Annotated in this window: 181 protein-coding genes, 2 tRNA genes and 3 pseudogenes (1 of these 186 cut by a window edge); 91 read left to right on the top strand and 95 right to left on the bottom strand. The window is 59.1% G+C overall.

Features of this window, described 5'->3' with window-relative positions:
- The first annotated feature begins 245 nt into the window (after window positions 1-245).
- The 4 genes from ODQ19_RS15200 (at window position 246) to ODQ19_RS15180 (ending at window position 9,020) form a co-directional block, all read left to right on the top strand.
- Window positions 246-1,304, top strand: a complete 1,059-nt coding sequence (locus ODQ19_RS15200) for a tetratricopeptide repeat protein (RefSeq protein ID WP_116667527.1) — start codon at window positions 246-248, stop codon at window positions 1,302-1,304.
- Between the two features lie 206 nt (window positions 1,305-1,510).
- Complete coding sequence (locus ODQ19_RS15190; protein ID WP_330210515.1) at window positions 1,511-3,010, top strand: ATPase domain-containing protein; 1,500 nt, start codon at window positions 1,511-1,513, stop codon at window positions 3,008-3,010.
- Window positions 3,010-4,680 (top strand): ATP-binding protein, encoded by a 1,671-nt coding sequence (locus tag ODQ19_RS15185; RefSeq protein ID WP_330210514.1) that lies wholly within the window; start codon window positions 3,010-3,012, stop codon window positions 4,678-4,680. The genes ODQ19_RS15190 and ODQ19_RS15185 overlap by 1 nt, the downstream gene beginning before the upstream one ends.
- 161 nt (window positions 4,681-4,841) lie before the next feature.
- Window positions 4,842-9,020, top strand: coding sequence for a hypothetical protein (locus ODQ19_RS15180; RefSeq protein ID WP_330210513.1), 4,179 nt, complete (start codon window positions 4,842-4,844; stop codon window positions 9,018-9,020).
- 41 nt (window positions 9,021-9,061) lie between these two features.
- On the opposite strand, the gene ODQ19_RS15175 is transcribed toward ODQ19_RS15180, so the two are convergent.
- The 5 genes from ODQ19_RS15175 to ODQ19_RS15155 form a co-directional block, all read right to left on the bottom strand.
- Entirely contained in the window at window positions 9,062-9,439 is a 378-nt protein-coding gene (locus tag ODQ19_RS15175; protein ID WP_034135014.1) for a response regulator, read from the bottom strand.
- Between the two features lie 78 nt (window positions 9,440-9,517).
- Window positions 9,518-10,711: a hybrid sensor histidine kinase/response regulator gene (locus ODQ19_RS15170; protein WP_330210512.1), complete on the bottom strand. Its 1,194-nt coding sequence runs from the start codon at window positions 10,709-10,711 to the stop codon at window positions 9,518-9,520.
- Window positions 10,705-11,304 carry a chemotaxis protein CheB gene (locus ODQ19_RS15165; RefSeq protein ID WP_116668406.1) on the bottom strand — a complete coding sequence of 200 codons (600 nt, stop codon included), beginning with the start codon at window positions 11,302-11,304 and terminating at the stop codon, window positions 10,705-10,707. Before ODQ19_RS15165 ends, ODQ19_RS15170 begins: the two co-directional genes overlap by 7 nt.
- Entirely contained in the window at window positions 11,301-12,131 is an 831-nt protein-coding gene (locus ODQ19_RS15160; RefSeq protein ID WP_178088130.1) for a CheR family methyltransferase, read from the bottom strand. The genes ODQ19_RS15165 and ODQ19_RS15160 overlap by 4 nt, the downstream gene beginning before the upstream one ends.
- Complete coding sequence (locus ODQ19_RS15155) at window positions 12,132-15,629, bottom strand: response regulator (RefSeq protein WP_330210511.1); 3,498 nt, start codon at window positions 15,627-15,629, stop codon at window positions 12,132-12,134.
- A 262-nt stretch (window positions 15,630-15,891) separates the two neighbouring features.
- Between ODQ19_RS15155 and ODQ19_RS15150 the strand changes: the two genes are divergently transcribed.
- Window positions 15,892-16,245: a response regulator gene (locus tag ODQ19_RS15150; protein ID WP_330210510.1), complete on the top strand. Its 354-nt coding sequence runs from the start codon at window positions 15,892-15,894 to the stop codon at window positions 16,243-16,245.
- Window positions 16,246-16,359: 114 nt separating this feature from the next.
- Entirely contained in the window at window positions 16,360-17,760 is a 1,401-nt protein-coding gene (locus ODQ19_RS15145; protein ID WP_116668402.1) for a DUF1254 domain-containing protein, read from the top strand.
- A 54-nt stretch (window positions 17,761-17,814) separates the two neighbouring features.
- Here ODQ19_RS15145 and ODQ19_RS15140 read toward each other — a convergent pair whose 3' ends face one another.
- The 4 genes from ODQ19_RS15140 to ODQ19_RS15125 form a co-directional block, all read right to left on the bottom strand.
- Window positions 17,815-18,486 (bottom strand): DUF3313 domain-containing protein, encoded by a 672-nt coding sequence (locus ODQ19_RS15140; protein ID WP_330210509.1) that lies wholly within the window; start codon window positions 18,484-18,486, stop codon window positions 17,815-17,817.
- A 74-nt stretch (window positions 18,487-18,560) separates the two neighbouring features.
- Window positions 18,561-19,124 (bottom strand): isopentenyl-diphosphate Delta-isomerase, encoded by a 564-nt coding sequence (idi, locus tag ODQ19_RS15135; RefSeq protein WP_330210508.1) that lies wholly within the window; start codon window positions 19,122-19,124, stop codon window positions 18,561-18,563.
- A 47-nt stretch (window positions 19,125-19,171) separates the two neighbouring features.
- Window positions 19,172-19,969 carry a class I SAM-dependent methyltransferase gene (locus ODQ19_RS15130; RefSeq protein WP_330210507.1) on the bottom strand — a complete coding sequence of 266 codons (798 nt, stop codon included), beginning with the start codon at window positions 19,967-19,969 and terminating at the stop codon, window positions 19,172-19,174.
- Entirely contained in the window at window positions 19,966-22,191 is a 2,226-nt protein-coding gene (locus ODQ19_RS15125; protein WP_330210506.1) for a cytochrome P450, read from the bottom strand. Before ODQ19_RS15125 ends, ODQ19_RS15130 begins: the two co-directional genes overlap by 4 nt.
- A 257-nt stretch (window positions 22,192-22,448) precedes the next feature.
- Between ODQ19_RS15125 and ODQ19_RS15120 the strand changes: the two genes are divergently transcribed.
- Entirely contained in the window at window positions 22,449-23,156 is a 708-nt protein-coding gene (locus tag ODQ19_RS15120; RefSeq protein WP_330210505.1) for an aspartate/glutamate racemase family protein, read from the top strand.
- Between the two features lie 123 nt (window positions 23,157-23,279).
- On the opposite strand, the gene ODQ19_RS15115 is transcribed toward ODQ19_RS15120, so the two are convergent.
- Window positions 23,280-23,792: a GNAT family N-acetyltransferase gene (locus tag ODQ19_RS15115; protein WP_116668396.1), complete on the bottom strand. Its 513-nt coding sequence runs from the start codon at window positions 23,790-23,792 to the stop codon at window positions 23,280-23,282.
- 228 nt (window positions 23,793-24,020) lie between these two features.
- Between ODQ19_RS15115 and ODQ19_RS15110 the strand changes: the two genes are divergently transcribed.
- The 4 genes from ODQ19_RS15110 (at window position 24,021) to ODQ19_RS15095 (ending at window position 28,250) form a co-directional block, all read left to right on the top strand.
- Window positions 24,021-24,992, top strand: coding sequence for a helix-turn-helix transcriptional regulator (locus ODQ19_RS15110; protein ID WP_330210504.1), 972 nt, complete (start codon window positions 24,021-24,023; stop codon window positions 24,990-24,992).
- Between the two features lie 99 nt (window positions 24,993-25,091).
- Window positions 25,092-25,964 (top strand): transporter, encoded by an 873-nt coding sequence (locus ODQ19_RS15105; RefSeq protein WP_330210503.1) that lies wholly within the window; start codon window positions 25,092-25,094, stop codon window positions 25,962-25,964.
- Window positions 25,965-25,986: 22 nt separating this feature from the next.
- Window positions 25,987-27,141 (top strand): MFS transporter, encoded by a 1,155-nt coding sequence (locus ODQ19_RS15100; protein WP_330210502.1) that lies wholly within the window; start codon window positions 25,987-25,989, stop codon window positions 27,139-27,141.
- Entirely contained in the window at window positions 27,138-28,250 is a 1,113-nt protein-coding gene (locus ODQ19_RS15095) for a class II histone deacetylase (protein WP_330210501.1), read from the top strand. The genes ODQ19_RS15100 and ODQ19_RS15095 overlap by 4 nt, the downstream gene beginning before the upstream one ends.
- On the opposite strand, the gene ODQ19_RS15090 is transcribed toward ODQ19_RS15095, so the two are convergent.
- Both ODQ19_RS15090 and ODQ19_RS15085 read right to left on the bottom strand, forming a co-directional pair.
- Window positions 28,240-29,379, bottom strand: a complete 1,140-nt coding sequence (locus ODQ19_RS15090; RefSeq protein WP_330210500.1) for a glycerate kinase — start codon at window positions 29,377-29,379, stop codon at window positions 28,240-28,242. The two genes, ODQ19_RS15095 and ODQ19_RS15090, sit on opposite strands and share 11 nt — an antisense overlap.
- A gap of 205 nt (window positions 29,380-29,584) precedes the next feature.
- Complete coding sequence (locus tag ODQ19_RS15085; protein ID WP_330210499.1) at window positions 29,585-30,685, bottom strand: sugar diacid recognition domain-containing protein; 1,101 nt, start codon at window positions 30,683-30,685, stop codon at window positions 29,585-29,587.
- 157 nt (window positions 30,686-30,842) lie between these two features.
- On the opposite strand from ODQ19_RS15085, the gene ODQ19_RS15080 reads away from it, so the two are divergent.
- On the top strand, window positions 30,843-32,153 hold the full coding sequence (locus ODQ19_RS15080; protein WP_330210498.1) for an MFS transporter: 1,311 nt from the start codon (window positions 30,843-30,845) through the stop codon (window positions 32,151-32,153).
- A 49-nt stretch (window positions 32,154-32,202) separates the two neighbouring features.
- Here ODQ19_RS15080 and ODQ19_RS15075 read toward each other — a convergent pair whose 3' ends face one another.
- Complete coding sequence (locus tag ODQ19_RS15075) at window positions 32,203-32,907, bottom strand: SDR family oxidoreductase (protein ID WP_330210497.1); 705 nt, start codon at window positions 32,905-32,907, stop codon at window positions 32,203-32,205.
- Window positions 32,908-33,008: 101 nt separating this feature from the next.
- Between ODQ19_RS15075 and ODQ19_RS15070 the strand changes: the two genes are divergently transcribed.
- The 3 genes from ODQ19_RS15070 (at window position 33,009) to rarD (ending at window position 35,920) form a co-directional block, all read left to right on the top strand.
- Window positions 33,009-33,911: a LysR family transcriptional regulator gene (locus ODQ19_RS15070; RefSeq protein ID WP_330210496.1), complete on the top strand. Its 903-nt coding sequence runs from the start codon at window positions 33,009-33,011 to the stop codon at window positions 33,909-33,911.
- 80 nt (window positions 33,912-33,991) lie between these two features.
- Window positions 33,992-35,002 (top strand): aldo/keto reductase, encoded by a 1,011-nt coding sequence (locus ODQ19_RS15065; protein WP_116666074.1) that lies wholly within the window; start codon window positions 33,992-33,994, stop codon window positions 35,000-35,002.
- Between the two features lie 36 nt (window positions 35,003-35,038).
- Window positions 35,039-35,920: an EamA family transporter RarD gene (gene rarD / locus ODQ19_RS15060; protein ID WP_330210495.1), complete on the top strand. Its 882-nt coding sequence runs from the start codon at window positions 35,039-35,041 to the stop codon at window positions 35,918-35,920.
- Window positions 35,921-35,978: 58 nt separating this feature from the next.
- Here the strand turns inward: rarD and ODQ19_RS15055 are convergent, their stop codons facing one another.
- The 3 genes from ODQ19_RS15055 to ODQ19_RS15045 all read right to left on the bottom strand — a co-directional run bounded on the left by ODQ19_RS15055 (window position 35,979) and on the right by ODQ19_RS15045 (window position 39,621).
- Window positions 35,979-37,139 (bottom strand): dermonecrotic toxin domain-containing protein, encoded by a 1,161-nt coding sequence (locus tag ODQ19_RS15055; protein WP_330210520.1) that lies wholly within the window; start codon window positions 37,137-37,139, stop codon window positions 35,979-35,981.
- Window positions 37,140-37,374: 235 nt separating this feature from the next.
- Entirely contained in the window at window positions 37,375-38,451 is a 1,077-nt protein-coding gene (gene hppD, locus ODQ19_RS15050; protein WP_014718504.1) for a 4-hydroxyphenylpyruvate dioxygenase, read from the bottom strand.
- A 246-nt stretch (window positions 38,452-38,697) separates the two neighbouring features.
- Entirely contained in the window at window positions 38,698-39,621 is a 924-nt protein-coding gene (locus ODQ19_RS15045) for a DMT family transporter (RefSeq protein WP_330210494.1), read from the bottom strand.
- Between the two features lie 77 nt (window positions 39,622-39,698).
- On the opposite strand from ODQ19_RS15045, the gene ODQ19_RS15040 reads away from it, so the two are divergent.
- The 3 genes from ODQ19_RS15040 to ODQ19_RS15030 all read left to right on the top strand — a co-directional run bounded on the left by ODQ19_RS15040 (window position 39,699) and on the right by ODQ19_RS15030 (window position 42,886).
- The gene (locus tag ODQ19_RS15040; RefSeq protein WP_330210493.1) at window positions 39,699-40,577 is read left to right on the top strand and encodes a LysR family transcriptional regulator; all 879 of its coding nucleotides are present in this window, start codon (window positions 39,699-39,701) and stop codon (window positions 40,575-40,577) included.
- A gap of 204 nt (window positions 40,578-40,781) precedes the next feature.
- The gene (locus ODQ19_RS15035; RefSeq protein WP_330210492.1) at window positions 40,782-42,326 is read left to right on the top strand and encodes an EAL domain-containing protein; all 1,545 of its coding nucleotides are present in this window, start codon (window positions 40,782-40,784) and stop codon (window positions 42,324-42,326) included.
- Window positions 42,327-42,520: 194 nt separating this feature from the next.
- A complete protein-coding gene (locus ODQ19_RS15030) occupies window positions 42,521-42,886 on the top strand; it encodes a histone-like nucleoid-structuring protein, MvaT/MvaU family (protein WP_330210491.1) in 366 nt (121 codons plus the stop codon).
- 111 nt (window positions 42,887-42,997) lie between these two features.
- On the opposite strand, the gene ODQ19_RS15025 is transcribed toward ODQ19_RS15030, so the two are convergent.
- Complete coding sequence (locus tag ODQ19_RS15025; protein WP_330210490.1) at window positions 42,998-43,534, bottom strand: DUF4946 domain-containing protein; 537 nt, start codon at window positions 43,532-43,534, stop codon at window positions 42,998-43,000.
- Between the two features lie 179 nt (window positions 43,535-43,713).
- Between ODQ19_RS15025 and gloA the strand changes: the two genes are divergently transcribed.
- Window positions 43,714-44,235 (top strand): lactoylglutathione lyase, encoded by a 522-nt coding sequence (gloA, locus tag ODQ19_RS15020; protein WP_003191301.1) that lies wholly within the window; start codon window positions 43,714-43,716, stop codon window positions 44,233-44,235.
- A 107-nt stretch (window positions 44,236-44,342) separates the two neighbouring features.
- Here gloA and ahpF read toward each other — a convergent pair whose 3' ends face one another.
- From ahpF to ODQ19_RS15005, 3 genes are all read right to left on the bottom strand, one after another.
- Window positions 44,343-45,908 carry an alkyl hydroperoxide reductase subunit F gene (gene ahpF, locus ODQ19_RS15015; RefSeq protein ID WP_330210489.1) on the bottom strand — a complete coding sequence of 522 codons (1,566 nt, stop codon included), beginning with the start codon at window positions 45,906-45,908 and terminating at the stop codon, window positions 44,343-44,345.
- A gap of 130 nt (window positions 45,909-46,038) precedes the next feature.
- Window positions 46,039-46,602, bottom strand: coding sequence for an alkyl hydroperoxide reductase subunit C (ahpC, locus tag ODQ19_RS15010; protein ID WP_003191303.1), 564 nt, complete (start codon window positions 46,600-46,602; stop codon window positions 46,039-46,041).
- A 133-nt stretch (window positions 46,603-46,735) separates the two neighbouring features.
- Window positions 46,736-47,668, bottom strand: coding sequence for a site-specific integrase (locus tag ODQ19_RS15005; RefSeq protein WP_330210488.1), 933 nt, complete (start codon window positions 47,666-47,668; stop codon window positions 46,736-46,738).
- Window positions 47,669-47,837: 169 nt separating this feature from the next.
- Here ODQ19_RS15005 and ODQ19_RS15000 point away from each other — a divergent pair, with 169 nt between their 5' ends.
- Entirely contained in the window at window positions 47,838-48,845 is a 1,008-nt protein-coding gene (locus tag ODQ19_RS15000) for a DNA-binding protein (RefSeq protein ID WP_330210487.1), read from the top strand.
- Here the strand turns inward: ODQ19_RS15000 and gorA are convergent, their stop codons facing one another.
- Window positions 48,846-50,204 (bottom strand): glutathione-disulfide reductase, encoded by a 1,359-nt coding sequence (gene gorA / locus ODQ19_RS14995; RefSeq protein WP_116666082.1) that lies wholly within the window; start codon window positions 50,202-50,204, stop codon window positions 48,846-48,848.
- Between the two features lie 105 nt (window positions 50,205-50,309).
- Entirely contained in the window at window positions 50,310-51,149 is an 840-nt protein-coding gene (galU, locus tag ODQ19_RS14990; protein WP_003173830.1) for a UTP--glucose-1-phosphate uridylyltransferase GalU, read from the bottom strand.
- Window positions 51,150-51,459: 310 nt separating this feature from the next.
- On the opposite strand from galU, the gene ODQ19_RS14985 reads away from it, so the two are divergent.
- The 11 genes from ODQ19_RS14985 (at window position 51,460) to ODQ19_RS14935 (ending at window position 60,288) form a co-directional block, all read left to right on the top strand.
- Window positions 51,460-51,645, top strand: a complete 186-nt coding sequence (locus ODQ19_RS14985; protein WP_003191311.1) for a hypothetical protein — start codon at window positions 51,460-51,462, stop codon at window positions 51,643-51,645.
- Window positions 51,646-52,148: 503 nt separating this feature from the next.
- Window positions 52,149-52,670, top strand: a complete 522-nt coding sequence (locus tag ODQ19_RS14980; RefSeq protein WP_330210486.1) for a fimbrial protein — start codon at window positions 52,149-52,151, stop codon at window positions 52,668-52,670.
- Window positions 52,671-52,721: 51 nt separating this feature from the next.
- Window positions 52,722-53,282 carry a fimbrial protein gene (locus ODQ19_RS14975; RefSeq protein ID WP_330210485.1) on the top strand — a complete coding sequence of 187 codons (561 nt, stop codon included), beginning with the start codon at window positions 52,722-52,724 and terminating at the stop codon, window positions 53,280-53,282.
- 19 nt (window positions 53,283-53,301) lie between these two features.
- Window positions 53,302-55,914: an outer membrane usher protein gene (locus ODQ19_RS14970; protein WP_330210484.1), complete on the top strand. Its 2,613-nt coding sequence runs from the start codon at window positions 53,302-53,304 to the stop codon at window positions 55,912-55,914.
- Entirely contained in the window at window positions 55,911-56,672 is a 762-nt protein-coding gene (locus ODQ19_RS14965) for a fimbria/pilus periplasmic chaperone (RefSeq protein ID WP_330210483.1), read from the top strand. Before ODQ19_RS14970 ends, ODQ19_RS14965 begins: the two co-directional genes overlap by 4 nt.
- 20 nt (window positions 56,673-56,692) lie before the next feature.
- Complete coding sequence (locus tag ODQ19_RS14960; RefSeq protein ID WP_330210482.1) at window positions 56,693-57,265, top strand: fimbrial protein; 573 nt, start codon at window positions 56,693-56,695, stop codon at window positions 57,263-57,265.
- 10 nt (window positions 57,266-57,275) lie between these two features.
- The gene (locus tag ODQ19_RS14955) at window positions 57,276-57,770 is read left to right on the top strand and encodes a fimbrial protein (protein ID WP_330210481.1); all 495 of its coding nucleotides are present in this window, start codon (window positions 57,276-57,278) and stop codon (window positions 57,768-57,770) included.
- Between the two features lie 13 nt (window positions 57,771-57,783).
- Complete coding sequence (locus ODQ19_RS14950) at window positions 57,784-58,263, top strand: fimbrial protein (RefSeq protein WP_330210480.1); 480 nt, start codon at window positions 57,784-57,786, stop codon at window positions 58,261-58,263.
- A gap of 11 nt (window positions 58,264-58,274) precedes the next feature.
- Window positions 58,275-58,814, top strand: coding sequence for a fimbrial protein (locus ODQ19_RS14945; protein ID WP_330210479.1), 540 nt, complete (start codon window positions 58,275-58,277; stop codon window positions 58,812-58,814).
- A gap of 83 nt (window positions 58,815-58,897) precedes the next feature.
- Window positions 58,898-59,854, top strand: a complete 957-nt coding sequence (locus ODQ19_RS14940) for a fimbrial protein (RefSeq protein WP_330210478.1) — start codon at window positions 58,898-58,900, stop codon at window positions 59,852-59,854.
- 152 nt (window positions 59,855-60,006) lie between these two features.
- Window positions 60,007-60,288: a hypothetical protein gene (locus ODQ19_RS14935; RefSeq protein WP_005788201.1), complete on the top strand. Its 282-nt coding sequence runs from the start codon at window positions 60,007-60,009 to the stop codon at window positions 60,286-60,288.
- 5 nt (window positions 60,289-60,293) lie between these two features.
- Here ODQ19_RS14935 and ODQ19_RS14930 read toward each other — a convergent pair whose 3' ends face one another.
- Together ODQ19_RS14930 and ODQ19_RS14925 are read right to left on the bottom strand one after the other, a co-directional pair.
- Window positions 60,294-60,524: a hypothetical protein gene (locus tag ODQ19_RS14930; protein ID WP_116666090.1), complete on the bottom strand. Its 231-nt coding sequence runs from the start codon at window positions 60,522-60,524 to the stop codon at window positions 60,294-60,296.
- A gap of 145 nt (window positions 60,525-60,669) precedes the next feature.
- Window positions 60,670-61,020: a hypothetical protein gene (locus ODQ19_RS14925; protein WP_003191317.1), complete on the bottom strand. Its 351-nt coding sequence runs from the start codon at window positions 61,018-61,020 to the stop codon at window positions 60,670-60,672.
- 213 nt (window positions 61,021-61,233) lie between these two features.
- On the opposite strand from ODQ19_RS14925, the gene ODQ19_RS14920 reads away from it, so the two are divergent.
- The 11 genes from ODQ19_RS14920 to ODQ19_RS14870 all read left to right on the top strand — a co-directional run bounded on the left by ODQ19_RS14920 (window position 61,234) and on the right by ODQ19_RS14870 (window position 70,972).
- Window positions 61,234-61,536 carry a DUF1883 domain-containing protein gene (locus tag ODQ19_RS14920; RefSeq protein ID WP_003191319.1) on the top strand — a complete coding sequence of 101 codons (303 nt, stop codon included), beginning with the start codon at window positions 61,234-61,236 and terminating at the stop codon, window positions 61,534-61,536.
- A gap of 26 nt (window positions 61,537-61,562) precedes the next feature.
- Entirely contained in the window at window positions 61,563-61,730 is a 168-nt protein-coding gene (locus ODQ19_RS14915; protein WP_165861616.1) for a hypothetical protein, read from the top strand.
- A 3-nt stretch (window positions 61,731-61,733) separates the two neighbouring features.
- A complete protein-coding gene (gene alkB / locus ODQ19_RS14910) occupies window positions 61,734-62,399 on the top strand; it encodes a DNA oxidative demethylase AlkB (RefSeq protein ID WP_330210477.1) in 666 nt (221 codons plus the stop codon).
- A 75-nt stretch (window positions 62,400-62,474) separates the two neighbouring features.
- The gene (ada, locus tag ODQ19_RS14905) at window positions 62,475-63,548 is read left to right on the top strand and encodes a bifunctional DNA-binding transcriptional regulator/O6-methylguanine-DNA methyltransferase Ada (protein WP_330210476.1); all 1,074 of its coding nucleotides are present in this window, start codon (window positions 62,475-62,477) and stop codon (window positions 63,546-63,548) included.
- 71 nt (window positions 63,549-63,619) lie between these two features.
- Window positions 63,620-64,684: an NAD(P)H-dependent flavin oxidoreductase gene (locus ODQ19_RS14900; protein WP_330210475.1), complete on the top strand. Its 1,065-nt coding sequence runs from the start codon at window positions 63,620-63,622 to the stop codon at window positions 64,682-64,684.
- A 112-nt stretch (window positions 64,685-64,796) separates the two neighbouring features.
- Window positions 64,797-65,549 (top strand): molybdate ABC transporter substrate-binding protein, encoded by a 753-nt coding sequence (gene modA, locus ODQ19_RS14895; RefSeq protein WP_116666094.1) that lies wholly within the window; start codon window positions 64,797-64,799, stop codon window positions 65,547-65,549.
- Window positions 65,550-66,230: a molybdate ABC transporter permease subunit gene (gene modB, locus ODQ19_RS14890; protein WP_003191329.1), complete on the top strand. Its 681-nt coding sequence runs from the start codon at window positions 65,550-65,552 to the stop codon at window positions 66,228-66,230.
- Between the two features lie 5 nt (window positions 66,231-66,235).
- Window positions 66,236-67,315 (top strand): molybdenum ABC transporter ATP-binding protein, encoded by a 1,080-nt coding sequence (gene modC, locus ODQ19_RS14885; RefSeq protein WP_330210474.1) that lies wholly within the window; start codon window positions 66,236-66,238, stop codon window positions 67,313-67,315.
- Between the two features lie 74 nt (window positions 67,316-67,389).
- Complete coding sequence (locus ODQ19_RS14880; RefSeq protein WP_330210473.1) at window positions 67,390-68,439, top strand: DNA topoisomerase IB; 1,050 nt, start codon at window positions 67,390-67,392, stop codon at window positions 68,437-68,439.
- Window positions 68,440-68,563: 124 nt separating this feature from the next.
- Entirely contained in the window at window positions 68,564-70,198 is a 1,635-nt protein-coding gene (locus ODQ19_RS14875; RefSeq protein WP_330210472.1) for an ABC-F family ATP-binding cassette domain-containing protein, read from the top strand.
- 69 nt (window positions 70,199-70,267) lie between these two features.
- A complete protein-coding gene (locus tag ODQ19_RS14870; protein WP_330210471.1) occupies window positions 70,268-70,972 on the top strand; it encodes a YoaK family protein in 705 nt (234 codons plus the stop codon).
- Between the two features lie 148 nt (window positions 70,973-71,120).
- Here ODQ19_RS14870 and ODQ19_RS14865 read toward each other — a convergent pair whose 3' ends face one another.
- The 4 genes from ODQ19_RS14865 to ODQ19_RS14850 form a co-directional block, all read right to left on the bottom strand.
- Entirely contained in the window at window positions 71,121-71,474 is a 354-nt protein-coding gene (locus ODQ19_RS14865) for a hypothetical protein (RefSeq protein ID WP_003191336.1), read from the bottom strand.
- Window positions 71,475-71,645: 171 nt separating this feature from the next.
- On the bottom strand, window positions 71,646-71,957 hold the full coding sequence (locus ODQ19_RS14860) for an AzlD domain-containing protein (RefSeq protein WP_116666099.1): 312 nt from the start codon (window positions 71,955-71,957) through the stop codon (window positions 71,646-71,648).
- Window positions 71,954-72,649 carry an AzlC family ABC transporter permease gene (locus tag ODQ19_RS14855; protein WP_032897176.1) on the bottom strand — a complete coding sequence of 232 codons (696 nt, stop codon included), beginning with the start codon at window positions 72,647-72,649 and terminating at the stop codon, window positions 71,954-71,956. The genes ODQ19_RS14860 and ODQ19_RS14855 overlap by 4 nt, the downstream gene beginning before the upstream one ends.
- A 71-nt stretch (window positions 72,650-72,720) precedes the next feature.
- A complete protein-coding gene (locus ODQ19_RS14850; protein WP_003191339.1) occupies window positions 72,721-72,936 on the bottom strand; it encodes a hypothetical protein in 216 nt (71 codons plus the stop codon).
- 175 nt (window positions 72,937-73,111) lie between these two features.
- Between ODQ19_RS14850 and ODQ19_RS14845 the strand changes: the two genes are divergently transcribed.
- The 8 genes and pseudogenes from ODQ19_RS14845 (at window position 73,112) to ODQ19_RS14810 (ending at window position 80,851) form a co-directional block, all read left to right on the top strand.
- Complete coding sequence (locus ODQ19_RS14845; RefSeq protein WP_014718529.1) at window positions 73,112-73,468, top strand: metalloregulator ArsR/SmtB family transcription factor; 357 nt, start codon at window positions 73,112-73,114, stop codon at window positions 73,466-73,468.
- Between the two features lie 19 nt (window positions 73,469-73,487).
- A complete protein-coding gene (locus ODQ19_RS14840; RefSeq protein WP_116666101.1) occupies window positions 73,488-74,771 on the top strand; it encodes an arsenic transporter in 1,284 nt (427 codons plus the stop codon).
- An 11-nt stretch (window positions 74,772-74,782) separates the two neighbouring features.
- Entirely contained in the window at window positions 74,783-75,265 is a 483-nt protein-coding gene (locus tag ODQ19_RS14835) for an arsenate reductase ArsC (RefSeq protein ID WP_116666102.1), read from the top strand.
- A 159-nt stretch (window positions 75,266-75,424) separates the two neighbouring features.
- On the top strand, window positions 75,425-76,036 hold the full coding sequence (locus ODQ19_RS14830; protein WP_330210470.1) for a LysE family transporter: 612 nt from the start codon (window positions 75,425-75,427) through the stop codon (window positions 76,034-76,036).
- Window positions 76,037-76,354: 318 nt separating this feature from the next.
- Window positions 76,355-76,648 carry a hypothetical protein gene (locus tag ODQ19_RS14825; RefSeq protein ID WP_330210469.1) on the top strand — a complete coding sequence of 98 codons (294 nt, stop codon included), beginning with the start codon at window positions 76,355-76,357 and terminating at the stop codon, window positions 76,646-76,648.
- A gap of 236 nt (window positions 76,649-76,884) precedes the next feature.
- Window positions 76,885-79,599: pseudogene (mgtA, locus tag ODQ19_RS14820) on the top strand (magnesium-translocating P-type ATPase).
- Window positions 79,600-79,663: 64 nt separating this feature from the next.
- The gene (locus tag ODQ19_RS14815; RefSeq protein WP_003191350.1) at window positions 79,664-80,011 is read left to right on the top strand and encodes a DUF2493 domain-containing protein; all 348 of its coding nucleotides are present in this window, start codon (window positions 79,664-79,666) and stop codon (window positions 80,009-80,011) included.
- Between the two features lie 18 nt (window positions 80,012-80,029).
- The gene (locus ODQ19_RS14810) at window positions 80,030-80,851 is read left to right on the top strand and encodes a hypothetical protein (RefSeq protein ID WP_330210468.1); all 822 of its coding nucleotides are present in this window, start codon (window positions 80,030-80,032) and stop codon (window positions 80,849-80,851) included.
- Here the strand turns inward: ODQ19_RS14810 and ODQ19_RS14805 are convergent.
- Complete coding sequence (locus tag ODQ19_RS14805; RefSeq protein ID WP_330210467.1) at window positions 80,848-81,555, bottom strand: tellurite resistance TerB family protein; 708 nt, start codon at window positions 81,553-81,555, stop codon at window positions 80,848-80,850. The two genes, ODQ19_RS14810 and ODQ19_RS14805, sit on opposite strands and share 4 nt — an antisense overlap.
- 124 nt (window positions 81,556-81,679) lie before the next feature.
- Between ODQ19_RS14805 and ODQ19_RS14800 the strand changes: the two genes are divergently transcribed.
- Window positions 81,680-82,207: a DinB family protein gene (locus tag ODQ19_RS14800; RefSeq protein WP_330210466.1), complete on the top strand. Its 528-nt coding sequence runs from the start codon at window positions 81,680-81,682 to the stop codon at window positions 82,205-82,207.
- 136 nt (window positions 82,208-82,343) lie between these two features.
- Here the strand turns inward: ODQ19_RS14800 and ODQ19_RS14795 are convergent, their stop codons facing one another.
- Complete coding sequence (locus tag ODQ19_RS14795) at window positions 82,344-82,820, bottom strand: hypothetical protein (protein WP_330210465.1); 477 nt, start codon at window positions 82,818-82,820, stop codon at window positions 82,344-82,346.
- Between the two features lie 223 nt (window positions 82,821-83,043).
- On the opposite strand from ODQ19_RS14795, the gene ODQ19_RS14790 reads away from it, so the two are divergent.
- Window positions 83,044-83,130: transfer RNA gene (locus tag ODQ19_RS14790), tRNA-Leu, on the top strand.
- 360 nt (window positions 83,131-83,490) lie between these two features.
- Here the strand turns inward: ODQ19_RS14790 and gpJ are convergent.
- The 6 genes and pseudogenes from gpJ to ODQ19_RS14760 all read right to left on the bottom strand — a co-directional run.
- Window positions 83,491-84,051, bottom strand: a pseudogene (gene gpJ / locus ODQ19_RS14785) (TipJ family phage tail tip protein); the annotation flags it as partial.
- 59 nt (window positions 84,052-84,110) lie between these two features.
- On the bottom strand, window positions 84,111-84,698 hold the full coding sequence (locus ODQ19_RS14780) for a tail assembly protein (RefSeq protein ID WP_330210464.1): 588 nt from the start codon (window positions 84,696-84,698) through the stop codon (window positions 84,111-84,113).
- Between the two features lie 425 nt (window positions 84,699-85,123).
- A complete protein-coding gene (locus tag ODQ19_RS14775; protein WP_330210463.1) occupies window positions 85,124-85,456 on the bottom strand; it encodes a hypothetical protein in 333 nt (110 codons plus the stop codon).
- A 56-nt stretch (window positions 85,457-85,512) separates the two neighbouring features.
- Window positions 85,513-85,890, bottom strand: coding sequence for a hypothetical protein (locus tag ODQ19_RS14770; RefSeq protein ID WP_330210462.1), 378 nt, complete (start codon window positions 85,888-85,890; stop codon window positions 85,513-85,515).
- A gap of 94 nt (window positions 85,891-85,984) precedes the next feature.
- Complete coding sequence (locus tag ODQ19_RS14765; RefSeq protein ID WP_330210461.1) at window positions 85,985-86,347, bottom strand: hypothetical protein; 363 nt, start codon at window positions 86,345-86,347, stop codon at window positions 85,985-85,987.
- A 371-nt stretch (window positions 86,348-86,718) separates the two neighbouring features.
- Window positions 86,719-87,321, bottom strand: a complete 603-nt coding sequence (locus tag ODQ19_RS14760) for a DUF6338 family protein (RefSeq protein WP_330210460.1) — start codon at window positions 87,319-87,321, stop codon at window positions 86,719-86,721.
- Between the two features lie 160 nt (window positions 87,322-87,481).
- Here ODQ19_RS14760 and ODQ19_RS14755 point away from each other — a divergent pair, with 160 nt between their 5' ends.
- Together ODQ19_RS14755 and ODQ19_RS14750 are read left to right on the top strand one after the other, a co-directional pair.
- The gene (locus tag ODQ19_RS14755) at window positions 87,482-87,754 is read left to right on the top strand and encodes a hypothetical protein (protein WP_330210459.1); all 273 of its coding nucleotides are present in this window, start codon (window positions 87,482-87,484) and stop codon (window positions 87,752-87,754) included.
- 89 nt (window positions 87,755-87,843) lie between these two features.
- A complete protein-coding gene (locus ODQ19_RS14750; protein WP_330210458.1) occupies window positions 87,844-88,098 on the top strand; it encodes a hypothetical protein in 255 nt (84 codons plus the stop codon).
- Window positions 88,099-88,400: 302 nt separating this feature from the next.
- On the opposite strand, the gene ODQ19_RS14745 is transcribed toward ODQ19_RS14750, so the two are convergent.
- On the bottom strand, window positions 88,401-89,072 hold the full coding sequence (locus tag ODQ19_RS14745; RefSeq protein WP_330210521.1) for a hypothetical protein: 672 nt from the start codon (window positions 89,070-89,072) through the stop codon (window positions 88,401-88,403).
- A 216-nt stretch (window positions 89,073-89,288) separates the two neighbouring features.
- Here ODQ19_RS14745 and ODQ19_RS14740 point away from each other — a divergent pair, with 216 nt between their 5' ends.
- A complete protein-coding gene (locus ODQ19_RS14740) occupies window positions 89,289-89,498 on the top strand; it encodes a hypothetical protein (protein ID WP_330210457.1) in 210 nt (69 codons plus the stop codon).
- 610 nt (window positions 89,499-90,108) lie between these two features.
- On the opposite strand, the gene ODQ19_RS14735 is transcribed toward ODQ19_RS14740, so the two are convergent.
- The 8 genes from ODQ19_RS14735 to ODQ19_RS14700 form a co-directional block, all read right to left on the bottom strand.
- Window positions 90,109-92,355, bottom strand: a complete 2,247-nt coding sequence (locus tag ODQ19_RS14735) for a TonB-dependent receptor (RefSeq protein WP_330210456.1) — start codon at window positions 92,353-92,355, stop codon at window positions 90,109-90,111.
- A 157-nt stretch (window positions 92,356-92,512) separates the two neighbouring features.
- On the bottom strand, window positions 92,513-93,496 hold the full coding sequence (locus ODQ19_RS14730; protein WP_330210455.1) for a siderophore ABC transporter substrate-binding protein: 984 nt from the start codon (window positions 93,494-93,496) through the stop codon (window positions 92,513-92,515).
- Window positions 93,493-94,275: an iron ABC transporter ATP-binding protein gene (locus tag ODQ19_RS14725; protein WP_330210454.1), complete on the bottom strand. Its 783-nt coding sequence runs from the start codon at window positions 94,273-94,275 to the stop codon at window positions 93,493-93,495. Before ODQ19_RS14725 ends, ODQ19_RS14730 begins: the two co-directional genes overlap by 4 nt.
- The gene (locus tag ODQ19_RS14720) at window positions 94,272-95,222 is read right to left on the bottom strand and encodes an iron chelate uptake ABC transporter family permease subunit (protein ID WP_330210453.1); all 951 of its coding nucleotides are present in this window, start codon (window positions 95,220-95,222) and stop codon (window positions 94,272-94,274) included. The genes ODQ19_RS14725 and ODQ19_RS14720 overlap by 4 nt, the downstream gene beginning before the upstream one ends.
- Complete coding sequence (locus tag ODQ19_RS14715; protein ID WP_330210452.1) at window positions 95,219-96,163, bottom strand: ABC transporter permease; 945 nt, start codon at window positions 96,161-96,163, stop codon at window positions 95,219-95,221. Before ODQ19_RS14715 ends, ODQ19_RS14720 begins: the two co-directional genes overlap by 4 nt.
- Window positions 96,160-97,929: an ABC transporter ATP-binding protein gene (locus tag ODQ19_RS14710; protein ID WP_330210451.1), complete on the bottom strand. Its 1,770-nt coding sequence runs from the start codon at window positions 97,927-97,929 to the stop codon at window positions 96,160-96,162. Before ODQ19_RS14710 ends, ODQ19_RS14715 begins: the two co-directional genes overlap by 4 nt.
- Entirely contained in the window at window positions 97,923-99,716 is a 1,794-nt protein-coding gene (locus ODQ19_RS14705) for an ABC transporter ATP-binding protein (protein ID WP_330210450.1), read from the bottom strand. The genes ODQ19_RS14710 and ODQ19_RS14705 overlap by 7 nt, the downstream gene beginning before the upstream one ends.
- A 108-nt stretch (window positions 99,717-99,824) precedes the next feature.
- Window positions 99,825-100,376, bottom strand: a complete 552-nt coding sequence (locus tag ODQ19_RS14700; protein ID WP_116666118.1) for a sigma-70 family RNA polymerase sigma factor — start codon at window positions 100,374-100,376, stop codon at window positions 99,825-99,827.
- 230 nt (window positions 100,377-100,606) lie between these two features.
- Here ODQ19_RS14700 and ODQ19_RS14695 point away from each other — a divergent pair, with 230 nt between their 5' ends.
- A complete protein-coding gene (locus ODQ19_RS14695) occupies window positions 100,607-102,772 on the top strand; it encodes a condensation domain-containing protein (RefSeq protein WP_330210449.1) in 2,166 nt (721 codons plus the stop codon).
- Window positions 102,773-102,821: 49 nt separating this feature from the next.
- On the opposite strand, the gene basC is transcribed toward ODQ19_RS14695, so the two are convergent.
- Both basC and ODQ19_RS14685 read right to left on the bottom strand, forming a co-directional pair.
- On the bottom strand, window positions 102,822-104,141 hold the full coding sequence (basC, locus tag ODQ19_RS14690) for a putative histamine N-monooxygenase (protein WP_330210448.1): 1,320 nt from the start codon (window positions 104,139-104,141) through the stop codon (window positions 102,822-102,824).
- A 92-nt stretch (window positions 104,142-104,233) separates the two neighbouring features.
- Window positions 104,234-108,595 (bottom strand): amino acid adenylation domain-containing protein, encoded by a 4,362-nt coding sequence (locus ODQ19_RS14685; RefSeq protein WP_330210447.1) that lies wholly within the window; start codon window positions 108,593-108,595, stop codon window positions 104,234-104,236.
- Between the two features lie 141 nt (window positions 108,596-108,736).
- On the opposite strand from ODQ19_RS14685, the gene ODQ19_RS14680 reads away from it, so the two are divergent.
- From ODQ19_RS14680 to ODQ19_RS14665, 4 genes are read left to right on the top strand one after another with little or no spacing between them, the layout of a single operon-like run.
- On the top strand, window positions 108,737-109,882 hold the full coding sequence (locus ODQ19_RS14680; RefSeq protein WP_330210446.1) for an isochorismate synthase: 1,146 nt from the start codon (window positions 108,737-108,739) through the stop codon (window positions 109,880-109,882).
- 26 nt (window positions 109,883-109,908) lie between these two features.
- Window positions 109,909-111,744, top strand: coding sequence for a (2,3-dihydroxybenzoyl)adenylate synthase (locus ODQ19_RS14675; protein WP_330210519.1), 1,836 nt, complete (start codon window positions 109,909-109,911; stop codon window positions 111,742-111,744).
- 39 nt (window positions 111,745-111,783) lie between these two features.
- Window positions 111,784-112,998, top strand: a complete 1,215-nt coding sequence (locus ODQ19_RS14670) for a histidine decarboxylase (protein ID WP_330210445.1) — start codon at window positions 111,784-111,786, stop codon at window positions 112,996-112,998.
- 14 nt (window positions 112,999-113,012) lie between these two features.
- Complete coding sequence (locus tag ODQ19_RS14665; RefSeq protein ID WP_116666125.1) at window positions 113,013-113,318, top strand: isochorismate lyase; 306 nt, start codon at window positions 113,013-113,015, stop codon at window positions 113,316-113,318.
- Window positions 113,319-113,562: 244 nt separating this feature from the next.
- Here ODQ19_RS14665 and ODQ19_RS14660 read toward each other — a convergent pair whose 3' ends face one another.
- The 21 genes from ODQ19_RS14660 to ODQ19_RS14560 form a co-directional block, all read right to left on the bottom strand.
- Window positions 113,563-114,000, bottom strand: coding sequence for a WapI family immunity protein (locus tag ODQ19_RS14660; protein WP_330210444.1), 438 nt, complete (start codon window positions 113,998-114,000; stop codon window positions 113,563-113,565).
- A gap of 3 nt (window positions 114,001-114,003) precedes the next feature.
- Window positions 114,004-114,204 carry a hypothetical protein gene (locus tag ODQ19_RS14655; protein ID WP_330210443.1) on the bottom strand — a complete coding sequence of 67 codons (201 nt, stop codon included), beginning with the start codon at window positions 114,202-114,204 and terminating at the stop codon, window positions 114,004-114,006.
- Window positions 114,205-114,305: 101 nt separating this feature from the next.
- Entirely contained in the window at window positions 114,306-114,827 is a 522-nt protein-coding gene (locus ODQ19_RS14650; protein WP_330210442.1) for a DUF2247 family protein, read from the bottom strand.
- A gap of 467 nt (window positions 114,828-115,294) precedes the next feature.
- Window positions 115,295-115,678 carry a hypothetical protein gene (locus ODQ19_RS14645; protein ID WP_330210441.1) on the bottom strand — a complete coding sequence of 128 codons (384 nt, stop codon included), beginning with the start codon at window positions 115,676-115,678 and terminating at the stop codon, window positions 115,295-115,297.
- 301 nt (window positions 115,679-115,979) lie between these two features.
- A complete protein-coding gene (locus ODQ19_RS14640) occupies window positions 115,980-116,360 on the bottom strand; it encodes a hypothetical protein (protein ID WP_330210440.1) in 381 nt (126 codons plus the stop codon).
- Window positions 116,361-116,560: 200 nt separating this feature from the next.
- A complete protein-coding gene (locus tag ODQ19_RS14635) occupies window positions 116,561-116,950 on the bottom strand; it encodes a contact-dependent growth inhibition system immunity protein (RefSeq protein WP_288856176.1) in 390 nt (129 codons plus the stop codon).
- Window positions 116,947-133,965, bottom strand: a complete 17,019-nt coding sequence (locus ODQ19_RS14630; protein WP_330210439.1) for a hemagglutinin repeat-containing protein — start codon at window positions 133,963-133,965, stop codon at window positions 116,947-116,949. The genes ODQ19_RS14635 and ODQ19_RS14630 overlap by 4 nt, the downstream gene beginning before the upstream one ends.
- A 33-nt stretch (window positions 133,966-133,998) precedes the next feature.
- A complete protein-coding gene (locus ODQ19_RS14625) occupies window positions 133,999-135,720 on the bottom strand; it encodes a ShlB/FhaC/HecB family hemolysin secretion/activation protein (protein ID WP_442962749.1) in 1,722 nt (573 codons plus the stop codon).
- A gap of 270 nt (window positions 135,721-135,990) precedes the next feature.
- A complete protein-coding gene (locus tag ODQ19_RS14620; RefSeq protein ID WP_330210438.1) occupies window positions 135,991-137,850 on the bottom strand; it encodes a calcium-binding protein in 1,860 nt (619 codons plus the stop codon).
- Between the two features lie 369 nt (window positions 137,851-138,219).
- Complete coding sequence (locus tag ODQ19_RS14615) at window positions 138,220-138,837, bottom strand: hypothetical protein (RefSeq protein ID WP_330210437.1); 618 nt, start codon at window positions 138,835-138,837, stop codon at window positions 138,220-138,222.
- A complete protein-coding gene (locus ODQ19_RS14610) occupies window positions 138,837-139,535 on the bottom strand; it encodes a hypothetical protein (protein WP_073521544.1) in 699 nt (232 codons plus the stop codon). Before ODQ19_RS14610 ends, ODQ19_RS14615 begins: the two co-directional genes overlap by 1 nt.
- Before the next feature lie 56 nt (window positions 139,536-139,591).
- Window positions 139,592-140,353: a phosphate ABC transporter ATP-binding protein PstB gene (gene pstB, locus ODQ19_RS14605; protein WP_019817112.1), complete on the bottom strand. Its 762-nt coding sequence runs from the start codon at window positions 140,351-140,353 to the stop codon at window positions 139,592-139,594.
- Between the two features lie 76 nt (window positions 140,354-140,429).
- Complete coding sequence (gene pstA / locus ODQ19_RS14600; RefSeq protein ID WP_003191515.1) at window positions 140,430-141,323, bottom strand: phosphate ABC transporter permease PstA; 894 nt, start codon at window positions 141,321-141,323, stop codon at window positions 140,430-140,432.
- Entirely contained in the window at window positions 141,323-142,288 is a 966-nt protein-coding gene (pstC, locus tag ODQ19_RS14595) for a phosphate ABC transporter permease subunit PstC (protein ID WP_116667460.1), read from the bottom strand. Before pstC ends, pstA begins: the two co-directional genes overlap by 1 nt.
- A 74-nt stretch (window positions 142,289-142,362) precedes the next feature.
- The gene (pstS, locus tag ODQ19_RS14590; RefSeq protein WP_116667459.1) at window positions 142,363-143,394 is read right to left on the bottom strand and encodes a phosphate ABC transporter substrate-binding protein PstS; all 1,032 of its coding nucleotides are present in this window, start codon (window positions 143,392-143,394) and stop codon (window positions 142,363-142,365) included.
- Window positions 143,395-143,646: 252 nt separating this feature from the next.
- On the bottom strand, window positions 143,647-144,447 hold the full coding sequence (locus ODQ19_RS14585) for a hypothetical protein (protein WP_330210436.1): 801 nt from the start codon (window positions 144,445-144,447) through the stop codon (window positions 143,647-143,649).
- Window positions 144,448-144,627: 180 nt separating this feature from the next.
- A complete protein-coding gene (locus ODQ19_RS14580) occupies window positions 144,628-145,011 on the bottom strand; it encodes a nuclear transport factor 2 family protein (protein ID WP_330210435.1) in 384 nt (127 codons plus the stop codon).
- Between the two features lie 30 nt (window positions 145,012-145,041).
- Entirely contained in the window at window positions 145,042-146,274 is a 1,233-nt protein-coding gene (locus ODQ19_RS14575) for an MFS transporter (RefSeq protein ID WP_330210434.1), read from the bottom strand.
- A gap of 104 nt (window positions 146,275-146,378) precedes the next feature.
- Window positions 146,379-147,002, bottom strand: coding sequence for a malonic semialdehyde reductase (locus tag ODQ19_RS14570; protein ID WP_330210433.1), 624 nt, complete (start codon window positions 147,000-147,002; stop codon window positions 146,379-146,381).
- Between the two features lie 11 nt (window positions 147,003-147,013).
- Window positions 147,014-148,009, bottom strand: a complete 996-nt coding sequence (locus ODQ19_RS14565) for a VOC family protein (protein ID WP_330210432.1) — start codon at window positions 148,007-148,009, stop codon at window positions 147,014-147,016.
- Window positions 148,010-148,137: 128 nt separating this feature from the next.
- Window positions 148,138-149,004, bottom strand: coding sequence for a fumarylacetoacetate hydrolase family protein (locus tag ODQ19_RS14560; RefSeq protein ID WP_330210431.1), 867 nt, complete (start codon window positions 149,002-149,004; stop codon window positions 148,138-148,140).
- A 226-nt stretch (window positions 149,005-149,230) separates the two neighbouring features.
- On the opposite strand from ODQ19_RS14560, the gene ODQ19_RS14555 reads away from it, so the two are divergent.
- The gene (locus tag ODQ19_RS14555; protein ID WP_330210430.1) at window positions 149,231-149,845 is read left to right on the top strand and encodes a TetR/AcrR family transcriptional regulator; all 615 of its coding nucleotides are present in this window, start codon (window positions 149,231-149,233) and stop codon (window positions 149,843-149,845) included.
- Between the two features lie 21 nt (window positions 149,846-149,866).
- Here ODQ19_RS14555 and ODQ19_RS14550 read toward each other — a convergent pair whose 3' ends face one another.
- The 8 genes from ODQ19_RS14550 to ODQ19_RS14515 all read right to left on the bottom strand — a co-directional run bounded on the left by ODQ19_RS14550 (window position 149,867) and on the right by ODQ19_RS14515 (window position 157,421).
- Window positions 149,867-150,160, bottom strand: a complete 294-nt coding sequence (locus tag ODQ19_RS14550) for a hypothetical protein (RefSeq protein WP_330210429.1) — start codon at window positions 150,158-150,160, stop codon at window positions 149,867-149,869.
- Window positions 150,161-150,200: 40 nt separating this feature from the next.
- Window positions 150,201-151,124, bottom strand: a complete 924-nt coding sequence (locus ODQ19_RS14545; protein ID WP_330210428.1) for a SphA family protein — start codon at window positions 151,122-151,124, stop codon at window positions 150,201-150,203.
- Between the two features lie 23 nt (window positions 151,125-151,147).
- Window positions 151,148-152,569 (bottom strand): OprD family outer membrane porin, encoded by a 1,422-nt coding sequence (locus tag ODQ19_RS14540; protein ID WP_330210427.1) that lies wholly within the window; start codon window positions 152,567-152,569, stop codon window positions 151,148-151,150.
- Window positions 152,569-153,525 (bottom strand): HlyD family efflux transporter periplasmic adaptor subunit, encoded by a 957-nt coding sequence (locus ODQ19_RS14535; RefSeq protein WP_003191534.1) that lies wholly within the window; start codon window positions 153,523-153,525, stop codon window positions 152,569-152,571. The genes ODQ19_RS14540 and ODQ19_RS14535 overlap by 1 nt, the downstream gene beginning before the upstream one ends.
- On the bottom strand, window positions 153,522-153,731 hold the full coding sequence (locus ODQ19_RS14530; protein ID WP_116667450.1) for a DUF1656 domain-containing protein: 210 nt from the start codon (window positions 153,729-153,731) through the stop codon (window positions 153,522-153,524). The genes ODQ19_RS14535 and ODQ19_RS14530 overlap by 4 nt, the downstream gene beginning before the upstream one ends.
- A complete protein-coding gene (locus ODQ19_RS14525; protein WP_330210426.1) occupies window positions 153,721-155,868 on the bottom strand; it encodes an FUSC family protein in 2,148 nt (715 codons plus the stop codon). Before ODQ19_RS14525 ends, ODQ19_RS14530 begins: the two co-directional genes overlap by 11 nt.
- A gap of 173 nt (window positions 155,869-156,041) precedes the next feature.
- Window positions 156,042-156,668, bottom strand: a complete 627-nt coding sequence (gene ycaC, locus ODQ19_RS14520) for an isochorismate family cysteine hydrolase YcaC (RefSeq protein WP_003191542.1) — start codon at window positions 156,666-156,668, stop codon at window positions 156,042-156,044.
- A 63-nt stretch (window positions 156,669-156,731) separates the two neighbouring features.
- Window positions 156,732-157,421, bottom strand: coding sequence for an isochorismatase family protein (locus ODQ19_RS14515; RefSeq protein ID WP_116667448.1), 690 nt, complete (start codon window positions 157,419-157,421; stop codon window positions 156,732-156,734).
- A 222-nt stretch (window positions 157,422-157,643) separates the two neighbouring features.
- Between ODQ19_RS14515 and ODQ19_RS14510 the strand changes: the two are divergent.
- Window positions 157,644-157,745 (top strand): annotated as a pseudogene (locus ODQ19_RS14510) (LysR family transcriptional regulator); the annotation flags it as partial.
- Between the two features lie 66 nt (window positions 157,746-157,811).
- On the opposite strand, the gene ODQ19_RS14505 reads toward ODQ19_RS14510, so the two are convergent.
- Window positions 157,812-158,270: an Hsp20 family protein gene (locus tag ODQ19_RS14505; protein ID WP_003191546.1), complete on the bottom strand. Its 459-nt coding sequence runs from the start codon at window positions 158,268-158,270 to the stop codon at window positions 157,812-157,814.
- A gap of 227 nt (window positions 158,271-158,497) precedes the next feature.
- On the opposite strand from ODQ19_RS14505, the gene ODQ19_RS14500 reads away from it, so the two are divergent.
- Window positions 158,498-158,926, top strand: a complete 429-nt coding sequence (locus ODQ19_RS14500) for a glycine zipper domain-containing protein (protein ID WP_330210425.1) — start codon at window positions 158,498-158,500, stop codon at window positions 158,924-158,926.
- A 163-nt stretch (window positions 158,927-159,089) separates the two neighbouring features.
- Here ODQ19_RS14500 and treS read toward each other — a convergent pair whose 3' ends face one another.
- Window positions 159,090-161,153 carry a maltose alpha-D-glucosyltransferase gene (treS, locus tag ODQ19_RS14495; RefSeq protein ID WP_330210424.1) on the bottom strand — a complete coding sequence of 688 codons (2,064 nt, stop codon included), beginning with the start codon at window positions 161,151-161,153 and terminating at the stop codon, window positions 159,090-159,092.
- A gap of 185 nt (window positions 161,154-161,338) precedes the next feature.
- Complete coding sequence (locus ODQ19_RS14490; protein ID WP_330210423.1) at window positions 161,339-162,127, bottom strand: AraC family transcriptional regulator; 789 nt, start codon at window positions 162,125-162,127, stop codon at window positions 161,339-161,341.
- Between the two features lie 187 nt (window positions 162,128-162,314).
- Between ODQ19_RS14490 and ODQ19_RS14485 the strand changes: the two genes are divergently transcribed.
- The 5 genes from ODQ19_RS14485 (at window position 162,315) to ODQ19_RS14465 (ending at window position 168,845) form a co-directional block, all read left to right on the top strand.
- On the top strand, window positions 162,315-163,940 hold the full coding sequence (locus ODQ19_RS14485) for an APC family permease (protein ID WP_330210422.1): 1,626 nt from the start codon (window positions 162,315-162,317) through the stop codon (window positions 163,938-163,940).
- Window positions 163,941-163,951: 11 nt separating this feature from the next.
- Window positions 163,952-164,878 carry a 4-hydroxyproline epimerase gene (locus tag ODQ19_RS14480; RefSeq protein ID WP_330210421.1) on the top strand — a complete coding sequence of 309 codons (927 nt, stop codon included), beginning with the start codon at window positions 163,952-163,954 and terminating at the stop codon, window positions 164,876-164,878.
- Between the two features lie 33 nt (window positions 164,879-164,911).
- Window positions 164,912-165,859 (top strand): dihydrodipicolinate synthase family protein, encoded by a 948-nt coding sequence (locus ODQ19_RS14475; RefSeq protein ID WP_032897145.1) that lies wholly within the window; start codon window positions 164,912-164,914, stop codon window positions 165,857-165,859.
- Window positions 165,860-166,023: 164 nt separating this feature from the next.
- The gene (locus ODQ19_RS14470; RefSeq protein ID WP_330210420.1) at window positions 166,024-167,595 is read left to right on the top strand and encodes an aldehyde dehydrogenase (NADP(+)); all 1,572 of its coding nucleotides are present in this window, start codon (window positions 166,024-166,026) and stop codon (window positions 167,593-167,595) included.
- 2 nt (window positions 167,596-167,597) lie between these two features.
- Window positions 167,598-168,845 carry an NAD(P)/FAD-dependent oxidoreductase gene (locus ODQ19_RS14465; RefSeq protein ID WP_330210419.1) on the top strand — a complete coding sequence of 416 codons (1,248 nt, stop codon included), beginning with the start codon at window positions 167,598-167,600 and terminating at the stop codon, window positions 168,843-168,845.
- 3 nt (window positions 168,846-168,848) lie between these two features.
- On the opposite strand, the gene ODQ19_RS14460 is transcribed toward ODQ19_RS14465, so the two are convergent.
- The 7 genes from ODQ19_RS14460 to pvdQ form a co-directional block, all read right to left on the bottom strand.
- Window positions 168,849-169,763, bottom strand: coding sequence for an ADP-ribosylglycohydrolase family protein (locus tag ODQ19_RS14460; RefSeq protein ID WP_116667439.1), 915 nt, complete (start codon window positions 169,761-169,763; stop codon window positions 168,849-168,851).
- A 36-nt stretch (window positions 169,764-169,799) separates the two neighbouring features.
- Entirely contained in the window at window positions 169,800-170,783 is a 984-nt protein-coding gene (locus tag ODQ19_RS14455) for a GlxA family transcriptional regulator (protein ID WP_330210517.1), read from the bottom strand.
- A gap of 839 nt (window positions 170,784-171,622) precedes the next feature.
- Window positions 171,623-172,231, bottom strand: a complete 609-nt coding sequence (locus ODQ19_RS14450) for a LysE family translocator (protein ID WP_330210418.1) — start codon at window positions 172,229-172,231, stop codon at window positions 171,623-171,625.
- 522 nt (window positions 172,232-172,753) lie between these two features.
- Window positions 172,754-173,473: an META and DUF4377 domain-containing protein gene (locus ODQ19_RS14445; protein WP_330210417.1), complete on the bottom strand. Its 720-nt coding sequence runs from the start codon at window positions 173,471-173,473 to the stop codon at window positions 172,754-172,756.
- Between the two features lie 598 nt (window positions 173,474-174,071).
- Window positions 174,072-175,268: an SEC-C metal-binding domain-containing protein gene (locus ODQ19_RS14440; RefSeq protein WP_330210416.1), complete on the bottom strand. Its 1,197-nt coding sequence runs from the start codon at window positions 175,266-175,268 to the stop codon at window positions 174,072-174,074.
- Between the two features lie 226 nt (window positions 175,269-175,494).
- A tRNA-Cys gene (locus tag ODQ19_RS14435) sits at window positions 175,495-175,568 on the bottom strand.
- Window positions 175,569-175,783: 215 nt separating this feature from the next.
- Window positions 175,784-178,063, bottom strand: coding sequence for a bifunctional acylase PvdQ (pvdQ, locus tag ODQ19_RS14430; protein ID WP_330210415.1), 2,280 nt, complete (start codon window positions 178,061-178,063; stop codon window positions 175,784-175,786).
- Window positions 178,064-178,305: 242 nt separating this feature from the next.
- On the opposite strand from pvdQ, the gene ODQ19_RS14425 reads away from it, so the two are divergent.
- Window positions 178,306-178,686 carry a fe2+ zn2+ uptake regulation protein gene (locus tag ODQ19_RS14425; protein ID WP_330210414.1) on the top strand — a complete coding sequence of 127 codons (381 nt, stop codon included), beginning with the start codon at window positions 178,306-178,308 and terminating at the stop codon, window positions 178,684-178,686.
- A gap of 10 nt (window positions 178,687-178,696) precedes the next feature.
- On the opposite strand, the gene ODQ19_RS14420 is transcribed toward ODQ19_RS14425, so the two are convergent.
- The gene (locus ODQ19_RS14420) at window positions 178,697-178,891 is read right to left on the bottom strand and encodes a hypothetical protein (protein ID WP_014718591.1); all 195 of its coding nucleotides are present in this window, start codon (window positions 178,889-178,891) and stop codon (window positions 178,697-178,699) included.
- A gap of 172 nt (window positions 178,892-179,063) precedes the next feature.
- On the opposite strand from ODQ19_RS14420, the gene ODQ19_RS14415 reads away from it, so the two are divergent.
- Together ODQ19_RS14415 and ODQ19_RS14410 are read left to right on the top strand one after the other, a co-directional pair.
- Window positions 179,064-179,195, top strand: a complete 132-nt coding sequence (locus tag ODQ19_RS14415) for a hypothetical protein (protein WP_256660483.1) — start codon at window positions 179,064-179,066, stop codon at window positions 179,193-179,195.
- Window positions 179,196-179,428: 233 nt separating this feature from the next.
- Window positions 179,429-184,318 (top strand): hypothetical protein, encoded by a 4,890-nt coding sequence (locus ODQ19_RS14410; protein WP_330210413.1) that lies wholly within the window; start codon window positions 179,429-179,431, stop codon window positions 184,316-184,318.
- 74 nt (window positions 184,319-184,392) lie between these two features.
- On the opposite strand, the gene ODQ19_RS14405 is transcribed toward ODQ19_RS14410, so the two are convergent.
- From ODQ19_RS14405 to ODQ19_RS14385, 5 genes are read right to left on the bottom strand one after another with little or no spacing between them, the layout of a single operon-like run.
- The gene (locus ODQ19_RS14405) at window positions 184,393-185,154 is read right to left on the bottom strand and encodes an ABC transporter permease (RefSeq protein WP_330210412.1); all 762 of its coding nucleotides are present in this window, start codon (window positions 185,152-185,154) and stop codon (window positions 184,393-184,395) included.
- On the bottom strand, window positions 185,151-186,350 hold the full coding sequence (locus ODQ19_RS14400; RefSeq protein ID WP_330210411.1) for an ABC transporter substrate-binding protein: 1,200 nt from the start codon (window positions 186,348-186,350) through the stop codon (window positions 185,151-185,153). The genes ODQ19_RS14405 and ODQ19_RS14400 overlap by 4 nt, the downstream gene beginning before the upstream one ends.
- Complete coding sequence (locus tag ODQ19_RS14395; RefSeq protein ID WP_330210410.1) at window positions 186,337-187,140, bottom strand: ABC transporter ATP-binding protein; 804 nt, start codon at window positions 187,138-187,140, stop codon at window positions 186,337-186,339. Before ODQ19_RS14395 ends, ODQ19_RS14400 begins: the two co-directional genes overlap by 14 nt.
- A complete protein-coding gene (locus ODQ19_RS14390; protein ID WP_330210409.1) occupies window positions 187,137-188,198 on the bottom strand; it encodes an acyl-CoA dehydrogenase family protein in 1,062 nt (353 codons plus the stop codon). The genes ODQ19_RS14395 and ODQ19_RS14390 overlap by 4 nt, the downstream gene beginning before the upstream one ends.
- 39 nt (window positions 188,199-188,237) lie before the next feature.
- Window positions 188,238-188,798, bottom strand: a complete 561-nt coding sequence (locus ODQ19_RS14385) for a carboxymuconolactone decarboxylase family protein (protein ID WP_116667423.1) — start codon at window positions 188,796-188,798, stop codon at window positions 188,238-188,240.
- 103 nt (window positions 188,799-188,901) lie between these two features.
- Here ODQ19_RS14385 and ODQ19_RS14380 point away from each other — a divergent pair, with 103 nt between their 5' ends.
- The gene (locus ODQ19_RS14380; protein ID WP_330210408.1) at window positions 188,902-189,807 is read left to right on the top strand and encodes an AraC family transcriptional regulator; all 906 of its coding nucleotides are present in this window, start codon (window positions 188,902-188,904) and stop codon (window positions 189,805-189,807) included.
- On the opposite strand, the gene ODQ19_RS14375 is transcribed toward ODQ19_RS14380, so the two are convergent.
- A complete protein-coding gene (locus ODQ19_RS14375) occupies window positions 189,804-190,715 on the bottom strand; it encodes a LysR family transcriptional regulator (protein ID WP_330210407.1) in 912 nt (303 codons plus the stop codon). The genes ODQ19_RS14380 and ODQ19_RS14375 overlap by 4 nt on opposite strands.
- Before the next feature lie 114 nt (window positions 190,716-190,829).
- Between ODQ19_RS14375 and ODQ19_RS14370 the strand changes: the two genes are divergently transcribed.
- The 19 genes from ODQ19_RS14370 (at window position 190,830) to ODQ19_RS14280 (ending at window position 214,876) form a co-directional block, all read left to right on the top strand.
- The gene (locus tag ODQ19_RS14370; RefSeq protein ID WP_330210406.1) at window positions 190,830-191,825 is read left to right on the top strand and encodes an aldo/keto reductase; all 996 of its coding nucleotides are present in this window, start codon (window positions 190,830-190,832) and stop codon (window positions 191,823-191,825) included.
- Between the two features lie 133 nt (window positions 191,826-191,958).
- The gene (locus ODQ19_RS14365) at window positions 191,959-192,417 is read left to right on the top strand and encodes an SRPBCC family protein (RefSeq protein WP_330210405.1); all 459 of its coding nucleotides are present in this window, start codon (window positions 191,959-191,961) and stop codon (window positions 192,415-192,417) included.
- A gap of 94 nt (window positions 192,418-192,511) precedes the next feature.
- A complete protein-coding gene (locus tag ODQ19_RS14360) occupies window positions 192,512-192,958 on the top strand; it encodes a DUF411 domain-containing protein (RefSeq protein WP_116667418.1) in 447 nt (148 codons plus the stop codon).
- A gap of 3 nt (window positions 192,959-192,961) precedes the next feature.
- The gene (locus ODQ19_RS14355; RefSeq protein ID WP_330210404.1) at window positions 192,962-193,405 is read left to right on the top strand and encodes a YqaA family protein; all 444 of its coding nucleotides are present in this window, start codon (window positions 192,962-192,964) and stop codon (window positions 193,403-193,405) included.
- Window positions 193,406-193,450: 45 nt separating this feature from the next.
- Window positions 193,451-194,452 (top strand): alpha/beta fold hydrolase, encoded by a 1,002-nt coding sequence (locus ODQ19_RS14350; protein WP_330210403.1) that lies wholly within the window; start codon window positions 193,451-193,453, stop codon window positions 194,450-194,452.
- Window positions 194,453-194,477: 25 nt separating this feature from the next.
- Complete coding sequence (locus tag ODQ19_RS14345) at window positions 194,478-195,431, top strand: D-2-hydroxyacid dehydrogenase family protein (protein ID WP_330210402.1); 954 nt, start codon at window positions 194,478-194,480, stop codon at window positions 195,429-195,431.
- Window positions 195,432-195,911: 480 nt separating this feature from the next.
- Window positions 195,912-197,468, top strand: coding sequence for a glycogen synthase GlgA (glgA, locus tag ODQ19_RS14340; RefSeq protein ID WP_330210401.1), 1,557 nt, complete (start codon window positions 195,912-195,914; stop codon window positions 197,466-197,468).
- Window positions 197,469-197,499: 31 nt separating this feature from the next.
- A complete protein-coding gene (gene treZ / locus ODQ19_RS14335; RefSeq protein ID WP_330210400.1) occupies window positions 197,500-199,245 on the top strand; it encodes a malto-oligosyltrehalose trehalohydrolase in 1,746 nt (581 codons plus the stop codon).
- The gene (malQ, locus tag ODQ19_RS14330) at window positions 199,242-201,326 is read left to right on the top strand and encodes a 4-alpha-glucanotransferase (protein WP_330210399.1); all 2,085 of its coding nucleotides are present in this window, start codon (window positions 199,242-199,244) and stop codon (window positions 201,324-201,326) included. Before treZ ends, malQ begins: the two co-directional genes overlap by 4 nt.
- Window positions 201,323-204,073, top strand: a complete 2,751-nt coding sequence (locus ODQ19_RS14325; protein ID WP_330210398.1) for a malto-oligosyltrehalose synthase — start codon at window positions 201,323-201,325, stop codon at window positions 204,071-204,073. Before malQ ends, ODQ19_RS14325 begins: the two co-directional genes overlap by 4 nt.
- 23 nt (window positions 204,074-204,096) lie before the next feature.
- On the top strand, window positions 204,097-204,366 hold the full coding sequence (locus ODQ19_RS14320; protein WP_116667410.1) for a DUF2934 domain-containing protein: 270 nt from the start codon (window positions 204,097-204,099) through the stop codon (window positions 204,364-204,366).
- Window positions 204,367-204,487: 121 nt separating this feature from the next.
- Window positions 204,488-206,647, top strand: a complete 2,160-nt coding sequence (gene glgX, locus ODQ19_RS14315; RefSeq protein WP_330210397.1) for a glycogen debranching protein GlgX — start codon at window positions 204,488-204,490, stop codon at window positions 206,645-206,647.
- Window position 206,648: 1 nt separating this feature from the next.
- The gene (locus ODQ19_RS14310; RefSeq protein ID WP_116667408.1) at window positions 206,649-207,647 is read left to right on the top strand and encodes an acyl-CoA dehydrogenase family protein; all 999 of its coding nucleotides are present in this window, start codon (window positions 206,649-206,651) and stop codon (window positions 207,645-207,647) included.
- A complete protein-coding gene (locus tag ODQ19_RS14305; protein WP_330210396.1) occupies window positions 207,644-208,402 on the top strand; it encodes a PIG-L deacetylase family protein in 759 nt (252 codons plus the stop codon). Before ODQ19_RS14310 ends, ODQ19_RS14305 begins: the two co-directional genes overlap by 4 nt.
- Window positions 208,399-208,998 carry an SAM-dependent methyltransferase gene (locus tag ODQ19_RS14300; RefSeq protein ID WP_330210395.1) on the top strand — a complete coding sequence of 200 codons (600 nt, stop codon included), beginning with the start codon at window positions 208,399-208,401 and terminating at the stop codon, window positions 208,996-208,998. Before ODQ19_RS14305 ends, ODQ19_RS14300 begins: the two co-directional genes overlap by 4 nt.
- Window positions 208,995-209,654 (top strand): glycosyltransferase, encoded by a 660-nt coding sequence (locus ODQ19_RS14295; RefSeq protein WP_116667405.1) that lies wholly within the window; start codon window positions 208,995-208,997, stop codon window positions 209,652-209,654. The genes ODQ19_RS14300 and ODQ19_RS14295 overlap by 4 nt, the downstream gene beginning before the upstream one ends.
- Before the next feature lie 412 nt (window positions 209,655-210,066).
- Entirely contained in the window at window positions 210,067-210,828 is a 762-nt protein-coding gene (locus ODQ19_RS14290) for a PIG-L deacetylase family protein (protein WP_330210394.1), read from the top strand.
- Window positions 210,829-211,049: 221 nt separating this feature from the next.
- On the top strand, window positions 211,050-213,203 hold the full coding sequence (locus tag ODQ19_RS14285; RefSeq protein ID WP_330210393.1) for a TonB-dependent siderophore receptor: 2,154 nt from the start codon (window positions 211,050-211,052) through the stop codon (window positions 213,201-213,203).
- A gap of 185 nt (window positions 213,204-213,388) precedes the next feature.
- Window positions 213,389-214,876 carry a methyl-accepting chemotaxis protein gene (locus ODQ19_RS14280; RefSeq protein WP_330210392.1) on the top strand — a complete coding sequence of 496 codons (1,488 nt, stop codon included), beginning with the start codon at window positions 213,389-213,391 and terminating at the stop codon, window positions 214,874-214,876.
- A 57-nt stretch (window positions 214,877-214,933) separates the two neighbouring features.
- On the opposite strand, the gene ODQ19_RS14275 is transcribed toward ODQ19_RS14280, so the two are convergent.
- Together ODQ19_RS14275 and ODQ19_RS14270 are read right to left on the bottom strand one after the other, a co-directional pair.
- Entirely contained in the window at window positions 214,934-215,839 is a 906-nt protein-coding gene (locus ODQ19_RS14275; RefSeq protein ID WP_116667400.1) for a LysR family transcriptional regulator, read from the bottom strand.
- Between the two features lie 67 nt (window positions 215,840-215,906).
- Window positions 215,907-216,484 carry the 3' portion of an SDR family oxidoreductase gene (locus ODQ19_RS14270; RefSeq protein ID WP_032902433.1) on the bottom strand. 196 nt of this gene lie beyond the right edge of the window, so 578 of the gene's 774 nt are visible here — the last part of the coding sequence; its start codon lies beyond the right edge, outside the window; its stop codon occupies window positions 215,907-215,909.

The following is a 216,484-nucleotide window of genomic DNA, read 5'->3' as shown; positions in this document are numbered from 1 at the left end:
CGCGAAGGCGGCGTGTCAGTCACCACAGCTGTCACTGCACCACCGCTTTCGCAGGCAAGCCAGCTCCCACAGGGGTTATGTATCACCCAAAGAATCAGCGCCAGGCGCAACTCCCTGTGGGAGCGGGCTTGCTCGCGAAGGCGGCGTGTCAGTCAACACAGCTGTCACTGAACCACCGGTTTGACACTCGCCGTGCGCTGACCGAAGCTGTCCACTTTTAGCTGCCCAAGCTTTCGGACGCCTGCATGTCAAAGTCACGCCGTTACTCCATCATCGGCCTGTGCGCCCTGTTGCTGATCGTACTGATCACCTGGTTTTTCTCCCGCACCCCGGCAGTGGCCGTACCTCCAGCCATCGCCCATGGCTATTCCAAGGCCTTGAAGCAGGCGCATAACGGCGAGCCCGGCGCCGCACGTGTGTTGTACCAACAGTTGGGCCGGCCGGACCTGTCGCCCGAGCGCCGCGCCGCCTTGCATGCTGAGCTGCCCAATTACCCCAGCCCCCAGGCGCTGAAGCTAGCCGATAAAGACCTGGCCAATGAATCGGCGCTGGTGCGCGAGGCCGCGATTCACAGCATCGTTGGGCTGGTGCCCACTGGCCAACGTACCTTGCTGCTCGGCCCGGTGCTGGACGATCCCGAACAGCCGGTGCGCTTTGCCGCCGCCAACGCCTTGCTGGGCCTGTCCCCCGACACCCTGGGCCTGTACTTTGGCCCGCTGCAGCAGGTGCTCGACGAATTCGTTAAAACCCTGAAGGCTCAACCCGAAACCGCCGAAGGCTGGATTCAATTGGCGCGCCTGTACATCCACAGTGCCCTGCTGCCAGAGGCGCAAAACGCCCTGGAGCAGGCAATGCGCTTGCAGCCGGAGAACCTGCAAGCGGTGGTATCGCAAATCGAACTGCTGGACAAGCAAGGCAAGACCGACGAGTCGCGCCAACTGCTGGCCCGGCAACTGGCGGCGCATCCGGAGTCGGCCTACCTGCAACATGCCTTGGGCATGTGGCTGCTGCATCATGGCGAGCGCCCCTACGCCCTGCTCGGCCTGTCCAAGGCGGTGGAGCTTGCGCCGGACAACCCGGATTATCGCTACGACCTGGCCACGACCCTGCACGCCCAGGACGAAGTAGAGGCGGCCCAGCGCCAGTTGGAAGAAATCGTCCAGCGGCATCCCGCCAACCGCAAAGCCCGGGTGTTGCTGGTCAATTACTGGAAAGAGACCGGGCAGTTGCAGAATGTCCAGGTGCTGCTCGCCCAACTGGAGCAACAGAACCCGGATGATCCGGCGTTACAGCAGGGCCTGTAGGAGCGAGCTTGCTCGCGAAGATCGTTAACGATAACGCGAGCTGCCTGGCTCACAGCGGCGCCCTCCGGATCTTCGCGAGCAAGCTCGCTCCTACACGGCTGTAATTCTTACAAAACGTTGAACCGCTACGTGTCACTACGGTCAAGTGAATATGGCGCGTCCCAGTCGGCGCGCCCCTCTACTTGTACGTGACCTGAGGGCACTTCTTGAGTACATCCAAACAGCTGTTGAGTGAAAAGGCGGCCACCGGCATCGAAGGTCTTGATGACATTCTTGCCGGCGGGCTATCGCGTAGCCACGTGTTTTTGCTTGAGGGCGAACCCGGCACCGGTAAAACCACCGTGGCCCTGCACTTCCTGCAGGCCGGCGCGCAAAACGGCGAACGTTGCTTATATATCACCCTGTCCGAAACCGAGCGCGAATTGCGCCAGGGCGCCACATCCCATGGTTGGGATCTGGATGACCATATTCATATCTTTGAACTGACCCCACCGGAAAGCCTGCTCAACGCCGAACACCAGCAAAGCCTGCTGTACTCCTCCGACCTCGAGCTGGGCGAAGCCACCCGCCAGATCTTTGAAGTGGTGGAACGGGTCAAGCCAACCCGTGTGGTGGTCGACAGCCTGTCGGAGATCCGCCTGTTGGCGCAAAGCTCCTTGCGCTATCGCCGGCAGATCCTGGCGATCAAGCATTACTTCGTGCGCTATGACGCCACTGTATTACTGCTGGACGACCTCACCACCGAGTCCCTGGATAAGACCGTTCACAGCGTAGCCCACGGCGTGATTCGCCTGGAGGAACTGACCCCCGACTATGGCGCCGAGCGTCGTCGCATTCGGGTGGTGAAGTACCGTGGCCAGAAATACCGTGGCGGCTTCCACGACTTCACCATCATGGGCGACGGCATTCACGTATTCCCGCGCCTGGTGGCGGCCGAGCATCGCGGCGGTTACAACCGTCAAACCATGAGCAGCGGTATCGAGGAGTTGGATTCTCTGCTCGGCGGGGGGATCGAGACCGGCTCCAGCAGCCTGATTCTTGGCCCGGCCGGTACCGGCAAGTCTTTGATCTCGATGATCTTCGCTGCCGCCGCCGTGGCCCGAGGCGAAAAGGCTGCGCTGTTCATCTTCGATGAAGAACTGGGCCTGCTGTTCGAGCGCATGAAGAACATGGGCATCGACCTTGCCGCCTTACGGGACACCGGCAACCTGCTGATCGAACAGGTCGACGCCGCCGAACTCTCCCCCGGCGAATTTTCCCACCGGGTTCGCCGCTGCGTGGATGAGCGCGGTATCAAGACCGTGGTCATCGACAGTATCAACGGCTACCAGGCGGCCATGCCCGAAGAAAACGCGCTGATCCTGCATATGCATGAACTGCTGCTTTACCTCAACCGCCGTGGTGCGGCCACCTTCATGACGGTGGCCCAGCACGGCCTGGTCGGCGACATGCAGACGCCGGTCGACATCACCTACCTGGCCGACACCGTGATCCTGCTGCGTTATTTCGAGGCCCTGGGTAAAGTTCGCCGGGCGATTTCGATCATCAAGAAAAGAACCGGCTCCCATGAGTCGACCATTCGCGAATATCGCATCGGCAGCCACGGCATGACGGTGGGTGTTCCCCTGGATAACTTCCAGGGTGTGCTGCGCGGCATTCCGACCTATATGGGCGCCGGCTCCCCCCTGCTCAAGGATGAGGGCTAGTGCCGGCCCTTTCTCCCATCTCCGAGCGCGCCATCGTGCTGGCGCCCATGGGCCGCGATGGCTCATTGGCGCTGTTGATGCTTAACGAAGCCGGCTACAGCGGGATTGTCGCCAACAGTCTCGCCGCCCTGTGCGAAGAGCTGACGCAAGGCGCCGGCCTGCTCATCATTGCGGCTGAGGCATTGCGTGGCGTAGACCTGGAGCCGTTACTTGAGCTGTTGCATCAGCAGCCCGCCTGGTCCGACCTGCCGATCGTGCTGATGACTCAACATGGCGGCAAAGAGCAGAACGGCTCGACCCGGCTGAGCGGCTTGCTGGGCAACGTCACGTTTCTGGAGCGGCCATTCCACCCCATCACCCTGATCAGCCTGGTCAGCGCCGCATTGCGCGGTCGGCGGCGCCAGTATGAAGCGCGGGACCGCTTGATTGACTTGAGCGAGAGTGAGCTGCGGCTGCATCGCACTCTGGAAACCCTTGAGCAGCAAGTGGAAGAACGTACCGCCCAACTGCGTCACAACGAAGAGGCCTTGCGCCAGTCGCAGAAAATGGAAGCCGTCGGTCAGTTGACCGGCGGTATCGCCCATGATTTCAACAATATGCTCACCGGGATTATTGGCAGCCTGGAATTGCTGCGCCGGCGTGTGTCCCGGGGCAAACTGGATGACCTGGACAGCCTGATCGACCTGGGCGTGACCTCGGCCAACCGCGCGGCCAGCCTCACCCACCGCCTGTTGGCGTTTTCCCGCCGGCAGTCGCTTGATTCCAAGCCCGTGCAGATCAACCAGTTGGTCACGGCCATGGGGGAATTGTTGCAACGCAGCATCAACGAAAGCATCAGCCTGGACATGCGCCTGAGCGCCGCCTTGTGGACGGCCGAAGCCGACCCGAACCAGCTCGAAAGCGCCCTGCTCAACCTGGTGATCAACGCGCGCGACGCCATGCCTACAGGCGGCACACTGACCGTGGAGACCACTAATCGTCACCTCGACAGTGTCTTTACCGCCGCCTACGGCACCCTGACACCGGGCGACTACGTAGAGCTGAGTGTCAGCGACAACGGTTGCGGTATTGCGCAACACTTGATTGGCCGGGTGTTCGATCCGTTTTTCACCACCAAACCCATCGGCCAGGGTACGGGGCTGGGGCTGTCGATGATCTACGGCTTCGCTCGTCAGTCCCGTGGGCATGTGACCATCCACAGCGAAGTCAACAAAGGCACCACGGTCAGCTTGTTCCTCCCGCGTTTTATCGGTGAGCCCGAAGCCCAGGAGCCGCTCAACCCGACATTGCTGCCGTTTGCCAATGCAGGGGAAACGGTGTTGATCGTCGAAGATGACCCTGCGGTACGGGTGTTGGTCAGCGCCGTGCTCAAAGAGCTGGGTTATGGGTTCGTCGAAGCCGCAGACGCGAACACGGCGGTGCCGATCATTGAGTCCGAACAGCGTATTGATCTGATGATCAGCGATGTCGGGTTACCCGGTATGAATGGCCGGCAGTTGGCGGAAATCGGCAGACAAATTCGCCCTGAACTCAAGGTGTTATTCATTACAGGGTATGCCGAGCACGCGGCGGTGCGCGGTGGTTTTCTGGACCCGGGGATGCAGTTGATCACCAAGCCTTTCACCTTTGACTTACTCACAGCGAAGGTTCGGGAAATGATTCGGGCATAAATACGGCCTGTCTGTACAGTTGCGACGCTGTCCATGGCGTAACAAATTGTCGTTTATTTATAAGTAAGTGATGGAATCGACGCCGGTTTTTTTCCAACGAAAGGTTAACGCGCTTCGTACGAAAAAACATTTCAATCGGCATTGACCAGGAAATTCCATCAATGATGACAACCGCTTTCACTGCTCCTCAATCCCCTCCTGTAGGACTCCCCCCCTCGGAGGACATAGCCGTTGCGCCGCCAGCCCCAATAGCTCTCCCCCCCGCCCTTATAACAAGTACAGCGCCGCTGACAGAAGACACTCCAGCGGCCAACGCGGACAGCGAGTTGGCCGCGCTGTTTGCGCAAACGGTGAAAAAGCACATATCCAGCAATCAAGACCCACGCAAGGCAATCGTTGAAAATATCCCTGCGACGTCAACCTACGGAAAATGGCGAACTCATCTTCACGACATTCTCCAAAGCCCCGAGATGAAGCGTTGGGCAGCCGAGAAAAATATTGTGCTGTCAAAGCGAACCATGATCGATGTAAGTAACGGCACCCTCATCGTCCCGGGAGCGTTCGGCTTTGGAACCGTCGATTTAAGCGACTTTGCTGGCCGCGAGGTGCTCATGAACGCCGCTAAAACGCTAGCCCCCTATGGCGGCTTTATTTCGGTCGCTACAGAGAGCACGGCGAGCGTGTCAGAAGTCGCCAGGTTTCACGGTAAACCTATACCTATCAATGATTCCCTACCCCTGGCTGAGCAAACAGCGAGCATCACGGCGTACGCCGCAGGATTATTGCAGACATCCTTCACGTACGCAGAGGCGCTTAGTCCCTTCAAAGAGGACTTGAACCTTCAAAAATCGCAACTGGGTGAACTGGGCTCGCCTACATCGCTGCAAGAGTGGATGCTTGCGGCGCTTTCGCTCTCACTGGAACACGACCTGCACAGGTTTTCGCCCACCTCGGCGAGAACCACAGCCGCTGGATTCAACTTCGCCGATGCAGAGCTATCGGGCAAGAGCGCGTCCTTTATAAGAAACGCGATGGCTGACCACTTGATCAAGATGAAAAAAGCCACGCCTCGGACCGCGGCACTCGCCGTGGCTGTGCTGTTATCTCGAAAGGCGCCACATCTATTGGTCAAAGATATACCTGAGCAAGTGACGTTCGGCTCCCACACATGGGTGCGTTTCACTACGGCAGTGGCGCGACTTGAAGCCCAGGCGCCCGGTTCAACCAGCAAGATGACGTTTGCTCAGGTCATGAGCCAGGCTGACGAGATACCGCTCACTCAAGAAGAACGGCTCGTTGAGTACCGCGCCCAGAACGAGGCGCTGAAAGACTGGGGCGTCGCTCAGGGCATCATCGGCGCGAAGCACGACGATGCCTATACAGATGCGCAGATGGAGGAAGTACGCAACGCCTATAAAGAGCAAGTGACTGAGTTGAGCGCAGCCTCCACAGCCTTTGCAACCGAGATGCCAGAATTTCACAAGAAAGTCCTGGAAAAGCTGCAGTCGCTTTTGCCGCACTTATCCCTGGCAGATCTTCAAGAAAAATGCATAACACGCGACAGTGCCGGGTATGACTTTCCTGGGCCTTACTCGATATTGGATTTATTCCTTACTAACCGGCTCGGGCCTAGGGATTCACAATGGCGGTCAAGCAATAGCAACATAAGCCTGCCTGCTATTCGTGCCGGATTGAGCACGGAACGCTCGTTATTAGCAGATCTAAAGGCTGAATTTGAACGCGAATTTTCCGCTTACGTTGATAGCTATGAGGCGGCCATCACTGCGCAAACCAAGCACTTGATCGCCTCGTTGCCCATCGCTGACCGCAAGATGATTGAGTACGGGCAACTTACCGTTGCTCAACAATTTACCGTTCATCTCCCCCATACGACAGGGGTATTAACAAGCGTACCCAGGAATGAGTCGAAGATTTTTTTACGCAGCACCCTCGACGGAATAACACAGACTTATGAAATAGACTGGCAAAAAAATACCATCCTAAAACGGGATGATATGAACGATTTTAAAATCGGTCCTGTGCCCAGCAAGAGGGCCCCTATACCCAAAGGAATGAAACCTGGAGATTCCTTTGAACTCCTGGCGCCAGTGAGCCCTCCTGATGGGCATACAGAAAAATTACTCGACCAGACAAACGCCGCGCACCCTCCAAAAAGTTACTTTAGCGAGAGGACACGGTACATCGCGGGTGCCAAGTTGAAACTTGTCGACGCTCAGTCATATAAAAAGATGGCTCAAGGCATGACAACGTTCGAGACCGAAGAGTCTATCAACAAGAAAGTAGGCGAATTCTTCCTTAATCTTGTTCCACTTTACTCTGCCATCAATAATTTTTCGAAAGGTAATATCGGCGCCGGCATCGCTGACCTGGCGCTTGATGCCCTGGGTTTTTTTGTCGCCCTCGGCGCTGCCGCAAAAGGCGCCAAAGCACTGAAGATAGGAGCTTCCGCGTTTCGGCACGTCACGCGTGGGGCAAAAATCCTGTCGAGTGCCGTCGTCAGCTCGCTCAACCCACTGGACGGTGCAGGCGCGTTGCTGAAGACCCTGGGAACGGGCGGAAAACAACTTGCATCACTCGGCGCCAGAAAATTCGTCGAATGGGCCATGTCCGGGGCTGACAAATACGATGTGATAAAAAAGATCTTCAGCAACTTCGACGCCGGCGCGATAGGCACCGCCAAGATTAATGGAGAAATTGCAGAAGTCGCAGCGGTAACATGGAACGGCCGTTGGTATGCCTTGGACCCTGTCACCCTTAAACCTCATGGCCTGCCGCTAAAGGACTTCCTGCCCTCTCCCCGAATAGAAGTGGATGATTTCAAAAAATGGGCGACCGCCACTTCGGCTCCCGATGTGCGCACCATTAGCGATGATATCGTCAATACATGGCGTAAAACTGTTAATGATCACCGTGGAAAGGTGGATTTTGACAATGGTTATCGTATTGGAGACGCGAGCAGTGTTCCGGGCTTGTCCAAAGTTAATAAGCCGGCGGACCTCATGGCCCTCGTCAGTAACGGTAACCTCACTGCTGAGCAAGTGGGTATCATTGTCAGAAAGTACGATGACTATGCCTACGAGTTTGGTCGACGCGGCGCTGCGCGGTTCACGGACAATATAGAGCCGCGCTTCGGCACGGTGTTTCCTATTCCGCAAGCGTCTTATATTGGAATGACATCCCAACTGTCTGAAGGGCAATGCGCTGCCATCTCGCGCATCATGGCGACCGCAATGGAGCAAGGGAAGGACCTCACATTCATTAAAAATCTGTATACCGCTGCGGCGTTCCCCTCGGACCCCGCGTGCAGACGCTTCATCGAAAAGTTGAATAAGCTTCAGCAAGGAACTCAAACCAAAACCGCCTTCTATGCCGGAAAAACCTCGGAGCTACTGTCCGTAAAGGACATGGTAAAAAAGCTGGACGGTCTTACGCCCCCCAAATCCATCATGATTGACGCGCCGGGGCATGCAATGGCCGCCGGTGTTAAAATCGAAGATGGCAAAAAAGTCTTTTGGTTTAACGACCCTAATTATGGTCTGGCAAAATTCGAGAGCTCAGACTTGATGCACGCGGGCCTGGACAAACACTTTCGCGACAAAAAACTTGACGTATCCTATAAAACTCACGGTACTGATCGAAACACCTTAGAGTTCAATGTGTTTGAACACGACGACGAGTGGCGAAAAAAAAATAGCATATTCGATTCCGAGTTCGTCGAGCTGTATGACACCCCCTTGATCCCCTCCGGCCAGCCACGTGCCCTTTCCAGCCGAGAGCTGCAATTGAATTGGGAGAAACTGCACGCAAACCCAGACAATCAAGGGCTGATCTGTTACGAGGCATCCATGCGCGTGGGGGAAGCTGAAAAAAACCTTTCGCCTGAAGTATACGATGCCGTCAAAGCTGCCACAGGCCGCGGCGGTGGCACCAACTACACGGCCCGTTATCTCGAACTCATGGGCATCAAGCCCGACGGCATAAAAAAAACCTTCAACCCCGCCGAGATTACCGAGTCCGGCTTTCTCAATTTCAAGTATGCCAATGAAGGGGGGGACTTTGCCCACACTGTCTATATACAAAAAACCAACAACAATGAGTTGATCCTTTTCAATACCAATAGCCCGGACCTGGACTTGGCAATGCTCAAAAGTGGCCATCCTCTTAAGCAAAGCGGCGGAATGACGGTCTACACAATCAGCGGTGGCGACCACAAAGGTCTTCAAGATTTTATCGATGGACTTGGCGGAAAAGTCGGTTGGGAGTATGCGTACACGCCAGCCAGCCAGCTAAACGCAAATGTTCAGAAGGCAAAACGCTAAGTCTCTGAAGTACGCGGCGCCCTGATTGGGCGCCGCACTCCTCATGCGAGCAGACGCTGGATATGCTCTTGCAGCGTATCCAGATCAAACGGCTTGGCCAAAATCGGCGCATTGCGCGTGATCGGGCTGTGGCAGTCCAGAATCTCCTGCGGGTAACCGCTGATAAAGATCACTTTCAGCTCCGGACGCAATTTGATTGCAGGCTCGGCAATCTGCACGCCGGAGATCCCACCCGGCAGGCGGTAATCGGTGACCATCAGGTCCAGGTGCGGTTTGGTCGCAAGGATTTCGAAGGCCTGCTCCCCGTCGACCGCCTTCAAAACCCGGTAACCCAAGCCTGCCAGGTACTCACCCAGCACAAACATAATGGATTCGTCATCCTCGACGATCAGTACGACATCTTGTGCATCTTCACTCATGGGAAGCCTTTGTCCGGTCAATTGCTGCAGTTACGACCATGGGGTCACGCAGAGGTTGCGTTGAAGTGACGATTGATTTCACTCGGCCGCCTCTAGGGGCAGGCACACGCGAAACAGGGCGCCCTCGCCTATTTGGCTCTCGACCTCAATGGTGCCGCCATGGGCTGCCACGATCTGCTCGGAAATAAACAAGCCCAGGCCCAGGCCGGCTGCGGAATGGTTGGCAGATACCCGCTCGAACTGCTGGAAAATACGCTTCTGGTTCTCCTCGCTGATACCAATGCCGTGGTCGCGCACTTCTACCCGCGCTTCGCCATGCTCGGTATACACCCGCACCTGCACCGGACTCTTGGCCCCGTAGCGCAGTGCGTTGGTCAGCAGGTTGGTGATCACCTGTTCAATACGGAATTCATCCCAACAGCCTTCCACCGGGCTTTCGGCCTGCAACTGCATGGACGACTCGGCGGCTGCCACTTGCGGCGCGAAGTTATCGACCAGGTTGCGTACCAGTTGTGCCAGGTCGATGCGCGCCGGGCGAATCGACAGCTTGCCCGTGCGGATACGCGACACGTCGAGCATGTCTTCGATCAAACGAATCAGGCTCTGGATCTGCCGCTCATCGCGGTCAACCATGGCGTGCATCTTGTCCAGAGTAAACGCCGCGGCGTTGTCCCGGGCCAGGTGCATCTTACGCAGTTGGGTCTCCAGGATCAGCCCGTTGAGGGGCGTACGCACTTCGTGGGCGACAATCGACATGAAGTCGTCACGCATGCGCACCGCCTGTTCCAGCTCGGCCTGGGTGGCCTGCAGGCGCGTGAGCAACAGTTCCTGCTCGCGGCGGCTGCGCTCCAGTTCCTCGACTTGCAGCTTCATCGCCTTGCTTTGGCGATACAGGTCGACGAACACGTTGACCTTGCTCTTGACCGCATGGATATCCAGCGGCTTGTGCAGGAAGTCCACCGCGCCGCTTTCATAGCCCTTGAAGGCGTAGTTGAGTTCGCGGCCAGCGGCGCTGACAAACACGATGGGGATGTTCTTGGTCTTTTCGGTGCCGCGCATCAGTTCGGCCAGTTCGAAACCGTTCATGCCAGGCATCTGCACGTCGAGGATCGCCATGGCGAATTCATGTTCCAGCAACAGGGACAACGCCTCGTCGGCACTCAGTGCCTTGAAGACCTGGCGATCCTCACGCTTGATCAGCGCCTCGAGGGCCAGCAGGTTTTCCGGCAGATCGTCGACGATCAGCAGTTTGGCCTGGACAGTACTTAACATGGGAAAGGTTCCAGGGAAGCCAGCAATGAGCCGATTCGGCTCAAGGAAAGAATATGGTCAGGTGTGTGCAAGGCCAGGGCCGCCAGGGGCATGACGGCAATGCGTGCCTCTTGTGGGTCCTGCACGATGGTAGTGCCACCCGATTGCTTGACGTGGGCCAGCCCGCTTGCGCCGTCCTGGTTGGCGCCGGTCAACAAAATGGCGAGCAGGCGGCGCCCATACACATCGGCCGCCGAGGAAAACAGGTAGTCGATGGCCGGCCGGGAATGGTGCACTCGGTCTTCCTGGCTCAGGGACAGGCTGCGGTCCTGCTCTACCGACAGATGATAACCGGGCCCGGCAAAATACAAGGTGCCCGCCTCCAGCGCTTCTTTGTCCCGAGCTTCCTTGACCGGGATGTTCAGGCGCCGCGCAAAGACATCCGCCAGTTGGCTGCGGCGCTCATCTGGCAGGTGCAGCACGGCAATGATCGGCAGGCCGAAGCTGCTCGGCAGTTGGCCAAAAATACTCAGCAACGCCTCGACGCCGCCGGCGGAAGCGCCGACGACGATGGCTTCGATCCCACGAATCGGGGTGTCTGGCACGTCGGTCATGATTTTCGGTAGATCCGTTCCTGCTTGACCAAGGGCTCGAATTGCTTGCTATAGGCGGAAAAATCCAGGGTTTCTTTGCTGCCCAGCACCAAAAAGCCGCGATGACACAGCGACTCATGAAACAAGCCAAACGCTCGATCTTGCAACTTCTTATTGAAATAAATCAATACGTTACGGCATGAAATTAATTGAGTTTCTGAGAACACGCTATCGGTCGCCAGGCTGTGATCGGCAAAGGTCACGTTCTCGCGCAATGTCTTGTCGAAGATCGCGTAATCGTAAGCCGCTGTGTAGTAGTCGGCAAATGAACGTTGCCCGCCGGCCTGCTGATAATTGGCGGTGTAGGCGCGCACGTTCTCCAGCGAGAAGATGCCTTGCTTGGCTTTTTCCAGCGACGCCGGGTTGATGTCTGTGGCGTAGATGATGGTGCGTTCCAGCAGGCCCTCTTCACGTAACAAGATGGCCATCGAATACACCTCCTCCCCTGTGCTGCAACCGGCGATCCAGATCTTGATCGACGGGTAGGTCTTGAGCAACGGCACGACTTCCTGGCGAATCGCCAGGAAGTGCGACGGGTCGCGAAACATCTCGCTCACCGGGATGGTCAAGAATTGCAGCAACTGCATAAAGGCCGACGGGTCGTGCAATACGCGCTCTTGCAGTGCAGAAATGGTCGCGCAGTCGAACTGACGCAAGGCATGGGCCACACGGCGTTTGACCGACGCACCCGAATAGTCGCGAAAGTCATAGCTGTACTTGAGGTAAATCGCCTCGATCAACAGGCGCAGCTCAATATCGCTGCTCTTATCCAAGAAACACTGCTCCACTTAAATGCGTTCCATCTTCGGTAGCCATACGCGAATCAGTGAGAACAGGCGGTCCAGGTCAATCGGCTTGGCCAGGTAATCGTTTGAGCCTGCTGCCAGGCAACGTTCCTGATCGTCCTTCATGGCCTTGGCCGTCACGGCAATGATTGGCAGTTTTTTCCAGCGTGGGTCCTGGCGGATCAAGGCGGTGGCCTCGTAACCGTCCATCTCCGGCATCATCACGTCCATCAGCACCAAGTCGATATCTTCGACTTCATTGAGTTTATCGATGGCCTCCTGGCCGTTACGCCCGATCACCACCACAGCACCTTTGTGCTCCAGGGCGCTGGTCAGGGCGAAGATATTGCGCACGTCGTCGTCCACCAGCAGGATTTTGCGCCCCTCGAACACCTTGTCGCGGCTGCGGGCGGTCTTGAGCATCTTCTGGCGGTCATGGGACAACTGCGATTCGACTTTGTGCAGAAACAACGTGACTTCGTCCAACAAGCGCTCCGGGGAGCGCGCGCCCTTGATGATGATCGAACGCGAATACTTGCGCAGCTCCGCTTCTTCATCACGGGTCAGGTTGCGTCCGGTGTAGACGATCACCGGTGGGAACGAACAGATATCCTCGGTGGCCATGCGTTTGAGCAGCTCGTTGCCGAGCATATCCGGCAGCTTGAGGTCGATGATCATGCAGTCGTAGATGGTGGTGCGCAACAGGTCGAGGGCCTCCTGGGCGAAGCCTACGGCAGTGATCTCGATGTCATCGTCGCCGATCAGGCGGGCAATGCTGTCGCGCTGCAGGTCATCGTCTTCCACCAGCAGGATGCGTTTGACCTTCTGGGTCAACTTGGCCTCCAGGCGCGCGAACACGTCCTTGAGTTCTTCGCGGGTGGTGGGCTTGACCGCATATCCGATGGCACCCATGTGCATGGCGGCTTCGACGCGGTCTTCCACAGAAATCACGTGCACCGGGATGTGGCGCGTGTTGGCGTGTTCCTTGAGGCGCTGCAGCACAGTCAGCCCGGAATGGTCTGGCAGGCGCATGTCCAGCAGGATCGCGTCCGGAATGTATTGCTCGGCGAGGCTGTAGCCCTCGTCGGCACCGTGGGCGACCAGGCAGTGGTAACCCAGCTCGTGGGCGAGGTCGAACAGGATTCGCGCAAAATTCGGCTCGTCTTCCACTACCAGGATGCAACGGGTGCTGAACGGCGCTTTTTCGCGGTCATCGGCAAAGCGTGGGATCAGCTTGGCGTCGGCTATCGGCAGCGGCGAAACCTTGACCGGCGCAGGCGTTGGTGCGACCACCACTTGACGCGGTGGCTCGATCGTCGCCGCGTCCTCGTCGCGCTCGACATACTGTTCAGGCAATACGAGCGTGAAAATGCTGCCCTTGCCCGGTTCGCTGGTCACACTGATATAGCCACCCAGCAAGGTGGCCAGGTCACGGGAAATCGACAAGCCCAAACCAGTACCGCCATAACGACGATTGGTGGTGCCGTCGGCCTGACGGAAGGCTTCGAAGATGCTTTCCTGTTGATCCGGGGCGATACCAATGCCGGAGTCGCGCACAGTAAAGGCAATGCCCTCCCCCGGCGCACGGGACACCGACAGGCTGACCTCACCCTGCTCGGTGAACTTGATGGCGTTGGACAACAGGTTCTTGAGGATCTGCTCCAGGCGCTGGCGATCCGTAAACAGCAGGGTTGGCGAGCCTTGCTGCACGTCCACGTGGAAGCCCAGCTTGCGGTCCATTGCCAGCGGCTCGAACATGCCGCGCAGGCCGTCCACCAGGCGCTCGACGCTGGCATTTTCCGGGCGCACTTCCAGCTTGCCGGCCTCGACCTTGGAAATATCCAGGATGTCGTTGATCAGGTTGAGCAAGTCGTTGCCGGCCGAATAGATCGACTCGGCAAACTTGACCTGTTCGGCACTGAGGTTTTCCTGAGGGTTATCAGCCAGCAGCTTGGCCAGGATCAGCGAACTGTTGAGCGGCGTGCGCAGCTCATGGGACATGTTGGCAAGGAATTCGGATTTGTACTTGCTGGAGCGCTGCAACTCATCGGCGCGGTCTTCCAGCTCAAGCTGGGCCTGGTTCAGCTCGATGTTCTTGCGGTCCATGGCGTCGCGCTGTTCGGCCAGGGTCTGGGTCTGTTCGGCCAGTTGCTCGTTGGTCTGCTCCAGCTCAGCCTGTTGGGTTTCCAGGTGGGCCTGGGACTCCTTGAGGATGCGCGACTGTTCTTCCAGCTCTTCGTTGGCGGTCTTGAGTTCTTCCTGCTGCACTTGCAGCTCTTCGTTGAGCTGCTGGGTTTCGGCCAGCACTTCCTGCAAGCGCTGGCGATAGCGGGCTGCTTCTATGGAGGTGCCGATATTGCCGGCAATCAGCTCCAGCAATTCGATATCGCGCTCATCCAGTGGGCGCAGGAAACCCAGCTCAACTACGCCGTTGACGCGGTCATCATCGCTGGTCGGCATCACCAGGATGCTGCGAGTGGCCCCTTCGCCAAGACCGGAACTGACCTTGAAGTAGTCCACCGGCACATCATCCAGGCGAATCAGGCGATCAAGCTGAGCGGCCTGCCCGACGATGCCTTCGTCGCTGTAGATCGACTGTTCCTGCTGTTCCTGCTCGCGAGAGAAACCATACGTGGCCACGCGCTTGAGGCCGCCGTGCTCTTCGCGCACATACAGTGCAGCGACGGCCGAGCCCATGTACTGGGCGAAGAACTGCAGGATATTGCGCCCCAGCATGTTCAGGGTCAGTTGGCCGAGCACTTGCTCGGCCAGCTCGGTCTGGCCATTGCGCAGCCAGGCGGTTTGCTCCAGGCGCCGCGCAATCTTCTGTTGCGACGCGAGGTTTGCACTGTAACTCTTTGAAAGTGAAATTAAATTCTTCCTGCCAATGTAGGCCAGAAAACCACTCAACCCCAGTACAAACACCAGGTACAGCGTGACACTGATCACCGTCGTGCGGGTGACCTCTGCGTTACGGGTGATACGGAACTGCTGTTCCATCGCCACCGCGTCTTCGTATTCCTTGCGAATCTCATCGGTGAGCCGCTTGCCCCGGCCCGCCTTGACCGCACCACGGTAATCACCGCTGTTGCGCTGCAGCTCAATCATCGACTGCGCGTAGTTGTTCCATTCGGTCTGCAAGGTTTCCAAGCGCTTGAGCCGGTCAACCTGCTGCGGATTGTCGGCTACCAGGTCCTGCAGATTGCGCAGGTCGGCAATGATCCGCGGCTTGGCCACTTCATAAGGGTCAAGGAAATGCTCGTCGCCGGTGATCAGGAAGCCGCGCATACCTGTTTCCAGGTCAACCGTCAGTTTGGACGTCTCATTGAGGTTGTTAATGACGCGGTCGGTGTGCTCCACCCACTGGATCACCGAGAGCAAATAGGTAATCAGGCAGACGAAAAACACCGCGCTGAGCACGCCCACGCCCAAGGGCAGGGCCACGTTTCGGCTCAGCAGGGTACGAAAGCTTTTTTCATCGACGGACGACGCGGGTGTCATGGGCATTGCCTTGGCCAAATGCGGGAAAACCGCAAGTTTGCCCGAATAACATGGCTCAACGCTATGTTTGTGCGTTGATTGGCAGCGATGCGCTCAAGCGAATGGCGACGGTACCTTTGTAAGTCAACACGCAAGCTGACGGGACTTTTTGCGTCGCTAAGGTCACAATGCCAGCCATTGCTTTGGAACTTGCTGGCATTGTTATCACTCACAATCTAGTTGCCTTTAAGCCCAGCGCTCTCACTGTTCAGGAAAGTTCACTATGTCCCACGCCTCCACCATCCTTGTAGTCGAAGACGACGCCATTGTGCGCATGCTGATCGTCGATGTCCTCGAAGAGTTGGAGTTCACGGTGCTCGAAGCCGCGGATGCTGGGGAAGCACTGGCGAAGGTGCAAGATACCAACCAGGTCATCGACCTGATGATGACCGACGTTGGCCTGCCCGATATGGACGGCAAACAACTGGCAATCAAAGCCCGCGAACTGCGCGCCACCCTGCCGATTCTGTTTGCCAGCGGCTATGCCGAAAATATCGATGTGCCCGCCGGCATGCAGGTGATTGGCAAGCCGTTCTCGATCGATCAATTGCGTGACAAAGTCAAATCCATGCTCTAACGCCCCTTCCCTACCGTCCTTTGCAGAGATTAACGTGACGTCCGGCCAATAAAACAGGAAACTCAGCGCCTTCACGCCACGCTCTCAGATAGCACTCAGGAAGGACGCAACAACATGATTGGAAAACCGACGCGCCTGCTGTTGGCGAGCCTCTCGATACTCATGAGCTCCGGCGCCTGGGCTGACTTCACCGCAAGCCCCAGCGAAGCCCGGGCCATCGCCAAGGAAGCCTACCTGTACGGCTTCCCGGTGGTGCAGATGTACAAGACGCTCTACACCCAGGCCGTTGACAAAGGCGGCGCCCACTTCAAGGCGCCGTTCAATCGTATCGACAACAGCGCCCAGGTGCTGACCCCCAAGGACAACGCAGTTACCACCCCGAACGTCGACACGCCTTACTCATTCGTGTGGATGGACCTGCGCAAAGAACCTCTGGTGTTGACCCTGCCCAAGATTGAAGACAACCGCTATTACTCGGTGCAGTTGATCGACCTCTATACGCAGAATTTCGCCTACCTGGGCACCCGCAGCACCGGCAATAACGGTGGCCACTACATGATCGCCGGGCCTGACTGGAAAGGTCAGCAGCCGGTGGACATCGACCGTGTGGTCTACAGCGAAAGCAACATCGCCTACGCGCTTTATCGCACGCAGCTGTTTGATGACAAGGACCTGGGCAAGGTCAAGCAGATCCAGAGCGGCTACAAAGTGCAGCCGCTGAGCAGCTATGTGAAGCAACCTGCCCCGACCAAGGTACCGAAGGTCCAGTGGCCCAAGCCGATGGCAACCATGACCGAAGGCCCGCAACTGTTTCGTTACCTGAATTTCATGCTGGCCTTCGCCGCGCCCCAGGACAGCGAAAAAGACCTGCTGGCGCGCTTTGCCAGAATCGGTATTGCCCCAGGCGCACCGTTCAAGGTCAACCAGTTGACCGCCGAGCAGCGCAAGGCCCTGGAAGACGGCATCGCCGATGGTCGTGCTGAATTCGCGGCGTTCAAGAAGGCCAAGGTGGATACCCACCAAGTAACCGGCGCAGACCTGTACGGCAGCCGCGACCACCTGCAAAACAACTACCTGTACCGCTACGCCGGTGCCGAGTTGGGGATGTTCGGCAACTCCAGTGATGAAGCCGTGCACTTGAGCTACGTCATCGACAGCGAGGGCAAGCCGGCCAATGGAGCGCGCCACAGCTACACCGTGCATTTTGCCAAGGACCAACTGCCGCCGGCCGATGGGTTCTGGTCGCTGACAATGTACGACGCCAAGACCAAATTACTGGTGCCCAACCACAAGAAGCGCTACCTGATCAACTCGCAGATGTTGCCCAGCCTCAAGCTCGACGCGGAGGGTGGCTTGACCCTGGCATTGCAACACCACGAGCCGCCCAAGGCTGAGCAGAGCAACTGGTTGCCTGCCCCGCCCGGCCCGTTCTACGCGGTCTTGCGCATTTACCTGCCCAAGCCTGAAGTCGCTAGCGGCCAGTGGAAGCTACCCGCGTTGACGCCGCTTAAATAATCTTTGCGAATAAAAAAGCGCGGCGGGTGATGACCCGCCGCGCTTTTTTTTGACTCAGTGTTTTTTCAGTTTCACGTAGGACTGGTGCAGGTCCGACGCCCAACCGTCTATGACGTTTTTCACATCGTCGGCTTTCATTACTTGGGAGTCATTAGCCAGCGGCTTGCCGGTGCCTTTTCGCACCACTTGGGCCAGCACTTTATGAGTGGCGCCGTCGAGAAACTGCGCCTCCGTACCCAGGGTGGTTTCCTGGTCGCGAATGCCGGTGCCCGTACTCACTGCCGCGGCCACCAGGGCGACGGGAATAAACTCATAAGGCTTGAGGCTCTCGGTCTTGCTGCTCACGGCGGTAATCGCCGCCCTTACCACGATCACCCCTGGGCCTGGGGCGTGGGCCACGGGCAGCGACTGAGCCAGCTCGCGCTTGAGCGCCTGGTTGTAATAGTCATTGATGCCCCGCAACGTGCTCTCGGGAATCCGGGAAGTGGCCTGGGGCTTGGGGTAAAACTGGGTGGGCTCGATGTACACCGCCGTGTAACGGCTCAGGTCCAGCTGTGGATCAACCCAGCGCATCACCTCGGCCCCCGAGGGTGACTTGGCCTCCTTGAGCTGGCTGTAGTTGGAAAGAAACCCTGAATACTCATTCGGTTGCACCACCTTGCTCGCGCAACCGGCCAAACCGAACGAGGCAACGCACAGTGTGCCGATCATTAGCCTTAGCTTCATTAGTGAACTCCTTGGCGACCATCATCGTAAGAACGAGTGGTAGGTATAGCCAATATCGGGGCATTGCACCTCATTTAACGATTCAACGGTGGGAGCGTCACCTCGGTCCTGGGCGTGTCGAACGAAGGATGCTCTGATAGAAGGCGCTGCCACTGCATTCGAAACCAGGGCGTGAATGGCGCTTGGGGCTCTGCAAGCTGGGCCGTTATTTCGGCGCGGGTCTGCCACTTGATGTCGCTGACCTCCTCTGGGACGGGCAAGACCTCAGCATCAGATTGAGCAACCAGCACATGACAGAGCTCATGCTCGGCACCGATCGAGCCAAACAAAGCATGGTACTCAAAGTGATAGAGCACACGGCACGAAGCCCAAATGCCTAGCTCTTCGCGCAGACGACGAGAGGCGGCATCCAGAATAGTCTCGCCAGGTGCAGGATGACTGCAGCAAGCATTCGACCAGAAACCTGGCCAAAGCATTTTATCCGCTGCCCGACGCTGAAGCAGATGACGCCCGCGGCTGTCAATCAAGTGCACTGAGAAAGCGCGATGAAGCTGCCCGGCTCCCAGGTGAGCATCGCGTTTATCACACACGCCAATCTGTACATCCTGTGCGTCGACTAACACTACCTCGTGGATCATGCTGGATCTCCTTCTGTGCAATGAGGCGCGCGCCACACAGTATCAAGCTAAAGAATTTGTCCCCAGGCGCTGACGAAGGTCAACGCGGCGTCGGTGAATGCTGGATCGGCACGCAGCATGGCCATGGCATCCAGATCGGCCTGAGTGAGTAACCCAAGTTCCAGCAATGCAGGCCCTGCCTGAGCGGTGGTTGCTGCCCAGAAGGCATCCGCCGGGCTGTTGTCGCCGATTCGGCCTTCGAGGGTGCGATGTCCCACGTTGGCAAGCCCCCGGTCACGTAGCCGATCAGGCAGCCCATCGGCCCAGAACATGTCAGACCCGATGGACTGCTCCAACAGTGTGATTCCGGCCTGGGCGACTTTGCGCAACAACGGGTTCGTCGTTCTGAGGCTCGGTTGCAGGCTCACATCTTCGATCACCAACCAGCCACCGGGTCGTAACCAAGTGGCGGCTCGCGTCACTATCTCCTCGCGGTCAGTGAGGTGACACAGCAGCGCCCGGGCGTGCACCACGTCGAACGATGCGGCAGGAAAATCATCGGTCGTGACATTGTGGGTCATGACCTTGATGCCGGGGATATCGACTAGGAAGCGGGTATCGATATCCGTGGCGGTAACCGTTGCGTCGGGATATCGCTGGCTCAACCAGCCGGCGAGCGATCCGGCACCGGCGCCCAGATCAAGAATGGCGGGGGCGTCCGGCAGATCCAATCGGTCAAAAACCCTATGGCTTAACGGGTCAAAGGCGCGCTCCAAGGTTTGCAATCTCGCCAATTGGCCCGCGTGTTGGTCGGCGAGATAGCTACGGGTGTAGCCGGGTTGCTCGGTGGAAACAGGTGTGGTCAAAGCACGACCTCCAATTGATCAGGGCAGCGATTGAGAAACCCGCGCTCTTGGGGTTTGAACCCCGGAGCCCAGCGTAGGTTGGGAAAGGTCTGCAGCAGCATGCGCGCGCCGATCGTGATCTCCATGCGGGCGAGCATGGAGCCCAGGCAGAAGTGGCGCCCCGCTCCGAAGGCGAAATGGCTGGTCGCCTGTTCGGTGCGCAACATATTGAAGGTGTCCGGGTCGGTGAATTGGGCCGGATCGCGGTTGGCCGAACCGATCAAGCAGGCCAGGGTTGCGCCACAAGGAATCGTTCCCGACGGCAGTTGCAGCGGTTCAGTCGCCTCCCGCAGCACGAGTTGCAAAGGCGGGTTGCGTCGCAGGGTTTCGGTGAGGGCATTGTCCATCAGTGCTGGATCAGCGATCACCGCCTCTTTCACGCCGGGTTCGCTCAACAGGTTGACAATCAGATTCGCCAGCGCGCCATGGCTGGTCTCGCTGCCCGCCGTCATCAGAATCGCGCAATAGGACCGCACAAAGGACTCGGACAACGGCTGGCCGTCAATGCGTGCCGCCAGGAGCTGTGAAATCAAGTCGTCTTTGGGCTCTACACGCCGAGCGTCGATATAGGGCTGGATAAAGTCGTAAAAACTGTCTCGGTTGGATAACCCACCGGTCAACAGCGCTGGGTCCTGACGATAGTTGCCCATGTACGCGAAGCCGATGGCGCACCAACGCTTGAGCTGCTCCACCTGCTCTCGGGTGTGTGCCGGGAGGCCCAACGCGTGCGCCATCACTCGTACCGGCAACGCGGCGGTGAAATCGGCAATCAGGTCCACCTGAGAACGGCCCTGCATACGCGCCAGCAAGTCTGTGGTGACTGCGGTGATAGACGCTTCAAGTGCTACCAGCGCCTTGCTGCGGAACGAAGGGGTGAGCAATGCACGGTGCTGGGCGTGTTCGCAGCCGTCCATGGTCACAATGGTGTGCCCCAGCAGCGGCCCAATCTGCCAGGTATAGTTACGATTGCTTGCCCCCGGGTGGGTCAATGCGGCTTTGACATCCACATGCCGACTGACCAGCCATACATCGGTGGGCTCGTCGTACGCGATCGGCAGTGTGGTGCGTAAACGCTCATACAAGGGGTACGGGTCGATTTCGAACTGGCGGGACTTGAGCGTCGGCGCAGTCATCGCCAGATCCACTTGCCGGCTGTGCTGTAACGTGGAGCCAGCGGCCTGTAGGTGATAGCGCGAAACGCTGCGATGCCAGTCCCCCGCCGCCCGGACAACCTGACGCAACCGGTCCGGATCGGTCGCAGCGCACGGCGGGTAATGGGCATGCTCGGCAGCGGCTGCCGTGAATTGCGCAACTGCCGTGTTGACCATCTGATGGGCTGCTTCTATCGCGCCAGGCCAGTCCAGGCCAGCGGTGTGCGCGAGTATCGACACCAGACTGAAGCGCTCGCCACACACCACATCTTTGGCAACCGAATGGATATCGTTCGTCCACGCAATGATATCGGCAGCGTGCGTACGCAACCTGTTCCACGTTTCCACCTGCGCAGGATGCTCGTACGGGTCCAGGGCTTCGGCACCATCGATAAGATCAAAAAAGAACAGGGCGCCGAAGGAATCCCGGCGCAACGGCAAATACTCAGCCAGGGCGAGTGCCGTCTCGGTTTCTCGCATGCGTACCTGCGTCGCCTGCGCGCGCAGATGCTGGAGCAAGTGCCCCACCAGCCTCTGCCGCCAAGGCCCGCTGCCCCAACGCTGAATCTCGGGCCACAAGTCATCGACCAGAACAGCCAGCATCGGGTCCTCGAACCCGCTGCGTTCACCTGACGAGGCAGCAACGCCGCTGTCGGTCAACGCCTGCACGGCGGCGATGAAGTGCTCCAACGCGCCGTTTTCCGCCCAGGGTCCGTCATCAATACGGTCATCCAGCGTAAGCGCCCAGAGGTACCAGCACACCAGGGTCTGCGCTCGGTGCGTGGGCGCCCGCGCGCACAATGCCATTCCCAGGTCGAGCAGTGTCGTGGTGGTCAACCGATGCGCGCCACGCCTGCCGATCAAACCATATCGCTGCGCCCAAGCAAGCGCATGCGCACGCAGCCGTTCAGTGTCGGCACGCGGCGGTGCAACGGCGAAAGGTAGCTGGATATCGGGAATAGTGAGCGGCTCCGGCGAAGAATGACTGTTGTGGCGGGTGCCGGTATCGCCTTCACAGTGTTGCGGTGCCATGAGAAGCTCCTCTGGAATCAAACTTTCAGTGGGGCTGACCTTATTTGAAATCAAAAACTCAGGATGTGAGGGGTATCCGAAGGTCACCCGGCAATGGCGGTCTTTCGACGTAGGAGAAAACGGAGCGTGCTGAGCACCGAACAATGATCGATCACCCACGTTGCTTAAACTGCTCCGGTGAATGGGGCGGCAACTGCGTATGACTCATCCGCCTGGAGTGGGTAAGGTGAAGGCACATCCCTTTTCAGGAGCACCCTATGCGCACCATCGGCCTTATCGGCGGCATGAGCTGGGAGTCCAGCGCCGAGTATTACCGCCTTATCAACCAGTCTGTGCGCGACCAGCTCGGCCCGCTGCGGTCGGCGCAAGTGTTGATGTACAGCGTGGATTTCGGCCCGGTGGAACAGGCTCAGCATGCTGGGCGTTGGGACGATGCCGCGCTGATCCTGGAAGATGCCGCACGGCGCTTGCAGGCCGGGGGCGCTGATTGTGTGGTGCTGTGTACCAACACCATGCACTTAGTGGCGCCGCGCATTGAGGCGGCGGTGTCGATCCCCTTCCTGCATATTGCCGACGCCACGGCGGCTGCGGCCCTGGCGGCCGGGACCTTGACGGTGGGCTTGCTGGGTACAGCGTTCACCATGGAGCAGGATTTCCTCAAATCGCGCCTCGCCGCCCAGGGGCTCACCGTGCTGGTGCCAGACGCGGATGAACGCAAGGCGGTGCACCGAATCATCTATGAGGAGTTGTGCATAGGCGTCATCAGTGATGCCTCGCGCCAGGTATACCAGCGGGCGATCCAGGCACTCGCTGCACAAGGCGCCGAGGCAATCATCCTCGGCTGCACGGAAATCTGCCTGCTGATCCAGCCCGAACACAGCGCCCTGCCGCTGCTGGACACCACCGCGCTGCATGCGCAGGCCGCAGTGGGGTTTGCCTTACAAGGCATCTGTACCGGGCGCTGATTCTGTGAGCAATGCATGACCCGTGTGGGAGCTGGCTTGCCTGCGAAAGCGGTGGTTCAGTCAAAGACTCAGTAACTGACACACCGCCTTCATCGACGTTATGTAGTCCCTATACTTACAGGATCAAGCCGAGGTGCGCAGGCGCGCCATGCTCAGGGTGTCGACAAACACACCATCACGCAGGGCGTAATCGCGCAACCGCCCTTCCACTTCGAAGCCGAACTTGCGGTACAGGTTGTGCGCAGGCTCGTTGTCCGCGTAAACCGTCAGCTCCACACGGTGCAGGTTCATCCAGTTGTCAGCCACCTCCAGCGCAGCCGCCAACAGCCGCGAACCTACCCCTTTGCCCTGCGAGGCGGGCGCCACGCCCATACCCAACGAGCCAACGTGGCTTTGGCGTACGCGCAGGTATTGCTCAAGCCCCAGTTGGCCAATCACCTCACCGCCCTGCAACGCCACCAGTTGCAGGCGCCGCTCGTTATCCATCACCAGGCGCTTGCGCCACATCTCAACCGACTGAAAAGGCATTTGTAGCACCTGACGGCAAACAGCCGGTTCGTTGTAGAGCGCGGCGACGCCCTCCAGGTGGGCCTCGGTAAAACGCTGGATCACGATAGCCGGTTCAGGTGGGTGCATTGCATTTCATCCTATGAAAGACACGGGGTCGGCCAGTGTAGAGGCTAAGTCGCCCGCCTGACGAGCCCGGAGTTTTCCCACCGGCCAACCAGCACCATCCTGCATCTGAACGATGGCGATCACTGCGCGCAGCACCGATACTCAGCCCAGGCCCTGCCCCGTCGCCCCGACGTTTTGGCCTTCACCCTGTGACGAGAACAACAAAAAAAGTCCCACAGAGGAACCCCCATGAACCGCCTTGATCCCGTGAGCCTGCTACAGGCCTTCAGCACATTGACCCTGGACCTGCAACGCCTGGCCCAACACCAGGATATCGAACACTTTCAGCACCATGCCCTGGCGCGCCTCAGCCAATTGCTGGCCTTCGACAGCGCCTGGTGGGGGCGCTCGGCGGTCATCAACGGTTTGCCGCAAGAGCACAACAGCTACCTCTACCAGTTGCCCCCCGACTACCTGGCGGACTGGCAGTCAATCCGCCATCTGGACGTGACCGTTGCGCGGGTGCATGCCTCGCCCGGCGAAGCGGTGATCATCGATATGCGCGACCTCGCCAGCGGCAGCGCCTTGAACTGGTTAGCGCAACGCCACGGCCTGGGTGAATTGCTGTGTGTAATCCATATCGACCCGCAAACCCACCTCAGCCACCACCTGACGCTCTACCGCCAGCCCACTGCGCCCAAGTTCAACGCGCAGGAGCGCCAGTTGCTCAATAACCTGATGCTGCACCTGGTGGCGGCGGTCTCGGCAAACCAGATACGCACCTTGGTAGCCATGCGCGAAACCCTGACCAGCCCGCGCAATCTGGCCCTGGCGGTGTGCGACCCACGGGGGGTGTTGCAATGCGCCGAGCGCGGTTTTGTCGACTTGCTGCTCAGCGAATGGCCGCAATGGTGCGGCCCCACCCTGCCGGTGCCCCTGGATGAGCGCGGGCATGACGGCAAGCACGTCCATATCCAGGCGTCCCCAGTGGGTGACCAATTACTGCTGGCCGCGCGCCTCAACCGCGCCCTGCCCCAGCTCAGCCCGCGGGAAAACGACGTGGCCCAAGGCTTTGGCGAGGGCAAGACCTACAAGGAAGTGGCCCGCGACCTTGGCCTCTCGCCCAATACCGTACGTCATCATATTCGCGCCATTTACACCAAGCTCGGCGTCAAGGACAAGGCGCGCATAGCGCACCTGGTGCACGCCCCGCCCGACTGACCCTGCCCGCTTTTCCCACGGTTTTGCCACGGTCGTTTTTTTCGGTCACGGGCTGCTGTTGCCCATTTTCCGGCCTCCTCTGACACGAGACGCTTCGTCATGACTTCAACATGCCTACGTAACCTGACAGCGCTGTGCGCCACCCTGCTCAGCCTCGACAGCCAGGCTGCCGACCTCAACGCCCGCGACTTTTTCGCCGCTCCACCAGGCACCCGCCTGGGTGTGCTGTACCTGCCCGCCACCCGTGCCGGCGATTTCCATGGCCCCGCCGACAGCACCGGCAAGGCCGACCTCAGGGTCAACGCCGTGGCCTACCGCCAGGTGTATTTCACCGACGCCTGCGGCACCCTGTGCACGCCACAATTCATCCTGCCCTTTGCCGACATCAGCGCACGCCTGCCCGGCGCCAACCAGCGCAGCCGTGAGCGCGGTCTGGGCGACCCACAGGTGGGCGGCACGCTGTTTTTCGTCAACGACCCAGTCTCGCGCACCTACAGCGGCCTGTTGAGCCTGATCACTGTGCCGGTGGGTGAGTACCACAGCCAAAACCCGGACGTCTCCCCCGGTGCCAATCGCTGGGGCGCCACCTTTGTCTACAACTACACCCATGGCATCGGCGAAAACTGGGTACTGGAAGCCAATCTGGAAGCCCAGCTCTATGGCCGCAATGACGATTACTTTGGCAGCGAACTCAAGCAAGCCCCGCTGTATCGCCTGCAGGCTTTTGCCTCGTATGACTTCAGCGCCGCCACTTACGGCGCGCTGCGCCTGATCCAGGCAGACGGTGGCGCCCTGCGCCTCAACAACCGTCGCCTCGACGATACCCACAAGCGCTACACCCAAGTCGGCTTCGAACTCGGGCACTGGCTCGACCGGCAGAACCAACTGATGGTCAGCCTTTCGCAACACGTTGCGGCTTCCAATGGTTATGCCGGCACCGAAGCGCTGTTGCGCCTCGTGCATGTGTTCTGACCCCTTTCCCTGGAGCTTGAAAATGCCCATTTCCAACCCTGCGATAACGGCACGGCTGGCGGCGATCGTGCTGTTTGCAGCCATCACTCCGACCCTCCTGATGACCGCTCCCGCCGTGGCCGCGCAGTTGGCCAGCCAGTGGCAACTGAGCCCGGCGCGAATTGGCGACTTGTTTTCCGTGGAACTGGGCGCCATGAGCCTGGCGACCCTGCCCGCCTGGTGGTGGCTCAAGCGGGTTGACTGGCGCACCGCCGCCCGGGTCGCCGCGCTGTTGTTCATTGCGGCCAACCTGCTGTCGATGCTCGCCGACACCTACGCCGTGCTGCTGGTGTTGCGCGGTGCCAGCGCCCTGGCCGGCGGCTCGTTGATGATCCTTTGCCTGGCCAGTGCCGCCACCACCGCCAATCCCAGCCGAGTCTATGGTTTGTGGGTGATGGGGCAGTTGATCGTCGGTGCCGTCGGCCTGGTGGTGCTGCCTGGTTTGTTCGAGCGGTTTGGCTTGAATGCCTGCTACCTGATCCTGGCAGGGTTGATGGCTCTGCTGCTGCCATTGGCGCGGGCTTTTCCCGCCGGTAGCGCTGCCTTGCCCGCCAGCCGCGTCCCGCTCTTGCCCGGTTCACGCTGGAAAGCCGCCCTGGGGGTTGGCGCGGTCCTGGCCTTTTATATCAGCTTGGGAGGCGTCTGGACCTTTATCGGGGCCTTGGGCGCCAGTGCCGGGATTTCGGCGCAGCACAGCGGCGAAATCCTCGCCATCGCCACCGTGATGGGCATTGCCGGGGCCGCGAGCGCTTCACTGATCGGGACCCGCTTGCCGCGTGGAGTGCTGTTGTTGCTGGGCTACCTGTTGATGGCGGCAGCGGTGCTCCTGTTGTTCGGCCAGCCCGCATTGCTGCGATTTGCCTTGGCGGCGCTGCTGTTCAAATTCACCTGGACCTTCATTCTGCCGCTGATCCTGGCCTGCCTGGCCGACCTTGATCACAGCGGCAAGCTGATGAACGCCTCCAACCTGGTCATCGGCGGCGGCCTGGCCATCGGCCCAGCGCTCGCCGGCCGCCTGATCGAAGCCAGCGGCGGGTTCAGCCTGTTGCTGCTTGGTGCAGCCGCTATGACCTTGCTGTCCCTGGTGATGATCGTCGCCAGCCGTCCCCATTCCCCCACTGAACTGGAACCGGTATGAACCCAACCACCGCATTTTTTTTCGACGAAATGAGCCTGTGGCACAGCGCTGGCGCCCATGCGCTGACCCTGCCCGTGGGCGGCTGGGTGCAGCCGCCGGCCGGCAGCGGGCATGCCGAGTCACCCGAGACCAAGCGCCGCCTGAAAAGCCTGTTGGATGTCTCCGGACTGAGCCGCCAACTACAACTGCGTAGCGCGCCGCCAGCCAGTGAAGAGGATCTGCTGCGGGTCCACAGCCGTGCTTACCTGCAGCGTTTCAAGGCCTTGAGCGATGCGGGTGGCGGTGAGCTTGGCCCCCAGGCACCCATTGGGCCGGGCAGCTTCGAAATTGCGCAACTGTCCGCCGGACTGACCCTGGCCGCCGTGGACATGGTGCTCAACGGCCAGGCGCACAACGCCTATTCGCTGTCGCGGCCACCGGGTCATCACTGCCTGGCAGACAGCGCCATGGGCTTTTGTTTTCTCGCCAACATTGCCATTGCCATCGAGGCCGCCAAGGCCCGCAACGGGCTGGGCAAAGTCGCGGTGATCGACTGGGATGTGCACCACGGCAACGGCACGCAGTCGATCTTCGAAGAAAGGGCCGATGTGTTGACCATTTCCCTGCACCAGGACGGCTGCTACCCACCCGGTTACAGCGGTGAGCAGGATCGAGGCCGAGGGGCCGGCATGGGAGCCAACATCAATATCCCGTTGCCACCGGGCAGTGGTCACGCCACCTATCTACACGCCATGGAACGCATCGTGGTGCCCGCGCTGGAGCGATTCGAGCCGGAGTTGATCATCGTTGCTTGCGGTTATGACGCCAACGCCGTCGACCCGTTGGCGCGCATGCTGTTGCACAGTGAATCGTTCCGACTGCTGACCCGCGCCCTGCGCCTGGCCGCCGAACGCCTATGCCAAGGCCGCCTGGTGCTGGTGCACGAAGGCGGCTACAGCGAAGCCTATGTGCCGTTCTGCGGCTTGGCGACCCTGGAGGAATTGAGCGGCGTGCGCACAGCGGTGCAAGACCCGATGCTTGAGTTTGTGCAGTTGCAGCAACCGGGTGCTGCGCTACAGGGGTTTCAAGATCAGTGGGTGGAGCGGCTGGCGCGCGGGGTCAGCGAGTAGCTGCCAGGCGCCATACCCGCGCAATGTCCGAGGCCCGCTCACGCAACAGGCGCGGCGCCTCGTGACAGGCCTGTTCCAGTGACATGGGCCCCGACGGCAATGCAAATGCGGCATCTACACCCTGGGCGTACATCTGCTCATAGCCGTCGCCCAAGGTGCCCGCGATCACGACCACCGGCACGCCCTGTTGCTGGGCAATGCGCGCCACGCCAAACGGGGTTTTGCCACGCAGGGTCTGGGCGTCGAAGCGGCCTTCGCCGGTGATAACCAGATCGGCGCCACGCACCGCTTCATCGAGGCCAACCAGTTCAGCGACTACCTCAACCCCTGGACGAAACTGGGCCGCGAGGAACGCCTTGGCAGCAAACCCCAAGCCACCGGCGGCGCCGCTGCCGGGTTCGTCACGCACATCCTTGGGCAGCACCTGAGCACAATGATCGGCGAAGTGGCCAAGGGCAGCGTCCAGTTGTGCCACTTGCTCGGGGCTCGCGCCTTTTTGCGGGCCAAAAATCGACGACGCTCCATGAGGGCCGCACAGGGGATTGTTGACGTCGGCGGCGATTTCAAAACGCACCTGTGCCAGGCGCGGATCAAGTTGTTCGAGACTGATATGCGCCAGGCGTGCCAACGCCAACCCACCTGCCGGCAGTGGCTGACGTTCGCTATCCAATAGCTGTACGCCAAGGGCCTGCATCGCCCCCGCCCCGCCATCGTTGGTGGCACTGCCGCCAATCGCCAGGATGATGCGCTGCGCCCCGGCATCCAGCGCGGCGCGGATCAGCTCGCCGGTGCCAAAGGTGGTACTGGAACAGGCGTCGCGCTGCCCCGGCGCGACGAGTTGCAAACCACTGGCCTCGGCCATCTCGATCATCGCTGTATGACTGTCGGCCAGCCAGCCCCAGCGCGCCTCGACGCTGTCACCCAGCGGGCCTCGGACTGTTTGCCTGCGCAATTGCCCCTTACACGCGGCGAGCACCGCATCCACCGTGCCTTCACCGCCATCGGCCATCGGGCATTGAAGCATGTGCGCATCCGGCCAGACCTGGGCCCACCCATCGGCAATCGCTTGGGCGACGCCTGCGGCACTCAGGCTGTCTTTGAACGAGTCGGGGGCGATCACGATTTTCATGGGCTTTCTCCGGTTTTTATAACGCCCATGCTGCCAGTTGGCCGGGGCAATGACGCGGGGCCGATGCACAAGTGGGGGGCGGGTTTGTTGTTCATTCTTACAATGCACGTTGTAGGAGCGAGCTTGTTCGCGAAAAACCGCAGCGCGCCGCGGTGAATCAGGTACCCCGCGTTATCGTTAACGACCTTCGCGAGCAAGCTCGCTCCTACAGGGGGTGGGGCAACAGTTGGACGCCCAGGTACAAGGCAAGCATCCCATCGAGCGTCAGCGGGTCCACGCCGCTGAGTTCGGCTATGCGCTCCATGCGGTAGCGCAGGCTGTTGCGGTGAATGCCCAAGGCGTCGGCACACGCCTGGCTTTGCCCATCGTGTTCACACCAACTGCGCAACGTGGCGAGCAGTTGCCCGTTGCTGTCCTTGGCCAACACTTTGCGCAACGGGTTGAGCAGTTCGTCCAGGGCGTCGTCGTTGCGATGACGCCACAGCATCACCGGCAGGCGATAACGGTTGAGGGTCAACAGCCGTGATTGCGGCAGGATATCGCGGCCATAAGCAAGCAGATCCCCTACCCGGCGGTAACAGCGGCGCAGCCCCGCCAAGCCCTCCGCTTGCCCGCCGATGGCAACGCGCAGGATGTTCCAACCCAGGCCGTCGAGCTTTTCCAGCAAGCGGGGGTTATCGACCTGCACCGCAGCAGGTCGGCACCACAGCAAGGAAAACTGCGCGGAGCTGACGCACCAACTGTCCGGGTAGCGGCTGGCAAGCCAGGCGCTCAGGGCCTCCGCCGTTTGGCCCGGGCCCAGTTCAAACAGGTACGGCGTGCGCGCCAGCTGTGGCTTGAGCCCCAGTTGCTGGGCTTCGTCCACCAGGCGCGGGGCGTCGCCGCTGTCGGCCAACAGCAGGGCTAGCAGATCATCGCAACGCTGGCGCCGCCATTGTTGCTCGGCTTGCTGGTGGCGTTGGCTGACCAGCATTTCAGCGGTCATGCGCACCAGTTCGGCATAGGTGCGTAACCCATCGGGTTCTCCGGTGATACCCAGCACGCCAATCAGGCGCTGATCATGCAGCAGCGGCAGGTTGATGCCTGGTAGCACACCCTTGAGATGCTTGGCGGTCTGCCCGTCGATTTCCACCACACGCCCATTGGCCAACACCAATTGCGCGCCTTCATGGCGTGTGTTGATACGCTCCGGCTCGCCGCTGCCCAGAATCAAGCCCTGGCTGTCCATGACATTGACGTTATGGGGCAGGATTGCCATGGTGCGATCGACAATCTCCTGCGCCAGGGCATGATCCAGCTCGAACATGGGGCTAATTTCCTAAAAAAGGTTGTTCACCGGCACAGCGCAAAGGCGGCTCGACTGTGCGCCAGCACAAAGACAGTTGCCCATCACGTCACCGAGACTGTCAGGGCGGTCAACGTTACCCTCGCACCGCGAAAAATCATAATAAAGAGAGAATCCCATGTCACAGAGCGCCACTGCCGCACTGGCCAGCGATGACGATAAGAACGCCATCTACAAGCGCATCACCCTGCGCCTGATCCCCTTCATCTTTATCTGCTATCTATTCAATTACCTCGATCGGGTAAACGTTGGCTTTGCCAAGTTACAGATGCTCGATGCGTTGAAATTCAGTGAAACCGTGTACGGCCTGGGGGCCGGGATTTTCTTTATCGGCTACGTGCTGTGCGGCGTGCCGAGCAACCTGGCGTTGACCAAATTCGGCCCTCGGCGCTGGATTGCGTTGATGATGATCGTATGGGGCACGCTTTCAACGTGCTTGTTGTTTGTGACCACACCGACGCACTTTTACACCTTGCGCCTGTTTACCGGTGCCGCTGAGGCGGGCTTCTTTCCCGGTGTAGTGCTGTACCTCTCGCAGTGGTTTCCGACCTTTCGCCGGGGCCGTATCATGGCGCTGTTCATGTCGGCCATCCCGGTGTCCGGTTTGCTCGGCAGCCCGTTTTCCGGCTGGATTCTCAATCACTTCGCCGCCGGCCAAGGTGGCCTGGCAGGCTGGCAGTGGATGTTCCTGCTGCAAGGTATCCCCACCATAATCCTCGGCGCCCTCGCCTATTTCCTGCTCAGTGACAGCTTCGCCAACGCCAAGTGGCTCAAGCCCCATGAGCGTGCGGTGCTGGAAGCCGACCAGGCCACGGATCTGGCGAACAAGCCGAAAACCACCAGTGACTCCCTGGCCGAGGTGTTCAAGAACCCGGCGATCTGGGCGTTCGGCCTGATCTACTTCTGCATCCAGAGTGGCGTGTATGCGATCAACTTCTGGCTGCCGTCGATCATCAAGAATCTGGGCTTCAGCGATAACCTGGTGATTGGCTGGCTCAGCGCGATTCCGTATCTGTTGGCAGCGGTGTTCATGCTGCTGGTGGGCCGCTCCGCCGACTTGCGCAAGGAGCGCCGCTGGCATTTGGTGGTGCCAATGTTGATGGGCGCCATCGGCCTGGTGATCGCGGTGAACTTCGCCAACTCACCCGCCATTGCCATCCTGGGCCTGACCATCGCCACCATGGGCGCCCTCACCGGCCTGCCGATGTTCTGGCCGGTGCCCACCGCCATGCTCAGCGCCGGTGCCGCAGCGGGTGGCCTGGCGTTGATCAACTCCATGGGCCAGATGGCGGGCTTTCTCAGCCCGTATATCGTGGGTTTTGTGAAGGATGCCACCGGGTCCACGGATGTGGCGTTGTACCTGCTGGCGGCGGTGATTGTAGGCGGTAGTGTCCTGGCCCTGCGGATGACGCGCACGCTCAAGGCCTAACGTTTTCAAAGTGGGAGGGGGCCTGTTCCCTCTCACTTTGGCCAGGTATTTACAACAGGCCGCCACCGTCAATATCAACCACTGCCCCGGTCATAAAACCGTTTTCGATGGCCAGTAAATAACCTGCCGCCACCTCTTGCGCTTGCCCCACCCGCCCAACCGGCAAGCCCCCTCCCGCCTTGGCAAGCATCGCCAAGCGTTGCTCTTCTCCAAGCCCTGCATAAGCCGGTGTATCAATTACCCCTGGGCTGATCACATTGACCCGACGAGGCGCCAGTTCCTTGGCCAATTGTTTGCCCAATGCCTCGGTCGCAGCGTTAATGCCGGTCTTGATGAACTGCCCAGCCGCCAGTTTACGCCCCAGTTGGCCGGAGGTCAGACTGATGCTGCCCTGTTCATGCAGAAAGGGCAGCGCGTGTTGAATGGCGCGTAGCGCGCCCCAGAGCTTCACATCGAAGTTGTCCTGGGCTTCATCCAGATCTGTTTCACTCAACGGCTTGGCCCGCACCGAAGGCCCCGAGGTGTAGACCAGATGGTCAAAGCGCCCTACGGTTTCGAACAACCGCTGCAACGAGGCGCTGTCGGTGACGTCCACCGGTTCGCTGCGCAGCCCATTGTCGAAACTTGAGGCCAAGCGACGCCCGGCCACGATCACGTGCGCGCCTCGCGCCAAGGCTGCCTGGGCCACTGCCGCACCGATACCGCTGCTGCCGCCAATAACGATGACGGTTTTACCGGTCAGAGAAGAGGTCATGAGATAGCTACCTGAGTAAGAAAGTGAGCGTTCATCTTCCCAGTTTGGTAATCGATGAAAAATCCGGGTAAAACGACAAGATCTTTAAAGGATTTTTATCAATGAGTTCAATTCTCGACCTTGAAGTCTTTGTACGTAGCGCCGACACCGGTAGCCTGACGGCCGCCGCCCGTGGCCTGGGCATTACCCCAGCAGCGGCCAGTATTGCCCTCAAGCGCCTTGAAACCCGGCTCGGCATCCGCCTGCTTGCCCGCTCCACCCGCAGTATGCGCCTGACCGAAGAAGGCCGGCGTTATCTGGACAGCGTGCGGGTAGCGCTGGAAGCCCTGTCCGAAGGCGAACACGCCATCAAGCAACAAGGCCAAAGCCTCAGTGGTTTGTTGCAATTGTCCGCGCCCTCGGACTTTGGCCGCAATGTGCTGCTGGGCTGGTTGGATGAGTTCAAGCTGGAACACCCCACTATCCGCCTGCAACTGTTGCTCAACGACAGCAATGCCGATTTGTTTCGCGACACCGTCGACATCGCCTTGCGCTTTGGCGTGCCCAGGGATTCAAGCCTGGTGGCCCTGCCGGTGGTGCCAGGCCACCAACGCATTGCCTGCGCCAGCCCCGATTACCTGGCGCGTCATGGCACCCCGCGTATGCCCCAAGACTTGGCGCACCACAGTACGCTGCGGTATATGCGCCGGGGCCAGGCCAATAGCACCTGGTATTTCCGCCAGGCGGCCTTGCTCCAGGAGGTTGAAGTGCGCGGTGACTATCTCAGCGACGATGGCGAGATTGTCCGCCGCTGGGCGTTGGCGGGGCATGGCATTGCCTATAAAGCTAACCTGGACGTGGCCCGCGATATCCAGGCCGGGCGGCTGGTGCCCCTGCTGCCCGACTGGCAAGGCGAACCCACGCCGTTCAACCTGATGTGCCCCCACCGCCTGCAAGTGTCAGAACGCGTGAAAGTGCTGCATCGTTTTTTACAGGCCCGCTGCGAGACTTTGCTACGCGCATGAAGAAATGCGCTCAGGGCTTGTTCCAGAGCGCTCGGGTCTGGTATTGCATGACTCACGTTTACCTGCCATGGGAGCTTTGCATGATTTATCGCACATTGGGCCAGTCCGGGTTAAAGGTCAGCGCTCTGACCCTCGGCACCATGATGTTTGGCGAACAGACCAGCACCGAAGATTCGCTGCGAATCATCGACAAGGCCTGGGACCAGGGCGTCAACTTCATCGATACAGCTGACGTGTATACCGGCGGGCGCTCCGAGGAGATCGTCGGCGAGGCGATTGCACGCAACCGCCAGGATTGGGTGGTGGCCTCCAAGGTCGGCTTCGGTCCTGCCGATGGCGTGCCCAACCGCAGCGGTTTGAGCCGCAAGCGTATGTTCAACGCGCTGGACGCCAGCCTGGCACGCCTGGACACGGACTACCTGGACATCTACTACCTGCACCGCGAAGACCACGACACGCCGTTGGAGGTGACCGTTTCCGCCATCGGTGACCTGATCCGCCAGGGCAAGATCCGCTATTGGGGCCTGTCCAATTACCGGGGGTGGCGTATCGCTGAAGTGATCCGCTTGGCTGAGCGCCTGGGCGTGGATAAACCCATCATCAGCCAGCCGCTGTACAACATCGTCAACCGTCAGGCCGAGGTCGAGCAGATCACCGCTGCAGCGGCCTACGGCCTGGGTGTGGTGCCTTACAGTCCGCTGGCCCGAGGGGTCCTCAGCGGCAAGTACGCACCGGACGTCACGCCCGAGCCCGGCAGCCGTGCCGCGCGCCAGGACAAGCGCATCCTGGAAACCGAGTGGCGGGTTGAATCACTGCGCATTGCCCAGCAGATCCAGCAATACACTCAAGGGCGTGGCGTGGGGATCGTCGAGTTCGCAATCGCCTGGGTGCTGAACAATGCGGCGGTGAGCTCGGCGATTGTCGGCCCGCGAACCGAGGCGCAGTGGGACGCCTACACCGGAGCGCTGGCGGTGAAAATCAGCGCTGAGGACGAGGCGTTCATTGATTCGTTGGTTACGCCAGGGCATTCGTCCTCGCCGGGGTTCAACGATGTCGGGCATTTTGTATCCGGTCGATTGGCACGCCTGTAGACTACCCGCGCAATAATTGGCTTTCGCGAGGACAGCGTGTCTAAAGGTGTTGTGTTATCGGTCTTGGCCTCGGTGCTGTTTGCCGTGATGTATTACTTCACATCACTGCTTACGCCCCTGAGTGGCCTGGAGATTTTCGGCTGGCGCATGTTGCTCACCGTGCCCTGCATGACGCTGTTCATGCTCGTCAGCGGCGAGTGGCGCAGGGTCTGGGAGCTGCTGCGCATGCTGGCGGCCAAGCCACGGCTGATCGGCGGCGTGCTGGTGTCGTCGGCCTTGCTCGGCGTGCAGCTGTGGTTGTTCATGTGGGCGCCGCTCAATGGGCGCAGCCTGGACGTGTCCGTGGGGTATTTCCTGCTGCCGTTGACCATGGTACTCACCGGGCGCCTGGTCTACGGCGAGCGCCTGTCACGGCTGCAACAGATTGCCGTGGTGTTCGCCGCGCTGGGCGTGTTGAACGAGCTGTATCAGGCCGGTGGTTTTTCCTGGGCAACACTGGTGGTGATCATCGGCTACCCGGTGTACTTCGTGGTGCGTAAATACCTGACCACTGATCATCTGGGAGGGCTGTGGCTGGATATGGCGTTGATGCTGCCGGTGGCTTGGTGGTTTGTACAAAGCGGCGAACAAGGCTTTGCCGTACTGGATGGGCAACCAAAGCTCTATGCATTGATTCCTATGCTGGGCCTTATCAGTGCCTCGGCGCTGGTGAGTTACATCATTGCCAGTCGCTTGTTGGCGTTCAGCCTGTTCGGGCTGCTGAGCTATGTGGAGCCGGTATTGCTGCTGGGAGTGGCGCTGCTGTTGGGCGAAGGGATCGAGGGCGGACAGTGGCTGACCTATATTCCGATCTGGCTGGCGGTGATGGTGCTGGTGTATGAGGGGTTCAAGCATTTGGTGCGTCAGCGCCGGGCTTGATGGGAGGCTGAGCGTGGATGTCGGTAGTGGGGGCGTCCGTACCCCTCTGTCGATTGAATCAGGTCCTGACTTCGGTTGTCGGCACTTCAGGTGTGCCGGCAACTTGTTCAATGACGTTGGCGGTCTTTTCCAACCTCTCTCGCCACTTACCGTAATAGGGAATGTTGTTTTGAGCTTGGTTGCCTGCGCTTTCCAGCTTGGCATCCATCTCTTGCTGATCGACACCAAACAGCTTGCCGATACGATTGTCGCGGTTCAATTCAAGCAACGTTCCTTTGACGGGGTCTTTCACGATGGTTTCGATGGAGTGGGCTATGTCTTCAGGAACGCCCAGCGCTTTCAACGCGGTAGCGAGGCCATGCCCAGGACTTCTGAGTTGCTTCAGGAATTCGTCGTAAAGACCGTTTAGATTATTGGCCCCCACATTGTCCAAGGAAACACTGGCTATTTTTTTGCGGAACTCATTGAACGTCATGGGTTCAAGCGGTTTGTTTTCATTCAACCCATTTTGAACGAAATAAAATCTGCGCTCCTTGGCGTCCTTTTTTTGGCCGCCGCCGTGCAAGTTTCCATAAGCGTCGTAGCTATAGACGATGGCTTCTCCATCTGGCCGATATCCGACATAAAACGCCTTGCCATCGGGTTCCTGTTTATAAAGCTGCGTTCGCACCAGCCCGTCGACCGGAGCGGGTGGGGTCGAAGCGTCCTTGTTTAAACGCTCGAAGATATCCCCCTTCTCATAACCAAAACTTCCCACCACTGCATTGATATCGCCATCAGCGAACCTGCCAAATTTCTGGTTGACCCGCTCCTCCTGCTTGGGCGCTTGATCATTGGCAAAATGCTTCGTAAATCGCTTGCGCTCAGTCGGGTCATTGGCCACTTCTTTGAGCCAGGCCGTCATCTGCTCTGCATTCTGGAACTCATGAAACGAGGTCACGTCGTCTTCCGGCATATACAGGACTAAGTTGGGCCCATTCTCTGTAGGCGGCACCCGCTTGATCACCATCATGTCGTTGGACTGAACGCCATCAACGGCAAATGTCGAGACCTGCACCCCGGGCGCTCCCGGTTTATTGGGTGACACCACTGCTTTCGTCAGCTGATATCCCTCGGCGCTGAGTGTGTTGCCCAAATACTCGGTTTCACCGTCATCGAGAAACTTTTTACGCGCCTGATCGACTGGGTCTGCATTAGCGGCTGAACGAACATTGCGCACAGGCCCTGCCTGCTCCGTTGATGTAGCCGGGCTGATCGGGCGTTGAAGGGTAGGAGAATTCACATTCATAAAAGGGCCTCTTGATAGTGGACACGCAGGAATTGTCTGCGCCCTACCCTCTGAGTGATATCTCAAGAAACATCTGTTCCCAATAAACCGCAGGTCATTTGCAATACGATGCATCAGGCACAAAAAAGCCCGGTAAAAACCGGGCTTTTTTGCTTTAGCCTGTCGATCAATCTGCGGTCAGTACACCACGACGCACCTGGTCGCGCTCGATCGACTCGAACAGCGCCTTGAAGTTGCCCTCGCCAAACCCATCGTCGCCTTTACGCTGGATGAATTCGAAGAACACCGGGCCCATCAGGGTTTCCGAGAAGATCTGCAGCAGCAGGCGCTTGTCACCGGCAACCGACGAGCCGTCCAACAGGATGCCGCGCGATTGCAACTGGTCCACTGGCTCGCCGTGGTTCGGCAGGCGGCCTTCGAGCATTTCGTAGTAAGTGTCTGGCGGCGCGGTCATGAAGCGCATGCCGATCTTCTTCAGCGCGTCCCAGGTCTTGATCAGGTCGTCGGTGAGGAACGCTACGTGCTGGATCCCCTCGCCATTGAACTGCATCAGGAACTCTTCGATCTGCCCGGCGCCCTTGGACGACTCTTCGTTCAACGGGATCCGGATCTGGCCGTCCGGCGCGCTCATGGCCTTGGAGGTCAGGCCGGTGTACTCGCCCTTGATATCGAAGTAACGCGCTTCACGGAAGTTGAACAGCTTCTCGTAGAAGTTGGCCCAATAGATCATGCGCCCGCGATAGACGTTGTGGGTCAGGTGGTCGATGACCTTCAGGCCAGCGCCTACCGGATGGCGGTCAACGCCTTCAAGGTAGACGAAGTCGATGTCGTAGATCGAGTTGCCTTCGCCGAAACGGTCGATCAGGTACAACGGCGAACCGCCAATGCCTTTGATCGCCGGCAGGTTCAATTCCATCGGGCCGGTGTCGATGTGGATCGGCTGGGCGCCCAGTTCCAGGGCGCGTTTGTAAGCCTGCTGCGAGTCCTTGACGCGAAACGCCATGCCGCACACCGATGGGCCGTGCTCGGCCGCGAAATACGAGGCCAGGCTATCGGGTTCGTTGTTGAGGATCAGGTTGATCTCGCCCTGGCGATACAGGTGCACGTTCTTGGAACGGTGGGTGGCCACTTTGGTGAAGCCCATGATCTCGAAGATCGGCTCCAGGGTGCCCGGGGTCGGCGAGGCGAATTCGATGAATTCAAAGCCCATCAGGCCCATTGGGTTTGCATGTTGGTCGGTCATGTTCGGTGCCTCATCATTCTTGTAGGTAGCAATGGTTTAGTTGCGAGCAAGGATGAGGCTGGAGGGTGGCGCACAAGAAAGGCCTCGCACGCTGCGGGCGAGGAAGTCACCAAAGATGAGGGGGGAGCCAAGTAGCTTCATGGTGTCATCAGTCTCTGACGGCCGAGGCTTGCGTGAGCGCAAGTCCATATTCTTGTATGCGTAAACTGATTCTACACAGCGTAACCGGGTTTGTCCGTAGTCTTATCAAATCCCCATTACCCTGCCCTGCGCAAGGGGTTTGTTACACAGGTAGATGCCCAGCAGGATGACCGCGCCCCCCACCCACATCGCCATCGTCAGCGGTTCGTCCAGCAGCACCGCGCCGCAAATGACCGCCGTCAATGGGTTGAGCGCGATGAATACCCCGGAGCGTGTGGCGCCTATGCGACGAATGCCATCGTAATAGCCGATATACGCCAGCGCCGAACCCATCACGCCCAGGTACATCAGGCTGAGCAGTTGCGGCAGATCAATAGCGTGCAGCCCTGTCATGGTGACGCTGGGTGAAACCAGCGCCGTAACGCTTAGCATCAGCGTGCCCAGCAGCACCGACCAGGTCACGGTCTGCAACGGACCCAGGCTCTGATTGAGCCCACGGGAGAACAGCGTGTATACGCCCCACCCGGCTACGCAGCCGAGGATCAGCAGGTCACCGGCCCAGGCCATGGTCGCGCCCTGCAATGCCTGGGGGTTGCGGCTGATGATGACGGTCGCCGCGCCTGCCAGGCACAACACGATACCGATACATTTGATGCGGCCCAGGCGCTCCTTGAACAACCACCAGGACGCCAGGCCGATCACCGCCGGGTTCAACGCGACAATCAACGAGGCGCGTGACGCATTGGTGTACTGCAGCCCATAAAAGAAGCACAGGTTGTAAAAGAAAATCCCGAAGAACCCCAACACCGCCAATTGGCCCCATTGGCGCGTGCTGGGGCGTACCAGGGCCGTGCGCGAAACGGCCATGAACAGCAGCAATGCAGCGCTGGCCAACATGAAACGCAGAGTGGCGGCCAGCAGCGGGTGGACCTGATCGGCCAGGTAGCGCCCTGCGACAAAGGTGCCGCCCCAGATCATGGTGACAGCGGCAAGCTTCAGATAAGTGCGGCCATCGGCGAATTGACGCATAAGGCGGTGCTCAGGTGGGGAAGGAATGGGCGTATTCTTTGGCTAATCATTCCTCATCGTAAAATGAGCCTTTACTCATGACCCTGACCCAGCTGGAAATCTTTTCTCTGGTGGCCGAACTGCAAGGTTTTACCAGTGCGGCGCATCGCCTGGGTATCAGCCAGTCGGCGGTGTCCCACGCGATCAAGGCCTTGGAGCAGGAACTGGGGGTGGAGTTGTTTCGGCGCCATCAGACGGCGGTGGAACTGAGCGAGATCGGCGCACAATTGCTGGGGCGCGCCCGGGCCATGCTGGGGCTGGCCAACACCTTGCAGCAGGAAGCGGCGGATGCACGCGGCATGAAGCGAGGCACGCTGCGTATCGGCTCGTTCGGGCCGACGGCGTCGGTTCGGTTGTTACCGCCTATCCTCAGCCGCTTTCGCCAGGTTTATCCGGGTATTGAAGTGCATGTGGATGAAGGGCCTGATCGCCAGGTCATTCAGTGGCTGGATGAACGCCGGGTGGATATCGGTTTTGTGGTGCTGGAGCAGGAACGCTTCGATACGGTCGCGTTGCTGGAAGATCAACTGGTGGCGCTGCTACCGGCCGGGCACCGGTCGGCCGCCAGTGAGGCCGTGCCCCTGCAAGCCCTCTGCGATGAACCCTTTATCCTGACTGAAGCCGGCTCGTCGGAGCTGGTGATGCGCTTGTTCAGTCAAGCCCGATTGCAGCCCAAAGTACGGTACCGCTGTGCGCAGTTGCTCAGTACGTTGGAGGCGGTCAGTCGGGGCGATGGCTTGAGTGTGGTTGCGCAGGCTTCCTTGCCGGAACATAGCGACTGGCGTTATGTGGCGTTGCCATTGGCGCCGCGGGTCCCGCGCCGGATCGGACTGGCGGTGCTGGATCGACGACAGTCTTCCCCGGCTACCCTGGCATTCATCGAGCTGGCGCAGGGGCTGTACCCCTCGCCCACTTAGTTACCTGCCTATGCGCAGCGTCGGCGACACCCTCCACAATCTGTACTTCAACGAACTTTGCGGGTTCGGGCGGGGGGCGGTGCCGGATCCCCGTCAAAACTGACCGAACGGCTAGGTCAACCCGCTTGAAACAAGTGAGCAGGCCTGCGTAATGCCATCTATCATCGGCTTATCTCACTCTTTTTCTCGCGACTGACTGCCCCTATGCCCCTGACTGTCAAAGGCCCACGAAGCCGAGCCGCACGCTATTTCATCAGTGCAACCAGCGGCGTGTTGCCCATCTTGCTGGGGGTTGTGATTCTGTACTGGCAAGCCGAGCGCACCCTTGAGCAAAGCACGGCGCAAACCGCTCAAGAAGCGGTCCGCCAGTTCGACCTGATGCTCGACAATACCGCCATCGCTGCCCAGGCTTTGCTGCCGCTGGCCGGTAAACCTTGTGACAGCAGCGCCAAGTTGGCGCTACGTGAACAAGTCACGCGCCGGCCGTTTGTGCGGGCCACGACGCTGTCCTGGCAGAAAAACATCTATTGCAGCTCGTTGTTTGGCGGTCGCTACCAATCGCCCGTCAACCCGGACGACTATGTGGATGGGCGCCTGTGGTTGATGAAAGGCAACCCCGTTACACCCGATACCGCCCTGCTGGTGTACCGCCTGGTGGAAGGCGATCAAGGCGCGTTTGCTTCGGTTGACGGTTACCACCTCACCAACGCCCTGCGCTTGATCAGCCGTTACGCGTACTTGGTATTGCAAGTCGGCCCGAACTGGCTGGGTGCCGACGGCAAGGTGCATCAAGGCGCGTTGCCGGTATTTGCCGTGGCACCACAACGCCTGGCTTCCGAGCGCTATCGGTACAGTGTCGAGGCCGGGATGCCTGAGGGTGAAGTCTGGCGCTACATGCAGGCGCGGTATCCGGCGCTGTTCAGCCTGGTGGTGTTTTTTGGGATATTGGCGGGGCTGCTCGCTCACTGGCTGCAAAAACGCTCGTCCGCGCCGACCCACGAGTTACAACGCGCCTTGGGAGCCAACGAGTTCATCCCGTATTTCCAACCGGTGGTACGGGGTGACACACGCCAATGGGCCGGCTGTGAGGTCCTGATGCGCTGGAGGCATCCCAAAGAAGGCCTGGTGCGACCGGACCTGTTTATTCCCCTGGCCGAAGACTCTGGCCTGATCGTGCCGATGACCCGCGCCCTGCTGCGCCAGACCGCCGCGCAACTGGCGCCCCATGCGGCACGCTTCAACCCCGGCTTTCATATCGGCGTGAACATCACCGCGCGCCATTGCCAGGACATGGCACTGGTGCAGGACTGCCAGGAATTCCTGGCCGCCTTTCCACCCGGCCAGGTCACCCTGGTGCTGGAGCTGACCGAGCGGGAGTTGATCGAACCTACCGAGACCACTCGCTGCCTGTTCGAGGCCCTGCATCAACTGGGCGTTATGATCGCCATCGATGACTTCGGCACCGGCCACTCCAGCTTGGGCTATTTGCGCAATTTCAATGTCGACTACTTGAAGATCGATCAAAGCTTTGTCGCCATGATCGGTGCGGATGCGCTGTCGCGGCATATTCTCGACAGCATCATAGAGTTGTCGGTCAAGCTGGATCTAGGCATTGTTGCCGAAGGCGTAGAAACAGCCCAACAGTGTGAATACCTCGTTGCCCAAGGCGTGGAGTTCCTACAGGGTTACCTGTTTGGCCGACCATTGCCCTGCGATGAATTCATTAAATCGTTGGGGATCGTTGAATAGCCTTGCGCGACCTACGATGAAAGATTGGTCTTTCTTTAGAAGACATGATTTACTCGGGATGAATTAACTACTACAATTTTTTCTGCCTGTGCAGAACTCGCAGAAGGGTCTTTTTCGTTGACGTGGTTTAACGTTCTTGGCTTATAGCTTTGTCTGCAGTTGATATCAGCAACTACATTATTGGAGTACAGATTTTGTCCAGACTCGCCGAATTTCGCGCAGCAGAAAAAGCCCTTCAAGAGCAGCTTGCACAGCTGGAATCCTTGAAGAATGACGCTGGCTTGAAGAAAGAAATCGAATTCGAAGAAAAGCTCAAGACGCTGATGGGCAAATACGACAAAAGCCTGCGCGACGTGATCGCTATCCTCGATCCAGCGCCACGCAAAGGCGGCGCACCGACCGCCGCCGCCCCAAAACAGCGCCGCGCACGGGTGGTCAAGGTTTACCACAACCCGCACACCGGCGAACTGATCGAGACCAAAGGTGGCAACCACCGCGGCCTCAAAGCCTGGAAAGAAGAGTACGGCGCTGCCACTGTAGACTCCTGGCTTCGCGGCTGAAACATGTACTAAAAAATAGCCCCGCATACGTGGGGCTTTTTTTGCTCTAGCGGTTCGGAATCGAATTTAACTTAGCGTTCATATTGTTCACTTTCGCTCAGCTTGAGCGGGTCAAAGTTTCAGACTGTTACGCACCGAACTGATTTCCTCCTTGCTCGCCTCGTACGCTTGCGCCTGGCCCGCGTATGAAAATACATAGGCCTTATCGACATCCAGCGCACCGACTAATGTTTGCGACAATACGTGTCGACCGTTCTCGGTAATCACACAAGTAGTTTCCAGCGCGTCAAGCCGACTCAATGTCGTGGGGTGCATTTTGCTGCACACGCTTTGATAACCGCCACGGGCAAAGTCTTTCTGGATCGACTTGCGCATCTCCAGCAACACGCCGGGAAGATTAACTTTATGGCCGGTTTCAATCGGCGTCCCGGTCAACTCCATCACCATCAACGTGGCGCCATTTTCATCATTCTTGATCGCTCGCTGCCGGGACACTGCTTGGGGTTTGGCAGGGCGTTCGCCGTCAGGCACGACTTCTTCGACCTGCCAACCGCTGGGCCAATGGACCTGCGGGTCAGCTGCCAGCACAAACGGGCTGCCCAACAACACGCACACAGCACTCAACAGCGGCCTACGAAACTCGATCATTGCAAAAAACACCCAAGGTTCCAGCCGCAAAGTGTGCGGCCCTGCACGCGCTGACCGCAAGGGTTGGGCGCGCTTTTTCATTTGGCGCAGCCGGTGCGCCTTGCGTATCATGGCCCGCCTGCATGGAGGCAGGCCGCAAGCCAATGGACCGCTCATCTCACATTTTTTCTGGAGGGCCCATGAGCCTGCACGAATTGAACACCTTCCCGGGCGTCACTGCCCAACCCGACAATGCTACGGCGAACTTCGTGTTCAACCACACCATGTTGCGGGTCAAGGACATCACCAAGTCGCTGGACTTCTATACGCGCATCCTGGGTTTTTCCCTGGTCGAGAAACGTGACTTCCCGGAAGCCGAATTCAGCCTGTACTTTCTGGCCCTGGTGGACAAGGCCCAGATCCCGGCCGACGCCGCCGAGCGTACCCAATGGATGAAATCAATTCCTGGCATCCTCGAACTGACCCACAACCACGGCACCGAAAACGATGCCGACTTTGCCTACCACAACGGTAACACCGACCCGCGCGGCTTTGGCCATATCTGCATCTCGGTGCCGGACATTGTGGCGGCGTGCGAACGTTTCGAAGCCCTGGGTTGCGACTTCCAAAAGCGCCTGACGGATGGCCGCATGAAGAGCCTCGCGTTCATCAAGGACCCGGATGCTTATTGGGTTGAGATCATCCAGCCGGCGCCGATGTAATAAGCACTGCGTGACGCGCAGCGTCACCGGATGCATTCCCACGCGGAGCGTGGGAACGAGAAAAACCCCATGATCGCTCATGGGGTTTTTCATTTGCAGCCCAGGATTTACGCCGGAGCGGAGGTGCGGATCAGGTGATCGAACGCGCTCAACGAAGCCTTGGCGCCCTCGCCTACTGCAATCACGATCTGCTTGTACGGCACGGTGGTTACGTCACCGGCGGCGAACACGCCAGGCAGTGAAGTCTCGCCACGGGCATCGACAATGATCTCGCCGCGCGGCGACAGCTCTACGGTGCCTTTGAGCCAGTCGGTGTTGGGCAGCAAGCCAATCTGCACAAAGATGCCTTCCAGGTCGATGGTCTTGAACTCACCGCTGTCGCGGTCCTTGTAGGCAAGGCCGGTGACTTTCTGTCCATCGCCTTTGACCTCACTGGTCAATGCACTGGTAATCACATCCACGTTCGGCAGGCTGTAGAGCTTGCGTTGCAACACGGCGTCGGCTCGCAGCTTGCTGTCGAACTCAAGCAAGGTGACATGGCTGACGATGCCGGCCAGGTCAATGGCCGCTTCCACGCCGGAGTTGCCGCCGCCGATCACCGCCACACGCTTGCCCTTGAACAACGGGCCATCGCAATGCGGGCAGAAGCATACGCCGCGGGCTTTGTATTCCTGCTCACCAGGCACACCCATCTCTCTCCAGCGGGCGCCTGTGGCCAGGATCACCGTCTTGGACTTGAGGGTCGCACCGCTTTCGAAGCGAATTTCGTGCAGCTCACCGGCATTTTTCGCCGGTACCAGACGGCTGGCGCGTTGCAGGTTCATGATGTCCACATCGTACTGACGCACATGGGCTTCCAGTGCGCTGGCCAGTTTCGGTCCTTCGGTTTCTTGTACCGAGATAAAATTCTCGATGGACATGGTGTCCAGCACCTGGCCACCAAAGCGTTCAGCCGCCACACCAGTACGAATACCTTTACGTGCCGCGTAGATGGCGGCCGAGGACCCGGCCGGGCCACCGCCAACCACCAGGACGTCGAAGGCCTCTTTGGCGCTGATTTTCTCCGCGGCTTTCTCGATACCGCTGGTGTCGAGCTTGGCGAGGATCTCTTCGAGGCCCATGCGGCCCTGGCCAAAGTTGACCCCGTTCAAGTACACGCTCGGGACCGCCATGATCTGGCGCTCATCGACTTCGGCCTGGAACAGCGCGCCATCAATCGCAACGTGGCGAATGTTGGGGTTCAGTACAGCCATCAGGTTCAGCGCCTGGACCACATCCGGGCAGTTCTGGCACGACAGCGAGAAGTAAGTCTCGAAGCTGAACTCGCCTTTGAGGGCCCGGATTTGTTCAATTACCTCGACACTGGCTTTCGACGGGTGGCCACCAACTTGCAGCAGGGCCAGCACCAGCGAAGTGAATTCATGGCCCATAGGGATGCCGGCGAAACGCAGGTTGATCTCGGCACCCGGGCGGTTGATGGAGAACGATGGCTTGCGCGCATCATTGCCATCGGTGTTCAGGGTAATCAGCGTTGAGAGGCTGGTTACGTCCTGCAAGAGAGCGAGCATTTCCTGGGATTTCGCACCGTCGTCGAGGGAAGCGACGATCTCGATCGGCTGGGTGACCCGTTCCAGGTATGACTTCAACTGAGCTTTAAGATTGGCATCCAACATACGGGCGATTTCCTGTTCATTCGGTTTATTGCAGACAAAAAAACGCCCGAGCGAATCTCGCCCGGGCGTTTTGAGGGCGGATGCAGCTTACTTAAGTGCGGATACCCGCCCTTGATACGCGTTCACAGACTTAGATCTTGCCGACCAGGTCCAGAGACGGCGCCAGAGTGGCCTCGCCTTCTTTCCACTTGGCTGGGCAGACTTCACCTGGGTGGGCAGCGACATACTGTGCGGCCTTGATCTTGCGCAGCAGCTCCGAAGCGTCACGGCCTACACCACCGTCGTTCAGTTCAACGATCTTGATCTGACCTTCTGGGTTGATCACGAAGGTGCCGCGGTCTGCCAAGCCAGCTTCTTCGATCAGTACGTCGAAGTTGCGGGAGATGGTCAGGGTTGGGTCGCCGATCATGGTGTATTGGATTTTGCCGATGGCTGGCGAAGTGTTGTGCCAGGCAGCGTGGGCAAAGTGGGTGTCGGTGGAAACACTGTAGATTTCAACGCCCAGTTTCTGGAATTCGGCGTAGTTGTCAGCCAGGTCTTCCAGTTCGGTTGGGCAAACGAAGGTGAAGTCGGCTGGGTAGAAGAATACAACCGACCACTTGCCTTTCAGGTCAGCGTCAGTCACATCGACGAAGCTGCCGTTTTTGAAAGCGGTGGCTTTAAACGGTTTTACTTGGCTGTTGATGATAGGCATCGTTGACTCTCCGTCAGGGGTTAAGAAGTTGATGAGATGAATCCTACCGGCTCTTTCGGTCGATGGCTCATTGGCAAACCTGATGCTGACGATTGGCTTTCTCTATCAGGTGACGCTATTAATAGAAGAAATCTCAAATCAGCGGTTGGGTCGCCAGGGTCATGCCCAGAAACGGCGTCGCTTCAACATAGCGCATTGCAGATTTCATGTCGTTCCAACCGACGTAACTCATTAGCGACTTCAAATCCCAACCACTGCGATGCGCCCAAGTGGCGAAGCCCCGACGCAGGGAGTGGCTGGTGTATTGATCGGCGGGGATGCCTGCGCGCTCAAGGGCCTGGCGCAGTAGCGGGATCACACTGTTGGGGTGCAAGCCCTCCTCGCCCAGGTTGCCCCAGCGGTCAATGCTACGAAACACCGGGCCGCGAACCAAAGCCGAGGCGCTGATCCACTCGCTATAAGCCTGCACCGGGCACAGCCGCAGCAGCGCCGGGGTCTGGTAGGTCTTGCCGAGGTTGTCTCGATCACTTTTGCTGCGCGGCAAGTACAGGCTGATGCCTGCGCCGGGCACGGCTTGCACATGCTCGATGCTTAATCGGCACAGCTCATCACTGCGAAAACCCCGCCAGAAGCCCAACAGAATCAACGCAGCGTCGCGCTTGGCCCGCAGCAAGCGCGGCTGGTCGTAATGCTCGCTGGCCTGTTTGGCTTCAATGTCCAAGGCTGCGATCACCTGTTCCAACTGCGTGAGCTGCAAAGGCTCGGCCTGGCGTTCCCGCACCGGGTGCACCGCGCGGATGCCCTTGAGCACCTTGCGTACCACCGGCGCTTTCGTCGGGTCGGCAAACCCTTGGCTGGTATGCCATTGCGCCAAGGCCGAGAGCCGCAGTTTTAAGGTGTTGACTGCCAACACCCCGGCATGCGCCACCAGGTAGCGCGCCACGCTGTCACTGGTGGCCGGCAGGAACCCTCCCCAACTGACTTCGAAATGCTCGATGGCCGCGCGGTAGCTGCGGCGCGTGTTGTCGCGGGTGGCGGCGTTGAGATATCGGTCCAGGTCGCTCATAGGCGTCTTTTCGTACTGCTAGCAAGTTGATGACTGATGAAAATGCTTATGACACGGGATAATACGCCAATATCCCATCTGTTAAATCATGAATTTCAACGAGTTTTTAATCATGTTATAGTATGTATATACATACCATGTACCACAGTACTAAATCGACGGAGACCCCATGGCTCGCGGCGGCATAAACAAAGCAGTAGTGCAAACGGCACGCCTGGCGATCCTCGCCCGTGGCGAAAACCCCAGCATCGATGCGGTGCGTATCGAAATGGGTAATACCGGCTCGAAAACCACCATTCATCGCTATTTGAAAGAACTGGACGAAAGCGAGACGCGCCAGACCATCACCCAAGCGCCGATTGACGATGAGCTTGGTGAGCTGGTCGCACGCCTGTCCCAACGCCTGAAAGAGAAGGCCCAAGAGCCGATCGACTTGGCCCTGGCGCAATTCGAGCAACACAAAGCCGCCCTGCTCGCCCAGGTAGAAACCCTGGAAGAGGCGCACACCCAGCTCAAACAGCAATTTGATATCCAGGCCGCGGCCCTGGCCGAAGAAAGTGCGGCACTGCAAACCGCCAGCACCAGCCTGCAGACCGAGCAAACCCGTAACGCCGGGCTGAGCCAGGCGTGCAGCGACTACGAGCTGAGGCTCAACGACAAGGACGAGCAGATTCGCTCACTGGAAGAAAAACACCTGCACGCCCGCGATGCGCTTGAGCATTACCGCACTGCCATCAAGGAGCAGCGTGAGCAGGAACAGCGTCGCCATGAGGGCCAGTTGCAACAGGTACAGGCTGAATTGCGTCAGGCACAGCAAAGCGCACTGGTGCGCCAGGACGAAATCACCCAACTTCATCGCGATAACGAGCGCCTGCTGAGTGAGCAGCGAGTGACCGCCAAGGAATTGAATGCGCTGCAGGAGCAAGCACGCCAGGACCAGGCGCTACAGCTGAAACTTACGGAGCAGCTCAGCCAGATCGACAGCGAACGCACCCTGCTCCAGGAACGCCTACGTGTTGCCGTGCTGGACAGCCAATCACGCCAAGCGGCCCTGCTTGAACACCAGCAGCACAACAAGGCGCTTGAGCTGGACCTGATCAAGGCCCAGGCAAGCATCGAAGCCCTGCGCCTGGCGACCGTCGTTGCAACGGCGCCAGAGGCAGCAGAGCCAACCTGATCAGTCCGCCACAGGTGTGCGCATGGTGACGAATTCTTCCGCCGCCGTAGGATGCACGCCGATGGTTTCGTCGAAATGCTGTTTGGTCGCGCCCGCCTTGAGCGCGATCGCCAGCCCTTGCACGATTTCACCCGCATCCGGGCCGACCATGTGGCAACCCAGCACTTTGTCGGTGTCGGCGTCGACCACCAGCTTCATCAAGGTCTTTTCCTGGCACTCGGTCAGCGTCAGCTTCATCGGCCGGAACCGGCTTTCAAAGATCTGCACGTTGTGGCCTTTTTTGCGTGCATCCTCTTCTGTCAGGCCGACTGTGCCGATATTCGGCAGGCTGAACACGGCCGTCGCGATGTTGGCGTAATCCACCGCGCGGTACTGCTCGGGCTTGAACAACCGCCGCGCCACGGCCATGCCTTCAGCCAGGGCCACCGGCGTCAGCTGCACACGACCAATCACATCGCCAATCGCCAGGATCGACGGCTCGGCGGTCTGATAGAGATCATCCACCGCGACGAAACCGCGCTCGTCCAGTTTGACCCCAGTATTTTCCAGGCCCAGGTTATCCAGCATTGGACGGCGGCCAGTGGCGTAGAACACGCAATCGGCTTCCAGCACGCGGCCATCCTTCAAAGTCGCCTTGAGGCTGCCGTCGGCCTGCTTGTCGATGCGCTCGATGTCGGCATTGAACTGCAAGTCCAGGCCGCGCTTGGTCAGCTCTTCTTGCAGGTGTTTGCGCACCGAACCGTCAAAGCCGCGCAAGAACAGGTCGCCGCGATACAGCAATGAAGTGTGTGCGCCCAAGCCGTGGAAAATGCCGGCAAACTCAACGGCGATATAACCACCACCCACCACCAGTACGCGCTTGGGCAGCTCTTTAAGGAAGAACGCCTCATTGGAGCCAATGGCGTGCTCGCGCCCTGGAATCTCAGGGATCTGCGGCCAGCCGCCGGTGGCGATCAGGATGTGCTTGGCCGTGAAGCGCTCACCGTTGATCTCCACCTGATGGGCATCGACCAGGCGTGCATGCCCTTCATGCAGGGTCACGCCGCTGTTGACCAACAGGTTGCGATAGATACCGTTGAGGCGGTTGATCTCGCGGTCCTTGTTGGCGATCAGGGTCGCCCAATCAAAGTTCGCCTCGCCCAGCGACCAGCCAAAGCCGCTGGCCTGCTCAAAATCTTCGGCAAAATGCGCGCCGTACACCAATAGCTTCTTTGGCACGCAGCCGACGTTCACACAGGTGCCACCCAGGTAGCGGCTCTCGGCCACCGCCACCTTGGCGCCAAAGCCCGCGGCAAAGCGCGCCGCGCGAACACCGCCGGAACCGGCGCCAATTACATACAGGTCAAAATCGTAGGCCATTTCACTCTCCTCGGCAGGACACCAGCATACCGACTTACATGGGGCCGAAAAACGAAAAAGCCACCCGAAGGTGGCTTTCGCTTAAAACATACCGGCAAGCGTGAATCAGTAAGCCTTGCCCGTCTTGTAGAAATGCTCGTAGCAGAAGTTGGTCGCTTCGATGTAGCCCTCAGCGCCGCCGCAGTCGAAACGCTGGCCCTTGAACTTGTAGGCAATCACGCAACCGTCTTTAGCTTGCTTGAGCAGAGCGTCGGTGATCTGGATCTCGCCGCCCTTGCCTGGCTCGGTTTCTTCGATCAGCTTGAAGATGTCCGGCGTGAGGATGTAACGACCGATGATCGCCAGGTTCGATGGCGCGTCTTCCGGTGCTGGTTTCTCGACCATGTCGCGTACGCGGATCAGGCCATCGCCAATATCGTCGCCGGCGATAACACCGTACTTATTGGTTTCGGTTGGGTTGACTTCCATCACCGCAACGATGGTGCAACGGTATTTCTGGTAGAGCTTGACCATCTGGGTCAGCACACCGTCGCCTTCCAGGTTGACGCACAAGTCATCCGCCAGGACCACGGCGAACGGTTCGTCACCGATCAGCGGGCGGCCGGTAAGGATGGCGTGGCCGAGGCCTTTCATCTGAGTCTGACGGGTATAGGAGAACGAGCACTCGTCGAGCAACTTACGGATACCGACCAGGTATTTTTCCTTGTCGGTGCCCTTGATTTGGTTTTCCAGCTCATAGCTGATGTCGAAGTGGTCTTCCAGCGCGCGCTTACCACGACCCGTGACGATGGAGATCTCGTTCAAACCGGCATCCAGTGCCTCTTCCACACCGTACTGAATCAGTGGCTTGTTCACCACTGGCAGCATTTCTTTGGGCATGGCTTTGGTCGCTGGCAAGAAGCGAGTGCCGTAACCGGCTGCTGGGAACAAGCATTTCTTGATCATATGAGTCCTTACAAAGGGCTGTACGTACGGAATTCGGCGCAGTCTAATCAGGCCGCAGTCACCTTACAATGGGTCCTGCTGGCGTTGCGATGTCATCATAGAGAAAAAATGTCGGCGTAAGTTCCGCTGATCCTGCAAAGGGTGTCACCAACGGTCAGTCAGAACCCGCGTCGACCCCTTGATTGAAAGGGCTGCATTGGTTTTAGCACGCTTTTGCGCCCCTGGCACTGACCCGCAACAACTTGCGCCCTGCCCCGGCATTTGGCGCTATCATGGGCGCCTTGAACCAAGACCACGAGATTGCCAACAGATGTCAGAACCAAAAGGTGTAAACGGCTACCTGATCACGAAGCGAGCAGACGGCTGGCACTTGATCAATTTTCACGGTGACAGCGTTGCCGGCGTATTCGAGACCGAAAGCATGGCGATCGCCGTAGCCGAAGTGTTTGTGGATGAGGCAGGCCATGCATCGAGCAAGCGGCCGAAAACCAAGTAAGCCTCGTTGCATTGCTTTGAAAGCCCCGTTAAGCGGGGCTTTTTTGTGGCTGCTGCCCAGGCATCTTCACCGCCACTGCCCCCGAAGCCCGGTTAGTTGTTTCGCGCTATTAACGTCTATTGATTTTCACTGTATGTCATCCCATTCTTACAGCCATCACCCTAACTGAATTATTCGCGTTTAGCCGCATGTAGTTCAATTCTTACAGCCTAAACCAAAGTTTTGGCAAAATGCCATATTCTTCCTATTAGTCGCGATACTGCCTGCCCACATTAATAAGCGAATGTGACGACTTACTTTTTCAAGCCGCCATCACACAATCGTTTCCGCTTCAAACGTGCGCCCAAATGGCAATACAACTAGTTGGAAAGTTAAATCTTCTGATTGGTATTCGGCTGACGATCAGCCGGGTTTGCTGCAGGCCACGTTTGAGGTGAAAAGTCAGTCCCACGCCAACGGGTGGCGGGGGCTCTTCCATGACATTTTTATGTGGGCATCTGCAAATGAAAACTAAGTTCAAAGCTGCACTGTTAACCATCGGGCTGTTCGCGGGCTCCATGTCCGGGGCTCACGCGGCAGATGGAACAGTTACTTTTCTGGGATCGGTGCACTCGGGTGCCTGCTCTATCAAGCCTGAATCCGTGGATCAGACCATTCACCTGGGCGCCATCGCCAAGCATCAATTGCAAACCGGCGGCAAGTCTGAGGCTCGCCGTGTGCTGATTGAGCTGGAAGGTTGCGACCTGACGGACCTGACCGATAACACCGTGACCACGACCTTCACCGCAGCCCCGTCGACCGATGTGCCTGGCGCGATCGGCACCGTCGGCACCGCAGGCCGCGTCGGCATCATGATGACCCATGGCGGCAGCCCTATCCAACTGGGTGTGGCAACCACTCCCCAGGCCATTTCCACCGGTGACAACACGCTGGAATTCGGCGCCTTTGTCCAAGGCGCGGCGACCGGCGACATCGTGCCGGGTGACTTCAGTGCAGTCACCAATTTCACCTTGGCTTATCAGTAAGTAGCCCCCCCGCCACTACAAGGTGGCGGGGGGAACGGGTGGGAGATAAAGGTGAAAAAACTCATAAGTCTGGCCATGAGCTCGTCATTGGCGGTGGTCATCAGCCCTTGGGTGTTCGGGCAGGAGCCTGCGCAAGGTGAAGGGGTCATCACGCTTGGTGGCAGGGTCGTCGACTCCGCGTGCGGGTTGGAATTGACCAGTGCCGATCAAACCATCGAGATGCCCGCCGAGCCCATTGGCCGGCTGTTGCGAAATGCGCTGGGCGAACCACACCCCTTCGATTTGCGCCTGGTCAACTGCTCATTGACGCGCCCGGACCCTTCACGCCCGGGTGCAACGCTACCCGACTGGGAGCATTTGCGGGTGACGTTCGACGGCCCGCGCGACCGGGACGGTCGCTCCTTTGCTGCCTTCGGCGATTCACAGGGTGTTGCCTTTCACATCTGGGATTCGGCCGGCCAGGAGAGCGTGCCGGGCGAGCCGATGGCGCCGCATCCCTTGGCGGAAGGCGACATGACACTTCACTACACGCTGCGGCTGGTGGGTAACGGGCTGCCTTTGGCGCCGGGCGCTCACCGTGTCGCCGTGCGGTTCAAGTTGGAATACTTTTGAACATTGATGGGTTGCTTTCATGCTGAATGCGTCGAAGATCAAACATACGCTGCGCCCCACGCTGTTTGGCGGGCTGATGTCACTGGCAGGCACAGCCTTGAGTGCCGGGGATATCGAATTCAATACCGACGTTCTTGACCTGAATGATCGCACCAATATTGATTTGTCGCGGTTTTCGCGTAGCGGTTTCATTCTGCCCGGCACCTACACAATGCTTGTGCAGATCAACGGCCAGGCGCTTTCCGAGCAGTCGGTGGCGTTTTATCCTCCCGATGATGACCCGAAGGATAGCCAGGCATGCTTGTCCGCGGAGCTTGTGGCACAACTGGGCCTGAAGGCGTCCGAAGCAGCCAAGCTCACGGGGTGGAAAGGCGACGAGTGCCTGGATATCCAAGGCTTGCCAGGTGCCGAGGTGAGTGCAGATCTGGCCACCTCCACATTGAGCATCAACCTGCCCCACGCCTACCTTGAGTACAGCGCTCTTAATTGGGATCCGCCTGCACGCTGGGATGAAGGCGTGCCAGGGCTGCTGATTGACTACAACCTGACGGCGCAGTCCAACGCCCAAAAAAACGAGCGGACCCGCAACCACCTCAGTGGTAACGGCACCCTGGGGGCCAATGCCGGAGCCTGGCGCCTGCGGGCCGACTGGCAGGGGCGGGTCGACAGCGCAAGAGACCGTTCTGCCGGGGAACAGAAGCTGGAGTGGAGCCGCTATTACGCTTACCGCGCCATCCCTTCATTGAAAGCGCGCCTGGTGGTTGGGGAAAACTACCTGTATTCGGACCTGTTCGACAGCTTCCGCTTTACCGGCGCCGCGCTGAACTCGGACGAAAGCCAGCTGCCACCCAACCTGCGCGGTTATGCGCCTGAGGTGGTTGGGTTGGCCAAGACCAACGCCAGGGTGGTCGTCAGCCAACAAGGGCGTGTGTTGTATGAAACCCTGGTGGCGGCCGGCCCCTTTCGCATCCAGGACCTCAACGATGCGGTCACCGGTACGCTGGATGTGCGGGTGGAAGAGCAGGACGGTTCAGTGCAGACCTTCAAGCTCAACACCGCTGGCGTGCCTTACCTGACGCGCCCTGGGCAAGTTCGATACAAGCTGGCGACCGGGCGGCCATCGGACCTTCAATATGGCGCTGACGGCAACTTTTTCGGCACCGGCGAATTCTCCTGGGGCGTGAGCAACGGCTGGTCGTTGTTTGGCGGCGCCATAACCGATAACAACTACCGGGCGGCCACTGTTGGTGCAGGCCGCGACCTGTTGGTGTTGGGCGCTTTATCGCTGGATGTCACCCAATCTCACGCTAACCTGTGGAATCAAACGCTCTCAGGCAAATCCTACCGCCTGCAATATTCGAAGAACTTTGAACAGTACGACAGCCAAGTCACCTTCGCCGGTTATCGGTTCTCCGATAAGAACTTCCTGAGCATGAGTGAATACCTCGATGCTCGTCATTACGGCATGAACGGCGAACTTGCCGGGCGCGGACAACATGACGAATTCGGCCAATATGCCGCCGAGTTCAAACCCATCGGCGGTAGCAAGGCGCTTTATACGGCGACCGTTAACAAGCAGTTCCGTGACTTGGGTGCCACGGTGTACGCCAGTTATAACAAACAGACTTACTGGTCGCGCCCAGCCAGCCAGCGCTGGAACTTGTCGGTGTCTCGCTACTTCAATGTTGGCACCGTCAAAAACATGAGTTTATCACTCAACGTCTATCGCACCCTGGATTACAACTATAAGGATAACGGCATGGCGCTGACGGTCAGCCTGCCGTTAGGACGCAGCGGCACGCTGTCGCTGGACGCCAGCCGGGCGGCAGGCAAGAACGGCTTTTCAACCCGCTACAGCGATCGCCTCGATGAGCGCAACAGTTACCAACTGACGGCAAGCGATAATTCAGCCAGTGGTTATCTCAGCCACATGGGTGATCAAGCGGACCTGACACTGGCCGCCAGCCGGCAACAAGGCAGTCGCACCAGCCTCAGCCTGTCGGCCCGCGGCGGCGGCACGCTTACGCCACACGGCGCGGCGCTGCATCGTACCAACAGCATGGGCGGCACCCGTTTGATGGTGGATACCGGCGGCGTGCCTGACGTGCCGGTGCGCGGTTACGGCTCGCCGACCCGCAGCAACGCCTTCGGTAAAGCGGTGATCGCCGACCTGAGCAGCTACCAGCGTACGGCGGCCAGCGTCGATCTGGAGAGTTTGCCCAGCAATGTCGAAGCCACGCAATCCGTCGCCCAACTGACCCTCACCGAAGGCGCCATTGGTTATCGCGCCTTGGACGTGATTGCCGGTGAGAAGGCCATGGCAGTGCTACGCCTGCCCGATGGCAGCTCGCCGCCCTTTGGGGCGACGGTCCAGAACGCCAAGCAGCAGGACACCGGCATCGTGAATGACGGCGGCAATGTCTACCTCAGCGGCATTCAAGCCGGTGAACAGATGGTCGTCAGCTGGGGCGGTAACGAGCGCTGCACCCTCACCCTCCCCGACGTCTTGCCCGCTGACGGCTTGAGTAACGCCCTGCAACTGGACTGCCGAATCGCAGCCACCGATCAACCCTTGTCTGCGCCGGCAGAGCTGACCGGCAAGCCCCCCGCTATGGAGACCACATCCTCATGACCCTGTACAAACGCGTCACCCTCTCGACCCTCGCCCTGCTGACGCTCGCCTTGAGCCACAGTGCCAACGCCGCGATCGGCCTGGACCGTACCCGCGTGATTTTCGACGGCGGCAAGGACGCCACCAGCGTGAACATCACCAATAACAACACCCAATTGCCTTACCTGGCCCAGGGCTGGATCGAGAATGAAGAGGGCCAGAAACTCACCACGCCCTTGATCGTGCTGCCCCCGGTGCAGCGCCTGGAACCGGGCAAACAGAGCCAGGTAAAAGTCCAGGCGCTGCCAGCGGCCAAGTCATTGCCCCAGGATCGAGAGACGGTCTACTACTTCAACCTGCGGGAAATTCCGCCGCGCACCGATAAGGCCAACACCCTGCAAATCGCGCTGCAAACCCGGATCAAATTGTTCTACCGACCTCAAGCCATTACGCCCAGCCAGCAGGACCTGTCCAACCCCTGGCAGGAAAAACTGACCCTGACCCGGCAAGGCGAGCATTACCGGGTGAATAACCCGACGCCCTACTACGTGACCCTGGTGGATGCGCGCAGTACCAAGGAGGGCAAGACCGTGGCCGGTTTCGAGCCAGTGATGGTACCGCCCAAAGGCACGCTGATCCTGGGCCCGACTGCCAAAGCCCTGGGCCCTACCCCGCACTTGGCCTACGTCAATGATTACGGCGGTCGTCCGCTGCTGGCCTTCATCTGCAGCGGCGAGACTTGCAAGGTCAACCTGCAAGCAGCACCGCCCAAACAGTAAGTCTGTCGCTGGAGTCAGCCATGAAGTCTCATTACATAAAGGCATTGGGCGGCCTGCTCCTGGTTTTGGGGGGGAGCGCGAAGGCCGAGGATATCGAGGGCATGAATGGCGTGCTGAATATTTCCGGGTCCATGCACGAAACCCCGTGCAGCCTGGAAATGACCTCGCTGCATCAGACCATTGAACTGGGCGACGTCTCCACCAGCCAATTACGCCGCCCCGGCGACCAGGCCAACCAAGTGGCGTTCCAGTTGCGCTTTACCGAGTGCAACCGCACCGCCGGCAGTATCCGCAGTGAACGCACCGGCAACCTGACCTGGAGCGCCTTTCAACCGGTGCTGTCGGTGGCCTTCCTCGCGCCTGCCGATGACGACGATTCGCGCCTGGTCAAAGTACAAGGCATCACCGGCCTGGGGCTGCAGCTGACCGACGCCTTGGGCCGGGACGTACAACTGGGCCAACGCGGCGAACCGCTGTTCTTGCCCCTGGGCGGTAACACCAAGACCTGGAACGTGCGGCCCACGCGCACCGCTGCGCCATTGACCAGCGGGGCGTTCCGGGCCGTGGTGGATTTCAGGCTCAATTATGAGTAAGGGCAAAACCATGGCTAAGTCATACGGCCCCTGGGCCGTGTTTATGGGCAGCGGCCTGCTCTGGGCACTTAGCCTGGGTGCGCAGGCCGAGACCAACCTGACCATCCGCGCGGTGATCGTTGCGCCGCCGCCGTGTGTCATCAACAGCGGAAGTACGCTCGACGTGCCTTTTGGCAATGACCTGCTGACCTCGCGAGTCGACGGGGTCAACTACCGTCGTGGCGTGCCGTACACCGTCACCTGCAACGCCCCTTTCAGCAACGCGCTGACCCTGGAACTCAGGGGCACGGGCGCCGCATTCGACAGCCGCGTGCTGGTCACCCGCAAGCCGGACCTTGGGGTGAAGCTGTTCGTCAATGGCGCCGATTGGCCATTGAACACGGCAGTGAATTTCACCTACCCCAACGTACCGGTGGTGCAGGCGGTACCGGTCAAACGCCCGGGCAGCACGCTGACCGGAGGCGCATTCGATGCCGCCGCCACCCTCGTGGTCGATTATCAATGAAGAGGAATGACCAATGATCTGTTGGCCGCAGCGAGCGTTGCTCGCCTTGTGCTCCCTGGGCCTGTGCAGTGCTGCATCGGCCAATCTGACGTTCAGCGGCACACTCAACGAACCTCCCCCATGCACGATCGATGCGGGCAACACCATCGAGGTAGATTTTGGCGATGTCGGGATCAAGCGCGTCGACGGTGTGCAATACCGCAAAGGCGTGGGCTACACCATCAACTGCGGCATCGACACGCTGCCATGGGCGCTGAAGTTGAGTGTCAATGGCACGGCAACCACGTTTGACGGTGCTGCAGTACAGACGAGTGTACCGGCGCTGGGTATCCGGGTTTTCCAGAACAACCTGCCATTTTCACTCAATACGCCACTGGAAATCAGCCTGTCGTCACCGCCGGTACTGGAAGTGGTCCCGGTCAAACAGCCGGGGGCAACCCTGGCACCCGCACGGTTTACGGCGGTGGCTACGCTGTTGGCCGAATACCAGTAGGAGTCGAACCCATGGGACACAAACACCATAAGAACTGGCCGTGTACCGCGCTGATACTGACCTTGGGCCTGATCTCCGACGCAAAAGCGGCGGACAACCTCAGTTTCAAAGGCAACCTGGTTGAAGAAGCATGCACAATTCGCCCCGGCGACGAGGCCATCACCTTGGAACTGTGGGACGTTACCAGCAAGCATCTCTATATCAACACACGTACTCAGGGTAAAAATTTTCGGCTGCACCTGGAGGACTGCGATACCACTATCGGCAAGACGGTCAACATCCTGTTCGGCGGTCGGGAAAACATGGCGCTCCCCGGATTGCTCGCTCTGGATCCTGGCAGTGGCGCCACCGGTGTCGCCGTCGGCCTAGAGACATTGAGCAACAAACCACTGCCTTTGAATCAAGTCAGCGACGATCAGGTGTTAAGTGAGGGCAGCAATGTCATTGAACTTAAGGCTTATCTGCAGGGTGAGCCCCAGGCCATCCAGGACAAAACCATAGGGCAAGGTGCGTATACGGTGACTTCCACTTTCACGCTCGATTATCCCTAACCTCAAAACGCTTCCGGGCAGCTTGCCCTGCTCGTTGATGACTTATAGGCAAGTGCCTGGAAGAAGAGCAACAAGAGATCAATATGAAACGACTCTATGGAGCCCTCGTGCTTCTCGTGCTGACAAGTGTCACTACAACCGCTCAGGCCGTCGACTGTCGAGTCAATGGCGGGCCATGGCAAAATGGCAACCCTAACTTGCAAGTCCCCGTTACGGTCACACTGAGCGCAGACCGTACCAGGATCACATTGGAAGGTGCACGGTTGGAATGTCGGTTTACTTATAGTGGAGGCCCTGCCTGGCATGCCGACTATTGGGCATCCGGAAGCGCTGCAGGCACCGCTTGGACCCCAGGCCCCAAGTTCACCGGCGAGCGCACCGGCCTGCGCATCAATGGTGCTCACTACAACACGCCGGTTCCCTCGGGTATAGGGATAGTCACCGTACCCAATAACGGAGTCTTTTACCCGATCAATGTCACGCCCTATATCCTGGTGCGTAACTATCCGGCCAATCCGATCGATGTTCGGATTGGCGATAACCTTGGAATCTTGCGTCTTACCGCCACCAACAACTACAACTCAGAGTCGGCGAATCTGACGGTTACGTACACTGCGGCGAACAACTTCACCGTTTCGCCATCAACATGCACGATCAATAATAACAATCCCATCGAAATAAACTTCGGCAATGTACACCAGCGGGGCATAGGCACCGATCCCTTGACCACCACCATCCGCAGTGACCGCAGGCTCACCTACTCATGTCCGGATGGCGGGGTTAACACACCGATCACCATTACTTACAAGGGCACGCCCTCATCGTTTGACAATCGGCTCTTGACGATGAGTAACCCGGACGTAGGGACCGCGTTGGTTCGTGCAGGGTCGGCGGTTCGGGTCAATGGCTCGTTTCTGACTCGCATTACCAACAGCGCAGGCGGCGATGACGTGACCTTTACGCTGGTGCGGCGAGCCGGGTCACTGCCCACCGCAGGGGCTGTCAGCGGCAGCGGTGTGCTGGTGATGGGGGTGCCGTAAGTCAGTAAGGCTAAGCGCCAAGTCAGCCCGGGAGGTGTGCCGTTGCAGATCTTGTTTTCTGAGACTGCACACCATGTGGCAGTTCGCTATAATCCGCGCCAACGCCCCACGACAGTGTCAGCGCCCTCCACTTCTTCTCGACGATGACTTCTATGAACAAAATTCTGGCACTGACCGCAGTACTGGCACTGGCCGGCTGCACCACCACTTCAGACACCTTGCTGAAAAATGGCGAACAAGGCTTGACCATTGACTGCTCGGGCGAGGCCAACTCATGGGCCAGTTGCTACGAGAAAGCTGACGCCTCCTGTGCCGGCACCGGTTACCGCATTGTCGGCACCAATGGCACGCCAGCCCTCAAGGAAAGCGACAAGACCCTGGGCCAGGACGTGGGCAACTTCAAAGGCCGCAGCGTGGTGGTGGTCTGCAAGTAACGCTGCTACAGGTGCACTTCAGCGAACTTGATCCCCAGGCCACGCAGGGTTTCGATCAGGTCATCCAGGCGCGCGAATGACTCGACCTCATCCTGCTCGTCCACCAGGAAGTAGCTGCGCCCGCCGCTCTTCTTGAAAAACACGATCCACTCGCCCAAATCGGCGGGGTTCTGGATGACATGGGTGGCCGAAATCTGCCCTTCGGCATGGTGGGCTTTGACGTGGTCTCGTTTCATAACGGGCTTTCCAGAAAAAACAAATGCCGCTCAAACCCCAGGTTTGAGCGGCATCTTTGTAGTGAATGCCCGACAGTTTAACGGATACGTACCGTCCCTGCAGGGTAAGGGCTTTTTTATCGGGAGTGAGGGATGAGCCTGTGGCTCAACCGGAAATGCATTCTTCCCCCGCCTTCTTCACGTCGCCCGGGCGGATGGGCACATTGGACATGCTTTCATAAAGCTTGATGCTGCTACCGCTGGAGCGGTCTTCGATTTCAAAGATTGCCGAAGGGTCTGCCGAGAACTTCTGCGGCACGATCACCTGAATGCCATCTTTATGGGGCTCGATCTGCGGCGGCCGACGGGTCGCCTCCAATTTGCGCACCACACACGCTGCATATTCCTGCGGCTTCTTCCCTGAGATGACCACCAATGTTGGCGGGGTCTGCTTGATATCTGCAACCGAAGCACACCCACCTATTGCCAAGGCCAGCACCAACACACTCCACTTCATACAAAAACCTCCGATAAAGACCCTACGACAGCGGGGATGGTAATTTTCTCCCATCAACGTAGGATTTATCTGTGATAACTCGGTAAATAACTGTTTTAAATTGTCGAAGTCGTCGACGACGGCCCGATAATAAACGCGCTGGGGCTGATAAACTCCATCTTAACCTACGTATCGTTCTGATTTTTCAGAAAAAGCCCTTCTGGAGACACCCCCATGAAATTCATCCACCAGCGTGAGCACCTCAACGAGGGAGACATTGTCGTCATCGAATGCTCGCAGACCTGCAATATTCGCCTGATGAGCGATGCGAACTTTCGCAGCTTCAAAAATGGTGGCCGCCATACCTACCACGGCGGCGCATTTGATAAATTCCCGGCCAAGATCACCGCGCCCAGCACCGGGTTCTGGAACATCACCCTGGATGTGGTGACCCGTCGCGCCATCAGCGTGACCCGCAAGCCTGCGTTGTCCCACAAGATCCGTATCGTTCGTCGTACCAGCAGCAAGCTGAGCTGACCCGAACACCTGACAGGAAAAAAGCTGTGAACACCACAACCAAATACGTCATCAAGTACAAGCTCAACGGCGAACGCCGCTTTGAATTTGCCCAGTTGCAAAACAACAGCGTCGAAGAAGCCAAGCAGGCGCTGGCAAAAATTCATGATGCCAGCGACGAAATCACCGACATCAATGTGAGCAAGGCGCTGTAAGCCATGCCAGGCCCTACCGTCGATTTGTTTGCCGATGAGTCCCTGCAACAGCCTGCCGGGCGCGAGCAAATTGGCGAAGAGTCCTATGTACTGAGGGGCTATGCCCTGCCCTGGATCGAGCGGTTATTGCCTGAACTGCGGCGTGTCCTGGCTCAATCACCGTTTCGGCAGATGGTTACCCCCGGCGGCTTTACCATGTCGGCGGCGCTGAGCAGTTGTGGCGAGCTGGGCTGGACCACCGACACTCGTGGCTATCGCTACAGCCCACTCGACCCGCGCAGCCAGCAACCCTGGCCCGTCATGCCCGACACATTGCGCCACCTGGCGGTGGCAGCGGCTACCGAGGCCGGCTTCAGAGGTTTTCTACCGGATGCCTGCCTGATCAACCGTTATGTACCGGGGGCGAAAATGTCCCTGCACCAAGACAAGAACGAGCGCAACTACGGCGCGCCCGTGGTCTCGGTCTCCCTGGGGCTGCCCGCGATTTTCCTGTTCGGTGGGCATGAGCGCAACGATAAACCCCAAAAGGTCTCTTTGTTCCATGGTGATGTGGTGGTGTGGGGCGGCGTCGATCGCCTGCGCTTTCATGGTGTGATGCCGGTCAAGGACGGCGTGCATCCGATCATGGGCCCGCAGCGCATCAACCTGACCTTTCGCACCGCTGGTTAATTTGACCGCAAGCTTCGGAGTGTCGAGCGCGAGCGGCAGGCTTAATCTGCCCCTGAACCGTCAAGAGTGCAGGCCATGAACAACGAACACGATCCGCGCTGGGCTGCCATTATTGCCCGTGATGCCAAAGCCGACGCCTTGTTTGTTTACGGCGTAAAAACCACCGGCGTGTATTGCCGCCCCAGCAGCGCTTCGCGTGTGCCGCGCCCGGAGAATGTCGAGTTTTTCGACACGCCGGCGCAGGCCGAGGCCGCCGGTTATCGTCCCAGTAAACGCGCTGCCGGCGACCAGACCCAGTTGGCCGCTCACCATGGGCAATTGGTGGCCGAGGCCTGTCGGCAAATCGAACAAGCCGAAACCCCGCCTAGCCTGGACGTGCTCGCCCGATGCGCCGGGCTGAGTCCGTTTCACTTCCACCGTGTATTCAAAGCCAACACCGGGCTGACCCCCAAGGCTTACGCCAGCGCCCTGCGTTCGCGCAGAGTGCGCGACGGCCTCAAGGGCCAGCATTCGGTGACAGACACCCTGTACGACGCAGGCTTTAATTCCAATAGCCGCTTTTATGAGGCCGCCGACCAAGTGCTCGGCATAAAACCCCGAGACTACAAAGGCGGCGGCGCCAATAACACCATCCGCTTTGCCGTTGGCCAGTGCTCGCTGGGGGCGATTCTGGTGGCGCAAAGCCAACGTGGCGTGTGTGCGATTTTATTGGGTGATGATCCGGACAAACTGGTGCGCGACCTGCAAGACCAGTTTCCCAAGGCTGAGTTGATCGGCGCGGATCAGGGTTTCGAACAACTGGTTGCCCACGTCGTTGGCTTTGTCGAGGCCCCTGCCGTGGGCCTGGATTTGCCCTTGGACCTGCGCGGCACGGCCTTTCAGGAACGGGTGTGGCAGGCGTTGCGCGAAATCCCTGCGGGCAGCACCGCCAGCTATGCGCAGATAGCCGACCGTATCGGCGCGCCCACCTCCTTTCGTGCCGTGGCCCAGGCATGTGGAGCCAACCACTTGGCGGTGGCGATTCCCTGTCATCGCGTGGTGCGCAGTAATGGCGAGCTGTCGGGCTACCGTTGGGGCGTGGAGCGCAAGCGCCAGTTACTTGAGCGCGAAACCCATCCCCACAAAACGCCGCTTCCGTCCAGTGAATAAAACAGACTGGCCGGGGGCCGATTGCCCTGCTAAAACAGCGAAAAGCCCCACTGACGCTGGAGACGCACCCCATGAGCACCTGGCCAGACACCCGCATTCTTGACCTGTTGGGCATTGAGATGCCGATCATCCAGGCGCCGATGGCTGGCGCGACGACCACCGCCATGGTCATCGCCGCCCAGCAAGCCGGTGCCCTGGGCTCCATGCCCGCCGCAGCATTGAGCCTGGAGCAACTGCGCGACGCCTTGGCTCTCATTCGCCAGGCCAGTCATGCGCCGCTGAACGTCAACTTCTTCTGCCATCAACCGCCCGCTGCCGACGAAGCGCGGGACAGGGCTTGGAAGGCCTTGCTGCAACCTTACTACCATGAGCTGGGCGCCGACTTCGATGCGCCAACGCCGGTATCCAACCGCGCGCCGTTCAATGACGCAGCCTGCCAGGTGGTGGAAGAGTTTCGGCCAGAAGTAGTGAGTTTTCACTTTGGCTTGCCAGAGAAGTCCTTACTCGACCGGGTAAAAGCCACCGGTGCCAAGGTGCTGTCATCGGCCACCACCGTCGAGGAAGCCGTGTGGCTGGAACAGCACGGCTGCGACGCGATTATTGCCATGGGTATTGAAGCCGGAGGGCATCGTGGCCTGTTCCTCAGCGATGACCTCAACAGCCAGATCGGCTTGATGGCGCTGCTGCCACAGATTGTCGACGCGGTCAGCGTGCCGGTGATCGCCGCGGGCGGAATCGCCGATGCGCGCGGCATTGTTGCGGCCTTTGCCCTCGGTGCTTCGGCAGTGCAGATCGGCACGGCGTACCTGTTCACTCCCGAAGCCACTGTAAGCGCCTCCCATCACCACGCGCTGCGCCATGCCCAGGCCAGCGAAACCGCGCTGACCAACCTGTTTACCGGCCGCCCGGCGCGGGGCATCGTCAACCGGGTGATGCGTGAACTCGGCGCAATCAACCCCGCTGCGCCGGCGTTCCCCAAAGCCGGAGGCGCATTGATGCCGCTCAAGGCCAAGGATGAAGCCGGTTTCAGCAACCTGTGGGCGGGCCAGGCCCTGGGGCTGGGCAAAGACCTGTCCACCTATGACCTGACCCGCGAATTGGCCGAGCACGCGATAGCCAGATTCACCCGCGACTGACCTCAGCAGCCACTTGGTGCTGTACCGGCAATAGCTTACCGCTATATATTCCCATACATAGCGGTAAGCCTTTTTACCTACAACCTGCCGTACACCTTCAAGGAGTTGCTTCATGATGACCCGCGTTTCGCGCCTGGCCCCCCTGCTTGCCGCCTTTGCCTTGGGTACGGCCCATGCCGATGAAGTGCAGGTGGCCGTGGCCGCCAACTTCACCGCCCCGATCCAGGCGATTGCCGCCGACTTCGAGAAAGACACCGGCCATAAACTGGTCGCGGCTTACGGTGCCACCGGGCAGTTCTACACCCAGATCAAGAACGGCGCACCGTTTGAAGTATTCCTCAGCGCCGATGACACCACCCCGCAAAAACTCGAAAGCGAAGGCGCTACCGTCAAGGGCTCACGCTTTACCTACGCGGTCGGCACCCTGGCGCTGTGGTCGGCCAAAGAAGGCTATGTGGATGCCATGGGCGAGGTGCTGAAGAAAAACCAGTTCAAGCACTTGTCCATCGCCAATCCAAAAGCTGCACCCTACGGCCTGGCCGCCACCCAAGTACTGGCCAGAGAAGGCTTGACCGACAAGGTCAAGGACAAGCTCGTCGAAGGCCAGAACATTACTCAGGCCTACCAGTTTGTCTCCACCGGCAACGCCGAGTTGGGTTTTGTCGCCTTGTCGCAGATCTACAAAGACGGCAAAGTCACCGGCGGTTCGGCGTGGATTGTTCCGGCCTCCCTGCATGACCCGATCAAACAGGACGCCGTGATCCTCAACAAGGGCAAGGACAGCGCCGCTGCCAAGGCCCTGGTGGACTACCTCAAAGGCCCGAAAGCGGCTGCCGTTATCAAATCCTACGGTTACGAGCTGTAAATGCCGCTGTCGAGTGCTGATTTTTCTGCGATCTGGTTGACCCTCAAACTGGCCTCGCTGACCACCCTGATCCTGTTGATCATCGGCACACCGATCGCCCTGTGGCTATCGCGCACCCGTTCCAAGTGGCGCGGCCCCATCGGCGCAGTGGTCGCACTGCCGTTGGTGTTGCCGCCAACGGTCATCGGCTTCTACTTGCTGTTGGCCATGGGGCCCAACGGTTACGTCGGCCAGTTCACGCAGTGGCTGGGCCTGGGCACCCTCACCTTCAGCTTCGCCGGGCTGGTGATTGGCTCGGTGATCTACTCCATGCCCTTCGTGGTGCAGCCGTTGCAGAACGCGTTTTCTGCCATCGGTACGCGCCCGCTGGAAGTGGCCGCGACCTTGCGCGCCAACCCGTGGGACACGTTTTTCACGGTGATCCTGCCGCTGGCACGCCCTGGGTTTATCACGGCCTCGATCCTGGGCTTTGCCCATACCGTTGGTGAGTTCGGCGTGGTGCTGATGATCGGCGGCAATATCCCGGACAAGACCCGTGTCGTCTCTGTGCAGATCTACGACCACGTCGAAGCCATGGAATATGCCCAGGCCCATTGGCTGGCAGGCGCCATGGTGGTGTTCGCTTTCCTCGTGTTGCTGGCGCTCTATTCCAGCCGTAAAACCAAGATGGGCTGGAGCTGACCGCGATGATGGATATACGCCTGCACCTGAAATACTCCGCCTTTACCCTGGATGTGGACCTGCAATTGCCCGGTCGTGGCGTGAGCGCGCTGTACGGGCATTCTGGCTCCGGCAAGACCACTTGCCTGCGCTGCATCGCCGGATTGGAACGCGCCGAACACGGCTTTGTACAAATCAACGACGAGGTCTGGCAAGACAGCCGCACAGGCCTGTTTATACCGCCGCATAAACGTGCGCTGGGCTATGTGTTCCAGGAGGCTAGCCTGTTTCCTCACCTGTCGGTGCTCGCCAATCTGGAGTTCGGCCTCAAACGTATCCCACGCCCGCAACGCCGCGTGGACATGGCCCAGGCCACTGAACTGTTGGGCATCGGGCACCTCCTTGAGCGTCACCCGCAACACTTGTCCGGCGGCGAGCGCCAGCGCATCGGCATCGCCCGCGCCTTGCTCACCAGCCCCAAGTTGTTGTTGATGGATGAACCGCTGGCGGCCCTGGACAGCCAGCGCAAAAGCGAGATATTGCCTTACCTGGAACGCCTGCACGACGAGCTGGATATCCCGGTGCTCTACGTCAGCCATGCCCAGGACGAAGTGGCGCGACTGGCCGACCATATCGTCTTGCTCAGCGACGGCAAGGCCCTGGCCAGCGGCCCTATCGGCGAGACCCTGGCGCGCCTCGACCTGCCCCTGGCGCTGGGCGACGATGCCGGCGTGGTGATCGCCGGCAGCGTCGTTGCCTACGACGCGCACTATCAGTTGCTCACTCTGCAGTTGCCCGATTGCCCGTTGCAGATGCGCGTAGCCCATGTTCCGCTGGCGGTGGGCAACCCGCTGCGGGTCAAGGTCCAGGCGCGGGATGTAAGCCTGAGCCTGCAGGCCCAAGAACACAGCAGCATCCTCAACCGCTTGCCGGTGACCGTCACCCAGACTGTCGGCGCGGACAACAGCGCCCATGTGCTGGTGCGCCTCGACGCCGGCGGCACGCCCTTGCTGGCACGCATCACGCGCTTCTCCCACGACCAGTTGCAACTGCATCCGGGCCAGACACTGTGGGCGCAAATCAAGGCGGTGGCGGTGCTGGCTTAACCATTTGGCACGACCGCAGGGTGCTGCGGTCAATCAGACATACCGGCCTGATTTGTTGCCAAGGAACCCGCCCCATGCCTGACTCTTCGTTACCCGCCGACCTGCCCCGCGACCTGCATTATGTGGATGACACCCAGCCCGGCATCCGCCGAAAAAAAGTGCGGGGCACGTTCCAGTATCTGAACGCCAAGGGCGAGCGCATTACCGACGCGGACGAAATCAAACGCCTGAACGCCTTGGCGGTGCCGCCCGCCTACACCGATGTGTGGATCTGCGCCGACCCTCGCGGCCACTTACAAGCCACCGGCCGCGACGCCCGTGGCCGCAAGCAATACCGTTACCACCCACGCTGGCGCGAGGTGCGCGACAGCGACAAGTACTCGCGCTTGCAGGCTTTTGGCGCCGCTTTGCCCAAATTGCGCAAACAACTCGAAGCACAAATCGCCGAGCCGGGGTTTACCCGCGAAAAGGTGTTGGCCACGGTGGTGATGTTGCTGGACGCCACGCTGATCCGCGTCGGCAATACCCAATATGCCCGCGAAAACAAATCCTACGGCCTGACCACCTTGCGCAACCGCCATGTGGACATCAAGGGCAGCGAGATCCAGTTCCAGTTTCGTGGCAAGAGTGGCGTGGAGCATCAAGTCAGCGTCAAGGATCGGCGCCTGGCCCGGGTGGTCAAGCGCTGCATGGAGTTACCGGGGCAAAACCTGTTCCAGTACCTGGACGAAGACGGGGAGCGGCATACCGTCAGCTCCCAGGACGTCAACGACTACCTGCACCGCCTGACCGGCGAAGATTTTACCGCCAAGGACTACCGCACCTGGGCCGGCACAGCGATGGCGCTGGCGGTGTTGCGCGAATTGGCGTGGCAGCCCGAATCCGACGCCAAGCGGCATGTGGTGGCGATGGTCAAGGATGTCGCCCGGCAGTTGGGCAACACGCCAGCGGTGTGCCGCAAGTGCTACATCCACCCGGCGGTGCTTGAGCATTTCAGCCTCGGTGAATTGTCTAAGCTGCCCAAGCCGCGAGTGCGCAAAGGCCTGAAAGCCGAAGAAGTCGCGCTGGCGATGTTTCTGGAAAAACTGGCCGAAGACTTGCCGCACAAAGTTAACGTGGGTTAGGCTCTGCCTCCCTTCTGACTCACGGGATGACCGCCGACGTGAACATCTAAGCCTTCCAAAATGTATCTGCAACGAGCCGCCTGGCGTGCTTGTTGGCCTGTTCGACATTTTTTTGGAGGTGCTGATGACTGACGTCAAACGGCTGCCCGCGCTTGTTTCCCTGCAACACCTGTCTTTCCAGTTCGCTAATGGCGAAACCTTGCTGGCCGACGTGAGCCTGTCCATTGATCAAACGCCTACCGGTATCGTCGGGCGCAATGGACGGGGCAAAAGTATCCTGGCGAAGTTGATGGCCGGGGTGCTGCTACCCTCCTCCGGCACGTTGAAAAAACCGCCCAATGTTGCCTATGTGCCCCAGGCCATCGCGGTTCAAGCTGGACAAACCATCGCTGATATCACCGCAACTGCCGCTGCCTTGGCAGCCCTTGCACGTATGGCCCAGGGCGATGCACGCCTCGGTGATCTGGAGCTGATCGACGATCGCTGGGACCTCGCCGAACGCCTGCGCCAGGCGCTGGATGCAGCGGGTTTGCCGACCCTCAGCGCCAGTACCCCGGCCGATCAACTCAGCGGCGGCCAACTCGCCAGGGTCGCGCTGATCGGGGCGTTGTTAGCTGCGCCGCAGTTGCTGATTCTGGATGAACCCAGCAACCACCTCGACGCTGCCGGGCGAGATTGGCTGTTGCGCGTACTGGGCGCTTGGCGCGGCGGGCTGGTGGTGGTTAGCCATGATCGGCAATTGCTCAACACCATGGGCCGCATCATCGAGCTGTCGCCCCTGGGCATTCAGGTGTATGGCGGCAACTACGATGCCTATCGCCAGCAACGCGACACCCACCAGCAGGCCGCGATTGCTGAGTGGGAACAGGCGCGTCTGGCCCGCAGCCGCGAGCGTCGGCGCCTGCAGAAAGATCACGACGACCTGCAGCGCCACGCCGCACGCGCACGTAAACAGGCCGAGACCGCCAACGTCGACCGTTTTACCAAGGCGCGCTGGAAAAGCGCAGCAAAGGAGGTCGTCAGCAGCGTGCGCAGCGTCCATGATGCGTGCAAAAACCAGCTGGACGCCCAGGTACGCCAGGCTTACCAGCGCGTGGTGGATGAGACGCCCACACTGCTCGCATTACCAAGCTCGACCGTCCCCAATGGCCGCCAGGTACTGGTGCTGGAGCAGGCGCAATTGCCCTGGCTTGATCCCCTGGCACCCGCCAGCTACCTGACGCTCAACCTGACAGGCCCGGCTCGCGTTGCCGTACGTGGGCCGAACGGTTGCGGCAAATCGACCTTGCTCAAACTGCTAGCCGGCCACTGGCAGGCGGTCAGTGGCGAGTGCAGCGTAGCGGTGCCCAGTGCGTACATCGATCAGCACCTGGCGCTGCTGGACGACCGGCGCAGCCTTGTCGAACAACTTAATCTGCTCGACACGCCGTTGGCCGAAGCCGAACTGCGCACACGTCTGGCGTTGTTGCAGTTGGACGCGTTGCGGGTTACGCAGCCGGCAGGGCAACTCAGCGGCGGCGAGCGCTTGAAAGCTGCGATGGCCGTAGCCTTGTGGCGTGAAACACCGGCGCAATTGCTGCTGTTGGATGAACCCACCAACCACCTGGACCTGGAGTCAGTGCAAGCGTTTGAGCAGGCATTGAAGGGGTTTACCGGCGCGCTGCTGGCCGTATCACACGACGAGGCATTCTTGCAGGCGATCGAGCCGACTCACCATCTGACGTGGCACGCCACCGGCTGGCAACTGGAGCGTGTCTGAGGTCATTGCGCGGACAGGCAAAGCGTCCTACGGTAGTGGCCGGATAATCTCACCGAGGAAAACGGCCCCATGCTGCCTTCGTCCCGCAAGCCTTACACCAATGTCACGCTCGCCCTTCGACAGCGCTGGCGCGGGCGGGTGGGCTTGATGCTGGTGGCCTGTCTGTCGGTGCTGGCGGGCATGACCGATGCCATCGGCTTTATGGCCAGCGGCGATTTCGTCTCCTTCATGAGTGGTAACACCACGCGCCTGGCGGTGGCCATCAGTGCGGGCGACCTGGGGCTCACCGGGCGGCTGGTGTTGCTGGTCGCCACCTTCGTGGTCGGTAATGCCTTGGGCGTGCTGGTCAGCCGTTTCAGCAAGCGCCATGCGTTGCCCTTATTGCTGTGCATCGGCGCCTTGCTCTGCGCTGCGGCGTTGTGGCCATCGACCGACACCTTGCCCGCGTTGCTCGCAGCGATCATTGCCATGGGCATGCTCAACGCGGCCGTCGAGGAGGTGAACGGGTTACCGGTGGGGCTGACCTACGTCACCGGGGCGCTGTCACGCTTTGGTCGCGGGCTGGGCCGTTGGTTATTGGGCGAGCGCCGCAATGGATGGCGCGTGCAATTGATTCCGTGGGGTGGGATGTTCATTGGCGCTGTGATCGGTGCGCTGCTGGAACAGCAGATGGGCCTGCGCGCATTGTGGGTCAGTGGTGCGTTGGCTGGGGCCTTGGGGGTGGCGACACTGTTGATTCCGCGACGCTGGCACTTGGGTTTCATGCCCCGTTGAGATTGGGGTGGAGGAGCTCGTTCGACGTTTAAGCCTCGACATCCGTGTACCGGTAAAGAGCCATCACGTCGAACGAGCGAGTGAATCATAAGCCAATGCCCGGCGGCTGTCCCGCCAGGCGTTTCGGAATATGAATAAGGCAACCGACTTACAGACAAGTGGCCAGTGCTGCCAGGCGACGTTTGGCCGGCATATTGTCCTGAGCAGCATAATAGTTGACCGTAGAACCCGCGCCGGTGCTGAGTACATCGACAAAGTAATCGCCACCGGTGGTGTACACCGTAAAACCACCCGCCTCGGTCGCTTCCTTGAAGCCGCCGGCATCGACGCCGAACACGCTTTCATCCTGCCAGCCGAACTGGATGCACTGGGCAACGACCAGAGTGGCCTTGTCTGACGCCAGGGTTTTGTAGGGGCTGCCTGCGCGCGCCTCCTTCATCTTCGAACCGGCGCAACCGGTCAGTACCGCCAGTATCAATGCGCCCATTACCACTTTGTGCATGCCATTGCTTCCTTGGAAAAACCATGACTCTACCACTGTGCCGAGGCCAACTGACGCGCCCATGAACTTTGTTTCACTGTGAAGGGCAAACACGCCGCCTATAGTGGTCAGGCTCATTTTTTAGAAGTCTCCCTTCTGCCCGCCACCCCGCGGGCTTTTTTTGCCTGGGTATCAGAACCACCAACGGAACAGATAGAACAGCGCCATGCTCAATAGCACGGTGGTCAACACGCTGCGAGTCCAGTACATCAACGCCACGGCGCAGATGCCGGCCAGCAGGTAAGGGTTGGTCGGGCTCAGGTTAAGCCGATGCTCAGCCAGGAAAATAATCGGCCCGCAGATCGCCGTGAGCATGCCCGGCACGGCGAAGCCCAAGAATTCACGCGCGCCGCGATTGAGCCGTACCGGCAAGCGTGGCTCGATAAACAGGTAACGGTTGAAGAACACCACCAAGCCCATGGCCACAATCATCAGGTAAATCATCGTTGCCCCACTCCCAGCCGTTTACAGGCAAACCCCGCGCTCATCCCCAACACACCCGAGACCACCACCGCCGACTCCCAGTGCAGATAACTCAACCAGACCGAGCACAGCAGTGCCACCGCCACGCACACCACTGTGGGCACGTCGCGCACCACGGGGGTGATCAAGGCGATGAAGGTCGCGGCAATCGAGAACTCCAGCCCCAGTTGATCAAGGCCCGGAATGCTTTTACCCAGCACAATGCCGGCGAGGGTGAAGAGGTTCCAGATCAGATAAAACGTCAGGCCGACGCCCAGGGCATACCAGCGATTGAAGGTCTGGCGGTCATAGTGGTTGACCAGGGCAAAGAATTCATCGGTCAACAAAAACCCCAGGCTCATGCGCCAACGGGTGTTGAGCGAAGACAGTGTAGGGCGCATGTGCATGCCATAGAGCAGATGCTGGGATGTGAGCAGCAAGGTGGTCAGCACGATGGAAATCAGGCTGGCACCGCTCTTGACCATGCCGATGGCCACCAGTTGTGCGGCACCGGCAAAGACAATGGCAGACAAGCCTTGGGCTTGCAGCGGGGTAAATTGCGCGTCGATGGCCATAGAGCCGGCCAGCAACCCCCAGGGCGCACAGGCCAGGGATAAGGGAATGACGGCGATGGCGCCGCGGGTGAAGGCGTAATGAGGTAATGCAGTGGGCATGGAAACGGCTCATCGACAGACAGTCGACAAGCATGCCAGCACGAACGAAGGCTTGTCTTGAACGATCTTGCTCAGGCGAGCTTGACCGAAACCTGCTCCACCGAATCCCGGGCTTCGCGCAATTCATACGCATCCTGATTCAGCCGGTGGATGGTATTGAGCAGGCGCTGGCGCAGCACTTCATCGCCAAGTTTTTCCACGGCGCGCATCAGGTCAAAGGCCGCGGTTTCGTTATTTTCCGCGACGGAATCCAGGGTCTTGCGCAGGTTGCGGGTGGCTCGGGTCACGCGGGTCTTCCTTCATCAGCAATGGGCAGGCACGTTAGGACATTTGTGTTTCATTTTAATTTCAAACAGTTGTGGCGGTTTCAAAGGCATTTGATCCATATCAATTGAAACAAGATTTGACCGATATATATGGAAATACGTATATTCAAATATATCTACTTGAAAACCCTTGATCATGTCAGACCTCCTCATCCCGACCGCCCTGTTCAAATGCCTGGCCGATGCCACCCGTGCACGGGTGACCTTACTGATCCTGCGCGAGGGCGAACTTTGTGTGTGTGAGTTGATCCATGCCTTGGACGACAGCCAGCCAAAAATCTCCCGTCATCTCGCGCAATTGCGTAGTTGCGGGCTGCTGGTGGACCGACGTCAAGGGCAATGGATCTACTACCGCATCAATCCGGCACTGCCCGCCTGGGTTACTCAGGTGCTGGACACCACTCTGCAAGCCAACCAGCCATGGTTGCAGGATGACGCACTGCGTCTGAATGCAATGGGCGACAGACCACAACGGGCCAGCACCTGCTGCTGAGCCATCGGAGCTTTTATTCATGCTTGTCGCAATTGCGATTTTCCTCGTCACCATCGTGCTGGTCATCTGGCAACCCAAGGGCCTGGGCGTCGGCTGGAGTGCCACACTGGGCGCGATCCTGGCGCTGGCCTGTGGGGTGATCAGCCTGGCGGACATCCCGGTGGTGTGGCACATCATCTGGAACGCCACCGGCACCTTTGTCGCGCTGATCATCATCAGCCTATTGCTGGACGAGGCCGGCTTTTTCGCCTGGACAGCCCTGCATGTGGCGCGCTGGGGCCGTGGCCGCGGCCGGCGGTTGTTTGCTTATATGGTGCTGTTGGGTGCGCTGGTATCGGCGCTGTTTGCCAATGACGGTGCGGCGTTGATCCTGACACCTATCGTGATGTCGATGCTGTTGGCCTTGCGCTTTTCCCCGGCGGCGACCCTGGCCTTCGTCATGGGCGCCGGGTTTATCGCCGATACGGCGAGCCTGCCATTGGTGGTGTCGAACCTGGTGAATATCGTTTCGGCGGACTATTTCAAGATCGGCTTCAACGAATACGCTGCCGTGATGGTGCCGGTGAACCTGGTCAGCGTGGCCGCGACCCTGGCAGTGCTGCTGTGGTTTTTTCGCCGGGACATTCCCCAGACCTACGACCCGGCCGACCTGGAAGACCCCGCCAGTGCCATTCATGACCCTGCGACGTTCCGCGCCGGTTGGTGGGTACTGGGTATTCTGCTCATCGGCTGTTTCGCCCTGGAACCTCTGGGTATTCCCATCAGTGCGATTTCCGCCGTCTGCGCCGTGCTGCTGCTGGTGATTGCCGCCAAGGGCCACAAGATTTCCACGCGCAAAGTCCTCAAGGAAGCGCCTTGGCAGATCGTGATTTTTTCCTTGGGCATGTACCTGGTGGTGTACGGCCTGCGTAACGCCGGGCTGACCGACTATTTGGCCACCTGGCTCGACACCTTCGCCACCTATGGTGTGTGGGGCGCGGCCATGGGCACCGGGGTGCTGACGGCGCTGCTCTCATCGGCGATGAATAACCTGCCGACGGTACTGATTGGCGCGTTGTCCATCGAGTCCAGCCATGCCGTGGGCGTGGTCAAGGACGCGATGATCTACGCCAACGTGATCGGCAGCGACCTGGGCCCGAAAATCACCCCCATCGGCAGTTTGGCCACCTTGCTGTGGCTGCATATCCTGGCGCGCAAAGGCATCACTATCACTTGGGGTTACTACTTCAAGGTCGGGATCGTGCTGACCTTGCCCGTGCTGCTGATCACCCTCGCCGCCCTCGCCTTGCGCCTGAGCCTCTAAAGGAACGCGCCATGAAAGTCCTGTTCATGTGTACCGCTAACAGCTGTCGCAGCATTTTGTCCGAAGCCATGTTCAACCACCTGGCGCCGCCGGGGTTTGAAGCGATCAGCGCCGGCAGTTTCCCCAAAGGCCAGGTGCTGCCGCGCAGTCTGACGACATTGCAGGCAGCGGGAATCCGCGTTGAAGGCTTGTACAGCAAGGGCAATGACGCCTTCGAAGGCAGCCCGCCGGATGTGGTCATCACCGTGTGCGATAAAGCAGCCGGTGAAGCGTGCCCGGTGTATTTCGGCCCGGCGCTGAAGGCCCATTGGGGCTTGGAAGACCCTTCCGAGGTGCAAGGTGATGAGGCGCAAGTAGACGCTGCATTCAAGGCTACCCTCAACATCATCGCCGCACGCTGCGAGGCGTTTTTTGCGCTGCCCTTTGCACATTTATCGTCGGATGAATTGAAGGCTGAACTCCACCGCATTGCCTCAACACCGCAACCTTTGTAGGAGCGAGCTTGCTCGCAAAAAACTCATAGGCACCGCGTTCATCCAGAAAACACGCGTTATCGTTGACGTTTTTCGCGAGCAAGCTCGCTCCTACAGAGGACGTGGTATCCCCCTCCCGGACTGACGTATGCTCTGGCACTTTCTCGAAAGGAACTGAGCATGCTGTCGATCTTTGTCTATGCGCTGGTATTCGGTTTTGTATTTTGCCTTTCTCCCGGCGCGGTGCTGGCAGAGACCCTGCGACGCGGCTTGCTCCATGGTTTCACACCGGCGCTGATGGTGCAGTTTGGTTCCCTCGTAGGCGATGCGGTTTGGGCAGTGATAGGCCTCACCGGTATCGCACTGCTGATTCAGCATGATGTGGTGCGAGTGCCACTGACGATCGTCTGTGCGCTCTACCTGGCCTGGCTGGGCATCCGCAGCCTGATTGATGCCTGGCAGTTACCCGCGACCGACAACGTCCCTGCCAGCTCAGGCAAAAATGCGTTGGCGGTGGGTGCAGCGATCTCCCTGGCCAACCCGAAGAATATTGTCTATTGGGGTGCCCTGGGCAGCGCCCTGTCGGGCATCGTCGGCACAGCCCCCAGTCACGGGCAGACCCTGATGTTTTTTGCCGGATTCATGCTGGCGTCGGTGCTCTCGTGTTTTCTCACCGCCGCCTTGGTGAACCTGCTGCGCAAGAACGCATCACCTAGCTGGCAACGCGTGAGTTATGCGGCGTGCGGTTTAGTATTGATCTATCTGGCGATACTCGCCGCGCAAGGTATATAAAGTTATCCAGCCCGTAACTTGCACAGGCCTCTTGTCTGAACAAACTCTGAACACGGGCTAATTTAATTAATCATGCGTTGACATTCTGTGACGCCCTGAGTAGATTGCCCGTGCCCGCAACTGGGGCCTTTTTTAAACCTCACAAAAGAAGCCAATGGACACAGTATCTAGTCGCTGTCCGAGCACCGCCTCTGCGGGCATCGGGCGCCAAACCCAGAATATGACAGGACTCGCGTTCCAGGTCCGGTAAGCTGCGCTAGAGCTTGATGCTCCACCGTAACTACCTCACCGGTCGCCCGTCCGGTCCCGAGGTGTGTTATGACCTTCCAACTCATTGCTTTGCCCGATGCACGTACGCTGGCCGCAGCCCTGCGCGACAAGCTGTGCCGCACGCAGGTCAGCTTACCGCCAACCCGCTCGACCTTTGCCACCCCCTCCCCTCAAGTGCGCCCAGCACCGCCGCTGGCGCACTGGCGTATCTGCCCTGAAAGCGGCCACCTGGTGCAGCATTGGGATCATGCCGACCCTCAAGACCCGCAGAGACCCAAGGTTTCCCGCCTGGCGCAAGCGCGCTTGATGCTCGGTCTTTACCTGGGCGCTCGCGCCGCCTGAGCTGGCTGGAAACAGCAACTTTCTTATTGATGACCCTGGAGTTCTTTATGAACAGGTCCAGTAGTAGCCCGCTGCACGTTAGTTAACTAACGCGCTGTTAGCGGGCCCTTCAGAAGTTATGTGAACACCTTATTTAAACCGATCGCGAAGTCCGCGGCTCGGCATGCTTTCGCTCGCCTGTATTCAGGTAAGTACCGGGTATGTTTTGTCGAGAATTGGCGACAGGAGTACAGACAATGAGCGCCGTAAAAAACACGCCTCTGCACAAAAAAAATGGCACCGCCCCCGACACCAAGCTGTCGATGCGCGCCGCCCGTGAAGCCCACAACGGCTTGGCGGCCACCCTCGCCAATGTACGGGCCACCCAGGACGGCCTGACCGAACTGGACGCCTCGGCGCGCCTGCAACGCGAAGGCTATAACGAAGTTGCCCACGACAAGCCGCCACACGCCATCGTCCAGTTCCTGCAGGCACTGAACAACCCGTTCATCTACGTACTATTGACCCTGGGCGGGATCAGCTTTGTGACTGACTGCTGGCTACCGATGCAGGAAGGTGAAGAAGCCGACCCGACCAAGGTCGTCATTATCATGACCATGGTGTTGCTCAGCAGCCTGCTGCGTTTCTAGCAGGAACACCGCTCGGCCAAATCCGCCGAGGCCCTCAAGGCCATGGTACGCACCACCGCCACCGTGCTGCGCCGCGAGCAGGTCGGCGCTCAGCCCATTCTGCGCGAAGTGCCGATGCGCGACTTGGTGGCCGGCGATATCGTGCAGTTGTCTGCCGGCGACATGATCCCCGCCGATATCCGCCTGATCGAGTCCCGCGACCTGTTTATCAGCCAGGCCGTGCTGACCGGCGAAGCCTTGCCGGTGGAGAAGTACGACACCTTGGGCGATGTCACGCAAAAATCCGCCTCTACCCTGGCCGCCGACCAGGGCAATCTGCTGGACTTGCCGAACATCTGCTTCATGGGCACCAACGTGGTCAGCGGTCGCGCCAAGGCCGTGGTAGTTGCAACGGGGCCACGTACTTACTTTGGCTCCCTGGCCAAGGCGATTGTTGGCTCGCGGGTGCAAACCGCCTTCGACCGGGGCGTGAACAGTGTCAGCTGGCTGCTGATCCGCTTCATGCTGGTGATGGTACCCATCGTGTTTTTCCTCAATGGCTTCTCCAAGGGCGATTGGGGCGATGCCTTCCTGTTTGCCCTGGCGGTGGCCGTCGGCCTTACCCCGGAAATGCTGCCGATGATCGTCAGCGCCAACCTGGCCAAGGGCGCTACGGCCATGGCCAAGCGCAAAGTGGTGGTCAAGCGCCTCAATGCGATCCAGAACTTCGGCTCGATGGATGTGCTGTGCACCGACAAGACCGGCACCCTCACCCAGGACAAGATCATCCTCGAGCATCACGTCAATGCCTTCGGCCAGCGCGATGACGCCGTGCTGTCCCTGGCCTGGCTCAACAGCTTTCACCAAAGCGGCATGAAAAACCTGATGGACCAGGCGGTGGTGCAATTTTCGGAACAGAACCCCAAGTTCCAGGTGCCGTTTGCCTACAGCAAGGTCGATGAATTGCCGTTCGACTTTGTCCGCCGTCGGCTGTCGATCGTGGTCAAGGATGCCGCCGGTGACCAGTTGCTGGTGTGCAAGGGCGCGGTGGAAGAGATGCTGAGCATTTCTACCCATGTCATGGAGGCCGGCGAAGCCTTGCCCCTGGATGACCGCCGTCGTGAGGCGCTGCTGGCGCTCGCCAACGACTACAACGAAGACGGTTTCCGCGTGCTGGTGGTAGCGACTCGCAATATCCCTAAAGCGCTGGCACGCCAGCAGTACACCACCAGCGACGAGCGCAACCTGGTGATCCAGGGCTTCTTGACCTTCCTGGACCCACCGAAGGAAACCGCAGGCCCGGCCATTGCGGCGCTGCAACAGATTGGCGTGGCGATCAAGGTGTTGACCGGCGACAACGCCGTGGTCACCAGCAAGATCTGCCGCCAGGTTGGCCTGGAACCCGGCCAGCCGCTGCTGGGCGTGGAAATCGAAGCCATGAACGACGCCACCCTGCTACGCCGCGTGGAAGAACGCACGGTGTTTGCCAAACTCACGCCGCTGCAAAAATCCCGCGTGCTCAAGGCCCTGCAAGCTAACGGGCACACCGTCGGCTTCCTCGGCGACGGTATCAACGATGCACCGGCGCTGCGGGATGCCGATGTGGGTATTTCGGTGGACAGCGGCACCGACATCGCCAAGGAATCGGCCGACATCATCCTGCTGGAAAAGAGCCTGATGGTGCTGGAAGAAGGCGTGCTCAAGGGCCGCGAAACCTTCGGCAATATCATGAAGTACCTGAACATGACCGCCAGCTCCAACTTCGGCAACGTATTCTCGGTGCTGGTGGCCAGCGCGTTCATTCCGTTCATGCCCATGCTGGCGATCCATCTACTGCTGCAGAACCTGATGTATGACATCTCCCAACTGGCCCTGCCGTGGGACAAGATGGACAAGGAATACCTGGCCAAGCCACGCAAGTGGGATGCGAAAAACATCGGCCGCTTCATGATCTGGATCGGCCCTACCTCGTCGATCTTCGACATCACCACCTTTGCGCTGATGTGGTACGTGTTCTCGGCCAACAGTGTGGAAATGCAGACCCTGTTCCAGTCCGGCTGGTTTATCGAGGGGCTGCTTTCGCAAACCCTGGTGGTGCATATGCTGCGCACCCGCAAGATCCCGTTCTTCCAAAGCACGGCCGCCTGGCCGGTGTTGATGATGACCTGCATCGTGATCGCCCTGGGCATCTACGTACCGTTCTCGCCACTGGGCACCCTGGTGGGCCTGCAACCGCTGCCGATGGCGTACTTCCCATGGCTGGTAGGCACGTTGCTGGCTTACTGCTGCGTCGCCCAACTGATGAAGACGATCTACATCCGCCGCTTCAAGCAGTGGTACTGACCCTCCCCGCCGTTCAAACGCTGGCGGCCGCCCGGTCGCCAGCGTGCAATACAAGGATTTGCTCATGCGCGTGTTGATCTGTGCAGGTCGTCATTACGCCGACACCAAAAAGTCCCGTCATGTGCTGGACGCTTACCACCGCCTGCGCCCGGTGCAGGTACTGATCCACGGCGGCAACCAGTTCCTGGGCAGTGAGATCGAGGAATGGGCGCGGGAAATCGGTATCGACGTGGTGCGTTATCCACCCAATTGGCAGCGCCATGGCAAACAGGCGGAACGCCAGCGCAACCACTTCATGCTGGCCGACAGCCGCCCCGATCTGATCATTGCCCTCCCGGGTGGTGACGATACCTCGGAGCTGGTTTGCCAGGCCAAAGCCAGCGGCATTTCGGTGCTGACCGTAGAAAGCTGAACTCAAGCGAGGTGCATCATGCACAAAAAATACACGCCGGCACGCCAGGACGGGTTTGCCAAATACCGTGCGCGTCACTATCGCGGCGCTCGCCACACCCTGCTGTTACTGCCGCCGGCCAAGCGCCGTGCATTGCAGCGCAACTTGATCTTTATCGGCATGACCCTGGGCCTTGTCCTAGTGGTCGCGTTGATTTCAAAAGCCCAAGCCGCAGGTGGCGCTTATGTGGTTGACGACGGCGCGATCAACGCGCCAGGTGAATGCAATGTCGACGCCTGGTACAGCGCCCATCGGCACGCAGGCAGCACCCATAACAGCAGCTTGTCGCCCGCCTGCACGTTCAGCGCCATGCCTGCCGTGCAATGGGGCGCCGCGTTGTCACGGGCCGTGGATGCAGGTAAAGGCGAGATGCAGATCAGCCCGCAAGCCAAGGTGCAGGTGCTGTCACGGCAAGACCTGGGGCTTGAACTGGCGATTGCTGTCGGGGCGCATGTCGCGCTGGATCGCCATCACGGGTTTGACGGTGCAGACCTGAACATCCCGTTGACATGGCAACCCCTGGCGCCCCTGCGTTTGAACGTGAACGCGGGCTGGAGCCACGCTTACAACGAGGGTGATCAACAACATCGCCTGACGTGGGGCGCGGGGTTCGAATATCAGTTGGCAGCGGCGCTCACGCTGATTGGCGAGCGCTATGGCCAGGAAGGCGGCGAACAGGCCTGGCAGGCTGGGCCGCGTTTGCACATTGGCGAATTTGTCGACGTGGACCTGCTGGTCGGGCGCAGCCTGATTGGCGATCGCGCCCAGTGGCTGACCACTGGGGCGACGCTGAGGTTCTAGGCTTTGGCCTGCTGCTCCAGATGCAGCTGCAATTGCGGATCGATTTGCAACTGACCGGCCAGGTCGTCGAGGTAATTGCGCTCGGCGTCCTGCTGATCATTGACCAGCATTACGCTCGCCAGGTAAATCTCCACAGCGATTGCCGGGTCATTGGCATACTCGGCAAAATCGGCGGCATCCAGGGGCTTGGCGACTTCGGCGTCGAGCCATTGCTGCAACTGAGGGTCGTCGGTGTGACGGCCAATCTCGGCAGAAATCATTTGCTGCTCTTGCGCATCGATTTCGCCATCGGCCTTGGCCGCCGCGATCAACGCACGCAGTACGCCGTGGCTATGGGCTTCGGCTTCAGGCCCTTCAAGCTGGTCAACGGTCTGGATAGCTTGCTGCGGTGCCGAAGCCTGTTGGCGTTGCCAGGCTTGGTACGCTTGGAACGCCGCCATGCCCAGGGACGCCAGCGCCGCGTAGTTCATCCCACCGCCGCTACGTGTTTGGGTGGCCCCACCTGCCGGCGCGCCGCCCAACAAGCCACCCAGGCCACCCAGGCCACCTAATAAACCACCCAAACCGCCGCCCGCCGCAGACGCATTGCCGGTGCCGGCGCCCTTCAACAACCCTCCGAGCAACCCGCCCAGGCCGCCGCCCGAAGCGCCGCCGCCTTGCTGCCCTGCACGCAACAGTTGTTCCAGTAGATCGCTGGTATTCATGGTGTCGCCCTCCGGGGCGCAATAGTGGCGTTGATCAAACATAGTCCGCCCTCGATGGAACACCATGACCGTCCGGCGAGCAAGCTTTATGATGGTGCCATCACGCCGACAAGGGAGAACCGCGGTGAAACGCATCGAACAGATTGCACTGATGGCCACCTATAACCAATGGATGAACCGCAAGGTTTACGACGCCGCCAGCACTCTGACGCACGCGCAGTTGACCCTGGACCGCCAGGCGTTTTTTGGTTCGATCTTCGGCACCTTGAACCACCTGATGCTGGGTGACACCGTCTGGCTCAAGCGCTTTGCCGAACATCCGGCCAACTTTGCGGCCTTGGCGCCGCTGAACGGGGTTGCCACGCCCAGCGACCTCAAGCAACTGGCCTTCGCCAGCCTTGACGAACTATCGGCCCATCGCGCCTGGCTGGATCAACTGATCATCGATTGGGCCCACAGCCTGCACGAGTCCCACCTTGATCAACACCTGCGTTATCACAACATGCGCGGCGTGGCGGCCGAGAAACCCTTCTTCGGCCTGCTGGTGCACTTTTTCAACCACCAGACCCACCACCGCGGCCAGGTGACGACACTGCTGAGCCAGGCGGGTGTGGATGTGGGGATTACCGACTTGCTGGCACTGATTGACTGAAGGTCGACACGGTCAACGTGGGAGCTGGCTTGCCTGCGATGGCGGTGTAACAGGTTCTATACCGGTACTGACACATCGCTATCGCAGGCAAGCCAGCTCCCACAGTTGCCCTATATTGCTCACAGCATCAGTGCCGTCACTTCACCTTGCTGCTCAAGGTCTCCACACTGCGCTTCACATCATCCAGGCTGCGCTTGAGGCCGTCGATCTCGCTTTTCTGCCGCTCTATCGCGCTCTTCTGCTCATCCACCGTGCGCTTGAGACTGGATAGCTGACTGTCACTGCTACTGGCACTCGAACCGTCCTTGCGCTTGAACTCATCAAACGCACGCTCTTGGCCCTCCACTTTGCTTTTCAAGCTTTGCAGTTCGCTTTGACTCTGTTTCTGCCCAGCCTGCAGCGCCTCGACATCACCAACGGAAACACCCGACGGCTTCAACACATAGGCACCGCCCACATCCATCGAGCCGGCCGTCAACTTGTCTGAAGACGACGCACTGAACTCACCCCACTGCACCGCACTCCCCGCCTGCGCCGGGCTGAGCATGGCCATGCCCAACAAACCCGCCACACCTGCGGCGATGATCCAAGCCTGCTTACGGACCCTGAGCATCAAACGACTCCTTGCGAAATGCCGAAATGGCATATCGCTATGACTGTCATTTATGAGGCTTGTTCCTGTGACATCTGCATTCACCGGGACTTGGCGCGAAGGCCATGTAGACCACTGATCTGCCACGCTTTTTCATGCGCATCTTTGTACGGGAATACCGGCTTTGAGGTTGCGCTGAAGCGGCTGGATCTATATATTCCCAACCCTGTTACACCGCGCTACCGCCCGAATGGCGAAACTGGTAGACGCATGGGACTTAAAATCCCCCGCTCGTAAGGGCGTCCCGGTTCGATTCCGGGTTCGGGCACCATAGATATCAAGGGCTTGCCAGGGAAACCTGGCAGGCCTTTATCTTTTTTGCTCCGCAACTTTAGAAGTCGCTCCGCAATTCCCACCCCCGGCGTCCTGCCGAACGAACACCAAACCCAAAGCACCCTACAGTTCGTCGCCTCAAATCGCGCCATGTCAAAACCTTGATTACTGTATGCGCATACAGCATTTGAGATTCACGCTATGACCGTTGACATGGACACCGATGATTGGCTCGGCTGCCCCACTCCTCTGGAGATGTACCAGCACCAATGCTCAATCCTCGTTGATGAGCTGGTGGAGACCGAGCGCATGCTGCGTCGAGCGCGGACGAATATCGCCGGCCTGGTGCAGATGAATGACTTGCTGATGACGGGAAGTCGATACGGCGCGTGCGCTCGTACACGCTGGTGGACTTGCCATCGACAGCTTCGCTCAGCACCTGCTGGTAGGCGCCGCCATCCGTGGCCAGTTCAACCTTGTATTCTATCCGGTACCCATTGATGTTGCCCCCGGCGTCCACGGACTGGAGCGCAGGCCAGGCGAAACGCACACGCACGGCGGAAAGCTGGGTGTTATTGATTGCCCTAACCCAGGGTGTGCCGCTGCGCAGCTCGGTGCTAATGGTAGTCTCGTTCTCGACCGACGGTATCACCCGGATATAGGTCTGGTCCACGGCCCCGGTGCGCCACTCCCACTTCACGTTCGGGAAGTTCATGTTGCCCTGGGGGTCTTGCAGCGGAGTGTTGTCGAGGTAGATGTCCCTGGCCGTTGGCGTCCCTTCGAATTCACCCTCGCCCACGGCGATCAGCATTTTGGCGACGGCAACCGAGCGCAGACTGTCCGGGGCTTCTGTCGGCGTTTTTGGTTTCTCTTCGCCGCCCTTGGCGCCGTGGATGTCGATCTTGCTGTCGTCGCCCATCTTTTTCTCCAGGCAATAAAAAACCGCCTCGTGGGCGGCTGCGTTGCTGCGAATGTCGGTTACATCTGGCCTTCGGCATAGATCGCGGCGCTGATGATTGCCCCGCCCACCCGGCGCTCGCCGTAGCAAAGCGGTACCGGGTTACCCGATGCCGTGGTGTTCCTGGCGCTGCCGAATGCGTAGCCGGGGGTGTTCTCGGGCGCAGCGCTGGTCTTGAGGCCGCCGGCCTGCGGGCTGAGCATCTGGATAACATCACCAGCGACAAGGCCGATGCCTGCCGGCGCCAGATACGGCGCAGTGACCGGGAACACGTACGAAATAGCGAGCAGGACTACACCAACAATCGTCTGGAGAATCCCCGCTCGCTTGCTACCAGTAATCACTGGGGCAATACGGATGTCTCCCTCTCCGCCAAAAGAGAGCTCACCCTCTCCAATATTATTTTTCCCCCTAAACACCGCGAACTCGATCCCTCGGGACTTAGCATTCGACAAGAAGCGCTCGAAGCCAGGAACTTGCACGCAAAGTGCCTTAATTGCCTCTGCCGTGGTTCTCACCGATAGCCTGAAGGATCGACCAAACTGGCGTAATTGACCGAAAAGAAGGATGGTAGTGAGTGGCTGGTATTCGATTGCGAGCGCTGCCATGGTTTTCTCCGGGCAATAAAATGCCGCCCGTAGGCGGCTCGATGCGGTTGTTCGTTAAAGGCAGTCGCGAACTGCCTTTTCAATGGCTGATCGGCCGTAACCGGGTGCCCAAGACAACCGCTGATAAAGTGCAACGCTGCTGCCTTTCGGTGAGCGATTTACCTCAAGAAGCTCCTCAGCCGTCGAGTCGGTCGCCACGATGAGCCTGTAACCGCTTGCAGTTTCAGTCATCGTGGCGCCCGAGCGAGCATCCTGCCATTTTGGCAGGACGCAAAGTGCGTATTGCTTAGGCTCCTTACTCGAAGACGCGCTGATGGTGGCTTTTCCCGACTTTAGGTCGCCAGGTGTTGTACACCCCGCCAGCATCGCCATTGATATGCAAATTATGGCGACCCGAGTCAATCTTCTCGAGAAATTCAATGCTCTCATTTGTCTTTCGCCTTCAGGCATATAAAAAACCATTTATTTTCAAATTCGCTTACCGCCCTTTTTTGGTTTTCCTCCGTGCGGAAGGCCGAAGTGCTGTAGGCATCCTTGATGACTTCCGCCCCGAGCGCATCGACAGACGGGTCTCCAGCAGTGGCCTTCATCATTTTTGCCATCGATACTTCGTTCTGGCGATTCTTCATGACTGAACCGGCCATTTCTGAAACAGAAGTACAGTAACTCAGCGTTTCATCGGATGGTTTTGCGGCGAGCGCTATGCCTGAATACGCCGCAAGCGCCACTAGTGCCGTACCTACTACCAAAATCCGCATGTCGTTCCCTCTTTAGTTTTGTTGGACGGTAGCACTGAGGGCTTAGCCTTCGCGTCCTACTTAAAGTAGCCGGTTCGGCGCAGGCGCAGACTGTAGACCCAAACGGCAATCAGCAAAACAGCTTGTAAGATTTCCGGCAGCGCGAACCTGGCAACTTGCATGTACTGGGCCGGCCCACGGAAAACTTCTGGCAGCGTGAGCGGAATCAGCATCAGCCCGAAAAGCAATGAACCCAATAGGAACCACGAGGATTTTGCGCTGCGCCCCCAGAAGAGCAGGCTGCCCGCAACCAATAAGATGCAGGCCAGTCCTGGCGGGATCAGCATGATCATCGGAAAATCACCCATCCAGGCCATACCCCATCCTTCGCTGACGAGCCAGTAGGCGATTTTTACTGCGATAGCTAGGCAGTAGATGACCGCTAACGTGACCATAACCGGACGTGCGGGGTTTCGTACATGAGATGCGCTTGTGCCCATAAATTCCAGACCTGGCGATAGGCCGGACCATCCAACCCACCTCCGAAGTCTACCGAACGTTCAACGGATCATGAAACTGCCGATTTCCGTTTACCTCGTTATGGCAATCAACCGTCAAATCATCCAGATAAGGGCTCATCTCCAGACCCTCCATCATCCGGAGCATATCTGTAGCGGCATCACGAATAGACTGCCAATCTTGATGATCGAATATCGACCGGTCGCCACAACGGAAAGCTTCTTCAGATAGGCCATCACATAGTTGCCAGAGGTTTTGGAGACCGCGTTCTACTTCACTTGGCAAAGCATTGCTACAAACCGCCAAGGTCTCGTTCAACGGTAACATTGACATGGAACAGGCTTCGCATGCAGGGCAGTCCGGAATTGTTTCTCGCTGCTCATCTGCACTCATCGCCAAGAACTCCAGAGCCGGAAACGCTTCACAAGCGGCGAGTACCCGTCTGTACTCCCCCTGCCCATACCACTCCCAGAGTGTTGCTGCGAACCCCATCTTAACGCTCCGAAACTACCACCGCAGCTATCAAAATCCCTATGTCATTCCCTCTTTGGTTTGACGGGACTGTAGCACTGCGGAGTAGATACAAAAAGCCCAGCACGGGGCTGGGCTTTAGGTGGATCAGTCTTTTTTGGGCGCGGGTGCAGGCGGCGGTGCTTTGGGTGGTTGTGGCGGCAACACGCTTCTCGTTCGCTCAGGATTAACATTCATCCCGTCGTTAACGTGCTTGCGCTCCAAGATCATTGGGCGACCGCTTTTTTGGTCATTCATTTCACATTCCCCTGTGGTTCCAGAAATTCAACCCATTGCACATCACTGTTTGAAACCATCAGGAATGTCACTCCTTCCTGAGGCTGAGCTTCATCATCGACAAGCCAAGTCGGAAACTCCATTAAAAAGTGCCCCTCTTCGGGTTCAGCTGGCCACGCTAGTGGATAGCCCATGAGTCTTCGTCCATCTTTGAAATTCAACACAATTCCGCGATCTGGGAATCGAAGAAAAGCGTATCGCCACTCACCCACGGATGCCCGAGATGTGAGCCCGATTCGCCTAGCGAATTTATAGAGCAAATCATGTTGCGATAAGTAAGCTAGACAAAGACCAAAGACAACTGCCAATGCTAGTGACCAAGTGGTGGCAACATTCGTTGTCCATTGACCGAACGAATGCCATTGCCCCACCCATCTCAACATCTCCGATATGAGATCCACAACAAATGTAATGAGCGCAGTGCATATCAGCGCTTGAATAACTTGCTCGAACTGGCCTGGCTTCTTCGCGTCGGCTAACCAGTAAAAGACAATTGTAGCCAAAAAACCAGGCATCAACGCCTGCAAAACTGGCAACAGCTTCCCTGCAATTTCGCCCATGAGCGTATTCCGAGTACGTAGGTGTCTTCAGAATACCCTCTAACTGGCCAGGTATCCAGTATGGATAGAATTCCAGTAACCGGGCTGAAGCCTAGCGTAGTAGCTTTGTGCCTGCGCAAGACTGCACCAATGAAAAATAACACTTTAAAGGACGCAAGAAATGTTCGACGACGATGCTGAGGACACACGAGCAAGGGCTGAGGCCGGGAAAAAGAACGAGCGTTTTAGGGAGCTGTACCAGTCTATAAAAATGGAGATCGCCAACGATGCAGATTCCAATATTCTTGTAACTCGCTACCGTATTCGGGAATCAGATATCGAGTTCGTTGAGCCGCTCACCGAATGGCTGGAAAGAGAAGACAGAGCTGTAACGTTTGATGAGAACGCTAACCGTCTAATTATCGACTCCTCCGAAACCCCTGAAGCAGACTGATAAGGCGCGAATTTTGCCCCAGTCCTTCGCCTGCAAGCCCAAGGACTGGGTTGCGCCAATATCGGCGCGGATAAAGAAGGAGAATCACGATGCGACCAGGCCAAACGCAATTCCCATACGTTCTAATCTCGGAAAACCTAAATCTTGCTGGAGCTTGCGATGATTTCGCATTGGAAGGCGTTAAGATCGGTCTGGGAGTGAGCACCTTTCGCTCAGAGAACGATTTCACAACAATTTTCGATGCTCTGTGTAAAGTCGGTACCGATTTTTCCCTGATCCAGGCAGAGGATATCAACTACAGCGGCGACGGACGCTTCTCCAGGGTATTCGGGCACATCATGTAGATTTGATTCGCCCCCCAGTCCAAAGAGCTTTGCCATCAATGACTTCGATCTTGGATCCTTCGGCCATCCGATAAGGGCCGCTGAGTAAGTACTCAGCGCGCCCGTCTTGAACATCAATTTCGACTGGCTCGCGATTGGGCTTGCTCCCTAGTATTGAGCGCCAAGCGATTACCAGGCTGAACTGATCACTCTTTTGCATACCCACTCCTGCGGCCATGCCGCGTCATGTTGGTTGATTTGCGTCTTTGTGCCTGAGGATCAGGCGAGTCCGATCATGCCAGGTAAGCGAACGGTGAACACGCCTAGGACTTCAACGCGGCCCGCGCCATGGTCAGAAGCGGCACCTCATCGACATCCGGGGAGTTGTCGGTCGAACCGCAGTAGATCACCGGCAAGTACGGCAGTCCCTTGACGAGACGATTGTCGGTACCGGTTGTGCCCAGTGGCTTCTCATCCTCGACCAGCTCACCGCCTTCATTACGCACGGCGGTGTAGCAGACCTCGTTGAGCATGAAGAATTCACGGAACACCGTGTCGCAGTCATGGCTGTAGCGATCGCCGCCCTTCTTGCGAAACTCGCGGAACACCGAGAGGACCAGATCTTGTCGGCCGCCTTGATCAGCGGTATCCCAGTTGATCGCGTTGCGGGTGGCGTACGTCGAGAAATAGGGCTCGCCGCGGTCATCGATGTTCACCACCAGCGGCACCCGACCATGGGAAATGGCCTGGCGCACCATGCGGAAGAACAACTGCTTCAGGCCGAAGCCGTCTGCCGTTGCGTTGTCTTCCAGCCCCTTCAGTCCGCCGGGCAGCTCGATCTCCGGAATCAACCGGGAAACCAGGCCCATCATCGACCGCAGCGAGTCGCGCACCCAGTGCTCGTACTGGGCCCGGTTCGTGTAGTTCTCGTAAAGGTACTTGTTGCCGGCGCCGTCGAACTTTTCAGCCTCCACCATGCCGCTAGGTTTGGGCATGCATCCCGCTTGGCGCGCTTATTGATTGCTCCGTGAGGGATGCCTTGGGTTGATGCGATCTCGCGAATAGAAAGCAGACCGGCCCGGTAGGCACGCTCGATTGGCTCCCAGTCGGGTTGCTTGGTTGTCATAAATTGTCTCAGGCCCTTGATTGGTCGAGCACGTGACTCCATTAGTAATGGCGTAGTACCCAATCAACCGTGTTAAGGAAAGAAGATGTCTATCGAAGCGATCTCGAAAGTTGGCGAAAACTCTTACCGCAAATTGATTCCCGCGGCGCAGCGTGGTGTCGCCGTTGGTGCAGCCTTGGAGCTGATTCAAAGTCGTATCGCCACCGACTCCACGGGAACCAGCCTTGAGACTGAGCTGAGCAAACTGTCGCAGTACGCTGACAAGATCCAAGCTGCGCTTGCCACGGCAGAGTGATGCACCCGTGCCGCACTCACCTGCGGCACACCTACCCGATGCAAGACGGAGAAAAAAATGGAATTTGACCGAAATGAGGCCCTAGCCATTATCACCGAACTACAACGATGGCATGACGAAGCACGGAGCCTCGTCGATGACGCTTCCGATAAATCACGCCTCTCGTCGAACAGCATCGACCCTCTAAAGGTTCGGCTCACCAAGCTGAAGGATGAGATCAAAGACGCGGCCAAGCACGAAACGCTATCGCGCAGAAAAGTACCAAAAACGGACTTGGAGCAGTTCTTCTTTGGCCCAGCCGTCAGAAGCACGTCCGCAAACTTTCGAATGAGGACCGATACGAGTCCGCATAGCGAAAAGTGGAACCAGGGACTTCACGAGGTAGAGCACGAGCTTTCGTATGCGCTTCACAATATTCAGGGGTCCCTCAAGACAAACGTTTAGCTTAAGAACTGCGCCACGATTTGACGCATTCGAAAACGTGGCGCGGATTCCGTATGTTGGGAGACTTTCGTGTTTACGAACTCTGCCAGCGAGGAAGCGCTCAGCCTGTATGAACGCTGGCTTGGCATTCCTCGCCAGGGTCCAGTGCTTTTGGACTTGCAAACCCTCAGAAATCTACCGTACCCGAGAGCAATACCGTGCGCGGCGCGCCCAAGCCGCCGGAAAGGCCGCTGCCATCGCCGCCGTTCCACGAACCGAGCCAGTACGCCTTATTGGTGACGTTCTGCACGGTGGCGCGCAAGGTCACAGGCTTGGTCTCGACCTTGAAGGCATAGCGGGCCCCCACATCGTAGGTGGTGTACGAGTCCAGCGACACCCGATGATCGTTCGTCGCGTATTGTTTGCCCGTATGGTTGATGTTGCCGGTCAGGGTCAGCCCAGGGACGTCGAGGAGGTCATACTCCGTGCCAAGCTTGGCAATCACCTTGGGTACGCCGGTCACTTGCTTGTCTTTAACACCACCTGTGACCACCTTGGTCATTTCTGCCTGGGTATAGGTCGCACCGCCCATCAGGCGCAATCTTGGTTGCAGCTCGCCAAAGAACGACCATTCCACGCCACGGTTTTGTTGCTCGCCGTAGACGCCGAAGACATTGGTGAGCGGATCGGTAAAGGCACTGGGCTTCTCAATCTGGAACAGGCTGACGGTATGGGCGAAAGAGCCCAGGTCTACCTTGGCACCCAGTTCGTATTGCTTGGTCTGGTATGGCTGCATGACCGCGCCTGCGTTCTCTGCCGAGTCAGGGGCCGACGCGCCTTGACTGAGGCCCTCGATGTAGTTGGCATAGAGCGACACGTCATCCGTCACCTTGACCAGAAGTGCGGTGGCCGGCGAGACACGGCTTTCGTCATAGCTGGTTTTGGAAGCCCTGGGGCCGAAGGCGTCGGTGGTGTTTTGCACGCGCTGACGACGGGCGCCTACGGTCCATTGCACACGGCCTTCGGCGAAGGACAGCGTATCGGCAATCGCATAGCTGCCCAGGTTGGCCCTGGTTTGCGAGGTGGTTGCACCATAGCCCGGGAAGGTCGGCGCGTTGCCAAAGTCGAGGTTGTCGTAATTTGTGGTGCCGGGGATGGCGGCTCTCGCGTCCTTGAAACTGTTGTCGGAGGTGAAACGGGTCGCGGCGATGGTCCAGGCATGATCCACGGGGCCCGTCTGGAATTTGCCCTTCAACCCGACCTCACCCGATTGCTGGGTGCCACTGCGAATCGAACGAATGGCCGAAGAGCTGATGCCACCCACATTGTTCACCAGGGTGCTTGAGTTGATCATCGCGTTGTAACCACCATCGCGCTGCCCCCACGCCGCGTAGGCAGTAAGCGAATCCGTCAGGTCGTATTCGCCCCGCACCATCGTGGTAGTGGTGTTGTTGATGGTGTAGGCCCACTTGGGTGCCAACGCATAATCGCCCTTCTTGGGGCTTGGCAAGTGGGTGACGTTGGGGGCAATTGTGTTGATCCCGAAGTAGTTGAGACCGTCAATGCGTTCACGCTGTTTGTAGAAATCGAGCGATATCCGAGCCCGCTCGCCACGCCAATCCAGCCCGAGGGAAGACAGTGCCATTTTGTGTTGCTGATTATCCACGGGGGTATCGCCGTCACGATAAACGCCGTTAAAGCGCACACCAAACTGCTTCTGATCACCAAAACGTTGCCCCAGGTCCGCGTGCACACCCCCAAGGCCCCGGGACTCATAAGTGGTGGTCAAGCGTGCCAACGGTTCGTCGCCGGCGCGCTTGGGTACCAGATTGATGCTGCCACCTACACTGCCGCTTGGCGGCATGCCGTTGAGCAGCGCCGAAGGGCCCTTGAGCACTTCGATGCGCTCCGCCAATTCGGTAGAGCCGCGCATATTCGGCGCCATGCCGACCAGGCCGTTAAAGGTGATGTCATCGGCGTTGCTGTAGAAGCCGCGGATGAAAAAGGTTTCAAAGTTGCTGCGTTTGGTGGGCACGTACACCGAGGGGTCGGTCGCACCGATCACCGAGCCGATATCCTGCGCCTGACGGTTCTGTATGTATTCATCCGTATAGCTGATGGTATTGAAAGGCGTCTCCATGAAATCCTTGTTGCCCAACAGCCCAACGCGGCTGCCGGAGGCAACCTGCCCGCCAGCATAAGCCGGCGGCAGACCTGTAGCGGGGTCCATGACGCCCTCCACCACCGTTTCCGACAATTCCAGGCTGGTGCTGCTTGTGTCTGTCTGCGGGGCAGCGCTCGCGGCGGTGGGCGCCGCCGTCAGCCCCAGTACCAGCGCCATCTGCACAGCCGTGAACATATGACTCAAAGTAAAACGTTGCGCAACCTGCGGTGAATCAGGGGTAGCGCGATGTTGGCGACAGCGTTCCGACATGCTGAATTCCTTTTGATTCGGAGAATGTGTATGTGCTCACTAGGCTTTCCGAACCAGAAGGCAAAACCCTCAATAACAATCATTAGCATTTGTGTTTTTTGAAAATAAAGGCGAGTGCCTGCACGGCACCCGCCCTTGCGACCCCAAGCGCAGCGGGTCAACCCTTGTAGCCTTGAACCACCTCGTCGGCCATGCGACCCAGGCACGTTGCACTGACGGTACACAGGTACCAGGTCTGGGCGTCGACAAAGATCACACGTCCGTTGGTCCAAGCCTTGGTCTTGCGCAGCAGCGGGTTATCCAGGCTCTTCATGTCCAGCGCCGGCCGCCGTTCCATCACTGCGGTACGGTCGATCACGTAGAGAATGTCGGGATCGGCCTGCTGGATGAATTCATTGGAGATGGGCTGGCCATGTAAGCCAGCCTCGATGTCGGTGCTGGCGGGTTTCACGCCCAGGGTGTCGAAGATGAAACCGTAGCGCGACTTCACGCCATAGGAGGTGAATGCGCCGTTGTTATGCAAAACGATCAGCGCTTTCTCCGGGCGCCCATCGGTGACGCGCCGAGTCTGTTCAACCTTGGCGTCCATTTGCGCAACCTTCTGACGAGCCAACGCTTCTTTGCCTAGAATACGCCCCAGGGTCATGAGGTGATCCTTGGCGGTGGCGAAGAGATTGCCGTGTTGGTTGGTCAGGTCCACATCGTCATAGAGCGTCGGTGCGATCTGGCTCAGTTCTGCGTAACTTTGCGCCTGCAGTGGCGAGATCAGGATCAGGTCGGGCTTGAGGGCATGCAACCGTTCAAGGTTGGGTTGGATGGTGGACCCCACGTCCATGATGTTCGGATTGTCACGGTACTGGGTAAGGAAACTCGCGACATAGTCCTTGGCGATACCTACCACTGGCGCGTCCAGCTGGTCGAGTGTATCGAGTTCACTCATATCGAACGCCACCACACGTTGGGGGAGCTGGGTGATCATCGTGCTACCCAGTGGATGCTCGATCTTGATCGGCTCGTAGTGCGTATGCGCAGCGACTGGCGCGGACGCCTGTGCCGAGGGTTTGTCACACCCCTGCAGGCCTGCCGCCACAGCGACTGCCAGCAGTGCCCCACAGATTGTTTTTGCCTTACCAATACTCATATCTGCTCCCTTGATAGTGATGGGTTGAAGTAATTGCAGACGAACCCCTGCTCGCTCTGCAGAATCTCGAAGTCCAAATCAAAGAGATCGCGCAGGTGCGCCTCGGTGACAACCTCCGCCACCGGGCCGCGCAAGTGCACCGCGCCGTTTTTCATGGCCACGATATGATCGGAGTAGTTGGCCGCGAAGTTGATGTCATGCACCACCAGAATCACGGTGCGACCTTGTTCGTCACATAAGCGGCGCAGCGCACGCATGATTTGTACGGCATGCTTCATGTCGAGGTTATTGAGCGGCTCGTCCAACAGCAGGTAATCGGTTTGCTGGGCAATGGTCATTGCCAGGAACGCCATTTGCCGCTGCCCGCCGCTCAGTTCGTCGATGTAAGAAAGGCGTAATGGTTGCAACGACAGAAACTCGATAGCTTCGTCAATGGCGTGGCGATCCTGGACGGTGAGCGCCCCTCGGCTATAAGGGAAACGCCCGAAAGCCACCAAGTCTTCAACGGTCAGCCGCAGGTTGAAATCGGGTGTCTGGCGTAAGGTGGCGACGCGCTTGGCATATTCGCGGATGGGCACATCCGTAATGCTACGCCCGCCAATCAGCAGTTCGCCGTGGGTCGGCGCCAGCAGACGTGCGATCAACATCAGCAAGGTAGTCTTGCCTGCCCCGTTGGGCCCAATCAGCGAAGTCACCTGCCCTGGCGGGAACTGAACGCTGACGTCGCTCAGGACGTGCTTGGTGCCGTAGGTCTTATAGACGTGACGAAGGGAAATCATGAAGCGCCTCGGGTTCGAATCATCAGCGCGAGGAAATACCCGCCGCACACCAGGTTGATGAGAATGCTGACGGAGGTGTTGTAGTTGAACATCTGCTCGACCATGTACTGGGCGACGATGAAAATGCCAATGGCAATGGCGCAACTCATGGGCAATGTAATCCGGTGCCGGGCGGTGCGGGCAAGCGCATAGGTGATGTTTGCCACAAACACGCCCATGAAGGCCGTCGGCCCGACGAGACTGGTTGAGACAGCCACCAGAATCGCGATCAGCGCAAGTTGCAGGCGCACGCTGCGTTGAAAATCGACACCCAGGGAAATCGCCTGGTCACGCCCCAGCGACAACACATCGAGCACCGGCAGGCTTCTTTGCGCGATAAAGCACGCCGCCGCCACCAGCAGCCCCGAATAGATCACTTGTGTGGGTTGCGCCTTATTAAAGGAGGCGTAGTTGAAACCCTGGAAGATCGAGAACTCGCCGGGGCTGATCTTCAGTTGGATAAACTGGGTAAAGGTGCCCATCACCATGCTCAGTACCAGCCCAAGCAGGAGCAGCAGGTACACGTTGTTGCGTCCGTCATGGAACAGCCAACGGTGAATGAGCCCTGAATAAGCGAGCATCAATAGGATCGACAACAATACGTTACCGTTACGCCCCAACAGCACCAGGCTCTGGGTACCCAGCACCAGGATCAGCAAGGCCTGGAACAACAGGTAGATTGCCTCATACCCCATGATCGCCGGCGTCAGTATTCGGTTGCCGGCAAGGGTCTGGAAAATCACCGAAGAATAAGCAACGCACACTCCGGCAATAACCATCGCGGCCAAACGGGTCATTCGCTTGGGAATGACGTACTCGAAGTCAAAGCCTGAGCCCAACAACAGGAACCCTATCGCCAGGACCAGCACCAGTGCCCATAGACCATAGCGGGTAGCCACACGCCTCATGCGTATTTCCTGATCAGCAACACCAGGAACAACACACCGCCTACGCTTCCCGCGGTGAGACCGATGGGCACTTCGAAGGGATAGATCAACAAGCGGCCGAGAATGTCGCACGCCAACAACAGCGACGCGCCGCACAACGCGACGATGGGCAATGTTCGCTCCAGGTTCTCGCCGTAGTGCAACGCCACCAGGTTGGGAATAACCAGCCCGACAAAGGGAATGGCCCCTACGGTAATGACCGTGGCGGAAACGGTGACCGCCACCAGCATCAGCCCCAACGCCGCATTTGCCGTGTAGTTCAGGCCCAAGCTGCCGGCCATGCCCTCGCCCATGCCGAGTACAGTAAAGCGGTGCGCGAACAGATAAGTGAGCACGACTATCGGCAAGATCAGGTAGATGATCTCGTAATTGCCCTGGACGATCTTCGAGAAGTCTCCGAGCATCCAGCCCTGCATGCTCTGCAAGATATTGTGACGATAGGCGTAGAACTCGGCGATGGCGCTCAATACGCTGCCGTACATCAGGCCGATGACCGGAACCATCACGGTGTTCTTGAACTTGATGCGACGGATGATCGCGACATAAAGCAGGCTCGCCGCAAAGCAAAACGCCAAGGCAAACAGCATGCGGCCGGCCGCACCGACGGCGGGGGCCACCGTCAATGAAATCAGAATGCCCAGCTTTGCTGCATCCAGCCCGCCGGAAGTTGCCGGTTCGACGAAGCGGTTGCGCACGATCTGCTGCAGAATCACGCCGCACACGGCCAGCCCCACCCCCGTGAGAATCAGGGCGGCCAGGCGCGGAAGGCGGCTGGCAGTCAGTGTCAGCCAAGCGTCATCGGATAACGTGAACAGCGCCGTCCAGGAAACCTCTTTGACCCCCACCATCAACGAAAGGCAACAGAGCACGGCAAACAGGCAGAGTAAGATTGCACGGCTCAAGAACCGCCCTCACCGTCTGATTCTCCAGCAATCCGCCAGCCTTTCGCGGCTTGGCGTTGGGCGAGAAAGTGCGCGTAGAGCCCTGGCTTGGCATTCAACTGCGCATGGGAGCCCTGCTCGCTGATCTGGCCGTGATCGAGCACTAGAATCTGGTCGGCCATGACCACTGTCGACAGCTGGTGCGCGATGACGATCAGCGTGCGCGTGCCGCGTAAACGCGCCAACGCTTGCGCGATCGCCGCTTGGTTCTCAGCGTCGAGAGCGGCGGTGGCCTCATCGACCAACAAAATCGGCGCCTCCTTGATCAGCGCACGGGCGATGGAGATTCGCTGTCGCTCGCCCCCGGACAGGCGTGCACCGCCCTCGCCTACTGGCGTGTCCAGGCCTTGGGGCAAGCGTTCGATGATCTCCAGGACGCCAGCCTGTGTTGCTGCTTGCATCACCTGGGCATGACTGGCATCGGGTTTACCGATGCGAATGTTGTCGGCGATGCTGCCCTGAAACAGGTAAGCATCCTGAAAGATCTGGCTGATCTGACCGGCCAGCTGTCCACTGGACATCTGCCGAACATCTACACCGCCCACCATCACGCGGCCTTGCGTCACATCGAAAAAGCGCGCAATCAGCCGCACCAGGGTGGTCTTGCCCGAGCCAGAAGCACCGACCAGCGCCGTCATGCTGCCGGGCTCGATACGCAGGCTGACATCACGCAACACATCGGCCTGATCCTCGGCATAGCAAAAGCTCACGTTTTCCAATACGACCGATCCATCGACCGGCGCTTGCGGGGCCTGCGGCTCCGGCAAAGGGTCGACCTCGAAGATTTCGCGCACTGCATCAAGCTGACCGCGCGCGCCACGTAGCACTTCGCTATAACCTGCGACCTCCAGAAGCGGGTCGATAAAGCGGCTGACCAACAGCAACGACACGATCACGGCGATGACCGAAGACGGTGCCAGGCTTGCGCTCAACTGATCACCCAGCCATAGCGTGGCAGCCACCAGCAAGACGGCGAAGCCGGCCTGTACCGCCCAGGCATTGAACACAACCGACATCGCCGAGACGTGGATCAGCCGCTTTGCAGACTGCTGCTGGCGCCCGATGGCCTGCTCGAGAAATTGGGTGCCGCCGTCCTCGCCATTAAAGGCGCGCAGCACCGATTGTGCCTGGGCAAATTCGACCATGCGCTGGCTGGTCTGCGCGGCGCTGTGCTGAAAGCGTTGGTCGGCGCGCTGCCCCAGATGAGCGGTCAGCGCAAAGATACCCAACAAGAGGGGTAAAGCCAGTAGCGCGATCAACCCCATTTGCCAATGTAAGTTGAACAACGCGGCAAGGATCACAACCGGTGTGACCACCCCTGTGATCAACGGCGTGAAAACGTGGGCCGGAAGCTGAGCCAATTCCATCATGCCCTGGGAGGCCAAATGGCTCAGTCGTGCGGTATTTTGTGCGCTGAACCAACCGACCGGCAAACGCGCCACATGGTCGCCCAGCCGATGACGACCACGCTGGAGAACAGCGATACCGACGCGGATACCCGCCTTCTCCACCGTCCGTCGCAAGGCCCAGCAAACCAGCACCCCGATCACGAGCGCAGTCAGCCATTGTCCTGCTGAGCGCACATCACCGCTCAGCAGACGAGTGAGCACCGGTACCAGAGTGACAATCGTCAGCCCGCAAAGCAGGCCGTAGACGAGCGTCATCCAAAGGTAGCGGCGCAATACGCGGGCATCTTCGCCCAGCAGTTGACTAAAGGTTTTCAGCATGACGATAGCGCCTGTTCCTTGGCCTGTTCGTAGCCGCCCAGCGCCCACAGTCGGGCGTAGCGGCCGTTGCGGGCGAGCAGTTCGTGGTGGCGTCCCTGCTCGCAAATCGTGCCGTTGTCGATCAGGATGATTTGGTCAGCATGCATCACCGTATCGAGGCGGTGCGCGATGACCATCAAGGTTCGGCCCCGGGCGAAGCGCGACAGTGCTTGTTGAAGCTTCACCTCGTTCTCGGCATCGGCCGCCGCCGTGGCTTCGTCGAGCACCAGCAATGGCGGGTCCAACAATATGGCGCGGGCAATACTCACGCGCTGCAACTCGCCGCCGGAAAGCTGAACATCCTCACCGATCACCGAGTCGTAACCTCGTGGCAAGGCGCAGATGCGCTCATGGATATTGGCGGTGCGGGCTGCGTCTTCGATTTCCTGCTGACTGGCCGAGGGGCGGCCCAGGGCGATGTTGTCGCGCAGGCTGGCATGGATAAGGCGTACTTCCTGCAGCACAAAACCGATGCGCCGGTACAACTGCGCGCTCTCGATGTGCCTGAGGTCGACGCCGCCCAAGGTGATGCGCCCTTCACTCGGGTCGAAGAAGCGCAACAACAGGCGGGCCAGGGTCGACTTGCCGGAGCCCGAAGCACCGACAATCGCGGTCACCGTGCCCGGCTTGAGGGTGAAGTTGACGTCCTTGAGCACCGGGGTCTGGCCGTCGTAGCTGTAGCCGAGCTGCTCGACACGTATTTCGGCATTTTCCGGCAACGCTGGCGCGGCGGCTGCCAAGGTTTCCAGCACGGGCGTTTGCAACAGCGTATGAACGCGCTGCGCTGCGCCCGTAGCATTGTTCAAGTCATGAGTAACGTAGCTCAGCAGCAACAGCGGCGCACAGATTCCCGGCGCCACCAAGGCAAAGGGCAACACGTCTACCGGTGTGATCCAACCCAGACTCACCCAAAGGGTTCCAAACGTCAGCACTACGCCGAGCACCGCCACCGGGGCAATCATCGCGTGAGCGTTGGCCATCGCGCTGACCAGCGGGCGGGTGAAGTCGGTAAAGGCCTCAGCGAAGCCATCAACCGCCTTGCGGTAGCTGCCATGGGCCTTGCCCTCAACCCCGAAAGCCTTGACCACAGGAATGCCATTGACGAACTCAACCACTGCATTATTGATGCGTGCCATGCCGGCGCCAAATGACTGCATGTTCGCCCCACTGGCCTTGGTGGCCCTGGAGAAAAACAGGAAGAACAGCGGGAACGGCAACAGCGAAACAATCGCCATGCGCCAGTCCATGACGAATAGGTAGAGAACCGAAATAAGAATTGCGCCGATGGTACGGCCCAAGGTGGTAAAGAAGTGCGCGGTCAGGCTGTGCAGCGTGCCAATGTCGTCTTGCATCGCTTGCTTGACCTCGCCGGAAGCCCGACTGGTAAACCATCCCAATGGCACCTTGGCCAGACGGCGGGTAATCGCCCGGCGCAAATGGCCGGTGATGCGGTTGTCGGCCAGGTGCGCGGCCATTTCGCCCAGCGAAATCAAGGTCATCCCGAGAAACAGGCAGGCCAGACTGATGATGACAACCCGCCAGACTTGATCCTGGATCTGGCTCCAGGCTGTAGCCACCTCATCTTGGGCCATTGCAAGCTGTGCGATATGGGCCATACCGGCCAGGGGCACCAGCGTCAGCATGGTACCGATGGCGGCCAATACCGCCGCGACTATCAGTTGCCCACGTATGGGTCTGAGTATCTGAGATACCGTGCCGGCAACGCCGGGTTCATCTGTAGCACTCATGAGTTCTCCTGAATAACCACTGCAGGTAGCCTGAAGGCCACCTGGCTTCCTTTAGGTTTGAGTGGTATGCGCTGCGTACTTTGTATTCCGAACGGCAACGCAAAATCCTCAATCGAGACGTTCATTAATCGATGAGGCGGTGCCAGGCACCAGCCCGGGCACGAATGGGTAGCAGGCTCGCAGGCCAGACGCGATGTACTTCTCGACGGAAGACACCGACACTTTCAACTCGGAGGCAATGTCGCGGTGGCCCATGCCATGCAACTTGCACAGCAGCAGCGCTTGGCGGGTTTTGGCTGGCTTGCGGCGCAATGCGTCATCGATCTGAGCCAGCGCTTCACTCACGAGGGCACGTCGCTCCTCTGACGGGACCAACAGTTCGGCCTGCAACTTGAGCGCCTCCAGATGGCGAGCCTCAAGACGACGTCGGCGATAAAGATCGATCACCATGCCTTTGGCGATTTGGGTCAGGTGGGCGCGAGAATCCTCGGTGGAAGGAACCCGGCCTTTCTTGATGAGATTGAGATAGACATCGTGAGCCAGATCAGCGGCATCGACCGCGCTGCCCAACTTGCGGCGCAACAGGCTGCATAGCCAACCGTGATGGTCGACATAGAGCTTTTCAAATTGCTGCGTGGACGCGAACGCTCCGTTGTTCACAACACCTCTCCTGAGACGGTCAATTCGCGATCAGCTTTTGACTAATGCGAATAGGTATGATTATTATTTAATATCATACGGCGTTCATTGACCCCCTGCAAATGTGAGTTGCTTGCACCTTCTCTTGCGCCTGGATTTCTGAGCGTTACAGCAGACCGAGGATCGGCCTGTCGGCACTGAGGTGCCATCTCTACTTCTTACTGTTCAGTTTGATAAGGCGGGAAATTTCCATGATGGAACTCAATCCAGACTCGTTACCAAAACTGTCTGTCACTGATAACGAAGAGCATTTCTGGCTCTTGCAGCAGCAATACCCCGAACGCGTGCTCAAACACTTCAGCGCCTGGCGATTCGACGCCGACATTGACCTTTCACGACTCACGTCAGCGATCAGGAGCGTTATCGAAACACTGCCCGATCTGAATGCGCGCTACCTGTTTAACGACGATGGCGAAGTGCACAAAGTGCACGCCGCTGACTGGCAGTCCTGCCTTGAACTCATGCATCTCCACTCGGACGTAGAAGCCACCGAGCATTTGCGCGCGCAGCAAATGGCACCCTGGGACGCGCAAAACCAGCCGCCATTCAAGGCGTTGATTATCCAAACCGGGCACGACACTATCCTTGGTTTCATACTCCATCAGGTCCTCGACCAGACCTGCCAGGAAGACCATTTGTATCACCAGGTCTTGAGCGCCTATATAGGCCACTCGGCCAGCGATACGCCTTGGTTGCACGGTTTGGCGAATGGTGAAGCGCTATCGTCACCCATCCGTGCGTCCACCGCCCAGCCTGCAGCCAACGACGATGTTGCGTCGATTATTCTTGATGAGTTTCGAGCGGCTCTGGTAGAGCCTGACATGCAACTCACTGATGATTTCTTTGATTTCGGCGGTCATTCGCTACTGGCCACACGCATCATTGGCAAGCTGCTGAGCGGCCATGGCATTGAAGTCCAGTTCAATGATTTTTTCAGCGCGCCGTCGGCCGCCGCCCTGGCTGCACGCGCCCATGTTATCGAGCAAAACAATGCAACTGCTGTTGCCGTGGACCGCCAGCAAGACGTACAGAAGGCGCCTTTCGCGCTGGCCCAAGCCTCCCTTGGGCGGGCTTACGCAGCCTTTGAGTTCGGGACAATTTTCAACCTGCCCTTTGCCCTGGACTTCCTCGACCAGGTGGATGAAGCACTGTTCGAGCAAGCTTTCTGTGACCTGCTCAAGCGTCACGCCAGCCTGCGTTCAACCTTCCACTTAGAGGGCTCTGAGGCGTACCAGCAGATCGTGCCGTTCGAGCAGCTGTCCGAATACAAGTGGTTCTGGTCAAGCCAGGAAAGCCGGGGTGCAACGCTCAAAAGCGAAGCCACCTATCAGTTCGACCTGACTCGCGAGCTACCCTTACGGGTTCGTTTCATTTACGACCCGCAACGCCAACGCCAAACCCTGTCATTGCTGATCCACCACATGGCCATTGATGAATGGTCACTCAACGTGATGATGGAGGAACTGGCTCAGGCCTACCTCGCCCGTGCAGCAGACAAAGCACCCACCTGGTCAGCGCCTGCACCGTCATTCCATGAGTTCGCCCTACGACAACAGGCCACTGGCATCAATCAACAGCATCTCGACTACTGGACGAGCATGTTGCGCGGCGCAACCCGGGGCCTGGCACTGCCCTCCCCTGACTATCAGGCCAGCGTGCCGGCCAGCGAAGTGTCGACGAATGCGCAGTGGTTCGAAATCAAACCCGACCAGGCGCTCACCGATAACCTGTATGCCTTCGCCAGACGGAATAACTCTTCGCTGTTCGGTGTGGTCTATACGGCCATTGCGTTATCCCTGCATAAGCTCGGTAATTTGAAAGACCTTGTGATCGGCACGTCCGCCTCCGGCCGCACCGACCCAGGGTTTTATGAAACCGTCGGTTACTTCACCACGATGGTGGCGCACCGGGTGCAGTTCGACCCCCAGCAGGCCGTTGGCGCACTGATTGAAAACACCACTCGCCTGATCAATGATTCCATGGCTTATGCCGATGTACCGATGGAGCAGATCCAACAAGCCCTCGGCATGACGCCCGCAGACGGCCTGCTGTTCGACGTGTACATTCAAATACACGCCAACAACGCCTTGAATGGCGCCCTGAGCACACCGGACGCCGGGACGATCCGCTACCGGCAGATTGACCCGGACAAGAACCAGTCGATGTTCGGTATTCAGTTCGAAATCATGGAGAACACGATCGACGGCAAACGCTCACTGCGCCTGGTCATTACTTACCGTTCGGACCGCTACAGCGCAGCACAGATGGCGCGCCTGAGCACGACCATTGATCAGGTGTTCGCGCTATTTACGACGCCCGACGCAGCCCGTACCGCCCTTAACCATATCCACCTATAACCCCCGATCAGGGTCTTGGTAATGCTACCAAGACCCTCAACCATCGGCTCTACGCTTCATGCATCCCGTAGCGTTGGAACGATGACCGTTTGGGCAAGCGGTAGTACGGCTGGCCGAGCAACTGGTTGATAATCGTTGCATTGCGAATCGCCGCAATCCCCAAGTCCGGCGAACCAACACCATGCTGGAAGATCTCCGCATTCTGCACGAAGACACGGCCCGTACCTGCATCGCAGCGGCGTGCGGTGAAATCGTCCTGGACGATACAGTCACCATACTCATCGGTTTCAAGCAGCACGCCCTTGAGCCTTTCAAACCACTGCGGCCATGTATGCCCGTAGCCTGTCGCCGCCACAATAGCATCGGCTTCAAGAGTGCCGGTCTGGTTCAATTCACGGTGCCGGTAATCGATTTTCAGCGTGCCATCAATCTCCTCCACGGCCTGCACCTCGCAATTGGATAGCAACGTCAGGCCCGGATCACTGCCGCCAATCGAGCGTTCATAGATCAGGTCGTAGATATCAGCGATGGTCGAGAAGCTAATGCCTTTGTACAGCAGCCCTTGCCCTGCAACGATGTCACGGCGTCGCTCCCGCGGAATGCTGTGGAAGTACTCCATGTAGGACGGCGTAAAACACTCCTGCCCCAGCTTCGAATACTCCATGGGATGAAAACCCGGTGAACGTGTGATCCAGCGAATCGACGCCCCTGCTGCAATCCGCTCGGGTGTCAACTCGCTGAACAAGGCCAACACACATTCGGCCGCACTTTGGCCGGAGCCAATGACCGTGACCCGCTGGCATTTCGACAACTGTTGCTGGCGCTTGCCGAACTCCGCCGAGTGCATCACCGGCGCAGTGCTCTTGACCTGTGCCCACTGGGGCAACAGCGGCGCAGTACCGACGCCAATCGCCAGGTCCCGACTGTGATAATAGCGCTTGAAGCCTGACACTGACTGGCTCTCAACCAGAAACCGGCCAGCGTTGGCGTCATACGTCACATCACAGATCTCCTCGCCGAAATGGCAGGCGGGCAGCTGCTGCGACGCCCAGCGGCAGTAGTGATCGTATTCACGGCGAGGCACCTGAAAGTTTTCGTAATAGTAGAACGGATACAGGCGATCGTGCTGATGCAGGTAATTCAGATAACTCAGTTGATGGGTGGGATCCGCCATCGTCACCAGGTCGGCCAGAAACGGAACCTGAAGCGTTGTGCCTGGCAACAAAAGCCCTTCATGCCAGCGAAACTCCGCTTTGCGGTCAAGGAATACACCGGTCACGCCAGGATGCTTGGACAGTAACGCGGCCAAACCCAGATTAAAGGGGCCAATGCCAACGCCGGTAATATCAACACTTTGTACATCCATCATCCAATCCATCTCCCTAGGCCCAACTGTTTGGTTATTGCAGTGGACGTGCGCGCAGGCGCGCCACCGCGCTTATATCAACATCCATTACACGCTCAGGAACCCTCAGCCATGAGCAGGCGTTCAACGTCTTGTGCATTGCGACAGCGCAGGAGCTGCCCTGGCGAAAGGCGCACCGAGAAATCCTCTTGGACCCGCGCCGAAATTGCCTTCAAATGCTGGGGCCGTAGCCCAAGGCTAATAAAGTCCACGCTGTCATTCGCCCCATCCGCCAGCGGTCGCCCCAGTACGCTCAAGTAGATATCCAATACCTTGTTGCGTGGGGTCGAGCGCCTCATCGCAGCGGGCTCACTTGCGTCATTTACCGAAGCCGTAAGAAGGCTGCGGGCCCGTTGACGATCAGGCTTGCCGTTCTGCGACAGCGGCAACGCGTCCACCCTGAGCAAACGCGTGGGCACATGGGAGTGCGGCAGGTGCTGGCGGGCGAAGTTGCGGAGTTCGGTGGTGGTCGGTTCTTCGCCGCCCTGCTGACAGACATACAAAGCGCCAATGCAAACCTCGCCTTGGCGCTGCTCGCCGTAATCCACGACCAACACGTGCCTGAGCGACGGATGATTGATCAGCGCTATCTCGATATCCGGAAGCGATACCCGCACACCGCGAACTTTCACGTAGCCATTTACCCGACTGTCGAAGATCAAGGTACCGTCGCGGCGGTAACGCCCACAGTCACCGGTCCGGAACGCCCGAACGGCTTGGCCATGTTCATCACTGACGGTCACGAACTCGCTTTGAGCCAACTCTCCGTTTTCGAGGTACCCCAGCGCGAGATTGACGCCGGCCGTGTGAATTCGGCCAACAACGCCTGCCGGGCAATGCTCGCCTCGTGGGTCTAGGACGAAGTAGCTATTACCGGGCAAGGGCCTTCCATAAGGAATCAGCGCACGGTCATCGTCCGTAATTTCATGCCAGATACTCCAGATGGTGGTCTCCGTCGGCCCACCCAGGGAAATCAACCGAGATGACGGCAGCAGTTCACGCAACTCGGCGATCACGGCCGGCTTGATGTAATCACCGCCCTGGGCAATCAAACGCAGGCTCTTCAAATCATGGGTGGTGCGGCATGAAAGGAGCATTTCTAAAATAGCGGGCACAGAGCACCACAACGTCACCTGATGCTGGGCGATCAACTGGTTCCAGCGTACTGCGTCCTTTTCCTCGCCGGCCCCGGTAAGCACCAGTGTTGCCCCTGCCGTCAGACATCCGAACACGTCAAACACCGACATGTCATGGTGAAGTGGAGTCACGGACATAAACACATCGCGCTCGGTGACAGCCCAATGTTCAAGGGTGCTGCCGACGACATTGGCGGTGGCTCGGTTGTTCAGAACCACGCATTTGGGTTTACCTGTGGTGCCCGAGGTATAAAGGTAATAGGCCGGGGCGTCGCTTAATGACAGGTCATCCAGCACGGGCATCGCCTGGGTCTGCACAGCCAAGAGTTCCGCCGGTGTTGCCGTAACTGAGCCGACAGACTCATGTTGGGCAATCACCACAAGATCGGGCTGACAGTTTTCCAGCAGGTAACGCAACCGCTCGGCCGGCGCTGAAACGTCGATGGGAACCCAGATTACGCCTGTCAGAGCACACGCCAACGTCACCATCGTATGTTCCGGGCTGCGAGGCAGACAGATGGCGACGACTTGCCCACGCGATAATCCGCGCGCTTTCAATGCCCTGATGATGCAGCACACGCTGTGGCCGAGTTCGGCATAGCTGATTAGCCGATCACCACTGATGAGAGCAATTTTAGTATTGGTCCGATCAAAGATATTGGTCGCGATCCTGTCGAGAAACCCTTCGCGGCACGCTTCAGTGACCCGACTATTGAACCGGTAGTGGCCTTTTTCGATTATCGCCTTGGCATCAACGGCCAAAACCCCGCTTGTCGTCGCCTGGTCGATCGCCTTTTCGATTGCGTTCAAAACGGCGCTGACAATTTCTGGCTCCAGCACTGCGCGTGCATAGTCGATATCGAACACCAATTCGCCGCCGGCATTGGCCGAGAAGCGAATATCCATCGCCACCTGTGGCGTCTGGGTCAGACCGTCGTGCAGGCTCATCGGACTGCCCTGCGCCGAGACTGGCCAGGAAAACCCGTTGGTGATCACCACCGGAAGCACCGGGCCGGGACCATGGGACTCAAACAGCAAACGTGCAAGGTCCACCCCTGAGAAGCTCAGGTGCTGCAACCCTTCCAGCACATCTACTTGCAGCTTGGCAGCGCGTTCGGCAAAGCCATCTGGCTCGGCGCTCCAATTGATCGCGATAAAGCTTGAGCGATTCGCAAAAGCACCGACCGTTTGAGGGGCAACAGGCACCGCAACACACAAACCGCCCTCATCGAGCCAGTGCGAGAGCACTTCCAGCACCAGTGCCATTAGCGTGGTGTTTTTAAACAGCCGCTGCCGCGCGCCCAACTTGCAATAGGCGCCGAACGCCGGCTTGGGGATCAGCAGGCTCTGTCGCTCGTAGCGTGAAGCGCCCACCCGATCCAGCGCAGTGATCCACGGCAGCCGCGGTGCCCCGCTGACTGCAGCGAGCTTGGTTTTCCAATAAGAGGAATCTGCCTTGCGCTTACTGACGAAATCCTCTGGCTCGGATGCCGCCTGTGGGAACGGCTCCTCGCCAGTTGCGCCGTCGAACAGCTCGACCATGAGAGTGGCGATTGAGCGCCCATCGAGAATCAAGGCGTCGAGGCGTACGAAGACGCTCAACTGGCCCTCCGGGAGCTTGAAGATCGTGACGTTCCAAGGCGAACGGTCCAGCTCGAACAACGCATGCGCATACGCCTCGCGGCGCGCCTCAACGTAGCTGAGTGCCTCTTCTGGCGATAAGGTCGTAAGGTCGACTTCGTCCAGGTTCAACTGCACCTCATCGCTGACGAACTGCACGAGTTTCTGCGCGTCGATGCGTACTCTCAGGCTTTCATGGCGCTGAACCATCTCGACCAGCCGGCTTCGCAGCAGTGCCGGATCCATAGCACCGCGGTACTCGCGAAACTCTTGCATGGCCACACCACCCAGCGGCATCTGCGCGCTGCGCCCAAGCAAATAAGCCTGCTGTAAAGCGGTCAGTGGTTTTGCGACAAGCGCTGGCTGGGAGAGTGGCTGGTCCAGAACAGCGGAGCAAGCGGCCACCTCGCGCACCATCACCACGAAACGGTTGAAAAACTCCGACACCCAGGCTTGTGGTAACGCATCCAGACGGATATCCCAATTGATCAAGATGCCGCCGTCGGCGCAGGCAACCTGCGCGTCTAGCGCAACCTGAGGCCCTTGGGAAACCACCCAGTTCATGGGGCCCAACACTCGCCGCACGCGCTCAGAAAGCAGGTCTGCGCCAGACAGATCCAGCCCGGCGGTAAACACAACAGGGGCCAGTTGCGCAGCGCCATGATGACGGGACAGGTCGCGCATCAGGTTCACTCCGGGATAAGCGCAATGCTCGAGCAAATCCACCATATTGCCTGCCAGTTGCCTGCACAGCTCGGCCAGGCTCCGGGCCGCCTCCAGATCGACATCCAGAATCAGCATGTTGGCAAAATCGCCGACGATCCGCTCAACCTCGCCCACCAGCGGAGTTCGCCAGAACGTAGGGACATTGAGGCGAAATCGCTTGTCTCCCGTTTGGGCGCCGAGGGCCGCCGCAAACACCCCCATCATCAAGGTAGACAGCGTTATTCTGCGCTCGCGGGCGAGACGCTGTAACGCCTGGCGCTCTTCTGGGCCCAGCCATGTGCTGAGTCGATCGCTGTGCGGCTGGTCAGGCTGGGCCTCAAGAAAAGGTAACGTCGGCGCCGGCGCGATATCAGGCAGACGCTCGCGCCACCAGAGACGGTCCCGGTCACGGGCCGTTTTAAGTGCGCTATCGGTGCGCGCTTTGTCATACCAGTCGAAGAAAGATGGCGTGTGTGGCAGAGCGGCCTCTGGATGTTCATAGAGCTCTGCCAGGTCTTCTATCAACGTGCGAAAACTGGATGGGTCAATGGCGATCATGTCCGTATCGACATGCAGCCGAAACGCATCATTGGCCAGCAGGCTCACGCAAAACCGCGCGGCGGGCCTCTGACACAGATCAAGCTGCTGATGAGTCCATTCCTCACGCTTGCAGAGCAGGCGCTGCGCAACCTCCTCTTCACTCATCCAACGTAAATCCTCGACCTCCAAAGGCGGTGACTGGTCCATCGCAGCAATGGATTGAAGCCCTTCTGCATTCAGCCTGACTCGCAGCATGGGGTGCAGCCGACATACCTGCTCAAGTGCCTTGCGCAGCCGCTCCAGCTCAATGCAATGGCCATCGAACTCGGCATACAAATGAGCTGAAACTTTCCCTAAAAACGCATGAGCAGTCCGCCCGATCCAACAGGCGGCTTGCATTGAAGTTAACTCTCTCATGGCTCACTCATGTGATTGACAAATCGTAATGATTAGCATCACATATTAGGAACGATAATGATTCTATTTCAAGATTTTCTTTTATCCCTAGGCCACGGAGGCTTCCCCCAAATGAGAACGGGCACCCTAAGAACGAACGAGATGGAAGAGGTGCAACTCGCAGAGGTACAACATAGTTTTTCGTTCACATCCGGCGATCGCGAGTTAGCGGTCACCGGGATGCTGCAGAGAATTGAAACACCTGCCATTGGCGGCGATGACGCCAATAGCCTGTTCCAGCAGACAATTACGCAAGCGCTTGATCGGGCGCGCGAAGCTGGCCAGAGCAACCCAATCATCGTTGGCGCCATCCCTTTCGACCCTGCTGAACCTTCCTGCCTCTACATTCCTGAACACGCGCAATGGCGGCCCCGAGACACCCACGCGAGAACGGGTATGTCGACGCTGCCTGAGTTGATCGAACAGAAAAACATTCCGGACGAACAGGCCTTCAAACGGGCGGTGGAACACGCCGTCGTCAACTTCCGCCACAGCGACGTACGCAAGGCTGTGCTCTCGGTTCAACGCGAGCTGATATTTGCAAACGATGTGGATGTGAGTGCCCTGCAGCACAACCTGAAAGCCCAGAACCCGAGCGGCTACCACTTCTGTGTGCCAATGCCTGATGGCACCACGCTGATCGGTGTCAGTCCCGAACTCCTGGTCCGCAAGGAAGGCCTGAGCTTTCTGTCCAACCCGCTGGCAGGGTCAGCTAAGCGCATGGCCGATCCAGAAGCCGACCGGCGCAATGCAGACTGGTTGCTGACATCGGAAAAAGATCACTACGAACACGGGTTCGTGACCCAGGACATCGTCAGCCAACTCGGGGAACTGTGCACGCAGCTGAATGTGCCGCAACGCCCCTCCCTCATCAGCACGCCCGCGCTCTGGCACCTCTCGACCCGCATTGAAGGCACGCTGGCAGACCCGGCTGTATCGGCCTTGCAGCTTGCCTGCCGCTTGCACCCCACACCGGCTGTGTGCGGCTTCCCTACCGAGCGCGCCCGGCGCCTGATTCGCTTCGTCGAACCCTTCGAGCGCGGCCTGTTCACCGGCATGGTGGGTTGGTGCGATGCCCAGGGCAATGGCGAATGGGTCGTAACGATTCGTTGCGGCACTGTCAGGCGAAACAAGGTCCGCCTGTTCGCCGGCGCAGGCATCGTTGAGGCCTCAAGCCCTAGCTCCGAATGGGCAGAAGTCCAGACCAAACTTGGCACCATGCTGCGCGCCTGCGGATTGGCCCACTAACTCGAATTTTTTCACACGTGAATATTATGACTATTGAATTTAACCACTGGCCTCTCGAAAGCGCACAGCGTTATCGGGACAAAGGCTATTGGCTCGACAAACCGCTCACCCACCTCCTTCAGGAACGCAGCCAGTCGCAACCCGATGCCCCCGCGATTATTTGCGGCGATCGCCACTTCAGCTATGCCGAGTTGGACCAATTGTCTTCCAACCTGGCCTCGCGACTGGCCGCCAGCGGGCTTGGCAACGGTGACACTGCACTGGTGCAGTTGCCCAATATCGCGGAGTTTTACATTGTCCTTTTTGCCCTGCTCAAGTCAGGAATCGCCCCCCTCAACGCGCTCTACAGCCATCGCAAACTTGAACTCAAGAGTTACGCCAAACAAATCGCGCCAACGTTGTTGATTGCCTCCCGCGAGCATGAAGTCTTCCGTGACGACAGCTATATCGCCGACTTCCAGGAGGTGGGTTCAAGTCCAGACATCATCTTGCTGTTGGGCGAGCAACGTCACGAAAACAACCTCGCCGACTGGATCAATACGCCGAGCGAGAGCAACGTGAACGTCTCCCCCTCGGGGCCCGGCGAGGTCGCATTGTTCCAACTGTCAGGCGGCAGCACGGGAACCCCCAAACTCATCCCCCGCACTCACAACGACTATTACTACAACGCCAGGGCAAGCGCGCAAGTGTGCGAACTTACGTCACGCACGCGCTTTCTATGCGCGCTACCTGCCGCCCATAACTTCTTGCTCAGCTCCCCCGGCGCCCTCGGTGTTCTGCATGCTGGCGGCTGCATCATCATGGCGCCCAGCCCGGAGCCCTTGACCTGTTTTTCGATCATCCAGCGCCAAGAGGTCAATACTGTGGCCTTGGTGCCAAGTGCAGTCGCCTTGTGGCTGCAGGCAGCGCCGGAGCATAAAGAACAACTGCAATCGCTTGAGTTCCTCCAGGTCGGTGGCGCCTGTTTTGCCGACTCGTTGGCACGCCAGGTGCCCGGCGTGCTCGGTTGTAAGCTGCAACAGGTATTCGGGATGGCCGAAGGCCTGATCAACTACACCCGGCTAAATGACTCCGACGAACAGATTTCTACTACCCAGGGGCGTCCGATCAGCCCCGACGATGAAATCAAAATCGTTGACGAACAAGGCCTCCCCGTCCCGGACGGAGAACCTGGCATGCTGGCCACACGTGGCCCTTACACCTTTTGCGGGTACTACCAAAGCCCCGAACAAAATGCCCAGGCGTTCGATAACGAGGGTTACTACTACTCCGGCGACCTCGTCCAACTCATGCCGAGCGGCGATTTGCGCGTGGTCGGCAGGGTCAAGGACCAAATCAACCGTGGCGGTGAAAAAGTCGCTTCGGAGGAAATCGAAAACCTCATCGTCCTCCATCCGGATGTGACTCACGCGGGCTTGGTGGCCATGCCCGATGACAGGCTGGGAGAAAAAAGCTGCGCGTTCGTCGTCTCACGCAACCCGAGCCTGAAGCCGCCCGCGCTCAGACGTCACCTGATGGAACTCGGCATCGCCGAATACAAACTGCCCGACCGCATCCGGCTAATCGCGACCATGCCGCTGACCCCCGTGGGCAAGATTGACAAGAAGCACCTGCGTCAGCTTCTGGCAGCGGAAACCACCCGCGCCTGGTTGCAGACCCGCGTGCTGCAACTCGTCGAGGACTGTGAAGACCTGGACCCTGAGGAAAACCTGATTTTCTATGGCCTCGACTCCTTGCAAGTGATGAGACTCGCTGCCGAACTCAAGGAGCGTGGTATTGCCGTCAGCTTCGAAGAACTGGCGGATTCGCCCACGCTCAGCAGTTGGTGGTCATTGGTAGACGCGAGGCAGATAGCCGCCTGACCGGGCGGCGTCACCCAGTCGATTTAAAAGGAGTTAGACATGACTTTATCCCCTGCCGACCAACGCAAGCTTGAAGGCTTCTGGCAGCACTGCGTGACACATCAGTATTTCAACATTGGGTATCCCGAATCAGCCGATTTTGATTACTCCCAGCTGCACCGTTTCTTGCAATTTTCAATTAACAACTGCGGGGACTGGAACGAGTACAGCAACTACCTGTTGAACTCGTTCGATTTTGAAAAAGACGTCATGACGTATTTTGCCGAGCTGTTCAACATTGCCCTTGAAGACAGTTGGGGTTACGTCACCAATGGCGGGACGGAAGGCAACATGTTTGGCTGCTACCTGGGACGCGAACTGTTTCCGGACGGCACCCTGTACTACTCGAAAGACACTCACTACTCCGTGGCAAAGATCGTCAAATTATTGCGGATCAAATGCCGTGCGGTCGAATCGTTGCCCAATGGCGAAATCGACTACGACGACCTGATGGTAAAAATAACCGCCGACCAGGAGCGTCACCCCATCATCTTCGCCAACATCGGCACCACGATGCGTGGAGCCGTGGATAATATCGAGACCATCCAGCAACGCCTGCAACAGGCAGGCATTGCTCGCCACGACTACTACCTGCACGCTGATGCGGCCCTGAGCGGGATGATCCTGCCCTTCGTCGATCACCCACAACCCTTCTCGTTTGCCGACGGCATCGACTCGATCTGCGTCTCCGGCCACAAGATGATCGGCTCGCCCATTCCTTGCGGAATTGTCGTGGCCAAACGCAACAATGTCGCGCGCATTTCAGTGGAAGTGGACTATATCCGGGCCCATGACAAGACCATCAGCGGCTCGCGCAACGGCCACACCCCCCTGATGATGTGGGCGGCACTGCGCAGCTACTCATTGGCTGAATGGCGCCATCGGATCAAACACAGCCTGGACACGGCGCAATACGCCGTCGACCGCTTCCAGGCCTCGGGCATTGATGCCTGGCGCAACGAAAACTCCATCACCGTCGTGTTCCCTTGCCCATCAGAAAGAATTGCGACGAAATACTGCCTGGCCACCTCCGGTAATTCGGCACACCTGATCACCACACCTCATCATCACGACTGCAGCATGATCGACGCCTTGATCGACGAAGTGGTTGCCGAAGCTCAACTGAGTACCCTTCGATCTAAGCGAGCATTCACTGAACAAGCGGTCGTCGAGCGATTGCCGACGGCGTCATTCAACTTGCGTACTCATTATTGAAAGAGACCAGCACCATGCTGCCACTAAAACCGCCACAAGCCTGCGAGAACCTCAATGACATTCGAGCGGGCATCGACTTTTTTGACCGCCAGATCCTCGACTCGCTACAAAAACGCCTGCGTTACGTAAAGGCTGCGGCGCAGTTCAAAGCCAACGAACAGGACATTCCAGCACCTGAACGCGTCGCGGCCATGCTTGAGGAGCGGCGACTATGGGCGGTAGAAGCCGAACTTGATGTCGCTTTCGTCGAGAAGCTCTACGAGCAGATTATTCACTGGAACATTCAACAGCAAATCCTGCATTGGCGGGCCACCCGATAACCAACGTACTCGGCGCAGGCCAAGTCATGACGATGGCGGGTGGATGAATTCGGGCTGTCCTTGTTCGAGTGGTGGGTGTTCGCAACTATCACCGTCGACCAAGGGCGGCCTTTTTTTCATTTTTTTGTAATCAGATCAGCCGGTTAGCTGTTAAGTAAGTGCCATTCGGGACAGATTTATTAGTTACAGACAATAACCAAATAAACCTGTCACCTTCTATGCTGTCATCTCCTTATGCCGCAGCTTAGCGCTCGGGAAACTCCCTTATGGTCTCTTCAACAGAACGAATCAAATTAGCCAAGCCTTTATTATCAACATTGAAAGGCAATGAAAACTCTCTGTCACTTGAGTAATCATACGCTGCGCCCTTAGGATGAAAATTAAAGTCAAGTATTACTGTCAGCTGCTTATCACCAAAATACGAAAATGCCAACTCCCCTTCCGTGAATGCAATCCTTGAAGGTAACACTCCAGCTTTTAAACTTCTCAACCATCTCAACAGCCCTAATAGTTCATTAGTGCGCAGATAGGGCCCACACGCTCTCCATGACTCCCCAGCCTTATGTTCGACATCTATACTGACAACCAACCAATTAGCATCTAGCTCATCCTGCGCACCGGAAAATTCATACCCTTTCACTTTGAGTGAAAACTCATTACCCTTATCGAATAAGTCAATCATATTTCACTCCCTATTTTTCGCCGGCCTAAAGGTAACAATCTTCTTTGTTGCTGGGTTAATAATCACCTCAAGCCCTTTGTACCCATATCCAATGGCACCATTACCAGCATCAAATTTAGTGCCACCATTGAATATTCTCAATGTCATTGGGTATTTCAAAACCAATATTTTTCGTTCGAGAATCCTTGAGCCTAGTAATGGCATGGTTCAATCCCCGCTGTACCGAAAATCCCAAGCAGCCTCTGATGCAATCGGAAGGGGACAGATTTATTTTTCTAGAGACTCATTCTTTATATCTAAAAGGACTAGTCAAACCTATAAATAAATCCGTCCCCTTTTTCCCCTTCCAGATACTCTCGCCAATTACAAAAAAGCCTATCAATATTTTGTTGAGCTGTATATTCCTCAGGCTTATATCCGCCCTGCGCCGGCATATAGCGAACAAAGCTTTCTATTTCAGTGGGAAAATCAAAATCCTCATAAACCAACTCAACCGATCCAAGAGGATCAACGACATGACGTTGATTCTCATACAGCCACTTAAGCGCAATGAACAACCATTTTTGTTTCGACGTAAAAGCAAGCGTTTCTTTTTCCTGCTTCGAGAGCAAATACATCTTTTCTTCAATTTCCCGGATGTCAATTTCACCCAAACAAATCAGATCAATTTCCAATGGTTCGACGGATCCGTTAGACACATTAAAGTCGGCAAACTCTACAACAAACTTCCAACCTACCAGCCTTCGCTCATAACCCCACAGCACATCTCGCCAACATACATCTACACAGCTATAAATAAATGAATTCGGAACCATAGGAAAATACATTTCACTTCACCTTCGGCGGACGTTGATTTGGAATACCATTTATTATTCCATTCTCGATAAATCTCTGATGAGTGACATTTCCTGACGGATCAAGAATATATTCATATATACCTGACTTCCCATTGAGGCCACCCGAAGTTTGTAGCAAGGTTCTATTGACACCGTCCCCACCTATTACCGGGAACGTTTTACCTGCTGCAAGCTGCTCCTTGGTGAGATAGCTAGCTGTAATGAAAAGGGGACTAATAAAAAGGGGACAGATTTATTTTTCTAGAGACTCATTCTTTATATCTAAAAGGACTAGTCAAACCTATAAATAAATCTGTCCCCTTTTTTCAGTCCCCTTTTTTCATTAGGTCTGCGATTCACCCGGACTGTCCTTGTTCGATTGGTGGGTGTTCGCAATTATTACCGTAGACCAAGGGCGGCCTTTTTTCACTTTTTTTGAGCCAGCTCGATTCGCGGCTTCAGTCACGAGGCTTGCAGCTTAAAACTGAAAACCCACGAGACAGCACTTCAAATCCAGAACCTCCATGATCTTTAAACCTGAAGTTGATACCCTCAAGCTGATCTGCCGAAACATTTTCCAGCTCTATCTCGCTCAAGTAAAAAGCACCGTTCACTTCGGGAACTTTAAACCGACTCACACCCATAAACTTTAAGCCAACTTCAAATTCAAAACGCTCAAACTCATAAAGCATGACAAGCCCAATCTCATACATCGAGACATCCTCTCCCGAGTGTTCTTGCCGAACGCTAAAGCTTAATACGAGATTCAAATTGTATAAATTAAATCCTGGAATGATCGAAAGTTTTTCAACCCCATCTACATTACTCTCTATCGTTTGCATATCCGCTCCTAATAATCCAGATGCACGCCAGGCCTAGCGCCTCTCACATTCTGATTTTTTTCGAGATCTCGCACATGATGGTGCGGATTCGGATGCACGTCTGGCTGCCCGTGGTCAGTCATGTGAGTCTGGCCTTTGCTACGTCCGTATTCATCAAAAAAAGGGGACAGATTTATTTTCCAGAGACTTATTCGTTATATCTAAAAGAACTCATCAAACCTATAAATAAATCTGCCCCATTTTTTCCGCCTTTTCCCCATCACCGTAGACCAAGGGCGGCCTTTTTTTCACTTCTTCATTGTTAAACCAGCCGGTTAGCTGTTAAGTAAGCGCTATTCAAATCCGCCACTCTTATCTCTTTTATCCTTCGTTTAAACGGGTCAAACAATACAGCCTTACTTGAGCTTTGCGTTTTAAGCAACAACCTAAGCATCTGCCTAACCAATTCTGAAATCAACGGATTAATGCTCAACACGGCAACCAACTCATCAACAAGTAAACTAATTTGCGTGCCGAAAAACAGGTCATAATCATCAAAACTCAAGCTAGAAAGCATTGGAAATTGCTCGACATCCAGCCGAAAGAAAAAACTCGCCACATCCAAAGGAATCTCGATACGATCAAGACAGCCATCTAGGCCGACGGCGGCTAAACCTGTATCCCACATCATTAAATAATACATAATTCAGAACGTCTTCCCAGGAAATGTGTTCACCAAGTTGCCTTATGAACCAGTAATTACCGTCATAAAACTAGTGGACTGCCCATCTGTTTTGGCATCAACACCTGGGGTGATTTTAGTGCCTACAGGCAATCCCGAAATCAATTCGTCCCTCGTCAGAGCGGACCCCGACACTCCTTTTGCACCAACTTACAAACTACTTAAACGCCAAGCGCTCTCAACAAAGTCGAAGCATCCTTTAATAGTTCGGGATCTTGACTTAAATTCTTCACTTCGGCCAAAGCGCAAACGGCCTTTTGCGCCGCACTTGTATTTCTCTGCCAACACTCTGCACTCACACTTGCCAGAGCTGCAAGCAGCTCGCCGTCGTATCTCTCTCCTGCCAACACATCATCATGTAGTAATATCACAGCAAAGGGTAATAGCTCATTAACAAAAAGATTTTGCCTAATTGCGCGGCATACATCTCCTACACTTAAGTGATCTAGTGGAGTATCGCATACCAAAAGATACCATTCGCTCAACGACGACGGGCTGTCTTCTGGCAACCAACTGATTTGAGTAAGTCTTTCCAATTCACGAAACGTCATATCCCGGCACCATTTAAAGCTGACTCAATACGATTGATAGTATCGACCGCTCGCTGACGTGCAGCTTGCGCTGACGGTTCATTCACCCCCTTCAAGGTGTCCGCATGGTTCCGTAAACCTCGAAGAGTGTCGTTCATCTCTTTTAGGTGATCCCAATAACCACCGCCAGGCTTCGGAACAGGATTACCAGCCATATCCTTTAAGGTACCCGTAATATCACTATCCTTGAAATTATTGAGAATATTGTCAATTTTTCCGACAGCTCTTTTTTGGCCTTGACTCAGCGTAGCCAGAGTGTCTCCAGCCCCTTTTGCACCATTAGCAAAAACCGTGTTCCCCGCCTTCACGCCTAAGGACTTAACCTCCCCAAGCACAGCATCCATCAAAAACTCAGTCGCTACAACATACTCATCTCCATGCAAAAGGTTATCAGGGTCAGCTTTAGCCTCCGCATGAAATTCCCTCATGGTTTCAACAGTACGGTCTGTCAGCTTTGCAGCGAGCTCGATAGCTTTAGATTCTTTGAACTCTCTGTACTGATCGCCCATTGCCGCTTCAGCTGCTGCATGTGCGACAACACTCACTACCAGCTTCATAGGCCCCATCATGGCCTGCACGCTAAGCATCGCAGCCTGAAACTGCTCTGCGGGCAGCTTCTGGGAAAGCTTGACTATATCAACGATGCCATTGAGCGCTGCTTCACCCCCGTTACGCGGTAAGTCATCAACGAGCACGGCCGGTAGCTCGTACCCTGAGCCCGTCTTAGGCTGGGTGGAAGGTGTGGCACGGCAACTGCCATCATCCATGCAGCCCTTAATTTTCTTATCGTAAATTGCCGCCTTTTCCGAAAAGTCATTCAGTGCGCTTATAACGTCTGGCGGAAGCGCATCCAGAGTGTTAGGCGCGAGGCCCTTGCGCACTAAATTCTTCGAAATTGTCAGCGCCTGCTCATCGCCGAATTTTTTGCGAATATTCGCTGAAACATCGTCAATGCTGACGCGCTGAGCCTGAATTTCTCCCTTGATCTGGTCGAGCGCGCCGGCAACTGCTTCGATCTTTTTCTTTTGGTTGTCTTTGAAATTGACAACGTCTGCAACCAGATCTTTGGCGGCTTTCTCAGGATCCATCACAGCATCAATGGACGAACTACTCGCATACAGATCCGTTCGTTTTTCATCATCCTTGGTGATCTCATAGGCCTTACCCACATCCCGGTTCAACCCAGCCGTAGAATCAGCGCCCGTCTCGGTATCCCCACGTACGACGATTTCACCTGCCCCCACCGTGGCTCGGACAATCTGCTCACGCTCTTTCTCGTAGTTCCAACCCTCAACGCTCCAACCGGTCTTACCTTCCTTGCCTTTGCCCGCCTGGCTGCTGTCTTGTACGGTGTTGCCTTTGCTTTCACTGCTCCCGGCTTTATAGGTGCCGCCTACGTTCAGGTAGTACCCATGCTCTTTGTCTTGCCCGGCGATATCGCTGAAGCCGAGGGTGCCGGTGTCCAGTTTCAGGTTGCCGTTGTCAGCGGCGATGACGGCTCCGTCGATCTGGGTATGGTTCTCTGTTCTGATATCGACGGCATTTTTGCCGGTGATACGGGTTTGCTCTTCGACCCAGTCCGTTTTGCCTGTGGTCTTGCCAAAGCCGACCGAGCCGCTGACACCCGCACCCGGGCCGATGGTGGCCGTAACGCTGATATCAAACTCTTTACCCTTGACCTTGCCCGTATCAGCGACCGACGAAACCTTGAGGTCGCCGCCCACACGCCCCACCACTTCATCGCCTCTCAGATTTGCTCCACCGATGGTGGTGTCTTTGCCACTGGCGAAACCCAGGCGGTCGCCGGCATAGAGGTAAGCCTCTTGTTGGCGTTGGCCTTCTCGCTCCAGGTTACCCTTGCCCATACTGACGCTGACGTAGACGCCAATACCTTCAGAGCCAAACGTCAGACCTGCTTCCCCGCCGCCACTGTGGCGGTTGTTTTCGCTGTTGCTGTCGTTATGCGCCGAACGAATGTTCAAATCGTTGCCGGCATTCAGCTCGATATCTCGCTGAGCTTTAGCCTGCGTTCCAACCAAGTTCAGGTCATTGCTGGCCTTGAGGTTGATATCGCGACCGGCTTCCAGCTGTGAAGCCGTGGACGAGCCTTGGGAACTCTCGCCCGTAGCCGTGCCGAAGCTACCGCCAGCGCCCAACTTGATCCCGCCGCTGGTACCGCCATGAATGCCGCCCCAACTTTGGGTGTGGGTGGTTTCTTCACTAATCCCGCCCTTGGCCACGTCCAGCGTGACGTCACGTCCTTTGATATTGATGTCACGTCCGGCGTCCAGGTGGCTTCCCTTCACCAACACATCGTTGCCAGCGTTAAGGTGCAGATCGTTACCGGCGCTTAGCGTCGAAGAGCGATTGGTCTGCTCGATAACCTGCTGGCTGTTGGTCTGCTTACTGTTGCCGAACTTCCCGTCCAGCGTCGGCCCACTGACAAACTGACTGACCGAATCAACTGCTTTGAGCGTGCTTGAGCCCTTGCTGACATTGTCCTCGCCTTTCCCTGCTCCGCTGACAGCGTCCTTGGTATTGGCGTAGTTATGGTTGATCGAAACACCCAGGCCGTTGCTCTCTTTCTCGCGTATCTGTTCGGTGAGCACACTTTCACGCGCAGCATCGATATTGATATTTCTGCCCGCCGTCAGCTCGATATCATTGGCAGCGCCCACATCAGAGCCGCGCTGGTTGATATCACGCTTGGCGTTGATCGCCACATCTTGCCCGGCATTTATCTGGCTGCCGGAAGCGGTTTCGTGTTCGACACGGTTTTTCTCCGAACTGCCTTCGGTGCCGGCGAAGAGGCTGATGCCATTGCCGTTACTGGAAATGCTTGAACCCGTCTGTTTTTTCTTCTCCCACGTACGTTCGCTGCTGGTGTCTTGCGCGGCGACCACATTGACGTCGCGCCCTGCATCCAGGTTGACATTGCGCCCTGCGCTGATGCCACTGCCAACCAGATTGATGTCGCGCTCAGCCTGCAAAGTTGCATCGCGCTCGGCACTTACATGGCTGCCCACGCTGGTGCTGCTCTGAGCTTCACGACCGGCCTTCTTAGCGGACGAAATGGCAACCGATGTTGGCCTTTCCGTGTAACCAAACTTCTTCTTGTGCTCTTCACTGCGGCTATAGGCCGTGTCGTTCGCAGAAATCAGGTTGATATCACCCGTGCTATTGACCAGCCCGGAGCGCAGCTCAGTGTCGTTATCGGCACTAATCTCACTGGCCCGCACCCGCACATCATTACCTGCCGCCACCACCACGTCATTGCCCGCCTCCAACTCACTGCCCACTTGGCTCGCAGTAGTCTTCAACTGGCTTTTGCCGCTTTTGGACAGCCCCAGGAACCCGGACTTGGTCTTCTTGCTGTAGGAACCATGCTCCTCGACCCCCGACAACACCGCGATGTCACCCGTGGCTCCCAGCAACATGTCTCCATCGGCCCTCAGCTGGCTGCCGATCACGGTGACGTCACGCCCGCCGTCGATGCTCATGCCGCCATCGGCGTTCTTGCTGGCGTTAACGGTCAGGTCTTTACCGGCTTCAACGACCGAGGCCACGTTGGTGCTGTCGTAACTCTCCCGCTGTTGGCTTTTGCTACGACCGAACGAGCCCTTGCTCTTTTTCGAGTAGAACGAAGCGTCTTCATCCAGTGCCGACAGAATGCTCACATCGCGTTGTGCATCAAGGGCCACGTTGCCGCCACCGGAAATCCGGCTGGCGGTGAGTTCCAGGTCTTTACCGGCATTGAGCGACACGTCGCCGCCGGCCGTCAGTACGCTGGAAACCTGGCTGATGTGATCCTTGGACTGAGTGACCTTCTTGGACTTGCTCGATGAATGCTGTTCGTCGGCAGCCGACGAAATACTCAGGTTCTCAGTCGTCGTAATGCTCAAGTCACGCTTGGCGTCGATGCGGCTGGCAATGGCACTGAAGTCACGCCCTGCCGATACCTTGAGGTCACGGCCTGCCTCCACGCTGGCACCGTTTTGCGTCACGGTTTCGGTGCGCAGGCGGCTGCCCAGATCCAAGCCATTGCGTTGCTCAACGGCATCGATGTGCACATCGCGGCCAGCGACCAATGTGGTGTCACGCCCGCTTTGCAGCACGCCACCGGTATTGGCGATGTCACGACCTGCATTCATCGTCAGGTCGTTGGCAGCCTCGATGCGTGACGCACTGTCGAGATAATCGCGGCGCTCAGCAGTACCGTTGCCGGTGCGGGTCACTGCGCGCTCGTTGATCACATCACCCTTGATCGCGGTGAGCGTGACGTCGCGTCCGGCGATGATGCCACCGGACTTGTTGACGATGTTGTTACCTGCCAGCAGGTCCAGACGGTTGCCGGCTTCGATCAAGCCGCTGTTGATCAGGTCGTTGCCCGCTTTGGCGGACAGGTTGTTGGTAGCGCGCAGGGTACCGGCGTTCTCCAGGTTTTCGCCGGCAATCAGGTTCAGATCGTTACCGGCGATCAAGGCACCGTTGGGCGCGAGACGATTGTCGGCCTGGGCCATGTACAGCACGGGCACCAGCACCTTCTCACCGTTCACTTCGTGCTGTTCGAGCCAGACGATGTCGTGGGTCAGTGCCGCGACCTGTTGCGAGGTCAAGGTCACGCCCACTGCCAGGTTCAGTTGCTGCTTGCTCTGGATCGCATTGTCCATCAGGTACTTGAACAGTTTTTCGTCGGTGTTCTGACCGTCGATAAAGCGCTGCCCTGTGCGTGCTTGCACAGCCTGCTGGATCAACCGTTGTTCATAGAGGCCGTCGCCCAGGCGCTTGGCACTTTCGTCCGGGTTGTAACCCAGGCCCGCGAGCAAATAGTCGGAGCTCATGAACTGCTTGAGGTCCGTGAGCACCGGGTTGGTTTCGATCAGGTATTTATGCGGCTGGGACTTAGGCGCGGTGGGCGTAAAGCCCTGCACGCGGTTGATGGTCTGGCTGGCGACCGTAGTGGTTTGCGCCGCTGCATTGAGCGGCTGGGCAATCACGGCTGCGATCTGGGTTGGGCTGCTGCCCGGACCTTGTGCAGCCGGTGCGCTCACAACCGGCTGCACGCCTGGCATAACCGGCGTCACGCCAGGAATGTTCAACGTCGGTCGAGAAGGCTCGTTCGGCGTAATGATCTCAATGCTTGCATCCCGCTCAGTCAGCGCCAGGCCCGGCTGATCGCCCGGCCCGGTGACCACGGTCACTGGCGCAGTTGAGCCTGTAGACGGATTTTGGGCGTTGATACCATCGCCCCGGGCGATTTCACCTGGGGTGATCTGGCTGGGCGTCCAGCCACTCCCGTTGGCTACCTCGCCGGCACCGGCAACGTTAAGCGCTCTGCTGTTGGCGGTGATGCCACTGACCTGACGTGCTGAGGAATCCAACTGACGAGTAGACGCGCCCTGTTGAGTAACATTCTTCAAGTCGAAGGTGCGCGTTTCAAGCGCCGGCTGTGCATCCTGGCGTTGAGCCAGGCCGAGCGTGGCACCGCCCATGGTCCAACTCTGCGGGCCGCTGGTGGCTTGGGTGGCTTGGGTGGCTTGGGTGTCTTCACCTGCTTGGCTACTGAGGCGGAACAGGCCGTGGGTGCCGGAGGGCAATGTGAAGCCGCGCAACGTAACGGGGTTGACTTGTTGTTGTGCCAGGTCCGGTGGCAATTGCGGAGCGAGTTGCACAACCACTGTTGTCGGACCGCCGGCGACACCCGTGTCCTCATTGCGCGCAGCACGCCCGGCCAACGCGGTAAAGGATGTCTCGATGCTGTTGATCAAGGATTTGGTGGCCGTGATATTCACGGTACCCGCTGCCTGGATGATCGCGGGTGCCAATGACGCGCCAGCGGTCGATACCAAGGTATCTCCAATCAGCCTGAAGGCTGACAACGCACTGACCGGCAGGCTTTTGGGTCCGGGCTGAGCGTTGTAGGGATCCATGATGTTACGTTTGAAACGCCAGTAAGTACCATTGGTTGATTCCATCCGCCAAGTCCGGGTACGCGTTCCGGAGCCAGACGCTGCACCTTTGTTAGTCAGCGTATCAGCGGTGATATTCATGTCCGCGCCGGAAGCGATGACACTGTATTCATTGAGCACATTATTTGCAGCGACATCCATACGGCCGCCCGCCTGGATAGTCGAAGCAGCCGATGTTTTCAGCAGCTCACTTTGATAGTTCTCGGTACCAATAAAATCGACGACAAAACTGCCCCCGCTACAGTCCCAGCAGATATTTGTAAGCGATCCGCCACTACCGGGTGTTTCTTTGGTCGAAAATTCATCCCGACGGTTAGTCAGGCTGGCAACCTTGAGGGACATGTCTCGGCTGGACTCAATGCTCCCCGATATGTTCTCCAGGCTGACCGCCTTACTCGTACCATCAAGACCGCTTATATCCAGGCGCCCTAGGCTATAGATATCGCCGTACTGGTTCGTGATGGTGTTGCTATGCAAGGTCATGTCATTGCCGCTGAACAACAAACCATGATCGTTCAACAAGGCTGCACTGGTGACTGTCACATTCTGTGCGGCACCCAACGTCCCGTAGTTGTTCAGCGTACCTGCAGAGAGTTCGAGATTGGTCGCGGAGGTCAAGCGTCCGGAGTTGTTCAATTGCCCATCGACGGTGATCAGCGTGTCGCCACCGCTGGTAATCTTGGCGTTATTACTCAGGTCCAACTGAGCCGCATGCAGGTTGAGGACACTCTGAGTGGTGACTCGCCCGTTACCGCTGTAGGTGCCCGCGAGATCGAGAGTTGAACTACCATCACTGGCAATCAACCCATTGTTCACCCAACTGCCACCCTTACCTTCCAGGTGCGTCGAAGCCAGCAACTGCCCGGTGTCCGTCTGGGTAAAGTTATTGACGTTGACGTTCAATCGCCCTGCCTGAATGACGCTGGTATTGGTCCAGGTATCTGCGTTCAGGGTCAGGCCGCCACGTGTGAGAACGGTACCGCCGGCGCCGGTTACGTTGGGCAACGAGATGTCGAACGTGCCCTCACCCACATGCAGCAATTGGCCGCCGTTGTTCTGGAAGCTGGCGGCCGCCAGGGTCAGGTCCTGGTTGGCGATTTCCACGGCGCCGTTACGGTTGTCGAACACGCCGCCGATCTGGAACTCTGTCTTTCCGGCGCGTCCCAGGGCGCGCAACTTGCCGCCCTGGTTATCGAGGGCGTTGGCGGCCACGGTCAGGTTGTTGGTGCTTTCGATCAGGCCGTTGTGGTTGGTCAGTTGGCCATTGAGGCCGAAGGCGATGTGGTCGCCGGCTATCTGCCCGGCGCTGTTATCCAGGGCGCTGCCATTGATGCGCATCAGGCCTTTGGCATATAAAGCGCCCTGCTGGTTATTGAGGGTTGCAACCGTCAGCAATGCGTCGCTGGTTTGCGCGCCGAGATAGCCACCCTGGTTATCGAATTGACCGGCATTGAGTAGAAGGCGCTGGCCTTGAATCAAGCCGCCCTTGGGGCTGCCATTGAGGTCACGGCCATTGCGAAGCACTCCCACCACACCGGCTTCAATGGCGCCCTTGAGACTGGCGAGCACACCGCTACGGTTGTCGAGGTTCCCGGCCTTGAGGTGCACGTCACCGGTCTGGCTAATGATATTGCCGCCTTGGTTGTCGAGATCGCCATTGACCTCGACACGCAGGCCGTTCTGCCCCTGCAACTTGCCCTGCGCGTTGGTCAGGCCAAAGGCGTTGATGCGCAGATCGCCCTCCTGGCTGTAGATCAAACCGTCAGCATTGTTTTGAACGATGGCGCTGGCATCGATGACCAGCGGACCTTTGGCCGCGACGGTGCCGCCTTGGCTGTTGTTCAGGCCGCCCATGGCCAATGACAGGCGTCCCTGGCTGGCCAGTTGGCCGCCTCGGTTATCCACCTCAATGGCACGCTGGAGTTCCAACGAGCCAGTGCCTGCGATCTTGCCATTGACGTTGCCTAGGTTGCCTTGCAGGTTGAGCACCAGATGGTCGTTACCCATCAGCGAGCCACCGGTGTTGAGCAAGTTGCCACCCAGGAAGTTCAGATTGCGCAGGGCCGTGATATTACCGGCACTGTTGTCGAGGTCGGCCGCGCTCAGATCCAACGTCGAACCGCTGTCGATCAACCCACCTTGGGTGTTGTTCAATACGCCAATCACGCTCAAGGTCTGCTGCGCGCCGCTGGAGATCACACCTTTGTTGCTGTTATCCAGGCTGGCGGCGCTGACACTCAACCGCCCTTGGCTGGCCAACGCACCTTCGCCACTGTTGAGCAAGCTGCCACTGAGGCGCACATCAAGATCACCGTTGCGACTGGACAGCGTGCCTTTGTCACGGTTATTCAAGTGAGTGCCGATCAGGTTGAGGCCCTGCCAACCCGATATCAGGCCGCCGCGGTTAACCACGTCGCCTGCATTGAGCGTGAGTAACTGTTGGCTGATAAGCGTGCCGGCGCTGTTGTCCAGGCTGCGCCCCGTCAAGCTAAGTGCATTTTGGCTGGACAGTTCGCCGCCCTGGTTTTGCAGGTCGCGTAGGCGTTTCAAGGTCAACGGGCCTTTGGCAAAGATCAGGCCCTTACGGTTATCCAGATCACCGTTTGCCAAGTCGACGCTCAGGCGCTGCTCACCTATCAACCTGCCGCCACGCAAGGCCATGGACGTGAGCGTGAGGTCCATATCACCCTTGGCCGATACCTCGCCGCCGTCACTGGCGTCTAAACTCTGGGCATTGAGTTCCAGGCCACCCTGGCTGTTGATCAGGCCTTTGGCGCTGTTGTCCACGGCCAACGCATTGAGCGTCAGCGCGCTGGTACCCAGCAGGCTGCCGCCCTGGTTATTGAAGTTGCCCGCATTGACTGTCAATGCCTGCGCGGCGTTGATCAAACCTTGTTGCCCGTTGCTCAGCAGCCCAGTGCTGGTCAATTCAAGGCCACCACGGCTGGTGAGCGTACCGCCGCTGTTATCGACCGCGGCCGCTTGCGCACTCAGGCTTGCACCTGCAACCAACCCCTTGATGTTAGTGAGCACCTGGTCGATACGCAGCGTCAGGCCCTGGTTGCTGAGCAGGCGGCCACTGCTGTTATCCAGGTTGCGCGCCACGATATTGAAAGCCTGTCCACTGGAGATTTCACCGGCCTGGTTGTTCACACCATTGAGATGGTTGAGCACCAGCGGCCCGGTCGCGTTGATGAGGCCCTCCTGGTTGTTGAGCTGGCCATTGTTCAGGTCCAGGGTCAGGCCCGCGTTGCTGAACAGCTTGCCACCTTGTTGATCAAGCCCATCGACGCTGGCCGTCAGGGCCTGGGCACTGCCTATGCTGCCAGCGGTGTTGTTCAGTAACCCAGCTTTCAACTCCAGCTTGTCGCCGCTGATCAGACGACCGCCGGTGTTATCCAAAGCGCCAGTGGTGAGCCCAACCGCACCTTTGCCACTGAGCACGCCGTTCTGATTCCCCAGGCTGGCGCTGCGCAGTTGCAGGGTGCTGTCAGTCACGAGCTCACCGCCCTCGTTGTCCAGCGCCCCTGTCAGACCCAGCGCCAACGCCTGGGCACTGGACATTCGGCCCTGACGGTTGACCAGGCTGGCGGCGTTGACGCCCAGGCGCCCTTCACTGTTGAGCACGCCCTGGCTGTTATTCAGCTCTCCTTTGAGTTCCAGTTGCAGAAGCTGCTGGGCGAGCAGTTTGCCCGTGCTGTTGTCCAGGTCCTGAGCGCTCAGCATCAAACGCTGCGTGTTGAGCTGGCCTTGATTACGATTAAGCAGCTGGGTGAGCGTAAGGTTCAAGGATTGCCCGGCCAGCACACGACCCGCATCGCTGTTATCCAAGGTGTGTCCTGTAACGGTCAGGTCGGCGTTGGTCGACAGTTCGCCACCGCGGTTGTCGACCCGATCGACCAGCAGTTTCACCGCCTTATCGGCGCCAACCAGGCCTTTGCGGTTGTCCAGGGACGCACCACGCACATCCACGGCGGTGGTGCTGATCAGTTGGCCGCCGCGGTTATCGACCTGATCGATATCAACCGTCACCAAGGCTTTGCCCGATACATCACCGTCACGGTTGTCGAGCCGCGCAGAAGACACCCGCATGGCACCGTCGGCAATCAGCGTTCCGCGCTGGTTATCCAGCGCCTGGGTGGCAGAGACGTCCATGACGCCACGACTGTTGAGCAAACCATCAGTGTTGTCCAAGCGAGCACTGTTGGCGTTAAGGGAGGCGGCGCTGATCGCACCTTTGGTGTTGCCCAAGGCGTCTTGAATCTGCAGTGTCAGGCCCTGGTTACTGATCAGCTTGCCGCCGCCGTTATCCAGGTTGCGAGCCGCCAGCGCGAAGGCTTGCTGGCTGGAAATTTCGCCACGCTGGTTATTGACATCAGCCAGGTTTTTCAACATCAGCAGCGGGCTATTGATCAGGCCGCCCACGTTGCTCAGTTGGCCGTGGTTAAGGTCCAGATCGAGCTGGGTGTTGCTGAACAGTTCGCCGCCCTGCTGATTCAGGCCGGTGAGGGTGGCGGTCAGATTTTTGCTGCTGGCGATACGCCCGCTGTTGTCCACCTGGGTGGCTGCCAGGTCCAGGCGATCAGCGCTGGTGATACGGCCATTGTTGTTCAGCGTGCCGGTGGCCAGGGTCAGTGCACCACGGCTGTTGAGCAGGCCTTTGGGGCCGTTGTCCAGGCTCGCGCTGGTGAGCGTCAGGGCGGCATCGGTCTCCATGACGCCGCCCTGGTTGGTGATAGCACCGCTGGCAGCAAGTGTGAGCGCACCTGCCGAAGAGACGGCACCCGCGTCGTTGTTGAGCGTCGCGCTGGTCACCTGCAGGGTGCCTTCGCTGCTGATTTTGCCCAGCTGGTTATCCAGCCGACCATCCAGTTCAGTACCGGGAATGGCTACCAGCGACATGCTCAGCGATTGCTGGCCCGCGAAAGTGCCTTGGCCGTTATCCAGGCGCGCGCCGTTGAAGCGGTTATCCCGGGCGAAAATCATCCCTTGGGCCTGGTTGATCACATGGGCCACGGCCAGTTCCAATGCGGTACCGGCGATCAGTTTGCCCGCGCTGTTATCCAGGCGCTGCGCCTTGAAGTCGATGCGGCTCTGGCTGGAAATCTCGCCCGCACGGTTATCAATGGCGTCGACCGTCAGTTTCAGCGCTTTTGTGGCGCCTACCAGGCCGCCATCGCGATTGTCCAGGGAGGCGCCGCTCAAGCTCAGCTCGTCCTGGGCAACCAGTTCACCGCCCTGTTGGGCCAGTACGCCGATAGTTGCCTGCAGATCAGCCTGACTGGCGATTCGGCCAGCCGCGTTTTGCACATTACCGGCAGTCAGTCGCAGGGGCCCCGCTGCACTCACCAGCCCCTTCTGATTACGCAATTGTTGTCCGGAGAAGCTCAGGGCCGCCTTGCTGCTGAGCGAACCTTGCTGATTGTCCAACTCACCCACATTGAGCTGAAGGTCCTTCTGGGAAAGGATCACACCGCCGCGGTTGTCGACATTGGCGCTGTGCAGCGTCAACAGGTCCTGCCCGGTCAGCCGCCCTTCGCGGTTATCCAAACGACCGGCACGCAGTTCCATCGCGCCTTTGGCCAACACTTGCCCTTTGGCCTGATTGTCCAGTAACCCATCAATCGTGGCCTTGAGTTGGCCGTCGCTGCCCAATTTCCCGGCCTGGCGGTTATCCAGACTGGCGGCCTGCACGTTCAACGAGGTGCCGGCCCCGAGCGTGCCGGCCTGATTATTCAGCGCGCCCTTGAGCTTCACGTCCAGGCTGACATCACCGAGCACTTGCCCGGCAGTGTTATCCAAACTGGCCGCCTTCAGCTGCGTGTGGCCTGCGCTGACGATTTCGCCCTGGTCGTTAAGCAGGTCCTCATTGACCGCCAGGCGCGCATCCAGAGTGCTGCTGACCTTGCCTTCGCGGTTGTCCAGGCGCGCGGCATCAAGCTCGACACCGGCGGCTGAAATCAGCCCCTTGACGTTAAGCAGCGCCTGTTCGATTTTGAGGGTCAAGCCTTGGTCGCTGAGTAAGTTGCCGCCGCTGTTGTCCAGGGTGCCGGCACGCAAGGTGAAGGCCTTGGCGCTGGAGATTTCACCGTTACGGTTGTCGACGCTTTTGAGGTTTTTGAGCAACAACTGCCCTGGCGCGTTGATAAAGCCATCGGCGTTATTCAAGTGCCCCTGGTTCATGTCCAGGGTCAGTTCGCTGTTGCTGTAAAACTCACCGGCTCCGCGCTGGTCGAGGCTGCTGAGGCTAGCGTTGAGCGCCTGGCCACTGGCGATACGGCCCTCGAAGCGGTTGTCTACATCGGTCGCTGTCAGGTTGAGGCGATCAGCGCTGGTGACACGGCCTTGATGCTGATTAAGCAATACGCCTGTGGTCAGTTGCAGTGCACCGTCAGCCACAATGCGCCCTTGGCTGTTGTCGACACTGCCCGCATTTACCGTCGCGGTATCAGCGCTGAGCACCTCACCGTTCTGATTGGTAAGGGCATTGGCGGAGCTCAACAGTAACGCCCCGCCGCTGCTGATACGCCCGCCGTTGTTATTCAGGCTGGCGCCGCGCAGTTGCAGGGCGGCGTCGCTGCGCATGACGCCTTGGCTGTTGTCAGCCTGCCCGGCCAGGGTCACGTCCAGGTTGCGTTTGGCGTAGACGCTGCCTTGGGCGCTGTTATCCAGGCTGGTTGCCTTGAGGTTGACATCCTGTTGCGCAGAAATCAGGCCCTTGAGCTGGTTGTTCAGCCTGTCGAGCGTCAGCTGGAGCGTACTATTGGCCAGTACGCGACCGGCATTGCTGTTGTCCAGCTCACGGCCGGTCATCGTCAGTTCGGTAACGCTGGAAACTTCACCCCCTCGATTGTCCAGCTTGCCGATGGACAGGTTCATGGCTTTACCCGAGTTGAGCAACCCGGCCTGACGGTTATCCAGCTCGGCACCCTTGACCTGCAACTGCCCGACCGACGTGATGCTGCCACCTCGGTTATCCACGCGTCCCACCTCAAGCTGCGACCCGGCCTTGCTGGTGAGGCGGCCGTTAGCCTGGTTGTCCAGGCTGGCAGCATTGAGGGTCAACGCTTGACCGGCCGCGAACAGCCCGGCCTGATTCAACAACCCGGCTGAAATCTGCGCCGTCAGCGTGCCGTCACTGGTCAGCTTGCCTGCGCTGTTATCGAGACTGGCGACAGTGACCGTCAATGCTTGACCGGCGGCCAACGTGCCCTTGCCATTGTTGACAGCGCCGAGGCTGCTCAAGGTCAAGCGGTTATCGCCCTGGATGCGCCCCTGGCGGTTGTTCAGCGCAGCGGCTTTGACTGTCACCTGCTGACCCAGCAGTTCACCCGTGCGGTTATCCAGCGCACCGTCCACGCTGAGGTCCAGATCAGAACCGGCACTCAACTTGCCGCCCTGGTTGTCCAGGCTGGCGCTGCTGACCTGCAAAGCCGCAGCGGAAATCAGACCACGGGTGTTATCCAGTGCCTGGGCGATTCGCAGGGTCAAGGCTTGTTGGCTAAGTACCTTGCCATCCGCCGTGTTCAAGGCGGTTGCCGCCAGCTCAAAGGCGTGGGCGCTGGAAATTTCACCACTCTGGTTATCAACGCTGCCCAGTTGCTTGAGCAGCAATTGCCCTGGGGCATTGATCAGACCAGAATTATTGTTGAGATGGCCACCTTGCAGGTCCAGGCTTACATCGGCTTGGCTGGAGACCTGCCCCTTACGGCTGTTGTCCAGTGCGGTAACCGTCATACCCAGCTGGGTTGCGCTGCTAAGGTGCCCGCCCTGGTTGCTTAGTTTGCCGGTCGTGATCTTCAGGTCGCTGGCACTGGAGAGTGTTGCGTCATCATTGGTTAAACCGGAGGCATTGATAGTCAAACGATCATCGCTGCGCAGCGTGCCTTGGGCGTTGTTCAACTGGCCGCCGAGGGCCACACCCAATTGACCTTTGGCATACAGACTACCGCCTGCACTGTTATCCAACCCTTGCCCCGTGAGCTGTACCTGCTGAGCGGCAATGCGACCTTTGAGCGAGTTGTTCAAGTCTGCGGCATTCAACTGCAAGTCAGTGCCGGCACTCAAAAGCCCCGCTTGGTTGAGCAGGCTGCCCGCAATACCGGCCGTCAGTGCACCGTCGCTGGTCAAGTTACCTTTGCGGTTATCCAGACTGGCGCTGTTGAGCGTCACGCTGTGCCCAGCGGCTAACGTGCCGGCCTGATTACTGACCGCGCCGCCCGCTTGGAGCAGCAACGTCGAATCACCCTGCACCAGGCCCTGGTCGTTATTGAGCGCCCCAACGCCAAGCACAAGATGTTTGCCCAGAACCTTTGCACTGCGGTTATCGAGTTCGCCATCGACTTGCAAGTTGACGCTATCCACCGCAGCGAGTCGACCGGACTGGTTAATCAGCGTTCCAGCCCTTACATCCAGGGCCTTTGCGGTCAACGCACCTTTGGTGTTGTCCAGGGCGCGGGCAATGCGAACACTCAAGGCTTGCTCGCTGAGCAACTTGCCGGCGCTGTTATTGAGTTGATCCGCATTCAGATCGAAGGTTTGGGCGCTGGAGATTTCGCCGCCCTGGTTATCGACGCTGTTAAGTTGAGTCAACAACAACTGGCCTGGGGAATTGATCAAGCCACCTTGGTTGTTCAGGTGACCCTGATTGAGGTTCAGGTTCAGATCACCCTTGCTGAAGAGTTGGCCACCGTCGCTGTTATTCAGGCTTCCCACGGTCAACTGTGCGCCTGCGTCGGCACTGAAGCTCCCGCGTTGATTGGCGAGCAAACCACCCACCCGGGCGTCAAGCCGCTCACGGCTGTGAACTCGACCGCGTTGGTCGTTGATCAAACTGGCAACGTCAATATCCAGCCCGCTGGCTGCAATCTGACCGGCACCATTGTTCAGCGTCTGGGCGATACGCAGGCCCAAGGCCTGGTCACTGAGCAGCTTGCCTGCGCGGTTGTCCAGGCTGTTTGCCGCGACAGTAAAACCATAGGCACTGGAAATTTCGCCGCTGCGGTTGTCGACGCTATTGAGATTTTTCAACGTCAGTTGGCCACTGGCATTGATCAAGCCTGCATCGCGGTTGTCGAGGTGGCCGTTGCCCAGGTCCAGGGTTAGGTCGCTATTGCTGGAAATGCGCCCTTGGTCATGCTGGTCGAGGCTGGTGACACGGGCATTGAGCGCCTTGGCGCTGGAGATTGATCCACCTTGACTGTTATCGAGCGAGCCGGTCGCCAGTTCCAGGGCGCGGCCACTGACGAGTACACCCTGTTGCTGGTTGTTGATAGTTCCGGCACTGACCTGTGCGTCAGTGCCAGACTCGATTCGGCCCTGCTGTTGATTCTCCAACGTACCGGCAATATTCAGCCCCAGGTCGCCCTGACTGGTCAGGACGCCTGATTGGCTGTTGTCCAGTTGCCCGGCGTTAATCTGCAGGTGCTGCCCGGCAACCAGGCGACCACCTTGATTATTGGCCATGCTACTTGCGGTCAAGCGTAGCGCCTGGCCGGCAGATATCAGGCCAGCGACGTTGTCCAGGCTGTCGACCTGCAAGGTGACTTCAGCAAGGCTTGAGAGCTCGCCCTTGCGATTGACCAACTGCCCGATGCGGCCGCTGAGCCCTCGGTCGCCCACCACCAGGCCTGCGTCAGCATTGAGCAATCGTGCGGCATTCAACTCAATGCGTGCGGCGCTCAACACGCGGCCTTGCTGCTGGTTATCCAGTTTTTCGGTCGTCACCTTCAGCTGGTTTTGCGCGCTAAGTGTGCCGCTGCGGTTGTCGACAGTGCCATCCACATTGACGGTTAGGTCACGACTGGCGAAGACGGTCTTGCCGTTGTTATTCAACTGGGCGGCAGTGACGTGGATATCGCCCTGAGCATTGCGCGTCTGATCAGCGTTGACACCCGCTTCAATGACGCCGTTGTTGGTCAACACCCCACCGCTTTGCAGCGCGACGCGATCACGCGCAGCCAGGCTTTTTTGATTGAGCAGGTCGCCTTGCGTCTTCATCTCAAGCACGCTGCCCGCCGCGACCACGCCCTGGGCTTCCACGCTGCGGGCCTTCACGTTAATGGCGCCGGCCGCTGTTGTCTGGCCCATGACCACGTGGCCACCGGCATCGATCTGAATATCACCGCCGGCGACCATGTCCCCCGACAACTTCACACCGACACCCGCCTCGGTCCCCACCAGCTTGACTGCGCCCACATACATGCCGCCCAGCGCCGACGAGTCAATCGCCAGATCCGGCGCCTGGCTGCCATCTGCGGCCCGTGCGGTGGCATTTAAGGTGCGTGCGTCGACGTCATTACGACCGGCGATGACGGTGAGTTTTTTCGCCTGGATCTGGGCATTGATGGTGGTGGCGCGGGTGATGATTTCGAACTGATCGACGTTGCTGGCATTCAGGCCAGCGCCTTCGATAGCAACACTGCCCTGGTCCACCTGGTAGCGATTGATCTGGCCGTTTTCAATCACGGCTTTGCCGGTGGTGAGCGTCGCTTGCGGGGTGTTGATAAAGCCGCAACCGTTACAGCTGATGCCATACGGGTTGGCAACGATCACATGGGCCGATTGCCCGGCCACTTCGGTATAGCCGCGTAGTTGGCTGGGGCTGCCGCCGTTGACTTCGTTGAGAATGATATTGGCCGCGGTGCCGTGGAGATTGGGGTTGCCGACAATGATGCCGCCCAGTTGTGTGGACTGGGTACGGTCGGTGGCGTTATTGAGGATGACCCCGTTGGCGCCGACGTTGTAGTCATGAAATTGGTTGTGCGAAAGGCCATTGGCATTTGGCGTGGCGATGTTGACGATGGGCACGCCATTGCCCGCTTGTCCAACCGTCGTACCCGGCGCATTCACCACAATGCCGTCCGCCTGGGCCAGCAATGGGTGCCAGAACATCGCGTTGGCCAGGATCAACGCCAACCCACGTTTAGGCAGCCCCAGGAAATGGGCGCGGCTTTTTACGGCAGCAGAAGGCTGGCGCGTGAGGAATGCGTACTGGCGAACGTCCATGTCATGTCTCGAAGCCCGAAGGCGGTCAAAAATTTAAAGGAAAAAGTCCAGACGGAAATAAATCGGCGCTTCACGGTCCGTGATCGCTTCCGGTCGTTCCAAAGAGTGTGCAAAGGTCACGCTGGCCGCGACGTTCTTGCCGCGCGCAAACAACTCCACCGAGTTGCTGCTCATGCGCCCATGCTGCTCGGCGTTGTAGCGGCCATGGCTGATGACGCCCTGGTCGTAGCCCAGGCTGGTGCCGTATTCAGTGAACACCGGCTGCATCCAGGCCCAGGTTACCGGCCGGCTCCAGCGCAGGTCGTTGCGCCAATAGCCGCCGCTGTCGCCAGCGAGCATTTGGTCTTTGTAGCCACGAACCGACGACTGCCCGCCCAGGCTCATGCGCTGCGGGCTGAACAACACGTCTTCGCTGTGCTGACCGGTCATCAAACTGCTGAAACTGAGGGACTCGCCCCACAGTTTGAATGGATACAGATAGCTCACCGTGGCGGTGTACTTGCGGTAGCGCGCATCCGGCTGCCCAGGCTTTGGATCGTGATTGGCCTGGGCATCGAATGCGCCAATGCCGTTTTGCATGCCAAGGTCAATGTTGAGAAACGAACCGCCGATACGCCGACCATGGTTGATACCCACTTGCGCTTCGCTGAGACGGTTGCTGCTCAAGGCCAGCTTGCTGTCTTCGATGAAGTTGTTGGTACGAAGATAGGCGATGCCAGTGTTCAGAGATGTTTTGCTCAAAGCGTCACGATGGATAACCCGCTCCAGACGCAACTGGTGATTCTGGCTGTCGCCGGTCTGCTTGAACTTGAAGTTGTTGGCCTCGGCCTGGGAGCGGTACTCACTGTCGATGTAGCTGTACGAGAGGTTCCACCAACCGAACGGCAGGCTATAACTGAGCATCGAATTGCGCGAGGTTTTCTGGTGATCGCTGACGGCATCGTGGCCGCCACGTAGCGAAAGCTGGTCGGCCAGGCCCAATGGATTGTCCCAATCCAGACTGGCGCCCCACTGCTGCTCACCGGTGCTGCGCTGGCCGCCGTTATGCCGCGACAGGCCGACACGCCAGGGCTTTTGCGGGGTGTTTTTGACCAGCACATCACTGCCTCCCACGGCCTTGCCCGGCGCCAGCTCCATCTGCGCCTGGTTTGAGGGCAAGCGATTCAACTGATCGACCATCTGCTCGATTTCCCTCAGATTGAGCAGTTCGCCCTGCTTGCCGGGGAAACTCATGGTCAATTGACGGTCGGTGATGCCACTGCCCTCGGCGCCTTTCAGGCTTTCCAGCCTGCCTTCGACGACCTGAATCTTGAGATTGCCACCGGAAAGGTCCTGCTGAAGAAGGTAGGCACGACTGGTGACCAGACCTTTGGCTAAATAGCGATCGGTGATGACCTTGAGCACTGCGTTGAGCTGCGGCACACCGAGGCATTGGCCGATGTAGGGCTTGATCAAATGAGCTCGCTCACCTTCAGTCAGCGCATCCGCACCGCCCAGCTCGATGGTTTTGATCGGGAAACAGCGGGTGTCGACAGGCGTTGCCGAGGTTGCCGGCGCGGCGGCTATACCCGGCAGGTCTTTGAGTTCTTCAAGGCGCCGTTGCTGCTCTTCGAGCAGGCGGTCCTGGCGGTCACGGATCAGGTCGGTGATGCCGGGGGCGTTCTGCGGCGTGGCCGCTTGCGCCCATCCGGATGTGCCCAGGCAAAAAAAAGCGGACAGCAGGCTTAACCTGGTCCGACGCGGTAAACGCCACACTTTATAGATCCCTCTATATGGCTTTATGCCATCCAATGAGGCGATGATAAGATGTCATTTTGATGGCGTCAATTAATGTGAAAACTCGTTCAACCCTTCACGCAGAGCTGCTCAGGCTTGAAATGTAAAGTCTTTGCGGGTTTGAGTCCTACCGCTAAGCACTGATGCTGCGTGTGGTATCGAGCCCTTGCGTCAAACAACAAGCCATAAAAAACCTCACAGCATCCGGGATGCCTGTGAGGTTTTTACCTTTGTTTCGCAGGTGCCGTGTCAGACCACGCTGATCATCTCTGCACTCAACTGCGCCGCATTGAACCCCACCAAGGTGACACTGCTGTCCCCGGCCAGAATCACGCTGTCACTGCCATGCTGGGTAGTGGCACCGAGCACGGCATCGGCGCTGGCAAACAGCGACTTGGTGAACACCAGCAGGTCTTTCCCATTCTGATGAATGTTGAAGTCGCTGATCACGTCGTGACCGAAACCGCGTTGATCGAACACAAACAGGTCGCTGCCCACGCCACCGCTGAGTTGGTCATTCCCCTGCCCGCCGATCAAGACGTCATTGCCGTTAGCGCCATACAGCGAATCGTTACCGCTGCCACCCAGTAGCGTGTCGTTGCCGTCGCCGCCGTGCAGCAGGTCATTGCCGGCGCCACCGTCGAGCCGGTCATTGCCGTTCTGGCCGAATATCAGGTCGCGCGCGGCGGTGCCTTTGAGGGTGTCACCCAATTGGCTGCCTTCGATGGATTTGGCATACGCCTTATCGGCGCCGAACAGGCCTTCGAAGTCGAGTTTGCCACTGGTCACCGTATAGGCCGGCGTGAGGGCCTCGCCGATGCCACCGAAGAGCCCGCCGAGCACGGGCACATGGCCGAGGCTGTTGGCCAGGCCGGTTTCGAACTCTACATGCTCTACGCCGTGCAATTCCTTCAGGCCATATTGGCCGCTGCTGTCGTTCAGAAACAACGTGCCATCGCTGAGTTTCACGACTTCGTAGGAAGACACGGTGCCTTTGAGGAAGACTTTATCGTTGCCTTCGCCGCCGGCGACGATATCGGTACCGGTACTCACCCGGAAACTGTCGTCGCCCTTGAACCCGTCGAGGAAGTCATCGCTGCGCCCGTCCTGCAGCTTGTCCGAACTGTCGGTGCCCAGCAGGAAGGCCGGTGTGCCGTAGTGGTTGGAGGTGGAGGTCTGTTTGTCGCTGACCCAGGTAAAGCTGCGGCTGATAGCGTCGAGGTTGCTGATGATGATGGTGCTGTCGCGTTCGATGTAATCGTAGAAGGTCGATTGGGCGATACGCTGGATAGGGTTGATAAAAATGCCTTCCAGGTGCGCGGCCCAGCCTGAGAGGTTGGCAATTGAAAACGGACCATTGGGCCAGGTTGGCAGCGCGTAGATCGTGTCGAACAGCACGATGTTGTCAGTCGTCGAGGTGTAACTGGCGTCACTGCCTTGAAGTGCGCCGATAATGGCATCGCCCACGTTGGTTTCCTGCCCGGTGAGGCGGTGCACCACATCGTTTTCAAAACCGAAGTTAAAGATTCCGTCGCTGTTGCTGGACTTGGGCGACTCCATGCCAAAGTAGTCCGAATCCTTGAAGAAACCGTCTGCCAAAGTGTCCTTGCCGATATACATGCTGTTGGTGACAGAGCCACCCTGGCTGTAGCCGGTTACCAGAACATCTTTGCCGCTCAGGTTATGGCCCGTGGCGTAATCCTTGATTGAATTGAGCAGGTAGTCGTAGCCGTTGATATAAGAGTTATCGATCATCGCCGGCCAACCCAGCAGATCAATTGGCGAGTTAGTGCCGGCAATGGAAAAACCCATTTTGACTAATTGGCCGCTGTCATCGTATTGACCAAACACCCTGGCCTGGGAGCCGAACACACCGTCGCCGGTAAAACTTCCAGTGAGGTCGGTGTGACTGCTATCAACCTGCAGTTCGCTAGCGCCGATCTCACGCCAGCCTTTGGGCAATGCGAAGGTGTTACCCTCGCCCAGCACAAGCCCCGGAATGTTGTAGAGCGCGCCTACGGTCGCGACACCACTGGTGTAAGTGGCAAGGTTCCAGGCATCTGAAATCAGGACGCGGGCATCTTGCCCCTTGTAATCGAATATAGCCATGTCAGTACTCCTTGAGCCCAGCGATCAACACCGAAAGTCAACGGTAATCCCTGATGCGTCGGGCTAAACAATATGCATTGAAGTTGTTGTTGTGCATTCTGTTCAGGCTGCTTCGTTGCTTAATATCGAGGTTGACCATTAAGGAAGCTCGTCAACACTAGCCTAGAAGTGCCGCCTTAAAGTGACCGACTATCGGATGGCAAGGGTATGTACTTAGGGAGATAGACGACAAAAGCGCCATAAGCGCTGTTTGTCGAACAAGAAGTGAAGTTCTGTGTTGTTCGTGACTAGCGAGTCAAAGAAAACTAAACCCTTACAGCAAGTTGTGAATTGCAATAAGGGCTCAAGAAGTTCAGGTTTCTCTGGAGCTCAGGAAGAATAAACCTCAGCTCGCTGGCATACAGGCTGCTTGAACCTGGGTAATTGCTGCCGGGCCAGTTGCGCCTGCACGCCCGCGACCGCTTCAAGCACTCGTTGCGCCCAGTGCTCATCCTGCGGGTCGACCACCACCACGCGAAAGCCGTGGTCGTTGCCTTCAAGGCGCACACCCTCGGAATCATCCACGTGCAAATCAATATCGAAGGCCGGCGGAAATTTCGAGGGGGTGTTTGACAGCCCATGCACCGTGAGGGCGTGGTTATGCCGCTCGCTATTGACTACGCCGTCGACACGAATGCCGTACAGCATCAGCCAACGCCTGATGTAGGACGGTGCCCTGCCCGATGAGGTATAGACCCAGATACTGCAACCCTGGCGCCGCAGCTGCCGCGTCAGCGAACGAGTGCCGATACGCAGCGGCTCTCCCCACCAACGATGAGCACAGGCCGGTAGCCAGCTGCTCTCGACGTCAGCGTGGTGGAGCTGGCAAGCCAATGTGTCGTCGATATCAAAGGAAATGCGTACGCGCGGGCGCTTGGCGGCACGCGTGAGAAGCGCCTGCTGGATGGCTTGCACGGCTCGGCTGGCGAGTGTTGGATACCGGCGCATTAATGGCCTCCCTGATAAATAGGCTGTGGTGCGTCGCTCAAGAAAAACGCCTTGGGATCCGGGGCCTGTTCCTCCAGGAAGGCGGCGTACTTTTTCTTGATCTTGGGCAATTCATACAACGCCTTGACGCCATGTTTGGCCGAGTTGCGGATTACCGAGGAAGGATTGAAGTAACCCTCGGCATTTTCCAGCGTCAGCACGAACGGTGGCAACCCGGCACGCATCAGCAGATAACTGACGATCAGCGAGCCACTGCGGTTGTTGCCTTCGATGAACAACTGGGGCTTGCTGAGGATGCGCACATACACACCGGCCGCACGCTTCCACACCGATTCACTGCGATACGCGCAGTACCAATTGAACAAGTCCTTGATACCGCCTTCAACGTTGTTGAAGAAGTGCTCTTCGGTGGCGGCCAGGTGCTGCGCGTACTCCACGCGGCGCGCCGGGTCGCTACCGCAGAGCACGGTGGCGTTGATCTCCAGCATCAAGTCCAGATGATGAAGGTCAAACAGGTCAACGCCCCGTGCGACATAGTCGTCAACCAGCGCATAGCCTTCAAGCACGTTGTGCAGCACTTCGTCGGTCAAGGGGTCGCGCGGCTCGGTAAATTGCGTGCTGAGCTCGGCAAAGCGGCTCTGCACTTTACGTAGCGCGCGTTCAATCGCTGACAAATCAAGACGATGCGTTGCAGACATTGGCATTCCTGGGCTGACGGTGGCGCACGTGTGGTTTCTATCGAACATGGAGCAAATCAGCTGAACTTGCCGCTGATGTAATCCTCGGTCATCTGCTCACGCGGGCTGCCAAAAATCTGCGCGGTCGGGCCCATTTCCACCAGATAGCCGGTACGCGTGCCCTGGGAAATATCCACCGAGAAAAACGCCGTGGTGTCCGCCACGCGGATGGCCTGCTGCATGTTGTGGGTGACCAGGGCGATGGTGTAGTCCTTCTTCAACTCCACCATCAGTTCCTCTACCCGGCGAGTCGCAATCGGGTCGAGTGCCGAGCAAGGCTCATCGAGCAACAGCACTTCCGGCTCGGTGGCGATAGCGCGGGCAATGCACAGCCGTTGCTGCTGGCCACCGGAGAGCGACAGGCCGCTGACTTTGAGCTTGTCCTTGACTTCATCCCACAGCGCAGCGCCTTGCAGGGCGTGCTTGACGCGATCACCCAAGTCGCCTTTGTAGCGGTTCAGGCGTAGGCCGAAGGCGACGTTGTCGAAGATGCTCATGGAGAACGGGTTCGGCTGCTGGAACACCATGCCGATGTAACGGCGTACCACTACCGGGTCTACACCTTTGCCATACACGTCCTGCCCCAGGAAATGCACGTGGCCCTCGAAGCGAAAGCCTTTCACCAGGTCGTTCATGCGGTTGAGGCTGCGCAGTACCGTACTTTTGCCGCAGCCGGACGGGCCGATGAACCCGGTGATCTTGTTTTTCTCGATCGGCACATGGCTGTCACGCACTGCCATGAAGTTGCCGTAGAAAATCCGGTCCAGCTTGCAGTCCATGACCACAGGCGACTGGGTGACAAACGGAGCGGCTATTTGCGCAGTTGAGACGTTCAAGATTCAGATGCTCCCGTTCTTAATACTTAGGCTTGCCGAAGATACGGCTGACAATATTCACGACCAGCACGATCATCACCAACACCAACGAGGCCGCCCAGGCGAGCTCCAGTTGGTTGTCGAAGGGCATGCCGGAAAAGTTGTAGATCAACACGGCAAGGGAAGCCGTGGGGTTCATCACCGCCAGGTCGCCGTCGTGGTAGATCCAGTAGTTGCTGAACAGCGCGGTGAACAACAACGGCGCGGTTTCGCCTGCGGCACGTGCTACAGCAAGCATTACGCCGGTGAGGATCGCCGGCAGGCCTGTCGGCAAGATGATCTTCCAGATCACCTGCGAGCGGGTGCAGCCCATGCCGTAGGCGGCGTCCTTCATGATCTTGGGCACCATGCGCATCGACTCTTCAGCCGTCAGCACCACGATGGGCAGCATCAGTACCGCCAGGGCCACGCCGCCTGCCGGTGCCGAGTAGGTGCCGGTGGTCATCACCACCAAGGCATAGGCAAACACGCCGGCAAGGATGGAAGGCAAGCCGGTGAGCATCTTGGCGGCAAAGCGTGCAGCGTTGGCCAATTTGCTGTCCGGCCCCAGTTCAGCCAGGAAGATCGCGGCCATGATGCCGACCGGCACCGCAATCGCCGCAGCGATACCGACCATCACAAAGGTGCCTGCCATGGCGTTACCAAAACCGCCGCCCGTCTCGAAGCCGGTGGGCGGCAGTTCGGTGAACACCTCCAGGCTCAGGCGTGCGCCGCCACGGGTGATCAGCATGTAGAGCACCGAAATCAGCGGCACACTCGCCAGCAGCGCGCCCAGCCATACCAATGTGGTCAACACCAGGCTGCGCAAGGCGCGGCCTTCGAACTTGCGCTGCAGGCTCGGTACCGCGGTTATAGGGGATGTGAGATTAGTCATCATCGGTTACCCCGTTGGGCGTAGAGCATGATCATGGAACCAATGACATTCACCAGCAGCGTGATGAACATCAAGACGAGAGCGGCGTACATCAATACCTCCACCTCGTTGGGCCCGGCTTCGGGGAAGTTCAGCGCCAACAAGGCTGCCAACGTATTGGCCGGCGCAAACAGCGACAGGGAAATGTTGTTGGCGTTGCCCACCAGCATCGCCAGCGCCATGGTTTCGCCCAGCGCACGGCCGAGGCCAAGTACCAGGGAGCCGAAAATACCGGTGGCGGCAGATGGCACCATCACCTTGAGAATCGCCTCCCAATGGGTGGTGCCCATGCCGTAGGCGGCCTGCTTGGTTTTCATCGGCACGCTGGTGAGCGCGTCCTGGGACACGGCGGCAATCGTCGGCAGAATCATGATGGCCAATACCAGCGCCGCAGGCAGCAACCCCGGCCCGCTCAAGGACGTGCCGAAAAACGGGACCCAACCCAGTTCACTGTTCAACCAGGTGGTCAGTGGCCGGATGGCCGGGATCACCACGTAGATGCCCCACAGGCCATACACCACGCTGGGGATGGCCGCGAGCAGTTCAACGATGGTGCGAAACACCGCCGCCAGCTTGGCCGGCAGAAAGTCCTGAGTCAGGAAAATCGCCATGCTGACACCGAAAAAGCCGGCAATCAGCAACGCGATAAAAGCGCTGTAGAGCGTGCCCCAAATGGCCGGCAGGATCCCGTATTTGCCCTGGTTAACGTCCCAGACGCTGCCAAAAAGCACATCGAACCCGTGCTTTTCCATGCCCGGCAAGGCCTTGCGTCCCACCTCGAATACCAAGGCTGCGACCAACGCCAGAATCAGTACCACCCCGATTCGCGCGAGCCCACGGAAGGTGCGATCGACCAGGAAGTCTTTGGCCGAGGGAGGTTGGCAGGCAGAATCCCGGTTAACCGGTACGACGAAAGGTTTGTTCATTGGCTAATTCCGGAACAGGGGGGAAACGCTCCCGGTATGGCAAACAGCCCACACTGAGAGCGGCCTCACGGGTGTTACTGAATGTTGGCGGAGGCTTTGCGAACCTGCTCCACCACCGATGGCGGCAGCGGGATGTAGCCCATCGAGTCGGCGATTTTCTGCCCCTCGGTCAGGCTGTACTCAACCATTTCGCGCATGGCCTTGGCCTTGGCAGGGTTGCCGTTGTCCTTGCGGAAAATCATCCAGGTGTACGAGGTGATCGGGTAAGACTTGGCACCGTCCGGGTCCGGCAACCAGGCCACCAGGCTTTCCGGCATCTTCACTGCGGCCAGGGCCTCGGCGCCGCTTTCGGCGTTCGGCACCACGTACTGGCCGGCCTTGTTCTGCAACTGGGCGAAGTCAACCTTGGCCAGTTTGGCGAAGCCGTACTCGATGTAGCCAATCGCGCCTGGGGTCTGGCGTACGGTGGCAGTCACACCATCGTTCTTGGGCGACTTGATGAATTTGTCGCTGGCCGGCCAGTTGACGGTGTTGCCCTCCCCCAGTGCCGTTTTGAATTCAGGGTTGATGGTCGCCAGGTGTTTGGTGAATACCGCCGTGGTGCCGCTGGAGTCTGCGCGCACCACCACGGTGATCGGCGTGTCGCCAAGCTTCAGGTCCGGGTTCGCGGCGACGATCTGTGGATCGTTCCACTTGGTGATCTTGCCCAGGAAGATATTGGAGTAAACATCACGTGGCAGCTTGAGACCCTTGGGATTGCCCGGCAGGTTATACGCCAGCACGATTTCACCGGCGGTCATTGGCAGCAGTTGCACGCCCTCGGCGACCTTGGCGATGTCTTCGTCTTTCATGGCCGAGTCACTGGCGGCAAAATCGACGGTTTTATTCAGGAAGTCCTGCACACCTGCGCCGCTGCCCTTGGACTGGTAATCCACGGTGACGCCAGCGGTCTTCTTGCTGAAATCCTTGAACCAGGTGAGGTAGATCGGTGCAGGGAAGCTGGCGCCGGAGCCGGTGAGGCGCACGTTTTCGGCGGCGAAGGCCATGGAGGAGGCACAAAGAGAAACCGTAACGGCCAGTGCTGCAGACTTCATCAAGCTTTTCATTAAAAGGAACTCGTTGTGGTGACGGGCTCCCGAACTGTGAAGCAGGGTTGTTACATTTTTATGAAAATTGAATGGCGAGAGAGTGTTTTGTCCTGCTTTGCCGCCGCAGGCCTGAATTTTTAGGGCATTGGTTAGTAACAAAATAAGACTAAGAACCTGCACGCGCCGCTTTTTTGGCGCCTTTTTTGGACAGCGTGAGGTGAGCTTGAAGACATACAGCTCACCTCGCTCTGTCACAATCGGGTTTAAACTTCAGAAGTGCCACTCAAGGTGGACCGTCGGCGCATGCGTATCGGTACCCGGTTTATTGATCGCGCCATACTTGTGTTTCCAGTACTCATAGCCCGGACCGACCAATAGGGTATTTTTGCGACCCCATGCCAGTTGCCCGACATCGACCATCAATGACGTGCGCACCAGGCTTTCCTCGGCCGTATCCTGCTTGAAGTAATCCTTGCCCTTCTCGGTCTTGTAGCTGGCAAAACCCTGGAATTTGAGGGGCACGCCGGCCACCTGGAACGGGATGCCCCAGACCATGTGCAACACATAGTACGGGTCGAACTGGATGTTTTCGGTCTGGCACGCATTCAACCCGCAGTGGTTCCACTCCATGGCATATAGCAGGCTGATATCCAGGTAACCGGGCACGTCGAACTTGAGCGTCGGACCGGCCACCAACATGCGCTTGCGGGTAGCGAACTCGGTGTTCTTGTAATTGAGCTCAACTCCGCCGCTCAGGGCCACCTCCTTGACCGGACCAAAGGCCATCGACCGCTCGAACACCTGGCTGAGGAACAGTTGATGGCGGTACACCAGATAGGCCTCGGTCGCACCCGAATCACTGTCTTTCTTTGGATCGTTACTGTCGGACTTGAGCACGTCCAGGTTGAAAAAATTGGAACCGGTCTCATTGCCGCTGGCATGGCCCAGTTGGTAGATCTCCTTCTGGACCTTGCCACGGATGCTGGGTTCGGTGAAGTCGGTACCGTAGCGAAAACCGATGAAGGTATCGCTCCAGTCCTTGGACTGTGCCGGGCTTGAGATCAGACACACTGCACCCGCGGTTATAAAAAGAGCCTTGCAATACGTTTTTTGTAATTGTTGTACGTACATGTTCAGGATTCCATCACGTCAAAGTTCCAGCCATCCCGGTTTCCAGGCATGCGCAAGCCTTGCCCGGACGACCACGAGGGCCGGGTTCAAGTTGCCAGGGGTGCTATGGCTTAGCGGATGTTAGCCATGGGTATGACGAGTGGATTGCCAGGCAATCATTTGCCAGCCGTTATTGCCCGCCTTCCACACGCTGATGTAGCGGGAGTTGAGGACCATGGGCTCGCCACGGATCACCACGTCCATGTCGATCAGCCCGGTAACGACCACGCATTCCCCTACCCTGCGTATCTGCTCGTCACGGCTGCTGAAGCCGCGATAGCGCCAGACGCCCTCTCGCATGCCCTGCAGGTAGCTGCTCTTGCTGTCGCTCTTGCCGTCGGAGTGGCTGTAGGTCAAGTCTCGGGTATAGATACTTTCCAGGAAGTCCATATCGCCCTCGACCATGGCCTGGCGGCGGCGCAATTCCAGGGTTTGGATCTGTTGTTCTACGCGTTGCTCTGACATCGTTTGATACTCCAGTGTTGATCTCAAGCTTCAGGAATCCGTGGTTTTCAGCGCCCCTGCCGCGCGAGCGGGCACGTCTGACTCCACCTGGGGCATAAACAACAGCGTGACAGTGGCCAAGGCAAAGAAACCGGCGCACACCAACAAGCCCCACGCCAGGCTGTAGTGGGTGGCGATGCCACTCAACAGGAGCGGCGCAAAAGCCGCCAGGCCCCGGCCAAAGTTGAAGCAGAAGCCCGCGCCGAGGGTGCGTACCCGCGTGGGGTACAACGCACTGAAGTAGGAGGCAAACAAACTGGCAAAGGCATAGAAAAAGGCATAGATCGGCCCTAGCCAGAACAGGATGGCGTTATCGGTGGTGAGTGCATAAATCGACAACATCAGCGCGCTGCCGAGCAATGACAGGAGCGTGGCGTTGCGTTTACCGATGTGGTCAGCGATGAAGCCGAAGGCATTGATACCGATGAAGGCGCCGATGTTGAGGATCGCCATGAAGTTGGCCATCATCCCAATGTCCAGTCCGCGCTCCTTGATCAAGTAGGTGGGCAACCAGGTGCTCGCCCCCCAGAAGCCAATCACCGCAAAACTCGCCGCCAGGGTACCCAGCAGGGTCAGGCGCAGCAGTTCGGGGGAAAATATTTCGCGTATCGAGACATGCTTGTGCTGGCTGGGGCCGGCCATGTTGCGGGTTTTCTGCGCGGTCCATTCCGGTGACTCAGGCACAAAGAAAAACAGATACGCCAGCGGGATCAAGGTGGAAATCCCCGCCACCATGAACAGGGTTTGCCAGTCTGGCAGGTAGCTGGCCGCCACCATTGCCGCGATGGCGGCGCCAATCGGGAATGAACTCAACACGAACCCGATCGCTCGTGCCCGCTGATGGGCAGGCCAGGTTTCCGTTACATACGCTGAGACAATCCCCCACACCCCGCCCAAGCCCAGCCCGGACAGAAACCGCAGGAGCAGGAGCAAGCCCCAGTTGTGCGTGGTAGCGACCAGCGTGGTCAACACGCCGAACACGATCAACGAGATCATCAGGGCTTTGCGTCGGCCGTAGTTGTCGCAATACCACCCCGTGGTAATGCCGCTCAAACCGATCCCCAGCAGGGTTGCCGAGGCGAGCATGCCAGCTTCATTGAACGTCAGGCCCAGGTCCTGGCGGATCACCGGGAGTGCGATGGTGAGTAGGATGATCTCCATGGCGTCAAACAGATACGCAAGGAAACCGCCGATAAGTACATGCCATTTGGATAGAGCTCGCATTGCAGGTTTTCCTTATTGTTGTTGTTTTGCCAGGCCGATCGACAGACGTGATGCATCGCAGCACGCTTGATCGGCCTGGAGGATTTACGGGTGCGGTCAGTCAGTTACAGCAGGGCGCAGGCCTCGTCGAAGCCCAGCCGCGGGTTACGGGCAAAGAGTTTTGCGGGGTCTCCATAGCCGAGGTTGCACAGGAAGTTCGTCTTGATCTTCATCCCGGCAAAGGCCTGCATGCCCTCGGCCCCTGGAGCAAAGAACGTCTGGTCGACCAGTGCGTGGTCAAACCCGGACATCGGCCCGCAGTCAAGGCCCAGAGCCCGCGCCGCGAGAATGAAGTAGCCGCCCTGCAGCGAACTGTTGCGAAACGCGGTGGACTCAAGCAAATCCGGTTGGTCGGCAAACCAGTCGCGTACTGTGGGGTTGTGCGCAAACAACCTGGGCAACTGCGTATGGAACTGCGTGTCGTAGCCAATGATTGCCGTCACCGGGGCGCCCAGGGTCTTCTCGACATTGCCGGCGCTCAGGGCTGGCAGCAAACGTTGCCGGGACTGGGCACTGCGCAAAAACACAATGCGCGCAGGGCAGCCGTTGGCGCTGGTCGGGCCCCAGCGCATCAGATCGTAGAGTTCCTTGAGGGTGTGATCATCCACCGGTTTATCCAGCCAGCCATTTTGGCTGCGGGCCTGGCGAAACAACTGATCGAGCACCTGCTCGCTGATTACCTGACTCATGGCATCTGTCCTCAACTGCGTCGTTGACGGTCTGAAGTCGACCGGGGCACGGTCTGTTCGGCGGCACACTCCCCCCCCAGGAAGAACTCCACCGACATCGGCGGGCCCCACTGGTAGAGGCTGGCGTCGCACGCCTGGGTGTAACCCGAGGGCGAGTCCTGGTTGAACAGGTCGCCATCGGTGAAGTGCTCGATAAGGTTGCCGGACGGGTCCCGCCAATAATCGAAGATCTGGCTGCCCAGCATGTGCCGGCCTACCCCCCAGAACGGCGACCAACCTTGCAGGGTCATCCACTCGTGGCCCAGGCACTGCGCGTCAAAATCCTGCACCTCGAAGGACACGTGATGGACGAAGTCCTTCGGTGCCTGGAACAAGGCGATGGTGTGATGATCGGTCCAGGTGCTGCCACGGTTCAATCGCAGGAAGGCCGCGCTCGGGCGGTCCCGGTCAGGCTCCTGAACCACAAGGTCCGAAGGCAGCATGCCGAGCACTTGCTGGTACCAGGCCAGGTGCTGCGGCATGTCCTGCACGCCAATCGCCGCATGGCCCAGGCGCAGGACTTGTGCCGCGCCCTTGCCGGGCCGCTGCACATCGCCAAAGCGTTGCTTGTGATGGGCCGAGTTGAGGGTCAGAGCAGCACGCTGGGGCAGCGTGCCCACGGCTTCGATACCGTGGGCCAACTCGATGCGCCGCCCCGAGGGATCATGCAAGGCGACGTACTGCCCTCCTCCCGGGCCTTCCAGCGGCCGGATCGCCGAGGCCCCCGGCAACCGGGTAGCCTGGTGCAAGTCATCGAGGCTTTCGACGGCGAACGCGATGGCGCCAAAGCTGGCTTCAACCGCCTTCTCGGCGATGTACACATAGGGCAACGAGCAGGTACCGCGAAAATACAGGCGTTGCTCGGTACGATGCATGACCACCAGGCCAAAATCGGTCAGGAAACGTTCGACCACCCCAAGGTCGGGATGACGGTAGAGCACATGGTTGATGTCTTTGATCTGCAGCACGGTAGTTGCTCCTGGGCATTCAATGGGCAGGACAACCGGTGGTCAAAACCAGGGCAGCCGGGATCGCTGCCCACCGTAGTGACGGTGGGTCGGTTGTGCTGCGCGCTCGAAAAAACTGAGGCGTGGACTCAGGCCGCTGAAGGTTCGTCGGCGATCAGGTTGCTCAAGGTGCCAAGGCCTTCGATCTCCACGGTGCAGAGGTCGCCAGGCTTCATGAACAGTGGCGGGCGTCGCGCCCAGCCAATCCCTGCCGGGGTGCCGGTGACGATCACGTCACCGGGTTCCAGGGTCACCGCTTCACTGAGCACGGCGATCAGTTCGGCGACCCCAAAGATCATGTCGGCGGTATTGCCCTGCTGCACCACCGTGCCATTGAGGCGGGTCACCAGGTTGAGGCCGACTGCCCCCGCTGGCAGTTCGTCTGCACTGACGAAGGTCGGACCAAACGCGCCGGTGGCGTCGAAGTTCTTGCCAATGGTCCATTGTGGCGATTTGAACTGGTAATCGCGCACCGACGCCTCATTGAAGATCGCATAGCCCGCCACATGTGCCAGGGCCCGCTCACGGGAGATATGCCGACCGCCGGTGCCGATCACCACAGCCAACTCCCCTTCGTAATCCAATTGTTCGGAGACACGTGGGCGCAAGATCGGTTCGCCATGGCCGATCAGGCTGGTACTGAAACGCGGGAAAAAGGTCGGATAGGTGGGCTGTTCGTAGGGGCTCTCCTTGGTGTGATCGGCATAGTTCAAGCCGACACACACGATCTTGCCCGGACGCTCCAGCGGCGGCAGGTAGCGCAGCTTCGATGGATCGAGCAAACGCGCGTCACTCAAGCGCTGATGGGCCGCTTGAAGTGCCTGGGGGCCAGCGTTGAGCAGGCTTTCCAGGGTGCCTGGATAACCGCTTTCCTGAGTGGTCAAGCCCCGCATAACACCTGCTTGCTCAATCGCCAGGCCTTTAGTGGAACCTTCCAGAAAATGCACGAAACGCATGTTCAGTACCTCTATTGTTGTTATGAAATGGTACGGTACGTTACCGTACCCTTTTGCTGAAAATGCGCCGAAATCAAACACTCGTCAAGGGCAATCAAATGGTTTTTACAAATAATATTCAGGGACAAATGCCTGATTCGTCCCACGCAGCGGCTGGAAGGCTTATGCAGAGCGGCGTAGGCTAGGCGAACTTTTGAATTGTTCTTTTCAGGAATAGCCGAGCCACATGCAAACCCCTACCCCGAGGCAAGCCGCAAAGCGTCAAAGTATTCTTCAGGTTGCAACTGATATGTTTCTCGCAGAAGGTTATTCGGGGGTCAGCGTTGACGGGATCATCGCCAAAATCGGCGGCTCCAAGCGCACGCTGTATGCCTACTTCGGCGGCAAGGAAGGGTTGTTCGCGGCGATTATCGAACAGCTCTGCGCCGAGAACGTGAGCCCGCTGACCCACATGAGTCTCGCCCAGAAGCCGCTAAAGGAGGCGCTGACCACCATTGCCCGGGTCTTTCTGGATGTGGTGCTGTCGCCCCGCACCCTTGCCCTGCATCGCCTGATCGTGTCCGAGGCCCTGCGCGCCCCGGAGGCTGCAAAGTCGTTCTTCGAGGCTGCGCCCGCCACAGCCTACAGCTGCCTGGCCGATTACTTCACCTGGGCCGAAGAAGCCAGGTTGATCATCCCGGGCAACCCGCAGACCCGCGCCAAGATCTTCCTCGATGCGCTGACCGGTGACCTGCAGTTGCGTTGCCTGCTCGGGCTTAGCCCATGCCCGGGAAAAGCGGCGCGCGAGCACCTTATCAGCGAAACCACAGCGATTTTCATCAACGGGCTGGCAACTCGGTAGCCAGGTCTGACTCTGCGTTCATCACTTGCGGCACATCAACGCAGCCCCCGTGATCTCGGCTCCCTCGGAGGTTTCCTTGCCGTCTGCCACAGCCATGCTGTCAGCCCCCAGGGCACCTGCGGCATTGAATGCCAGGCGTAACGTTTCATCCGGGCCGGATCCGCGTACGGTGAACATCTTGATCAGGTTGCATTGATTCGAGGATGAAGCGGTGACCAAATTGACGCCAAGGCCCTGCTCGGTCAACGGGGTGGAGCAGGCAGAGAGCATCGTCATCGCTATCAGTGCCAGCGGTACTGAGATTCGGTGGTACATGACTTGAGTGTTCCCTTGGGTTGTAACGAGAGGATCGGCCCTAGAACCCACGCAGATAACGTAGCGTCAACTGGGTGCCCTGCGCGCGGTTTTCAGCGCCACTTTCAACATACAGATTGGCGAAGAATGTCTGGTTTCCCTGCTGGTACATCACCCCTGGCCCGATCCCTGTCACCTGTTCCCTGGAGTCACGCTGGCGATGCCCATCAATGCGGTCATCGCTGATCTGATTGAGTTGATAGCCTGCAACGCCGATACGCCACTTCTCGGCAACGGCATAAGAAACCGACAGGTTGCTATGAAACGCCTCTCCCGGCTGGATACTGCCGGCTTGCAGGACTGACGCAGGATCGTTATTGCGGCTTGACCACGCATAATTGAAACGACCACTGACCTCCAGGCGGTCAGTCAACTCCCAGGTGAACACGTAATGGGGGTTGAACACCCAGACATTGCTCCCGGTATTGAGGCTCGAATCCTTGTTATAGGAACCCGTCGGCAAGGAGAACACGAAATTCAAGCGCTGCCAGTACGGGCGGCCGAAGAACGACACCGGGGCCCATTGCAACAGAAACGGGCTGACGATCACGTCACCCTGGCGCGTCCGTCGTCCCTTGGGGCCCTGATCAATATCTATATCCAGGTTCACCAGTGGCAGCAGCACTTCGGCGCCATAGTTCGCCCCCAGCAAAGTCTTGTCGCTGAAGTAAGCCAGGTGCGGCAGTACCGTGGTGCTGTGCACCTGCTGGCGACCCGGGCGCGAATGGCCGTGAGCATCGTAGGCCGAGTTGCTGCGGTAATACTGCACCGGTAACTCGAACAACCCACCGGGACCGGCGACCCCATCCATGAAGCTGGCATTGCCCAGGGCCAGGGGCGGCAGGCTGACGCTGTCAGCCTCGCTCGTGGCGCAGGCCAGTGCCGAGCTGATGCCCAGCACCCGAATCCATTGGGTTTGACTCATACAACACCTTCATTGAATAACGACTAGAAAACACTGAATGGGTAATCGACAATCACCCGGTACTCATCGGCGTTTGAATTACCACGGGTGTTGCCCGGTGCGGTATACCCCTGTGCTGAACGGTGTGCGGCCCAGCGCAGGGTGATATTCAAGCCTTTGGCCTTGCCGTCTGGCACCGCATAGCGCAGGGCGACGTCCCGCTCCCAATGGTGTGCATCTTTGCCGGCGGCGTTATAGATGTAGCCGTAGCCTGTGCTATTGGGATCGACCCGGGTCAAGTCCGCTTCGCCGCGGGTGTAGGAGGTGCTGAGCTGGAAATCCGGCGCGTTGATAAACGCCAGGCTGGTCTGGTATTGAATCTTCCAAGACTTTTCGCCGGGCGCATTAAAGTCTGCGTATTGCTGGGAGTTTCCCAGATAAAGGAAGGTCCGGTCGTCCTGGACCATGTAGTCAAACGGCGTGTCGCCGTCCACCTTCTGCAGCCCCAGGGTCAGGCTCTGGCCTGCGCCGGACAGCGTCAGGCCACCGCTATAAGTGTTGTTGTCGATATGGCCCAACTGGCGCTGGCCCTGATCGCGGGTTTTGAAGTAACGCAGGTACGGTGTCAGCGTAAGCCCAGGCGTCAGCTTGAATGGCTGGCTGACCCCGGCATAGTACTGGTTCCAGATATCACTCAATTGGCCGCCATACAGGGTCACTGTTATTGCGCCGGGCACAGCGTAAACGCCACCCAGCCAACTCATGGACGCGCTTTCGCGATCAGCGGCCACGCCGGCCTTGTTGCCGGTGCCGTAACTGGTGGTCAAGTGGCTTTGACCGCTCTGGTTGCGCTGGCGTGTTGAGTCGATCCAGCCAGTGTCCAGTGTCAGGTGTTCCAGGCTGTAGTTCTTGAGCGTGACACCGCGAAATGTCTGGGGAAAGACTCGGCTGACGCCACTGGCGATCAGCGGGTTTTCAAGGTACTGATCACCTGCCTGCATCAAGCTGTCAAACCCGCGCAACTTGAGCGCCGCGCCCGCAGCCGAGAAGTCTGACTCTGGCGCACCTTTTGAGTCCAGCGGCAGCAAGCCGGCCCCACCGCTGCCCCCTCCTCCATCCAGCTTGAGCCCATAAAAACCATGCACATCGAGCCCGACACCAATGGGTGTGTCGGTGTATCCCGAACGAAAGGACAAGTACACGCCCTGCACCCATTCGCGCTGGTCACGCCTGGACGGTGTGTTGTGGTTATCGCGGCCCAGGTAGTAATTGCGCAGCAAGCCGTTAAGAGACGAGCCGCTGACAAACCCCGGCGTGACAGACAGCTCAGCCTTTTGGCGCTCATTGATACCGGTGCTGAGGTTATCTCTCTGGTCCATGGAGTTATCGGCATAGGCCCCTGTCGCCGACAATGAGACAGTCAGCGAGATTGAGACCCTTATAAGCCGGCGCAGTGACACACTCATCAGCGTTGCTCCTGTTGTTCAAGCACCGTCACCGTCGCCGTAGTGCCTGCGCGCAAGCGGTCCTTGGCGGCATAGGCAGGATCGATCCTGATTCTTACGGGGACCCGCTGGGCCAGCTTGACCCAGGTGTAGCTGGGGTTGATGTTGGCCAGCAAGCGACTGCCTGGCGCGTTCTCCCGGTCGGTAATGGCGAAGGCGATGCTCTGCACGGTTCCGCTAAAGGTCTCGCCACTCATCAACTGGATCCGCACTGGATTACCCTGCGCGATGCGCGGTAACTTGGTTTCCTCAAAGTAGCCACTGACATAAAACGAGTCGCTGTCCACCAACGCCAGCAAGGCACCGCCGGCACTGGCGTAATCGCCCTGGCGGGTCAGCAGGTTGGTCACATAGCCGCTGACTGGCGCCACCACCCGGGTGCGCTGCAGGTCGAGTTCGGCCTGGGTCAAGGCAGCCTTTGCCAGTTGCACATTGGCTTGGGCCAGCCCCAGGTTGGCCTGATTGCTGAGCAACTGCGCCTGAGCGATAGCCACGTCGGTATTGGACTTCTCCCACTCCTCACCGGAGATGGCGAACCCTTGTTTGAGGCTACGCCGGCGCCGCTCTTCACTTTGGCGCTGTTTGAGCTGCGCCTGGCTGGCAATGATTGCAGCCTCCGACTGGCCCATTGCGGCCTGGGCCACTTCAACAGAGCGTCGTGCGTGCTCGACCGCCAGGGCATAACGCGCCGGGTCGATTTGCAGTAGCAGGTCACCTTTACTCACATGCTGGTTATCCTGCACCCGCAAACTGGCGATCAGCCCGGAGACGTCCGCCGACAACGTCACCACATCAGCGCGCACCCTGGCATCGCGGGTCCAGGGTGAACGGGTGTAGTGCTCCCAGGCGAACCAGCCCAGGACCAGCGCCAGCAAGACAACCGCTAGAGTAATCAGTTGGGCGATGTATTTTTTCAAGGTGACGAGGCTCCCATTACTAGAATCACAACAGCACACACGCAGACATAGAGCGCGCCTTCGAACAGCGCCTCATGCCACACGAAGCGCAGCACGCCCAGCCGACGCAAGGACCAGCCCAGCACCATGAAAATCGGCAGCGCCAGCAGCAAAGCCTGCGCAATGGGCGGCAGGTAGACGCCACCTACCTCAAAATCAATGGGCAAGAGACGGCACTCCTTTTTCATCGAGCTCAAGAAATTCGCGGTAGCGCTCAATAAACGAGGCAACGATCAGCAGTGCCACGCGAATGCGAAACACCGACCAGAGCTGTTCATGCCCGGACGAAAGCTCAGCGGCATGCAGTTGGTCCAGGTCATCGCCCAGGTGCCGCAATGCATCGGTCAATGCCTGCCAGTCGACGGTGGGCCTTCCCGCCACATAACGGCCTGACTGGTCCAGAACCGACTGCAAACGGGCCTGGGTTTGCGCCGTCAGCAATGTATTGTTCTGCCCTTGTTGTTTGAGCTGGTTCAACGCCACGCCCAGGGCCATGCAGGCCAGAGTGACCTCGAACAGCGCATGGGCTCGCGGGTCTTTGGTCGCGGGCAACAAACCCAGCATCATGGTCAGGCGATCCATCATCCGGCTTTCAAAGGCGAACTGCTGCTGATCCGTCGCTGAGGTCTTGAGCAATACGTAGACCTGCTCCCGGCTCTCATCGAACAGACGGTGAATGCGCCGGGCCGGATTGAATGGAAACACCCAGGAGTACACCAGTAACGACAAGGTGCAAGCCCCGATATAGGCACCGGCAAATTCGAACCACTGACTCGCGGTGTTTTGCCAGGCCCCGATATTCTGCGGGCCCACCATCAGGAAGGTCGAAAGTCCCAGGCCCATGCCTATCCCGGCAGTCAGCGGGCTGGCCAGGCCCACGGCGATCACATAGAGCAGCGGCGCCAGAATCAACAGCAGCATTTCGACGTCGCCAATGGCGGGCACCAGCATGAATTGATAGACCGCTGAAATCACCAGCGACAGGCCAAACCCACGTGCGTAGTTCTGGCTCGCTGCCAGGGGGCGTGGAAAGGTCGCCATCAATGAGCACAGGATCCCTACCAGGATCATCCCTGCCCGGGCGCCATCCCAAGCCGTTTCGATCCAGATCAATCCACACACAAGCAAGGCAATAAACGCACGGGCAGCGTTCATTCCCGCCAGGCGCCAGTCCAGGTACAGCGGATTACTTCGGCTCTGGCGGTGCAGGCAGTTGGCCGGACGGCCCTCCTGAATGGCATCGCTCAGTTGCAGGATCTCTTCCAGTTGTTGCAACAGCCTGGCCTGCTCCCAACGCAAGGCCCACGCCAGCGCGCGTAACGTACCTGTTATGGGCTCATCACGTTGCTCAACCTTATTGGCCTGCTGGTCAAAGCGCTGCTGCAACACGCTAAAGCGCTGGCGCGCCTGCGTCGATAATGAACGCCCCGCCACTGCCAACTCATCCAGGAACGCCAGTTCGTCAGCGCGCAGCTGTTGAATGTCTTCGGGAAGCTCACCTTGCCAACGCTCACCTATCAGCGTGCGTTGACGACGCAGCACCGTCAGGCGTGACGTCAGCAATACCAATTGATTACCCAGCAGTTGCACCAGGCCGTTGGCACTGCGCAACCGTGGCGCATCGAAATACAAATGCCGGCGCAGGCCTTCCAGTGCGTTGATTTCTCCGAGTAACTGCATCTGGCGCTTACGGAAATCGGCCTCGCTCTCCTCGGTACGGATCACCGCCGCCGCATGGGCCGCCATCAATTTCAGGACTTGATCTACTTTGGCAAAGTACCCCCGGGCGACCGCTTCCGGGCGCGCCGTCAACAGGCTGACCACGCCGACACAGGCAACCGCCAACAGCGTCTCAGTGAGTCGGGTGATCGCCAGCATCAAGGTATTATCCTGCTCCGGTACAGCAAGCAGCCCAACAACGACCGCCGTAAACCCGCTGAGCACAAAGGCGTGGGAACTGGTGTAGCGCAGCAACGTGCCACCCGCCGTGCAGAACGCCAGCCACAGCGACAAGGTGACAATGAATGGGACCGGTGCCTGGGGGAAAATGCCCATGATCAGCACCGCTACCGCCGCACCGACCAGCGTGCCGATAATCTGTGAAAAACTACGCTGCAACGCCATGCCACCCAAGGGTTGGCTGACGATAATCACCGCCATCACTGACCATTTTGGCTGATCAAGGTCGAAGATGAAGGCCAGATACAAGGTCAACAATCCGGCTGCAACGGTGCGCAACGCAAATAGCAGCGCGCCCATACCTGGATTGAACACCACTTTGAAATAGTTGATCAGGGGCTGCATAAACGGCTCAAGCGGGCTGCCAAGGCCTGCGGACCGACACACAACCTTTGGTCAAAAGCTGTGCCCAATTCATAACAGGCCGTTAGCTGGAAACCGGTTCATGCTCATCTGAACGCACCTGGTGTTAGGTTGAAATGAGGACTGCCTGTCGCAGCACAGTCCCCATGCTCGGCTTACTTGCCTTCAGTCAACGCGTTGTAGCTGGTGAACAGGTTGCGGTAGTCCGGAATGTGGTTGGAGAACAACGTCCCCAAGCCCTCGATGTCGTTGCGCCAGTCACGGTGCAGCTCACAGGCCAGGCCAAACCAGGTCATCAGTTGCGCGCCGTTGGCCGACATGCGGGCCCAGGCCGATTGCTGGGTCAGTTCGTTGAAAGTGCCGGAGGCGTCGGTGACCACAAACACTTCAAAGCCTTCGGCCAGGGCCGACAGCGCCGGGAACGCCACGCACACTTCGGTCACGACGCCGGCAATGATCAATTGCTTCTTGCCGGTGGCCTTGATGGCCTTGACGAAGTCTTCGTTGTCCCAGGCATTGATCTGGCCTGGGCGCGCAATGTACGGCGCATCCGGGAACAGTGCCTTGAGCTCGGGCACCAGCGGGCCATTGGGGCCGGTTTCGAAACTGGTGGTGAGGATGGTCGGCAACTTGAAGTACTTGGCCAGGTCAGCCAGGGCCAGCACGTTGTTTTTGAATTTGTCCGGGTCGATATCGCGGACCAATGACAGCAAGCCGGCCTGATGGTCGACCAACAGCACAGCGGCGTTGTCTTTGTCCAAGCGAACGTAAGGTGTAGACATCGTGGTACTCCTGATAAAGAAGATGACGCCCCGAGTGGGCGCCCCGTAAAGAACCCAGCGTGTTTACTTGCGCTGTGAGTCTAGTTCTTCATGATTGTTTGCCACTTCCTGAGCCTTGATGTAGCTCTCGATCAGAAGCTGATAGTGCGGCATGGCCTGGGTGTAGACGTTGGCCCACTCCTGGGCATCCGGGCGGTTCCAGGAGCCTTGCAACTCCGACAGCGTGCCCATGATGTCGATCGGCACCACGCCGGCCTGGGCCAGGCGTGCAACGGTCAGGTCGGTGGCCAGCCTGGAGTGGTTGCCCGAGGCATCGACCACCGCGAACACCTTGTAGCCTTCATGTACCGCCGCAATGGACGGGAACGCCAGGCATACGCTGGTCAGGGTGCCGGCGATCACCAGGGTCTTCTTGCCGGTGGCTTTGACGGCGGCATGGAACTCGGGGTTGTCCCACGCGTTGATTTCGCCGCGGCGGGCCACGTACTGGGCGTGCGGCGCGGCTTCGTGGATTTCCGGGATCAACGGGCCGTTGGGACCTTGCGGCACCGAGGCGGTGGTGATGACCGGTATTTTCAGGAGGGTCGCGGCCTTGGCCAGCGCGATGGCATTGGCGCGCAATTGAGGAACATCAATGTCCTTGACGATCTGGAACAGACCACTCTGGTGGTCGATCAGCAACATGGCGGTGTCAGCGGGGTCAATCGTCGGCTTTTGACCATTGAAGTTTGCAGCGTTACCTGATGCAGTCATTTGCATTTCCTCTTGCTTGGCGATACCTCCCTGGCGTGTGCGCCGGAACTGCGCCCGGCCGTGCCTGCACTTCCTGTACAGACACGCTTGGGCAACGACCTGGACGTGTGTCAGCAGGCCCACCCAAAAAAACAGTGGAACCACCTTAATCATCGCGTTCAGGGTTAGGTAGTGGCTGAAACGGGCCGCTCCATCTCAAAAATGGAACAATGCAGCCGCACGCCCCTGGGTATGGTGATGCGCAAGACCGAACCACGCTCGGCCGTCGCAGAGAAATGCTTTGCCGAGGCCAGGCGGTTGTTTGCACCCAACACCCAGGCTTAGCGCGCCTGCGTTGGCAGCGCGTACAAAAAAGGCGCTCCGTAGAGCGCCTTTTTACCGCCGATTGTTTTATTGCAAGCTGACCTGACGCAGCTCGGGTTTGGCCTCGCCACCAATCATGATGCGTTTTGGCTTGGCCTCTTCAGGCACTTCACGCAGCAGGTCGATGTTGAGCAACCCGTTGGTCAGGGATGCGCCACGTACTTCAATATGGTCCGCCAAGCGGAACGACAACCGGAACGCACGTTGGGCAATGCCCTGGTGCAGGTAAGCGACCTTATCGTCGGTTTCGCGTTTTCCGCCGGAAACCGTCAATACACCCCTCTCGACCTGGATATCCAGATCCTCCTCGGTCAGGCCAGCCACAGCGATCACGATGCGGTATGCGTCGTCACCGTGCTTTTCCACGTTGTGAGGTGGATAGGAATTTGGAGCCTCGCTGCGCAGCGCCGACTCGAACAGGTCATTGAAGCGATCAAAGCCCACCGATTGACGGAACAGTGGGGCCAACGACAGGGTAGTAGCCATTTTAAAATCTCCTGAGTTTCTCCAAGTGATTTAGTACGCGACCCGGATTCGGCATCGCGTGATCAAAAATTTATGGACGCGCAAAAGGAATTCAAGAGGGCTGAAAAAAATTTTTCTTGTGCAAGGGGCGATCACCGAAGCCCAAGTGTTATGGCGTGTGCTCTAATCAAAATGCCAGGCGTGCTTTACCCCGTGAGCGCCTGAGACAGCCCTTGAGGTACAAAAAAATGAAAATGACATTCCCGGCCCTGGCATTGGGCATTCTGATCTCCCAAGGGGCCTTGGCCGCTGGAGATGGTACGGCGGCGCTGGGAGGCGGTGTCGGCGGTGTGTTGGGCAACGTGGTGGGCCAGCAGCTTGGTGGCTCGACCGGTGCGGCCATCGGCGCAGGCGTAGGTGGCGCAGCCGGGAGTGCGGTGGGTGCGCAAAAAGGCAATAAGACTGAAGCGGCGATTGGCGGCGGTTTGGGCTCGGCAGGCGGTTCGCTGATTGGCAATCGCCTGGGTGGCTCTACCGGTTCGACCATCGGCGCGGGCGTGGGAGGTGCTGCGGGTGGCGCGCTGGGTAATAACCTGGCCGATGACGAGAGCGGCCATCGTTCAGGCGGTGCCAAGCACAAAGGCAACAAGCATAAGCACAAGAACAAGCACCACTGATCGCGTGGCACGGCGTTGTTAGCGAACAAACACTGACCTGTGGCGAGGGAGCTTGCTCCCGTTGGGGCGCGAAGCGGCCCCGCTCTTTTGTTCAAAAAGGCTGGGACTGCTACGCAGTTCAACGGGAGCAAGCTCCCTCGCCACAGTTATCGTTTCGTCGCCTTTACATCGGCGTGCTGCTCACCACCCGCAACGCCAGCCCTTCATAGGCGTCCAGCGTGATCGTGAACGCGCCCTCCTCGGTCAAATCGCCTTCCACTCGCTCATTGATGATATCCACCACCGGCCCAGGGGCGATGTTGGGCAGGTGCAGGGTTTCGGTGATCGGCGTGGCGCCAAAGTTCAGCGCGGTGATTTGCGTGCCCTTACCCGCTGGTAGCTCATGAACCATGATGAGCAAGCCTGGATGCTCGACGTCCGGCACCAGGATCTGGCGGCTGGCGGCGATGTCGTAGGCGCGGCGCACGGCGAGGATTTTTTGCAGTTGGGAGGCAAAGGACTCTGGGTCCTGCAGTTGGCTGTTCAGGCTGCCATACAGGCTTTTGGAGCGCGGCATTTGCCCGGCTGACAGTTCGGCGTCGGGGTTCAGGTCTACCAGATCATAGGCGCCACGGTGGATCCAGCGAGTGTCGCCATCGGCCATCAAGTGCGCCACGTCTTCGGCCGCCAACGGCAGCGCGCCCACCAGGTCCCAGCCGGACAAGGCAAACACCCCAGGCTGCATGGCGTTGTACATCACCAGCAGCAAGTGGATCTGGCGAATCTGCCGGATATCCGCCGGGGTGATCGCCTCCAGGTCACGAATTCCCAGGGCTGCGGTGATGATGCTGGCGGTGGTGCAAGACACGCCGTTGGTCACGAACTTGAGGTTATACGGCGCATGTTCGCCGGTCAGGCGTTCGTACATCTGCTCGCGGATATGCTCGCGCAGGATGTTGCCGGGGAAGGTCTGGCCCTGGAACAGGAAGCTGTCATGGGCGTGCAGCGTCCAGAAGTGCACCAGCTCCAGGGTCAGTTCATCGTGGTTCTGTAGCGCGTGAATCAGCGAGCCGGGGTCGATGCCGAGGCTGTGCATCTGGCGCAGCATCAGGCGCAGGAACTCGGTGTCGCCCATCAGCAAGGCATGCTGGTAGGCGGGCCGGGTGATGAAGTCATAAGACAGGTCAGCGCCGCCGTGGGACATGGACGCGATGTCGTCCACAGTGAGGTTGAGTTCCTGAAAGCTGAACCCGCCCGCCTTGCGAATGGCGCCGCCGAGTAGCTGATTGCCGGTGATCGACAGCGGATGGCTTTCGGACCAGGCCGTGCCGTCGAGCTTGCGCTCCACGCCGAGAAAGCCGTTGGCGTCCAGGCGCAGGATTTTCGCGCCCATCACGTCAATGGCGTGCAGCGCATCACCAATGATCATCTGCTGCGCAGCAAACGAAGGGTCAAGCCAGTTGAGCGACGGCTGGCCCTCCTTGAAGTAATGCAGGTACACCCAGCGCCGCGGCTTGCCATCCACGCCGAGCACTACCGGGGTGGCGCTCCAGTCGGTTTCTTTTACGCCAGGCTCGAAGAAAATCACCCGCTGCAATTGGCCGACGATGTAGTGCTTGTCGCGCAGTGCGTCTACCTGGGAGGGGCTGAGGTTTTGTGCATCGCGCCCGTCGGCCACGTCGGGCAGCAACGGCCAGTCTTCCTCGCGGATTTCGACCATGTGGTACAGGCCGGGATAGTCCTCATAGGCCATTTCTGCCAGACGAAAGTCTGCACCCTTGCCGGTGTGGGACGGGATCACATCGTCGATGATCACCGCGTTGTGCGCGGCAGCCATGCGCGTCAAGGCCTGCAATTGCGCCTCGGTGCCCAATTGCGGGTCGATGTCGAAGCTGATGCGGTCGAAATTGCCGTCGATGGTCGGGGTGTGCTCGGTGCCAGACAAACCACCGGACTTCTTCAACGGGCCATTGTGAATGCCCTGGATGCCGATCTTGGACAGGGTATGCCACAAGGTTTCGTCCCCCAGCGCCTCCAGCACGGTGCCGCCTTCGCGGGTGACAATCGAGGCGGGGTAGGCAGTGAACCACACCGACGACAAGGCTGAAGCGTCACGCGGCCGGGTCTGTGCATAGGGTTGCTGCCACAGGCGGCCTTGCCCCGAATACAGCTTGGCCCGCTGCCGCGCTGCGTGGAGCATGGAATGTTGCACCAGCCAGTTCACATGGTCGTTGTTCGCCGCGGTCATAAGCTTGGTACCTGTCGTGGTGAAAAGGGTCGGTGTAAGCATATGAGGGGCTAGGGCGCTATTCGTTGCATTGCAATAGGACGCTTACCTTGTAGGAGCGAGCTTGCTCGCGAAAAACTCACAGGCGCCGCGTTCATTCAGAAAGCGCGCGTTGTCGTTGGGGTTTTTCGCGAGCAAGCTCGCTCCTACATTAGACTTTCATCTGGCCTGCCGCCTTGCGTCGCTTGCCGGTACTGCCTCGGGGTGAACCCGGTTGAAGATTTGAACTGCCGGGTAAACGCGCTGTGGTCGGTGTACCCGCATTGCAGCGCCACCTCGGTAATCGGCAGCTCGGTATGCAACAACCGCCGGGCATGTTCCAGCCGGACTTTCTGGATCATTTGCCGGGGGGTGAGGTGAAAGACGCGCTTGCAGTAGCGCTCCAGTTGCGCCACGGAAATCCCGGCGATGCGGGTCAATTCTCCCAGCGTGACACGGCGGTTGAAGTGGCTGCGGATGTGTTCGTCCACCGCCGCCAGGCGCTGATAGGCCGGGTGGGTTTCGCTGGCAGACTGCAAGTCCACCGAAATTCCGGCCAGGCCGATGATCGCGCCGAGTTGGTTGTACAGCGGCCACTTGTGGGTCAGGCACCAGCCCGGTTCGCGGGTGCCGTAGAGGTGCAATTCGAGTTGATCCTCCAGTACCAGGCCCTGCTTCAGCACCCGCCGGTCCTGCTCGGTATAGCCGGGGCCCAATTGTGCGGGAAACACTTCGGCGCTGGTCTTGCCCAGCAGCGGTTGCAGGTGCTTGAGGCCACAGCGTTGCACCAGGGTGCGGTTGGCGAGCACGTAGCGAGCGTCGATGTCCTTGATGAAAATCGCGGCATTGGGCAGTACATCGAGCATCGGCAGCAACTGCTCTACCCCGCTCAACAGCTGCTCGATGCTGTGGGGTCGGCTGCCCTGGAAAAGGCTCGCGAACGCGCTCTGCAACATGACTTTCTCAGCCCCTTTATTCGTCGACAGCCAGCAGATTGCGCCATGGGGCGAGTGCTGTCGAGCGCAGAAAATTGTGCTGAATTCGTCATCCATGCCTGCGCAAAACATCAATCGTCAGCCTGGCAGATGGGTTCAGGATAGCGCCACTGCATGCCTATCCAATAACTCACAAGAAGGCGACGCTATGTCAGGCCAAGGCAAGTTCAAGAAACAGCTGTCACTGATGGACCTCACCTTTATCGGGTTGGGGGCCATCTTCGGTTCGGGTTGGTTGTTCGCTGCCAGCCACGTGTCGGCCATCGCAGGCCCGGCGGGGATTTTTTCCTGGTTACTCGGTGGTTTCGCCGTGCTGCTGCTGGGCATTGTCTACTGCGAACTCGGCGCTGCCCTGCCCCGCGCTGGTGGCGTGGTGCGCTACCCGGTGTACTCCCACGGCCCGCTGCTGGGCTACTTGATGGGCTTTATCACGCTGATCGCCTTTTCCAGCCTGGTAGCAATTGAAGTGGTCGCCTCGCGCCAATACGCCGCAGCCTGGTTTCCGGAGCTGACCAAGGCAGGTTCCAGCGACCCGACCACTCTGGGCTGGCTGGTGCAATTTGCCTTGCTGTGCCTGTTCTTTGTGCTCAATTACCGCAGCGTGAAAACCTTTGCCATCGCCAATAACCTGGTGAGCGTGTTCAAGTTCATCGTGCCGTTGCTGGTGATCGGCGTGCTGTTCACCTTCTTCAAGCCGGAGAACTTCCAGGTGCATGGCTTCGCGCCGTTCGGCTTGTCGGGCATCGAGATGGCCGTGTCGGCAGGCGGCGTGATCTTTGCCTACCTGGGGCTCACGCCGATCATTTCGGTGGCCAGCGAAGTGAAGAACCCACAGCGCACCATCCCCATCGCCTTGATCCTCTCGGTACTGTTGTCCACCGCCATCTATGTGCTGCTGCAAACCGCGTTCCTCGGCGGCGTGCCTACCGAAATGCTCGCCAATGGCTGGGCCGGCATCAGCAAGGAACTGGCCCTGCCCTATCGCGATATCGCCCTGGCGCTGGGCGTGGGCTGGCTGGCCTACCTGGTGGTGGCCGATGCGGTGATCTCTCCCAGCGGCTGCGGCAATATCTACATGAACGCCACCCCGCGCGTGGTGTATGGCTGGGCGCAGACCGGCACCTTCTTCAAGATCTTCACGCGCATCGATGAAAAGTCCGGCATCCCGCGCCCGGCGCTGTGGCTGACCTTTGGCCTGTCGGTGTTCTGGACCTTGCCGTTCCCGTCCTGGGAAGCGCTGATTAACGTGGTGTCTGCCGCCCTGATCCTCAGTTACGCGGTCGCCCCGGTGACGGTCGCCGCCCTACGCCGCAATGCACCCGACATGGCGCGCCCGTTTCGGGTAAAGGGCATGGCAGTGCTAGGGCCGCTGTCGTTCATCATCGCTGCGCTGATCGTGTACTGGTCGGGCTGGAGCACGGTGTCGTGGCTGTTGGGCCTGCAAATCCTGATGTTTGTGGTGTACCTGCTCTGTGCACGCTGGGTACCGACCGCGCACCTCAATATCAAGCAGCAAGTGCGCTCTTCGGCCTGGTTGATCGGCTTCTACGCCGTGACCATTTTGCTCTCCAAGCTCGGCAGCTTTGGCGGTATCGGTGTGATCAGCCACCCGTTTGACACCGTGGTGGTGGCAGCCTGCGCCCTGGGCATTTACTACTGGGGCGCTGCCACCGGCGTACCCGCCCACTTGGTGCGCCTGGAGCAGGAAGAGGACGAAAGCGAAGCCGTCAGCGACGTGCACTACAGCGCCCCACTGTCCCCGACTACCCACTGATGGAGCGCCTTATGAAACGGCTGCATGTGATTGACTCACACACCGGCGGTGAACCTACACGCCTGGTCATGAGCGGCTTTCCCGAACTGGTCGGTGCCTCGATAGCCGATCAACTGGACCATCTGCGCACCCACCACGATCAATGGCGCCGTGCCTGCCTGCTGGAGCCACGGGGCAACGATGTGCTGGTGGGCGCGCTGTACTGCGCGCCAGTCACGCCGGGGGCGACCTGCGGGGTGATCTTCTTCAACAACGCCGGCTACCTCGGCATGTGCGGCCACGGCACCATCGGTCTGGTTGCCTCGCTGCACCACCTGGGGCTGATCCAACCGGGCGTGCACAGCCTCGACACGCCGGTAGGCCCGGTCGCGGCCACCTTGCACGAAGACGGCAGCGTGACCCTGCGCAATGTGCCCGCTTACCGCTATCGCAAGCAAGTGGCGGTTGAAGTGCCTGGGCATGGCGTGGTGCTGGGCGACATCGCCTGGGGCGGTAACTGGTTTTTCCTGGTGTCGGACCACGGCCATGAGTTGCAGATGGATAACGTGGAGGCGCTGACCGACTACACCTGGGCCATGCTCAAGGCCCTCGAAGCCCAAGGCATCCGTGGCGCAGGCGGTGCGCTGATCGACCATATCGAATTGTTCGCCGACGACGCCCACGCCGACAGCCGCAACTTCGTGATGTGCCCCGGCAAAGCCTATGACCGCTCCCCCTGCGGCACCGGCACCAGCGCCAAGCTCGCCTGCCTGGCCGCCGACGCAAAACTGGCCGCAGGAGAACCCTGGGTACAAGCCAGCATCACCGGCAGCCAATTCCTGGGCCGCTATGAGTGGGACGGCGAACACGTACGCCCATTCATCACCGGCCGCGCCTACATGACCGCCGACAGCACTTTGCTGATCGACGAGCAGGACCCGTTTGCCTGGGGCATTTGAGCCCTTTATTTAAATGAACCTGGAGTTAGCACCATGAGCGACAACATCTTTACCGGCTGCATGCCCGCCCTGATGACCCCTTGCACCGCCGAGCGCCAACCGGACTTCGACGCCCTGGTCGCCAAAGGCCGCGAGCTGATCGACATCGGCATGAGTGCCGTGGTGTATTGCGGCTCCATGGGCGACTGGCCGCTGCTCACCGAGGCCCAGCGCCAGGAAGGCGTGGCGCGCCTGGTGGCTGCGGGTGTGCCGACCATCGTCGGCACTGGTGCGGTGAACAGCCGTGAGGCCGTATCCCACGCAGCCCATGCCGCCAAAGTCGGCGCCCATGGTTTGATGGTGATTCCCCGCGTGCTGTCCCGGGGCGCTTCGGTCACCGCGCAAAAGGCCCACTTTGCAGCGATCCTCAACGCCGCCCCCAACCTGCCGGCGGTGATCTACAACAGCCCCTACTATGGTTTCGCCACCCGCGCCGACCTGTTCTTCGAACTGCGCCGCGAACACCCTAACCTGATCGGCTTCAAGGAGTTTGGCGGCGCCGCCGACCTGCGCTACGCCGCCGAAAACATCACCTCCCAGGATGACGATGTGACCCTGATGGTCGGCGTCGATACCCAAGTGGTACACGGCTTCGTCAACTGCAACGCCACCGGCGCCATTACCGGCATCGGCAATGCACTGCCGCGCGAAGTGCTGCAACTGGTGGCGCTGAGCAAAAAAGCCGCCAAGGGCGATGCCAAGGCGCGTCGCCAGGCCCGCGAGCTGGAAGCTGCGTTGGCGGTGTTGTCGTCGTTCGACGAAGGCTGCGACCTGGTGCTGTATTACAAGCATTTGATGGTGCTCAACGGCGACCAGGGCTACGCCCTGCACTTCAACGAAACCGACGGCCTCAGCGCGGCCCAGCGCCGGTATGCCGAGCAGCAGTACGCGTTATTCCGCCAGTGGTATGCCAACTGGTCGGCAGAACAGAACGCCGCTTGATTTTCTGTAGGGGCGAGCTTGCTGTGGCGAGGGAGCTTGCTCCCGCTGACTGCGCAGCAGTCTCCGGTTTTTATTAGGGGCGCTTCGCACCCCAGCGCAAGCAAGCTTGCTCGCCACAGCAAGCTCGCTCTTACAACACCTCCTTTGTTTTCCAGGATGTCACCATGACTCTGACAGGCAAGATGCTGATCGGTCAGCAATCCATTTGCGGCCATCGCGATGCGATCCGGGCGATCAACCCCGCCACCAACGCCCTACTGGAACCCGCCTACGCTGGCGGAGATGAGCAACACGTCGAACAGGCTTGCGCACTGGCCTGGGCTACGTTCGATGCTTACCGCGAAACCACCTTGGCAGATCGCGCCACGTTGCTTGAAACCATCGCCACCCACATCGAAGCCTTGGGTGATGAGTTGATCGAACGCGCCTGCGCCGAAACCGGCTTGCCTCGCGCACGCATTGAAGGTGAACGCGGCCGTACCTGCGGGCAACTGCGCGCTTTTGCCCGCACCGTGCGCCTGGGCGAATGGCTCGACGTGCGCGTCGATACCGCACAGCCCCAGCGCCAACCCCTGCCCCGTGCCGACCTGCGCCAGCGCCATATCGCCCTGGGCCCGGTGGCGGTGTTCGGTGCCAGCAACTTCCCCCTGGCCTTCTCCGTGGCGGGCGGTGATACCGCATCGGCCCTTGCCGCCGGTTGCCCGGTGATCGTCAAGGCGCACAACGCGCACCCCGGCACTAGCGAACTGGTGGGCCGCGCCATTGCCCAGGCGGTTAAGCACTGCGGCTTGCCGGAGGGTGTGTTTTCACTGCTCTACGGCGCAGGTAATGAGCTGGGTATCGCATTGGTGCGCGACCCGCGCATCAAGGCCGTGGGCTTCACGGGGTCGCGCAGTGGCGGTATTACCCTGTGCCAAGCGGCGCAGGCACGCCCGGAGCCGATCCCGGTGTACGCAGAAATGAGCTCGATCAACCCGGTGTACCTGTTTCCTGCTGCGCTTGAAGCTCGGAGCGAAGCCTTGGCCGAAGGGTTCGTAGCGTCGCTGACCCAAGGCGCCGGCCAGTTCTGCACCAACCCTGGCCTGATGATCGCCCTGCAAGGCGCCGCTTTGGACCGCTTTATTCAGTCTGCCAGTGAGCGGCTCTCGCGTTGCCCGTCCCAGACCATGCTCACACCGGGCATCTTCAGTGCCTACGAAACCGGCGTGGCCGCCCTGGCCAGGCACGCCAGCAACGCCGCCAAGGGTTTGCCAGCGACCGGGCCGAACCAGGGCCAGGCCCATCTGTTCGTGACCCAGGCCGAGGCTTTCCTGAACAATGAACACCTGCAAGCCGAAGTATTCGGCGCCGCCTCGCTGGTGGTGCAGTGCCGCGATATCGAGCAAATGCGTCAGGTGTCCGAACACCTGGAAGGTCAACTCACCGCCACCCTGCAGATGGATGACTCAGACCTGCCACACGCACGGGCACTGCTGCCGGTGCTGGAGCGCAAGGCTGGGCGCCTGCTGGTGAACGGCTGGCCAACTGGCGTAGAAGTGTGCGACGCCATGGTGCATGGCGGGCCCTTCCCGGCGACTTCGGACGCGCGCAGTACCTCGGTGGGCACGGCGGCGATCCTGCGATTCCTGCGCCCGGTGTGTTACCAGGACGTCCCGGGCGCCTTGCTGCCCACCGCGCTGCAGCACGACAACCCGCTGCGGTTGCGGCGCCTACTCGACGGCCAGCGAGAAGCGTAATCATGGCCGATCCCAATCAAGCAGACATCGTGGTAGTCGGCGCCGGCATTATCGGCGTCGCCTGCGCCTTGCAGCTGGCACGCCAAGGCCGCCAAGTCGTCGTGGTCGACGCGCAGGCCCCCGGCATGGGCGCCTCCTACGGCAACGCCGGCCACCTGGCAACGGAGCAGGTGTTCCCCATCGCCGACCTGTCGATCCTCAAGCGCTTGCCCGCGATGCTCCTGGACCCCATGGGCCCGCTGCGCCTGGACTGGACCTACCTGCCCCGCGCCCTGCCCTGGTTCATCCGCCTGTTGCTGAACCTACGGCCAGCGCGTTACCAGCGCACCGTGGCGGGCCTTCGCGCCTTGAACGAAGGCAGCCTGGGCGCATGGCAACGCTTGCTGCAATCGATTGGGCAAACGCACTTGCTGCGCGAAGACGGGTCGCTACTGGTATTTGAGCGCGCCGAATCCCGCGCTGCACTGGATGCATTGCAGCACCGCATGACCCAGCAAGGCGTCGCCGTGCACTTTTGGAGCGGCGATGCAGTACGCACGGCTGCGCCGCAACTGAGCGACGCGATACAAGGCGGTTTGTTCTTTCCCGCTACCGGACACTTTCTGGACCCGTACAGAGTGGTTGGCGAACTGGTGAACGCGGCCAAGGCCGAGGGGGTGCAATTTCTCCAGCAACGCGTTCTGGACGGACGCCTGGAGGGTAGTGGCGTTTCCCTGATGACCGACCAAGGCGTACTGACAACGCAGCAAGTGCTGATCGCCTGCGGCGCCCATTCGGCCAAACTCACCGCCGCACTCACCGGCAAACAAGTGCCACTGGACACCGAACGTGGCTATCACCTGATGCTGCCCCACGAACAACAGCGCCTGCCATTCGCGGTCACTTCGCTGGAGCGCAAATTCATCATGACACCGATGACCGGCGGCCTGCGTCTGGCCGGCACGGTCGAATTCGCCGGCCTCGACCGCCCGGCCAATATGCAACGGGCCTGGCAGTTGCACCGGTTGAGCAAAGGGCTGTTCCGGCACGACTTGAGCGACAGCGAAGCCACGCCCTGGATGGGGTTTCGTCCTTCCCTGCCCGACTCGCTGCCGATCATTGACCGGGTGTGCGAGGGCAAAGTGCTGCTTGCATTTGGTCACCAGCATCTAGGGCTGACACAAGCGGCGGTGACGGCCGAAAGGGTTGGGCAGCTTGCGGCGGGTGAGCGGGTGCCAGAACTACAGCCTTATCGGCTGGATCGTTTCTGAACCTTACTGTGGTAGGCGCGAAGTGCTGAATAACGCATCAGCTGTTTCTTGGATTTCATCGCGCATCCATAGCTTGTTCAACCAACCGACAGGGATAGCCTGGACGCCGTAATACGCCCCCGCCAGTTGCCCAACGATTGCGGCAGTAGTGTCTGCATCATCCCCAAGGTTGGCGGCGGCGAGTATCGCCTCAGCAAAGTTGGAGGTCTGATCGAAACACCAGAATGCGGCCTCCAGCGAAGCCACTGCATAACCTGAGCCAACGATTTGAGCAGAGGTTTTATCGCGATAATCGCCAGAGGCGATAGCCTTGACCTTAGGGGCCGACAGCGCGGTGTGGGAAAAACTCAGCACCTGCTTCTTTGGAACACCGCTCAGGGCATTGCTGATAGCCTCGGCCAGCAGCAGACAGCACTCGATAGCCTCATGCGCGGCATGAGTAGTTCGCGAGCTTTGCTCGGCAAACAGGTGGATGTCCGCCCGATCTGGAAAGTAAAACAACACGACAGGTGCGAGGCGCATCATTGAACCATTGCCGGCCGAATACGGATGCGTTGAGCCCGCAAAAGCGTTGCCACTTAGCTGAAATTGCTCCAACGCTTCGCGAACCGTCATGCCGATATCAAAGCACTCTCCGGTAGAACTCAAGTAACCCCACTTCCACCAATTCAGATAGCGTCCCATCTGGTCAATCGCGTCAAAACCGCCTTTGCGCAACAGGCTTTCGGCCAGACACAGCGCCATGGACGTGTCGTCAGTCCATTGGCCAGGCTTGAGGCTAAACGGTCCGCCGCCTAGCATATCCGTCACGGGAGAAAAGCTGCCACGGGGCATGAATTCAACAGTCGTCCCTACAGCGTCGCCACACGCCAGCCCAAGTAGGCTGCCGCGATAACGATCCAAAAGCGTGATGTCCATTGCCACTCCTTGTGAAAATCTTTCTACACCCCCAGGTTACTTGACCAGCCGCTTCTCCTTGGAGGGGCGATAGCCGAAATACGCGCTGTAGCATTTGCTGAAATGGCTCGGCGAGACAAACCCGCACGCCACCAGCACATCCACCTGGGATAACTCAGTGTGCTGCAACAGGCGCCGCGCTTCTGTGACGCGCAATTCCATGTAGTAGCGTTGCGGCGTGGTGCCCAGCTGTTCTTTGAACAGGCGCTCCAACTGGCGGCGGGAACGGCCGGCGTAGACGGCGAGTTGATCGAGTTCCAGGGGCTCTTCTAGGTTGGCGTCCATCAGCTTCACCACCTCGCGCAGTGGCGCGCTGACACACATGTTTTCGGTGGGTTTGATGCGGCGGTAGCGCGACTCTTCGAACGCCAGGATATCTTCGATGCCTTCGACCAACGCTTTGCCATGCAGGCTCTTGATCCAGTCCAAGGCCATATGGAAAGCCCCCGAGGGGCTGGACGCGGTGAGGCGGTCGCGGTCGATGACATAGGGTTCGCTGGTGACCTGCGCCGCCTTGGACACTTCGGCCAGTGCCGGGCGATGCTCGGGATGGATGGCGCAGCGGTAACCCTGCAACAGCCCCGCACGCCCGAGGAACCAGGAACCGTTCCACAAACCGGCGAGGCGCACGCCTGCCTCGCCAGCACTGCGCAGCCATTGGATAAACGGCTCGCTGGCCTTGAGTTCGGTGCGAAAGCCACCGCAGATCACCAGAAGGTCCAAGTCCTGCAAGGTCGCCAGGATCAGGTTCGCATCCGGGCGAATGACCAGGCCCAGATCGCTGATGACTTCGCCCTCACCCCAGCCGAAGGTGCGCGTAGCGAACAGATCAGGGCGCAACAGATTGGCAGTCACCAGCGTATCGAGGGTCTGGGTAAAGGCCGGCAAGGAGAAGTGTTCGAGCAGCAGGAAACCGACACGGGTGACCGAGGTTGATTGCTGGGGGTTATCACTGAGGTAGCGCAGGTTCTTGCCTTGCATGCCACCGCTGAACTGGCGTCTTTCCATCGAGGGTCGGCCCACGCTTATTGTTGTGCAGTGGGCGCTATCTTAGGGGCAAATGCAGTGCCTGTCTCAGGTGACGCTCACGGCTGGCAGAGGCCGCGGCGCTGATCTTGATAAAAACTGTTCGCTTGAAAAGCCACGGCCCAGGCGCTGCGCGATCATCTGATACGGTTTTTTCTTTTCAATCTGCGCCTGTATTGAAAACCGCTTGAGGCGGACAATAACCCCATCCCGACACTCCTGTCGCCCCCTTCCCCTCGGAGGCCTTATGACCAAGATGGCAATTTTCCTGTTCGGCTTTTTGGTATTGACCATTGGCATCGGCATGTTGGCGACCATCTCGCCGGTCTAAGCCCGCGCTGCTGGCCCTGTGGCGAGGGAGCTTGCTCCCGTGACGACCTGATACCCGACGCCTATCTACCTGACGCCCCGAGATCTAAATGTGGGAGCTGGCTTGCCTGCGATGACGGCCTGACAGCCGACATCTATCTACCTGACACCCCGCGATCCTACTGTGGGAGCGGGCTTGCTCGCGAAGGCGGCCTGACAGTCAACACAGTTGGATTGTGTACATATCCATTCCTGCGGTAACGGCCACTTAGGGTTCCGCCCTGACGGCGGCTCACTTTGCAAAAGCCGGGATGCCGGCCCAGGCCAAAGTAAGCAAAACGCTCTTGCCCCACCCCTCGGCACCTCGCTTAGGCTCGGTGTGCCCGTAATCCGCCAGCGGGGTTTAACGGGGCGCTTCAGATCAAAAGCAGATCAAGAGCAAGATCAAGAGCGGCTCGCTTCGCATTGTGATTACCTACGCCACCTCAGCCCACAAACAGCATCGGATACAGCGACAGCACCAACAGCCCGGCCATGGACCAGTTGAACATCCGCAACCAGCGCGGCTCACGCAGCACGTTGCGCAAGCCGCTGCCACACCCCACCCACACGCACACACTCGGCAGGTTGACCACCGCAAACACCAGGGCGATCACCAGCACATTAGTGACATAACCCTCGGCCGGCGTGTACGTGGTGATCGCCCCCAGCGCCATGATCCACGCCTTGGGGTTGACCCACTGGAAGGCCGCCGCACCGAGGAAGGTCATCGGCTTGCCGTGTTCATCCGGGTTGTCAGACATACCGCCCGCATTGGCAATCTTCCACGCCAGATACAACAAATACGCGGCGCCGACATAACGCAACAGCGTGTAGGCCCACGGAAACAGTTTGAACACCTCGCCCAAGCCCAGCCCCACACAAATCACCAACAGCATGAAGCCAATGCTGATCCCCAGCGCATGAGGCATCGAACGACGAAAGCCGAAATTCACGCCTGAGGCCAGCAACATGGTGTTGTTGGGCCCTGGGGTGATCGAAGAGACAAAAGCGAACAGCACGAAAGCTGATAACAGGCTGGTAGACATGATCATGGCGCGGCATCCAAGCGGTGGTGATGTGCCTGCGACAGTAGTGGGTTACGGCGCGCTGCGCCCCGTACAGCTAGGGGGGGATCGAGGCATACACTTTTGAAGCCAGCCGTAAAGGCTGGCACAGGTGAATGGACAGTCAGCGGCTCTGAACTTCGCGCTGCTGGCTAGAGGCATGTTGTTTTTTTACATGTTTACGCGACCTGAGCTCATATTGATGGTGAATAAACCAGGCGACCAACAACAACCCGGTGACGCCAAAAACCAAGACCAATAGCTCTATTGCGGTACCTTCATGTGAAAACATCTTTCGTTCCTCGTCCTGAAGCCGTGTGACCTAAAAAACAGCCACACCGAAATTGTTTGTAATAATTCAAACATTTTCAGGGTAGTCGGCAAATGCGCACGTGACAACCCCTGATCGGCCCAGAACCCTTGATCTAGACGTGTCACTCGTCGAAAACACGGATAAATCACAGGCAATAAAAAACCCCGTAGACGCTAATCTACGGGGTTTCTGTTCGCTTACTTGCTGCCAGAAGCGTCCTGCTCGACCACCATATCCAACACGTAGACCGTCGAAGGCGCATCCGCTGGCGGATTCTTCCACTCGTATTGCTTGACCCGCAACACAGTGCGCACGCCGTCATGATGCACAAAGCCTTCGATGGGCTGGTACAGCGGATGCCAGGTGTCTTGGGTCGCCAGTTGCAGGCCCGCGTCGTCATAGCGACGTTCGCGCACTTGCAGGCACTGATAGTCCGGGATCAAAGGATGGCTGCACTTGACCGTCTTCGCCGCCACTTCCAGAAATTTGACCTCACCCTCGCTACCGTAACGGGTCTGCGGGGTGGCCTCGCCTTGCAGTTTGAGCACCGAGCCATCCGCTGTCGTCAGTTGCAGCATCGGTGCCATGTCACTGCCGGTGATGACAGCGCGCAGATCGCCCTTGAACAGCCGCCCTACTTGGGCGTCAAGGTCCATCAGGCTCTTGTCACAGGCCATCAGCGTAGAGGCCAGTGGCTGCACCTTCAAAACCCCGTCCTGATAGTGATAGCCGCCAAACTGCCGATTGCAGCCACCGCTGATGTTCAGGCTCTTGTCACCGAAGGCAACACGCAACTTGCGCTCGATGCCTTTGTTCATCGCCACGAGAGGCTTGCCCGACGCGTCAGTTGCCGAGACCAGGTTCCAGTCGTAAGCGGATAAGGTTGGCTGGGCTACAGCGGCTGAGGTGGTAGGCATTGAAGGTGATTCTTCATGGCTTTTGGAAGGGGCGGCACAGCCTTGGATGAGTGCAGCACACACGGCTACAAGAAGAATTTTTTGTTTCATGAGTCACTCTGTCAGCTTTGATGAGTGCGGGCGTTATCGTGCGCTGGCAGGATAAGCGCGCGGCTAAACCGGCATGTTGAGGTCGCGTGAGGCTTTAATGAGCGTAGACCCAATGCGCGCTTGGCGGACCTCGTCCTTGGCCGATAGCAATCGGACATCATTTGTTTGGTTCAGTTTCACGGAATGAGAGTGCAAGTGATGAATCGCCCAGAATTTTCGAGAGACCTTGCAAGCTCATTGCAGAATGCGCTCTCTAAACGTCAATCAGAGATCGCGCGTTGATTAATGGCCATGTTTTGACTCAAATTCATGACTCGAAATGTTTGGGATAGAGAACCGTCTTACTGTCGATCGTTTCTAGTCAGGGGAAACCGTTGCTTACTGAGCAAATCAAACTCAGCGATCAAGTTGGATCAGAGCGACCCTAAAGAGCTTTTCGTATAAAAACCTCTCTCTGACTTCGCCCCTCTCCGCCCCCCAAAACAAGGTACACGCTGTTATCTAGTTATCATTTAACTCGACAGCATCTCTTATACTTTTTCGTCGAACCACAGGGACATAGATCATTACTCCCAATTTTTTTTGCCTTTGAGGTCATGGCGCACCAGAGCAAATCAGTCGACTCATCTATCAAGCTGTAGAACTGCTGCGCCAATTCTAAATCGTCAGATTCAGCATTGAAACTCTCGATCGCTTCATCGATTGCTTTTTTTCTACTTTCATTTGAAGGGTGCGTGTCGCTCGCCTCACTGACAAACTTTCGGCTACTTCCGTAAGCCTTAAAATCAGCGTAACGCTTTGCGAGATCCAAACTCGAAAAAAATAACTTAATCGCCCCCAAAATATGGCGAAGTTCATAACCTTCTTTTTTGAGTGCGAAGACCGTAAGCACCAAACCGAAATAATCCGCTTCAAATTCCTGAACATGGGACGTCGGCAAGGATATTTCAGGTGCTGCTATATGCAATTTAGAAAGTAACTCACTCAAATGACCTGCATACACATGGCCAAACTCATGAGCAACAACAAAAACCTCCATGCTAGTACGGAGGATATTACTCAACCGAATACTGCTCGTATCAACGGAAAAAGGTGGGGAGGTACCCGGTCGCCCCGTCTTGACAAACGCTTCAAGCACACTCTTTAGCCGAATAGGAATTTCCGGCGAGCTCTCAATGACCGCTCGTAAAATTTTTTTATTCCCTGAACGAGACTCTACGTTAGCCGTCAAGCATTGAGCATATAACTTAGAGAGAATATTGCAAAAAGTTAATAGCTCCGGATCAAACAGCAAAAAAGCTTTCGAAGAGCACGGTAGGTTAACGGCCATCGCATTAACTTGGCCTGTCGGCAGCGTTGCATGGAGTGGAAAAAGCTCCACTTCAAGACCCAAATCTTTAGCTGCCCCTTTTACTTTCTGAATCAACGAACTTATCTGTTGATACCCCCACGGACTGTCATATCTCGTGGGCAGTGCAAGCCCAGCTAAATCCTGTAAAACTTTTTCTGCTACATTTTCAGTATCGAGCTTAAACAGCTCAATATTTTTACTCCGCATCTCTTCAAATACAATTTTATTATTCGCCTGTTCATGCTGCAATTTATGCAATTTTTCATCTGGCAAATCTCCAAATCTGCCCTGCGCCAAATACATCTCCAAGCACTTGTAATTTGGGCACTCATCTGACAAAAACTTCCTTTGCATTGTCTCTCCTTAAATTCGAAGCTATTACACAACAAACGAAACGGTTAAAGCCAAGTGATAACGAAAGCCAGGCGTAGACCTACTTTTTTCGGCTTATTTTCGCCAATAATGGCGTAGCGCTACCATACCCAATCCGAGCGTAAACATCACGGTAATAACTCGAAATTTCGCATTTTTTTAGACAACAAAAAGCCCCGCAGACGTTAATCTACGGGGCTTTTAAGAGTGGAGGCCGAGGTCGGAATCGAACCGGCGTAGGCGGATTTGCAATCCGCTGCATAACCATTTTGCTACTCGGCCTCAAACGATCAATGCCCTTGTTGCTGACATTCACCGCATACAAACTTGAGTGGGGCTATGTGAAGCCTGCCTCTACTCTAACTCATTGAATACATTGAAGTTTTTAATGCTTCGTTGCGTTCGATGGGCGCCATTATGTACTCATTTGCCTAGGCCTGCAACCCCTTGATTTCAAAAAATATTCTGCCTTGGCATCAAGGGGTTGCGCCTCCGCCCTACTCCTTCACCGTATGGATTTGATACTGCGGGTCGGCCTTGATCTGGGCCTCGGTGAAGGGCAATGGGCGCAGTTTTTTCTCGGAGAAGGCTTGGGTCTGGTCCTTTGAGTTGGCGGATGCAGGGTCGCTGGACTCGGAGAAGGCCAGTACGCCGACCGCGTTGGGGCCTTTGTCGTCGAAGCTGACGATTTGCAGGTAGCTGGTGCCGCTGATGACTTCGCGTTTGCCGTCGGCGCGGGGCACGGTTTGCATGGCGTTGTAGACGCCGAGTTCTTGAGGACCGCCGTGGATGGGGGTTTGGCCAGAGACTTGGATATCGCCCCAACGGGTCTGCCCCAGTTTGTTGACCTCAGCGCTGGAGGCTAGCATGGCTTCGCGCAATGCCTTGGCGACCGGGGCGCGGTCGATGGCGAGGCCGCTAGGGGTGGTCAGGGGATGGGCCGGATCGAAGGCCACGCGCCAGGCGTCGGGGATTTGCTGCAGGTGTTGCATCAGGTTGATGAAGTGCACCAGGCCCACGCCGCTGTCGAGGTTGGCGCGCTGGTCCCAGTTTTTCAGGCTGGTGCACAGCGGTTGCAGTGCAGCGGCATCGGCCCCGAGGTTTTTGGCGCAGAACGCCAGCAGGTCGGGCATGACTTGGCCCGCCAGATACACCTCGTTGTCCATGACCATGTCTTGCAGGTCGGTGACGCTGATCGGCTGCTTCTCAAGGGCTTGCAGGCGCTGGAGCGCGAAGCGCGCACGCGGGCCGAGGCCGATGTTGTCCTGGCTGATCACCGGCGAAAAGCCCCTTAGCGGCGCCTTGGGGTTGGCCATCCAGGCGGAATCGTTGGAGTGTTGCACGTAGTCGCCGCGTTGCAACTGGGGCAACTGGTCGGCCGGGAAGATACCCGGCTGGGCCGCGCGCGGGTCGATGTCCCAGGCACAGGCGCTGTGGGCGCCGTCGAGCACGATCATTTGCAGGCCGGCCCGTGGGTCGCTGCATGTTGCCAGTTTGGCGGCGCTGACGTTGGGCACCACCGACAGGTTCATGTACAGGCTCTGGCCCTGGTCATCGGCGGCCAGGGTGTTGACCCAGGGGATGCCTTGCAGGGTATGCACTGAGGTTTGCAGCTCCTTGAGGCTACCGGCGCGGTTCATGGCGTACCACTGTTGCAGCACCCGGTCGTTGCCCAGGTTGGCGTCCCTCAGACTGAAGGCGTAGCGGCTGTCCCAGTCGAGCTTGCCCGGCCATTGCACTACGGGGCCAAACTGCGAACTGTAGACGTTGTGGGTCACCGCCTTGAGGCTGCCGTCGGCTTGCTTGACCTGTACCGTAACGGCCGTTTTATCCAGGGGCACGGATTTGCCGTCCAGCAGGTAACGGGTGGCGTCCTTGGGGTCGAGGGTCAGGCGGTACAGGGTGAAATGCTTGGAGGTGTCGACGGTGTGGGTCCACGCCACATGCTGGTTGAAGCCGATGTTCACCACGGGCAGCCCTGGCAATGCGGCGCCCATCACATCCAACTGGCCAGGGATGGTCAGGTGCATCTGGTAAAAACGCATGCCGCCCACCCAAGGAAAATGCGGGTTGGCCAGCAGCATGCCACGGCCATTGAATGAGCGGTCACGGCCCACGGCAACGGCATTGCTGCCTCGGTCCAGCGTGAAGCGTTGTTGGTTGGCTGCGGCCAGTGCAAAGGCTTTGGCGTTGGATTGGACACCGGCGGTGGCTTGGGGGGGTGCAGCCCCGACTAAGGCTTCGGCGAATTGGCCGACGCCCCCTTCCACCAATAGCCTACGGGTCAACTTGACCAAGTCTTCCACTACCAAGGGGCGTACCCACGCGGCCTGGCACTGTGCGGGTGCACCCTGCTCCTTGAGGTAACGGTTGTAGCCGGCCACATACCCTTCGAGGCGCTGTTGCATCTGCGGGGTCTGGGCTTTCCAGAATGCCGCCACTGCCTTGGGTGTGTTCAGCCAGTTGAAGAACACATCGCTGGCGAGGTTGTTGCGCTCTTCCAAGGTCGCCTGGTCCGGCCCGAAAAACCTGGCGCGCTGGCCATTGACCGTGGTCACCTCATTGGCCAACAGGCACAGGTTGTCCTGGGCATAGGCGTACCCCATACCCACCCCCAGGCCACGCTCGTCAACGGCGCGAATATGCGGCACGCCATAACTGGTACGCCGGATATCCGCCGACGCCTGCGTTACTTGTTCCCGTGCCGATACGGCCAGGCTCAACCCCAGCAACAGCCCTGCCACGCCCACTCTGGACAACCCGTTGGAAATAATCACGCCGACTCCACAGTCAAATTGAACACCCTCACAAGGGATGGTTACCCCACCGTAAGAACGCAGATCGACCGGAATAATTTAGCCGCACAAGGCTGTATATCGTCAGCGCTTGAAAGGTGACAAATCTGATACCGACAAATTTTCTACATTCATCGTTTCATGATTTGCGTCACTCGTTCGTCTTATTACTCAAGAGCACCATCTTTTCCTGATCAGGCTCTGAAAAGAAAAGGAGTTTTTGCATGTATAACCCGCAAGTGCCCACGGATGGACATTCAAAGGCCACCGATACCCACTATGGCAATAGCACACAAGCGTTCGGCAACGCGCCCGAACAGCAAGGCAACCAGCGCATCCGCCATTTGCTCAAGTGCTTCGGTTTGCGCACCAGCCTGATTCGGCTGAAGGTCATCGACGCCCTCCTCACCGCTGCCGACAACCAGCGCAGCCTCGGGGTACGCGGCGTGCACAGCCACCTGCTGGAGCTGGGCATTCCGTTGTCGTTTCTCAGCGTGCGCGAGGTACTCAAGCGTCTATGCAGCGAGGGCGTCATCACCCTGAACGCCGACAAGAGCTACAGCCTCCATGAAGAGGCTGCCAAGGTACTCGAAGGTCGTGCCTGACTGACACGCGTCAGAAGTTAGGCTTGACCTTGCGGCGCATGATGCCGTTGATCACCACGACGACCACGGCAATCGCGATGGCCAGGTACTGGAAGGTTTTCTCGCTGATCACGCCAGTGTTCTGCAGATAAGACAGGCCAAACATCGCGCCCAGTACAGCCAGGGCAATCAGAAGCGAGTATTTCAAGCGTTGCTTTTGGGTCATGACGAATTCCTGGACCTGAAGGATGTATCCACTGTGTATCGCCGCGCATGCCAAGCACATACCCAATTACGGGGATGGCACGGCGTCGGCGGGGTCTTATGTTACAGGCGATGAACGGATTTGGCTTGTCCTACGCCTGACAGACCTTTGAAGCCCCTTGGAGAATTGTGAAATGCTTCGACGACTCATCCTGCTGGTTCCCTTGATGATCATGCTGAGCCTGGGCGGTTGTTTCTTCTTCCCCCGCGGCGGTGGCTGGCATGATCGCCACGATGATGGCGGCCGAGGTTACGAACGTCGCTGATCCCCTCGCAGTACTCCGCCCTAACGACCTGCCCCTGCGTGCTCACCGTGTGCAGCAAGCTCACTTTCCTCGTGTTGCTGCACCGACGCGGTACATATTCGTTAATAACATTCCCCGGGCGCCTTCGGAACCTTCCGACGCTCTCACCCCAATTATTCGAGGCCCAAACAAGGAAGAATCATCCCTCGGATTATCATCAGGACGCGTGGGCCAATGCCATTGGAATAACTCACTTGATTTCAGGTATCGCCCACCATCGCCTGCGCCGAAACGTCTCCAGCGATGAAATCGCCCCCCCTTCCCACACCCGGCCGATGCCAGGGACGGCCCAGACGACAACCGTTCCAGACGTGGATGCCATCACGCCGGCCAGCGCGATTCGTTCTGACCTGATCAAGGGCCTTCAAATAACTGATCAACGTTTGTTGCTCAATCAATACCAACAACTCAACCAAGACATCCAGGCACTGCTGCTGCGCCAGCCGACGCTCAGCAGCGTTATCGAGCAGCAATTGAACCGCAGCTTCGGCACTACACCGCCTGTAGACGCCTCGTCACTGTATGTGCATCGCTATCACACTGATGAACACGGCCAACGCACATTGATCTCGGTGCAGAGCATCACCGAAGCCCTGTTCAATGCACTGCGCCAGCTCAAGGCACCTCCCGACGCCCAGGCCTCGACCAGTACCGCCAGCACAGAGGTCGGCTTCTACACCAGCGCCTCGCCAAGCGAAAGCAGCCAGCAATTGCACACTCGCGACACCCTCCTTTCGATTGCACAAACCATCGAAAAAGAACTGCCCCTGAGCCTTTCCCGATTCTGGACCGAGCCACGCACAGGCGAACCCAACCCCGAGTCACCCCAGAACGAATTGCTCGGTATCCACCGGGAGATGCTATCCACCCTGGCCGCCTTGGGCGTGGAAGACGGTGCGTTAACGCCCGCCGCCAAATCATTGATCGACAAGGCGCTTGAGTATCCAACCCTGCAGGCTCGGGAAGGCGCGATGAAGGATGGTGAAAGGCCCGGTGTCTACCCGCTCAAATTGGATACGCCAAGCCCAGAGGGCAGCCTGCTGGCAGGGGCCTTCCTGATCACCAGCAGCGATGGATCGTCGGCGACACGCCCATTCAATAGCGCACAGACAGACCGAACCTTACTTCCTGGCCAACAGCAAGGGCTGACGGTGCTTTACACACCTCGCGATGGCTACGAAACATTCGACAGCCCGGCCAAGGCACTTGCGACCTTGCGTCAACGCATTAACGACGACCCCGAGGCCGCAGCGCAGCTACTGCAGAGTGTGCCGGTGGAGGTTCAAAACGGCTTGAAGGATGACTGGAAAAACCACTTGAGCCAGGACCTCTCCCCAGTGACCTGCGACGTCATTGCCACAGGCGTGCCGCAGTTGCTGGAGCGCCAGCGGCATCAGGTGAGCAACGCACTGCAAGCGTTGTATGAGTCGAACAACGTTGAACCGACGCTTGTCGACCCCTGGGGGCATCTACTGACTGAGATGGGCCTGCCTGAGGCTGCCGACCTGGGACCGCATTTCGACGGCAACAGCGCCCTGTTGGCGCGTGCGCAATGGCTGGACGAGCGGGCGAACAGCCTCGACGCGCGCCAGGCACTGGATCAAAGCCTGGGTGATCAGAAAAACTGGCGATACCTGGCGCAAAAACTCAACGAGTCTGCCCAGGCCTTGCCGCAAAGCCCAACAGAACGTGAGGTGTCGGCCCTGCTGAAAAAAACGCCGATGAATATCGCGCCAGACTCGGCCCATTACCAAGCCTATATACGGACACCTGGTATGTCCGTAAGCCTCGAAGCCTTCCTGCTTGAAAACGGCTTGCCATTGCCCAAAACCGTGGACGACTTGCTGGCCTTGGCGCAAAGCGCAAAAGCACGCGCACAGCAACACCCCATGGGCAACTTCGCAGGAGGCCTGTCCTGGCCGATCCCCTTGGATGTCAACCAACAAGACACGCTGCGCACGGCCGCCGTCGAACATGCCAGCAGCGATCCCGACTTACCGCAGGAGAATCCCAAGCGCGGCGTACTGGAACATCTGGGTAGAAACCTGAGTTTCTCCGAGCAGGCACTGGCGGACCCGGTCAAGGTGCTCGAAACCCTGATCAGCTCCAAGGATGGCCAGGCTCTAGGCCAAGCCATGCAAACCAAAATGAATGGTATCGCCACCAACACCAGCGTAAACGACTATGCGCTGGCGGCGATCCAATTGATGCTGGATCCCGAGTCGTTGACGGCGCCTGTGCGAAACCATGTGGCAGGTTTCGACCTGGCGCAGAAAAGTCATTGGGGCAAACCGCTTTCGACCATCACCAACAGCCTGCGCCAACACTTGATTGACACGGGGCGCGAATCCCCTGAGCTCGCTGACGCGGCCGCACATCTGTTACTCAGACGCACGGCGCCGCAATTGCTGGTCAAGAACATTCCTGATTCGGTAGTTTACGGCAGCGCCGCGTGGGCGAACCTTTGCATTGCAGTAGCCGCCATTGAAGCCAAGACTCCAGGCCGCGTGGCCGCCCTGTCTTATGCCGAAGTGATGATCACCGCCGACACTGCTGGCGCCGTGCCCGCCTCTGCGCAAGCCGCAGTGATGTTGGATTGGGCCGTGGCCAATGACATTCTTCCAGCGAAAGACGATGCCCTGTATGAGCCAGCCGACCTGGAAAAAGCCCAGGCGCTGTTCAAAGCACAACTCGATAAGCTGATAGAAGCCTCATCGCTCATCGGCGGGAGTTTTCCAAGCCGTAAACAAATGGCGCTGGACCTGCTCGTGAAGACATTCGGCCCCGGCATGGACTTCGAGCTCAAGATGTTCTCCAGATACAATGGCGATACGCCCAGCGCGCCGCGCTCACTGGTGGAAATCGTCATGGAAGAACTGGTCATGGAGGGTCGCTGGGTACTCACGAAAGAAAATACCGGCGTGGACCTTGATGCGGTCATTGCCTTCACCCACAGTGCGCCATTCAATATTCAACGAGCGTTTGAGGATGCCTTTTCTACCGCCTTGGACAATCATAAGACCGCTAAAAAAACAGCTCTCCTCAACGCACTCGGCAACCTGCCGCCCGAAGACAGAAAAAACTTGACCCAGGGCAAGCTCAATTATTTTCAAGAAAAAAGTTACAAGGTGGGCATGATCCCTTTCGAAGGCGACACCTTGTTTCACACCAACCCTACCGTACTGGTCACCGCGCAAAACAATGGACAAACAACCACCTATGAGTTCGATACGGTAAACGGCGTTATCCGAAGCCGGGGCAACAGAAAAACACCGGCGGCCCCTGTCAAGTTCTCCAACGAGATAATCAGGGAAGAGCCATTTTATCCGGACAGAGACAAGGTCAAGATCGTTGACAGCGGGCAATCGATTCTCGCAAGTATCCCGGCCAACCCTGTGCCGTTTTCATGGATTGACCTGGATGATTTGAAGGAAAGCAAGCTGGATCGCGAACAGCCTTCCACGGCACCCCAGCCGTATATGTTCCTGAACCCACGCACTCACCATATCGCCGACTCCGTGCTCAAGGCGTTGGACCTGGATAATCCCACCATCAAAAAAGCCGCTGCGGGGACCACGACCTTTGAGCGTAATCATGAAAAGCTGACGAACTTCAAAGAGTTTTTGCTCAACCTTATTCCCTTCCGTTCCGCAATCGTCAATTTCATGGACGGCAACTACGGCGAGGGGATCACTGACGTCACCTTGGATATTTTCGGTTTGGTCACCGCCGGCATCGGCCTGGCGGCCAAGCTAGGTAAAGTGCTAGGTGCAACTGCATCGGCGGCGAGCAAGGCACTCAAGGTGACGAAAGTCATGGTGCCGTCCCTGCTCAAGGAGTTGAACCCCTTGAACGGCGTGGGCGATCTGCTAAAAGGCGCGGGCAAAATCACTTATGAAGGCGCAGAAGCGTTAGCTGGCGCGGTGGGTTCCCTCAAGGGCAGCGCAAACCGCGATGCGCTGATCCGCGCCGCAAACCGCTATGAGGCCGCTGCAACGGGGACCCTCAAGGTGGGCGAACAGGTGGTGCACGGCTCTGCCGTCAAGCACAACGGTAAATGGTACGCCTACGACGCAACAACACAGAAGCCCTATGGAGCGGCCATAGAGTTTTCTCCAGTCGATCTACTGATGCCGCCTTCGCCTAACCTGAGTGTCACAGGCAGCCGCACGGGGGTACGTCATAATCCACTGAGCAGAGCGTCCCGTCCCAGCAAGCCTGTCGCCAGAGTCCCCTTGCCCGACGACGAATACGCGACAAGCCGAAAAACCAATGGCGCTCTCATCCTTGATCATTTCACTCCCAATAGAATTCGGGCCACTCGTGAGAAGTTCACGCTGGAGAAAAGTGGTTACTTTCAAGACGCGGCAAAAGGCAAGACCCCACCCCCTGCTGCTATTCCCGATATCAAGGATGCCCTAACGCCCAACCAAACGTTTGAGAAAGCGTTGAAGGAAACCGATGTGCTGGTGCTGGGAGAGAACCACAATGAAATTGCGAGCCTGATTGCGATGCGCGATGGGATGAAAACATTCAAAGAAAATGGCGTGACCGCCATCTACTTGGAAGGTGTGACACTCGACCCGTCCGGCCTGCCAGACTACCGCTCGTTCCTAAACTCTGTACGGCAAAGACCCGGGGGCGAGAAAATCTTTGAAGAGTTGCAACTGGAGGCCGATAAGTGGGGAATAGAATTAATGCCGCTGGAGCATGTGTATCTGACACGGCACTCAGACACCCCTGGTTATTTCAAGGGTCTGAGCACACTTCCAAAAGACTCCCCCGCCTATGCCGCGTTGTCCCGGCAGCGTCTTGAGGAAGTCAATTATTACGGTGCCAGGCAAGTCATGAAGAAAGAACTTGGAGGAAAAACTGTCGTTTTGGTCGGCCGCTCGCATATGAATACCGCCGAGGGTGTTCCTGGTATCGCTGAGTTAACCGGTGGCATCGGTATTGGCGTCTATCAAAAGTCCGATGTCGCGCAGAGTGTGGGGCGTAAGGCTGGTGTGCAGCGCGATACGTCCAAGAGAATCTCCGGCCGCGATGACACCGTGGGTGATTTGCAAATTGACATAAAAACATAAGTATCAGGTTAGCCGTTGGGGCAACACGCCCCAACGGGACACGCCGTTTACATCACATGGCGACCTTTCAGTGCTCACCCCCCATGCACCCACCGCCGATGCAACCAACGCGCAAACGCATCCAGCGCAAACCCCAGCACCCCGATCACCACCACCATCGCCATCAACTCCGAATACGCCAGGCGATCACGGGTGTCGAGGATGTAATACCCCAGTCCCGCACTGACCCCGAGCATTTCGCAGGGCACCAGCACGATCCACAGGATGCCGATGGCCAGGCGCACGCCGGTCAGCACATGTCCGACGACGCCAGGAATGATTACCCGACGCAATGTCTCCCAACGCGTGGCGCTCAAGCTCTTGCTCAACTGCAACCAGCGCGGGTCGAGCTGACGCACGCCCGCTGCGGTGTTGAGCATGATCGGCCAGACAGCGGCAAAGGCCAGCAGGAAGTAGATAGGCTGGTCGCCCACACCCATCAGCATCACCACGATCGGCATCCACGATAGTGGCGAAATCATCCGCAAAAACTGGAACGCCGGCGTGGTCGCCGCCTCCAGGTTACGCGAACTGCCCACCAGCAACCCGAGGGGTACGCCTACCAACAACGCGATAAACAGCCCGACGAAAATACGCTTCAGGCTCACGGCGATATGTAGGTACAACTCAGCCCGCCCGAGCAATTCCCACAAGCTGCTGGCGGTGGCCGCCAGGGAAAAGCGCGCCGACAGGCCATCGGCCTCGCCGAACACTTTCACGCCCAGCCACCACAGCACCAACAAACCCGCCAAGCCACTCAGCCCCAGCCACCAGCCGGGGATTCTGCTGTTGTTCAAACGCCGATCTCCTCGTGCCGCTCATAACCGTCCGGCAAACCGAAGGTCTGCATGCCGCCCACGGCTTCGATCGCCTTGCGCACGAAACGGTCGTCCACCAGGTCCTTGGCTACGAAGGCTGGGTCGAGGTCCGCGAGGAACTTCTTGTCGCCTTCGATCAAGGTGTCCTTCAGGCGCCGCACCAGTTCTTCGGTGTAGCTGGGGAACGGGTACGGTTGAAAGTCGATGCGATGCTCGTCCCAGTTGGCATGCTGGATCGCGCCGTCGGCCACGTAGGTGGCGCGGTCGCTGGCCGCCGGCGCCAGGACTTTGCTCAACACCGGTTCAGCATGGGGCGTGTAACGGTTCGGGCCATCCTTGGACAGCAGCTTCACCGCCTCTTCGCGGTTGTCGCGGGTCCATACCTGGGCCTTGACGATGGCGTTCACCACCTTCTGCGACCACTCCGGGCGATTGGTCAGATCGTGTTCGTGCATGAATACCACACAGCACGCGTGGTTGCGCCACACGTCACCCGTGAAGCGCTGCACGCGACCGACCTTGAGGTTTTCTGCCAAGGCATTGAACGGCTCGGCGACGATGTAGCCATCGATGCGTTTGCTGGCCAAAGCCGGAGGCATGTCCGAGGGCGGCAACACGATCAGGTTGACCTCATTGGCGGCAATCGAACTGCCGGTGGCGCGAGTGACCGGGGTGAGGCCGTTGTCGCGGAACAGTTGCTGCACCACCACGTTATGGATCGAGTACCAGAACGGAATCGCCACCGACTTGCCGCCCAGTTGCTTCACGTCGGTAATGCCAGGGGATACGGTCAAGCCCGAACCGCCCACATGGTTCCACGCCACCACTTTGGCCGGCACCTTACTGCCGTAGCGCGCCCATACGGTCATTGGCGACAGCAGGTGTATCACGTTGACTTGGCCGGAGATAAACGCCTCGATCACCTGGGCCCAGCTACGCAACAACACCGGGCGCTCGGCCTTGATGCCTTCGGCTTCGAACAGGCCGTTGTTGTGGGCAACCAGCAGTGGCGTGGCGTCAGTGATGGGCAAGTAGCCGATGCGGACCGGCGCGTCGGGCTCATTGGCGGCGCGCGCCTGCAGGCTGCTCAACAGAGGCAAGGCGCCCGCGGCACTGAGCACGGCAGAGAGTTTGAGAAAGTCACGGCGCGAGTGGGTCAGGTCATCCAGACACATGGGTAAACTCCTGTTGTTCAAGGGGGTTGGGTTGAGGGCGGCTCGCCTGCCGTAAGGTTTTCAAAATCTCGATACGCAGCGCGCCAATGGCCTCGACCTGCTCTTCCCGAGGGTGCGGCAGGTCGATAGCCCACTCGCCCAACGTCCGCGCCGGGCGGTTACCCAGTAGCAGGATGCGGTCCGACAATAACAGCGCTTCGTCGATGTCGTGGGTGATCAAGACGGCCGCCGAGCCTTGCTCACGATTGACCTTGAGCAACAGGTGCTGCATATCGGCGCGAGTCACTTCATCCAGCGCGCCGAAGGGCTCGTCGAGCAACAACACTTGGGGCTGACGCGCCAGGCAGCGAGCCAATGCCGTGCGCTGGGCCATGCCACCGGACAATTGCGCCGGGAACTGCTGGCGCGCAGGTTCCAGCCCTACCGCTGCAATGGCGTGGTCAACACGACGGTGGCGTTCTTCAACACTCAAGTGCGGTTGGCGAGCGAAATCCAGACCGAAGGCAACGTTTTTTTCCAGGGTCAGCCAAGGCAACAGGCTCGGGTCTTGAAAAGCCACCACCACACGCGGATGCGGGCCGCTCAACGGCTCGCCCAAAACCTGCACGCGGCCAGCCTGAGGCGCCTGCAAGCCGGCCAGCACCCGCAGCAGGCTGGATTTGCCCACGCCGCTCGGGCCCAGGATCGACACCACTTCACCCGGTTGCAAGTGCAAGTCGAAGCCTTGCAACACCGGCCCGCTGCCATACCCCAGGCAAATGCCCTGGGCCGTCAATACCGCCTGGCTCATAGATTGGCCTGGCGGTGTAGCTCGGTGCGCAGTTGCACCAGGCTGGGCGTCACGATCGGCACAAAGGCCGACTCGCGCCAGCGCCGGGCAAAGCCGCTGCCGTGGGCGGTCAGGTAAGCCTTGCCCCCGCTGGCTTGCAGTTCAAGCTGGACAGCGCTGGCGGCGGTTTCAGCCAGGGCGATACGCAGCTTGAACAGCGGTATGGGCTCGGCGGTAAAGCGCCCGGCCAACAGCCCGCTTTTAAGCTCGCTAACCAGATGATCCAGCGTCACGCGCAGGGCTTCCAACTCGTCGCGCAACACGGTACGACTGGCGCCCAAATGGTGGGCTACTTCAGCCAGGGAACGCCGCGCCAAACCAATCGACATGCCGCACTGCAAGCCCAGAAACGCCGGGCGTACCGCCGGTAAAAACGTGCGCGCATCCTCGTGCAACAACCACTCGCGACTCAGCTCCACACCTTCCAGGCCAAGCGCTGCGGTGTTGCTCGATTGCAGCCCGAGCAGCTCCAGGTCGCGGGAGCGCTGCAACCCGGCCACCGAATCCGGAATCGCCAGGATAAATGGCGCGCCGCCCCCTGCATGCTCGATGGCCGCCGCAGCGACAAAGCCGTTCTTGCGCAAATTGGTCACCCAATGCAGGCGACCGTTGAGGGTCCAACCGTGGTCGTTGGGCTCGGCGCTGATCTGCAACGTCTCGATACCCGACAGGAACTTCATCGCATTCGACAGCCCAGTGGCGCCGGCCAACTTGCCGCTGAGCAGGTCAGGCATCAGTTGCTCGCGCAGGCGCTGATTGGGGCTCTGCAGTAAGTACTCGATAAACGAGCGTTGGCCCCAGCACACAAACGCCGCCGCCAGGGAATGGCTGGCCACATTGGCGATGGCCTCGACCGCACCCGCCACATCACCGCCCAGGCCGCCCAGTTGGGTGGGCACACCGATTTTCAGAATATTGGCTTCTGCCAGCCGCGGCAGCACTTCCTGTGGATCGCAACTGCCCACGTCCAGGGCCTGCGCTTGAACATCGAGCCAACGGCTCAAGATTGGGTCAAGCATTCATGTTTCTCCTTTTACAGCAGGTGGGCCAACGCCAAATCAGTTGGCCGGTTTTTCCCAACGGTATTGCGCCAGCTCCGGGTTCAGCGGGGTGCGGGCAAACACGTTGGCGAAGTTGCACAAGGTTGCCAGGCTGACACCCAGGATGACTTCCAGCGCGTGGCCGTCGGTGTAGCCGGCGGCGCGGAACGCCTCAAAGCCCGCATCACTCACATCCCCACGGGTGGCGATCACTTCACGGGTAAACGCGGCGAGTGTCTCATAGCGCGCATCAGGCAACTCACCCCGGCGGCGCAGGGCCTCGATCACCGCCTCAGGCAACTTGGCTTTGTTGCGGGCAACCGCAGTGTGGCCAGCCACGCAGAAATCACAACCGTGGGTAGTGGCGGCAATCAGTTGCACCACTTCACGGTCGGCCAGGCTCAGCTCGGCCTTGGCATTCAAGCCGGAGACGGTGATGTAGGTTTCCAGCGCAGCCGGTGCGTTGGCCAGCACCCCCAGCAGGTTAGGAATAAAACCCGAGCCTTTGAGCGCGTTTTCCAGGAAGGGTTTGGCGGCTTCCGGGGCGGTTTCAGGGGTGAGCAACGGTACACGGGACATGGAGTGGACTCCTGTTGGGTTTGAATGCCCCAGTCTGTTGGTTCTAAAAAAAGCGCTCAATAGGCTAAAGTAGCGATTACTTGCTCTTGAGTCTTTCCATTAGATGAATTCGTCCGATGTACTTGTCGATTGGTTATTAGATAGCCTCGAACTCAACACCAGTTTGTTTCACGTCGGCCGCTATTGCGGTGACTGGCACGCGAGCACCCACGGCCTGGCACAGGCGAGCTTCCATTTGATTGTGCAAGGCGAATGCTGGCTGCATATCGACGGCGATCCAAGGCCACAACACCTGAATAATGGTGACGCGGTGTTTCTGCTGCGTGACTTTGCCTTTCGCCTGTCCGGCCAACCCACGGCAGCCGGCGCCCAGGAGTGCCCACGCCGGGCGATGCTGCCCCTCGACAGCACGGCCACCGACGGTGTGGGATTAGTCTGCGGTTTCTTTCACTTTCAATCCGGCTTGTCGACACTGATCGTAGACACCCTGCCCAGCTGGATCATCCTGCGCGCCGGCGACCCGTCGCTGACGGCTGCACGCAACCTGTTCGAATTGATCCTGCACGAATGCGCACGCACGCCAGCGCCCTCTTCCGCGCTGCTGGAGCGCCTGTGCCACCTGCTGTTCCTGTATGTATTGCGCCAGCAAGTACTCGACAACACTGAGCTTGGCGGCCTGGCGGCGCTGGGCCGGGCACCTGCGTTTGCGCATTTGCTGGAGCAATTGATCGCCCGCCCGGCCGAGCCCTGGAGCCTGGAAAGCATGGCGGCCTGTACCGGGTTGTCGCGCTCGGCGTTTTTCAAGCGCTTCAGCGAATTGTGCGGGCAGTCACCCGGGCAAGTACTGCTGATGATCCGCATGCGCCACGCCTGTGGGTTGCTCAAGGCGGACCAGACCGTGGCCGAGGTTTCGCTGGCGGCCGGGTATCAGTCGGTGGCGGCGTTTACCCGAGCCTTTCATAGAGTCACCGGGCAACAGCCTGGCGCCTATCGCAGGGCGCAAGCCTAGCCTTGTAGACCGGTGCCGGGCCGGGCGCACAACTGCACCAGCCAATCGACAAACACCCGCACCCGCTGCGACAACTGCCGATGGGGCGGGTATAACGCAGTCAGCGCCATTTTCGGCACTGCCACCTCCGGCAGCACCTGCACCAGCGTGCCCTCGGCCAGTTGGCGCAGGGCGTGATAACGAGGTGCCTGGATCAGCCCGTAGCCGGCTTCGCACGCAGCGAAGTAGCCGGCGGAGCTGTTCACGGCAACCACCTTCGGCAGGTTGACCGGGCGCAACTCAGTGCCCAGCAGAAATTCCAGGCCAAACCGTTTACCGCTGGCACTGGAAACATACTCGATCATTTGGTGACCCGCCAACTGCTCCAGGCAAGTGGGCGTGCCCATGTGCTCAAGGTACGCGGGGCTGGCCAGGGTCAGTTGTTCCATCATCGCCAAGGGCCGCGCCACCAGCGATTCGTCCAAGGCCGGGCCACCGCGCAACACACAATCGACGCCTTCGCGAATCAAATCCACTGGCCGGTCATTGAAGCCGATCTCCAACTCGATCTGTGGGTACAACGCGGTGAACGTTGGCAAAGCCGGAATCACAATCAAGCTCCCAATGCCTGAGGGCATATCGATGCTCAATGTGCCCCGGGGGTTCTGGCGCCGCGTGGAGAACACCGCCTCGGTTTCCTCCAGGTCGGTCAGCAATTGCACGCAACGTTGGTAGTACGCCGTGCCATCCAGGGTCGGGCTGACGTGGCGCGTGGTGCGCTGCAGCAGTTGCACGCCGAGATGGGCCTCCAGTTGCTTGATCAGAATTGTCACGGAGGCGCGTGGCAATTGCAGGCTGTCGGCGGCCTTGGCAAACCCGCCCAACTCGACAATCCGAGTGAAAACGCGCATGGCGTTAAAACGATCCAAGAGAATGCTCCTGTGAGGATTGTTTAGAAATCACGAACGGTGATAGCACTTTTAGCGGGTTTATCTGCATTTTTTCAAGGGTAACAATGGCCCCTCATCACAAGGAGTTTCCCTATGCGCACTCGACAACTCGGTAAAAACGGCCCGCATGTGTCTGCCATTGGCCTTGGTTGCATGGGCATGACCGATTTCTACACGCCCGGCACCGATACCACCGAAGCCACCGCAACCTTGCACCGCGCCCTGGAGCTGGGCGTCAACTTTCTCGATACCGCTGACATGTACGGCCCGCACACCAATGAGCAATTGATCGGCAAGGCCATTGTCGGCAGGCGTGACCAGGTCTTCCTGGCCAGCAAATTCGGGATCGTGCGCGACCCTGCCAACCCAGTAGTACGCGGGGTAAATGGCCGGCCCGACTATATCCGCAATGCCATCGACGGCACCTTGCAACGCCTGGGGGTGGATACGCTGGACCTGTACTACCAGCACCGTATCGACCCCGACGTGGCCATCGAAGAAACCGTCGGCGCCATGGCCGACCTGGTGAAACAGGGCAAAGTGCGCTATCTGGGCCTGAGCGAGGCATCTGCCCCTACCCTGGAGCGGGCGCATAAGGTCCATCCCATCAGCGCCCTGCAAAGCGAATATTCGCTGTGGAGCCGCGACCAGCAAGACAATGGCTGCCTCGCTGCCTGCCAGCGCCTGGGCATCGCGTTTGTGCCTTACAGCCCGCTGGGCCGAGGCTTTCTCACCGGCGCCTTGAAGAGCCCGGATGATTTCGGCGCCGATGATTACCGACGCTTCAGCCCGCGCTTTCAGGGTGAAAACTTTGCGAAAAACCTGCGGCTGGTAGAACAGGTCAAGACCCTGGCGGCAGACAAAGGTGTCACCGCCGGGCAACTGGCGCTGGCCTGGGTATTGGCCCAGGGCGATTACATCATCCCGATTCCCGGCACCAAGCGGCGTACCTATCTGCAAGAGAATGTGGAGGCGCTGTCGATTTCTCTCAGCGCGGACGAACTGGCTGCGCTGGATGCAATCTTCCCTGCCGATGCAACCGCAGGCCTGCGTTATCCCAAGGAAGTGCTGGCCATGCTGGATATCTAGTGCCTGCTGGAAACCCTTGTCCGGGCCGTTCTCAGCGGGATTGACGAACGGCCTGCCGACGCCCGTGCAAAGCGCGGGCGTCAGGCTATCCTCACAGCTCCTAGTGTATAAACCGCCACACAGGAGGTGTGTCATGCACGCGACTGAGCATTCGGTCCGCTTGGAGCAGATCAGTCAGGAACGCTTCATCCACACGCCGATCGAGGCGGTTTATGACTATGTGACCCAGCCCGACCGCTGGCACGAGTGGCACCCCACCTCCCTTAGCGCCGACACCGGCACCACCGGTTCATTGCCGGTCGGCACGCGCTTTACCGAAATCATCGACCTGCTGGGCATACGCGTCCCCATGAGTTACCGCGTACAAATCGCCCGCCGCCCCAGCGAGTTCAAAACCGTGTTCACCTCCCTGGCGGTTGACGGTTCCATCCATTACTACTTGCGCACTCATCAGGGTGGCACGCTGTTCAAGCGGGTGCTGACCTACGAGACCGAACTGCAACTGGCGTCTTTGCATGAACGCATGGTCGCGCTGTCGGCGATTGCGTTGGACCGGCTCAAGCAGCGGCTGGAAAATCAGGGTTTCGTATAATTTAGAAACATTACCACGGCGTCACATTGCAAACATGCCTGCAAAAGCAGGGAGAATGCCCGGCTTATTGCCGCGCCTTCAGTGAGACCCCACGATGAAAACCCCATTGCGATTGGCCCTGCTCAGTGCCCTGTTGACCACCACCCTGGCCCAGGCCGCCGAGTTGATCCCCATCGACGTCCACCGCGACGCCAACTGCGGCTGCTGCAAAAAGTGGATCAGCCACTTGGAGAGCAACGGTTTCAAGGTCAACGACCATGTTGAAGCCGACATGAGCGCGGTGAAACAACGCCTGGGCGTGGCGCCACGCCTTGGCTCCTGCCACACCGCGGTCATCGACGGCAAATTCGTTGAAGGCCACGTACCCGCCGAGCAGGTCCTGGCTCTGCGCAAACGCAACGACCTGCTGGGCCTTGCCGCACCGGGCATGCCCTTGGGCTCGCCAGGCATGGAAGTGGCCGGACGCAGCGAGGCGTATCAAATCATTGGCCTGACCCGAGACGGCAAAGACGTAGTGGTAGCGCACTACCCGGCTCACTGACCGGTGTTGATGGGTTACCTGGGGCTGTTCGTCGCGGCATTTGGCGCCGCGACGTTATTGCCCCTGCAATCGGAAGCCGTGTTGGTGGGCCTGCTGCTCAGCGGGCATTACAACCTATGGCTGTTGCTGGGCATCGCCACCCTGGGTAACGTGCTGGGCTCGCTGGTCAATTGGCTGCTGGGGCGCTCGGTGGAACGCTTCAAGGAACGGCGCTGGTTCCCGGTCAGCGCCCGGCAATTGGACAAGGCTCGCAGCCATTACGCGCGCTGGGGGCATTGGACGTTGCTGTTCAGTTGGGTGCCGATTATCGGTGACCCGCTGACGTTGGTGGCTGGGGTGATGCGTGAGCCGTTGTGGCGTTTTCTACTGCTGGTAACCCTGGCGAAAAGCCTGCGGTATGGCGTACTCGCAGCACTGACGTTGCAGTGGGCGTTAATCCCCCGTTAATCGCGAGCAAAGAGCATCCGGGCATCTGTCTCGGAGCCAAAACCCATGCCTTTTATCCGTACATTGTGCGTAGCCGGTTTGTTTTCGGTCAGCGCGGCGCCCGTGTTAGCTGACACCTACGGTCCTGAGTTGCAGGGCTTTGCATACCCCTACCCTTTGAATCATTTTGTCTTCCAATCCCAAGGCAAATCCCTGCAAATGGGCTACATGGACGTCCCCGCCACTGGTACTCCAAACGGTCGCAGCGTGGTGCTGATGCACGGCAAAAACTTCTGCGGCGCCACCTGGGAGGGTTCGATCAAGGCGCTGAGTGACGCCGGTTACCGCGTCATCGCCCCAGACCAGATCGGTTTCTGCACCTCCAGCAAGCCGGACCACTACCAGTACAGCTTCCAGCAACTGGCGACCAACACCCATCAACTGCTGGAAAAGCTCGGCATCCAAAAGGCCACGATCATCGGCCATTCCACCGGCGGCATGCTCGCCACGCGCTATGCATTGATGTACCCCCAGCAAACCGAACAGCTTGGCCTCGTGAACCCCATCGGCCTGGAAGACTGGAAAGCCCTCGGCGTGCCTTACCAGAGCGTCGATCAGTGGTATCAGCGCGAGCTGAAACTGAGCGCCGAAGGTGTACGCAACTACGAGCGCACCACCTATTACGTCGGGCGCTGGAAGCCTGAATACGAGCGCTGGGTGGATATGCTCGTCGGGCTGAACAAAGGCCCGGGGCATCTGCAGGTTGCCTGGAACTCGGCGTTGATTTACGACATGATCTTCACCCAGCCGGTGTACTACGAATTCAAGGATCTGCAGGTGCCCACCTTGCTGCTGATCGGCACCAGCGACACCACTGCCATCGGCAAAGATGTGGCGCCGGCGGCGGTCAAGGCCAAAATCGGTCATTACGAGGTACTGGGCAAGCAGGTGGCCAAGCTGATTCCCCGCGCTACGTTGGTGGAGTTCCCCGGCCTGGGCCATGCGCCCCAGATGGAAGAGCCGGAACAGTTTCATAAAGCCCTGTTGCAGGGGTTGAAGGCCCTTTAATTCCCACTTTTGGAGGCACACGGGCATGTCGATACAGATCGCAGTGATGGATGATTGGCAGCACGTGGCTAGCGAGGTGGTGGATTGGTCGACGCTGGACAGCGTGGGCAAGGTGCATTTTCTCCACGACTATCCCGCCGATACCGCCACCATGGTCGAGCGCTTGAAAGGGTTCGAGGTGATTTGCCTTATGCGCGAACGCTCAACCTTTGACGAGGCGCTGCTGCAAGGGCTGCCCAAGCTCAAATTGCTCGTGACCGGCGGCATGCGCAATGCCGCCATCAACGTTCCCGCAGCCAAGGCCCTGGGCATCCAGGTGTGCGGCACCGACAGCTATAAACATGCCGCACCGGAGCTGACCTGGGCCCTGATCATGGCCTCCACCCGCAACCTGCTCGCCGAAGCCAACTCGCTGCGCGCGGGCGGATGGCAGGTCGGCCTGGGCGGCGATCTGCATGGCAAGACCTTGGGCATCCTGGGGCTGGGCAGCATTGGCCAGAAAGTCGCAAGGTTCGCCCAGGTCTTCGGCATGCGGGTGATTGCCTGGAGTGAAAACCTCACGCCCGAGCGAGCGGCTGAATCGGGGGCGACCTGGGTCAGCAAGCGCGAGCTGTTTGAACAGGCGGATATTCTGACCATCCACCTGGTGCTCAGCGATCGCAGCCGTGGCCTGGTGGATGCGCAAGCGTTGGGCTGGATGAAACCCACCGCGCGGCTGGTGAACACCGCACGCGGGCCGATTGTGGATGAGCAGGCGCTGGTGCAAGCGTTACGCAGCGGTCGGCTGGCCGGGGCGGCGCTGGATGTGTATGCCCAGGAGCCGCTGCCGGCTGACCATCCGTTTCGCCGCTTGCCTAATGTGCTGGCTACGCCACACGTGGGGTATGTGAGCGAGCAGAATTACCGGCAGTTCTATCAGCAGATGATTGAAGATATCCAAGCCTGGGCCAAGGGTGTGCCCATTCGCGGGCTCGCCTGACGCACCACTTTAGTGCGTTATTTCACCCTGTCTTTATGTAGGAGCGAGCTTGCTCGCGAAAAACGCCAACGATAACGCGGTCATTCTGGTTTTACTCGGCGGCCTTTGGTTTTTCGCGAGCAAGCTCGCTCCTACAGAGGCAGGGCGGTATATCGATAAAATTTTTTTGTCCTACAAAATCCGCATGAAAACCCAGCAGGTGCTGGGATCTGTCCTAGACTCATGACCGATGGGTCCGTTCCAAAACAAAAACCCCGCAAAAAATCTAAACTTTCGAAACCTGCCGCTGGTCAAGTTTTAGGTAAGGACGAGCGTACGCGCTTCAGGCCGAATGCCCGTTCATCCAATCTTTTAAAGCCGACATTGCAACTGGCATACGCCTTGCCAGCTTGTATAGCGCTTGTGTGCCTGGCCGCAGGATGCGGCCACTCGGAGCCAATGGCAGCGGGCCATTAGCCAACCAACAGATGGGAGTGCATTATGATCAGTGCCGCGGTAGATACTCAGGGAGAGCGTTTTAGTCAGCCGGTAGGAGGGCCAAAGTCGTTGGCCGACCTGCCCAACACTGTGCGGCCGGTCGTGAGTCAGAATCCGAATCGAAAGAAAGTCTTGTTTGTCACATCCGAGTTCGCGGACCTGGTGAAAACCGGTGGCCTGGGCGACGTATCCGCTGCCCTGCCCCGCGCTATGGCCCACCTGCATGATGTGCGCGTGCTGATTCCGGGTTACCCGCAAGTGATGGAAAGCGACAACCCGATTCATATCGTCGGTGAACTGGGCGGCCATGCCGCGTTGCCACCGTGCAAGATCGGGCGTATGGACCTTGCGGACGGCCTAGTCATCTATGTGCTGATCTGCCCCGAACTGTATGAGCGCGAAGGCACGCCCTACGGCGCGAACAACGGCCGCGACTGGCCGGACAACCATATCCGCTTCGCCCGCCTGGGCCTGGCTGCCGCCGACATGGCCGCCAACCTCGCGCAAATCCACTGGTGCCCAGACCTGGTGCACGCCCACGATTGGCCTGCGGGCCTGGCTCCGGCGTATATGCACTGGCGTGGGTCACGTACGCCAACCCTGTTCACCATTCATAACCTGGCCTACCAAGGCGTGGTCAGCCTGGCCTCGACGCCTGAGCTGGGCATTCCGCCCCACGCTCTGCAACAGGAAGGCATGGAGTTCTACGGCAAGATGTCGTTTCTCAAGGCGGGCATGGCGTATTCCAGCCATATCACCACCGTGAGCGCCACCTACGCCCAGGAGATCACCACCCCGGAATTCGGTTGTGGCCTGGATGGCTTCCTCGCCAGCAAGACCCAGCAAGGCCTGCTCAGCGGCATTCCCAACGGCATCGATGAGAGCTGGGAAACCTCCACCGACACACACCTGACCCACAACTTCAATATCGGCGACTGGGAAGGCAAGGCCATCAACGCCGCCCATGTTCGCGAGCTGTTTGAGCTGCAGCCATCGAGTGGCCCGCTGTTCGCCGTGGTGTCGCGCCTGGTTTACCAGAAAGGCCTGGACCTGACCGAAGCCGTTGCCAGTTTCATCGTCGAAAACGGCGGCCAGATTGCGATCATCGGCCGTGGCGAGCCGGAAGAAGAGCAGGCCATGCGCGAATTGGCACTGCGCTTCCCGGGCCAGGTGGGTGTACGCATTGGCTTCAACGAGACCGATGCGCGCCGCATGTTCGCCGGCAGCGATTTCCTGCTGATGCCATCGCGCTATGAGCCCTGCGGCCTGAGCCAGATGTATGCGCAACGCTTCGGCTCGTTGCCGGTGGCGCGTAACACAGGCGGGCTGGCGGACACCATTGAGGATGGCGTCACCGGGTTCCTGTTCAATGAATCCACCGTGCAAAGCTACGAAGAGGCGCTGCGCCGCGCCTTCAAGGTGTTCGCCTTCCCCGGTCTGCTCAATGCCATGCGCAGCCGTGCCATGACCCAGCCATTCAACTGGTGCCAGGCCGTGGAACCCTACGCCGAACTCTATGAACGACTGGTGGCCAAGGCCCTGGGGAAATCGAACAAGTAGCGACTGGAACAACTAAGGGAGGTCTTCATAGATGCCGTTACGGACTCTGGAAACCTGGCCCCACGGCGCAATCATGCTGGACGCGCACCGCACGCGCTTTGCGTTATGGGCGCCAGACGCATTTTATGTCAGCGTTGAATTGGAACAGGGTAAACCCATCGCCATGCTGCCCCAGGCCGGTGGTTGGTTCGAAGTCGAAGTCGCGTGCCCTGCTGGTACGCTTTACCGCTTTAATATCGATGGCGAAAACACGGTGCCCGACCCCGCTTCCAGGGCCCAGGCGCTGGATGTGCATGGTTGGAGCCGAGTGGTCGCCCCCCTCGCCCACCAATGGCGCCACACCCAGTGGCAAGGCCGCCCCTGGCACACGGCGGTGATCTACGAGCTCCACGTCGGCGCCATGGGCGGCTACGCTGCCGTGGAGAAACACCTGCCACGCCTGGTCGAACTGGGCGTCACCGCGATTGAATTAATGCCTTTGGCGCAATTTCCCGGCGAACGCAATTGGGGCTATGACGGCGTGCTGCCCTATGCGCCCCACGCCACCTACGGCACGCCCGAGCAACTCAAGCAACTGATCGACAGTGCCCACGGCCACGGTTTGGCCGTAATCCTCGATGTGGTCTACAACCACTTCGGCCCCGACGGCAATTACCTGGGCCAGTACGCCCAGGGGTTCTTCCAGGAGGACGTGCACACACCCTGGGGTGCCGGCATTGATTTCGAGCGCCGTGAAGTGCGGGATTTCTTCCTCGATAACGCCATGATGTGGCTGCTCGAATACCGCTTCGACGGCCTGCGCCTGGATGCCGTGCACGCCATCGATAACCCTGGGTTTCTGCAGGAGCTGGCCCAACGGGTACGCCAGCAGGTGGACGGCGGGCGCCACGTGTGGCTGATGCTGGAAAACGAGCTGAACCAGGCCAGCCTGTTGCAGCACGATTTCGACGCCCAATGGAATGATGACTTTCATAACGTGCTGCACGTATTGCTCACCGGTGAAACCGACGCCTACTACAGCGACTTTGCCGAGCAGCCCACCGCCAAGCTGGCGCGCTGCTTGGCCGAGGGGTTCATCTACCAGGGCGAGACGACACGCCATGGCCATGCTCGCGGCGAACCCAGTGCGGAACTGCCCCCCAGCGCCTTCGTCGCGTTCCTGCAGAACCACGACCAGGTCGGCAACCGCGCCCTGGGCGAGCGCCTGCACCAACTGTGTTCGCCCCAGGCCCTGAAAGCCGCGACCGCCCTGCTGTTGCTGTGCCCCATGATCCCGATGCTGTTCATGGGCGACGAAGTAAATGCCGCCGAGCCCTTCCTGTTTTTCACCGACCATCATGGCGAACTGGCCGAGGCCGTGCGTGAGGGGCGGCGCAATGAATTTGCCGACTTCGCGGCGTTTCACGACCCCGAGCAACGCCAGCGCATCCCCGACCCCAATGCGTTGCAAACCTTTTTGCAATCGGTGCCCTCCTTCGTCGAGAACGAACACACTCAGCTCTACCGTCACCTGCTGAGCCTGCGTCACGCGCACCTAGTGCCGCACTTGCCCGGCACTGTGGCGCTCGGCGCGCACGTGCTGGCTGACCATGCCGTCACCGCGTGCTGGCGTCTGGGCAACGGCCGTGTGCTGCAGATCGACCTGAACCTGAGTGAGCAGCCCCTGGACCATCCGGCACCCCACCCGATTATTTTCCAAACGCCTGCCCAGCAAGGTGCGCACTTACCGCCCTTGAGCGCACGCGTTTGCTTATCCCCTGTTGGAGACATTCTTTGAGCGAAGCGAACCTGGAAATTCTCGCCAGCCGCGCGGGCCTGGCCGTCGATTGGATCGATGCCAACGGTCGCCCGCAACATGTGAAACCTGACGCCCTGCGCGCCGTCCTCAAAGGCCTTGGGCACCCGGCCGACAGCGATGCCGAGATCGACGCCAGCCTGCAGCAACTTGAGCAGGCGCAGCAAGACACCCACCTGCCGCCGTTGATGACCACCGACAGTGGCGCGGGCCTGGACCTGGCGCGCTATTTCGCCCCGGATACCCCGTGTCGCGTCAGCCTGGAAGGCGGCGAAACCTTGGAGCTGCGCCTTGACGGCGAAGCCGTGCTGCCCGGCGTAGTCGCCCTGGGCTACCACCAGGTGCATATCGACGGGCAAACCTTCACCCTGGCCGTCGCGCCCAGCCATTGCTACAGCGTGGCCGACGCCGTCGACAGCCAGCCCGCTCGCGCCTGGGGCCTGAGCGCCCAACTCTATGCCTTGCGCCGCCTCGGCGATGGCGGTTTTGGCGACACCCTGGCTCTGGAGCACTTGGTGCGTTCCGCCGCCGAGCGCGGCGCCGACGCTGTGGCAATCAGCCCGATGCACGCGATGTTCAGCGCCGACACCGAGCGTTTCAGCCCTTATTCACCCTCCAGCCGCCTGTTTCTCAACAGCCTGTATGCTTCGCCGGCGTGCATCCTCGGTGAACGTGAGGTGGGCAACGCCATCGAAGCGGCCGGTTTGGCTGACGAGCTGCATGGCTTGGAGCAGCTCACGCTGATCGACTGGCCGGCCGCCGCCAAGGCCAAGCAACGCCTGCTGCGCACACTGTATGAAGACTTCCGCCACGGTGCCCATCCCCAGCATGCCGACTTTCAAAGCTTCCGCCAGGCCGGCGGCGAAGCGCTGGAAAACCACTGCCGCTTCGAAGCCATACAGGCCCAGCGTGCTGCCGCCGGTGAGGACCTGGACTGGCGCCAATGGCCCGAAGCCTGGCGCACGCCGCAGAGCACGGCCCTGGCGCAGTTCGCCGAGGACAACCGCGACGAAATCGGTTATTTCGCCTTCACCCAATGGCTGATCGCCCGCAGCCTTGAGCGCGCACAACAGGCCGCCCGTGGCAGCGGCATGGGCATTGGCCTGATCGCCGACCTGGCGGTGGGTGCCGACGGTGGCGGCAGCCAGGCCTGGAGCCGCCAGGATGAACTGCTGGCCGACCTCACCGTGGGCGCGCCACCGGACATTCTCAACCGCGCAGGCCAAGGCTGGGGCATCTCAGCCTTTTCCCCAGAGGGCCTCAAGCGCAATGGCTTTCGCGCCTTTATCGAAATGCTGCGGGCCAACTTCGCCCATGCCGGCGGCTTGCGCATCGACCATGTGATGGGCCTGCAACGCCTGTGGGTGATCCCCCTGGGTGCGTCACCCCGCGAAGGCGCCTATTTGTACTACCCGGTGGACGATCTGCTGCGTTTGCTCGCCCTGGAATCCCATCGCCACCGGGCCATCGTCCTCGGTGAAGACCTGGGCACCGTGCCTGACGGCCTGCGCGAAAAGCTCAGCGCCCGTTCGATCCTGGGTATGCGTGTGCTGCTGTTCGAACAGAACCATGACGGCCAGTTCAAGCCCATCCTCGATTGGCCCGACAACGCCTTGGCCACCACCAGTACCCACGACTTGCCGACCCTCAATGGCTGGTGGCACAGCCGCGATATCGAATGGAATATCCAGCTGGGCCTGATCGATGCGCCCATCGTGGACCAATGGAGCGAACACCGCCTGCGCGAACGCCAGGCATTGCGCCAAGCCTTGAGCCAGGACCCGCAGAACTTCATCGATGAGATCCGCAACGACACCGACCATATGATCGACGCCAGCGTGCGCTACCTGGGCCACACCCGCGCGCCACTGGTGTTGTTGCCCTTAGAAGATGCATTGGGCATCGAGGAGCAAGCCAACCTACCGGGCACCCTCGACACCCACCCCAATTGGCGCCGACGCTTGCCCGGCGAAGCCGCCAGCCTGCTCGACAATGACAGCGCCGCGCGTCGCCTCGAACTACTGGCCGTGGCGCGCAACCAAGCCTATGAGCGTGACCGATGAACGCACTGCCCCTGCGCGCCACCCAGCGCCTGCAATTTCATAAAGGCTTTACCCTCGATGACGCGGTGCCGCTGGTGCCGTACTTCGCCCAACTGGGCATCAGCCACTTGTATGCCTCACCGCTGTTAAGCGCCCGCGCAGGCTCCATGCACGGCTACGATGTGGTCGACCCGACCCGCGTCAATCAAGAGCTGGGGGGCGAAGCGGCGTTGCGTCGCCTGGTCGCCGCGCTGCGTGAGCACGACATGGGGTTGATCCTCGATATCGTCTCCAACCATATGGCCGTGGGCGGCGCGGATAACCCTTGGTGGCTGGATCTGCTGGAATGGGGCCGCCTGAGTCCCTATAGCGAGTTCTTCGACATCCAGTGGCACTCCCCCGACCCGCTGCTCAAGGGCCAACTGCTAATGCCCTTCCTCGGCAGCGATTACGGCGAAGCCTTGCAAAACGGTACGTTGCCGCTCAAGTTCGATGCCGCCCTGGGGAGTTTCTACATCGAGCATTACGAGCACCGTTTCCCGATTTGCCCCAGAGACTACGGCCTGATTCTGGGCAGCGACGAGTTACTCAAACCGCTGGCCGAACGTTTCGCCTCCCTCGCCTACCAGCACGACGCCTACGCCGAAGCCGCCGCGCTCAAACAAGCCCTGGTCGAACGCTCCAGCGAGCTGCTACCCGCTATAGAACAGCGCCTGGCCGCATTCGACAGTCGCCAGCCCGAGGGCTTCGAGCGCCTGCATCACCTGCTGGAACAACAGACCTACCGCCTGGCCAGTTGGCGCACCGCCGCGGACGACATCAACTGGCGGCGCTTCTTCGACGTCAATGAATTGGGCGGCCTGCGGGTCGAACGCACGGCGGTGTTCGAAGCCACCCATGGCAAGATTTTCGAGCTGATCAGCGCAGGGCTGGTTGACGGGCTGCGCATCGACCATATCGACGGCCTGGCTGACCCGCGTGGCTATTGCCGCAAATTGCGTCGGCGTGTGGACGCGCTGTCACCCGAACGCCACTTGCCGATCTTTGTTGAAAAGATCCTTGGCGAAGGTGAAACCCTGCGTGAAGACTGGCAGGTGGATGGCACCACCGGCTACGAGTTCATGAACCAGTTGTCATTGCTGCAACACCATCCCGAAGGTTGTGCACCGCTGGCCGAGATGTGGACGCGTTACAGCGAACGGCCTTCAGCGTTCAGCGAAGAAGCGCGGCTGGCGCGCCAGCAGATCCTCAATGGTTCGTTGGGCGGCGACTTCGAAAGCGTGGCCCAAGCCCTGCTGCAAGTGGCCCGCGATGACGTGATGACCCGCGACCTGACCTTGGGCGCCATCCGCCGGGCCTTGCAGGAACTGATTGTGCATTTCCCGGTGTACCGCACCTATATCAGCGCCAAGGGCCGCAGTGCGGCCGACGACAAGGTGTTCCAGCACGCCATGGAGGGTGCGCGCAGCACCCTCAACGAAGGCGACTGGCCGGTGCTCGACCACCTGCAACAATGGTTGGGCGGCCAGCCCTGGCGCAATCGCCCGGTGGGCCGCGCGCGCAAGATGCTCAAGCATGCCTGCGTACGCTTTCAGCAACTGACCTCGCCCGCCGCCGCCAAAGCTGTGGAAGACACCGCGTTCTATCGTTCGGCGGTGTTGTTGTCGCGTAACGATGTGGGCTTCAGCACCGAGCAATTCAGTGCGCCGCTGGCAGACTTCCATGCAGCCAATCAACAGCGCCTGAAGACCTTCCCCGATAACCTGCTGGCCACCGCTACCCATGACCACAAACGCGGCGAAGACACCCGTGCGCGCCTGGCGGTGCTCAGCGAGTGCGCCCCCTGGTATGCCGAACAGGTCGAGCATTGGCGCCGCCTGGCCGAGCCCTTGCGCGAGAGCGCCGATAGCCCCTCGGCGGGTGACGAGCTGATCCTCTATCAGGTGCTGCTGGGCAGTTGGCCGCTGGAGCCCAACCCCGATCTGGCGGCGTACCAGCAACGCCTTTGGCAGTGGCAGCAAAAAGCCCTGCGCGAGGCCAAGTTGCAGAGCAGTTGGAACGCCCCCAACGACGCCTACGAACAGGCGGTGGAAGGGTTTCTCAAGCGCCTGCTCCTCAGCGAGGCCGGTGCGCCGCTGCGCAATGCGCTGGACAGCGCTGCGCAGGCCATCGCCCCCGCCGGCGCCCTGAATGGGCTGGCGCAAACCTTGCTTCACCTGACCGTGCCGGGTGTGCCGGATATTTACCAGGGCGATGAGTTCTGGGACTTCAGCCTGGTCGACCCGGACAACCGTCGCCCGGTGGATTTCGCTGCGCGGCACCGTGCATTGCAGGCATCACCGGACATCGGCGAACTGTTGTTCAACTGGCGTGACGGGCGTATCAAACAGGCAGTGATCGCCCAGGTGCTGCGCCTGCGCAAAGCCTGCCCCGAGCTGCTGCGCCATGGCAGCTATACACCCTTGGAAGTGGTGGGCCAGCACGCTGAGCGCGTGGTTGCGTTTTACCGTGAACATCAAGGCAAGCAATTGCTGGTCGTGGTGCCGCGCTGGTCTTATCCGTTGCTTGAAAACGGGATGTTTCCCCAGATCAATGCGCAGGTTTGGGGCGATACGCGGGTGAAATTACCGTTCGCCGCCCCTGCACAAAACTGGAAGGGACTTTTTCAAACGGGCGTAGTCACACCCAACAAGGAGCTGTTGATCAGCGCTGCCCTGGGGGATCTCCCGGTCAATGTCTTTATCAATCCTGATAATCAAGAAAGCTGAAAATTTTCTGTGAGGAGTTTGTGATGAGTAAAGAAGACAAACGCATTCGCGAATTGGCGCATCAGATCTGGGAGTCTGAAGGCAAGCCCGATGGCGCCCATGATCGCCACTGGGAGATGGCGCGCAAGCTGGCGGAAGCCGAGGCGCTAACGCCGAGCAAGCCCAAACCGGCCGCCAAGCCGAAAACCCCGCCCAAGGCTGCAGCCAAACCCAAACCTGCTGCGCCGGCCACCGCCAAGCCTGCGGCAAAGAAACCCGCCGCCCCGAAGAAACCCAAACCGCCCGCCCCATGATTTCTCGGGCCTGCAGCACGCATTGCGCGCTGCAGGCCCTTTTCCGTCCATGCCATGCGCTGAAGCACCGTCAGTACGGCGGCGTTCGGCCCGAAAAAAGACCCTTTGCAGGAGCAACTCGATGAGCAAACCCGACAACACCACAGCGACGCCGGTTCATGAGCCGTCGCGGATCCGTGAAGGTTTGCCCTTCCCCCTCGGCGCCACCTGGGATGGCCTGGGTGTGAACTTTGCGCTGTTTTCCGCCAACGCCACCAAGGTGGAGCTGTGCCTGTTCGACGACACCGGCGAGGTCGAACTGGAGCGCATCGAACTGCCCGAATACACCGATGAGACCTTTCACGGCTACCTGCCCGACGCACACCCCGGACTGATTTATGGTTACCGCGTATACGGTGCCTATGACCCGGCCAACGGTCATCGCTTCAACCACAACAAACTGCTGATCGACCCCTACGCCAAGCAACTGGTGGGCGAACTCAAATGGTCCGAAGCACTGTTTGGCTACACCATCGGCCACCCGGACGACGACCTCAGTTTCGATGAACGCGACAGTGCGCCCTTCGTGCCCAAGTGCAAGGTTATCGACCCGGCGCACACCTGGGGCAACGACCAACCGGTACGGGTGCCGTGGGACCGCACCATCATCTACGAAACCCACCTGCGCGGCATCAGCATGCGCCATCCTTCGGTGGGTGAGTCAGTGCGGGGTACCTGCGCAGGCTTGATGGAAGATGACGTGCTCAAGCATATCCGTCAGTTGGGCATTTCCTCGGTCGAGTTGCTGCCCGTGCACGCCTTCGTCAACGACCAGCATCTGCTGGAAAAAGGCATGACCAACTACTGGGGCTACAACAGCATCGCGTTCTTCGCCCCTGACCCGCGCTACCTGGCCAGCGGCAAGATTGCCGAATTCAAGGAGATGGTCGCGCACCTGCACGAGCAAAAGCTGGAAGTGATTCTGGACGTGGTCTACAACCACACCGCCGAAGGCAACGAGCGCGGCCCGACCCTGTCGATGCGCGGCATCGACAACGCCTCCTACTACCGGCTGATGCCCGACGACAAGCGCTTCTACATCAACGATTCCGGCACCGGCAATACCCTGGATCTGAGCCACCCGTGCGTGCTGCAAATGGTCACCGACTCCCTGCGCTACTGGGCCACCGAGATGCACGTGGACGGCTTCCGCTTCGACCTGGCGACCATCCTCGGGCGCTACCGCGACGGCTTCGATGAGCGCCACAGTTTCCTCGTGGCTTGCCGCCAGGACCCGGTGCTGCGCCAGTTGAAACTCATCGCCGAACCCTGGGACTGCGGCCCTGGTGGCTACCAGGTGGGCAACTTTCCACCAGGCTGGGTGGAATGGAACGACCGCTTCCGCGACACCGTGCGTGCGTTCTGGAAAGGCGACGACGGCCAACTCGCCGATTTCGCCGGGCGCATGACCGCCTCCGGCGAGATGTTCAACCACCGCGGGCGCAGGCCGTACAGCTCGGTGAACTTCATCACCGCCCACGACGGCTTCACCCTGCACGACCTGGTGTCGTACAACGACAAACACAACGAGGCCAACGACGAGAACAACCAGGATGGCAGCAACAACAACCTGTCCTGGAACCACGGCGTCGAAGGCCCCACCGACGACCCGGAGATCAACGCGCTGCGCCTGCGCCAGATGCGCAACTTCTTTGCCACCCTATTGCTGGCCCAGGGCACGCCAATGATCGTCGCCGGGGACGAGTTCGCTCGCACTCAGCACGGCAACAACAACGCCTATTGCCAGGACAGCGAGATCGGCTGGGTCAACTGGGACCTGGACGATGACGGCAAGGCCTTGCTCAAGTTCGTCAAACGCTTGATCAAGCTGCGCCTGGCGTACCCGATCCTGCGGCGCGGGCGTTTCCTGGTGGGCGACTACAACGAAGACATTGGCGTGAAGGACGTCACCTGGCTCGCGCCGGATGGCAACGAAATGACCACCGAGCAATGGGAAGACAGCCAGGGCCGCTGCCTGGGCATGTTGATGGATGGCCGCGCCCAGGAAACCGGGATTCGCCGTGCCGGGGCCGATGCCACGCTGCTGCTGGTGGTCAACGCCCATCACGACCTGGTCAATTTCCGCCTGCCGCCCGTGCCGGAGGGTGAGTTCTGGACCTGCCTGCTCGACACCAACGACCCGGCGGTGCGTGGCCAGGAACGCTTTGATTTCGAGCATGAGTACGCGGTCACCGGCCGCTCGCTGCTGCTGTTTGAACTGCAGCACGAAGGCGAGGTGTGAAATGGCGTTGCACGGTTTCCTTCAGGGCTACCGGGGCTATGCCGACACGCAAGCCCTGGGTAATGCGCTGAGGGCCCTTCAAGAAGAAGGCCTTGATCAACTGCCGTTGCCGGGCAGCGGCGAGACCCTGGCCCGCCTGAGCCAATTGGCCCAGGTGGCCGGGCATGACCTGCGCCTGTGCAAGTTGTTCGAAGGCCATACCGATGCGCTGGCGATCATTGCCGAACTCGACAGCCCCCTGCCGCCGCTGGGCAGCACCTGGGGCATGTGGGCCGCCGAGCCGCCGACTGCCAAGGTGCGCGTGCGTCGCGACGGCCAGCGGCTGCTCGTCGAGGGGCGCAAGGCCTGGTGTTCCGGTGCGGCAGTGGTCAGCCATGGTTTGCTGACGGCTTGGGACGAAGAGGACCGCCAGCAATTGGTGGCCGTGGCGATGGATCAACCGGGCATTACCGTGACGGATGAGGGTTGGAAGGCGGTGGGCATGGCGGCGACCGGTAGTGTCGACATCCTGTTCAGCGCCGCCAGGGGAATTGCCGTGGGTGGCCCGGGCGACTATCTGTCTCGCCCGGGCTTCTGGCACGGTGGGGTCGGCATCGCCGCGTGCTGGTACGGCGCCGCGCAACGCCTGGGCGAAGTGCTGCGCGCCCAGTGTGCCAAGCGTGCGGAGCCCCATGCGCTGGCCCACCTCGGCGCGGTCGACAGCGCCCTGAACAGCGCTGCCTGCGTGTTACGCGCCAGCGCCGCGCAGATCGACCGCGAGCCTCGCGCTGATGCGCGGCAACTGGCGCAACGGACGCGCGCCTGTATCGAGGACACGGTCGAGCAAGTGATCCAGCATGTAGGCCGTGCCGTCGGCGCCGGGCCGTACTGCAAGGACCCGCACTTTGCCCAGTTGATGGCCGATTTACCGGTGTATGTGCGGCAAAGTCATGCCGAACGCGACTTGGCCGCCCTCGGTGAGCAAGTCGCGGGCGAGCCCACAGGGAGATGGGCGCTATGAGGCCCAATCCGATTGTTGGCCAGGGCACGCCGTTGAGCCACTGGCAAAACAGCGCACGATTGGCCGAGTTGCCGCTCATCAGTGTGGCGCAGTTGGTGCCGCCGGGGCATCGAGCGGTGATCGTCGCCCCTCACCCGGATGACGAGGTGCTGGGCAGTGGCGGCCTGCTGCAAGGGTTGGCTGCGCTGGATCGCCCTATCCAGCTGATCTCCGTCACCGATGGCAGCGCCAGCCACCCTGGCTCGCGGCGCTGGCCGGTGGAGCGCCTGAGTGTGGTACGCCCGCAGGAGTCGGCGCAGGCCTTGCACCGCCTTGGCTTGCCGCTGCACAGCTTGAAATGGCTGCGCGGCGGGTTTGCCGACAGCCACGTAGCCGAGCGCGAAACCCAGCTCTGCGAATTTATCCAGCGCCATCTCAAACCCAACGACGTGGTGTTCGCGACGTGGTGCGAGGATGGCCATTGCGACCATGAAGCCGTGGGCCGCGCCAGCGCCAAGGCAGCCGAGGCCGTCGGCGCAGTGTTGTGTGAACTACCGGTGTGGACCTGGCACTGGGCCACTGCCGAAGACCACAAGGTGCCCTGGCATCGGGCGCGCAAGATCCCGCTGACCGCCGAGCAAGTGGCGCGCAAACGCCATGCGATCCACGCCTTCGCCAGCCAGTTGGAGGGCGACCCGCAAATCGGCCTGCCTCCGGTGCTGGCGCCCTATGTGGTGGAGCGCTTGCTGCAACCTTTTGAGATGGTGTTCGTATGAGTGTGGCAACCCCCTACTTCGACCAGTTGTTTGCTGGCAATGACGACCCTTGGGCTTTTCGTCAGCGCTGGTACGAACAACGCAAGCGCGCCCTGACCTTGGCTATGCTGACGCGGCCGCACTATGCGTCGATATTCGAGCCGGGTTGTGCCAATGGCGAACTGAGTGCCGAGCTGGCGCCGCGTTGTGAACGCCTGCTGTGTTGCGACACCGCCGGCGCTGCGGTGCGGCTGGCACAGGCGCGGCTGGAGCGTTTTATTCATGCGCGCGTGGAGCAGCGTCGCCTGCCGGAACAATGGCCCAGCGGGCAGTTCGAACTGATCGTATTGAGTGAGCTTTGTTACTACCTTGATGTAGATGATTTTAATCGCCTGATCGATTGCGCCCTTGGCGCCTTGAGCGCTGATGGGCAACTTCTGGCCTGCCATTGGCGGGCGCCCATTGATGGTTGCCCGCAAACCGCCGAACAGGTTCACGCCGTGCTCCAACAGCGTCTGGGTGTAGCGCCGTTGGTGCAATACCAAGACGCGGATTTCCTGCTCGACCTGTGGAGCCTCGACGGCACCTCGGTCGCTCGCCACGAGGGTTTACGATGATCGGTATTCTGATCCCGGCACATAACGAAGAAGCCTTGTTGGATGATTGCCTGAGGGCTGCGCGGATCGCCGCCGACCACCCGGGCTTGCTGGGTGAAGCGGTACAGATTCTGGTAGTACTCGACAGTTGCAGCGATGCCAGCGCGGCGATTGCCCAGGCCCATCAGGTGCATTGCCTGCACGTGCAGGCCCGCAATGTTGGCCACGCCCGTGGCGTGGGTGCCCGGTACTTGCTGGAGCATGGCGCGCGGTGGATTTCCTGTACCGACGCCGACAGTCGCGTCGCCCCTGACTGGCTGGTGGCCCAACTGGCTCAAGGTTGCGACGCGGTGTGCGGCACAGTCACCGTGGACGCCTGGAGCGAAGACTTCGACCCGGCCGCGCAGATACGCTATCAGCAGGCCTACCAGGCCCGCGACGGGCATCGGCATATCCACGGTGCCAACCTGGGCGTGAGTGCCCGCGCCTATGTAGAGGCCGGTGGGTTTGAACCGCTGGAATGCCACGAGGATGTACAACTGGTGCGTGAATTGGAGCGTTGCGGTGCCTCCATTGCCTGGAGCCATGCACCACAAGTGGTGACCAGTGCGCGGCTGGATTGCCGGGCTGAGGGTGGGTTTGGTGATTACTTGAAGAGCTTGATGCGGGCTGGGTAAAACAGCTGACTGATCCAAGATCCCCGTTGGCTGGGGCGCCGTCATCGCAGGCAAGCCATAATGCCAGTCAGTTAAGCGTACATCGCCCTCTGTAGGAGCGAGCTTGCCTCGCGAAAAACCGCAACGATAACGCGTGCTTTCTGAATGAACGCGGCGCCTATGAGTTTTTCGCGAGCAAGCTCGCTCCTACAAAAGCCTTAACTGACTGGCTTGCCTGCGATGACGTCAGCCCAGCAAACATCTGATCAAAGTTGTGCAGACACCCATGCCTGTCTATGCTCCTAACGCCTCGCACAGCATCCCAATAGTGGTATGCCACGCACTCACCTCAGCGGAGCCTGCGGTGAAAACAAGAGCGTCGTCCCGTCAACGGAGCACGACCCGGTATCAACCGACAAGGATGTGACACCCCATGAAGCCTGCCTCCTTAAGCGAAGGCCGTCGCGGCCCCGTGCAAATCTGGAACACTGCGCCGCAGTTGGCGCAAATCCCCATCATCTCCCCGAACACCCTGGTAGCGCCCGGCGCTCGCGTCGTGGTGATCGCACCGCACCCGGGCGATGAAGTGCTGGCGTGTGGCGGTTTGCTGCAACTGTTCAGCACTCACGAGCATCCGCTGCAATTGATCTCCATCACCGACGGCAGCGCCAGCCATCCCGGCTCGCAAGTATGGCCGGCCAGTCGCTTGAGCGTGGTGCGCCCCCAGGAAAGCGCCGAGGCCCTACGCCGATTAGGCATGCCCTTGCACAGCCTGAAATGGATTCGTGGCGGGTTTTGTGATGACGCCCTGGCCGCCCGTGAACAGCCCATGAGCCAATTCATCGCGCGCTACCTGCAACCCGGCGACGTGGTGTTTACCACCTGGCGCAACGACGGCAATGACGACCACGACGCCGTCGGCCGCGCGAGTGCCAAGGCATGCAGCCTGGTAGGGGCGCAACTGTATGAACTGCCGATCTGGGCCTGGCATTGGCCGGCCCGGGAAAGCGCGGTAATGCCCTGGCAGCGTGCGCGTAAGGTCCGCCTGGACACCTGGACCGTCGCGCGCAAGCTGCACGCCGCCCATGCCTACGCCAGCCAGTTGGTGGGCGACCCGCAAATAGGCTTACCGCCGATGCTCGCGCAGATATTGCTGGAGCGCATGCGCGAGCCCTACGAAATCCTGTTCACCTGAACACCCCCCTACCCCACCCTGTAGGAGCGAGCTTGCTCGCGAAAAAATCAAGAACGGCGCGTTTAACCAGACAGCCCGCATTAACCTGATGTTTTTCGCGAGCAAGCTCGCTCCTGCAGAGTTCGGGCTTTTCCCGACAGATTCAATCTGCCAGACTGATGCGAATAATTATCAACAGATTTATTATTCGCCACGGACGGCACTTGGGGAGCCCTACTTTCATGTCTGTGCAACAACGCAACGGCAACGTTTTTACACCCAGTCTGATGGCGATCACTATCGCTCTAGCCACCTCCAATGCGGCCCTTGCCGCCGACGCCGAAGCACCGGCCACCATTGAGCTGGGCGCCACCCAGGTCTCGGGGCAACAGCTTGGCGCAACCACCGAAGGCAGTGAGTCATACACCACCGGCTCGATGAAGACCGCGACCAAACTGCCGCTGACCCTGCGTGAAACTCCGCAGGCCGTCACCGTGATCACGCGCCAGCGCATGGATGACCAGGCCATGACCAGCATCAACGACGTGGTCAACGCCACGCCGGGGCTGTTCCTCAATTACTCCAACGGCCCTGGGCGGCAGGCCTTTACTGCACGCGGTTTCGATATCGACAACCTCATGTATGACGGTATCCCCAGCGGCTACAACGGTGCCTCGGTAGGCGCCCAGCCAAACCTGGCAATGTTCGACCGCGTCGAAGTGGTGCGCGGCGCTACCGGCCTGGTGACCGGCGCGGGAAACCCTTCGGCCGCCATCAACCTGATCCGCAAGCGGCCACTGGACGAGCAGAAAGTCACCCTCACCGGCGCCGTCGGCAGCTGGGACGATTACCGTGGCGAGCTCGACGCCTCCAGCCCGCTCAATGACAGCGGCACCTGGCGCGGCCGTGTCGTCACCTCTTACCGCGATGCCAACAGTTTTATCGACAAGGCCGAGCAGGATCATGGCCTGTTCTACGCCGTCACCGAAGCCGACCTGAGCGAAGACACCACTCTGACCCTCGGTTACTCGAACCAGAAGGACAAGACCAACTACTTCTGGGGCGCTTCGATGGTCGGCCTGGATGGCCGCCACCTGGGCCTGTCGCGCTCCTATAATCCAGGCACCGACTGGGAAAACAAAGACCAGGAAATCAACACCCTGTTCGCTGAGCTGCGCCAGCGCCTGGCCAACGACTGGAGCCTGCAGGTCAATGCCAACTATGCCGAACAGAACGCCTTGTTCTCCGGCTCCTACCAATCGCGCTGGACCAACAACACCCTCGCCCGCACGGTGTACCAGGCCAGCTACGATGAGAACCAGGCCGGGCTCGACGCCTTTGCCAGCGGCCCCTTCGAGGCGTTTGGCCGCACCCATGAACTGGTGGTGGGCGCCAGCAAGCGCATCTACGACATGACCACCCACAACTACAGCCCGTATGACCTCAACTGGCCGATCAATGCGGGCAAACCGAACTTCACCCGCACCAACAACGTTCGCGAAGTCACCACCCAGGACGGTTTCTACCTGACCAGCCGCCTGAGCCTGGCCGACCCGCTGAAACTGATCCTCGGCGCTCGCCTGGACTGGTACGACTACGACAACCGTGATGCCGCCGGCGACTACAAGGTCACCCGCAACCTCACCCGCTACGCCGGCCTGATCTACGACCTGGACGACCAGCATTCGGTATACGTGAGCTACAGCGACATCTTCACGCCGCAAAAAGACAAGAGCACAGCCGGCAGTCCGCTCAAGCCCATCGTCGGTAAAAATTATGAGGTTGGCGTCAAAGGCGAATATTTTGGTGGCGCGCTGAATGCCAGCGTGGCGCTGTTCCGCGTCGACCAGGAAAACCGCGCTGTGGCCGTGGTGGTGCCCAACTGCCCGCAGGCGTCGTGTGCCGAAGCCTCGGGCGAAATCCGCAGCCAGGGTATCGACTTCGAACTGCAAGGCGCCTTGACCGAAAACTGGCAGGTCGGCGGCGGCTATACCTATGCGCGCACCCACACCATCAAGGACGACGCCAACCCGCAGAAGGTCAACAAGCAATTTGATACCGACATCCCGGAACATCTGTTCAAAGTGACCACCCGCTACAATTTCCAGGGCCCGCTGGAAAAACTGCGAGTCGGCGGCAATATCTCCTGGCAGAGCCGCATGTACAACGACATCAAGCTAGCGGATGGCAGCAACTACCGGCTCCAGCAAGGCGGCTATGCCGTCACTGACTTGATGGCGGGCTATCGCGTCAACCAGCACCTGGATTTGCAGCTCAACGCCAACAACATTTTCGATCGCCACTACTACCAGTCCATCTCCAACTCAGTGACTTATGGCGGCGACTCCTATGGTAGCCCCCGCAATATGATGCTGACCGCCAAGTACAGTTTCTGAGCCCCATCGCTACCTCGGCTGCCCGCTCGGGCAGCCCTTCTTAAAGTCCCGCGCCCGCGTGCCGATAACGCGTGGGTAACCGGCAACAATCCTGAACATCTGCTTCACTCCACAGCGATGCGCCTGTGTGGCACACCGCGTGCTTGTTTGACCTCGACGCCCCCCCTCTCATGGAGTAAGAGTGAATGCCCGTCCGTTTTCTCGAGCACTATCGCAAGGCCGACCGCATCATGCTGGCATTGATCTGGCTGATGTTTCTGTTCTCCCTCGGCCTGGCGTTCTGGCACGACACCCTCATGCAGGCCGTGATCGTCGGTGGGGGCACCGGCGTGGTGCTCACGGCGCTGTACCGCGTGATTGGCGGCACCCGCGTGATGCGTTGTGCACTGGGTGCTGGTTTGATGGTGATGGCGGCGTTGCACATCAACCAGGCGCACGGGGTGATCGAATCCCACTTCGGCATTTTCGCGCTGTTGGCGGTGCTGACCTTCTACCGTGACTGGCTGCCGATCCTAGTGGCGGCACTGACCATCGCGGTGCATCACGTGGTGTTCCATGCCTTGCAACACCAGGGTTTCCCTGTGTTTGTGATGGAGCATCACGGCGGCTGGACCATGGTCTTCGTCCACGCCTTCTATGTGGTGATGGAGACCGTCGCCCTGCTCTACCTGGCCGTTCATAGCCAGGCCGAAGCGGTGGAGAGCCAGGAAATGCTTGAGAAGATGCTCGCCGTTACCTCGCAGTTCACCGTGGAAACCGCCCAAGGTGAAGGCAAGGCCCACGTGTCCCTCGCCAAGCGGTTCGACCACTTCCTGCAGCAACTCACCCACCTGATCGACGGCGTCGCTCGCGACTCCCATGGCCTGGGCCAGCTCGGCCAGGAACTGGCCAGCGCCAGCGGCACCCTGGAAAAAGGCGCACGGCATCAACTGGCGCAGATCGGCGAGATGACCGGCTCGATGCAGCGCATGGAACACGCCATGGGCCACATTACGGTGCAGGTCGAACAGGCGGTGGAGCATGCAGGCCAAGCCAGCCAACAGATTGTGCGCGGCCAGGAAAGCGTCGGCCGCGCCCAGCATGAAATCAGCCAATTGGCTTCGCGTATCAACGGCACGGAGTCGACCGTGGAATCCCTGGCGGTGCAGGCAGAGCAAATCGGCTCGGTGCTGGAAGTGATCAGCAGCATCGCCAACCAGACCAACCTGCTGGCCCTCAACGCCGCCATCGAGGCCGCCCGCGCCGGCGAGCAAGGCCGTGGCTTTGCCGTGGTGGCCGATGAAGTGCGCAGCCTGGCCCAGCGCACCGCCCTCTCCACCCAGGAAATCAAGAGCATCATTGAGGGCCTGCAACACGGCAGCCGCCAAGCCGTCGAAGCCATGCACGCCAGCCGCGAAGGCGTAGAGCGCTGTGTGGCAGACAGCCAAGTGGCCGTGGACATGCTACGGGCGGTGGGCGAGGACATCGCGCACATCGACCAACTCAACGGCCACATCGTCACCACCACCCGCGAGCAGACCTCGGCCAACCTGGAGGTCGTCGAGCGCTTGCAGTCGGTGCAAAGTATCGCCCAGAACACCGCCGACGACGTCGAGACACTCGCCCGCAGCAGCGAACGCCTGCCACCGATCGCGGTGCGGCTGGATGCGTTGGGGCGCAGGTTTCATCCTTGAGCCCAACCCGGAACATGGCGAGTCAGAGAGAACAGGTGGGCATACCGCTGGAGTGCATCAAGGTTCCAGATGCGGAGCCATCAAGGCGGCAAACCACTCGATGAACGCGCCAAGGCGACGAGAGCGTTGGCGGCGAGTCGGGTACAGGACTGAAACGCACATGGGGGCCGGCCGATAGGCCGCCATCACCTCCACCAATTCGCCGCTGTCCAATAAGTGCTGAACATCGAACAACGGCACCTGAATCAAGCCAAGCCCTGCACAGCATCCTGCGATATAGCTTTCGGCATTGTTGACCACCACGCGGCTCGGCATCATGACAGCCTGCCCGGTGCCATCGACGCAATATTCCCAGGCCGTTTCCTGGCCGCCTGCGCTCGTGCTGTAGCCGATACAGACATGCCGATTTTGCAAATCACAAGGCTGTGTGGGCACCCCGAATTCCGCCAAGTAGGCGGGGCTCGCGCAATTGACCAGCAACACTTTGCCCAACGGTTTCACCACCAGGCTGCTGTTCTGCGGGGTGCCAAAACGAATGACACAGTCAACGCCTTCCTGTACCAAATCAATGGCGCGATCGGTGGAGCCCAGGCCGAGTTGGAGCCCAGGGTAGAGGCGGAGAAACTCGGCCAACGCAGGCATCACCAGGCGCCGCGCTATGCGGCTGGGCACGTCCACTTCCAGACGGCCCATGACCTGTTCCTGATGGCTGTTAAACAGTTGGTCGATATCATCGATGTCCAGCAAGACTTGGCGCGCCTTCAGCAGTAACTGGGTGCCATCGGCGGTCAGGGAGACCTTGCGGGTTGTTCGGTGCAGCAGTCGAGTGCCGGCATTGGCCTCCAGTTGTTGAATGGCGGCCGACACGCTCGCGCGTGGCAGCCTCATCAGCCGTGCCGCTTGTATGAAACTGCCAAGCTCTGCGACCTGAACGAAGACGCGGTACTGTTCGATTCTATCCATGGGCTCTCAATGCTCGGGGGCACGGATCGATCGGCGCTCACCACGTCTGTGCCTGCGCGTTGACCGTTTACTTGGTGGTGTAGCCGCCATTGATCAAAATTGTCTGGCCAGTCACCCACCACCCGTCACTCACCAGGTTACGGATGAACGGGACCACATCCTCGATATCTGTCAGGCCCGTGCGCGAGAACGGCGACAGCGCGGCAGCCGTCTTATGGTAACTGACCGCATCTTCGCCTTCGGCCGGGTAGAAGAACGGCGTATCCATCGGCCCCGGCCCTACTGCCGTGACCGAAATACCCCGAACGCCCAGCTCCTTCGCCGCCGCACGCGTGAATTGCTCTACCGGCGCCTTGCTGCCGGCATATGCAGCGTAAAATGGCGTGAAAGCGCCCAGCAGTGAAGTGACAATAGTGCAGATCTTGCCATTGTCATTGAGGTGCTTGCCGGCTTCCTTGATAAAAAAGAACGCAGTCTTGGAATTGACGGCCATCATCTCGTCGTACTCCGCCTCCGTGATTTCAGCCATTGGCTTTTTCAGCACCTTGCCCACGGTATTGATCGCGATGTCCGGCCTGCCGACTGCCGCGACGGCATCATTGAAGAGCTTTTCCATCGCCCCCGCCGTGGTCAAGTCCGCTTGCA

Origin of the sequence: Pseudomonas sp. AM4(2022), assembly GCF_036346515.1 — a bacterium.
GTDB classification, from domain to species: domain Bacteria; phylum Pseudomonadota; class Gammaproteobacteria; order Pseudomonadales; family Pseudomonadaceae; genus Aquipseudomonas; species Aquipseudomonas paracarnis.
Note: the sequence above shows the minus strand (reverse complement) of the source record. Positions and strands in the feature narration are given on the sequence as shown.

Coding starts and splice junctions, on each gene's coding strand:
- ODQ19_RS15120 (WP_330210505.1), top strand. CDS start 22,449: ATGCGCACCATCGGCCTTATCGGCGGCATGAGCTGGGAGTCCAGCGCC.
- ODQ19_RS14295 (WP_116667405.1), top strand. CDS start 208,995: ATGATCGGTATTCTGATCCCGGCACATAACGAAGAAGCCTTGTTGGAT.
- ODQ19_RS14675 (WP_330210519.1), top strand. CDS start 109,909: ATGACTATTGAATTTAACCACTGGCCTCTCGAAAGCGCACAGCGTTAT.
- ODQ19_RS14725 (WP_330210454.1), bottom strand. CDS start 94,275: ATGATTTCCCTTCGTCACGTCTATAAGACCTACGGCACCAAGCACGTC.
- ODQ19_RS14945 (WP_330210479.1), top strand. CDS start 58,275: ATGGGACACAAACACCATAAGAACTGGCCGTGTACCGCGCTGATACTG.
- ODQ19_RS14940 (WP_330210478.1), top strand. CDS start 58,898: ATGAAACGACTCTATGGAGCCCTCGTGCTTCTCGTGCTGACAAGTGTC.
- ODQ19_RS15150 (WP_330210510.1), top strand. CDS start 15,892: ATGTCCCACGCCTCCACCATCCTTGTAGTCGAAGACGACGCCATTGTG.
- ODQ19_RS15075 (WP_330210497.1), bottom strand. CDS start 32,907: ATGACCTCTTCTCTGACCGGTAAAACCGTCATCGTTATTGGCGGCAGC.
- ODQ19_RS14275 (WP_116667400.1), bottom strand. CDS start 215,839: ATGGATAGAATCGAACAGTACCGCGTCTTCGTTCAGGTCGCAGAGCTT.
- ODQ19_RS14575 (WP_330210434.1), bottom strand. CDS start 146,274: ATGCGAGCTCTATCCAAATGGCATGTACTTATCGGCGGTTTCCTTGCG.
- pstS (WP_116667459.1), bottom strand. CDS start 143,394: ATGAAAAGCTTGATGAAGTCTGCAGCACTGGCCGTTACGGTTTCTCTT.
- ODQ19_RS14845 (WP_014718529.1), top strand. CDS start 73,112: ATGTCAGACCTCCTCATCCCGACCGCCCTGTTCAAATGCCTGGCCGAT.
- ODQ19_RS14490 (WP_330210423.1), bottom strand. CDS start 162,127: ATGTTGCAGAGCGCGTTCGCGAGCCTTTTCCAGGGCAGCCGACCCCAC.
- ahpC (WP_003191303.1), bottom strand. CDS start 46,602: ATGCCTATCATCAACAGCCAAGTAAAACCGTTTAAAGCCACCGCTTTC.
- ODQ19_RS14485 (WP_330210422.1), top strand. CDS start 162,315: ATGTCAGGCCAAGGCAAGTTCAAGAAACAGCTGTCACTGATGGACCTC.
- ODQ19_RS14500 (WP_330210425.1), top strand. CDS start 158,498: ATGAAAATGACATTCCCGGCCCTGGCATTGGGCATTCTGATCTCCCAA.
- ODQ19_RS15180 (WP_330210513.1), top strand. CDS start 4,842: ATGATGACAACCGCTTTCACTGCTCCTCAATCCCCTCCTGTAGGACTC.
- ODQ19_RS14695 (WP_330210449.1), top strand. CDS start 100,607: ATGATGGAACTCAATCCAGACTCGTTACCAAAACTGTCTGTCACTGAT.
- ODQ19_RS14465 (WP_330210419.1), top strand. CDS start 167,598: ATGGCCGATCCCAATCAAGCAGACATCGTGGTAGTCGGCGCCGGCATT.
- ODQ19_RS14760 (WP_330210460.1), bottom strand. CDS start 87,321: ATGGGCGAAATTGCAGGGAAGCTGTTGCCAGTTTTGCAGGCGTTGATG.
- ODQ19_RS14970 (WP_330210484.1), top strand. CDS start 53,302: ATGCTGAATGCGTCGAAGATCAAACATACGCTGCGCCCCACGCTGTTT.
- ODQ19_RS14770 (WP_330210462.1), bottom strand. CDS start 85,890: ATGGTCACGTTAGCGGTCATCTACTGCCTAGCTATCGCAGTAAAAATC.
- ODQ19_RS14780 (WP_330210464.1), bottom strand. CDS start 84,698: ATGGCAGCGCTCGCAATCGAATACCAGCCACTCACTACCATCCTTCTT.
- alkB (WP_330210477.1), top strand. CDS start 61,734: ATGCCAGGCCCTACCGTCGATTTGTTTGCCGATGAGTCCCTGCAACAG.
- ODQ19_RS14505 (WP_003191546.1), bottom strand. CDS start 158,270: ATGGCTACTACCCTGTCGTTGGCCCCACTGTTCCGTCAATCGGTGGGC.
- ODQ19_RS14875 (WP_330210472.1), top strand. CDS start 68,564: ATGACTGACGTCAAACGGCTGCCCGCGCTTGTTTCCCTGCAACACCTG.
- ODQ19_RS14745 (WP_330210521.1), bottom strand. CDS start 89,072: ATGCCCAAACCTAGCGGCATGGTGGAGGCTGAAAAGTTCGACGGCGCC.
- ODQ19_RS14985 (WP_003191311.1), top strand. CDS start 51,460: ATGTCAGAACCAAAAGGTGTAAACGGCTACCTGATCACGAAGCGAGCA.
- ODQ19_RS14320 (WP_116667410.1), top strand. CDS start 204,097: ATGAGTAAAGAAGACAAACGCATTCGCGAATTGGCGCATCAGATCTGG.
- ODQ19_RS14560 (WP_330210431.1), bottom strand. CDS start 149,004: ATGCGTTTCGTGCATTTTCTGGAAGGTTCCACTAAAGGCCTGGCGATT.
- ODQ19_RS15070 (WP_330210496.1), top strand. CDS start 33,009: ATGAGTTCAATTCTCGACCTTGAAGTCTTTGTACGTAGCGCCGACACC.
- ODQ19_RS15045 (WP_330210494.1), bottom strand. CDS start 39,621: ATGCGTCAATTCGCCGATGGCCGCACTTATCTGAAGCTTGCCGCTGTC.
- ODQ19_RS14880 (WP_330210473.1), top strand. CDS start 67,390: ATGCCTGACTCTTCGTTACCCGCCGACCTGCCCCGCGACCTGCATTAT.
- ODQ19_RS14460 (WP_116667439.1), bottom strand. CDS start 169,763: ATGGACATCACGCTTTTGGATCGTTATCGCGGCAGCCTACTTGGGCTG.
- ODQ19_RS14280 (WP_330210392.1), top strand. CDS start 213,389: ATGCCCGTCCGTTTTCTCGAGCACTATCGCAAGGCCGACCGCATCATG.
- ODQ19_RS14750 (WP_330210458.1), top strand. CDS start 87,844: ATGCGACCAGGCCAAACGCAATTCCCATACGTTCTAATCTCGGAAAAC.
- ODQ19_RS14765 (WP_330210461.1), bottom strand. CDS start 86,347: ATGAGTGCAGATGAGCAGCGAGAAACAATTCCGGACTGCCCTGCATGC.
- ODQ19_RS14450 (WP_330210418.1), bottom strand. CDS start 172,231: ATGATCATGTCTACCAGCCTGTTATCAGCTTTCGTGCTGTTCGCTTTT.
- ODQ19_RS14830 (WP_330210470.1), top strand. CDS start 75,425: ATGCTGTCGATCTTTGTCTATGCGCTGGTATTCGGTTTTGTATTTTGC.
- ODQ19_RS14965 (WP_330210483.1), top strand. CDS start 55,911: ATGACCCTGTACAAACGCGTCACCCTCTCGACCCTCGCCCTGCTGACG.
- ODQ19_RS14925 (WP_003191317.1), bottom strand. CDS start 61,020: ATGAAGTGGAGTGTGTTGGTGCTGGCCTTGGCAATAGGTGGGTGTGCT.
- ODQ19_RS15105 (WP_330210503.1), top strand. CDS start 25,092: ATGACTTCAACATGCCTACGTAACCTGACAGCGCTGTGCGCCACCCTG.
- galU (WP_003173830.1), bottom strand. CDS start 51,149: ATGATCAAGAAATGCTTGTTCCCAGCAGCCGGTTACGGCACTCGCTTC.
- ODQ19_RS14860 (WP_116666099.1), bottom strand. CDS start 71,957: ATGATTTACCTGATGATTGTGGCCATGGGCTTGGTGGTGTTCTTCAAC.
- ODQ19_RS15005 (WP_330210488.1), bottom strand. CDS start 47,668: ATGAGCGACCTGGACCGATATCTCAACGCCGCCACCCGCGACAACACG.
- ODQ19_RS14755 (WP_330210459.1), top strand. CDS start 87,482: ATGTTCGACGACGATGCTGAGGACACACGAGCAAGGGCTGAGGCCGGG.
- ODQ19_RS14395 (WP_330210410.1), bottom strand. CDS start 187,140: ATGAGCCAGGCGGTATTGACGGCCCAGGGCATTTGCCTGGGGTATGGC.
- glgX (WP_330210397.1), top strand. CDS start 204,488: ATGAGCAAACCCGACAACACCACAGCGACGCCGGTTCATGAGCCGTCG.
- treZ (WP_330210400.1), top strand. CDS start 197,500: ATGCCGTTACGGACTCTGGAAACCTGGCCCCACGGCGCAATCATGCTG.
- ODQ19_RS14960 (WP_330210482.1), top strand. CDS start 56,693: ATGAAGTCTCATTACATAAAGGCATTGGGCGGCCTGCTCCTGGTTTTG.
- ODQ19_RS14570 (WP_330210433.1), bottom strand. CDS start 147,002: ATGAGTCAGGTAATCAGCGAGCAGGTGCTCGATCAGTTGTTTCGCCAG.
- ODQ19_RS14735 (WP_330210456.1), bottom strand. CDS start 92,355: ATGTCGGAACGCTGTCGCCAACATCGCGCTACCCCTGATTCACCGCAG.
- ODQ19_RS15165 (WP_116668406.1), bottom strand. CDS start 11,304: ATGACCGACGTGCCAGACACCCCGATTCGTGGGATCGAAGCCATCGTC.
- ODQ19_RS14635 (WP_288856176.1), bottom strand. CDS start 116,950: ATGACGTTTCGTGAATTGGAAAGACTTACTCAAATCAGTTGGTTGCCA.
- ODQ19_RS15065 (WP_116666074.1), top strand. CDS start 33,992: ATGATTTATCGCACATTGGGCCAGTCCGGGTTAAAGGTCAGCGCTCTG.
- ODQ19_RS14525 (WP_330210426.1), bottom strand. CDS start 155,868: ATGCAGCCCCTGATCAACTATTTCAAAGTGGTGTTCAATCCAGGTATG.
- ada (WP_330210476.1), top strand. CDS start 62,475: ATGAACAACGAACACGATCCGCGCTGGGCTGCCATTATTGCCCGTGAT.
- ODQ19_RS14710 (WP_330210451.1), bottom strand. CDS start 97,929: ATGCTGAAAACCTTTAGTCAACTGCTGGGCGAAGATGCCCGCGTATTG.
- hppD (WP_014718504.1), bottom strand. CDS start 38,451: ATGACCGACCAACATGCAAACCCAATGGGCCTGATGGGCTTTGAATTC.
- pstB (WP_019817112.1), bottom strand. CDS start 140,353: ATGGACTGCAAGCTGGACCGGATTTTCTACGGCAACTTCATGGCAGTG.
- ODQ19_RS14930 (WP_116666090.1), bottom strand. CDS start 60,524: ATGAAACGAGACCACGTCAAAGCCCACCATGCCGAAGGGCAGATTTCG.
- ODQ19_RS14660 (WP_330210444.1), bottom strand. CDS start 114,000: ATGATTGACTTATTCGATAAGGGTAATGAGTTTTCACTCAAAGTGAAA.
- gorA (WP_116666082.1), bottom strand. CDS start 50,204: ATGGCCTACGATTTTGACCTGTATGTAATTGGCGCCGGTTCCGGCGGT.
- ODQ19_RS14815 (WP_003191350.1), top strand. CDS start 79,664: ATGCGCGTGTTGATCTGTGCAGGTCGTCATTACGCCGACACCAAAAAG.
- ODQ19_RS14545 (WP_330210428.1), bottom strand. CDS start 151,124: ATGAGTCAAACCCAATGGATTCGGGTGCTGGGCATCAGCTCGGCACTG.
- ODQ19_RS14390 (WP_330210409.1), bottom strand. CDS start 188,198: ATGCTTGACCCAATCTTGAGCCGTTGGCTCGATGTTCAAGCGCAGGCC.
- ODQ19_RS14455 (WP_330210517.1), bottom strand. CDS start 170,783: ATGCAAGGCAAGAACCTGCGCTACCTCAGTGATAACCCCCAGCAATCA.
- ODQ19_RS15035 (WP_330210492.1), top strand. CDS start 40,782: ATGCCCCTGACTGTCAAAGGCCCACGAAGCCGAGCCGCACGCTATTTC.
- ODQ19_RS14730 (WP_330210455.1), bottom strand. CDS start 93,496: ATGAGTATTGGTAAGGCAAAAACAATCTGTGGGGCACTGCTGGCAGTC.
- ODQ19_RS15095 (WP_330210501.1), top strand. CDS start 27,138: ATGAACCCAACCACCGCATTTTTTTTCGACGAAATGAGCCTGTGGCAC.
- ODQ19_RS15090 (WP_330210500.1), bottom strand. CDS start 29,379: ATGAAAATCGTGATCGCCCCCGACTCGTTCAAAGACAGCCTGAGTGCC.
- ODQ19_RS14920 (WP_003191319.1), top strand. CDS start 61,234: ATGAAATTCATCCACCAGCGTGAGCACCTCAACGAGGGAGACATTGTC.
- ODQ19_RS14620 (WP_330210438.1), bottom strand. CDS start 137,850: ATGGCTATATTCGATTACAAGGGGCAAGATGCCCGCGTCCTGATTTCA.
- ODQ19_RS14840 (WP_116666101.1), top strand. CDS start 73,488: ATGCTTGTCGCAATTGCGATTTTCCTCGTCACCATCGTGCTGGTCATC.
- ycaC (WP_003191542.1), bottom strand. CDS start 156,668: ATGTCTACACCTTACGTTCGCTTGGACAAAGACAACGCCGCTGTGCTG.
- ODQ19_RS15145 (WP_116668402.1), top strand. CDS start 16,360: ATGATTGGAAAACCGACGCGCCTGCTGTTGGCGAGCCTCTCGATACTC.
- ODQ19_RS14950 (WP_330210480.1), top strand. CDS start 57,784: ATGATCTGTTGGCCGCAGCGAGCGTTGCTCGCCTTGTGCTCCCTGGGC.
- ODQ19_RS14480 (WP_330210421.1), top strand. CDS start 163,952: ATGAAACGGCTGCATGTGATTGACTCACACACCGGCGGTGAACCTACA.
- ODQ19_RS14630 (WP_330210439.1), bottom strand. CDS start 133,965: ATGGACGTTCGCCAGTACGCATTCCTCACGCGCCAGCCTTCTGCTGCC.
- ODQ19_RS14645 (WP_330210441.1), bottom strand. CDS start 115,678: ATGCAAACGATAGAGAGTAATGTAGATGGGGTTGAAAAACTTTCGATC.
- ODQ19_RS14615 (WP_330210437.1), bottom strand. CDS start 138,837: ATGCGCCGGTATCCAACACTCGCCAGCCGAGCCGTGCAAGCCATCCAG.
- ODQ19_RS14640 (WP_330210440.1), bottom strand. CDS start 116,360: ATGTATTATTTAATGATGTGGGATACAGGTTTAGCCGCCGTCGGCCTA.
- ODQ19_RS14305 (WP_330210396.1), top strand. CDS start 207,644: ATGAGGCCCAATCCGATTGTTGGCCAGGGCACGCCGTTGAGCCACTGG.
- ODQ19_RS14345 (WP_330210402.1), top strand. CDS start 194,478: ATGTCGATACAGATCGCAGTGATGGATGATTGGCAGCACGTGGCTAGC.
- idi (WP_330210508.1), bottom strand. CDS start 19,124: ATGATCCACGAGGTAGTGTTAGTCGACGCACAGGATGTACAGATTGGC.
- ODQ19_RS14805 (WP_330210467.1), bottom strand. CDS start 81,555: ATGAATACCAGCGATCTACTGGAACAACTGTTGCGTGCAGGGCAGCAA.
- ODQ19_RS14285 (WP_330210393.1), top strand. CDS start 211,050: ATGTCTGTGCAACAACGCAACGGCAACGTTTTTACACCCAGTCTGATG.
- ODQ19_RS15100 (WP_330210502.1), top strand. CDS start 25,987: ATGCCCATTTCCAACCCTGCGATAACGGCACGGCTGGCGGCGATCGTG.
- ODQ19_RS14610 (WP_073521544.1), bottom strand. CDS start 139,535: ATGTCTGCAACGCATCGTCTTGATTTGTCAGCGATTGAACGCGCGCTA.
- ODQ19_RS14470 (WP_330210420.1), top strand. CDS start 166,024: ATGACTCTGACAGGCAAGATGCTGATCGGTCAGCAATCCATTTGCGGC.
- ODQ19_RS14550 (WP_330210429.1), bottom strand. CDS start 150,160: ATGTACCACCGAATCTCAGTACCGCTGGCACTGATAGCGATGACGATG.
- ODQ19_RS14980 (WP_330210486.1), top strand. CDS start 52,149: ATGAAAACTAAGTTCAAAGCTGCACTGTTAACCATCGGGCTGTTCGCG.
- modA (WP_116666094.1), top strand. CDS start 64,797: ATGATGACCCGCGTTTCGCGCCTGGCCCCCCTGCTTGCCGCCTTTGCC.
- ODQ19_RS14475 (WP_032897145.1), top strand. CDS start 164,912: ATGAGCGACAACATCTTTACCGGCTGCATGCCCGCCCTGATGACCCCT.
- ODQ19_RS15155 (WP_330210511.1), bottom strand. CDS start 15,629: ATGACACCCGCGTCGTCCGTCGATGAAAAAAGCTTTCGTACCCTGCTG.
- ODQ19_RS14655 (WP_330210443.1), bottom strand. CDS start 114,204: ATGCCATTACTAGGCTCAAGGATTCTCGAACGAAAAATATTGGTTTTG.
- ODQ19_RS14445 (WP_330210417.1), bottom strand. CDS start 173,473: ATGCCTACCACCTCAGCCGCTGTAGCCCAGCCAACCTTATCCGCTTAC.
- ODQ19_RS15175 (WP_034135014.1), bottom strand. CDS start 9,439: ATGAGTGAAGATGCACAAGATGTCGTACTGATCGTCGAGGATGACGAA.
- ODQ19_RS15200 (WP_116667527.1), top strand. CDS start 246: ATGTCAAAGTCACGCCGTTACTCCATCATCGGCCTGTGCGCCCTGTTG.
- ODQ19_RS14740 (WP_330210457.1), top strand. CDS start 89,289: ATGTCTATCGAAGCGATCTCGAAAGTTGGCGAAAACTCTTACCGCAAA.
- ODQ19_RS15085 (WP_330210499.1), bottom strand. CDS start 30,685: ATGTTCGAGCTGGATCATGCCCTGGCGCAGGAGATTGTCGATCGCACC.
- ODQ19_RS15040 (WP_330210493.1), top strand. CDS start 39,699: ATGACCCTGACCCAGCTGGAAATCTTTTCTCTGGTGGCCGAACTGCAA.
- ODQ19_RS14300 (WP_330210395.1), top strand. CDS start 208,399: ATGAGTGTGGCAACCCCCTACTTCGACCAGTTGTTTGCTGGCAATGAC.
- ODQ19_RS14935 (WP_005788201.1), top strand. CDS start 60,007: ATGAACAAAATTCTGGCACTGACCGCAGTACTGGCACTGGCCGGCTGC.
- modB (WP_003191329.1), top strand. CDS start 65,550: ATGCCGCTGTCGAGTGCTGATTTTTCTGCGATCTGGTTGACCCTCAAA.
- ODQ19_RS14540 (WP_330210427.1), bottom strand. CDS start 152,569: ATGAGTGTGTCACTGCGCCGGCTTATAAGGGTCTCAATCTCGCTGACT.
- ODQ19_RS14810 (WP_330210468.1), top strand. CDS start 80,030: ATGCACAAAAAATACACGCCGGCACGCCAGGACGGGTTTGCCAAATAC.
- ODQ19_RS14720 (WP_330210453.1), bottom strand. CDS start 95,222: ATGAGGCGTGTGGCTACCCGCTATGGTCTATGGGCACTGGTGCTGGTC.
- ODQ19_RS14865 (WP_003191336.1), bottom strand. CDS start 71,474: ATGCACAAAGTGGTAATGGGCGCATTGATACTGGCGGTACTGACCGGT.
- ODQ19_RS15170 (WP_330210512.1), bottom strand. CDS start 10,711: ATGTTAAGTACTGTCCAGGCCAAACTGCTGATCGTCGACGATCTGCCG.
- ODQ19_RS14325 (WP_330210398.1), top strand. CDS start 201,323: ATGAACGCACTGCCCCTGCGCGCCACCCAGCGCCTGCAATTTCATAAA.
- ODQ19_RS14855 (WP_032897176.1), bottom strand. CDS start 72,649: ATGCCCACTGCATTACCTCATTACGCCTTCACCCGCGGCGCCATCGCC.
- ODQ19_RS14870 (WP_330210471.1), top strand. CDS start 70,268: ATGCTGCCTTCGTCCCGCAAGCCTTACACCAATGTCACGCTCGCCCTT.
- ODQ19_RS14795 (WP_330210465.1), bottom strand. CDS start 82,820: ATGCTCAGGGTCCGTAAGCAGGCTTGGATCATCGCCGCAGGTGTGGCG.
- ODQ19_RS14380 (WP_330210408.1), top strand. CDS start 188,902: ATGAATTCGTCCGATGTACTTGTCGATTGGTTATTAGATAGCCTCGAA.
- basC (WP_330210448.1), bottom strand. CDS start 104,141: ATGATGGATGTACAAAGTGTTGATATTACCGGCGTTGGCATTGGCCCC.
- ODQ19_RS14835 (WP_116666102.1), top strand. CDS start 74,783: ATGAAAGTCCTGTTCATGTGTACCGCTAACAGCTGTCGCAGCATTTTG.
- pstC (WP_116667460.1), bottom strand. CDS start 142,288: ATGAACAAACCTTTCGTCGTACCGGTTAACCGGGATTCTGCCTGCCAA.
- ahpF (WP_330210489.1), bottom strand. CDS start 45,908: ATGTTGGATGCCAATCTTAAAGCTCAGTTGAAGTCATACCTGGAACGG.
- ODQ19_RS14350 (WP_330210403.1), top strand. CDS start 193,451: ATGCCTTTTATCCGTACATTGTGCGTAGCCGGTTTGTTTTCGGTCAGC.
- ODQ19_RS14385 (WP_116667423.1), bottom strand. CDS start 188,798: ATGTCCCGTGTACCGTTGCTCACCCCTGAAACCGCCCCGGAAGCCGCC.
- ODQ19_RS14680 (WP_330210446.1), top strand. CDS start 108,737: ATGGAAGAGGTGCAACTCGCAGAGGTACAACATAGTTTTTCGTTCACA.
- ODQ19_RS14360 (WP_116667418.1), top strand. CDS start 192,512: ATGAAAACCCCATTGCGATTGGCCCTGCTCAGTGCCCTGTTGACCACC.
- ODQ19_RS14580 (WP_330210435.1), bottom strand. CDS start 145,011: ATGTCAGAGCAACGCGTAGAACAACAGATCCAAACCCTGGAATTGCGC.
- ODQ19_RS14705 (WP_330210450.1), bottom strand. CDS start 99,716: ATGAGTGCTACAGATGAACCCGGCGTTGCCGGCACGGTATCTCAGATA.
- ODQ19_RS14825 (WP_330210469.1), top strand. CDS start 76,355: ATGACCTTCCAACTCATTGCTTTGCCCGATGCACGTACGCTGGCCGCA.
- ODQ19_RS14370 (WP_330210406.1), top strand. CDS start 190,830: ATGCGCACTCGACAACTCGGTAAAAACGGCCCGCATGTGTCTGCCATT.
- pstA (WP_003191515.1), bottom strand. CDS start 141,323: ATGACTAATCTCACATCCCCTATAACCGCGGTACCGAGCCTGCAGCGC.
- ODQ19_RS14650 (WP_330210442.1), bottom strand. CDS start 114,827: ATGTATTTTCCTATGGTTCCGAATTCATTTATTTATAGCTGTGTAGAT.
- modC (WP_330210474.1), top strand. CDS start 66,236: ATGATGGATATACGCCTGCACCTGAAATACTCCGCCTTTACCCTGGAT.
- ODQ19_RS15140 (WP_330210509.1), bottom strand. CDS start 18,486: ATGAAGCTAAGGCTAATGATCGGCACACTGTGCGTTGCCTCGTTCGGT.
- ODQ19_RS14400 (WP_330210411.1), bottom strand. CDS start 186,350: ATGTGTCTGGATGACCTGACCCACTCGCGCCGTGACTTTCTCAAACTC.
- ODQ19_RS15025 (WP_330210490.1), bottom strand. CDS start 43,534: ATGATCGAGTTTCGTAGGCCGCTGTTGAGTGCTGTGTGCGTGTTGTTG.
- ODQ19_RS14955 (WP_330210481.1), top strand. CDS start 57,276: ATGGCTAAGTCATACGGCCCCTGGGCCGTGTTTATGGGCAGCGGCCTG.
- ODQ19_RS14775 (WP_330210463.1), bottom strand. CDS start 85,456: ATGCGGATTTTGGTAGTAGGTACGGCACTAGTGGCGCTTGCGGCGTAT.
- gloA (WP_003191301.1), top strand. CDS start 43,714: ATGAGCCTGCACGAATTGAACACCTTCCCGGGCGTCACTGCCCAACCC.
- ODQ19_RS15115 (WP_116668396.1), bottom strand. CDS start 23,792: ATGCACCCACCTGAACCGGCTATCGTGATCCAGCGTTTTACCGAGGCC.
- ODQ19_RS14415 (WP_256660483.1), top strand. CDS start 179,064: ATGCTTCGACGACTCATCCTGCTGGTTCCCTTGATGATCATGCTGAGC.
- ODQ19_RS14665 (WP_116666125.1), top strand. CDS start 113,013: ATGCTGCCACTAAAACCGCCACAAGCCTGCGAGAACCTCAATGACATT.
- ODQ19_RS14440 (WP_330210416.1), bottom strand. CDS start 175,268: ATGCAAAGGAAGTTTTTGTCAGATGAGTGCCCAAATTACAAGTGCTTG.
- ODQ19_RS14900 (WP_330210475.1), top strand. CDS start 63,620: ATGAGCACCTGGCCAGACACCCGCATTCTTGACCTGTTGGGCATTGAG.
- ODQ19_RS14670 (WP_330210445.1), top strand. CDS start 111,784: ATGACTTTATCCCCTGCCGACCAACGCAAGCTTGAAGGCTTCTGGCAG.
- ODQ19_RS14310 (WP_116667408.1), top strand. CDS start 206,649: ATGGCGTTGCACGGTTTCCTTCAGGGCTACCGGGGCTATGCCGACACG.
- ODQ19_RS15125 (WP_330210506.1), bottom strand. CDS start 22,191: ATGGCACCGCAACACTGTGAAGGCGATACCGGCACCCGCCACAACAGT.
- ODQ19_RS15000 (WP_330210487.1), top strand. CDS start 47,838: ATGGCTCGCGGCGGCATAAACAAAGCAGTAGTGCAAACGGCACGCCTG.
- ODQ19_RS15080 (WP_330210498.1), top strand. CDS start 30,843: ATGTCACAGAGCGCCACTGCCGCACTGGCCAGCGATGACGATAAGAAC.
- ODQ19_RS14365 (WP_330210405.1), top strand. CDS start 191,959: ATGCACGCGACTGAGCATTCGGTCCGCTTGGAGCAGATCAGTCAGGAA.
- ODQ19_RS14420 (WP_014718591.1), bottom strand. CDS start 178,891: ATGACCCAAAAGCAACGCTTGAAATACTCGCTTCTGATTGCCCTGGCT.
- ODQ19_RS14515 (WP_116667448.1), bottom strand. CDS start 157,421: ATGACTGCATCAGGTAACGCTGCAAACTTCAATGGTCAAAAGCCGACG.
- ODQ19_RS15110 (WP_330210504.1), top strand. CDS start 24,021: ATGAACCGCCTTGATCCCGTGAGCCTGCTACAGGCCTTCAGCACATTG.
- glgA (WP_330210401.1), top strand. CDS start 195,912: ATGATCAGTGCCGCGGTAGATACTCAGGGAGAGCGTTTTAGTCAGCCG.
- ODQ19_RS14425 (WP_330210414.1), top strand. CDS start 178,306: ATGTATAACCCGCAAGTGCCCACGGATGGACATTCAAAGGCCACCGAT.
- ODQ19_RS14290 (WP_330210394.1), top strand. CDS start 210,067: ATGAAGCCTGCCTCCTTAAGCGAAGGCCGTCGCGGCCCCGTGCAAATC.
- treS (WP_330210424.1), bottom strand. CDS start 161,153: ATGACCGCGGCGAACAACGACCATGTGAACTGGCTGGTGCAACATTCC.
- ODQ19_RS14555 (WP_330210430.1), top strand. CDS start 149,231: ATGCAAACCCCTACCCCGAGGCAAGCCGCAAAGCGTCAAAGTATTCTT.
- ODQ19_RS14685 (WP_330210447.1), bottom strand. CDS start 108,595: ATGAGAGAGTTAACTTCAATGCAAGCCGCCTGTTGGATCGGGCGGACT.